The following is a 227012-nucleotide window of genomic DNA, read 5'->3' as shown; positions in this document are numbered from 1 at the left end:
TCCGACACTTCCGGGAGCTCCGGCTCTTCAGTGCGAAGATAATCGGCCGGCACGAGCTCGCTGACATCGACAGCCGGCACGTCAAGCGCTGGCAGGCTGTAGGCGATGCGCCCCGGCTTGCTTCGTTCGAAAATGAGCGGTTGATCGTTACGCATGGCCATCCCCCAATTCATTGACAAACCGATCGATTTCTTCTTTTGTCCGCAGTTCGGTGACAGCAACAAGCATATGATTGGAAAGTTCCGGATAATCACCGCCAAGGTCGTAGCCGCCGATGATCCCCTTTTCGAGCAGGCGGGCGTTCACCTCAGAAACCGGACGGTTGAGCCGGATGACAAACTCGTTGAAAAACGGACCGGCAAACGGCGACGACAGTCCGCGCTTTTCAAGTTCCACCTTCGCATAATGCGCTTTTTGCATATTCATCGCCGCCATTTCTTTCACGCCCCGCTTGCCAAGCGCCGACAGCGCAACGGAAGCGGCCAAGGCGTTTAACGCTTGATTGGAGCAAATGTTGGATGTCGCCTTATCGCGGCGGATGTGCTGTTCGCGCGCTTGAAGCGTCAAGACAAACCCGCGGCGCCCGTCCTCATCGGTCGTCTGCCCGACAAGACGGCCTGGAATTTTGCGCATGAGCGGCGCTTTGACAGCGAAATAGCCGCAATGCGGGCCGCCAAATTGCGTCGGGATGCCAAATGGCTGCATGTCGCCGACCACAATGTCGGCGCCAAACGCTCCGGGTGGAGTCAACACACCAAGCGCCAATGGGTTGCTGGCGACGACAAACAAACTTTTCTTTTCATGCGCAAGCGGCGCGATCGCTTTCAGCGGCTCGATTTGACCAAAAAAGTTCGGGTATTGGACGACAACGCACGCCACATCATCCCCCATTTCCGCTTCAAGCGCCTTAAGATCGGTGATGCCGCCGTCATACGGAATTTCTTTCACTTCGAGCTTCTGTCCTTTGGCGTACGTGCGCACGACTTCCCGATATTGCGGATGAACGGCGGTCGAGATGAGCACTTTCTTCCGCTTCGTATGCGCGGCGCTAAGAAGCACCGCTTCGGCAAGCGCCGTGCCGCCGTCGTACATCGACGAGTTGGCGACATCCATGCCGGTCAACTCGCACACCATCGTTTGAAACTCAAAAATCGCCTGCAGCTCGCCTTGGGAAATTTCCGGTTGATACGGCGTATAGGCCGTATAAAATTCAGAGCGCGACAGGACATGGTCGACGACAGCCGGAATATAATGGTCGTACACCCCGGCTCCTAAAAAGGAAACGTATTGTTTTACGCTGGCGTTTTTTTCCGCTAAGGCCGCAAGCTCTTTCCACAGCTCCGGCTCGGATTTGGCCGGTTTCACCTTCAGCTCGCCGCGGAAGCGGACTTGTTCTGGAATATCGGCAAACAAGTCGTCAATCGAGGCAACGCCGATCGTCTTCAGCATCTCCTGTTTGTCTTCTTCCGTCATCGGCAAATAACGATGGAGCACTGCGTTTTTCCCCTTTCCTTGTCGCTTTGGAATCGTCACTTGGCCCGCCTGTAAAACGGAATCGGCACGATGTTCGCTTTCAGCCGCTTGCCGCGGATGTCCACCTCCACCTCCCGGCCGATGGCAGCCACATCCGCTTTCACCAAGGCCAAGCCGATGTTTTTCTTCAGCGTCGGCGACTGCGTGCCGGTCGTGACGAACCCGACCTCTTCGCCGTCGGCAAATACAAGGTATCCGTGGCGCGGAATGCCTCTGTCGATCATTTCAATGCCGACGAGCCGGCGCGGCGGCCCTTCCTCTTTTTGCCGTTTCAATACAGCTTGGCCGATAAACGGCGGCTCTTTTTCCGTTTTGACGGCAAAACCAAGCCCGGCTTCAACTGGTGAAATCGAGTCGGACAGCTCTTGACCGTAAAGCGGCAGGCATGCTTCAAAGCGGAGCGTATCGCGCGCCCCCAGTCCGCATGGGAGAACGCCGTCACGAGCTCCGGCCGCTAGGATCGCCTCCCATAGCGCGGCGGCGTCTTCCGCTTTACAATATAGCTCAAACCCGTCTTCCCCCGTATAGCCGGTGCGCGAAACGAGCGCCTTCACGCCCGAGACTTCGACGCCGTCAGCGAATGAAAACGGGCGCAGCGCCGCCAAATCAAAATCCGTCAATCGCTGCAAGACGCGCTCCGCTGCCGGCCCTTGCAAGGCAAGCTGAGCCGTTTCGGACGATACATCTTGAAGCTCGACGTCGCCCTCAACATGCCCGCTTAGCCAAGCGAAGTCTTTTTCCGTATTCGCCGCGTTGACGACCAGCAAGTAGTCATTCTCTCCTTTTTGATAGATGAGCAAATCATCGACTGTGCCGCCGTCCTCATAGCACATGAGCGTATATTGCGCCCGGCCGGGCCGCAGTTTGGCGACGTCATTGGTCATGAGCTTTTGCAAAAACGCGAGGCTCCCACGGCCGCGGACGACAATTTCCCCCATATGGGAGACGTCAAACAGCCCGGCGCGCGTTCTTACAGCCTCATGTTCTTCCTTGATGCTGGAAAACTGCACCGGCATTTCCCAGCCGCCAAATTCAATCGTTTTGGCGCCGTAACGGGCGTACACCGAGAATAGGGGCGTGCGCTTTAGCATCTGATTCCCTCCTTTGATCCACGTCACACAAAAAAGGACAGACTTCCCCCTATCAACAAGTAAGGGGGCTCTGTCCTGGCACCTGAAAGTTTCCCGCCGGCCCGTTTGGCGCGTCCGTTCGCGGTCCATGGGGCCGATCGGTTTCCTCTTGGGTGGCCTGCGTGAACGCAGGCGCTCTCCAGAGCTGCGTCAAGCAAGAGTCTTTTTGCCTGAGAGATTCGCGTTTCCGCTTGCTCCTTCGGCGCTACATTCCGTAGTCTCTCCCCTTGCCGTCATCCGCCCATCAATAAATTGTTTCCATATCGGGCATACTAACAAACACCCTGATCAACGAGTCATGAGAATGTTCTAAATTTATACTACCATCAATCACAGTCAAAGGGCAATAGGAAATAATCGAACTTTCATGGCAATTAGTCATAATAATGTTCTTGTTTTACCCAACATACCACATGCAATCTATATAAACATTCGCAACAAGGGAAGGGGATCGCCATGAACATTGACCTTGAAATGGATGAAACATGGAAGGAGGAATTTTTGGCACGCGTCGAAAAAGACGGTCCGTGGGCGAGCTGGGAAATGTACGAACTGGCGCTTGAGGCCGCCCATCATTTAAGCGTCCCAGAATTTCATGGCTTGCAGGCGCCCAAACACCTGCCCCACTTGACGATCCTTCCGCACCAGCTTGAAGTGGCGCGCCGCGTCGTCGAGGAGATGAACGGCAAAGCCATTTTGGCGGATGAAGTCGGGCTTGGAAAAACGATCGAGGCCGGGCTCGTCTTAAAAGAATATATGATTCGCGGCCTTGTGAAAAAAGCGCTGATTCTCGTTCCCGCCTCCCTTGTTTCGCAATGGGTGAGAGAGTTGAACGAAAAATTTTTCATCCCGGCCGTCCAGCAGAAAAAGAGCTACGTCTGGGAGCAGTGCGATATCGTCGTTTCCTCGATCGACACGGCGAAAAAACCGCCGCACCGTGACATCATCTACGGGCAGTCGTACGACATGATCATCATCGACGAGGCGCACAAACTGAAAAATAACAAAACGAAAAACTACGAGTTTGTGCAAAATTTAAAAAAGAAGTTTTGTTTGCTCCTGACAGCGACGCCGATCCAAAACCGGATCGAAGAAATTTTCAACCTCGTCTCGCTGTTGAAACCCGGTCATTTAGGCAGCTCGGAACAGTTTGCCAAAACGTATGGAAAAACGCGGGCCGTACAGACGAACGACCATTTAAAAGCGCTCGTCAACAAAGTGATGATCCGCAACCGCCGCGCCGATACGCCGATCGAATGGGCGAAGCGCCACGTTGAACCGGTGCTGATCGAGTTTACGAATGAGGAACGGGAACTGTATGAAGCGGTCAAGGCGCTCCGCCGCGAATCGTTCGCCGGCTCGTTTTCGCTCATCACGCTTCTTCGCGAGGCGTGCAGCAGCCGCGAGGCGCTGTTTCTCACGATCAAAAACATGATCGATAAATGCGGTGGAGCGGTTCCAGAGCCGCTTGAACGCGTATTGGAAAAAATCAACGCCGTCACGACGAACTCAAAGGCGGAAAAAGCGCTCGAGCTTATCCGTTCCATTCATGACAAAGTCATTATTTTCACGGAATACCGGGCGACGCAGCTGTACTTGCAATGGTTTTTAAAGCAGCACGGCATCTCGTCCGTTCCGTTTCGCGGCGGCTTCCGGCGCGGCAAAAAAGACTGGATGCAGGAACTGTTTAAACACCACGCCCAAGTGTTCATCGCCACCGAGGCGGGCGGCGAGGGCATCAACTTGCAGTTTTGCCGCTATGTCATCAACTACGACTTGCCGTGGAACCCGATGCGCCTTGAGCAGCGAATCGGCCGCGTCCACCGGCTCGGGCAGACGGATGACGTCTACATTTATAACTTCGCTGTCAAACAGACGGTCGAAGAACATATTTTAACGCTTCTGTACGAAAAAATCCGCCTGTTCGAACGAGTCGTCGGCGAGCTGGACGACATTTTGGCGAAAATGAACCTCGCCAACCTGGAGCGCTACTTCGAAGACGCCTTCGTTCATTCACGGAGCGAAGGGGAGATGAAAATCAAAATGGAAAACATCGTCGCGATGATCGAGCTGGCGGAGCAGCTCGGAAAGGAAGGAGGAGAGCGGCATGCAGCAACATGAAATCCGCCGCTTTGTCGAACGCTATTTTGCGGCCAACGGCTGCACGTTTGTTGAGGCGAACGACGACTACCTTACCGTGCAACTGACGGCAGAAATGGACAAAGAGCTGATGAATCGGCCGTTTTACTGGCATTATATTGAACGGACAGGCGGCGTGCCGCAGCCGATGCGACTGACGCTCATCACCCGCGCGAGCGAGCGGACGGACAAACTCAAAGGCGAGCGCCTCCATTTCGGCGCTCCCCGGCTGCACCAGCTGTTCCGCTCAGCGCAAAAACGCGGCAGCTTCATCCGCCTGTATGAGGAGCCAAGCGCGCCTTTGGACGGCAACGCCGCCCTCCATCCATGGCTCGGCATGAACGTCACGATTTCGTACGAATGCGACCGAAAAAAAGATGAAATCGTCTCCCTTGGCCTTCATCTCATTAGCGGAACGATCGTCGAGTCGTTTCATGAGCGGATGCGCGAGCGACGGCTGACGCCGAAAATCCCTGATTACTGTTTCACCATCTCCCCGCTCATTAAACCGAGAAGCGGCATCGGCCGTCTCGAGCAATACATACGCAGCCGCATCGCCGCCGACAACCATGCGTGGGCGGATGAGGCGCGCCGACGCTGGGCCGACGATTTGGCGTTGCTTGATGAATTTTACAAAGACTGCGAAGAAAAGCCGGAGTGCTATTATATTGAGAAGGAAGCGTTGGAAAAGCAGTACAAGCCGCGCATCACCGTTTCCGTCATCAACGGCGGACTGTTTTATTTGCTGCCCCGCTCATCGTGAATCAACCCCGGGATGGGTCCATCCGGCTCACAGCGCTCAAACCGACGAACTCCCTTCCGTCGGCACGAAAACCGCCCGCCGGCCTAGGCCAGCGGGCGGCTGCTACGGGCGGCGCCGAAACAGCAAGCGAAGCGAAAGCGGCACCATGCCAAACAAGCGGTATGAAAGCGGAAGCTGCTCTTGTTTCCGCACCTGACGCCGCTGCCTCCGCTCCTCTTTCGGCAAGTCCATGTAGGCGACAAATTGTTGGGTGACAAACTTGACATAATCGTTGACCGCCATCAAATCCCCCCCTTTTTTCTTTTAGTTTTTCCGCTTCTTTCCTCTTTTAACCGTTTTGCTCTCTCCATTCGACAATATGAAGCGCCGGAAGCGTGACAGTAAACATGACAGCGCGCCTCAGTCCAGAGGCTGAACGGATGGACAAAGAAACCCGAACGTGCGCTGCATCTTCCCGCACCCACCGGTAGACGGCCCTTCCGCGCGGATAGGTCCATTCCCCAGCCTCTTCCGCGGTCGACGGATCGGCTGATGCGATGCGTTCTTTTACGTCAAACACGGCCATCTGCACAAGCTCGTCCGCCTCGGCTGCCTGCCGGGCCGCATAAGCCGCCTGTCGTTCCGCTTCATAGAGGAGCAAGACATGCGTGACAGAAAAGACAAGCAACAAAGAAACGACAGCCACAATCGGAAAAATGACACCATCTTGTCGACCCATTTCCCCTTCCCTCGTTTTTCCAGTCTAAAAGGGGGAAGCGGCGGTCAAGGGGGTCTCACCGTACAAGCCGCCCGCTAAAACGCCCGCGCCACAAACGCCTCGTAAACGGTGCCGTCATCAGCCGTCACTTGCAAAAATATCCCGCGGGTGCCGGCGCGGTACGAAACAGCGCGCACATGACGGAGCGCCGTTTCATTGCCAGCGCCGTCCACCTGGCGGATCAGTTGGGCTCTTGACGCAACAACAGAAAAACTGACCGTCTCACCGCTCCATTTTTGCAAATAGAGGACATGGCCCCCAGTCGACCACTGCCTCGTTTCATTCAGCTCGATTTGCAGCTGTTGCAAAAACAGCCGCCATTCCAATCGGGAAAACGCGTCCGTCGGCTCCGGAGCCAGCAAGCGGACGGACAACAACGCCGGAACGACCGCCGCCACCGCCATCGCAGCCGCCAGCGCCAACAGCGCTTCGATCATCGTAAACCCGTTTTCTTTTGCCGCTATCGCTTGCCATACCCGCACCGCTCCATCTCGCGGCCGACGTAATCGTTCCAACGCACGCATACTTTCCACATTCGTCCCCCTTCATCGCTCGCTTGCAGCCGAAATACTGTACGCCCGTCGGCGATCATGGTTTCTCCGGCAAGCGGCTCCTCATACAACGCGATGGCCAACAGCCGGCGCGCTTTCTCCTCGAGAATGAGGCTGTTGCGCTCATGCGCCATTTGCATCAACAGTGGAAGAAGAACGGCCGCTGTCGTCCATAGCAGCGCCAAAGCGAACAATGCTTCAACAAGCAAAAATCCGCCGCTACATTTTTTGCACATAAAATCGCCCTTTCCCCAGCAAAAAGGTGACTTTATAAGTTATTTGGCCACCCCCTATCCAAATAGTTCCAGCCCGTTCAATGTTGCCGTTGTCAGTAAAGATGAGCGGATTGCGCAGCGTGCCGAGCCGAAACCGCCACGGAGAAGGGAGCGAACGAGCGACAATCTGCCGGCCGCTCGTTGCATCAATCGCCTTGTACCCAGCGCCGCCGTCTGTAAAAAAAACCGCTACATTCACCCGCCGGGCGATGGCATGCTGCTGCGCGCCATACAAATCCGCGCGCAGCACAGCCAGCATATACATCTCCTCTTGATGGCGCACAGCGCCGCCAAGCGTCGGAACAGCCAGCGCGGCAAGCACCAGCACCACCGAGAAAACGATCAGCATCTCAAGCAGCGTAAACCCGCCGTTACGAGCCACTTTCACTCACATCGCCGTTCGCGCTGATTTGGATCGCATGACCGTTCGGACATTTGTCCGACTTGATATAGCGGCCAGCGAGCAATTCCTGCACCGTCGGAATTTTGTTATGCTCCATCTCATACGCTTTCACCTGCGCTTGCACGGTGTTCAAAAACGCCTCGCATCCTTTCGAATTGATCATGCTGTTGTGCTTTGTCATATTCGGAATGGCAATCAGCAGCAGGACAGAAATCACCATCATAACGATCAACATTTCGATCAATGTGAATCCCTTTTGATTCATTGTCACTCCTCCTCGCATACGAAATTTCAGAAAGAGCGCTTAGCGAATGGCCGGTTCAGTTCGATCCGTTCCTTGACCATCGAGTCTGTTCATTGATTGGGCCTTGGGAGGAGGGGCGCGTCCCTCTCTCAAGGAGCCAACATATCAAGATTGAGCATCTTGTTCCTACAGAGCCGTCCCATCCTTGTTAAACGGAAGTTATTTACAGTTCATTCAACATAGAAAACATCGGCAACAAAATCGCCAAATACATGCCGACGACAAACGAGCCAACCACCGCCAACAAAAGCGGCTGCATGCATTTTAAGACCGACTCGATTCGTTGTTCCATCACCTGCAGCAAAAACTCGCTGTAATGTTCAAGTTCTTTGCCAAGCTCGCCGTTCGACTGGCCGTGGCGGATGACAAGCGCCAGCTCTTGTTCGTAATAGCGGGCGGCGCCGATTAATCTGTCAAGCGCCATCCCTTTCATCAACCCGTGGCGAAGGCGCCGGCCTTCCATTTGCAAAAATGGCCAGGACGACGGCTCGCTGAACACGCCGAGCGCATCATAAACCGACAACCCGGCCTGCAGCAAGCGCCCGAGCTGTCGGGCAGTCAGGCAGGTGAGGAACAGTCTCAGAAACGAAGCAAGCCCTGGAATTCGCAAGGCGAATTGAAGTTTTCGGGAGACCGGCCAGCGGCGGAAATAAGCGGTGTAAAACAGCCCGGAGAACACCGCCAAGACGGCGATGGCCGCCATCGCCATAGGGGCATGGGCGACCACCGCAAGCAGCCAAGCGGTGTGCCCGCGTTGTGGAGAAAACGCCGCCGCCGCCCGTTCAAACTGCGGCAGCAGCCACCATTCCATCAAGACGAGCATGATGATGAGCAAAGAAAGAAGGAACAGCGGATAGCGGCTGAAGCGGTGAAGCTGCTCGTAGAAGCGCGCTTTTTGCGCCAGCGCTTCCCCTGTCTCTGCCATGCCGCGCGGTAAATCGCCATGCCGTTCGGCAAAAAAGAGAAGGTTAACCGCCATGCGGTCGACCGACAGCGCTTCGACAGCCGCAAACAGCGGCAGCCCGGCGCGCAGCTGCTGCAGACAGCGTTCCACTTCCATCCGGCGGTGTGTGGGAGCCTGAATGGCCAAAAACTCAAGCGCTTGCCCAAGGGGGTAACCGCGCTCGAGCAACCGGCCGAGCCGAGTGAAAAACAACGCCTGTTCAGCGAGCGGCCACATTTTGCGTTTCATCTTTCTCCCCCTCCGACGAGCTCAAGCATGCGAACGGGCAGGTAGCCGAGCGCAATCCCCTTGCGGATCAAGCGCGCCAGCGTCATATAAGAGCGCTTTGGCTTCCCTCTCCCATTGGAGAGGGAACGAATCACGTCCTCCAGCGCTGAACCGCAAAGCAACTCATAAACAGCCGTGCGCCGGCGTCGTCCAAGACGGCCGCACGATGGATGGCAATCGTCGCCGCACAGCGGGCAGCAAAGCTCGACAAGCCGCTGGGCAGAGACGGCAAGCAGCGTCTCGGCCAAATCGCCGAGCGGAATGCCGAATTCATGCAGCCGGTAGACGGCGCCGACTGCATCGGCGGCGTGCATCGTCGAGACGACCAAATGGCCGCTCAACGCTGAACGGATGGCAATGGCCGCCGTATCATGATCGCGGATCTCGCCGACCATCAACACATCCGGGTCATGGCGCAGCGCCGCTTTTAACCCGGCGGCGTATGTGATGCCTGCTTTTTCATTGATTTGCACTTGCAACAATCGTTCGTTCTGTTTTTCGATCGGATCTTCAAGCGTGATGATGTTGCGTTGCCTTTCAGCTTGGCAAAGATCAAGAAGGGTGTAGAGGGTCGTCGTTTTTCCCGACCCCGTCGGGCCGGTCAACAGCACAAGCCCTTGCGGATGCTGCATGAAGGAAAATAATCGTGCGGTGGAGCGGAAGAATAAAGATAGTTCGCGAAGCGGCAGCGAGAGGCGCTGCGGCAGAAGCCGAATGACGAGGCTTTCATCGTAGAGCGTCGGCAATGTCGATAAACGCAAATACACCGTTTCCCCAAACTCAGCCACTTCCATGGCGCCGCTTTGCGGACGGCGTCGTTCCCCGATGTCCATGCCGGCTAAAAATTTAAAGTGGGCGATGAGACGTTCCGCCGTTTCCTTCGAAAGCACGCCAACGTCGACAAGCATGCCATCAAGCCGAAGACGAACAGCGGCATCGCGGCGGCGCGGAACGAGGTGAAGATCCGAGGCGCGGCGCTGCACCGCTTCGGCGAGAAGGCGGTTTGCCGTTTGTTCGATCTCGTTCAGCACATATTCCCTCCTTTCGACAGACTGCTTTGTATTTCGACGAGCATGAGTCGTTATCCTGCTTTTGGCGCAGCTTTTTTGTGAAATTTTTTTGAATGTCAGTCCACTCACTGCCAATAGTGACAAAAATCATTCCTCGCTTTGGACGATTTCATTATAATAACCATATCAATGATTCATTTAGGAGGGAAACCAATGGAACAAACGCTGAAAATCACAAGCGTATTGTCTGACCCGACAAGATTTCATATTTATGAATATATGGCAAAAGTGCATCGCGAAGTTTCTGTTCAAGAAATCGCAGAAAAATTTCATATCCATCCAAACGTTGCCCGCTTGCATTTAACGAAGCTTGAAGACGTTCGCATGGTCGTATCGGATACGCAAAAAACGGGAAAAGGCGGGCGGCCGAGCCGGCTGTACCGCCTGTCCGACGAAGTGATCGGGCTGTATTTTCCGTTCCGCGATTATCAACTCCTCGCCCGCATCGCCATTCAAACGATGGCCAAACTCGGTCCCATTGGAAGCGAGGCGTTGCGTGAAACAGGAAAGCGGTTCGGCCGTGAGCTCATCGCCAGCCGTTTGCCGCATAACGGCACAGCGAGCGCGCTCACCATGGCGGACAAAATCGCCATAATGGAAGAGGCGGCCGAAGCGGCTGGATTTTTGCCGCAATTGCACTATGATGAAGAAAAAGGAGTGCTATACCTCGATATTTTCAACTGCCCGTTCAAAGAAATCGCCGCGCAAGCACCTGATACCGTCTGCGGCATGCACCACGCTTTTTTGGAGGGAATGGTCGAGACGCTGTTTGCCGGTGCTGAAGTAACGGAAACGGAAAATATGATGGAAGGCAGCCACCGCTGCGCCTACCGCACCATCATCCGTCCGTGACAGCGTCCCTCCTTCCTTCTTTTTTGTCTGAAGCAAGCAACGGCCGGCATTGGCATCATTTCTTACCACTTGTCCGAAAGCGTTATTTACATTCCCAATCATTGTACATTATAATAAGTAAGGACCAATGGTTTGCACAAACAAAGGAGGGATACATAATGGACCGCATGTTCCGCGTGCTCGCCTTTTGGACCGGCATTTTTGCTGTCATGTTTTACCTTGGCCATATGCATACGACGTCGCTCATCTTCTTTGGCCAAACCGTATTTTTCCTGTTCCTCGGCTTTTTAAAGCTGACCGAGAGAATGTACATTTACATTTTCGGGGCATATTTGACGATTTTCTTCGCAGCATTTACGTATTGGACGACTTTTATGATGGTGCCCGGCATGGGTGAATAAAAAACAGGCAGAACCTCCTGCCTGTTTTTTTGCCGCTTTGACCGGAACCCCTTTTCTCCATTGCAGATAGGCGAAGGAAGCCGTTAATCGGCCGGCAAAAACTCGGGCGCTGGCCAAAAGTCTCGCGCGGGGAGACTCATTCCTTTCTGCAAAATAAGCACGTCAAAAAAGCGGCTGACGCCATCGTCGGCGATCAGCGCGCGGATCATTCGATTTTGGCGGCTTGCCGGCGAAAAGAAATCGCCGCCTTCTGAAACGTTCCATTCATGCAAAAGGCCGGCCGCGAGCAAAAACCGATCTTGGCGAACGAACGCCACTTCCTCCCACCCAGCCTGACGGGCGTACAAGCGAAGCGCATCCCATTGTACATGGCTCGTCAAGTCCATCTCCCCCGGATGGCGAAGCGGGTCGGCAACAAGCTGATGGCGGAAATATCCGCGCAAGCTTCCATGCCGCCGCGCCGGGGCGCGCAACTGTTCGTCCGTATAGCCATAGTCGACCGTCACCATCACCGCCTGATGAAACAGCGGCCCAACCTCGAGCCAAAACGCCTTCATCGCGAGAGGCACCTCAAGCCTTTGCCCTTCAGCAAGATCCAATCCGCGCTCATGTAAATAGCGGACAATAGCGGGACGGCAAAGCGGCGCCTTTTCTTCAACGAGCTGGCCATCGCGGGCGGCGACAAAACATTCGTGCAAAACGCCGCCTTCCTTTACAATGACGTGAACGGGAAACGCATCAAAAAATTCGTTGCTAAACACAATGCCGGAAAACGGCCCACGCTCGGCCAGCCAGCGAGAGACATCGTCATATTGCTCCACCTTCTCGGCTGCGGGTTGAAGCGTTTCGCGCTGGCGCCGGCGGTGGAACGGGCTTTGGTCGATGATCGTATACGACAAGCGGTCGTATGTATGTGGACTTTTTTTCTTCCATTCTTCCAATACCGAAAGCGCCAATCTTCCGTCTCCGCCCCCCCACTCGCAAACAGCGGGCGGCAGGCCGCTCTGTTCCACCATCCGAACCCAAAGCGAAGCAAGCGCTTTGCCAAACACCGGCGCGAATGAGCTGTTCGTAAAAAAATCGCCTTCCTTGCCGATTTTCGCCCGCTCTCGCATATAGTAGCCGAATCGTTCGTCGTAAAGAACCATCTGCATGTAATCGGCGTACGACACCCGCCCACCCGGCGCTGCGGCAATCTGTTCATACAATCGACCCATCACCATTTCTCTACCCCGTCTTCATCATCATTCCGAAAGAAGCTCCCGCCTCAAGCAAAGTGAAGTGGGAGTCGTTCACTTTTTTACTGTTGACATAGTGAAAATAATCATATATTGTTATAGTAGCAGCTTAACTATATCCCCTCCCATTATTGTGGATAGAACATCCCCCAAAAACCCTTCTTGGCGCGGCTAAGAAGGGTTTTTTTGTGTGTTCCGGCGCCAGGAGGCCTTCCGTTGCGCTTTTCCTTGCCCAAAGGAGCCGCCTGCGTTTGCCCGAGGGAATTGCTTGTGTGAAGCCGACGTAGACGGCTTTTTTTCTTACGAAAACCCATGCAAAAACGGATTTGCATCCATCTCCGCGGCGATCGTCGTCTCTGGCCCATGGCCTGAAAGAACGATCGTTTCCTCCGGCAGCGTAAGCAGTTCGTCATGAATGCTTTTCAACAGCTGCTGATGGTTGCCGCCTGGCAAATCCGTGCGTCCGATGCTGCCGGCAAACAGCGCATCGCCGGAAAACACAATATTGGCTTGTTTGCAATAATACGAGACGCTGCCCGGGGAATGACCCGGCGTTTCGCGGACATCCAACGCAAACGGACCAATGTTCAGCACCGTCGGTCCTTTCAGGCATGTCGGTTCGCAGCGGACAGCGACCGGACCGCCGAAATAAAGCGAGCCATTCAATGCCGGATCTTGCAGCCATTGTTTTTCCTTTTCGTGCACATACACTGGAATGTCCCAGCGGGCAAGCACGTCCGGGATGCCGCCAATATGGTCAAAATGCGCATGCGTCAGCAAAATCGCCAACGGGGTCAGCCCTTTTTCCTCGATCCGGCGGACGAGCGCCGCGCCTTCCGCGCCGGGGTCAACGATCAGGCATTGTCGATCTGCAGACGACAACAAGTAAGCGTTGGCCTGAATCGGGCCGACAGGGATGCGCGTCCATTCCATGGCCATCTCCTCCTTTCCTTGACATGTCCAATATTTAACTTTATTTTACTGCTTTTTTTCAAGCGATGGAAGAGAAAAGAGAAAGGGACCTCGACAAATGGAGGAAAAAAGATTACAATGAAAAAGAATGGACACGTTTGTACATACTGTTTCATGAGGGGGTAAAACGATGGGTACGGTCATTATTTTTGCACTTGTGACGTTGCTTGCCCTTTATGGAATGCTCCGTACATTGCGCGAGAAAAACGTGCTCGGATTTTTGTTTGGACTTGCCACTACCGCCGTATTCGGCTGGTTTACCATCATGACCATTTTACATCATGGCATTCCAACCGGCACGCACTGAAAACGCAAGAGGCGAATCATGCCTCTTGCGTTTTTTTATGCCATTTTGAGCGCTGCTAAAAACAGGCCGAGGCTGTCGCGGTATATTCGCGCAAACTGCGAGAGCGGCAATGGATTGACACCCTCGCCGAGCTCCACCGTGTAACCGCGCCGTCTCCACGTTTGAATGAACCAATCGCGGTAGCCGGCATGGCTGTCAATGTAGCGAACAGCCTGGTAGCCGCTTGCTTCAGCCATCGCCTGAACCGTTGCCTTCGCCTCCGGCGGCTCGAACCCTTCATATCCCCAATAAATTTCCTTGCCTTGTGTATGAAACGCGACGACCATCGCAAAATCGCCCGACTCGGCGAGCTCCGCCATCGCTTTCGCCTCCGGCTCCGTAAGTGGGGCGAATCCTGGAAAATCACGCGGTGCCGGCGCTTTCGGCGGTTTGCGGGCCTGTTCTATTTCCCAGTTAGCTGGGAATTGATTGTTTAAATCAACGCCGCGGATGTTCGCTTTCCATTGCGAAAAGTCGAGCGATCCACCGTTGATGCAGACGACTTCGCTCCGATGCGGCTCTTCTTCCGGCGGGCCGTTCAGCACAAGGTTGACGCCGTCAGGATTGACCATCGGCACAACGGAAAGAGTCACTTTACGGTAATAATCAAGCACCCGATGGCCAGCAAGCTCGTCATCGTTAACCAACGCCCTCGCGTACTCGTCGATGAGCGCCATGATTACGGCCGTCGTGATCCACTCATTCGCGTGGAATGATCCGTTCATATGCACGCGCACCGGCCCGCGGCCGATTTGCAGTTCAACGAGCGGCAAGCCGAGAACGCTATGGCCGATCGTCCGCTGGCGCACAAACGGATAGCGACAGACGAGGGCGGTGATATCCTCCATCAAAGCGGCAAAATCGTACGGACGGACGCTGCGGACGACCGGGGACGAAATCCGCTTCGGCAGCGGCGCTGTTCCGTTGATGACCGCCATCGCCCCCGGCAGCCGCCGCAGCACCTCCGTCGGCAGCGATAGGCGGTCAGCGAGCGCTTCCCACGTATCGATCGGCGCGTATCCCGGGATGGCAACGGTCTGCCCAGGGCGCAATCCCTCTTCCACATGCGGATTCGAATCGATGATCAGTTCAGTCGGCACCGAAAACCATCGTCCATATGTTTCAAACGTATCGCCGGGCCATGCTTGAAGGTGCATGCGCCGTCTCCCCTTCCCATTTCTTTACCTTAACATATGTCGGCAGACGGCAAAAAATGAGCGCCTGGCAGGCGGCAGTGCACGAATGTTCGCAAACATCTCCTTCTTTAAAGTTCGTTCCAATCTCATATCATCCAACAATAAGAAAAGGCGCCCCAACCTTTTTGGGACACCTTCCGTTGTTTACGCGCCGACAAGCTCTTTCGCCAGCCAGGCGGCGCCGATGACGCCGGCATCGTTGCCAAGCGTCGCTAAAACAAGCTTCGCCCCAGCGGCGACGCGCGGGAACGCGAAGCGGCGGAAATGGGCGGCCACGCGCTCGACAAGCATGTCACCCGCCTTGGACACGCCGCCGCCGATCACGATTTTCTCCGGGTTCGTCACATTGGCGGCATTCGCCAACGCCCAACCAAGATAGTACGTTGCTTCATCGACCACTTCCAATGCCAGCGCATCGCCCGCTTTGGCGGCGTCAAACACCGCTTTGGCCGTCACATCCCCGTTGCGAAGCTCACTCGGACGCTCATCTGCGGTCAATTTCTCCTTGGCGATCCGCACGATGCCGGTGGCGGACGCAATCGTTTCCAAACATCCGGTTTTGCCGCAGTTGCAACGGGCGCCGCCATCAGGGATCATCGTCATATGTCCGATCTCTCCGCCGGCGCCGTTTATGCCGCGCACAATGGCTCCGTTGGCAATCACACCGCCGCCAACGCCGGTGCCAAGCGTCACAAACAACAAATGGCGCGCTCCTCCCCCTGCTCCTTTCCACATTTCGCCAAGCGCGGCGAGATTGGCGTCATTATCGACCGAAACGGGCAGCCCCGTCGCCTCTTCCAGCCGTTGCTTCAATGGATAATTCGTCCACCCTATATTGACCGTCTCATACAACATGCCGGTTTCCTCTTCGACCGGTCCGGGGGCGCCGATGCCGGCGGCAAGCAGCCTCTCTTTCGCTCCGCCGAGCTGGGCGAGCGTCTTTTCAAGCGATCGGGCAATGTCAGCGACGATATGCTCACCGCGATTGGCGGTGTTCGTCGGAATTTCCCATTTGTGCACGATGTCACCCTCGGTGGTGACAAACGCCATTTTGATTGTCGTGCCCCCGAGGTCAATGCCTACCAACCATGGTTCCATTGCATCCTCATCCTTTTTTCATCCGTTTTTCCCGCTCCATTTGCGCTTCCTGCCGCAAAATAAACAAAGCGGCTTGCAGCTGTTTCGCATCGATCAGCTGGGACTGGTACAGCTCTTTCACTTCCTCTTCCATCAGCTCCAGATCAGCGAGCCGGTCGCCCACGTAAATGATCGTGCCAAACCGTTTCAACAGCTGCTGAACATCGTATACCGTCTTCATCATCATTCATGCTCCTTTTTTCCTCTTTTAATGTAGCGGCAAACGGCCGCGGCCGTCAAGACAAAAAACGCAGGCGCTAAAAATCAGCACCTGCGTCAGCGGTCAGGGTCGCGCGGGTGAAGAATCGCCGGTCGCCGGTTTTTGAGCGGCATCGGCGACCGGATGAGCACGTCGCGCATCGCTCGGTAGGAGAACGGGATGAACGGCCATAAGTACGGAACGCCAAATGACGTCATCCGCGCCAAGGCAAGAATCCAAACGGTGATGCCGATGACATAACCGTACAGGCCGAACAGGCCCGACAAAATGAGCAAGGCAATGCGGACGAGCCGGTTCGCCAAACTCATTTCATAGCTGGGCGTCGCAAACGTACCGATGGCCGTAACGGAAAAATACAAAATCACTTCATTGGAAAAGAGTCCAACTTCCACCGCGATGCCGCCGATCATAAGCGCGGCGACGAGGCCGAGCGCGGTCGCCAGCGAAGACGGTGTATGAATGGCGGCCATTCGCAGCATATCCATCCCGATTTCAATCATCAAAATTTGTGCAAACAGCGGAATGTCTCCCAATTTGGCCTTTCCCAAAAACTGGAGTGGATCCGGCAGCAGTTCCGGCTCGATCATGAGCAAATACCAAAGCGGCAGCAAAAACACCGACGCCCAAACGGCCAGAAAGCGGACGAGCCGCAAATACGCCCCGACGATCGGCTTATTCCGGTACTCTTCAGCGTGCTGCAAATGATGCCAAAACGTTGCCGGGGTAATAATGACACTTGGCGATCCATCGACGATCACAAGCACATGGCCTTCATACAAATGGGCCGCTGCCGTATCAGGGCGTTCCGTATAGCGGACAACCGGGTACGGATTCCAATGCCGTCCGGAAATAAACTCTTCCACCGTTTTCTCAGCCATAACCAGCCCGTCTGTGTCAATGGCGGTAATCGATTCCCGAACGCGGCGAACGAGTTCTGGGTCGGCTATTTCCTCGATATAGCAAATGCAAATATCGGTCTTCGAGCGCCGCGCCACCTGCACGTACTCCATGCGCAAGGAAGGGTCGCGGACGCGGCGGCGGATGAGCGCGGTGTTAAAGACGATCGTCTCGACAAAACCGTCGCGCGCCCCGCGTACGACCCGTTCCGTATCCGGCTCTTGCGGCCCGCGCACCGGATACGTGCGGGCGTCAATCAAAATGATCCGCTCAACGCCGTCAACGACTAATGCCGTCGGCCCAGCAAGCACCATCGCGACCGCTTCTTCCAAGTCGTCTGTCTGTCCGATCTCGACGTACGGAAGATATTTTTTCAGGAGCTTCTCAAGCGGGTGAACGTCCAGTTCGTGTTCCTCAAGCCGGGACAAATATCTCATCAAATAATGCAAAATATCGTCTTTGACAAATCCGTCAATCATAAACAACGCCATCGCCCGGCCGCCATATTCGACGTCAAGGCGAATGACATCGAAGCTCTTCCCGACTCCAAGCCGTTCGGCTAAATAGGATGCATTGTCATGAAGGCGACGGGACGCCAGGCGTTTGGGCATCTGTTTCTCCATCGTCATCCCCCTGCATCGTTTGCACTGTATACTCCCCATCATAGACAAGCATGAGGAAATTCATACATAAATGTTCCTTGCAATGCATATATTGGTGAAAACCTTGTCCAATCCGGGAGGATGTCATGAAACGATGGATGATCCCCTTCATGGCGCTTGCTTTTTTCCTTGCCGCCGCGCTCGCCTCGCTGTGGGAGCACGATCAGACCGCTGAAACGATCAAGTTTTTCCCGCTTGATCGCGAAGCGGCGTTCATCGAAGCGAAAACATCGCTTGCGCTTGAGGGCGGCAATGAACCCGGACGCTACGCGCTCCGCTGGTCAGCCGCCTCCATTTTAAACCGCCGCGCCTATTTGCGTCAGGACGTCTCGTTGTTGTTTGCCGATGGCCGCTTGGCCGATGTGCTGTCGAAATGGAAAACGAACACGGATGCCATCGACATGGAAAAGAAGGTCCGGATGCGGGACAGCCGCTTTTTTCAAGCCGTCTCGTTCCATCACGGCGAGCTGCATACAGGAGAGAACATCACAAGCAGCCAAACGATGTCAAGCAGCTATTTGTACGTCATTGACTCACCGTACCATCCGCGCGCATCGTTCCGGCGGCCAAGAACAGATGACGAGCGCGAATGGCAGCGCGTCTTGAACAAAGCCACGAATGAATTTCTTCGTCATAAAGCGGACGAGCTGCTCACCCACTTTTCTTTGTCAAAGAAAGATTATTACGCCCTTTATTTGCCGGAGCTCGTCGCCTACACGGAACAACCGTTGCCGGGGTTGTCAACGGCAAAAACGCAAACCGTCATCGGCCGTCTTTGGGAAGGATTGTACAAGTCGTACATCCTTGGCATAAAAAAAGAGGATGGATCCATCCTCTCGCCAATCGGCAGCACGATGCCGCTCATTCTCATTCGCAAAGATTACAGTAGGCTCTTCGTTCTCATTGAAGCGAAAACCGGGGAAAAAGTGATGCTCGTGCAACTTCTTTAACACATTTCGAAAAGAGGCCTCCCACTTCAAACAAAGCGAAGTGGGGGCGTTTACCGAAATCCGATCCATAAGCCAGCGGCGACAAGCAACGCCGCCACCGCCAACGCTCCCGCCTGCCGCCCTAAAGCGGTGTGTTTTGGCAAATGAACGACGCCAGCCGCCAAAAAACCGCCAACCAGTCCGCCGATATGGCCGGCGTTGTCGATGCCGGGAACAAGCAGGCCAAACAACAGGTTGACGATGATTAAACTGATGACGTTCATCCCCATCGTTCGAAAAAATAAATGCCGGTAGACAGTGCCGAAGTAAAGAAGAGCCCCGAACAGCCCGAAAATGGCTCCCGACGCCCCGGCCGATAATGACGGTGTAAACAAAAAACTCGCCAGCGCTCCGAAAAATCCAGCCGTTACGTAAATGAACAAAAAGCGAAGCGAGCCGTACAGCCGCTCAACCGTGATCCCTAAATAATACAAGGCGAGCGTGTTGGTCAGCAGATGCAAAAAACCAATATGCAAAAACATTGGCGTCAACAGCCGCCACCATTCTCCCGCCTCAATGAGCGGATTGAATTTGGCGCCGTAGTGGATCAACACATCCGGATTCGTGCTCCCGCCGCTCCATTCGAGAACCAAAAACATCGCAACCTGCACGACGATGAACAGCCGGGTGAACATCGGCTTGCCATACTCAAAAATGCGCCGTTCCTCCTCACGGCGGCGCCGCCATTCGCGGACCACCTCGCGCTTTAAGCGCTCGGCGGCAGCAAACGGATCGGACGTTTCCACAGGCGGCTCAAAACGGAGCGCAACACCCGTCATCTCCGCAAGCCGCGGCAGCACGTCCCCCATATTGCCGCTGTGAAGGAGGAGCGTATGAAGCACGCCATCGGACACTCCAGAGAGCGGCAACGGCTCGGCGACAAGAAATTCCCAATCGTCAACCGGCGGATACACCATCACATAAACATTGATGACCCGGCCCGCTTTGCTGAAATTCCATCCCCTCATTTGCTGAACGAATTGCCATGTATATTCCATATCAAGGCGCAACGATCGGCTCCAATCAAAATCAGCGCGCACGAGGCGGATGAGTGTTGGGCGACGCCAATGGTTTGATTCCAGCCATACTTCATCGGCCTGCTCAGACATCCGTACGATGCGGTAGCCGCCGCGAGACAAACGCTGAACAAGCTGCCAAAACAGTACATCCATCGTTCCCATCACGTTCTCCTCTCCCTTTCCCTGGCGAGGCCAAGTCCGACAAACAGCAACAAAGCCAACTCATCGACCGTCCGGCAAACCGGAGCGAATGGGCCGGCGGGCGCCGGCCGCGGCGGCCGGTTTTTTCATAACCGACTTCTTCAAAAATGATTCACCGCTATTGCATCATGGACGCAACATTTGCGAAACAAGAGCGTTGCGCACAGGAGGAATGTGGAGCGCAAATCGGACAAGTTGCTTTCGCAACGACGGAACGCGCAATGCGAAGGCGGCCATTCGGTAGCGATAGCGGTAAGCAAGACATCCAGCGGCAACGACAAGCAGCGGGTACGACCATTTATTCATCGTTGTTCCTCCTTCATCATATGACATGCTCGTTATTCTTTTTCCCTTTTTCTCTCCAAATATGAAGCGGGGCGCGTCTAACGCGCCAGCACGAAGGCGGCCAGCACCGCAAAGATGACCGAAAGAACGTTCACCGCATCATTGTCAAGCCACCGCCAGCCTTTCATATGAATGGTCGCCTGCCCGCAATGCCATTTCCGCTCAGTCGTCGCCCCGCATGCCGGACAGCGGTAAGCCGCTTGCCAAGCCGCGCCAAGCCACGTATCGAACCAGCTGCCGAGCCAACCGAAAAAGGCAAGAGTAAAAACGGGTCGGACGTCGAGAAAAAACACGCCAACAGCCGCAATAAACAGTGCGCCGGCAAACGAAGCAGCCGTGCCAAGGAGCGTCACAGCCCCTGAGGTGCCGGCTTCCACCGGCCGAAAGCTCGGCCAAACCCGAGGCGGCCACGGGCTTAAAGAACCGATTTCAGATGCCCACGTATCAGCGTTCGCTGCAGCGACGGCGACAACAAACAGATCATCCCAAATCGGGTCGGGACGGACAGCGGCCAATAGCGCCAACACGGCCGGCACCCCGCCATTGGCCAGCACTTGGATGGCATCGCGCCGCCCGCCTTTCGCCAATTTTTCAGACAGTTTTGCCTTGCGTTGCCTTCCGATGTGGCTAAAGAAGCTGGAGCTGACAAAAAAGCAGCCTAACACCCATATTCCGCCCCATGAAAAGCCGCATCCAACCGCTGCGCCGATGACAACGGTTGCCGCCGCTCCTGATATGGACAACAAGCGCAACAACCACCCGCCGCCGGCGGCGAGGGCAGAGACCGCGATATACCACCATTCATCGCTCACAGTGAAGAACTCCTTGATCAGTAATAATGAATTTCACCGGCACATCATGCTCCTCGGCCGGAATGTCGTCCATCACTTGAAAGGAGTAAGCCAGCGCTGCCGTCACCGCCGAAGCTCCCGGCAAATATCGGTCGTAATACCCGCCGCCATAGCCGATCCGGTAGCCGGTTTTGGCAAAACAGACCCCCGGGACAATGATGAGATCAAACTCATCGCGGTCGATCGGCGTTGTTTGTTTTTCAATCGGCTCAAACAATCCGGCGTACGCTTTTTCGAGCTGGGCAAACGACTCAAGCCGCCGAAAGGACATCGTTTTCGCCCTTGGATCGCATTTCGGGACGCCGATCGTTTTTCCTTCCCGCCACGCCTGTTCAATGATCGGCAAGGTGTTGACTTCCGTCTCTCTCGACACCGTCATGGCGATCGTCCGCGCCGTTTGCCATAATGGCCACCGATATAAATGAGCGGCGATTTGCCGATCGTACATCTCTTTTTCTGCCGCTTTAAGCTGCCGAAGCTGATTCAACATGCGCTGGCGCCATTCCTGTTTGCCGTCCATCATCTTCCCCTTCCTCCCATAAAGATAAAAAGCAGCAGGAATCATCTTCCCACTGCTTACTTCGTTTCGCGGTGCAACGTGACTTTGCGATCGCGCGGGCAATATTTTTTCAATTCCAAACGCTCTGGGTTGTTGCGTTTATTTTTCGATGTAATATAGTTGCGTTCGCCGCATTCTGTGCATGCCAATGTAATGTTCACGCGCATCTTTTTTCCCTCCAAACGAGCTTTATACTTTATATATAATCAGACCTTTCTATGATACCATTTTTCTTCGGCGATTTCCACCTCTAAATTTCATCTGAGTCAGTCAAGACTTTGTGGAGAACATTTTTTCGGTTCACTACGGGCGTTGTCAATCACTAGTTAGCGAACCATTTTCAGGAATTAATATCGTAAGCGCTTTCGGACTCTCATCCCTCATCTTGAGGTGATGATATTGTATTCCATTTTTTTACACCCAACCACCATCCCGGAGCGCCGACAACGCTTGATGGATCGGCGTCCCGGATGACCGCTGCAGACACGGTAGATTCTGACGCACCACATCTGCCCATAACCGTCCGGCCTTCCGTTTGGCCTGTTCGATCCGCTTGGACTTTGTTGAGGCCGAGACGGCCGACTGGGGCTCTTGCTCCTCCCACCGTCCCTTTCTCCACCCGATCCCGTCGATTCGGGCTGCCATCGCCCTCAGAAACGCCCGAAGCCCTTGGTCTTTCCAGCTGCGGCGGGATTTCACCCGATGCGCAAACCGGCTCATCACGCTCTCGGCGTGGCCCATCGGACGCATGCCGGTCGTCTCCACCCCTTGCTCCGACAGCCACTCCCGATAGTCCCGGATGCATCCCGGCATCGACTCGATCCGGCGGATCATGGCAGCCATCTGCTTCTCTTTCGCTTCGTCCTCCAACGTGCCGACCGCGCTGTTCAGCTCGACCAAAAGTCCTTCTTCGTCTTGTTTCGCCAGCTTCTTCCGCACCTCCCGCCAACGCGGATGGCCGGACAGACACTGACGCAGCTCCCGCGCCACATGAAATCGATCCAGCTGAAAGCAGGCCCGCTTTCCAAAATACTCCCGGCAGGCTGTGATCCACGACGCCGCGTCGCCGTTGATGATCAAAAGGTCCCGGCACGGGTCATAGGCATATTCGTTCATCAGCCACTCTTCAAACCGTTCCCACACGTCTCCCTCCCCTTCATGGAGGTAGTGGCGCCGGTTCACGAGCTCGAGCTGCGAACCGTTTCGTTTCCATCCCTCGTGAACCGCCAGGATTTTCTCTTCTTTCGCCCGTTTCCCTTTCCCCTGGCGGGAAATAAACAGCCCATCCGCCTCCACAAATAGCACTCGGCCGTGCCGTTGGGAAACAGGGTGGTGCAGCGAGACAGGGGCCTCCAGCACCAGTTGGCGAATCGCCTCGTGGCTTAGGACCGCATACCCCACGATCGACTCCAACGTACGGGCTGCTTTGCGGTAGGAAGAGCACTCTACGGCCAACTCGACCGCCGTTTCCTCGAGGCAAGGGCTGATCGACTGCGCTCCATCAAAGCCCAGTTCGGCATCCAGCAAGAAGGTATACGCCCCCGCCTGCCGATCATAGTAGTAGTTCCGTCGAAACGTCACTTCTCCAAACAGCGTTTGGATCGTGGTCGGCCGTTTGTCTTTCAGCTGATACCGGCGCTTGTCCCGCGCTTCCGCCAGTTGTTGATCAATCTCCTCCAAAAGGGCCGCCAACAAGACAGCGAACACCTTTTGAAGAGTTCTGACTAATTGTTCCTCCAGCTCTTTTAATAAAGGCCATTCTGTGGTAAGATGTTTCATGGACTCTCTCCCTCCTGTTTTCGGTTGATGTTGACAATCACCATCATAGCAGGGAGAGAGTCCTTTTTTCACGACATTTGCTTTTTCTACCGCGCTTCGCTTGGTGGCCCCGACGAGCGTCGCGAACAAAAGTTCGCAACCCTCGTCGGGGATCATTTCGGAATGTCACCCACAAATATTTTACTCACACATTTCATCTTTGTTCAATAAGAGCGCCACAAGCAGAGAATGGTATGGTATAGTGAAAAGGGGAGGGATGCATGTGGTGGAATACGCAATCATCGCTTTGGCAGCTCTAGCCATTATTCTCCTTGTTCTTTCCTTTTTTGCGAAAGATGAACTGAAACCGCTCGAAGAACAAATCGATCATTTGACCGTTTCCCTGGCGCAAGAAACGTACCAGATCAAAAAGCGGCTGCAAGTCATCGAGGAGGAGCTCCTCATTCCGGAGCGGCAACGGTCCGCTTCGCCGCGGCTTGGCGGATCATTGTCGCCGGCCGATCGGCGCATCTTGTTTTTGCATAAACAAGGATTCCCGCTCGAAGACATCGCCCGTGAGACGGGGCTGACCGTTGCGGAAGTCGAGCGGGCGGTAAGGAGGTTGCGCCGATGAACAAGCGATCCATGCGTTCGTTTTCCCTCGGGTTGCTTGTATCGACAGCACTGATCGGCGCCTCGTATTACGCTTCACCCCCGGCTGCACCGACGGAAGCGGAAATCAAGACGTTCCTCAAACAGCATGGGCTTGTCGCCGTGGCGAAAGAGGAATACGACAGGCTCCGCAGCGCTCAGCCGAACGCCGCTCCGAAAGCGGCGTCCAAGCAGATGTCCGAACCATCAGGGCAAACCGTTTACGTCTATCGACTCGTTATTCAAAAAGGAGATACGCCAGAGACCTTTGCCCGCGAACTTGAAGAGGCTGGCATCATTCAAAGCGCCCGCGCCTTCAACGACTACTTGGAACAACATGGGCTGACGCGCTCCATCCGCCCCGGCGTCTACAACGTGCGGAGCGATATGGACTACGCAGCGATCGGCCGTTTGATTGCCGAACCATAACGAAAGAAGGTGTCCCTCCCAAAGGACCGGGACACCTTTTCTTAAGGCTGTGTCTGCGCATCAAACAGCGTTTTTTTGAAAGAAACACATCTTTTTTGAAACGAACTTTTTGTCCGTCATGCCTGACGCCCTCCGGCCGCTTTTATCATCCGAACCGCCCGGCGATATAATCCGCCGTCCGCTGATCAGCTGGACGAGAAAACAACGTTTTTGTCTCTCCGTACTCAATCACTTCTCCGTTTAAGAAAAACGCTGTCCGATCGGAAATGCGAGCCGCCTGCTGCATATTATGCGTGACAATGATGATGCTGTATTTTGTTTTCAGCTCGCCCATCAACTCCTCGACCTTCGCTGTCGAAATGGGATCGAGCGCTGATGTCGGTTCATCCATTAAAATGACATCCGGCTCGACGGCCAAACAGCGGGCGATGCACAGCCGCTGCTGTTGGCCGCCCGATAAACCGAGGGCATTTTCATGAAGCCGATCTTTGACTTCCTCCCAGAGCGCCGCTTGGCGCAAGCTTTTTTCGACGATCTCATCGAGCCGCCGCCGGTCGCGGATCCCATGAATGCGCGGCCCATAGGCGACGTTGTCATAAATCGACTTTGGAAACGGGTTGGGCTTTTGAAACACCATGCCCACTTGCGTCCGCAGCTGTTCAACAGGGTATGACGTGTCAAAAATGCGGCGGCCGCGATACAAAATCTCCCCTTCGAGCCGGACGTTTGGAATGAGCTCGATCATTCGATTGAGCGTTTTGATATAGGTTGACTTGCCGCATCCTGACGGGCCGATAATCGCTGTAATCTCGCGTTCATAAAAAGACAGGTGAATATGTTTTAACGCATGATGCTCGCCATACCATACGTTCAGTCCATTCGTTTCGTAAACAACCTCTTTTTTCACCAACTGGGCCGAAGGAATGTCCTCTTTTCGGCGCTCCACCACCGCCATCGTACTCATCGGCGTGACTCCTTTCATTTCCTTCCGCCCTCACTGGCAGCGGAAGATCGAGTTTTTCCTATCATAAGCATACAAAACGATCGTTAACGCTGTGTGGACGGTATGTAAAGTTTTTGTAAACGAACATCATTTTTTGGCTCTTCACCACAACATGTACTTGACAAGCAATACGGTTTCCTGCACAAAGATATGCAAAAAGTGCTGATTTTCCCTCACAAGCGTAAATAGGGTATGTTCAGAAAAAATCAAGTACAACTTTTAGTGAAGAGCCATTTTTTTACAAGCGCAAAAAAAGAGGCGCCTGGCTAGGCGCCTTTCATGTCAGCGCGCATCGGCGGCCTCCGCACCGCCTTGCGCATCGAAGCTGCTCCCGCCTCCGGCCGCCCGCTTCGCTTTCAATTCAAAATAGGCGTCCAAAATGCGGCGGCCGATCCGGTCATTAATCCCGTCGCTCTCCCCTTGCGTCGCCCACGGGACGACAACGGCGAACGACACTTCTGGATCGTTGTACGGCGCATAGCCAACAAGCGTCAAGTTGTACGTTGGATCATTCCGTCGGCTTTGGATCGGTCCATCGTAAAACGCCTCTGCCGTCCCCGTTTTGCCGGCCGGCTTGTACGAAGCACTCGCAAAGTACGAATACGCCGTTCCGCCCGGCTCTTGCATCACACGGCGGAATCCTTCTTGCACCCGCTTGATGTATTCCGTCTTCATATCAATCCGGTTTAGCACAACCGGTTCGAACCGTTTCATGATCCGGCCAAGTTTTTTTCCGTCAGCCGACGGCTCACGAATTTCTTTGACAAGCTGCGGCTTCATCCGATAGCCGCCGTTGGCGATCGTCGAGACGTATTGCGCCAGCTGCATCGGCGTATACATATCGTACTGGCCGATGGCTAAGTCGAGCAAAAATCCGCCGCGCGTGCTTTGTCCTTGGAAGCCGCTAAGTTCGTTCGGCAAATCGATGCCCGTTTTCACGCCAAGGCCAAATTGGCTGAAATAGTGGCGAATCGTCGCAAATGCCTCTGGATTGATGCGAAGCGGCGCATGCGGACGGTACACACCGCCCCCGATGGCGATCGCTGTTTTGAACATATAGACGTTCGACGACTGCTTGAGCGCTGTCAGTTCGTTGATCGTCCCCATCGTCTTCCATGATTTTTTCACCGGGGTTCCTTTAATATACAGCGGCTCGTCCTTTATATACGTATTCGGATGAAGCACCCCGGTTTGAAAGCCGGTGAGAACGGTCGCCCCTTTCACCGCCGATCCCATCGCATAGGCGGACGTGATGTTGCCGATGGCAAAGTCGACAAATTTGCCGTCTTGAAGAAGCTTGCCGGCCATCGCCAACACTTCGCCCGTCTTCGGGTTCATCATGACGACAAACGCCCGGTCCAAGAGCGGCGATCGGCCTTTGCGCTTCGTCGCCAGAATCTCTTGTTGAATGATTTGCTCAACCTTTTGCTGGAGCTCGGCATCAATGGTTAACACGAGGTCTTTGCCGCGCTCGCCTGGATACACTTGCTCAACCGAGATGACATTGCCCGATTTGTCAACAACGTTTTTCACTTTTGCCTTTTTGCCGTGCAGCACTTCTTCATACTGCATCTCCAAATAGCTTTTGCCGACGCGGTCATTGCGGCTGTAGTCGCGGGCTAAAAAGTAATCGAGCCGTTCGCGCGGGACGCCTTCGTCTTCTTCAGTCACACTGCCGAGCACAGAGCGGAATGTGTTGTCATAGACGTATTTCCGGTCCCAATCCACCGTCGTATTGACGCCGGGCAGCTCGCTCAAATGCTCGCTGACGACCGCATATTCGCGGTCGGTCACTCCTTTGCTTTTGACCGTCTGTGGCGTCAAGGCGTAGCCGCTCTCCATCTCATGTTTAATGGCGATCACTTCAAGCTCTGCTTTCGAAATTTGCGCCAAATCTTGCTTGGTGATGCGATCGAGCGTCCACTCGTACACTTTTTTGTCGATCTCTTTTTGCGTCAATCCTTGATCAGCGAGCTTTTTCCGTTCTTGTTCGCTCACCTTCCGTTTCGCTTCTTTCGGATGCGTTAAAATCCAATAATCTTTCATATCGCGCTCAGTTACTTTTTTCTCAGCATCGGGAATGTCGATGTATTGGGCAAGTTTCCTTGCTATGTCCAATATTTCTTCCGGCTGTGTCGTTTTGGAGCGCGTGTACGTAATCGCCTTTTGCGGTGTGTTGTCGACGATCACGCGGCCGAATCGATCGTAAATTTTGCCGCGCGGCACCGGCGTGCTGACGATTTCATCCTGCGTTCGCTCCACTTCGCGCCGATAATCTTCACCGTAGACGATTTGTACGACGCCAAGGCGTAAAATCAGTGCTGAAAACAACAAAAAAACAAAGAAAAACAAAATGTTTAACCGAATCGGCACTTGTGCTCGCTTTTTCCGTTTCATCCCCCGGTCCTCCTTCTCCTCCCCCTATTGTAAAAGAAAAAGTCGGTCATGGCTAGGGAAAAACTTGGCCCCTCACACCGGCGAACGGCCTCGTTCGCCGGCCAGCTTCGGCCGAAGCAAAAGCCTCTCGCGCTGATCGCGCTCCGGACGGCCATCGGTGAAGCGAATGCGGCGGACAAACCAATAAATCACCAAATGCCCGGCCCCGCACACAAACATAAGCACCCGAATGCCAGCCTCTTCACCAAAGAGCGCCATAGCCGTCAAAAAGGCTAAAATCGATGCCACCCGTCCGGCGTTTAAAAACAATTCCCGGACAACAATGTATTCGACGCGCGCCTCGGCCGATTTCCAGCTCTTTCCGATGACGTCAAACGTCAAGGAGGAATACGGAACAAGCAGCAATGGATACGCAATGGCGATCGTGATGGCATAAAGAATGAGGCGCGGATAGGTTGGATGGAAGACGATCAAAAAAATCGCTCCGTATAGCAACGCTCCTCCCAGCAAAATCGCTTTCATCCGATATTCACGCTTGATCAGCCGGGAGACAGCATAATAGGCGACAAACGATGTAAACGAGTTGACAAGCCCGAATTTGCCGAGCGCCCATTCACTTCCAGAAGTGACATACACAAGCACGGAAATGATAAACACAAACGTGCCTTCGCGCAATCCTTGAAAAAAGTGGGCATTCGTAATGAGCCGCCAGTTCCGGTTTTCATTCCGCTCCTTTAAAATGCGGACGAACAAATATTTCCCCGCGGCCGCGCGGCGCTTCAAGAAAAAGCTGAGCAGCACAGCGACAAGAAACAAGCCGAGCGACAGCGAGAAAACGAACGTATACCCTTTCGCTCCATGAAGCGATGAGATGATATAACCGGCGGCAATCGGCCCGATCATGCCGGCTGATGAGGTCAACACCCCGAAAAAACCGTTAAAAAAGTCGCGCGTCTCCGGTTCGGTAATTTCAAATGTCAACACGTTAAACGCCAACCAATAAAAACCATAGCCGACGCCGAGCAGCGCGCCGAGAAAAAGCAAATATTGATGAGCGCGAGAGCCGACCAATAAAACGGTGACAAAAAAAACGGCTAAACACGACACGCCAAGCCGCAAAACGAGGATGCGGTCAATTTGTTTCGCCAGCCGTCCGGCGAAAATAAACGTCAGCGGCTGCATCGTGACGACCGCCAAATTGTATAGCGCCAAGTCGCGGAAATCGCCGGTCTGTTTCCATAAATAAATGTTGACAAACGTGTTTGAGAGGGAAACACCGAGCGTGTAAAACCCGCCGATGCAAAGCAAAAGCAACAGGTCGCGGTTCACTTGTTCTTGGCCGGTTAGTTTTTGGAAAAATGCCATTGCAAACTCCCCTTTTCATCTATCCGGTAGTGTGGCCATTTCCGCAGCCTCTATGCACCCGGCGCGAAGAAAACCGCTTCCTTTGCCTGCACCCTCCGTCGCTAAAAAAAGCGGGGCGTTTTGTTTCGCCCCGCTTTGTTGATTACTTCGCTTTCGCTTCGCTGTACCGTTTCGCCACTTCGTCCCAGTTGACAATGTTCCAGAATGCGGCAATGTATTCCGGACGGCGGTTTTGGTATTTCAAGTAGTACGCATGCTCCCAAACGTCCAAGCCGAGAATCGGCGTTTTGCCTTCCATGATCGGCGAGTCTTGGTTCGGCGTGCTCGTAATTTCCAGCTCGCCGTTGTTCACGACAAGCCATGCCCAGCCAGAACCGAAACGGCCGGCCGCTGCTTTCGAAAACTCGTCTTTAAACGCGGTGAAGCTGCCGAATTTTTTGTTGATCGCCTCAGCCAGCTCACCCGTCGGCTCACCGCCGCCATTTGGCGACAAAATCGTCCAGAAAAGCGAGTGGTTTGCATGACCGCCGCCGTTGTTGCGCACCGCCGTGCGAATGCTTTCCGGAAGGGCTTCCAAATTGCTGAGCAATTCTTCGAGCGATTTGTTTTGCAAATCCGGATGCCCTTCAAGCGCCGCATTCAAATTTGTAACGTATGTGTTATGGTGCTTCGTGTGGTGAATGTTCATCGTTTCTTTGTCGATGTGCGGCTCAAGCGCATCATACGGATACGGCAATGCTGGCAATTCAAATGGCATACCGATCTCCTCCTTTTTGATTTATGTACACGAACGCCAAAGCGTTCGCTTGAGATTAGCTTACCAAAGTTGGCACAATGTTTCAATCGATTTGCTTGTCCTCGCTTTTTGTTTACATATTTTCAACACACCGTTGACCGTTTCTTCATAATGACAAGCTATAGTATAAGGTAGCTTCCAGTTAAGGGGGAACTCAGCGAAAATGGAAACAAAGCGATCACGTTCTTTATGGAACGCCTTTCGACTTGAGACAATTGTCATGATGGCCATGGTGCTCACAACGACGTTGTCGGCCCTTGTCATCACCTCAATCAGCTATATTCAAGGGCGCCATTCAGCGATTCAGTCGATCCAACAACAGTTGCAGCTATCAAGTTGCAATGGCGCGCCTTGCTTGAAACCTTTCATTTGCCTTCTGACTAAAGCGGGAAGATGCCCGCTTTTTCTTTGTCTCAAGTTGAATTCTTCCTCTTTCCCGGCTACAATGGAAAAGGAGACAAAGAAAGGTGTGTCTGCGATGAACGTATTCGTCCAGCTGTGGAAAAGCTTATATTCTCCGAAAGACATCGCCCGCTTTCGATTTCAGGGAATTGGGAAAACGATCGGTTATTTGTTTTTGCTGACTTTGCTGTCCATTCTTCCGACGTTTTACTATGTCTCCTCGTCGCTCACTGAAGGCATCCGCACAACGAGCGCCTTATTGAATAACGAGTTGCCGCCGTTTTCGATTGAAAACGGCGAACTTCACTCGGAGGCGGCCACGCCGATTCATATTGATCAAGGCGGATTTACGATCATTTTTGACAGCACCGGCAAAGTGACGAGTGAGAACGTCGAGCAGTTTCCGAACGCCATCGCGCTCTTGAAGCATGAAGCCGTGCTCGTCGCCGGCCATCAGGCGCAGCATTACAGCTATGCCACGTTTCCGGATGTGACCATTACCAACGAAGACGTTCGCGCGTTCATCGCCGGTCTTCAGTCGCTTCTCCCTGTCCTCATCCCGCTTTTTGGGCTCGTTTTATACGTGCTCGCCTGCGCCGGGAAATTCATCAGCGTGTGCATCTTTGCCTTTTTCGGCCTGATTCTTGCCGGCGTGCTCGACAAAACGCTGCGCTACCGCCATACATGGGTGATGTCGGCTTACGCCATTACGCTGTCGACCGTCTTTTTCACCGTGATGGAAACGGTGCAAGCGGTCGTGCCCTACGGCGCGTTGATCCATTGGTTCGTTTCGCTTGTCGTTCTCTTTTTGGCAGTCAAGGAAGTGCCATCAGCCAAACGGGAAATATAAAAAAGCTGCCTGTCGATGCAGGACAGCTTTTTTTGTGCTTACGCTGCTTTGCTTCTTTCTCCTCGTCCTCGACGCGCGCGCCGCCCCCCGGAGAAATGCCGCGCAAGCAAGGAAGAAGCGAGCCGTGCAGCCAAATTGAATAAAAGAACGGCCACCATCAACACAGCCGCCGATTTGGCCGCGATCAGCTTCGCGTCTGGGACAATGCCTTCCGAATTCAATTTCCAAATATGCACCGTCAGCGTTTCGGCCGGCCGGAACACGTTCAGCGGGTTGGCCTGGCTGCCCCAATCCGCATCCCAACGAAGCATCGGAGTCGTCAGCCCAGCGGTATAAATGAAAACAGCCGCTTCGCCGAAAATGCGCCCAGCCGATAAAATGACGCCGGTGACAATTTGCGGGATGGCGGCCGGAAGCACCGCTTTGACCAACGTCTGCCAGCGCGTCGCTCCAAGGGCAAGACTCCCCTCTTTAATGTTGGCTGGAACATCCAAAATCGCCGTTTCGCAAATGCGCGTCAATCCAGGCAAATTGATGATCGTGACGGCTAACGCTCCGCCGAGCAGCGTATAGCCCCAACCCGTCAAGGTGACAAACGCCAACAATCCAAACAACCCGACGACAATCGACGGCAATGATGCCATCGTTTCCAAGCAAAGGCGAATGAACCCGACGATCCGCCCTTGTTTGGCGTATTCGGCCAAATAAATTCCAGCTCCCAACGAAAGCGGAACCGACAAAAGCAATGTCACAACCAACATATAAAATGAATTGATGAGCTGCGGACCAATGCCGCCGCCCGCTTGCGTATTGCTCGGCCGTCCGAACAGAAACTCAGGTTGCCAAAACCCCGCTCCTTTCGACAACACAACGGCAAAAAAGAACATGAGCAACCCGATGACTGCAGCAGCCACCGCATAGAAAATGCCTGTCCAAACTTTATCGATCATTCGCGCTGTCATCTTATCGCTCCTTTCTCGGGCCGACCAAACGGATCACGGCAATGAAGAAAAACGAGATCAAGAGCAAAATGAGCGCCAATGTCCATAACGCGTTGTTCCATGGTGTTCCGTTGATCGTATTTGCCATATCCATCGTCAATACACTTGTTAACGTCGCCGTCGGGCTGTCAAGGCCTGAAGGCAGCTTAATCGTATTGCCGATCACCATCTGCACAGCAAGCGCCTCGCCAAACGCCCGCGCCAAGCCGAGAACGACGCCGGTGGCAATCCCGGCTTTCGCCGCCGGAACGATGACGCGGGAAATCGCCTGCCAACGCGTAGAGCCAAGCCCGTATGATGCTTCCATATACGTCATCGGGACATTGGCCAAGGCGTCGGCCGCAATGCTGGTGATGGTCGGCAAAATCATCATACTAAGGACGATGATCCCCGCCAACAGACTAAAGCCGGAGCCTCCGAACCATTCGCGCAAGAGCGGAACGAGAATCGTCACCCCAAGCCAGCCATACACCACCGACGGAATGCCGACAAGCAGCTCCAGCACCGGCTTGAGCAACGAAACGAACCATTTGGGAGCGATAAAGTTCATGAAAATCGCCAACGCCAACGCGATCGGCGCACTGATCAACAAAGCGCCAAGCGAGACGAGCATCGAGCCAACAATAAAAATGAGCGCCCCATACTTCGGCGGCGTGCCGTTTGGATCCCATTGCATCGAAAGCAACATGTCGGAAAGCGAAAGACCGCTGTCCGTAAAGGACTGAATTCCCTTTACCGCCAAAAAGATGATCATCGTCACCGTAATCAGAACGATCAGCCAGCCGCAGATGACCGCAAACGTGCGGCCGATGTACTCTTCAAGCCAGCGATTCCGCCGTTTCGTATGCATTTGTTGCATGGCTTCATCCCTCCATTGTCAAAGGCCGGCCTAACGAGCCGGCCTTCCGCCCTTCTCTACTCCAATTCCGTCATCGGGATATACCCCATCTTTTTAACGGTCGGCGCAAATTCTTCGCTCTTGACAAAGTCGATAAACGCTCGCACTTCTTCCTTCGCTTCCCCTTTGGTAATCATGTATTCATACGACCAAAACGGGTACTTTTCCGTGCGGATGTTTTCCACCGTCGGTTCCGCGCCGTCAATTTTGACCGTTTTCAAGTTTTTCTTTTCCCCAATTAAATACGACATGGCTACATAGCTGACAGCGCCCGGCGTCGAGCTGATCGCCTGTTCGACCGCTCCGTTCGAATCTTGCACCGTACCGATGGAATCATCGATTTTTACGCCTTTCATGATCGTTTTCTCAAATGTCGCCCGCGTACCCGATGACGCCGGACGGTTGATCACGTGAATGGCTTCATCTGGTCCGCCGACTTCTTTCCAGTTTTTAATCTTTCCGCTGAAAATATCTTGAATTTGCTTCGTCGTTAAATTATCGACCTTCACATCGTCGTTGACCACAATCGCAAAGGCGATGCCGGCCACTTTATGGTCAACAAGCTCTGACGCTTTCGATTTGTCGTCCAGCTTCTCCGCCGCCGGCACATCCGAGTTGCCGATTTGCACGGCGCCGGCTGCCACTTGGTTGACGCCCGTACCGCTGCCGCCGCCTTGAACGGTGATCGATACGTCCGGATACTTTTCCATAAACGCGTTTGCCGCTTCCTCTGCCAGCGGCTGAAGCGCTGTAGATCCCGCTAGTGCAATGGTGCCGGAGTAGGTTTCTTCTTTCTTTGCCGTTCCTTCATTGCCGCCCGCGTTGTTCTTTTCAGTCTGCCCGCAGCCGGCCAAAACGCCGGTCATCAACAAGGCGGCCAATCCCAATTTGACTCGTTTGCTCCACATTCAGAAATCCCCCCGTTTTGTTTTCGTACTTTCAACGTACAAGACCATTGTAGCGAGACATTGTTAGGCCCTTATAAAGCAGTTGTTAAGTTTCTGTAAAGACAAAAAACAGGAATATTTTCAAAAAGCCGTCAAGCGAGCCTTGAAGGCAAAGAAGAACGGTGATGCCGTTTTTCAAATTGGAGACATTCTTTTGTTGAAGTGTTTTCCTCATGAACTCAACGACCTTGCTAAGGAAGACATATTTTCGCTGGACAAGCATACATATGAAATAGATATACGCATGCGGAGGAAGCGTCATGAAAAAATTCATTTTTCTCCTGCTTCTCTTTCTTTCCAGTTATATCGTTTACCGCGACCTTGTCATCGGAACGCTTCACCCTTCATCTGAAACAGCGGCAGCCGTTGTCCAGTCGAAACAGGCGGCCATCCCGTACCGGACGGTGACCATTCGCCCTGGCGATACGTTGTTGTCCATCATCGAGAAAGAACTCAACGGTCCATTGCCCGTTCCGCTCGAGCAGCTGATCCGTGATTTTGAACGGTTAAATCCAGGCGAACATGCGCAAACATTAAAAATCGGGAAAACTTATAAAGTGCCGATCTATCGCTAACCGGCGAATCGCTTGTCAAACGGCGGATGGCACTGTTACAATAATGCAGAAAGCGACTTGAATGTTAAAGGAGCGAATTCCCGTGGGTGAAATCATCCATCGTTCAAAGACTCGGCCGGTCCGCGTCGGTCCGCTGACAATCGGCGGCAGCAACGAAGTCATCATTCAAAGCATGACGACGACAAAAACGCACGATGTCGAAGCGACGGTGGCGCAAATCCACCGCCTCGAGGAAGCGGGGTGCCAAATCGTCCGCGTCGCCTGCCCGGACGAGCGGGCGGCTGAGGCCATACCGGAAATCAAAAAGCGAATCAACATCCCGCTTGTCGCCGACATCCACTTTGACTATAAATTGGCGCTGAAAGCGATCGAAGGCGGCGTCGATAAAATCCGCATCAATCCAGGCAACATCGGGCGCCGCGAAAAAGTCGAAGCGGTCGTGAAAGCGGCGAAAGAGCGCGGCGTACCGATTCGCATCGGCGTCAACGCCGGATCGCTGGAAAAACGCATTTTGGAAAAATATGGATATCCAACAGCCGACGGCATGGTTGAGAGCGCCTTATATCATATCCGCATTTTAGAAGAACTTGATTTTCACGATATTATCGTTTCGTTAAAGGCGTCCGACGTACGCCTCGCCATTGAAGCGTACGAAAAAGCGGCGCGCACGTTCGACTACCCGCTCCATGTCGGCATCACCGAAGCGGGAACGCTTTTTTCCGGCACGATCAAAAGCGCGGTTGGACTCGGCGCCATTTTAAGCAAAGGCATCGGCAATACGATCCGCGTTTCGTTAAGCGCCGACCCGGTTGAAGAGGTAAAAGTGGCGCGCGAAATTTTAAAAACGTTCGGACTCGCTTCCAATGCGGCGACGCTCATTTCCTGCCCGACGTGCGGGCGGATTGAGATCGATTTGATTCGCATCGCCAACGAAATCGAAGACTATATCGCCAAAATTCAAGCGCCGATCAAAGTCGCTGTGCTCGGATGCGCCGTCAATGGACCAGGGGAAGCACGGGAAGCCGACATCGGCATTGCCGGCGCCCGTGGCGAAGGCTTGTTGTTCCGCCACGGCAAAATCGTCCGAAAAGTACCCGAAGAGCAAATGGTGGAAGAGCTGAAAAAAGAAATCGACAAGCTGGCGGAAGAATACTTTGCAAAGCAAAAGGAAAACAAAGCCGCTCTGAAAGGCAACGCCGCCCAATGAGCGGAAGGTTCCTGCACAACGAGAAAGGGCGTCCCCGCTTGGGGACACCCTCGCTTTTTACGTATAAAACGGCATAATAAACAGGCGGACGAGAATAGCGATGACGCCGATGCCGATGGCCCACGCACCGAGCGTCTCTGCGCCGCGCCGGCGCGCGATAAACCCGACAATAATGCCGGCCGCCCCTAACAAAATCGGCCAAATAAACAAGGCGATGATGGACAGGGCCAAAGCGAGCCAGCCGAGCCCGGCGCCGTCCGCGCGTTCTTCGTCCCGTTCGTCGCCGCGGCGAATCGGTTCAGCGACTTCCGCCGCTGTTTCTTCCATAAAATTGCGTTCTGGTTCCTCTTTTCCGATCGATTGCACGTAACTTCCGTTATACGTGCGCTCGCGGTCGTCTGCCATATGCTTCCCTCGCTTTCCTAAAGTAAGAAGCATTATTAGTATGAGAAACCGGCGTTATTTTATCAGTGTGAATATTTTCTAACAGGAGGATGAAGCGGTGAAAAAACGGCTTGGCATCGACATTGACGGCACGGTGACATGTCCGAGCACGTTCATTCCGTATTTAAACGAAGCATTCGGCAAAGAGCTCGCATTAAACGACATTACGCAATACAATTTGGCGCCGTTATACGGCGTGGCGGAGGAAGAAATGGACCGCTGGCTTGAGGAAAACGAAGCGGATATTTATGAGAGGGCTCCGCTTGCCCGCTATGCGCTTGAGGTGATTGACAGCTGGAAAGACAAATACGAGCTGTATTACATCAGCGCCCGTGGCCGCCATTTGTACGATCTCACCGAGCGCTGGTTCCGGCGGCACGGCGTCCATTACCACCATATTGATCTGATTGGGTCGCACGACAAAATCGCCGCCGTCCGCCAATATAAGCTGTCGGCCTTCTTTGAAGACAAGTACGATAATGCCTGCGAAATCGCCGAAACATGCGGCATTCCCGTCATTTTGTTTGACACTCCGTACAACCAAGGCCCGCTCCCCGAAAACGTCATCCGCGTCAATAACTGGCTTGAAGCAAAGCGAGAAATCGAACAGCGCCTCCGGCCATAAACAAGGGGCTGATCCAAAACGCGAATGCGTTTTGGGATCAGCCCCTCTGTTGACATTGCGGACATGTGCCGTAAATTTCAAACTTATGGTCCGTGATCTCATACCCATCGAGCTGCGCCGCAAGCCCATCCATCGGACAAGCGTCAATCTTCTTCGTTTTTCCGCACTGGATGCAAATGAAATGATGGTGGTGGCGGCGGGCGCCGCAGGCAAAACGGAAATGTTTCTCCCCGGAAAGCTCGGTCATTTCCAAAATGCCAAGCAGCGCAAAGAGCGACAAATTGCGGTACACGGTATCAACGCTCAAGCCCGGATAGACGGGACGGAGCGCTTCAAGCACGTCTTTGGCCGTCAAGTATTTGTCGCTTTCGGCAAACAACTCAAGCATTTGTCTCCGTTTTTCCGTATATTTAAATCCTTTCTCTTTCATCAACTGCAACGCTTCGTCGATATTCATCGCTGCCGCCCCCTTTTCCATCTGAGTGCGAAAAGCAAAATGACAACCGCTGCGATGACGATCGTTCCACCCGGCGCCCAGTCTAGCTCATACGCCGCCCAAAGCCCGGCGATGACGGCCAGCTCCCCGAACAAAATCGAAAGCCCGATCATCTGTTTAAAACTTTTGGCGATGCGGATGCTCGCCGCCACCGGCAGCGTCATGAGCGACGAGATGAGGAGCACGCCGACGATGCGCATCGATGCAGCAATGACGAGCGCAACAAGCACAATAAACAAAAAATGGATCAATGTGGTGCGAACGCCGGAGACACGGGCGTATTCCTCGTCAAAGGAAAGAAGAAACAGCTCTTTGTAAAACGTCAAAATCACTATCGCGGCAGCTGCGGCGACAGCAAACGCTGTCCAAACGTCAGCACGGCTGACGGCGCTGACGCTGCCGAATAAATACGAAAACAAATCGGTCGTAAACCCGTTGGCCATCGAAATGAAAATGACGCTCAAGCCAAGACCGGACGACAACACGATTGGAATCGCAAGCTCTTCATAATGCCGATACACAGCGCGCAGCTTTTCGATAAACAGCGACCCGACGACGGAAAACCCCATTCCGATGTAAAGCGGGTTCCAGCTCGCGGCCGCCGGCGCCGATGAACTGAGCAAGAGCCCGGCGGCAATGCCCGCAAGCGTCACATGACTCAATGCATCAGCGATGAGCGACAGCCGCCGAACGACAATAAAAACGCCGAGCAATGGCGCCGTAAAACCGGTCAAAACGCCGGCAACAAACGCATTGCGCAAAAATTCGTATTGCCAAATGGCTTCCCACACGTGTCATTCCTCCACCGTCACCGTTTCATTCCGCTCGTTCATGCTCGTGAGAGAGAACGTGGAGCGGATGGCCATAAAACTGCGAAATCGCCTCGTTGCCAAGATGTTCGAACTCTTCCGCCTTTCCATGGAAATAGAGGCGCTTGTTCAAACAGGCGATATCGGTCACCCGGTCCGTGATCGTCCCGATGTCATGCGTCACTAAGATAAGCGTTAAGCCGCGGCGGTTCAAGTCGCCGAGCAGTTCGTAAAATTCATGCACATGGCGCGCATCCACGCCGACCGTCGGCTCGTCTAAAATGAGCAAATCCGGCTTGCTCGCCAGTGCGCGGGCGATAAATACCCGTTGTTGCTGGCCGCCGGACAGCTCCGCGATATTGCGCTTTGCCAGGCCGCTCAACCCAACGGCCGCGAGCGCCGCTTCGACCGCACGGCGGTCTTCGTGTGTCAGCGGCCGAAATAAGCCGCGTTTGGCCGCCAACCCACTCGCCGCCACTTCCTCAACCGTCGCCGGAAAGCTGCGGTTGAAGCTGTTCGCTTTTTGCGACACGAAACCGATTCGATGCCATTCGCGAAACGATTCAATCGGCTCGCCGAACAAAAAAATGCGGCCGCTGTTCGGTTTTAACAAGCCGAGCACACATTTGAGCAGCGTCGATTTTCCCGAGCCGTTCGGGCCGACCAATCCTAAAAATGCCCCTTTCGGCACCGTTAAACTAACATGCTCAAGCACGTTCTCGTTTTCATAGCGGAACGACACATCCTCAATTTGCACAACAAGCCCATTTTCCATGGCGGTTCTCCCTTGCTAATTCAGAATCATTCCGATTTGCTTCACTATGCAAGTATACCCCACCATCCGCGTTTTGTAAACCTCAATGAATCGCTGATTTAAAGCGGGCGCCGCGCACTTCATGCGTCGGCATAATGGTGATGAACGCATCCGGGTCGATTTCATTGACGATCGATTTTAGTTTTGTCACTTCCAAGCGCGTGACGACTGCATAAATGATTTCCTTTTGCTCGTCCGTATATCCGCCTTTGCCGAGCAATTTCGTCGTCCCGCGGCCGAGCCGGTGCAAAATGGCGTCGGAAATTTCCTCATAATGATCGGTCACAATAAAGGCCGCCCGCGTCTCGTCAAGCCCTTCAATGACCGCATCGATCGTTTTTGAGGCGATGTAGTACGTCATCACCGAATACATGGCTGGCTCGAGGCCAAACACAAACGCCGCCCAGCCAAAAATAAAAACGTTGACAAACATGACAAACTCGCCGACCGAAAACGGGATTCTTTTCGTCATCAAAATCCCCAAAATTTCCGTCCCATCGAGCGATCCGCCATGACGGATGACCAATCCGACGCCAAGACCGAGCGACAACCCGCCAAAAACGGTGGCTAAAATCGGCTCGGTCGTCAGCGGGGAAAGATGGTGAAACAGCCGTTCGGTGACGCCGAGGATCACGACGCCTAAAATCGTTGACAGCATGAACGTTTTTCCGATTTGCTTGTAGCCGAAATACATGAACGGGGCGTTTAAGAGGATGACGAGCGTGGCGAAATTGAACAGCCGCCATTCGTCCGGAGTCAAGTAGTCCAGAATCAGCGATATGCCAATGATGCCGCCGTCGATCATTTTGTTCGGAACGAGCAGCCGCTCGATGGCAAACGCCGCCAAAGAGGCGCCAATGGCGATCATCAACACCCGATACAACACATGGCCTAGCGGTTCTTTTTTATGCTGTTTTGACGCCAAACTACCACCCTTTCCCTTTTTGTTTTTTCTATTATACCATACACGCCTTTTCCATTCACGTCATATGATGGAACAGAGTCAGTCAAGACTTTGTGGAGAACATTTTTTCGGTTCACTACGGGCGTTGTCAATCACTAGTTAGCGAACCATTTTCAGGAATTAATATCGTAAGCGCTTTCGGACTCTCATCCCTCATCTTGAGGCGATGATACGATATTCCATTTTTTTACACCCAACCACCATCCCGGAGCGCCGACAACGCTTGATGGATCGGTGTCCCGGATGACCGCTGCAGACACGGTAGATTCTGACGCACCACATCTGCCCATAACCGTCCGGCCTTCCGTTTGGCCTGTTCGATCCGCTTGGACTTTGTTGAGGCCGAGGCCGCCGTTCGGGTCTCTTCTTCCTCCACCAACTGCCCATTTCTCCGCCAAATCCCGTCGATTCGGGCCGCCATCGCCCTCAGAAACGCCCGAAGCCCTTGGTCTTTCCAGCTGCGGCGGGATTTCACCCGATGCGCAAACCGGCTCATCACGCTCTCGGCGTGGCCCATCGGACGCATGCCGGTCGTCTCCACCCCTTGCTCCGACAGCCACTCCCGATAGTCCCGGATGCATCCCGGCATCGACTCGATCCGGCGGATCATGGCAGCCATCTGCTTCTCTTTCGCTTCGTCCTCCAACGTGCCGACCGCGCTGTTCAGCTCCACGAGAAGCCCCTCTTCGTCTTGTTTCGCCAGCTTCTTCCGCACCTCCCGCCAACGCGGATGGCCGGACAGACACTGACGCAGCTCCCGCGCCACATGAAATCGATCCAGCTGAAAGCACGCCCGCTTCCCAAAATACTCCCGGCAGGCCGTGATCCACGACGCCGCGTCGCCGTTGATGATCAACAGGTCCCGGCACGGATCATAGGCATATTCGTTCATCAGCCACTCTTCGAACCGTTCCCACACGTCTCCCTCCCCTTCATGGAGGTAGTGGCGCCGGTTCACGAGCTCGAGCTGCGAACCGTTTCGTTTCCATCCCTCGTGAACCGCCAGGATTTTCTCTTCTTTCGCCCGTTTCCCTTTCCCCTGGCGGGAAATAAACAGTCCATCCGCCTCCACAAACAGCACCCGGCCGTGCCGTTGGGAAACAGGGCGGTGCAGCGAGACAGGGGCCTCCAGCACCAGTTGGCGAATCGCCTCGTGGCTCATGACCGCATACCCCACGATCGACTCCAACGTACGGGCCGCTTTGCGGTAGGAAGAGCACTCTACGGCCAACTCGACCGCCGTTTCCTCGAGGCAAGGACTGATCGATCGGGCCCCATCAAAGCCTAATTCGGCATCCAGCAAGAAGGTATAGTTCCCCGTTTGCCGGTCATAGTAGTAGTTCCGTCGAAACGTCACTTCTCCAAACAGCGTTTGGATCGTAGTCGGCCGTTTGTCTTTCAGCTGATACCGGCGCTTGTCCCGCGCTTCCGCCAGTTGTTGATCAATCTCCTCCAAAAGGGCCGCCAACAAGACAGCGAACACCTTTTGAAGAGTTCTGACTAATTGTTCCTCCAGCTCTTTTAATAAAGGCCATTCTGTGGTAAGATGTTTCATGGACTCTCTCCCTCCTGTTTTCGGTTGATGTTGACAATCACCATCATAGCAGGGAGAGAGTCCTTTTTGCATGACATTTGCTTTTTTCTACCGCGCTTCGCTTGGTGGCCCCGACGAGCGTCGCGAACAAAAGTTCGCAACCCTCGTCGGGGATCATTTCGGAATGTCACCCACAAATATTTTACTCACACGATGGAACAGAAGCAAGGAGGCGGCTGCGATGAACATTTACCAACAGCTTGTCAAGCAAAAATTAAAAACGATCACCCCGGAAGAACTCGTTGCGTACAGCCGAGAGTACGGCTTGCCCATCACGACAAGCCAAGCGAAACAAATTCTTCATCTCGCCCGGACGAACGACATTAACGTCTTTGACCCCGAGGAGCGGAAAAAATGGGTGCGAGAGTTAGCGAAAATCACCTCGCCGGACATCGCTCGAAAAGCGAACGAGCTATTTTTGAAATTCGTGCAAAAAAAATAAAAGGGCGCATAGCCCTTTTCTCATTCCGCCCCAGCGTTGATTTTTTCAAGCAACTGGTCATCGAACGACTGCGCCCGCAGCATGGCGATTTCGTGCTTGTACGGTGGTTTTTTGTTGTGTTTGTCCTCGCCCACGTATGGGGTTTCTAAAATTTTCGGAATATCCTCAAGCTGCGGGTGATGGACGATATAGTTGAGCGCAGCAAACCCGATATGGCCGAAACCGATGTTTTCATGGCGGTCTTTCCGGCTGCCGCGCGGGTTTTTGCTGTCGTTGATGTGCAGTACTTTCAGCCGCCCGAGACCGATGATCCGGTCAAACTCCTCAAGGACGCCGTCAAAATCGTTGACGATGTCATAGCCGGCGTCATGCGTATGGCATGTATCAAAGCAAACGGACAGCTTATCATTATAGGCGACGCCGTCGATAATGTACGCGAGCTCCTCAAACGTCCGCCCGCATTCCGACCCTTTGCCGGCCATCGTTTCTAGGGCGATTTGCACGTTCTGTTCGCGCGTCAACACTTCATTCAGTCCACGAATAATTTGGCGAAGTCCGGCTTCCACCCCTGCGCCGACGTGAGCGCCTGGATGGAGCACAAGCTGTTTGGCTCCAATGGCTTCCGTCCGCTCGATTTCCGCGCGCAAAAAGTCGACGCCTAGCGAAAACGTATCGAGATTGGTCGTATTGCCGATATTGATGATATACGGGGCGTGGACGACAATCTCTTCGATGCCGTGCGCTTGCATATGCTGGCGCCCGGCTTCGATGTTGAGCTCTTCAATCGACTTGCGCTTTGTGTTTTGCGGCGCCCCGGTGTAAATCATAAACGTGTTCGCTCCGTAGGAGGCCGCTTCCTCGCTGGCGGCCAGCAGCATTTTCTTTCCGCTCATGGAAACATGTGAACCGATTTTTAACATGTTCTTCTCTCCCTTTTCTTTGCGTTAAAGGCGGACGGCTATTATGATTTTTTGAAGCGGCCAAGCCGCTTTTTCTTCTTCTCCAGCTCCGCGCGCAACTTTTTTTTGTAGCCCGGCTTCACCTGCTTCGTTTTTTTCAGTTTGGCGAAAAGCAGCGCCAGTTCGTCATCCTTTTCGCCCGCCCGCTTGCTCCGCCGGTTCCACGGCGGCAGCTCCTTCCATTCGCCGCGCACGAGATCACGGTGGACAAACGAAATTCCCATTTTTTCCAACCGAGCAATCGCATCTTGGTCAGACGGCTCGTAAATCGTCGCCGCAATGCCGCTATAGCCAGCGCGCGCCGTCCGTCCGGCGCGGTGAATATAAAACTGCAGATCATCAGGCAACTCGTAGTTGATGACATGACTGACGCCTTCAATATCGATGCCGCGCGCCGCCAAATCGGTCGCGACGACATATTGAAACTCCAAATCGCGGATAAGATTCATCATCTTTCTCCGCTCGCGCGGCGTCAAATCGCCGTGCAGCACGCCGACTTTCAACCCTTGCTCAGCGAGACGGTCGGCGACCTCGTCAGCCATTTTCCTTGTGTTGACAAATACGATGGCCAAATACGGGTTGTAGCTGAGGAGCACATCACGGAGAAGTTTTGTTTTCTCGCGTCCACGCAGCGGGATGAGCACATGTTCGATGTTTTGGTTCGCCGTCTGTTTCGGGTCGACGTGGACAAAGGTCGGGTTTTCCATATATTTTTTCAAAAACGGCTTCAGCTTTTCCGGAATCGTCGCTGAAAAGACGAGCATTTGCAAGTCTTTCGGCATCCGGGCGGCGATTTGGTCGACATCCGTGATAAAGCCCATATCGAGCATCAAGTCGGCTTCATCGACGACAAGGATGTGGGCCGTATGCACATCAAGCGCCTGCTCGCGAATGAAATCGTTGATGCGCCCCGGCGTGCCGATGACAATATGCGGCTGCACGTTGAGCTTTTCGAGCGCTTTTTGCTTATCCGTCCCGCCGATCAAGCAACGGGCGACGATCATCCGATCTTTCGGGCAAAACTTCGTAATTTTCAGCGTTTCGTGATAAATTTGCGTCGCTAACTCGCGCGTCGGCGCCGTGATGACGGCTTGCACTTCGGCGCGTTCCGGTTTGATTTTTTCAATGATCGGCAATAAGTACGCATGTGTTTTTCCCGTTCCGGTTTGCGATTGGCCGACCATGCTTTCGCCGCGCAGCGCCCCCGGAATGATGCGCTCTTGAATTTCCGTCGGTTTATAAAAACGAAGCGTCTTGATCGCTTCGATGATAAACGGCTGAAATGAAAAACGAGTGAACTGCGTTTCTGTCATCAAGCACCACTCCCTTCTATGAAATAAATGCAACTGGAAGGTTTCCCATCTCGTTGGCCCAAAAGCGTGCCGTCTATTTTTTCGACTGTCGGCGGCAAGCTTTGACGCGACGGAAGACGGAACAACCAACCGTTTCACAAATCCATGCATCGGTCTGGAAGCGGTATGGTTCGATCACCCGACAGTCGATCAAATACTGGCTGGCTCCATAAAAAAGCGTAAACGTGAACATTTTAAATGGCATATGGGCACCGCTTCGTCCGCTTCATCATTATAGCGAATCGCTGCCCCCTGCCGCAACTAAAGACGATCCTGCAACAAACCTTTCCCGCCTTGCCCGCATATTGTAGAAAGGAGGACATTCGTTCATCCGCACGACCGAAAGGAGGAAGCTGCTATGAGATACAGTCGGCCCCCGATGATGCCTTCTCCGTTTGCCGGAAGGCCGCCATCCCCGTTCGCCCGCATGCCGGCGCCGCCTTTTGGCCCCAGCGGCCCCGGCGGCTTCTTGGCCCGCTTGTTTTCGCGCGGGCAGCCGCCGGCTGCTGCATCGTCTCCGTGGGGGCTGCCGTTGCTGTCCAACGCCGCTAACACCGCCGCATCCAACACGGGCGGCGGCTTGGTTGGCATGTTAAACAACGTGCAAAAAATGCTTGGCATCGCACAAAATGTCATGCCGATGGTGCAACAGTATGGACCGCTCATCCGCAATCTTCCGGCGATGATCCGCATTTTCCGCGAGTTGAAACCGGCCGATGAAGGGGAAGGCGAAACAACGTCGGAAAGCGCACCGGCCAACGAAACGAAACAAAAGCCGGCCGCCAAGGCGCCAAAAAAACGCTCCGTTCCGCAGGCAAAGCGCGAAGAGCCGCAAGAAAAAGAAGCACCGGCCGCCCCGAAGCCTTCCAAGCCGAAACTGTATATCTAGTTTCTTTCCCCGCCCTAGCGCACCCGCTGTTTAGGGCGGTTATTCTTTGTCTTCTCCCCGGTGCTCCGATATAATGGAAGGTGAACAACCGCCGCACAACCGGCGGCAGGGAGGGAATATGATGGAAGTGATTAAAATTACCCCGCGCGGGTATTGCTACGGGGTGGTCGATGCAATGGTCATCGCCCGCAACGCGGCGTTGGACCCATCTTTGCCGCGTCCGATTTACATTCTCGGCATGATCGTCCATAATAAGCACGTCACGGACGCGTTTGCCGAAGAAGGCATCATCACGCTCGATGGAGAAAATCGTTTGGAAATTTTGGAAAAAATCGACCAGGGCACCGTCATTTTCACCGCCCACGGCGTCTCACCGGAAGTAAAAAAACGAGCGCTCGAAAAGGGACTTGTCACGATTGATGCGACATGCCCCGATGTGACAAAAACGCATCGGCTCATCGAACAAAAGCTCGCCGATGGCTACGATATCATCTATATCGGCAAAAAAGGACATCCGGAACCGGAAGGAGCGGTCGGCATCAATCCGGAAAGAATCCATCTTGTGGAAACCATTGATGATGTCGAACGGCTGTCCATTCACAATGAGCGCATCATGGTGACGAACCAAACGACGATGAGCCAATGGGACGTCGCCGACATCATGGCGAAAGTGAAAGAAAAATACCCGCACGTGGAAATGCATAAAGAAATTTGCCTGGCCACCCAGCTTCGACAAGAGGCGGTCGCTGAGCAGGCGAAGGAAGCCGATGTGACGATCGTCGTCGGCGACCCGCGCAGCAACAACTCGAACCGCCTCGCCCAAGTATCGGAAGAGATCGCCGGCACGAAGGCGTATCGCGTCGCTGATGTGACGGAAATCGACATCAACTGGATTAAAGATGCGAAAAAAGTCGCTGTCACCGCCGGCGCTTCCACCCCGACGCCGATTACGAAAGAAGTGATCGACTTTTTGGAGCAGTTTGACCCGAACGACCCATCGACATGGAAGAGGGAACGGAAAGTGCCGCTGCAAAAAATCTTGCCGAAAGTGAAAACAAAGAAAGAAGAGTGACGGTTGTTTCATCCATAAAGAGAGGCTGTCTTGGACAAACGGTTGAACCGCTCATCCAGGACAGCCTTTTTCGTTGGCCGTTCATACGAACTGAAACGGATCAGTATGGACGCTGGAAGCAACCACTTCTGCCTCCCATTGACGTTTCGAGAGCTCAGTGATTAAGTATCGGGCTACGCCTTCTTTCATGATTTTTTCTACATTATGTCCCGGATCAATGATGTGAAGGCCGAGCGCTTGGGCGTCATGGGCGGTGTGGTAATACACATCCCCTGTCACGTATACGTCCGCCCCGGCCGATGCGGCGGCAGCGACAAACTTATTCCCATCCCCGCCAATCACCGCGACCGTTTGCACGAGATCATCCAGCCGGCCAACGACGCGCACCGCCGGAACGGAAAACGCCGTTTTCACCTGCTCGGCAAAAGCGCCAAGCGTCACCGGCTGCGGCAGCCGGCCAATGCGCCCGAGCCCGAAGCGGCGGCCTTCATTGTCAAGCGGATAGATATCATAGGCCACTTCCTCATACGGATGAACAGCCAGCATCGCCTGAATCGCTTCCCGTTCAAGAGAGGCCGGCACGATCGTTTCGATGCGCACTTCCTCAACTTCCTCGAGCCGCCCTTGCTCGCCGATGAACGGCCGCGCCCCTTCGTGCGGCAAAAACGTGCCGACGCCGCGGCTGTTGAACGTGCAATGGCTGTAGCGGCCGATATGCCCGGCGCCGGCATCGCCTAAGGCCTTCCGCACCACCTCAGCATGCGTCACCGGCACATAAACAACGAGCTTTTTCAACGGTTCGATATACGTCGGCACAAGCACAGCCGTATCGTTTAAGCCGAGCGCCTCGGCAAGCCAATCGTTCAGACCGCCATCGGCCACATCTAAATTCGTATGGGCGGCGTACACCGCAATGTCATGCTTGATGCACGCGGCGATCATCCGCCCGTGCCCATCATCAGTCAGCAATTGCTTCAGCGGGCGGTACAGCGGCGGGTGGTGGGCGATGATTAAATCCACTTGCTGATCGATCGCCTCGACAACGACATCTTCGAGCACATCAAGAGCGATCATCACTTTTTTGACCGGCTTGTTTAGCGTCCCGATTTGCAGACCGATCCGATCCCCTTCCATCGCCAACTGTTTCGGAGCAAGCTGCTCAAGAAGCTGAATGATTTCATAGCCGTACGGAACGCGGCTCATAACAACGCCTCCTCCACCAATTGAACTTTTCTCTCCAGTTCACGCTTTTTCCGCTCAGCCGCTTCACTTTGCCCTTTGGCCGTCAAATCAGCGATGATCCGTTTCCAATTTTCAATCTCGCGCTTCCACTTTTCGCGGAACACCTCGCTGTTTTCCCGGCGCAAAAACGGTCCAAGGAGCAGCTCCGCCTCAAGATGTCGGTAAGGCCGTCGGGGGGCGCCAGGCTCGGCGACGAGTACTTCATAAATTTGCCCATCTTCTTTCAAAATGCGCTCAGCCACGAGCTCCCACCCATGATCAAGAAGCCAACGGCGAACAAGTTCCGCACCGATGTTCGGTTGCAAAATGAGCCGTTTGACACCGGCAAGCTTTTCCTTTCCGTCGCCCAAAATGCGGGCGATAAGCGCCCCACCCATGCCGGCGATCGTGATGCAGTCCGCCTCCCCCGGGGCAAGGATCGAAAGCCCATCCCCTTTGCGCACGGAAATGAGATGAGAAAGCCCGGACTTCTCGACTTGCTGCTGCGCTAGGCGGAACGGTCCGTCCGCCACCTCGCCGGCAATGGCTTTTGATGCGCAGCCGTGCAAGCAGGCATAGCAAGGCAAATACGCATGATCCGACCCGATGTCAGCAAGCACCGCCCCTTTTGGAATGAATGAGGCGACCGTTTCCAGCCGTTTCGACAGGCGAAATTCGTTCATAGCACCGCAATGGCAACCAACCTTCCGCCACCTGCAGCGCGAAGGCGGTTCGCCTTCCCCTCCTTTCCTCTCCAACACCGCGCGCCTCTATTGTACTAAACAAAACATCCCCTTGCCAAAAAGCAAAGGGATGTTCACCATCCATTATTTTAAACCGGCGAGCCATTTCGCCATGGCATCGGCTTTATCCGCCGGCACAAGCCCTGGCGGCATGTTGCCGCGCCCGTGTTGGATGACGTCTTTAATTTGGTCCATCGACAGCCGTTGCCCGACCCCTTTCAACGATGGACCGACGCCGCCTTCATAGTTTTGGCCGTGACAGCCAGAACACGTTTGTTGGTAAAACTGTTCTGGGTTGAATTCGGCCGTTTGTTCCGTTTTTTCGCCGCCTTTTTTCTCTTTGGCCATTTCCTTCGCATCGCCTAGCCCTTTAAACGACAAGACGAACGTCAGCACAATCCCGAATGCCATGATGATGAAAAACGGGATGAGCGGATTGCGGTTCATCTCTTTTACCTCCCTTATGTATAATGAAGAACGCTGCAAACAATTTTATTTTACTGTAAATAATGGACAAGGAAAAGCCCTAAGTTGCCGAAAAGGCAACAACACGCCTCAGCGCCACCAGATGGCGGCGGTTACAAGCAACACCCCGCTGACAGCGGCGAGCGAAAAGTAGCGAAGGTGAAGCAGGCGGCCGACAACAAACCAGAGAACACAGTTTCCGAGCACGACAGCTACTAGCGCACCCGTTTGCCTGGGAAAATACCGATCAACCTCAAGAATGGATGCCATAAGCAAAATCCAGGCGCTTCCGATGAGCGGAAAGTGAAGGAGCTCTCGCTTGTTCCGCCACCGCCAACAAAAGAACAAGCAGGCAGCCAAAAATAGGGCGAAAAGGAGCGTTTGCAAAACGAATGACAATTCAGTAAAATAAATGACAAGAGCAGCGGCTGGAAGCAATAAACAGAGACCAGCGGCGAGCGAGCTGCGCCACCGTCGTCCGTGCGAACGGGCGTCTCCTTCCGTGTACAACGCGAGCAAATAGTCGCAATAATGTTCCGGCAGAAGGCGCGAACGTTTCCAATATTCGATTTCTTGGATGATCGTTTCCCGTCGTTGCCGATTCATAGATAGACCACCTTTCCCATAAAGAAAGAAAAAATAGTTTACTTCCGAAGAAGTAAACTATCGAACAAAACGGTCACTCTAAAAAGTCTTTCAGCCGTTTGCTGCGGCTTGGATGGCGCAGCTTGCGCAACGCTTTGGCTTCAATTTGACGGATGCGTTCGCGCGTCACGCCGAACACTTTGCCGACTTCTTCGAGCGTCCGCGTCCGTCCGTCGTCAAGCCCGAAGCGGAGACGCAACACATTTTCCTCGCGATCCGTCAGCGTATCAAGCACATCTTCGAGCTGCTCTTTCAACAGCTCGTAAGCAGCGTGCTCGGATGGCGATGTCGCGTCTTGGTCTTCGATGAAATCGCCAAGATGCGAGTCATCTTCCTCGCCGATCGGCGTCTCGAGCGACACCGGTTCTTGAGCGATTTTCAAAATTTCCCGCACTTTTTCCGGTGTCAAATCCATTTCCTCGGCGATTTCTTCCGGCGTTGGTTCGCGCCCGAGGTCTTGGAGCAATTGCCGTTGGACGCGGATCAGTTTATTGATCGTTTCGACCATATGAACCGGGATGCGGATCGTCCGCGCCTGATCGGCGATCGCCCTTGTGATGGCTTGGCGGATCCACCACGTCGCGTACGTGCTGAACTTGTAGCCTTTCCGATAGTCAAACTTTTCGACCGCCTTGATCAGCCCCATGTTCCCTTCTTGAATCAAATCAAGAAAGAGCATGCCGCGGCCGACATACCGTTTGGCGATGCTGACGACGAGGCGGAGGTTCGCTTCCGTCAGCCGGCGTTTCGCTTCTTCATCGCCTTGCTCGATCCGTTTCGCCAGCTCGATTTCTTCTTCCGCCGACAACAGCGGCACGCGGCCGATCTCCTTCAAGTACATGCGCACCGGGTCATTGATTTTGACGCCGGGAGGAACGGACAAGTCATTTAAGTCGAATTCTTCCTCTTTGGCCAAGTCGTCGATGTCCGGATCGGCCTCAAGGTCGGATTCGCTGATCACTTCAATGCCCTGCTCAGCGAGGTATTCATAATACTCATCCATCTGGTCGGAGTCCAAATCAAAGCCAGACAACCGCTCAGCGATTTCCTCATAGGTGAGGATCCCCCGCTTTTTGCCGAGCTCAGCGAGTTGCTCTTTCACTTGTTCAAGCGATTCGCCGGCAGCTTCAGCCTGCTTTGATTGGGCTGGTTTTTCAGCCATTTCATTACCTCCTTTAAAAACTCATACCACCATGTTATGAAGAAGATAACATTTTTTTCATCTCAATCATCTCTTTCGCGATGCGGGCGGCCGTCAAAAAGTCTTTTCTTCGCTCCGCTTCCGTCTTTTCTTGCTCTTTTTCCTTTAGCATTAACCATTTCGGGTGATTCAACACATGCCGGATGCAATCGGCAAGCTCCCGATCGGAAACGTCGTCTGCGACCAACAAAAGCGACAGCTCGCTCGCCAGCGTCCGCAACTCGCCGGGAAGCCGAGACATGAGCGCGCTGGGGTCGGCTTCATGCCCCTCTTCGTAAAAGGCGTAAATGTAAGCAGCCAACGCCCGATGCTCTTCGATATTAAATCGGCCGCCGACCTTCTCCTGAACGATGAACGCCACATCGCGGCTCCGCATCATATGGGCAAGCAGCAACCGCTCGGCATTTTGAAAGGCCGGAAGCAATTTTTTCGTCAATGCCGGCCGGACCGGTTTTCCGCCGTCATTCACCTGCGGCTTTGGCTGTTCCGGCTTGGAGCGGGACAACTGTTCGTAAAGCGCGGAGAGCGACAACGAAAACTCATCCGCAAGCTGGCGCATATAATAATCTTTTTCCACCGGGCTCGACAGCTTGCTGATTTCTCGGAGCGCTTCCTCGATATAACGGAGCCGGTCGCCTTCTTCCTGCAAATTTTTTCCCCGCCGCAAACGATCCATTTTAAACGCCATGAGCGGCCGGGCGGCGGCGATCTCTTCGGCAAAACGGTCGGCGCCGCAAGTGCGTATATATTCATCTGGATCCAGCCCGTCCGGGAGCAACGCTACCTTCACGCGGCACCCGAACGCGCTCAATTGTTCGGCGGCGCGCCAGGCGGCTTCCGTTCCGGCGCTGTCGCCGTCATAGCAAATCGTGACCGTTTCCGCATGGCGGCGCAAAATGCGTGCCTGCTCCTCGGTCAGCGACGTTCCCATCGTTGCCACCACATAGTCAACGCCGGCCTGCACGGCAGAGATGACATCGGCAAACCCTTCAACGAGCAGCGCCTCTTGACGCTTGCGGATTGACACGCGCGCCTCGTGAAAAAAATACAAAAGCGTGCCTTTGCGGAAAATCGGCGTTTCTGGGCTGTTCATGTACTTTGGTTGCCCGTCGCCGAGCAGACGGCCGGAAAAACCAACCGTCTCGCCGCGATGATCATGGATCGGAAACATAATCCGATTCCGGAAGCGGTCGACGTATCGCCCGTCTTCTTTTTTCACCAACAAGCCCGCCTTTTCCATCAACACCAACGGAAACGAACGGCTCTCCAGCAACCTGACGGCGGCATCAGGAACATCCGGCGCATAGCCGATTTCAAATCGGTCGATCGTTTCTTTTGTCCACCCGCGCACCTGCAAATAATCGAGCGCGGCTTGTCCTTCTTTTGTATGGACAAGCAAATGATGGTAAAATCGTTTCAACAACGTGTGTGCTTCGACCATCGCCTTCGCCTCGTCGGCTCGGCTGCCATCACTCCCGCGGCCGTCCAGCTCATAGGCGGACAAGTCGATCCCTGCTTTGGCCGCAAGACGTTTCGCCGCTTCCACAAACGGAATGCCTTCGATATCCATTAAAAACGTAAAGGCATTCCCCCCTGCCCCGCAGCCGAAGCAGTGGAAAATTTGCTTTTCTGGGGAAACGGAAAACGATGGCGTCTTTTCTCCGTGAAACGGGCATAAGCCAAAATAGTTGCGGCCTTGCTTTTTCAACTGGACGTATTCGCCAATGACGTCAACGATGTCAACGCCGCGGCGGATGGCTTCAATCGTTTCCTCGGGAATGCGATGTCCCATACGAACAACCCCGTATCGTATTTATTCTCGGCAGCAAGCCGATTTTCCTTTCCATTTCGACAAATTTTTTCAAAACGTTCGTTTCGCCCCCTTGCCCGTAAAGTCGGCTGGCTTGATCATCCGCTTCCCGCCCCTCAGCCCGCCGTCTGGACAAAGATTCATCAGAGCGGTGCATCTCGAAGATGCGCTTCGGTATATTATATTTCAGCAAGAAAAAGAAAATTTCACTTTTTTCTTGACGATCTTATGCAACAGATGACCGCGCTCTCAAAGCAAGGGTTGCTTTACACCCCCTATTATTCTACACCATCGCAAAAAAATCCTGCTTTTTTGCCGAATGATTGACAACTTTGTCGAAAATCTTTTTTTCGTTCTTCTTGACAAGCGGCTATAAATAGTTTACTCGTCTCATGGCCGCTCTAAACCTATATAGGTCATTTTTCTCGCAATTTTTTATTATAATATAAGTGGCGGCAATATGCCATAAGAAAACGCACGACTCCAAATCAAGAAATCGTGCGGATGAGGCGAAGCTAGCGCTTCAACTTTTTCATAATGATGCTCGCCGTCTCTTCGACCGCCTTGTTCGTCACATCGATGACGTCGCAGCCGATTTTTTTCACGACTTCATCAAAATAAGCGAGCTCCTCTTTGATTCGATCCATATTGGCGTAAATCGCCTGGTCGTTCAGGCCGAGCGATTTCAGCCGCTCGCGGCGGATCGAAAGCAGTTTATCCGGACTGATTTTCAAGCCGAAGCATTTCCCCGGACCGACTCGAAACAGCTGCTCCGGCGGCTCGACCTCTGGAACGATCGGCACATTCGCCACTTTCAGCCGCTTATGCGCCAAATATTGCGACAGCGGTGTTTTCGATGTGCGCGATACGCCGATGAGCACGATATCGGCGCGCAAAATGCCGCGCGGGTCGCGCCCGTCATCGTATTTGACGGCAAATTCGATCGCTTCAATCTTTTTGAAGTAATCTTCGTCAAGTACGCGCACTTGACCCGGCTCATATCTTGGCGTCAGCTGGAACAAATTGCTCATCTTTTCAATGAGCGGACCGATGATATCGTATGCGACGACCCCTTCGCGCGCCGCTTCGGCGAGCAAGAATTCCCGCATCTCCGGAACGACGAGCGTAAACGCGATAATGGCGCGGTTCATTTTCGCTAAAGCGACGACTTCAGCCAATGTCGTTTTATCTTCCACATACGGGACGCGTTTCACTTGAATCGGCGAGGCGTGAAACTGGCTGGCCGCCGCTTTGACGACAAGCTCGGCCGTTTCCCCGCCGGAATCGGATACGACGTAAACAAGGCGCTGGTTCATTCTTCTCCTCCTTTGTTTGGATTTAGTCCTCTTTGGCTAGCGACACGAATGCTTTCGTTATATTCGTTTTCGTAATACGGCCGATCACTTCATATCCTTTCTCCGTTTTGCGCACGACCGGCATGGCATCGATCTGTTTTTCAATCAGCTGTTCAGCCACGTCAATGAGCGGGTCGTCCTTGTAGCAAACGGCGATGTTCGGCATCCGCGTCATAATAATATTGACCGGGATCGCCGTCAGTTCCTGCTTGCCGAGGCTTGCGCGCAACAAATCTTTGCGCGACAAAACGCCCGCAAGCAACGACTCGTCATCGACGACAAACAGCGTGCCGACGTCCTCTAGAAACATTGTGACGATCGCATCATAGACGCTCACATTCTCATTGACGACAACCGGAATCGATTGGTAATCCTCGACTTTCATCTTTTTCATTTTATCGGCGAACAGCTGCTTGCCGGTTTTTCCCGTATAGAAATAGCCGACGCGCGGCCGCGCTTCCAAGTAGCCAGCCATCGTCAAGATGGCCAAATCCGGCCGTAGCGTCGCCCTCGTTAAGTTCAGTTTCTCAGCGATGCTTTCTCCGGTGATCGGCCCGTAGTCTTTCACAATTTGCAAAATCTGCTCTTGGCGTTTATTTAGTTCGATCGTCGTTCACCACCTTGCCAAAAAAGGTCCCACACGCTATCACTCTCATTTATATTATACTACACGCCCCATTCACAATGAAAATGATGCTCCTTGCCCTCCGTCGGGGCTGAGCTTGTCTTTCAGTTCACCGATTTGCTGCAAAAAACGCTTCGTCTTCAGCGACAGGCCGGCATATTCATCATAATAGGCGGACAATACGGCGCCCAGCTCCATCTTTGTGCTTTCTTTCACCGATATGGATCCAAGCCGAGCAAGATCGATATGAAAAAAGAGGCGCAACAGCCGGACGGAAGCCGAAGAGAGCGGGAACCGATGGGGATCGGACGCCTCGCAGCGATGGCAAAGGAAGCCCGCCTCCTTGACGGAAAACGAGAAGCGCCCCTCCGTCGCCCCGCAGCGGGCACAACGGTCCAGCACCGGCGGAATGCCAAGCACTGCAAGCATTTTCATTTCGTAAATGAACGTCAAAATCTCTAAATCGCGGCCTTCGCTCATATATTGTAGTGTCTGCAAAAGAAGCTCAAACAAGTACGGATTGCGCTTTTGCTCTTCCGTGCTTTTGTCGGTGAGCTCTACAATATACACCGCATAGGCGGCGGCAAACAAATCTTCGCGCAGCGCCCGCATCGAGTCGATGAGCTCTCCCTGGTGAAGAACGCCGACGCCGCGGCTGCGGCGGATGACATAATGGCCATATGAGAGCGGCTGCGTAACAGCAGAAAGGCGGCTGCTTGGCTTTTTCGCTCCCCTTGCCATCGCAGCCACCTTTCCCCATTCTCGGGTAAACAATGTGACAATTTTATTTGTTTCGCCATAATCGACCGTCCGCATGACGATCGCTTCACACGTTTCGAACATCCCATCACCACCGCTTCTACCAACAACGATGCTACGAGATCGGCTGGTCGATTTCTTTCTGTTCAGCGTTTTGCTCTTCACCGCCAAACTGTTGCTCTCGTTCCAACTCTTTAAATAGGAGGTACGTGTCGATATTGCCTGTTTGGCTAAACAACTTCCACGTAAACTCAAGCATGGAATGACACCTCTTTCCGCCTGCAGGCATTGCGTATTGGTGGTTTACCTATAGGTTGGCTCAGGCAAAAACGGTTTATGTCGCGTAAAATTTTCTAACCGTCAATACTCGTCTTCACGGAACCCGAAATCACGCAGCTGCGAAAGGCGGTTGCGCCAGTCTTTTTGCACTTTGACCCACAGTTCCAAAAACACTCTTGACCCAAGCAGCGCTTCGATGTCAGCGCGCGCCCGCTGTCCGATTTCCTTCAGCATCCGGCCTTGCTTGCCGATGATGATTCCTTTTTGCGAATCGCGCTCCACAACGATCACCGCGCTAATATACACCGTTGGCGACCCTTCTCGCCGCTCGATGCGTTCGACGACGACAGCAATCGAGTGCGGAACTTCCTCGCGCGTTAAGTGAAGCGCTTTCTCGCGAATGAGCTCGGCGATGATAAACTGCTCCGGATGGTCAGTAATCTGGTCCGGCGGATAATATTGCGGCCCTTCCGGCAGCCGCTCTTTAATTTGCTCAAGCAGGCGGTCGACATTGTTCCCTTCAAGCGCCGAAATCGGCACGATTTCAGCAAACGGGTACAAATCTTTGTATCGGTCAATGAGCGGCAGCAATTCATCCGGATGGACGCGGTCGATCTTATTGATGACTAAAAACACCGGGGTGTCCACTTCTTTCAGCCGTTCGATGATGAACGCCTCACCGCGCCCAAATCCTTCCTCGGCATTGACCATAAACAAAATCAAATCCACTTCGCGAAGCGCATTGAGCGCCACTTTCATCATAAAGTCGCCGAGCTTATGCTTCGGTTTGTGCACCCCAGGCGTGTCGATAAAGATGATTTGCGCGTCATCGTCCGTGTACACGCCTTGAATCTTATTGCGCGTCGTTTGCGGTTTATCGCTCATAATCGCGATTTTTTGCCCGATGACGCGGTTTAAAAACGTCGACTTTCCTACGTTTGGTCTTCCGATAATGGCAACAAATCCTGATTTGTATCCTTCTTTACGCATGCAAATCCTCCGCTGAAAAAGCTTCTGGCAGCAATTCGCTGACTGTCATGACTTTCACATCGCCTTTGAGGTTGGCTAAAATGACTTTCATATCGCCGTGGCAAAGTTCGGCGATCACTTGGCGGCATGCGCCGCACGGCGGCACCGGGCGGGGAGTGTCGGCGATGACCGCAAGAGCAGTGAACTCCTTCTCCCCTTCCGAATATGCCTTAAACAACGCGGTCCGCTCCGCACAATTGCACACGCTGTAGGCGGCGTTTTCAATGTTGCAGCCGCGGTACACACTGCCGCCTTTCGTCAACAGCGCGGCGCCGACTGGAAACTTCGAGTACGGCACGTAGGCGAGTTCGCGCGCTTTTTTCGCTTCGACAATGAGCTGCTCAATCTCCACGAGTTGACTCTTCCTTTCCTGCAAGCAAACGCTGCTTTCTTTTATTTTACAAAAAAACGCCATCCATTTCATCATTTGAAATCAAAATGTAACAGAAAAATTCGAATTTTCTCTCTCATTCGTTTAGCGAAGATGCGGCCAAAACAGCAAAATGCCGATCACAACCGCAAATCCGGCCGCCGCGAGCACCGCCGCGGCAGCGATGTCTTTCGCCGCTTTCGCCAACGGATGAAACTCACCCGTCGCCAAATCGACGGCGCGCTCAATAGCCGTGTTGACAAGCTCAAGCGCAATGACCGTGCCGACCGCCATGAGCAGCACGATCCACTCCCAGCGCGACAGCCCAACGACCCACCCGGCGGCAAAGACGACAACAGCGGCCGCCAAGTGGAAGCGCAAATGAGCTTCCTCTTTCACCGCCGCCTTCATTCCCGCCCACGCCCAAGCAAACCGGTCTCGCTCTCGTTTGCCGCGCATTATCTTGTCAACCCGAACCTCGCCAAGATGTCTTCCTGCTTGGCGAACATGACGCGCTCTTCCTCTTCTGTCCCATGATCGTAACCAAGCAGGTGCAAGAAACCGTGCACAGCCAAAAACCCGAGCTCGCGCATGAACGAATGTCCATAGGCTGCCGCCTGCTCTTTTGCCTTCGGAATCGAAATGACGATATCGCCGAGCACCGGCGGCATATCAGCGCCGACGATGTGAACCTCTTCTTCCCCTTCCTCCTCAAGAGCAAACGAAAGCACATCGGTCGGCGCATCTTTGCCGCGATAGTCGCGATTCATCGCGCGGATGCGTTCGTTGTCCACAAATGTGACGCTCACCTCCGCCCCGTCCGGCACGTTTTCAAGGGCCGCCGCCTCGGCGAGCAGCCGCTCGATCGTCTCGATTTGCTCAGCGGTCACCTCGTTCGTTTCATCTAGAAAATCAATGTGAATGGTCATGCATGCTTCACCTTTTCCTTTCGTACTTCTGGGTATTCGATGCGCGAATGGAAGACGCCGTTTAAAGTCTCGCAAAGCGAACGGGCGACGAGTTCCAACTCCTTCAGCGTAATGTCGCACTCGTTCAGCTGGTTGTCCTGCAAGCGATCAGCGATGATCGACCGGACGATCTTCTCGATTTTTTCCTGCGACGGGTTGGATAGCGAGCGAACAGCCGCTTCGACGCTGTCGGCGATGTTGATGACCGCCGCTTCTTTCGTCTGCGGCTTCGGCCCGGGATAACGAAACTCCGCTTCCGAGACAAACTCGGTTTGCTCGCGCGCCTTATGATAAAAATACTTCAGCAGCGTCGTGCCGTGGTGCTGTTCGGCGATGTCGATGATCTCCTTCGGCAGCCGGTGCTTGCGCAGCAAAGCGACGCCGTCGGCGACATGGGCAATAATAATATTTTTGCTCAACTGCGGCGACAAATGGTCATGCGGATTGCCGCCTATTTGATTTTCGATGAAATAGCGCGGCCGCTTCGTCTTGCCGATGTCATGGTAGTAGCAGGCGACGCGCGCCAGCAAGCCGTCGGCGCCGATCGCCTCGCACGCCGCTTCGGCCAAATTGGCGACCATAATGCTATGATGGTACGTCCCCGGCGCTTCAGTGAGCAACTTGCGCAAGAGCGGATGGTTCGGATTGGACAGTTCAATGAGCCGAAGCGGCGACAAAATGCCAAACGCCGCCTCCAACACCGGCAAGAGACCGATCGTCAAAATGGCAGAAAAAACCCCTGAGGCCGCCGCCATCAGCACCAACAAGCCGATTTCCGTCGGCGAATAGCGGCCGTTTTTTAACAGCAACAGCGAAAAAAGCGAAACGATATTGACCGCGGCGACAAACACGCCGGCCCGCCAAATGTTCGCTTTCGCCAGCTCCTTTGGCAGACAAAACGTCCCGGCCAAGCCGCCGGCAAGAAAGTAAACAATCAACGACACCGACACCGCGCCGGCCGTTCCAATTTCCTCATTGAACAGCAAACTGCCGCACACTGCTCCGATGATGGTCGTCATCATCGCGAGCCGCTCTCCGAGCAAAATGCGGACGAGCATCGGCCCGAACGCCGCCGGCACAAGGTAACCGATGGAAACAGCGCCGCTAGATGGCAGAAGGCGAATGAGCGCCATTGTCGTCATCATCAACGCAAAAATGGCTGTATAAAGCGACAGCTTTTCATTCGTCGTTTCCGTCCGAAAATAATAAATGAGCGGAGCAAGCAGCAACAAAACGAACACCAAAAGCCCAGCGGCGGTCCAAGACGGACGCCCGCTCTCAAGCAAGCCGACCAGCTCGAGCCGGCGGTAAACATCATTCGTGATAAACTGTCCTTCCTCGACGATCACTTGCCCTTGCAAAATTTTCACCGGCTTCACTTCATCCATCGCCTGCCGCCGTTTTTCTTCCGTCGCCGCCCGATCGTAGACGACGTTCGGAATGACCGCCTGTCGGCAAAGCTTCGCGACCGCCTCGCGAAGCGGCGGCGACAGCGCAGCGTATTCAAGCTCTTTGGCCGCTTCCGCCCGCGCCGTGTCAAGTTCCGCTTGGGAAATGCGCTCGCTCATGACGGCATGCACCGCAGTCAAGGCGGCTTCCTTCGCCGTCTTGAGCTCCTCCGGCGAGGCGGCAAGCAGCCGTTGCCATTCAGCGGCAGACAGATAGGCAAGCCATTCCGGCGGCAGCCGTTCCTCAAGTTTGGCGATCATATCGCCGAGCGGGCGGTCCGGCTCCGCCTCGCGCTGCACGCTTTCAATCGCGGCAAACAGCGAGGAAAGAAGGTCGACCCGGTTTTCGGCATATTCTTTTTTTAACGTATAGACATCCGCTACTTTCGCCGCCGCCTCTTCTTTCAGCTTGGCGGTCGCCTCTTTGTCCTCGACCGTCACCGGCGAACGGATCGTTTCCTTCGCGACGTCAAACAGGCGCAGCTCATACTGGCGCGGCTTCACTTGCCAATACAAAACGGCAAACAACAGAACAGCCAAAAGCAAAAACAGCCAAAAGCGGACAAAGCGGACTGTTTTTGTCCGCTCAAGAAAAAAACGAAACCTTCCCACCGGTTTTCCCCTCGCTTTGCAAGAAAAGACCGATCCCGTCGCTCTCGTTCTATAAGCCCGCCTCATCATAGGCGTCAATAATTTTCGCGACGAGCGGATGGCGAACGACATCCGACTGTTCCAAAAACACAAAGGCGATGCCGCCAATGGAGGCCAAAATGCGCTTGGCGACCGAAAGCCCCGATTCGACGCCCTTCGGCAAGTCGACTTGGGAAATATCGCCGGTAATGACCATCTTCGAGCCGAAGCCGAGCCGGGTCAAAAACATTTTCATTTGCGCTGGCGTCGTATTTTGCGCCTCGTCAAGAATGACGAACGCATCCTCCAGCGTCCGGCCGCGCATATAGGCGAGTGGGGCGATTTCAATCGTGCCGCGCTCAATCAACCGCTGCGTATACTCCGCTCCCAACACATCGTTTAAGGCATCATACAGCGGGCGCAAATACGGGTCAACCTTCTCTTTTAAGTCGCCTGGCAAAAAGCCGAGGCTTTCTCCAGCCTCAACGGCCGGACGAGTCAAAATGATGCGCTTGACGCTGCCGTTTTTTAACGCCTTGACCGCCATGACGACCGCCAAATACGTTTTTCCGGTGCCGGCTGGGCCGATGCCGAACGTCAAGTCATACTGTTCAATTGCTGCAACATAATAGCGCTGGCCCAACGTTTTGACGCGGATCGGCTTCCCTTTGGCGTTTTTTGTAATCTCCTCGTCGTACAGTTGAACAAGGCCGTCAAGCGCTCCTTTTTTTGCAAGCTGAATGGCGTAAAGAACGTCGCGCTCGCTGACCGCCGCCCCTTTGCGAATGACGATCAATAAATGGCGAAGCAATTCATCAACGAGCTGAACTTGCTGCGGCGTGCCGGAGACGTTGACCGTTTCCCCGCGCGTCACAATCGACACGCCGAGCTCTTCCTCGATCCGCTTTAAATGGATGTCATGGACGCCAAAGAGCGCCGCCGCTTCCTGCGGGTTTCGCACATGTTGGCTGATCGTAACGAACTGCTCTGACATTCTCAATCTCCTTGGACGATGGGTTGTGGTACAGCAATATTTTCGATGACTTCGTAATGCAATTCTACCCTTACTTTACCATTCTCTTTCGCCTGATGCAAAACTTTTTCGCTGCGAATGGCCGCCTCCTCCGGCAATTTCGCCCGCAGCTCGCGGCGGGCGATCTCTTTCGCTTCCGCGAACGCTTCTTCCCACGTGTAGCGCCGCTTCACTTCTTCCGCCTCGCGGATCGTGATGCGCTCGTAATAGAGCGGCAAGTCCCATTTCCAAAAACGAAACGGCCGTTTTTCTGTCTCAACGATGGTATGGGCAAACACCGGCTTCTTCCATCCCCAAACAGGAATCAAAAGGCGCCCGATTCCGACATAATGCCGTTCGGTGAACTTGCCGGTCAACACATGAAACGTCGTCTCAAGCGGCAGGACGACCGTAGACTTGTACCATGTTTCGCCAAACACTTTCCCTGACGCCGGCACAAACTTCGTCCTCCCTTCAGCGCCGATAATGCCAGAAACAAGCAGCTGGCCTTTTTGCACATAGTCGTTGACGGAAACGAGCGGTTGTCCCTCTTCAACGAACAAATCAGCGATGACCGCCTCTTTTTTTGCCACGAGATGACGCGGCGGAATCGGTTTTTTCGGCTCCGGAATCTCTTTTTCAACGACGCGGAAGTGAAGCGACGTCCCTTTCCACTCAACGCCGACCCACGTGATGTCCGGAACGCGTTCCGTCAGCTTTTTTTGCAGCGTCTCCGGGTCATCAAGCAGAAACTGAAATACGCCGCGCTCGACTCCCATTCGCTTTAACTCGCGGGCGATTTGATGCTCCGTCTCTGGAGCCGCCCCTTTGATTTCGATCTTCCAAACGATGTTCGAAAGCAAAAACACAATCGCTATAAAAAGGAGCAAGCCGAGCCAAAACCCGCTGTTCCGCCAGGCCTGCCGCCAAAAAAACGGCAGCCCGGTTCTCCCGACAAACGAAAGTTTGCATTCGCTTTGCCGGGCGACATGGCGTAGCCGTTTCACGTCGCTGAGCTTAATGAAAAACGTCGCGGTATCCGCGCTATGCTTTTTCACGTTCCAGACGGCAATCCCTTGGCGGACGCAGGCGTTGATCAACCGTTCGATCCCTTTCCCTCTCGCTTTGACCCGCACGCTGCCGGCGAGTGTGTCGACCCATTCGTTTTTCATCTCCGTTCCTCCTCGCTATTCATCTATATAAACGACTTGGCTGATTTTTCCTTCCAACAAAATTTCTTCCGGCAAAATCGTTTTAATCACAAACTGTTCGCCGCGGACAACGAGCTGTCCGTTCCGCAGCAAAAGGCGGAGCTCTTTATCGCTGAACGCGAGCAGCCCGCGGTGGTTTTCAATGTAAATATGTATGTGCCCAACCATCGTAATGCGGGGCAGATCCATCATAATGTCGGCGGGAAGTTCAAGCTTTTCCGCCATCCACCGCTTCATCTGCTGGCGCCATTTTTTCACCATCAAAAAGAACCCCCTTTCATCTCATATGTATGAGACAAAAGGGGGTTCTAGCACCGCTTTTCAAAAACAACGGGCCTGCCTGCCGGCAAGGCCCATTGCATTTATGACAGCTGTTGTTGGACAAGTTTGTTGACGAGCGAACCATCCGCTCTTCCTTTCACTTTCGGCATGATCGCGCCCATCACTTTTCCCATATCCGCTTTCGAAGAGGCGCCGACTTCCTTGATCGTCTGCTCGATCAATTCGCGCAGCTCGTCCTCTGTCAGCGGCGTTGGCATATACGATTGAACAATTTCAATTTCGGTTTTCACTTTTTCGACAAGATCTGAACGGCCAGCGTTTTCAAATTCTTGGAGGGAGTCTTTACGCTGTTTCAGTTCGCGAGAAAGAACCGTCAGCTCTTCGTCTTCCGAGAGCGGGCTTTTGCCGAGCTTGATCGCTTCGTTTTGCAGCGCCGCTTTCAGCATCCGGAGAACAGACAGTTTTTCTTTCTCCTTGTTTTTCATCGCCTGCTTCATATCGTCATTCAAACGATCGAGAAGACTCACCGATTATACACCCTCTTTAATGCATGCTCTTAGTGCTTGCGCTTTCTAGCCGCCTCAGATTTTTTCTTCCGTCTGACGCTTGGCTTTTCATAAAATTCGCGCTTTCTCACTTCTTGCAAAGTGCCCGTTTTCGAAACGGCACGCTTGAAGCGACGAAGAGCGTCGTCGATCGACTCATTTTTGCGAACGATCGTTTTGGACATCCTGCTTCCCTCCCTCCGAACAACAACCATTGCATATTGTACTTGTCAATTATAATACATGCTGACAGAAAAGGTCAATAAAAAAAAGCAGCGGCGGCCTGCTGGCCGCCTCTTCCCCGCGCTGAAAAAACGGTCATCACCCGCGGACAAGGCCCATACATATAGGGTGAAAGGGGAGTCGCCCATGGGGTCGTTTCTGATGCTGTTTGCCATTTACACCGCTTTGTTTCTTCTTGGCATGTTTATGATGAAAGCTGGGCTTTACACGTTGTCCGGCCATCGGTTAAAACGGTGGCTCATGCGCTTTACCGCCACGCCGCTGCAAGGATTTGCCGCCGGTTTGGCGACGACCGCTCTCCTGCAAAGCAGCTCAGCGGTGATGGTGATGACGGTCGGCCTTGTCGCCGCCGGCTACTTGTCGTTCCGCCAATCGATCGGCATCATTTTAGGCAGCAACATCGGCTCGACGGTCACGACCGAGCTGATGACGCTTGATATCGGCGATGGCGCCATCCCACTTCTTGTCAGCGGCGCGCTGCTTGTTTTTTTCGGCCGCCATCGCCTTGTTCTCGGCATCGGCATGACCACTGTCGGCCTCGCCGCTGTGCTGTTTGCCATGGACGGCTTTGGCAGCCTCGCTAAACCGCTTGCCGCCTATCCGTTCGTTGATGCATGGCTTAAAGAAACGAACCGATCCGTCGCTGTCGGCCTTCTTGTCGGCATCGTCCTCACCGCTCTCGTTCATTCGAGCGCGGCAACGATCGGCATCGCCATGGGATTTTTAAACGAACAGCTGTTGACGCTGTCCGCGGCGATTGCTCTGTTGCTTGGCGCCAACATCGGTACGTGCATCACCGGGCTTTTGGCTTCGATCGGCTCCAGCAAAGAGGCCCAGCTGACCGCCTACACCCATCTATGGCTGAACGTCGTCGGCGCCGCTTTGTTCGCCTTTTGGACCGAGCCGCTCGCCAGTTTTGCCGCCAGGCTCAGCCCAGCGCCTGATGTGCAGCTCGCTCATGTGAGCGTCTTGTTCAACGTCATTTGCTCAGTGGCTGCTCTTCCATTTGTCGGCGCCATCGAAAAGGTCATTCTGTTTTTGCATGACCGAAACCGGGCTTAGTAGTCAGCGCGGCCCGTCCCGCCGGTGACGATCGCCACCCCAGAGCTTGTGCCGATGCGCGTCGCGCCGGCGTTGATCATCGCCTCAGCGGTTTTCCAGTCACGGACGCCGCCTGATGCTTTGACGCCTGCTCTGTCGCCGACCGTTTTCCGCATCAGCGCCACATCCTCCACCGTCGCACCTCCGCCGGAAAACCCGGTCGACGTTTTCACATAATCAGCGCCGGCTTTCACTGCGAGCTGGCAGGCGCGCACTTTTTCCTCATCGGTCAAAAGCGCCGTTTCAACGATCACTTTGACAAGCGCCCTGCCAGCCGCCGCTTCGACAACCGCACGAATGTCGCGCTCGACAAGCTCGTCTTGCCCGCTTTTTAACGCACCGATGTTGATCACCATGTCGACTTCGCGAGCGCCGTTTTCGATGGCGTTCGTTGTTTCAAACGCCTTTGTTTCCGGCGTCGTTGCCCCAAGTGGAAAGCCGATGACCGTGCAGACGCGGACATCCGTGCCGGAAAGCTCGCGCGCCGCCGTTTTCACCCACGTTGGGTTGACGCACACGGCAGCAAAGCCGTATTGCTTTGCTTCCGTGCACAGTTGCACGATTTGTTGTTCTGTCGCTTCCGGTTTGAGCAGCGTATGATCGATCATTTTCGCGATATTCATCGTCATTCGGAGAAACCCCTTTCTGCCATTTCCGTCAAGATGGAAAGTCTGACGTCTACCATCATACCATGCTCCCTCGACAAAAACTAGCCATCCGTATTGTCTCCGGAAAAAGACAGAAAAAACCCAGCAACTAGGCTGGGTTATGAGCTCCATTTGACCGAACGGGCCATTTCATCCGGCACAACGCGGACGAACTCTCCTTCATTGTACGGATAGCCGGCTTTCGTAATCTTCACTTTGACAAGTTCACCGACCATTTCCTCGGTTGCCGGGAAGCGGACTTTCAAATAGTTGTCTGTATAGCCGACGTACAAATCCGGCCGCTCTTTGTCGCGCTCTTCCGGAATGACTTCGAGCACTTGCCCTTCAAACCGGGAGGCGTACTCTTTCGCCAATTGGTCGGACAGAGCGATCAAGCGGCGGACGCGGTCATGCTTCGTTTCTTCATCGATTTGGTTCGGCATGCGCGCCGCCGGCGTGCCGGTCCGCTTCGAATAAGGAAAGACATGCAGTTCGGAAAACCGTTGTTCACGAATAAAGTTGTACGTCTCCATAAATTCGTCTTCCGTCTCGCCTGGGAAGCCGACGATGACGTCAGAAGTCACCGCCAGCTCTGGAAACACTTCGCGCAGCCGGGCGAGCCGCTCCGCGTAAAATTCCACCGTATATTTGCGGCGCATCCGCTTGAGCACCGTATTCGACCCAGACTGGAGCGGAATGTGCAAATGGCGGACGATTTTCTCCGACCGCTTCAGCACATCAATCACTTCATCGGTGATTTGGCTCGCCTCAATCGACGAAATGCGGAGCCGCTTCAGCCCCGGCACTTGCTCGTCCAAATCGCGCAACAAGGACGCAAAGTTATAGTCTTTCAGATCGGTGCCATAGCCGCCTGTATGAATGCCGGTCAGAACGATTTCTTTATAGCCGGCGGCGACGAGCTGGCGCGCCTGGCGAATGATTTCCTGCGGATCGCGCGAGCGCATTAAGCCGCGCGCCCACGGGATGATGCAAAACGTGCAGAAGTTGTTGCACCCTTCTTGGATCTTAAGCGACGCCCGCGTCCGATCAGTGAATTCCGGCACATCCATCTCCTCAAAAACGCGCGTTTTCATAATGTTGTGAACAGCGTTGATCGGCTGGCGCTCGCGCTGGAATTGCTCGATGTAATCCAAAATTTTATGCCGGTCTTGCGTGCCGATGACAATATCAACGCCCGGAATGGCCATGACCTCAGCCGGCGATGTTTGCGCATAGCAGCCGGTCACGCAGACGACGGCGTCCGGATTGCGGCGCACCGCACGACGGATGACTTGACGGCTCTTTTTATCGCCGGTGTTCGTCACCGTGCACGTGTTGATCACATACACATCCGCACGGCTTTCAAACTCTTTTCGCTCGTAGCCGGCTTTTTTAAACAGCTGCCAAATCGCTTCGGTTTCGTAATGATTGACTTTGCAGCCTAGTGTATGAAAAGCCACTGTCGGCATCTTGTTCACCTCACTCTGCCCCCCGCTTAGGGATCAGCGGGACCGAACTTTTATAAGAAACAGCCAATGTTGCTCACTAAGCGCGCTCCGCTTCGCCGTTCGGCGCGCGCAACTCCCATTCATAAGAGGCGGCGGAAAGCAAATAGAGCGGAGCTGTTTCGGTCCGCAAAATGCGCGGCCCAAGGCTGCACGGCGAAAAGCCGTGCTGCCGAAGCTGTTCTGCTTCTTCCGGACTGAACCCGCCTTCTGGCCCGAAAACAGCCAGCAACGCGCCGCCCGGACGGAGGCGGGAAAGAAGCGCCGGAAGCGCGGCATGCCGGGCGTTTCGCGCCTCTTTTTCGTAGGCAAACAGCCGAACATCGACCGTTTGGCCAAAGGAGAGGAGCTCGACAAACGAAAGCGGCGCCCGCACGTCCGGCACCACCGTTCGTTCAGCCTGCTCAGCCGCTTCTTTCGCGATTTTTTTCCATCGCTCGACTTTTTTCTCCGCCTTTTTCGCGTCCCATTTCACGACCGACCGGGCGGCTTCGAACGGAAGAAAGCCGGCGGCGCCGAGCTCTGTTCCTTTTTGGATGACGAGCTCCCACTTTTCGCCTTTCGGCAGCCCTTGGGCGATGTAGATGCGCACCGGCAGCTCGCTTCGCTCCTCTTTCCATTGTACAATACGAGCTTGCACATGCTCATTGGCAATTTGTTCAATTTCACACACCGCCGTGCGCCCGTCTGGAAAGACGCAAATGATCCCGTCCCCCGGCTTCATGCGCATGACGCGGGCGATATGATAGGCATCATCGCCGCTGATCGCGACGATCCCGCCTTGTTGCGCCTGGCCGGAAACGAAATAGCGCTGCACAGCCATCCCTTCTTTGCTTACGGTTTCAGGGCGACAACCGCCACCCAGTCTTCCATCACGTTGATTTCCTCAATGGCAAAGCCGGCGGCAAGCAACCCGTCTTTGACGTCCTGCTTTTTCGCCTGAATGATGCCAGACGTGATGAAGCGGCCGCCTGGCTTTAACAACCGGTAGGCGTCACCAGTAAAGCGCAAAATGATTTCCGCTAAAATATTGGCGACGATCACATCAGCCGGTTCCTCGATATGGTCGAGCAAATTGTTTTGTGAGACCGTTACGACATGCTGCACCTTATTGAGCTTCACGTTCAGCCGCGCGCTGTCGACCGCCACCGGGTCCAAATCGAGCGCCCGCACCGACTGAGCGCCAAGCATCGCTGCGGCGATGCTTAAAATGCCGGAGCCGGTGCCGACGTCAATGACATGATCGCCGGGGCGCACATACTTTTCGAGCGCCTGCAGACACATGACCGTTGTCGGGTGCGTGCCAGTCCCAAACGCCATGCCCGGATCCATTTCGATGATCAGCTCATCACTAGACGCCGGCTCGTACGTTTCCCACGTCGGCACGATCGTAAACTTTTCGGACACTTTCACCGGGTGATAATGCTTTTTCCACGCCGTTGCCCATTCCTCTTCGTTTACTTCGCTCAATGTAATTTTATTTTTGCCAAGGTCGATATCATACAGCCATAAATTGTTAATCGCCTGCTTAATTTGTTCGACCGTTTCGCCAAGAAAACTGTTGACCGGCAAATATGCCTTAATGATCACCCCTTCTTCCGGATAGTCGTCCGGGTTGAGCTCGACGATCTCGCCGTACCAGTCGTCCCGTTCTTTGACCAAATCGTATGGGTCTTCGATGACGACGCCGCCGGCGCCCGCTTCATGCAAAATGTTCGAAATCGCCTCGACCGCCTCATGCGTCGTATGAATGCTGATTTCTGACCATTTCATCGCGCTTACGCTTCTCCTTTAAACGCCTTTTTGACTTTCTCAAAAAAACGGCCGTGCGGCCCGTCGTGCATCGTGTCTCCGCCGAGCCGTTCAAACTCGCGCAGCAGCTGCTTTTGCTTTTCGGTCAGCTTCGTCGGCGTCACAACGCGGACAATGACGTGCTGATCGCCTTGGCCGTAGCCCCGTACGTTCGGCACCCCTTTTCCCTTCAAGCGGAAGCGCGTGCCCGTTTGCGTGCCGGCCGGGATTTTCAGCTTCACATGGCCATGGAGCGTCGGCACTTCGATCTCATCGCCGAGCGCGGCCTGGGCGAACGACAACGGCACTTCGCAATAAATATCGTCGCCGTCGCGTTTGAAAAACTCATGTGGTTCGACTCGGAAGATGATGTACAAATCGCCCGGGGGCCCGCCATTGACCCCTGGCTCCCCTTGGCCGGCGACGCGCAGCTGCTGGCCGTCGTCGACGCCGGCTGGAATTTTGACGTGAATTTTTTTCCGCCGTTTGACGCGTCCCGTGCCGCCGCACGTTGGGCATTTCTCCGTAATGTACCGGCCCGTGCCACCGCAGACGGGGCATGTCCGGCGGTTGACGATGCGGCCAAATGGCGTCGCTTGTTCGCTTGTCACTTGCCCGCTGCCGTGGCAATGCGGACAAGACGTCGGGCTTGTGCCCGGTTTCGCTCCGCTGCCCTGGCACGTGTCGCACGTCTCTTCCCGCGGAATTTCAATTTCCGTTTCTTTTCCGAACGCCGCTTCTTCAAACGTAAGCGTCATCATATACTCGACATCCGCGCCTTTGCGCGGACCGCTCGCCCGCCTGCGCGGACCGGCGCCGAAAAACGTTTCAAAAATATCTTCAAAACCGCCAAAGCCGCTAAAGCCGCCGAAATCAAACCCTCCGCCTTGGAATCCGCCGCCGCCAAACGTTTCGTTCGGGTCGGCATGGCCAAAGCGGTCGTAGCGGGCCCGCTTTTCATCATCGCTTAACACTTCGTACGCCTCTTTAATTTCCTTAAACTTCTCCGCGGCGTCCGGGGCTTTGTTCACATCTGGATGATACTGCTTCGAAAGCTTTCGATACGCTTTTTTGATCTCGTCTTTCGTCGCGTTTTTGCTGACGCCGAGAATCTCGTAATAATCGCGCTTCGCCATCGTTGATCATCCACTCCCGATTCACTCACATAAATTTAATTTTATCATTTCCCTCTGCGGCAAGGCAATATGTCAATGCTAGAAAAAAAGTCAAAGCCAAGGCAGGCCTGACTTTGACTTTCGGTTGCATTATTTATCGTCGTTCACTTCTTCAAACTCGGCGTCCACCACGTTGTCTTTATGATTGGCAGCGCCGCCTTGCGATCCTGCACTTTGCGCCTGTTTCGCCGCTTGTTCATACAGCTTGATCGACAGCTGCTGCACCGCTTCTTGCAGCGCGTCTTTTTTCTTGCGGATGTCGTCGATGTCGTTTTTCTCGAGCGCCGCTTTCAACGCCTCTTTCGCATCCTGCGCCTTCTTGATCTCATCGGCGCTCACTTTTCCTTCGACTTCTTTGATCGTTTTGTCGGTCATGAAAATGAGCTGGTCGGCTTCGTTGCGCAACTCGGCGGCTTCTTTCCGCTTCCGGTCGGCTTCGGCGTTTTCTTCCGCTTCTTTAATCATGCGCTGAATTTCTTCTTCCGACAGGCCGGACGACGATTTGATCGTAATCGACTGCTCTTTGTTCGTTCCTAAATCTTTGGCGCGCACGTGAACGATGCCGTTGGCGTCAATATCAAACGTCACTTCAATTTGCGGCACGCCGCGCGGCGCCGGCGGAATGCCGGTCAGCTGAAAGCGGCCGAGCGATTTGTTGTCCGCCGCCATCGGGCGCTCTCCTTGCAAAACGTGAATGTCGACCGTCGTTTGATTGTCAGCCGCCGTTGTGAACACTTGCGATTTGCTTGTCGGGATCGTCGTGTTCCGTTCGATCAGTTTCGTAAATACGCCGCCCATCGTTTCAATACCAAGCGAAAGCGGGGTCACGTCAAGCAGGACGACATCTTTCACTTCGCCGGCGATCACCCCGCCCTGGATCGCCGCACCGATGGCAACGACTTCGTCCGGGTTGACGCCTTTGTGCGGCTCTTTGCCAAGCTCGCGCTTGATCGCTTCTTGGACAGCTGGAATGCGCGTCGAACCGCCGACCAAAATGACTTTATCAATATCGGCTGGCGTCAAGCCGGCGTCTTGAAGCGCCTGGCGGACCGGCCCCATCGTCCGCTCGACGAGGTGGGCGGACAACTCTTCAAATTTCGCTCTTGTCAACGTCATTTCCAAATGGAGCGGACCGTTTTCATTGGCGCTGATAAACGGAAGCGAAATTTGTGTCTGCGTGACGCCGGACAGCTCTTTTTTCGCTTTTTCCGCGGCATCTTTCAAGCGTTGGAGCGCCATTTTGTCTTTCGACAAATCGATGCCGTGCTCTTGCTTGAACTGATTGACCAAATAATCGATGATCACTTGGTCGAAGTCGTCGCCGCCCAAATGGTTGTCGCCGGCCGTCGCCTTCACTTCAAACACGCCGTCGCCAAGCTCCAAAATCGAGACGTCAAACGTCCCGCCGCCTAAGTCATAGACGAGAATCGTTTGGTCTTCTTCTTTATCAAGGCCGTAAGCAAGCGCCGCGGCCGTCGGCTCGTTGATGATGCGCTCGACTTCGAGGCCGGCGATGCGGCCGGCATCTTTCGTCGCTTGGCGCTGGGCGTCGTTGAAATACGCCGGCACCGTGATGACCGCACGCGTCACCGGCTCGCCCAAATAGTCTTCGGCGTACGACTTCAAGTATTGCAAAATGATCGCCGAAATTTCTTGCGGCGTATATTGCTTCCCTTCGATTTCGACTTTGTAATCCGTCCCCATATGGCGCTTGATCGAGATGATCGTGTTCGGGTTCGTGATCGCTTGCCGTTTGGCGACTTCGCCGACTAGGCGTTCGCCGTTTTTAAACGCGACGACCGACGGGGTCGTGCGGTTTCCTTCCGGATTCGGAATGACTTTCACTTCGCCGCCTTCTAACACGGCGACGCAAGAGTTCGTCGTTCCTAAGTCGATGCCGATAATTTTGCTCATCACTGATCACCCTCCGTTTCCGTTTATTGGCTTACTTTGACCATGGCGGGCCGCAGCACGCGGTCTTTCAGCTTATAACCTTTTTGCAGCTCCTCAACAACCGTGTTCGGCTCATAGCCTTCCGCTTCCGCCTGCATGACGGCTTGGTGCAAATAAGGGTCAAACGGCTTTCCGACCGCCTCGATCGCCTCGACGCCTTCTTTCTTCAAGGCGTCAACAAGCGACCGGTACACCATTTCCATCCCTTGCAAAATCGATTTCGCCTGTTCGTTGTCCGTCTCTATTTTCAACGCGCGTTCAAAGTTGTCAAGCACCGGAAGCAAATCGCTCGCCAAGCTTTGGGCGCGGTATTTTTCAGCCGCTTCCATCTCCTGGCGCGTCCGGCGGCGGAAGTTTTCAAAATCAGCGTACAGGCGGAGATACCGGTGTTCCATCTCTGAAAGCTTCGCTTCCAATTCGGCGATCTGCGCCTTGGCCGCCGCCAACTCCTCGGCCGTTGGCGCTTTTTCCGCCGGCTCCGCCGCTTCCTCCCCACCGGCCTCTTCAAGCGGAACGCCGCCTGATTCCTCCTCGGGCTGCGGGGCGGCTTCTTCCTCGATCGGTTGCTCCCGCTCCGGCTCATCGTATGTAGCTTGTTCCATCACTTGTTTTTCTCCTTGCTCCATCGCTTTCACCTCCCTGCCGGGGCTCTTCCCTTTTATGTATCAATGGCCACAAGGAAAGGATGGATGCGCGATCCATCCGTTATCCAATATGGCCATTCTTATTGACTTTGATACCATTTCGCGAGCGCGGCCGACAAATCGGAAGCGACACGGTTTAAGACAGTGATGACGCGCGAGTATTCCATGCGCGTTGGACCAAGAATCGCGATCGCCCCGAGCGGCTCATCGCCGACCGAATACGTCGCTGTAATCAAGCTACAGTTTTCCATGCCGCGCAGTTCGTTTTCATGCCCGATCGAAACCCGCACTCCTTTTTGGGTTTGCTTGCGGAGCAGGCGATAAATGTCTTTTTCCTGCTCAATGATGTCCAGAAGCGGGCGCACTTTTTGGATGTCGCTGAACTCCGGCTGGTTGAGCATATTCGCCTTGCCGGCGAAAAACACTTTTTCTTCTTCAGGGGCATCGAGCGTCTCAATGAGCGTATTGAGCACGCTGTCGTAGTTGCGGATGTGCCGGCGCAATACGTCGGCCACTTCCGTCTCCATTTTTTCTTTCAAATCAATGAGCGGAACGCCGTTCAACCGCTCGTTGAAAATGTTGACCATTTTTTCGAGGTCGCCTGCGTCCATCGATGACGGAATCGTCACGACCCGGTTTTCAACATGGCCGGTGTCCGTCACGACGATGGCGACGGCTGTCTGTTCGTTGAGCGGAACGATTTGCATCTGCTTCAGTTTGCTTTCTTTAAACGTCGGCCCGAGCGCGATGGATGTATAGTTCGTCAGCTCGGATAAAATTTGCGCCGACTTTTGCATCAGTTTTTCCAGCTCATAGATGCGCTCGGCAAACACGGAGCGGATTTTTTGAATGTCCGCCCTTGTCAGCCGCTGCGGCGGCAGCAAATGGTCGACGTAGTAGCGGTACCCTTTTTCCGACGGCACACGGCCGGAAGAAATGTGCGTTTTTTCAATATAGCCGAGCTCCTCCAAATCCGCCATCTCATTGCGGATCGTCGCCGAGCTGAACGCGATTTGATGCTTTTTCGATAACGTCCGCGAACCGACCGGCTGCCCAGAACGAATGAAATCGTCGATAATCACCTGCAAAATCAGCAGTTGGCGGTCCGTTAGCACGTGTCTCACCTCTGTTAGCACTCGAACAATTCGAGTGCTAAATCTACTACTAGGGTAGCAAATCGCCCGGCAAATGTCAATGTTTACATTTCGCCGAGGAACGCGGCAAACACTTCATTGCCGAGCAGCTTGCCCCGTTTGGTCAAGCGGATGTGAGTCTCCGTTTCCTCGAGGCGTCCGTTTTCGATTTCCCGGCGGATCGCCGCGCCAAATATGTCGTGGAGGTCGCGGCCGAACTTTTGCCGAAAGCAGGCTTTGGACACCCCTTCCGTTTTGCGCAGCCCTAAAAACATTTCCTCTTCCATCTGCTCGCGAGTGGTCAAGCGGCGCACGTCGCGGTGCGGCCATTGGCCGCGTTCGATCGCGCTGATGTAATGCCGGATGGGACCGATATTCGCCCGCCGCACCCCGTCGATATAGCTGTGCGCCCCAGCGCCGATGCCGTAGTACTCCTCATTGTTCCAGTACGTCAAGTTGTGCCGGCTTTCAAATCCCGGCAAAGCATAGTTGCTGATTTCGTATTGCCGATAGCCAGCGGCAGCCATCTGCTCCATCGCCGCTTCGTACATCTCGGCTTCCATCTCTTCGCCCGGTAGACGGAGCCGCCCTTTCCGCCATTCGTTATAAAAAATCGTCCTTGGCTCCAAAATGAGGGAATAAGCAGAAAGATGCGGCACATGAAGCGAAAACGCCGCTTCTAAATCGGCCGTAAACTGCTCAAGTGTCTGCCCCGGCAAACCGTACATTACATCAATGCTGATGTTCTGAAACCCGACTTCTCTGGCCAACGCTACAGCCCGTATGACGTCGCCTCGCCGGTGCGTGCGGCCGATCGTTTGCAGAAGCTGATCGTCAAATGTCTGCACCCCCAGGCTCAGCCGATTCACTCCGGCATCGCGCAAAATAGCGAGCTTTTCTTTCGTCAAGCCGTCCGGGTTGGCTTCGACGGTAAATTCGGCCGTTTGCGGGTCAAACTGAAAATGGCGGTGGATGCTCGCAAGCAAACAGCCGAGCTGCGCCGGCCCAAGCACCGTCGGCGTGCCGCCGCCGATAAACAGCGTCTTGAGTTGGCTGCCAAATTCCGCCGCCGTCCACGCCATTTCTTTGTCCATCGCCCGCAAATAGTCGTCAATCGGCTGGCCGGCGGCGAATACTTTGTTAAAATCGCAATAATGGCAAATATGGGCGCAAAATGGAATATGAAAATACGCTGAAACGGCCATCGGTCCTCCTCCTTTCAGCCGGCGGCGCCGCAGGAAACAAACAAGGCTATCCCCAACGGAGACAGCCTTGCTCGTTATTTTTTCTGGTCGTCGATTTTCAAGACGGCCATAAACGCTTCTTGCGGCACTTCGACCGACCCGATTTGTTTCATCCGCTTCTTTCCTTCTTTTTGCTTCTCAAGCAGCTTCCGCTTCCGCGACACGTCGCCGCCGTAACATTTTGCGAGCACGTTTTTGCGCAACGCTTTGATTGTCGAACGGGCGATGACCTTGTTGCCGATCGCCGCCTGCACCGGCACTTCAAATTGCTGGCGTGGAATCAAATCTTTCAGCTTTTCAACGATCGCTTTGCCGCGCTCGTACGCAGAGTCGCGATGGACGATAAACGATAAGGCATCGATTTTTTCGCCGTTTAGCAAAATATCCATCTTGACGAGATTGGACGGCCGGTAGCCGATCAATTCGTAGTCGAATGACGCGTACCCTTTTGTGTTCGACTTTAAAGCGTCGAAAAAGTCGTAGACGATCTCGGAGAGCGGAATATCGTAAATGAGCATGACGCGCTTTTCATCCAAATATTGCATATCGACAAACGTGCCGCGCTTTCCTTGACACAGCTCCATCACCGGACCGACATAGTCGTTTGGCACCATGATCGTCGCTTTCACATACGGTTCTTCAATGCGGTCGATTTTTTGCGGGTCGGGCATGTTCGTCGGGTTGTCGACGTCAACTTCCGTTCCGTCGGTCAAATGCACCTTGTAAACGACGCTCGGCGCGGTCGTGATCAAATCGATATGAAATTCGCGCTCGAGCCGCTCTTGGATGATTTCCATATGAAGCAAGCCGAGAAATCCACAGCGGAAGCCGAACCCAAGCGCCTGCGACGTTTCCGGCTCAAAGTGGAGCGCCGCATCGTTCAATTGCAGCTTCTCGAGCGCCTCGCGCAAATCGTTGTAGCGCGCCGTATCGATCGGATACATCCCGCAAAACACCATCGGATTGAGCTTCCGATAGCCCGGGAGCGGTTCAGCTGCCGGCCGTTCGGCATCGGTGATCGTATCGCCGACGCGCGTATCTTTCACGTTTTTAATCGAGGCGGTCAAATAGCCGACATCACCGACCGTCAATTCGTCGACGACTTTTTGCTTCGGCGTGAACACGCCGACTTCCGTCACTTCAAACTCCTTGCCGGTCGACATCATTTTAATGCGCTGCCCTGGCTTCACCGTTCCGTCGACGACGCGGACATAGGCGACGACGCCGCGGTACGGGTCATAAAGGGAATCAAAAATGAGCGCCTTCAGCGGCGCATCCGGATCACCCGAGGGAGCCGGAATTTTTTCGACGATTTTTTCCAAAATTTCTTCGATGCCGATGCCGACTTTGGCCGAAGCAAGCACCGCGTCAGAGGCGTCCAAACCGATGACATCCTCAATTTCTTGACGCACCCGCTCCGGTTCAGCGCTTGGCAAATCGATTTTGTTAATGACCGGCAAAATTTCTAAATTGTTGTCGATCGCCAAATACACGTTGGCGAGCGTCTGCGCTTCAATGCCTTGCGCCGCATCGACGACCAAAATCGCCCCTTCGCAAGCGGCCAAGCTGCGCGACACTTCGTACGTAAAGTCGACGTGGCCCGGCGTGTCGATCAAATGGAAAATATACTCTTCGCCATTTTTCGCTTTATATGTCAACTGAACCGCATTCAATTTAATCGTGATGCCGCGCTCGCGCTCAAGCTCCATCGTATCGAGCGTCTGCTCGCGCAATTCACGCTCCGACAGCGCCCCCGTCTTTTCCAAAATGCGGTCCGCCAGCGTCGATTTTCCGTGGTCAATGTGAGCAATAATCGAAAAATTGCGGATCCGTTCCTGCCGTTTCAACCGTTCTTCCCGGTTCATCGTCTCTCACTCCTGCTTCTTCGCAAAACTACACTAGCTTTGATTATAGCAACAGCGCGAAGAAGATTCAATGATGAACGAAAAGCCAAGCCGCCGTTCGGGCTTTCCGGAAAGACGCGAAACGGCCAGAGCCGCGCCAAGAAAACAATCGACAATATGGAAAGCGCAGCACTTTGTGCTCCAGCCGGCGGACGGCGTCCAAAAGAAAAAGCCGCCATTGTGACGGCACGTTCCTGTTTCGTCCGCACATGAACGGGCTAGTCCAACACCCGGCCGACGAGCGAAAACAGCATTTCCATGAGCGCGGTGACGGCATCGGCAAAAAGTTGGCCGAGCCTAGAGAACAAGTTGAACGTTTTCAGCTCGCGAATCGTTTCTTGCTTTTCTCCTAAATCTCCAGCAACGACCGGCCGGCCAAACACCGCCGCTTCCACCTCACCATTTTCCCTTTTTTCCATATCGATGACGGATGGAAACGACGGATCGGCATAACCGCGCATCCGTTCCATGCCGCGATGCGCCTCTTGCATGCCAAACAACACGCCGAAAAAAAGAAGAAAGATCGCTAGAGTAAAGCGGATGAACCATCGTGCCATAGTGACGCTCCTTTACTTTTTCTCCGCCGGAGCCGGCGCTTCGACTTTTTCCGCCTGCCAATAATAGTCGCTGAACACATCGGCCAACGCCGACACGGAACGAAACAACTCAGTAAACGTATTGTCAACACCGCCGACTTCAATTAAAATCGCGTTTTCCGATAAATCTTGATTAAACTTGCCGTTCGTCCCGGCTCCTTTTTTCTCGATCACCCCGCGGCTCAACCCTGGATATTTCTTTTGCAGCAACTGATGCAACGCGGTAGCCAGCTGCAAGTTTTTCTCGTATGTCGCGTTTTCTCCGCCAATAATGAATGCGACACGCGCATAATCAACGCCGTTGATCGTAGCCGTCGTATATTTCCGCCGCCGCGAATCGCGATGGATATCGATGAAGTAGTGCAAGTCACGATTTTGCTTCATTGCTGCGACCACTGTTTGGCGGGACATATCATACGATTGGGAGTATTTCATCCCTTTCTTTAACAATTCGCTGACAATGTCGATTTTGCTCACTTCAGCCCCGATGCCGCGCTTTTCCAGTTCTTCCGCTAACTTTTCCCCCACTTTTGTGATGTTGACCGTCGGGTGAAACGCCAAATCCGGGTCAGTGACCCCTTTGAGCGCCGGCAAAAACGACTCATGCGTATGGGTATTGTAAATGTAGACCACTTTTTTCCCTCCGGTCGTCTGCGATGGCGGGGGAACCGGTTTTTCATCTTCGTTCTTGTTTGCTTGTTCGAGTTCATCGACCGAGGCTTGCCGTTCCGCAAGCATCGCCTCAAGCGGCGGCGCTGATTCGTATGGCATGTTCGTATAATCCGTTCCTTCACCAGCGATGAGAATTTTGCTGTCATAAAGGGCAAAGCCCGGCAGCTCGCTGCCAAGCAGGCTGCGCGGGTCATCGGGATTGATGCTCGTCGCCAGGCGGAACAATAGCGATGAGTAATTCGTCTGCCGCCGATCTTTCGGCAGCAGCTGCGCAAAATATCGATTTTCCAAGGCGAACAGACGAATGAACGTCTCTTCCGGAAAATGGGCCGCCATATCGTTCAGCGATGATGACGACGGACGGTATTCCGGCCGCAGCGATGTGAGCGCTCCGACAAGCATAAACATCATCATGCAGCCAAGGATGATGAGCATCAACAGTTTCTTTATGCTGGCTCCTGGAATCGCGATCATGACGTTTGGGGAGCGCCATCGTTTCATATTCCCACCCTTTCCCGGCTTGTCTCCTCAGTTTAACGTATGGCCAAGCGGGAAAAGATAGAACTGTTTTTTGTTTAATGGGTGTAGGAGCCGACATTGCCTTGGTCGACTTGCCGATGCAGCGCCGCATTCAAGCCGCCGGCTAATAAGTTGGCCATATCGCCGATAAACGAATCGATCTCTTTTGGGGTCACCATCAAATTATGCCCGAGCGGGGCGAGCACTTCATAGATGAGACGCCGCTTTTCTTCATCGCCAAGCGTGCCGACCATGCCAAGAAACGTCGACCGTTCTTGCGGCGACGGCATGTCTTGTTCCGTCAATTTTCGTTTGCGCCCAAACGTCCAGCCCGCCGGAGCGAGCGCGCTTGACGGCCGTTTCCCTTCGCGCATTTCGCGGCCGAAGTGCTTCAAAATGAAATCGATCGTGTCGCTCGTGATGGAGACCGCATCGACAACCGTCGGAACGCCGATCGAAATGACCGGAATGCCAAGCGTTTCATAGCTTAACTCTTTCCGCTTGTTGCCGACCCCGGAGCCAGGATGGATGCCGGTGTCAGAAATTTGAATCGTCGCGTTGACTCGTTCGATCGAGCGGGCAGCCAAGGCGTCAATCACAATGACAAAATCCGGCTTTGTTTTCCGGACGACGCCGTCGATAATGTCGCTCGTTTCAATCCCGGTCGTCCCCATCACCCCCGGAGCAAGGGCGCTCACCGGCCGGAAGCCTTCCTCGACGCTTTCCGGCTGCAGCTGGAACAAATGACGGGTGACAAGCACGTTTTCCACCGTGAGCGGCCCGAGCGCGTCCGGGGTGACGTTTTGGTTGCCGAGCCCGACGATCAAGCAGCTCGCTTGATCGGGAATGCGGAGCCGCTTGAAAAAGGCGCTGAGCTGCTCGGAAAAAATGCGCTGCACGTTTTGCTGCAGCTCGGTGTTTTGTTCGCGGATGCCTTGCGCTTCAATCGTCACGTAGTGGCCTGGCTTTTTGCCGATCGAGGCCGCTCCTTGTTCCGTGACATGCACATGCGACAGCTTGACGCCGTTGATCTCCTCGTCATGAATGATGACCCCCTCAATCGGCGCGGCGCTTTCTTGTTTTTGCTGCAAGCGCTCCTCGAGTGCGATCTCATGCGCTTCGATCGCTAAATCCGTGCGCACCGAGTACTGGCGTAAATCGAGCGACTGTTCCATGTCGTTCCTCCCCATTTCTGCCGTTTTCTTTTATTGTCGCCGCAATCAGGCCCGGTCATTCATGTTTCGTAAAGGATTTTCGCTTGAACACTCTTGCATAATCCAAACACGTTTGATAGAATAACACTTGTTCTTCCTGTTGTTCACAACAGAAAGTAGGAATGGTAACGGAGGTGAACGAACGTGGCTAACATCAAATCAGCGATCAAACGCGCGAAAACGAGCGAAAAGCGCCGGGCTCACAACGCCTCGATGAAATCGGCCATGCGTACGGCGATCAAAAAATTTGAAGCGCTTGTTGAATTGAAAGACGTGGAAAAAGCGCGCGAGGCATTCATTATTGCGTCGAAAAAATTAGACAAAGCTGCAAGCAAAGGCCTTATCCATAAAAACGCCGCCAGCCGGCAAAAATCGCGCTTAGCGAAAAAATTGAACAGCATCCAAGCTTCCTAATCAAAAACGACCTGGCGCCAGGTCGTTTTTTTGTTTTTCTTTTGTTCACGGCAAACGGCCGGGCGATCGCTTCACCGCCGGCCGTGACGCCCCGCTTGCGCCGGGCGGGTGCCCCACCGCATCAGAAGCAGCTCAACGGCCAACCGGCGATCGACCGCTCCGCTTTTCACTTCGTAATCGGCGTCAGCGAGCTCGTTGATCGCCTCAGCAAGCTCTCCGTCAGCGAAGCGGGCCGCTTGAGCAAGAGCGAGCTTGACGCGGAACGGGTGCACCTTGAGCGCCGCAGCAATTTGCGCCTGCCCGTAGCCTAAGGAGGCAAGCCATTTCACTTGCGAAAGCAAGCGGAAATGGGCGGCGAGCAGCGCCAAAATTTTGATCGGCTCTTCATTGTTTTCAAGCAGATCATAAAACGTCTGCAACGCCGCTGGAATGTCGCGCTTCGCCACTTGCTCGACAAGCACAAATACGTTTTCTTCCGGCGTGCGGGCGACAAGCCGTTCAACCGCCGCCGCCTCGATGGTTCCGCCCGATCCGGCAAACAGGGCCAATTTATCGATTTCATTCGCCAAGGCGGAAAGCTGCGTCCCGGCCCGCCGCAACAGGACATCAATCGCCTCGTCGCTTGCTTGCGCCCCTTGGCTCTCGATGCGGCGCCGCACCCAGGCGCGCAGCTCCGCTTCGGCGAGCGGGGCGGCGATGACGACTTCGCTTTGCTCTTTGGCGAGCTTCGTAATTTTTTTTCGCTCATCAAGCTTCTCGTACGGCGCGAAAAAGACGACGATCGAAAACGGCGACGGCGCCTTCAAGTACGCCTCCAGCTTCGCCAAATCATGTTCGATCTCCTTCTCTTTTTCAGACGTGAAAAAATATGGATGCTTGATGAGGATGACACGCCGCTCGCCGAAAAACGGCGCCGTCTCGGCCTCCTCAAGCGCCGCCTCGACCGGCGTTTCCTCGCAGTCGTACACAGCCAAGTTCCACTCCCGCTCCTCCGGGCCAAGCGCTGCGTTCACCAATCGCTCATACGTTTCCGTTAATAAAAACGGCTCATTGCCGTATAATAAATAAAGGGGAGAAAAACGCCGTTTTTCAATGTTTCCCCATACGCGTTCCAGCATGTTCCCGTCTCCATTCCCTAGCAAACGTCTCTGCTAGAAAAGATACACCGTTTTTCGTCATTTTACAAGGGAACCGGCTGCCGAAAAAACCGGTTCCCCTTTATATAAACGCCAGCCTATAAGTCCTAGGACCTTATTGGCCAGCGGGTTATTTTTATGTTTTCCCGGCTGTTTGAAAGTATTTGTGTCAACTGTTGTCAAGGAAGGAAAAGAAGCAAGCGGCGGTAGATTTTTCACGCGTTTTCGTCTATACTAAAAATGATTGAACGAGGAGGGGGAAAACGATGAACGTATTTGAAAAGGAAGTGCAAAGCCAACGAAATGACGCCGTCGATTCCGCCGTCGGATTCATCGTGTCGTTCGGCTTTTTCGCTACCATGTTCATCATCGCAACGTTGATCGAATTTTTCGGTCGATAAGGATTGCTTACATAAGCAATCCTTATTTTTTGTTTTGGCTGAAACGTTCCGCTTTTTTGTGCACTACATCTTATGGTTTCATCACCTGAAAGGTTCCACCGTTTTCGTCATACACATAGCGAATGGCCCCGTTTTCATCCGTCCGCCAAATGATCGCCCGTTGTTGCCGAAGCCGCATAAGCACCTCGGGGGACGGATGCCCGTAGCGATTGTAGCGGCCGACGGAAATGATGGCCGCTCGCGGCTTGACCGTCCGCAAAAACAGCTCTGTTGTCGACGTTTTGCTGCCGTGGTGGGCGACTTTCAATACATCGGCGCGCAGCTCTGGATAAGCGCGGATGAGCGCCTGTTCCGCCTCTTCCTCGATATCCGCAGCAAACAGCCATGTCAAGCGGCCGAGGCGGGTGAGCAATACAAGCGAGCCGTTATTATCCTCATTGTTTCCCGCCTCCGGGTGCAATACGGAAAACGCGGCATCCCCCACCTTCCACCGATCCCCCCGCACGCTGGCGGCCACCGGCACAGAAAACGGGCGCGCCATCGCCTTGACGGCCGGCAGCGCTCCTGGGCTTGTGACAATCTTCTTGACGCGCACGGCTCCCATCACCTCGGGAGCAGCCCCGATATGGTCGGCATCATCGTGCGTCAAAATCAGTTGATCAAGCGTCCTCACCCCTTGGGCTTTTAAAAACGGCACGACAACGTCGCGGCCGACGGCAAACGGCCGCGACCGCTTGCGCCACGGTTCGCGCACCCATTCCGGCGTCCCGCTGGTATCAATGAGATAGACTGCTTTTCGATAAGGAAGCTCAATATAAATACAGTCCCCTTGCCCAACATCCAATACCGTCACTTCCCCTTTCGGATCCACATACGGGGCGGCCAGCTGAAGCGCCGTCGCCGCCGCCACCGCTGTCAATCCGCGGAGCAGGCGGCCGCGTTCCCAATCCAAAAACGCCGCCGCGATGGCCGTCAGATAGCCAGCTAAGCACCACGGCCCCGGACGCCCGAGCACAAGCATAAACGAGTAATCGACCGAGAAAAAACGGACAACCGCGTCCGTCAGCTCAATGAGGCGGCTAAACAGCCAAATGAGCGGAGAAAAGGAAAAAACTGCGGATAGAAAAGCAATGGGCAAAATGACAAATGAATACCAAGGGACGAAGAAGACATTCAGCCCTATGCTCCAAACAGAAATTTCATAAAAATGGTAAAGCAAAATCGGCAGCGCGGCAAGCTGAGCGGCGAGCGCGGTCTGAAACAAGTTTTGGAGCATCGAACGAGCAGAGGCGAGCACCGACACATGGGCGAGAAGGGCAAACGTGACAAGAAATGATAGTTGAAAACCGACATCCCAAACCATATATGGGTCAAAGACGAGCAGGGCAAGCGCTGTCCAACTCAACGCATCCAGCGGATGGATCATTCCTTTTTTCCACTGGACGGCCAATACAATCATCCCGGTCGCACAGGCGCGCAGCACCGACGGCGAAGCGCCGGCGAGCACCGCATACATAGGCAAGAAAACGAGCAAAGCAAGCACGGCCGCTTCGCGCGTCACAAACCGAATGGCAGCGGCCAACGCAGCGCCGACAAGCAGGGTGACATGGCCGCCGGAAATGGCCAACAAATGGATGATCCCGAGCTGCTGGTAACCGCTAATCACTTCCTCGTCCAACGAGCGGCGTTCGCCATAAATGAGCGCAGCGGCGATGCCGGCCGCTTCCGGCGGAAACTGGGCTTCAATGCGGCGGACGCCAGCCTCACGAATCGCCTCAAGCCGTTCGATGATGGTGGGACGGACGCGCACGCAAGCGGAAAGATCGATCGCCTCAGGGAGAAAGAGCCAATGGATACGATGGCGGCGCAAATAACGGCGGTAATCAAATGCATACGGATTGCTGGCTGGCATAGGGCGCTCGAGCATTCCGCTCAGCCGGCACACGACCCCGGGCATAAGACGCGCACGCAGCGCTTCTTTTTCCGCAGCCGTCCGAATGATGTAACGAAGCTGCACCCGCTCCTTGCCAGCTTGCACCGCCGCCTGCAATCGATCGCCGTCGATCGCCGGCGCGGCGGAAAAACGAACGGAAAGCGAATGACGGCCGCCGGAAAGGGAAGTTTTGTTATGATGGTCAACGATGAGAAAATAGACAAAAAAGAAGAGAGCTGCAACGAGAGCAGGAAGGAAACAGTGCGGCCGGCGGATGAAAAGAAGAAGGAGATAAATGATAAGGAGAAGACATGTGGTTTTGGACGGCGAGGCCGCCGCCACGGCAAAGAGCGCCGCCGCGGCGGGATAGACGGCTTGTCCTTTCATGCTCCCCCTCCGCCGCCGGAAAGCAAGGCGAACACATCCGTTTTCAGCGGCACTTGCACAAGCCGGACGCCAGCTTGAGCAAACAGCTCCAAGGCGTACGGGTGGTTTTTGTAGTCTTGGGCGTAATAGACAGCGCGAATGCCGCTTTGAATGATCGCCTTGCAACAATGCAAGCACGGAAAATGGGTGACATACATCTCGGCCCCCTCGGTCGGGACGCCGAACTTGGCGCATTGCAAAATGGCATTCATTTCCGCATGGATCGTCCGTACACAATGGCCGTCAATAACGTAGCACCCTTCATCGGTGCAATGGGCGCCCCCGGCGATCGAGCCGTTGTACCCGCCGGCGATGATGCGCTTATCGCGCACAATCGTCGCCCCGACCGCCAGCCTTGTGCACGTGCTGCGCAGCGCCAACAGATGGCTTTGCGCCATAAAGTATTGATCCCATGTGATGCGTTCCATTCTACGTCCCTCCGCTCGTTTCCATACTTTTAGTCTACCCGCCGCCGCCTGCCCCCGTCAACGCCGAAAAACGTCCGCAGCAGCCCTGATCCGCCCATAAACGAGAAGCATTGCGCTCCCCCGCCTCGTTTACGGCACAAGCAAATACGGTTTCAATTTCTCCAGCGTTTTTTCGCCAATTCCGGTTACATTCAACAAATCTTCCACCCGCTGGAACGGCCCGTGTTCTTCGCGATAGGCGATGATCGCTTTTGCCTTCGCCGGTCCGATGCCGGGAAGCTGCATCAACTCCTCTTCCGTCGCCGTATTGACCGCCACTTGCGGCCCGTCCCGAGCTCCATCGCTTGGAGACTTGCCGACGGCATCTGACGCTGGTGCGGCCTCGTCTTTTGCCGGCACGTAAATCATCATCTCATCGCGCACTTTTGCCGCCAGATTGATTTTCGTTTCATCCGCCTCGTCCGTCAATCCGCCGGCTAGGGCGATAACATCGCGAACGCGGGCGTCCGCCGCCACTTCGTACACTCCTGGCTTCGCGACCGCCCCTTTCACATCCACCACAGCGGTTTTGGGCGCCTCGTCCTTTTTTTCTTCCGGCCGGGCGGCATCCGTTTCAGCCGCCGCCGGCAAGACGACTTGCTCCTTTTCATCCGTCGGATGACGAAACACCCATAACCCCGCCGCCGCGGCAAACAACAAGAGCACCCCCGCTTTCCCATAACGTTTTCCAAGCTCCTGCACATGCTCCCACATACGATCCCATCCTTTCCATCTCCAGTCATAAACCGAGCCTTTTTCTCATACATATCGAAAAAGAGAGTTCCGGTGAACCAAAACCGGGAGGGGGGACAATGCATGAACATCGGCGTTATCGGCACGGGGAATATGGGCACCATCTTAATCGAAGCGTTCCTCGACTCCGGCGCCGTGAAAGCGGATCAGCTCGTCATAACGAACCGTACGCTTGCGAAAGCGTTCGCGATACAACGCGCGCATCCCGGCATTGCAGTGGTTGCCGATGCGGCTGAAGTCATCAAACAATCCAGCCTCGTCTTTTTATGCGTCAAACCGCTCGACATCCACCCATTATTGCAGCAACTGGCCCCGCACTGGACAAACGAACACTACCTCGTATCGATCACAAGCCCGATCAGCGTCGAACAGCTTGAAGCAGCCGTCCCTTGCCAAATCGTGCGCGCCATTCCGAGCATTGCAAACCGGGCGCTCTCCGGCAGCATCCTTGTCACCTTCGGCTCGCGCTGCTCAGCCGCCTGCCGGCAAACGATCGATGATCTTCTCCGGCGCATCGCCTCGCCGGTGTACATCGACGAGGCCATCACCCGCGTCGCTTCCGACATCTCAAGCTGCGGTCCAGCGTTTTTCAGCTATTTGCTTCAGCGCTTCATCGACGCCGCAGCGGCCAAAACCGCCATCACGAAGGAACAGGCGACGATGCTGGCGACCGATATGATCATCGGCCTTGGGGAACTGCTCAAGCGGAATCTGTACACATTGCCAACGTTGCAGGAAAAAGTATGCGTCAAAGGCGGCATTACCGGGGAAGGAATCGCTGTGCTGGAACAACGAATGAACGGCGTCTTTGAAGAAGTGCTGGCGAAAACACATGAGAAGTTTAAAGAAGATGTGGAGAAGGTGAAGCAACAGTTTCCTTGATTGATTTTCATTTGACAAGCAGCAGCGAAAATCCTGCTTCGTTCGACAAAAAAATGGACCCCAGCTTGTACGGCTGGGGTTTTCATATTTACGGATTTTTCGTTGGATTCCATCGTCGTTCAACCTTTTAGCTGTTGCTTGTTTTTATCTATATTGTTTCGATCCTCATTCGGCTATTGAGCCGGGCACAAGATTTCTTCCAATTACGTTTGGTTGACATTACACTCGTTTCAATCCTCAGCCAGCTATTAAGCCGGATGCAAAACGATAGAGCATTTTCCCTGCATGATTTTATGTTTCAACCAAAATCTCCCTAAATCTTCCTCATCCACGTTTCTTTTTATGATTTATGATTTCTCGCTCTTCGCCCCTCACCGCTTCCGCGCGACGAAAAACAACCGCTCCGCCGTCTCGGTCGGGGGCGCATCGGTGAAATCGGCGGTCACTTCAAGCACCTCGAAGCCAGCGGATTCGAGCCATCGCTCATAGACGGCGCGCTCGAACGTACGCTGTTCGTGCCATTCGTCGAAACGTTCGTATAGATCGCCGCGGCGGACGAAAAAGGTTAATTCATGCCCGACGCTGTGCGGCCAGTCAAGCGGATGGCACATCCATATGTAGCTGAGGTCGTCATCCTGGTCCGCAAACACGGCGTCGCGGAACAGGACGTCCATTTTGTAGACCGAATGGACATCAAACAAAAGCAGCCCGCCGCCGCCAAGGGCGCGGGAGACGGCGGCGAACGTCCGCTTCACATCCTCTTCATTCGTTAAATAGTTGAGAGCATCGCAAAACAGGAAGGCGCCATCCAGATCAGAAAACCCGTCGAGCTCCGCCATGTTTTGCTCGAAAAACGGCACCTCCACTCCCGCCGCTTCAGCTTTCGCCTGGGCGACGGCGAGCATATGTTCAGAGAGATCAACGCCGGATACTTGCCATCCGGCCTTGGCAAGGCGGATGGCAAGCTCTCCCGTCCCGCAGCCGATGTCAATGACCCGTCTCCCCGGCCGTTTGGTGTATTGGGCGAATGCCCGTTCAACAAACGATTGCCATGCGTCATACGGCGCCTCAGCCATGAGCGCATCATACCAGTCGGCGAAGCGGCCGTACGTCATGGCTGCAACACAGCCGCGACGTCTTCCGTCGGGGCGTCCCCCCAGAGCCGTTCGAGGTTGTAATACTCGCGCTCCTCTTTGGCAAAAACATGCACAACGATGTCGCCCAAGTCGACAAGCACCCATTTCGCCTCATGGAATCCTTCAACCCGCTTCACCACTAGGCCGTGTTCTTCCGCTTGGTCTTGAATTTCGCGGGCGATGGCCTGCACTTGTTTGTCCGAATTGCCATGGCAAATGACAAAATAATCGGCGACAAGCGAAATGCCTTTCATGTTCAAGACGACAATTTGTTCCGCCTTTTTATCATCCGCCGCGCGGACGACAAGCTGCAACGCCTCTTGTTCCGTCACCGTTTTGCTTCCCCCTTCACTTCACGCATGAGTGAATTGTACGCATGAATCGTATCTGGATAAATGAGCTGGCGCTTCTCAAGCAAAAACGCGATCGTATTTTTCACCGCCTGCAAAAGCGCCCGGTTGAGGTCTTCTTCCGCCAAGCGCCGTACGTCGTCGACGCCGGGGAAGCGGCGCCCTGGTTCAATATAGTCGGCCAAATAAATAATTTTTTCAAGCACCGTCATTCCCGCCCTCCCGGACGTATGGTAGCGAATGGCATCCAGCACCTCCGGATCGTCGATGCCGACTTCTGTCTGCACCAAATAGGCGCCAACGGGCGCATGCCATAGCTCACTGTTGTAAGCAAGCAAATCGTTGGGCATATTTTGCGCCAAAATGATTTGTTTCATTTCCTCGACCGGACGGAATTTGGCATAGTCGTGGAAAATCGCCGCCAGTTCCGCCTTTTTCGCGTCGGCGCCGTATTGCCTGGCGAGCTTAACAGCGGTCTCGACAACGCCAAGCGTATGCTCGTAGCGCTGCTCTGTCAGCTGTTGTTTCACGATCAGTAACGCCTGTTCTCGCTCCATATAGCCCCTTCTCCTCAATATAAAGTCTAACGCCTTCCGGCACAAGATAGCGAATCGTCTGCCCGTTCCGCACCCGCTCGCGGATGAGCGAGGAAGAAACGGCAAACTGCGGCGCCTCAACTTCGATGACCGGATACGGCGTTTCCATGGAAAACCCCGGCCGCTTGACGCCAACAAACGTCACCAACTCGATGAGCTCATCGATGCGGTGCCAATGGGGCAAATATTCGACCATATCGGCGCCGATGATGAAATAAAACTCGTCATTGGGATGCATCGCGACAAGCTGCCGGATCGTATCGTACGTATACGAAGGCCCTTCCCGCTCGAGTTCGATCGTCTCAATATGAAAGCGCGGATGGCCAGCCACTGCCAACTCGAGCATGCGCAGCCGGTCTTCGCTTTTGGTCACTTGTTCGTGCTGCTTATGGGGAGGAAGGCGGTTGGGCAGAAACCAAATTTCTGACAACTGAAGGGCGTCAAGCACTTCATTCGCCATGAGCAAATGACCGTAATGAGGCGGATCAAACGTGCCGCCGAAAATCCCGATTTTTCCCATCTTCTTTCCTCCCGCCGCCTGCCGTGGCTGCTCCCATTGTCAATCAGGCAGAACGATTTGTTTATGCTCCTTCGATTCTTTGTATAAGACGATCGTATTGCCGATCACTTGCACGACTTCCGCCCCCGTTCCAGCCGCGAGCTGCTCGGCGACGGTGCAGCGGTCTTCTTCACAGTTTTGCAAAACGCTCACTTTCAACAGCTCGCGCGCTTCGAGCGCCGCCGCAATTTGTTCGGTCATCGCTTCCGTCACGCCGCCTTTGCCGACTTGGAAAATCGGTTTCAAATGATGGGCTTGAGCGCGCAAAAACCGTTTTTGCTTTCCCGTTAGCATATGTTACCTCCTTAACGCTTCGATGACAAGCTGTTTCATCCGGTTGACATCCGGCCATTGGCCGGTCCACTTTTCGAACGCTAGCGCCCCTTGGTATACGAGCATGCCGACGCCGTTTTGCACACGGGCGCCGCGGGCTTTCGCTTCTTTCAGCCATTTTGTTTCCAGTGGATTGTAAATAATATCGGAAACGATCACCCCTGGGCGCAGCCGTTCAAGAGAAAGCGGCTGCACCTCGACACGCGGATGCATGCCGACAGAAGTGGTATTGATGATAATATCGTATTCGGCCAGCCGCGTTTCGGCCTCGGCGAGTGAAAAATACGCCGAGCGGCGCTCGTCCCCTTCGCGGACGAGCCGCTCCGCTTTTTCCACCGTCCGGTTGGCCATATCGATGCGCTCGGCTGCCGTCGACAGCAACGAAAAGTAAATGCCGCGCGCCCCGCCGCCAGCGCCGATCACCAAAATCCGCTTGCCGTCCAAGGTGATGTTCATTTCCTCTTCCAACGCTTGGACATAACCGAGCCCGTCTGTATTATAGCCGACGAGCCGGCCGTCGTTGTTGATGATCGTATTGACCGCCCCGATGCGGCGCGCATGTTCGTCCACTTCGTCCAAAAACGGAATGACCGCCAGTTTGTGCGGAATCGTCACGTTCACCCCGGCGATGCCGAGCGCCCGCACGCCAGCGATCGCCGCACCGACTTGCCCCGGTTCGACGGAAAACAAATGATAGCGCGCCGGAATGCCCAAACGGGCGAATGCATCATTATGCATGAGCGGCGACAGCGAGTGCTCGACGGGAAACCCAATCAACCCGTATACCTTTTCCACGTTTCTCCCCTCCCGCTTTCCATTAAATCAACGATTGACGGATAAATACGTCGACCCCTTTTGGAGCATGGACGACGAGCTGGGCACCCGGGTCGTTGCACGTCACCCAGCCGAGTCCGGAAAAAACGATGTCCGTCTTCCGCTCTTTGACAGACAGCGAGCGCGGCACAAGCGGCGGAAATTCAGCGGCATAGCGTTTGTTTGGCGGCGACAGCAAATCGCCAAGCTGATTGGCATAAAGGGAGTCGGCTTTTTCCAACTTCGTCCGATGAACCGTCAACTCATTGGCCATGTAGCAGACGAACGAGCGGCGCCCGCCTTTGATGTAATCGAGGCGGGCCAAGCCTCCGAAAAAGAGCGTCTGCCCTTCGTTGAGCTGATAAACGCGCGGATGGATTTCCCGCTTCGGCGTAATGATCTTCAAATCGCGCGCATCAACAAAGTGCGCCATTTGGTGATGGTTGATGATCCCCGGCGTATCATACAGCGTCGCTCCACCCTCAAGCGGAATTTCGATCATATCGAGTGTCGTCCCCGGGAAATATGACGTGGTAATCACATTCCCTTTGCCGGTCGCCTCTTCAATGATCCGATTGATGAACGTCGACTTGCCGACATTCGTGCAGCCGACGACGTAGACATCGCCGCCCTCACGGTAGCGATTGATCGCTTCCATCACCTTCGCCATGCCAATTCCTTTCGCTGCGCTGACAAGGCAGACGTCAACCGGACGCAGCCCGAGCTCTTCCGCCATGCGGCGCATCCAGCGCAGCAGCTTCGGGTATTTGACCGACCTCGGCAATAAATCCGCCTTGTTGCCGACAAGCAAAATCGGATTCTCGGCCGCAAACCGCGGCAAGCCAGGAATCCAGCTGCCGTTGAAATCGAAAATGTCGACGATGTTGACGACAAGCGCCTTCGATTCCCCGATGCGGTGCAGCATGTTTAAAAAATCGCTGTCATCAAGCGGCACGTCTTGCACTTCGTTGTAATGTTTCAAGCGGAAGCAGCGCTGGCAAATGATTTCTTCCTCGTCTTTTTCGAGCACGCTTTTCGGCGCATAGCCCGCCTTTTTCGGATCGTCAAACTGAATGGCCGCTCCGCAGCCGATGCAACGCAGTTGTGGCTCCACGATCATTCCTCCCAGTAAATCATCCCTTTTTTGCGCATCACCTTTAAAATTCTCCGCTCCATTTTTCGATTGAAACGCGTCCATAATCCGTCCGTCTGGGCGACCGGGACGACTAAAATCGTGTTCAGTCCGAGCCGGTTGCCCCCAAGCACATCAGTCAGCAACTGATCGCCGATGACGACGACTTCCTCTTTCTTAAGCTCCATCATCTTTAATGCCTGCAAAAACGCGCGTGTCAGCGGTTTGCGCGCTTCAAAGATGAACGGGATGCCAAGCGGCTCAGCAAACGACTGCACGCGTTGTTTATTATTATTCGATACGATGACGACCTTAATGCCCGCCTGCTTCATCGCATCAAACCATGCGGCCAGCTCCGGGGTGGCGCTCGGCCGATCCCATTCAACGAGCGTATTGTCCAGATCGGTGATGATCCCTTTGACCCCTTTTTGTTTCAGCTCATCCGGAGTAATGTCGATCACACGCTTGGCAAACTGGCTTGGCAAAAAGTAGTGAAGCATGCCGGACACCCGCCTTTCCATTTGCTTTTCCCATCATAGCGAATTTGATCGTTTGTTTCAAAACAAAGTTTGCCAATGATAAACAGAAAAAATTTTCGACAAATTTTGCATTTCTCCATCTTGTGGATAACTGTTGCCCACATTATACACAAGCTGGCCATCACACTTCCTACTCTTTATAAACATGTTTTCCACATGTTATCCACCGCTTCCTGTGGATAACAGAACGGTTGTTCTCTTTCACAAGTCATGGTACATTGTAAGTAACCTACCATTATATGTATGACATGTTTGGCATATTCCATCCAAAAAAGGAGGACGCCCCCGATGAAACATTTGTCCGACGAGCTGTTGATCGAGTCGTACTTCAAGGCGAAAGAACTCAACCTCAGCCCGGAATTCATCGAGTTGATTGAAAAAGAAATCCAGCGCCGTTCATTGACCCACAAAATTAAGCTGTCCTCATAAGCGAAGGCCTTCGGGCTTTTTTTGTTTCGGAAAGCCTTAGCGCTCATGCGCCTCGCACCAATAGCCGAGCCGCTCGCCGACTTTGATCGGCATGGGCGCAACAATGCGCGGGTCAGGGGCGAAACTTCCGCGTTCAAACAGCAAGACGACCGTTGAACCGAACGAAAAATACGCCATTTCCTCTCCTTTTACAAGCTGCTCACCCTCATGGGTCAATTCAATGCTGTTGACGAACATGGCGCCGATTTTCACGATCGCCAAGCGCTTGCCGCCGGCTGTGACCTCGGTGATGAGGCGGTAATTTTTCTCGAGCGGCCGACGCCCATATTTTAAGCCAAGACGGTTGACCGGATACGACTTGCGGCCGAGCGCCCACTGCTTTTCGATCACTCCAGATATTGGGCTGTGGATGCGGTGATAATGACTCGGGCTTAAATACAGAATAAAAAAGAACCCGTTCACATACGGTTGTGCCGCTTCAACGCTGCCGAGCATTTCTGCAATGGAATACGGCTTTCCCTTGACGATCATTTCGCAGTTTTCTCGAATCGTGCCCATGTCTTCAATGACGGCGTCGACCGGGCTGACGACCGTATGCTCATCAGCGTCGACCGGCCTCACCCCAGCCTTCAGCCGGCGGACGAACAGTTGCTGCAACGTCTTATAATTTTTTAAGCTTTTTTCCATTTCGTCTTGGTTAATATGATAAATTTTTGCATACGATGATATCAATAGCCCGCTGAGTCGCGATTTGGCAAACGAAGCGAGCAGCTTTGAAGAAAGCGAGTGATTGGTCAGCTCGATGAACAAACGATAAAGCCATTTTCGCAAGCACGTTCCCTCCAGTAGCGCAACATCGCCATTCGTTACTACCTTCCATATTACCGCCAAAATGAGTATAATGGTAGTAGAATTTTCTTTTGGCGTTTTCTGTTGGAAAAGGAGTGGGGAAACTTGTTCTTATCGGACTATTTAGATTATACGTTAAAAAAGCTGAAAGCAAACGTGGCAAACATTTTGACGATGACAAACCTGTCGCTTGGCGGCTTTTCCGTCCTGGCTACGCTGAAAGGGCAGCTTCATATGAGCGTGCTGCTCGTTTTTTTAGCAGCGTTTGTCGATCGCTTTGACGGCGCTGTGGCGCGCAAGATGAACATTGAATCCGAACTTGGCAAGCAGCTCGATTCGATGAGCGACATCGTCTCCTTCGGCGTCGCTCCCGCCTTGCTGATGTACCAAGGCTTGTTCCATGAGTTCGGCGCGCCCGGCGCGGTATTCACCGTTTTGTACATCGCTTGCGGCGCCTTCCGCCTCGCTCGCTTCAACATCACAGAAAACAACGGCTACTTTGCGGGGCTGCCGATCACCGCCGCCGGGGTGCTGATGACGCTCGGCTATTTAGCCATCCCGTACTTCCCGCCGCAATCGTTTATGTTTTTGGCGCTCATTTTATCGTTTTTAATGGTCGGCACGTTTAAACTGAAAAAAATATGATGATCACCGGAGCTGCCCTTTCCGTCATCCTAATGGAGCGGGCGGCTTTTTGCGTCTCATGTCACACCTTTTTCCCTTTTCAACCTCCTATATTCAGTATATGATAAATATGGTTTCTTCATAAAAACGCCCAATGGCGTAGATCGTTCGTATGGAAAAAGCGGGGGGATTCATTTGGACAAAACATCGGTCATCGGCATCATCCTTGGCGTCATTGCCGTCGGGCTGGGCATGTACTTTAAGGGCGTTTCGCCTGCTGTATTGATCAATCCGGCCGCCATCCTCATCATTCTCGTCGGGACGGCGGCAGCGGTCGTCATCGCCTTTCCGACGCACGAAATTAAAAAAGTGCCAAAGCTTTTCAAAGTCATTTTCACGGAATCAACGACGCCGACGGTCGAACAACTGATTCCGCTGTTCGTCGATTGGGCGAATATCGCCCGCCGCGAAGGGCTGCTGGCGCTCGAGGCGAAATTGGACGACATTGACGACCCGTTTTTGCGCAACGGACTCAGCATGGCAATCGATGGGCAAACGCAAGAGTTCATCCGGGATGTCATGACAGAGGAAATCGTCGCCATGGAAGAGCGCCACGAAGCGAATGCCGCGATTTTTTCCCAAGCAGGCACGTACGCGCCGACGCTCGGGGTGCTTGGGGCCGTCATCGGCCTGATTGCCGCCCTTGGCAATATGGAAAACATCGCCGAGCTCGGCAAGGCGATCAGCGCCGCTTTTGTCGCCACGATGCTCGGCATTTTCACCGGCTATGTGCTTTGGCATCCGTTTGCCAACAAACTGCGGCGGAAATCGAAGGAAGAGGCGCGCGTGCGCTACATCATGATTGAAGGGGTGCTGTCCATTTTGGAAGGACAAGCCCCGCGCATGATCGAACAAAAACTCGCCTCATACTTGCCGGAAAACGAGCGGCGCCAAGCGCTGGTGCAAGGGGAAACGGCCAATGGCTAAGAAAAAAAAGAACAAGCATGACGACCATATGAGCGAGGCATGGCTGATTCCGTACGCGGATTTATTGACGCTATTGCTCGCCCTATTCATCGTCTTGTTTGCGAGCAGCCAAATCGACCAAAAGAAGTTTCAAGAAATTGCGCGCGCCTTTAGCACCGCCTTTGCCGGCGGAACGGGTGTTCTTGACTTTCAAAGCCCGATCGAGCCGATCACTCCACCGGCCCAAGACGAAGAAGGACGGCATCAAGCAAAGCAGCCTTCCCCAGCCGTAAACGGAAAGGAAAAAGAAGAATTAGGGCAAATCAAAGCGAAAATCGACAGCTACATCCACGACAACAAGCTGACGGGAAAACTGCAGACTTCCTTGACGGACGAAGGGCTCGCGATTACCATTTTGGATGATATTTTATTCGACTCCGGCAGCGCCGAAGTGCGCATGAAAGACCGGCGTCTTGCGGCGGAAATCTCCGCTTTGCTCGTCATGAACCCGCCGCGCAATATCATCATCAGCGGCCATACGGACAACGTGCCGATCCATAATGAGAAATTTGCTTCCAACTGGGAGCTGAGCGTCATGCGCGCCGTCAATTTCATGAAAGTGCTGCTTGAAAACAAGCAACTCGATCCGCGCTATTTCAGCGCCAAAGGGTATGGCGAATACAAGCCGATCGCCTCCAACGCCACCGCTGCCGGGCGGATGAAAAACCGGCGTGTCGAAATTTTAATTTTGCCGCGCACCGACGTCAATGATTCGTCCACATCCACTCAGTGACCGCCGCGCCTTCAGCGGGCGGTTTTCTTTAGCCGTCGCTTTGCCAAAACTCTCTTTTCCATGTCCAAACAGAAAAACCGGCGGTTCGCCGGTTTTTCCTCCTTCGTCCGCAAAGACCTTTATTCGAAAAAATCAAAGCTTGATCGTCCATTTAATGACTCCGGCTTTGGCAAGCGCCTCAACCAAAATGACAACGACCGGCCCGACGAACAACCCGATAAAGCCAAGCAGCTGAAACCCCAGATAGACGCTGACGAGCGCGGCGAGCGGGGAAATGCCCAAATTGGTGGAAAACACTTTCGGCTCAATGATCCGGCGCACGACGGTGATGACGACAAACAGCACGATGAGCCCGATGCCAAGCGTATTGTTGCCGTTCGCCATGCTGATGAGCCCCCACGGAACAAGCACGGAACCCGTTCCTAAAATCGGCAAAATATCAACGACGACGATGACCAGCGCCATCAACGCCGCATAGTCGACCCCCAACACGAAAAGGCCAGCCAGCGCGAGGAAAAACGTAATTAAACTAAGCAAAAACTGCGCTTTTAAAAAGCCGATCCCCGCTTTGCTCAGCTGGGCGACGACCATCCCAAGCCGCTGTTCGGTCCGTTCGGACAAATAGCGGCGCATGCCTTGCTTCAGCTGCGGCAAATCGAGGCAAATGAGAAACAGTGCGATCAAATACACTAAAAAATGAATCAAAAACGCCGGAATGGCGGCAATATAATGGACGAGCGACTGCGTCAAGTTGGTCGCAAACGACAAAAGCATTTGCTCGACGGTATTGACGCCGCGTTCAAGCGAATCGATGATTTCCTGCGGAATGGAGCTGGAATACGACTGCCACGTTTGAATGAGGCGGTCGAGCACTTTCGTCGCTTCGTTTAGCACATAAGGCAGTTTTTGCGAGAGCGCCATCACTTGTTGCACAAAAATCACGACTAGAAAGTAAAGGGAAAGCCCAAGAATGATGATGAACAATGAAAAAATCACCGTGACGGCGTGCGCGCGCTTCAGCTTATAGTTTTCTTGCAATCGGCGGATGGACGGCTCGAGCAAAAGCGCGGTCGCAAGTGCGAAAAGAAGAGGCACGCTGTATGGCACAAGCCATAGCCCCACAGCGAATAGCAACGCAATGATAATCCAACGTTTCACGTTCGTCCCTCATTTTTCATAAAAATTTAGCCAAAAGATGGTTCATGTATAAATATAGCCGACAGCATGCGGACGGGCAACTATTTCATGCGCTCGTTTTCATCTGCAGCGCGGCGTCGTCGTTGCCAAACGATGTAAATCGCCGCCACCGCCACCGCCGCTGCAATAGCCGGTCGGACGTATGGCGCCGCCATCTCGTCAATTTGCCGCCATCGTTGGCCAAGCTGCTCTCCCAACCAAATAAACAAGATGGACCATGGGATGATGGCCAACACCGTGTAAATCGCAAACGGCAACCACTTCATCCGCGCAATGCCGGCGGGGATCGAAATCGCATGGCGGACAACGGGGATAAACCGGGCGCTGAAAATGACGCCGGGGCCAAATTTCGCAAACCAGCGTTCCGCCACATCCAAATGTTTTTTCTGGATCAATACATATTTCCCATACTGATCTAGAAACGGCCGTCCGCCATAGTAGCCCATCCAATACAAAAACAACTGCGCCACCGTGCCGCCTATTGTCCCAGCTGCCACGGCCCCAGCAAATGAGACATCCCCCCGCGCTACCAAATAACCGGCATAAGCCAACACGATCTCGCTGGGGATCACTTCCACCATCAAGGCGAGAGCGATGCCGACATAGCCTAAACTGGTCAAAAAGGAAAACATCGATTGAATGACTTCGTGCACCGTTTTTCCTCCTTGTCTTTCGCTTCCTTGTCCATTTTTTCATTATACTATACGTTCCTTGCCAACAAAACGGGAAAAGCGGCTGATCATTCAGCCGCTTTCACGAGTGTCGATGATCATCTATATAGATGCAATTTAAAGCTTTAACATTTTTCGTCTTTGCCGGTCATTGCATCCGACTGTCGAGTGACCGAACAGCGCCGCTTCCAGACCCATGAATGGGTCTGTGAAGCGGCGTTGTTCGGTCTTCCGTCACGCTAAGGCGTGACGGAGGCAAGCCACACGCTTGCCTTCGACAGTCGAAAATGGGCAAACCACTTTTCTGTCAAGGATATGTTAAACTTCTTTGTTGCATCTATATACATAGTTATTATTGGTTAATCAACACATCTGAGCCACTTTTCTCTTAGGCGCTTTGCTGCTGCAGCTCAGCGATGTATTGTTTTCCTTGTTCTTCGTTATATTGCCCTTCCCATTTCGACATCACAACCGCCGCCAGCGAGTTGCCGATGACGTTGACCACTGTGCGCGCCATGTCCAAAAGGCGGTCGATGCCGGCGATAAACGCCAATCCTTCAACTGGAATGCCAACCGTGCCAAGCGTCGCCAATAAGACGACAAACGATACGCCTGGGACACCGGCAATCCCTTTGGACGTCACCATTAAAACGAGCACAAGCGAGATTTGCTGCGAAATCGGCATGTCGATGCCGTACAGTTGAGCGATAAAGACAGCCGCCAGCGCCTGATAGAGCGTCGACCCATCCAAGTTGAACGAATAGCCGGTCGGAACGACAAAGGATGTTACAGCCTTTGAACAACCGAATTTCTCCATTTTTTCCATAACCTTAGGCAACACGGTTTCCGAGCTCGACGTGCTATAGGCAAGCACTAATTCATCCTTTAAGATTTTTATAATATGGAAAATATTTGTACCTACCAATTTGGCCACAGCGCCAAGCACCACCAACACGAAGAACGCCATGACCGCATAAACGAGCACAACAAGCTTGCTGAGCGGAAGGAGCGAAGCGACGCCGAATTTCGACACCGTCACGCCGATCAAGGCGAAAACGCCAAACGGCGCAAACTTCATCACTTGGTTCGTCACATAAAACATCGCTTCCGCTGTGCCTTGGAAAAAGCGAAGCACCGGTTTCCCTTTTTCACCGATCGCGGCTACGCCCAACCCGAACATCACCGAGAAGAAGATGATCGGCAGCATATTCCCGGTCGACAGCGCTTCAAACACGTTTTTCGGCACGATGTTGACAAATGTTTCAACCATCGAATGGTGCTGCACTTCGTTCGTCGTATCGACATACGACTGGATATCCGTTTTCTCAAGCGACTTCATATTGACGCCGACGCCTGGTTGGAAAATGTTCGCTGCCAAGAGGCCGACGATAATGGCAATCGTCGTAATGATCTCAAAATAAAGGATCGTTTTGCCGCCCAACTTTCCGAGCTTTTTCACATCACCGACGTTGGCGACGCCGACAATCAAGCTCGAGACGACGATCGGGATGACGATCATCTTAATTAAACGGAGAAAAACATCTCCGATCGGCTGCAAATACGTCGCTACTTTAGGGCTTCCGTAAAAAATGGCCCCAACCATAATCCCGAGAATAAGGCCGATGAAAATTTGCCATGCCAAGCCGATCTTGCGCATGATGCTTTTTCGCCTCCTTTAGACAAATTTAGACAAAAGACGACAAAATTATTTTACTTTTAAAAATAAAATCTGTCAATATTTTTGATTGAAATCGCTTCATCAAAGGATATAAATGAAAGAATTCAGTTTTTTAAAATAATTTCTATTCTTCCACTACTGAAAAAGCGGGTCGCTGCACCAGCAACCCGCTTTTGTTATGACCGCCGTTTTTCTTTTTCCTGCCGATAAAACTCGTGAAACATTTTCATTAATGCCCGTTTTTCAATGCGCGAGACATAGCTTCTCGAGATGCCGAGCTCTTTGGCGATTTCACGCTGCGTTTTTTCCCGCTGCCGACCGAGGCCAAAGCGATTGATGATCACCTCTTTTTCCCGCTCATCAAGCACGCTGATATATTGTTTGACTTGTTCGAGCTCCATGTTCAAGTGGATTTCATCGACGATGTCTTCGCCTTCGGCTTTTAAAATATCAAGCAGGCTGATTTCGTTTCCTTCTTTGTCCTGGCCGATTGGCTCATGCAACGAGACGTCTTTGCGCGTTTTTTTTAATGAACGCAGGTGCATCAGGATTTCGTTTTTAATGTCATTAGTGTGCGGAAATAAATGTAAATCAAAACAAAATAATTTCAATATCATCTTTGTCAAGTACACGAATTTCTTTGATCGCTTTGCGCACTATTGCTTGCTTTGTCTCAAAGCTTAATTCATCTTTATGCCGCATGAAAAAGTCTATCGCTTCACGTAATATATGCTCGCTAGGTTTTGTATCTTGCAGTGCCCTTAATTGTTGTTCCAACTGAGCGTATTGCTCTGTTAAATCCTTCTCCCGCTGTTGCAGACGACGGATTTCCTCTTTGATTTCCTCTAAGTCAATATCGTCGGATATTGTCACAAGGTTTAACAGGCGTTTACGCCCTTTCCTGGCCCGTTCAATTTCTTTCGCCAGCCTGTCGAGCTCTGCTTTTTCAAAGTTGCCATCTGTTCTCTCAGGCTGGAAATCGTGTAACCGATCGGGATTGTTGAATATGTCCATTAAATGAGACCATACAACTTTTTCAATTTCGTCCGCTCTAACAGTCATCCCGCAGCCCCTGTACTTAGCGCCTGCTGTGTTCTTTATGTCCGTATACTCGCGATAATACTTCCCCCAATTCTTCGTATATCGCCCTGTCATCGTATTGCCGCACTGGGCGCAACGCAATAAGCCGGACAGCAAGTATTTATGCTTGGTCGTTTTAGCATATCGGCGCCTGGACTGTTCTAACAGGATTTGCGCTCTCCTGAACTGTTCCTCCGTAACGATCGCAGGCACATCGACATAAATCCATTCCTCTTTTGGGCGCAACGTCATGGGCACTTTCTGATCCTTGCGATACCGGTTTGCAATCATTCCCTCCGTATTCCACTTGTTTTGCGGCCTTTTCCCCATATACGTTTCATTCATCAGGATTTGCCGCACCACTTGACGATGCCAGACTGTTTTACCTGTTTTCGTTGGCACTTTTTTCTCCGTCAGGTAATGAGCAATCCCATTGATCCCTTTAAAACGATCCTGGCCGATAAAACTGTCGAAAATAAATCGGACAATTTCTGCTTCTTCTTCGTTTATCACAAGTTGGCCCGTTTGTTTATCATAATCGTAGCCATAAATCTTATCATCTTTGACAATCTTGCCTTCTTTCGCTTTTCGTAACCTGCCTGCCATTGTTCGCTCTCTGATCTTAGCCTTTTCGAACTCGGCGATAGCTCCCCTGAGTGAAAAAAACAGCTTGCCTTCAGGCGTATTTTCGTACTCTCCGTTCACAAAAATGAGTTCAACGTTATTTTTGCGCAGCTCATCGTCAATGAGCAACTGATGCATAAGATTTCGCGCTAAGCGATCGGGATCATAAACGATAACGGCCTCAATAAGCCCTTTCCTTACATCATCCCGCAGCTTTTCAAGCCCTGGGCGCTCTAAAAATTCCCCGGAGTAGCCTTCATCCGTATATATCAGCACTTGGTCTGTTCCTGCTTTTTTCTTGGCCTCATCAATCTGGTGAGCGATCGAATACCCCTTTTGAGCTGATTCCTCCGTCGATACTCTTGCGTAGATCGCCTTCATCTTTTTGGGCTATCTCCCTTCTTAACATGTATATCTTTATTAAATAATGATAGCAGTCCTTAATTGCCTTGTCAGTATGCTCCCCATATATGATGCGGACGCGCATACGCATACCCCCTCTTGCTGAAGGATATGCGCTTATCGTTTGTACAAATGACCAAACAAAAAAAACAGATAACATGTCCACACATGCTACCTGTTGTCAGGTCTGATTTCATGTATATGCTCCTTTGTTGCTATTCTTTCGTTAATTATTGCTTTCATCAAATGTTTCGTCTCCCCTAAAAATTCGCCGATAAACAGACCAGTTAGTAAGCACGTTGCAAACATGCCTTCCATTACATCGGGGAATAAATACGGAACAATGATATAGCTCAGTGCAATGCCACATAAGGCCATAACTAGGCTTAGCCAAAAATCCAGTTGTTTAAATAGTTTCAGCATATGCATGCCGCCCTCCCTCTAATCGAGCAGCTATTTTTTCAAACGCCTGCAAAATATCACTGGCATCAATCTTCTCACGCCCGGCCTCCTGCTTAATGATCGTGGTGTACGAATATATGAATGACGCCAGCATTTCTTTCTGTTCATCTGAAAATTCTATATCACACAGCTTCTTAGTATCATCGACAACACGTCCAAGCAGGTCAATGATCGAATCGTAACAAGCAAGCTGTCTTTTTGCCTCAAAAAAACTATAATTTCGTTTCAATGCCTTTTTGATTTCTTTGCGCATTATCCCCATGTGAATCAATAACATGCCTACTTCCGTATTTGTCAATTGAATCTTCATGATTTCTCCCCTTTTTTTATTTCGTCGAGATATTCTTGTAACTTGCGACGTTCAGACTCTGTCAGCTCATTAGGACGCATCATAAAAAAGGAGTTTCGTCCGATCCTAATGCGCCTATCAGCAAACTGCTTTACTCGTTCCCAGTGCATACAGGCGGACGGAAGTAAAATATAGCCCATGCGATTTACGATGTCTTGCGCGATTTCAAGCTGTTTGAAAAAATAGAATTTCTGTGTGATTTTCGCGAACTTCACAACCGGTATCGACGGAAAATGATACAACAATGTACGCGGATCTTTATCTTTATAGTGCTCCGGCACCAGTGAGTAGTTCACGGGCAGCCCTCCTTACGGTTTGACGCGATTTCTCATGTATTTCCTCAAGAGTCCTGAAAAATTCGTTCCCTTCTCGTTCGGTAGACGGCAACGGAAACCCTAGCACCATTGTGTCTGTGTCATATAGTCCGAGTTTAAATATTTTCTTCGCCTTCCACATCGGCAAAAACTGTTTATGCATAAATTCACCTGTCTGATAATCCGTAAAATGGATTGCAAAACCGCGGTCGCCAATCTTTCGGACATTAATCAAAACCTCGACGATCTGCCGGATGCGACTGTCCACGTTGTTGATTGACGGCGAGCAATATATTTGTACGCTCTTCATTTTTCGCGTAAACATCATAACTTCTGTGGCGATCGTCGCGCCGTATTTCGACCATTTGCGGTTTGAAAACGCCATTTGCGCTTCGTCCCAGCAACAAATGCTGCCTTGCGCTTCTGCTACCTTATACCAGTCGGTATAGTGTTCAAGAGGAATCGAATCTTTCAAGCCGTAGTTTGAAAAAAGTTGAATATCACCGCCACGCGCACGCACCTTTTCACGCCAGTGATGAGCTAAAAGCGACATCATCAATGTTTTCCCAGCGCCGAGCGGACCTTGTATGAAGAAATGATGTGCCACTACCGTTTCCCTCCCTTCTCAACGCCATTCGGCGCGACAATGACCGGCTTCGGCGGTTTAGGAATAAGCGCTTCGATTGTATCAATGTAATATTGCGGATCAGCGACAAGAACCTTACCTTGCATGATAAAGTTGATAATTTCACGATACGGATCGGTTTTTCCATGCAAGTATTTATTCCTCGAAAGACTTTCGAGCAGCAAAATCGCTTTAATTTGCCACTCTTGCAGCTCTTGCGCCTTTGTCGTCATTTCTTCGAGGACTTGTTTGACGTCCGATATGTGCTGCACTTGCGGAAACAAGTCATCGGAAATGACGCTTTGTAACTTTTCGGCATTGCTTTGCATCACGATCCTCCTCCGCAGCTGGAAATGCCAATAATGATAAACGCAAAGAACACAAGCCCGAATAAAAGGATTTTTGTCATATCAAGTTGGCTTGGTGGCTCTGGCGGACGATAAGACGTGATTTGTCGCAGTACGATACTTTTTTCTAGCTCTGCCAGGCGTTGTGTTTCCTGTACCGACCGCGACGGAGCGCGATAGAAAAAGTGTCGTCCCTCAGGTCCAGTCGTAATCTCACAGTCATGTATTGGCACTTTATATTTGCCTGTCACATACACTGCACCGTCGCGAATTTCGTCAATACGCTGTATATCACTCGTTTTTTGTTCGTCGTCAAACACAATCAATATGTCGTTTGTCCCTGGAAAAAACTCGTCCTTTTCCTTTTTCTTTAGCAATCCCATCAGATTACCGCCCTTCTTTGCTGTTTTTTCGCTTTTCTATTTGAAAATTGAACAATTTTCCACCCAAGAAATGCAATAACACCCACGCCGGCCGCAGCGCCAGCGCCTAGCGTAAACATATAGAAAAACGCATCTACCACCATTTCACACCTTCTTTCAGACTGTAATATAGGCGCATAACTGACCTGAAAATCAGCAATGATCCTAAAATGACCACGGAGGCTAGCGCTGATGAAACGACAAGCTGCCAGGCTGTTGGCAAATCTCCGAATACCGATAGGTATTTTCCGACATTCAGCCCTTGTGCTGTTAATTGTCCAACAGCGCGAAGCTTCTCTATACCCATATCTAAAAATGTGATCGGGGGATTGAAAATTTTATCAATGAAACTGTGTATGGCCTCTTTAATGTTCACATCAATCTCCCCCTACTCTGATCGACGACAGCAACTTGATCGCTGCCACAGCCGTAAACATCCACAAAATAAAAAGTAATATATAGGCGATTGGCTCCAACTTCAAAGGCTGCATCGCCGCAAAAATCTTGCCTAACATTTCAGAATAGCCGTTTCCACTTCCGCCGCGCGGAACATATACAAGACTGGCAAGCGTTTTTGCAAAGCCAACAAACAGCGAAACAATCATTTTCGCCAGCTCGAAAAACAGCAAAAACAGCTTTACAGCTAGAACGCCGATTTTATACAAAAAGTACAGCATCCCGTCAATCAACGCGTAAATGACTTCAAAAAACCCGACGATTAAATCAATAAGCCCTTGAAACAGCTTTTTTAACAGTCGCCCTATCCACTTTATGACTGACCATATGACATCAAAGAGCTTACCAAACGCATCGCCGAGTATGCCTGATACTACTAACGGCACAAAAATCATCGTTATCACTTGCTTATCACCTGCGAATCAGACTATATAACAGCCCAATCAGCTTTTCACCGAACATTGCTACTGCGAAAATAAATAGGATGGGCGTAATATATGGCATGTACCGTTGAAACACGATTTCAATGACCTCCTGTACGATATTGACATTCATGACTTCATACGCCCTCCTTTTACGAAAATCGTTTTTCGCAAAAATGCAATAAATGGCCTCCAAAAAATGAATACAAACAACACTAAGATCAGCGGAGCCGCCCAGGAGAGAATGTTAACAACAGTTTTCATGAAATCATCGAATGTTATGGGGAATTCAATTTTCTTCCCTACTGCTGGCACTTGTACAGCCTGTCCTTCTGTCCCAAATTGTCCGACCGGCACTAATTTTGCGTCATATCCTCCAAAGAAGTCCGTCTTCATATCTTCTTTTTTAATCATTACTTGCTGGGATGCTGCATCAACTACTGTATAACTCTTTCCACCGATCAGTACTTTCACTGATCCTTTTGTGGGGCTTGTCCATGTAACGATATAGTCGCCGTTTTCGTTTTGCGTTGTCGCCACACCAGTTAAGACCGGAGCAGGCTCTGACGGTGTTTTCGTTTCGATCGTTACCCCTTGCGACTCATTTCCCTCTATATTGACCGATGTCACCTTATACGAATACGTCGTGTCCGGTGTGACCGTCAAGTCCGTCCAGTACGTTCCGTTTGTTTCAAACATCGGCGTATAGCCATCCGATGTCGTAGCGGCGGAAACAGCTGTCGCGCCAAAAAGTTGATCCCAGAACGATTGTTGTTCTATCTTTTTTCGATATATCTTCACATGCGAGAAAAACTCGCTATCTGGAAGTTTCCAGGATAACTTCACACGGTCGTATTTTGCGTCGGCTTGCAGGTCAGTGATATCTTCTATCGGTATTGTTGTCTTTGCGGTTGCTGTCTGTCCTGACGATGAATATCCTCCATTGTATTTCGAAACAATTTTTACTGTGTAGGATGTGTTTGGACTCAGATCAGTAAATGTATACGTCGTTGTGTTTTTATCCAAAGATGTGATGAGTTTTTCGTTTAAATAAAGATCATTGCCGATAAATCCTAAGCCGTCAGGATCATCTGGATTTATCCATTTTGCAAAAATCGAATAGGGAGAGGGAGATAAAATCAAGTTCGCAACATCGGGCGGCGGTGGAGTTTTTACCGATGTTGTTATCCCCTCTGATTCATTGTTACTCGTATCGAACGTCGTTATTCTAATATTATATGTGGTATTAGGTTTTAATTCGGTTAATCTATAAGATGTTGTGGTACTCCCCAAAGTTTTCACTAAAACCCCATTTACATACAATCTAGTTCCTGTGTAATCACTATCAGTAGGTTTATTAAAGGTAAGCAAAATCGTTGTAGTAGATGACGTTGTGACTAGATTTGTCACTTCATGTGGTGGTGTTTTGTCAATTGGCACCGTCATTTCAACCTCATAAACCAGCAGCGGAAAGTAATCTGCGTAAGATGTAGAATAGACTGTGACTTCTGTAGCCTTGTCCGGAATAGCAAAATCATACGCAATTAAACTAGTTGTATAAATTTTAATATTACCACTATCCCAAACTACTCCTTGAGAATTAGAAAACACAATTCTATATGATCCCAAATATTGGTTTACTGGATAGTTAGTAGTTCTGAGATGTATTTTCATTGAATTCGAACCAGAAGGAATTAGATATTTGATATATCCATTCCCCCCCAAATTAGTATATGAAGTCAGATTACTATCAACAGAATTTTCGGGGTTATATCCCGCTACAGGGCTGACAGAATTAATAACGACAGGAGAGACGTAACCGCTCGTTACAGCCGCAAAAGCAGAATTCAAAAAAGAAAATGAAATAAAAAATATACAAACTATAAAAGTTATTCTTACCCGCATTGTTTAATCACTACCTCCCCCCACTCCCATCCGGATCATCAGGGTGTTTTTTGTAGTATTTTGATCCTTGTATGCCGTCGTCTTGGCTTGGTATTGGCGCGTTGCCGCCGTTGTCACCGGGGCTTGGCGGTGTGTCGCTGTTTTGGCTTGGTATCGGCGCGTTGCCGGTGTCCGGTGTCCCGCTTTGGTCTTTTGGGATCGGCATTGGCTGGTCATCCGGCTGTTGTGGATGTCCGGCATCCCATCCCCCTGCATCCGTGTTTCCCGGCTCCGGCATCTTGTCCGGCAACGGCGGCAAAGTATCTATCGGATTCACAATATCGAAGCCTCCCGATTCGTCTTCACGAAATTCAATTTCCGGCGCTTCACTCTCGATACGATCTTTCGTAAATCCCGATGTATCCAATCCTGAATCAGGCATGCTTGGCACTTTATTCTCAATGCCGTGTGTGTCCACCCCCGGGAGATCTGGCGGCTCTGCAGGCGGTGACGGCGCTGTTCCCAACATCACTTCAAGGTCGGCTACAAGTTTCGGCACAATCGTATCGCGAAAAATGGCCGCGACTTGGTTCCAGTTCGGCGCAGGAGGGATGGCATCTCTAATTTCATTGAGCTTCCCCATATACTGACTCCATCCAGGACAATTGAATAGGTCGCAACCAATACAGCTGTTTCCAGCCGAATCAGCCCCCATAAAAACTACATGCCTTGATAAATCATTATCAGACCATGCCTCTAACGCATGAAATTCTCCTACTGATGCCCGAATCCTAAAACCTTTTGCTCCTGGAGGAAAGTTATAATCAGAAAATCCAGCCAAGGCTGATGATCCCAATAAATTCCCCGACGCATCAAACCATTGCAGTGCACCTTGTCCGGATCCTTGAATTTTTACCCTTGTCCAGTTGTCGTCATGATATATACTGTCTGCCCAAAGGATTGCATCGCCGCTTTGGGATCCAAAATATCCATAGATACATTCGCCGTTTGAACATACTGCATCAGCTGCATACGATCGATCGGGCAAGATCATCACATATGCAACCGCTATGGCTAAAATCATCAATGTCATTTTTTTAACCATATAATATATCCCACGCCCCCTATGTTAAAAAAGGGGGACAGTGACATCCCCCTTTTTTGGCTCATTACTTAGCCGTGGCGCGTCCAAAAATAGACTTGATAAAAGAAATGATTTTCGGTGCGAACCCAAGCGCCAAGGCAAGCAACACAAACGGACCCACCCAAGAAATGAGGCTGTTGACACTGCCGATTAAATCTGAAACCGAAAACGGCAACGTCAGCCCAGAAAGATCAATAGCGGCACCTAAAGCAGGCATGAATGATTCCTCCTTGATTTAATAAGATTTATTTCACTAGCAATGCTAGTTGAAACCTAATACCGTCGTATTTCATAATCATCAGTCTCATCCTGTCTGTTGATCTCGTTTTCATTGGCAAAACTTTTTTTAATGACCGGGATCAACAGCGATATAGCACCGGCCGCTGCCATGATCATAATGGCAGGTGCCGCATAAAACAAAATCCATTTGACGTAATACCAAAACTCATCCAACCTCGCTGGCGTAAAAAACGTCTGAAACTGTGGCATCTTATCACGACCTCGATCTGATCGCCACGATCACGCCATGCAACAGCATCCCGACGGCGACAATGGCGACGACAAGCATGACGAAGGGAGCAACAGTTTTCAATAAAAATCCGAAAACACCCCAAAAAAACGACCAATCGAACACATTCCCGATACTGGACATTTTCTCCCTCCTTATCTCATCGCCTGATAAATCGCCGTCGCCACGAAACAGAATGTCAAAAAAATCGCCCAGGATGCTAACGCAGTGATGACATCGCCGTTACCAAATACAACCTTAAATGCATAGGCAACCAGCGTTCCTGTGGTTACCATCGCTGTTTCGCCCCTTTCAGAGCTGAAACCAAAAACATCACAATGGGATGCAATATCAAGCACGATCCGATGATGACGAGGTAGGCACCTAAAATATCTTTAGGAGTCGCAAAAATCAGGCTGTACATCATCCTACCTCCTCATAAATCGCTCTAACACCATAAAAATCAACATAGCCGCTAATATAACAGAAATGACGACATCGCCAAGGGTGATCTCATGTATGACCACAATATTTCCTTCTTTCGTTTCGATGACGGTATGTCCGCGCATCTCAACATATGTAATATTGGATGATTGGCCATTCATAATATTCACCCCTCACAATTTAAATGTACAAGCCTGCTTGGCTCTTTCATATCACCAAAAAATTTTGGTCATATCAGTGCAGAAACCGGGCGAAGACAGCTTCGCCCGGCCAACATGCCTTTTATAAAATTCTGCTTTATTCTCCGTATAGATTAAAACATTAAAAACCGCGTCGTGCATTTTTATAGATATATATAATATCTTTAAAAACTTACACGTTTACTATAAAATTCCTTCCCGTTTTTGTTTTCCCCGTTTCAATCGTTGTAATCCAGTCGTTTAAATCTTGTTCTGAACATCCAAGTTCTTTTAGTTCTTGTGGAAACTCATAAAATTTCCTTTTCCACCGGCGCATCTTCTTCAACGCCTGCCTAGCCTCCCCGAAGGCATATACTCGCCGTTCGCGTCTCGTTGAATATTCCTGACTACCATCATACACACACAGATAAATATATCGCTTGCCATTTGATTTCACCTGGGACAAATACATTTTTCACACCTCCATCACCGGACTAGATAGCAGATGAATCCTCCCATGATAATCAGAAACAAGCCGGAGAAGACTACTGTCTCCAAGAAGTCTCTTACTTTACTATTCATTGATCCCACACTCCTTTTCTTCACACTGGGAATATATCCCGCATTGACATTTTAGTTTTGGAATTACCTCGATGCTCCAAATTTCAAATCCGCACTGTTCGCAAAAAAATCGAAACATTCCTCATTTCCCCTTTTGTTCTTTAAGGCAATGATATTCGTGATTCAGTTCTGACAGCGTTAATTCATCCAATAAACGCCCCTCAACAGTTTTTCTGTACCCCGCAGCCTGCAACTGCTCAATCCGTTTAACCCTAACTTGTTCGATCGCCTCGCGTAAGTATAATTTAAAAGCAGTCATGTTACTCCCCCTTCTTTATAGAGAATATATATTTGCTCGTCCTTCCTGCCTTTTTAGCCATTCTATGAAACCAACTGCTTCGGCCAATGCATGATGAAAAGGAACGCGATTAGCTAAAACTTTTATTCGATACGGACGGGGATCACCGTGAATGTAGCTTCCTCGCCAAACGATAGCTTTATTTCCTTCCCGCTCAATAAACAAGTACGATCCTTTCCCATATCGGAACTCATAAAGCTCTCCATACGCATATATCAAAAATCCATACCGCCGGGCTTGTTCATTTTCTTCCAACCGCCTTTTGATTTCCTCCTTGTGCTGCTGGATTTGTTTTTTTAAATCCATTGGCAAGCTCCCATCTTTATAAAGCAAGCTGATTTTGTTGTTTTTTACTTTTATTTGAATATTTAGATTTTCTAATCTGTAAAAAATGTTATATAACATATAACTCCCCCTTATCAGTTACTTAGTTACTTCAAGTTACTTAAAAAGGGGTATTTTCCGTATAATTCACCCATAGAGAATATTCCTAAAAACGGGTAACTCATGGTAACTAAGTAACTATATTTCTTCCTCAACTAAGTTACTAGTTACCTCAAGTGACTTATTTTTCGGTATTTCCTCAAAATTATCGCCTATAGGCGATTTACCGGAATTTGAGTAACTGGAGGTAACTTTATAACTTTCAGCGGAAAGACCGATGCCGAAAAAGAATGTTTTGTTTCCGGTGGATTTCCGTTTTTCGAATCCGCGCAGCACCAATCTCGCAGAAAACTTTTGCTTTTTCAACGGGATTTCACTGTTTTCCTCGCACCAGCTGATATATTCCTTATACAACTCGTTCAGCTGGACTTTTGCTCCTGGATGGATCACACAACAATCATTCAAAAAATTGCTGAGCAGATCCATTTCCTCTTTATATTCATCCGTCGCGTTTTTCACTTCGTCCGGCTCGCCTAAACCTTCTTTTTGCCATTTCAAGCATCCTTCAACAGCCCAACGCAAAATGCCTGGAAGCTCATTCAGCAATTTTTCAGGTAGATGCTTGTCTACCTGTTCTTTTGGGATCGTATACGTGAATGGCACAAGACGAATACGTCGCCATATCCCTTCATCATCGCCTTTGATGATTGGCTTATGATTTGTCGTGAAGAAAATCTTGAATTCAGGCACAAATTCGAAAAATTCCTTGCGTAGGAAACGGGCTGTGATCGGTTCGCCTCCCGTCAGCTGCTTGATGAGCGATTCACTGAGGCGCTGGCCGTCTTCGCTCTCAACGGCTGATACAAAACGTGCTCCATGCAGTCGGGCAATATCGTTATTGATCCCTGAATCGTTCATTTTTGCCGTGAATGTATTGGAGTTCGTCTGTTTTGCATAGTCTCCTAGCAACGCCTTGACAGTGTTGATAAACGTTGATTTACCGTTTCGCCCCGTTCCCCATAAAAAGAAGACGACTTGCTCGGATATATCACCCGTTAGTGCGTATCCGATCGCTTTTTGTAAAAACTCGATAATGTCTCGCTTAACTTCATCACCATCACGAAAGATGGACTCTAGGAATGCAATCCACGTAGGGCATTTTGCATTTGGATCATAATTCACATGCGTATTTTTAGTCATCATATATTTGCGGTCGTGCGGCAACAATTCTCCTGTCCGTAAATCCACCACGCCATTTGCGCAATTCAGCAAAAATTTATCCTTGTTCAGCTCATCCTGGCTGATCGGCAACATCGCTTCCGCCCTGGCGATTGAGTTGAGGAATACGGAGCTTTTTTCACTTGCTTTCGCCCATTTCAGCAGTTCGTTTCGTGCATCGTTATTTTCTTCTTGTGCTACTTCTGCATACATTTCGCGAAACGTCCGAATTGCAATGCGTTCAATCTGCTTTTTCTTGTCCTCTACCCATGTTTTTCCATCCCAGATGAGCCATTCCTCAAATTCGACGCAATAGCGCAAGTTTTGACCGTTCCGCGCGACAAGTCGTTCGGCGTTGCCCATTTCCGTTAGGTTGAACTTTTTCCCTTCTTTTCGCGATGGAGAAGGCATCGGTAGCGGTGCAAAATAGTCCGTTCCACTTGGTTCATGTTTCAATGCACTATTTAATGTGTTTGCAAATTCACGCTGGTCTAATGGAGGAAGAAAAAAATAGCGATTTAGGAAGCTGGCTATTTCACGGACTTGTTCTTGGGTGTAACCAAATTCAACCAGACGGCAACAATGGGAAAATAACGCATTATTACGTCCACCCTCGGGCATCGGGATTGGAAACGGGCGTTGCGCTTTGTCAATTTTTTTTAAGCGTTCAAAGAAAATTGGCATCGGCGACAGTTCTCCGTCGGCAATATGTACCCATTCGCGTCCGCCTGTATTTTCGCTTGGAAGAACCACTTGACCGCGCCCGGAAAGCCGATAGTCGCCGACAAAGCCGCCAGCCATGAGCACTGTCGCGTCTTGTCCTTTGATTTTCCCTGTCGAACGAAAGAAAAATTGAAAGCCTCGTATTGTGCGAATCGCATGAAATTTATATCCTTCACGCAAAAGCGCCTTAAGAAGCATCTCCCCTTCTTCCTGCTCGTCGATGTCAATAACGTCATACCCGTCTGGAATAACAAGACCTGTCCACCCTTTTTGCCGCAACCAGGCACGAATCTCTCCTTCTGTCATGCCTGGGCGATTTAGATCTTGCCATCCCTTCATGCAAGGCCGTTTCGCGACACTGTATGCTTTTTGCGGATCAGATTCATTGTTCATCCGTGAATAGCCAATCAGTCGAATAATCTTGAGGGGCTTTTTCGCTGATGGAAAAAGCCTCTCAAGACTCATTTGAAAGTCAAGTGCTGCCTGCATACTGTGATCCTCACTTTTTCGGGAATGTATATTTCACTTGATCAGTCCAAACATCGTAAAACACTACCATGGTGTGTCCGTTTTCATCGCGGATCAGCTTTCCTGCTGGAAACACGGAAAAATCTTCGACTTGGATAGCGGTCATATCAAACGCTTCCTCGATCCACCGCATTACAATCGGAACATATTTTTGCATCGGATCGGCCTTTTGTTTTGTCACCATTCGGAGTCCCCCTTTTTGGACTTTCTTCGTTATGTTATATTTTTAATAGGCATATTTTTTAGGACAGTGAGCGTTAGGGCGCTTGCTGCTTTTTTTATGACGCTTTTTCATCAGCGCTCCGTCTTTCTTGCACTTTTTTATATTCATCGGGCAAGACTTGAGCCAAGTATGCATACACATCTTTCTCCACTTGGCTGAACATTGGTCCCTTTATGATCGTTACTTTCATCCAAGTTTCCCCCTTACCACCCTTATAGCCCCATGTTTCGAGCTTTTTTCATCTCGATCTCTTGCAACTTGTCCAACACAGACTCAAACGATTTAATGACTTGCCGTGCAGCTTTGTAATCTTTTGTCATGACTGCATCGAGCATATGATCAATGCATCCGATTGCTCTGTTGACGTGTTCTTTTTCCTCAACGATGAGCGAAATTTTTACTCTCACTCTCTCACTCCTTTTCAATACAATGGATGTATAGGCATTAAATTATGCAGTCGCAATACACGAAATGTGACATTTATCCTCAAAAAAATATGTCCAATCGAAAGAAAGAACGTTGGCGATTCGCTTTGCCACTTCGACACTGGGATTTCTTTGGCCGTTTTCAATCATAGCGTAAGTACTTCTTGAAATCCCAGCTAATTCAGCGAGTTCTTTTTGAGTCATCTTTTTGTTTAGACGCATGTTTTTTAGCCATTTCCTCATTAGGTTATCACCTCCTTTAAAGTAAAGTCACAAAACGCGTATCGTTAATCAAAGTATATGTCACAATTCGTGTAATGTCAATATCAAAATACACTATTTGTGTAAATTATTTTTTTGTCACTTTTTGTGACTATAATTAAACCTAAGGAGGATGTTGACAATGGTCGATTTAGGGAATCGTTTACAGGAACTTAGAAGTAAATTGAATATGAGGCAAGAAGATGTAGCAAAAAAGATTGGCGTAGGCCGTACTACCTATGCAATGTATGAACAAGGAAAAAGAGAACCTGACTATGAAACGCTTCTCAAGCTTGCTGATCTATTTGAGGTTTCAACAGATTATTTGCTGACCGGCAAGACAACAGTGGAATCTAAAAAACAAACAAATCTATTCTTTTTCGACACCGAAGGATTAACTGAAGAAGAAATCGATGAAATAAAGAAACACATTGAATACGTAAAATGGAGAGCCCAGCAAGAAAGGAAAAAATCATGAATAAACGAGATAGACAAACGCTGGCAAGATTAGGCGGATTCACTTTTTTGGTTGTCATTTTTCTTATCCGTTCAAAGTTTAACAATCCATATGTTTTCTTAGGACTTTTGATTTTTGGAACAGCCTTTGTTGTCGCCCTGATTGAATCATTAATCCCTGTCAAATCTTCAACAAGGAAAAGACAATCCCCTCAGAAAAAAATATCGGAGTCCAAGAAAGGCATCAAAACGGCAACTGGAAAATACGGCGTTCGTTCGGATCACGTTATTTTGCAAACGCCACTTGAGCATTTATCAGGGTTGGAATTCGAGCAACTTGTGTATTTATACTTAAAATCAACCGGCTGGCAGCCGATCAAAACACCTGAGGCAAAAGACGGGGGCGTCGATATCGTTGTCACTAATAAGGCAGACGGTCTTAAGATAGCGGTACAAGTGAAGCACTACTATCGTTCCAAAAGCCAGGTGACGGTTAAAGATATACGTGAACTTGACAGCGCCAAGAAGAACCATGGCTGCATCGGAACATGGTTTATTACATCTGGGACATTTACAAATGCTGCACTCGTGGAAGCCGATATGCGAAAAATGCGAACATCGGACATCACATATGTTGAAACAAAAATTTTGCCCTGGAGAGAACGTCAAGCAAGAAAACACCAAAAAAGCCACTCCTAGAGAGAGTGGCTTTCGGAACTATTAAGATGCTTCGCATTCCCCATAATCTTCCACATCCTCTCATTTCCCATCATTATACCATGTTCTTCTTGCAAAAAAGAACGTATGTTTCTATAATTAAAGGCAAATGATACAACAAAGGTTGAGGGAGAAATGAACTATTTATATAAGCCTGGCGATCTGGAAATGCATATATCAAACGTTTATAAACAGCATGGCATCTTGTATCCGTATCAGCTCGACGAGCAATATTTAGCGGATATCTTTGACATTGCTATCGTTTATGCATCAAGATCATTCGGCTATTGGAGTGATTGCCGCATTATTGGGCTGCATAAAGACTTGCGATTTGATTCTGTTAAACGGCGTGAAGTGTTTTTTCATGAACTTGGACATTTATTGTTGCACGTGGGGGATCAGTTGAACATGTCCAAGTCATTTCGAGATTACCAAGAAATCCAGGCGAACCGGTTTATGCTATTCGCGGCAATTCCTTATCACATGCTTACATATATTGACTTATCAGCAAAACGAGATTTTATATTATGTGAGATGCAGGATGTGTTTAAAATGCCGGTTGATGTATGCGCCACTCGTTTAGATTACATTGAAAACAAAATGTTGCAGATTTGCGCGGAAAATTCGTTATATTATAGATTGTAATTTATTTCCGCACACTAACGACATTAGGATTTCGTTCTCGATACATCGAGCCGCATACGTTGCCAGCTTCGTTCCTTTGCCCGGCGAATAGCTTTCAATCGCCTTGATCAAGCCGATCGTGCCAATGGAGATTAAATCCTCGACCTCTTCTCCCGTATTTTCAAACTTTTTCACAATGTGGGCAACAAGGCGCAAGTTGTGTTCGATGAGCCGGTTGCGGGCTTGCTCGTCGCCTTTTGCCATCAGCGCCAAATACTTTTCCTCTTCTTGAGCGCTTAACGGCTGGGGAAACGCATTGTTTTTAATATACGAGACAAGAAACGTCAGCTCTTTCAACAGAAACGTAAACGCCGTGAAAATGCCGGACATGCTCTCACCCCCGCCTGCTGTCATCGGCGGAAACCGCCTATCGTTATGTATATGCAGGGGCGATGTTGTCCGTGTCTTTACGACAAAAATAGACCGGCCCGAAATGAGCCGGCAATGACCTGACCAATCAAAAACGATTGATGCCAACGTTCTGCTGATGCGGTCCGCCTGCTTATCCCCCTCCCGATGCAGAAGAACCGCCGTGCTTACGCTCTTGCCTCAACGCTGACTTCCGCGGCGACAACAAGCGCAATCGACGCGGTAATGATGATCGACATGACAATGGCGAACATCCCCGTTCCCTCCTTGACCTTCTCTTCTAGATTTTATTTTACCAAAGAAGACAAGGAGCGCTTCCGCCACATTTTGAACAATTCGTGAAATTCGACCGTCAACAACAGCACGCGGAGCACCGATATCCCCCCTTTAGCCTGAGTCAAGTCGAGTCTCCCGTCTGTTTCATCCACATCACAAGCCATACTGGTACAATTGACATGAATCTTCTCCCCTTTCATCTCCATTGTTTTAAAACAACCGTTGATGAGCGGAACATTTGCGGTCAAGCAACTCCTCCTCAGCTGCACGCGCGAACCGCTCCTCTTCGATGTTCCGTTGCCGCGGCTTTCTCCGCTCAATCGTGATCGTGATAAAAAACAAATGGATCGTCATACCCCCTCACCTCCTTTCCATGCAAAAAAACCGCAGAAGGAAGGCGTTTCTGCGGCTAAGCGTACAAAAAGGCCGCAGAAAGCGAGACTACTCCCCTTCTGCGGCCTGATCGCTGTTTTTCGTCATCGGTGCACGTTCATTCCCGGTCGGCGGAAGGTCGAATAGCCGTTTGATAGAATGGATGCGTTACTGTTGTCCACATCATCATTGTCATTGTCTTCGACCTCCCTTTGGAAATGATGCTACGTAGGCAATTATATCCAAAATTATTTCCATTGTAAACCGTTTTTTTGCAAAATAGGCAAAAAGCTTGCTTTCCCTTGAACGCCAGCATGGTGGCTAAACAAAAACCCGCCTTTCGGCCAAAAGGCAGGTTTACGGTTCGAACCGCTTTTCTTCTTCCTCAAGACGGCGGGCATAGCGGGCGGCTTGGCGCAAACAGGAAAGCGACGCGGTAAAACAGACGGCGACTGCCAATAGGGCGAACGGCTTTTTCGCTGTCTCAACCGCTCCTGGGATGATCGTTCCGAAATAGAGAAACGCTCCAAACGCGAACAAGACGAGGCTGTATGTTTTAAAGTCGCCCGCCTTGGCCCGCAGCTCGTTTCGTTGCTGCTCGTTCAAGCCCGATCCCTCCTCTCCCCTTTCACTGTATCATACATGGACAGAAGGGGGGAGCGGCAATTTCAGCCAAGCGCCTTCGCCAAATCGTCAAGCAGATCGTTGACATCTTCAAGCCCGACCGACAAACGGATCAGGCCATCGGTAATGCCGAGCTGTTCGCGCCGTTCCTTCGGGATCGAGGCGTGCGTCATTTTCCCTGGCAACGAAATTAAACTTTCGACCGCCCCTAAGCTTTCGGCAAGCGTAAAGTAGCGCACGCGCGACAGCACTTTCTCGGCGCGCTCCAAGCTGCCGACATCAAACGAAATCATGCCGCCAAATCCGCGCATTTGCTTTTTCGCCAACTCGTGGTTCGGATGATCCGGAAGACCTGGATAATGGACGCGCTTGACCGCCTTGTGTTCAGCCAAAAAAACAGCGATTTGGCGCGCATTTTCTTCATGTTCCTCCATCCGCACGGCGAGCGTTTTCATCCCGCGCATCAATAGCCATGAATCTTGCGGCCCGAGCACGCCGCCGGTTGAATTTTGCACGTAATGGAGCCGCTCGGCAAGCTCCGGCGTGCGGACAACCGCCAACCCAGCGACGACGTCGCTATGGCCGCCTAAATATTTCGTCGCGCTATGGATGACGATATCGGCGCCAAGCTCAAGCGGCGTCTGAAAGTACGGAGTGGAAAACGTGTTATCGACGATCAATAGCAGCCCATGCGCACGGGCAATGGCGGCGGCGGCTTGCAAGTCAGTGATTTTCAACAGCGGGTTCGTCGGCGTTTCAATATAGATGGCTTTCGTATTCGGCCGGATGTGCGCCTCGATGTTGGCGACATCGCTCGTATCGACGAACGTCGCCTCAAGCCCGAACCGATTCAGCACGTTCGTCATGACGCGATACGTGCCGCCGTACACATCGTCAGTGAGCACTAGATGGTCGCCGCTTTGAAACAACATCATGACGGCCGTAATTGCCGCCATACCGGAAGCGAACGCAAAGCCGGCTTCGCCGCCCTCGAGATCAGCGATCAGCTTCTCAAGCGCCGCGCGCGTCGGGTTGCCGGTGCGCGAGTATTCAAACCCTTTATGCTTTCCAACTTCTTCTTGCTTATACGTACTCACTTGATAAATCGGGACCGACACCGCTCCAGTATGCGGATCCCCCGGAATGCCGCCATGAATGAGCATTGTTTTCCGCCTCATCGTTACCTCCCACCTTCATAAATGTGTTTGCTTAAATAGCGTTCGCTCCCGTCCGGAAAAATGACGACGATATTCGTCCCTGGCTTTGCCTTCTCTGCTTCCATCAAGGCGGCATGAAACGCGGCGCCGGACGAACTGCCGACCAAAAGCCCCTCCTGTCTCGCGAGTTCGCTGACGCGCCGGAACGCGTCATCGTCCGCGATCGTGTAGATGGCATCAAAATAATCCGGATCCATAAACGGCGGCAAAAACTCCATGCCGATCCCTTCCGTCCGATGCGGACCCGGCTTGCCGCCGCCTAAAATCGAGCCTTCCGGTTCCACGATGACCGTTTTAATGGCCGGGTTTTTTTCTTTTAAAAACGTCGCTGTCCCCATAAACGTGCCGCCGGAGCCGGCGCCGGCGACAAAAATGTCGATCTGTCCGTCCAAATCGTCCCACAGCTCCGGACCGAGCGTCTTGTAATACGTCCTTGGATTGGCCGGGTTTTGGAACTGCTGGGGGCAATAGGCGCCTGGAATCGTGCGGGCGAGCTCCTCCGCTTTGCGGATTGCTCCTTCCATTCCCTCTTCAGTCGGTGTATGAACGATTTGCGCCCCGAGCGCCTTCATCAGCTGTTGTTTTTCGATGCTGAATTTTTCCGGCACACAAAAAATGATGTTCACGTTTTTGCCGATCGCCGCCAGCGCCAGACCGATGCCGGTGTTGCCGGCCGTCGGCTCGATGATCGTGCCCCCCTCTTTCAGTTTTCCTGATGCAAACGCCTCGCGCAACAGCTCTTGTCCGAGCCGGTCTTTAATGCTTCCGCCAGGATTGAAGTATTCAAGCTTGGCGAACAGCCGAACGCCTTCCGGGAGGGGGAAGCGCGTAATTTCGACAACCGGCGTATGGCCGATCAACTCATGGATGCTTTTTGCTACGCGCATACAAGTCACTCCGTTTCTTCACGCTCAGTTTAGCAGCAAAACGGCGGTGTTCTGTTGTCTATATATATAGATGCAATTTAAAGCTTTAACATTTTTCGTTTTTGCCGATCATTTCATCCGACTGTCGAGTGACCGAACAACACCGCTTAAAGACCCATTCATGGGTCTTTAAGCGAGTCGTTGTTCGGTCTTTCGTCACGCCTTAGCGTGACGGAGGCAAGCCATAGGCTTGCCTTCGACAGTCGAGAAAATAGACAAGCTGCTTTTTCGCTGCATCTTAATAGCGCTTCTGTTTCATAACGGAAAGCATCGACAAGACAAGTTCAGCCGAATGTTTCGCCGCCGTCTCCAAAAACTGTTCAAACGACACGTCCGACTCCTCACCAGCAATATCAGACAACGCCCGGATGATGACAAACGGCGTTCCAAATTGCACGCACACTTGGGCGATCGCCGCCGCTTCCATTTCGACGGCGCACAATTCCGGAAACTGACCGCGCACAAATTCGACTCGCTTTGGATCGTTCATAAACGAATCGCCGGTGGCGATCAAGCCGGTCACTGCCTGCAGGCCATCAAGCCGCGCCGCCGCCTGCTTGGCCGCCTCAACAAGCGCCTCATCCGCCCGGTAGCGCGCCGGCAGGCCAGGCACTTGCCCGTAAGCGTAGCCGAACGCGGTCACATCGACGTCATGATGGACGACTTCCTTGGAAATGACAAGATCTCCGACACGAAGCGAAGGCAAAAATCCGCCGGCCGAACCGGTATTGATCACGAAATCAGGACGAAAGCGGTCAAGCAGAAGCGTCGTTCCCATGGCGGCGTTCACTTTGCCGATCCCGGATTTCAACAACACCGCCTCCACGCCGTCAAGGCGCCCTTTGGAAAATTCGCACCCGGCGATGACCGTTTCCTCGCGCCCTTCCATGCGCGAACGTAAAATCGCCACTTCCTCTTCCATGGCTCCAATAATGGCTGCTTTCATCGTTCTCCCTCTTTCTATGTCGTTTGTTTCACCGCCTCCATCACCCAGACGAACGCGTTTTGCTGCGCAAAGGAGGCGGAAAAGCCATGCTTGGAAAACAGTGATGCCAATACGTCAAGCGTCGTATAATATTCGCGTTCCAAATCGTCGGCCAAATCGTGGAAGCCGCGCGCTCGGGCTTCCTCAATCGCCTGGCGGAACGCCTCTTTGTCGCGAAACGCCGTATCGGCAAACACTATTTTACCACCCGGATGGAGCAATTGACTATATTTGGCCAGCGCTTCGTCTTTTTCCGCATCCGTCAAATGATGAAACGCATACGTGCTGGCGATCGTGTCGATCGGCTCCGGCGGTGTCGGAAATTGCAAAAAATCGCCGTCCAGAATGACCGCTCGCCCGCTGAGCTTTTCCGCCGCTTTTTTCCTCATCGGCGCCGATGGCTCGATCCCGTACACCTGCTTGCCGCGCTCAAGCAGCTTTTTCGTCAAGTTGCCTGTGCCGACGCCAAACTCGAGCACGACTTGGCCGGCTTTGTCGGCGACCGTGCTTAAAATGCGGTCATAACCGGCAAACACGTCTCGATATTGCTCATCGTATCCTTCGACCGATCGGTCATACGATTCCGCCCATTGCTCAAACAAGTCAAGAAACTCTCTGCCCATATGGTCACACCCCAAAAAAGTTTATAATTCCTATAAATATAGTATGTTTTTTTCGTATTGCCTGCTCTTACTGTAGCATATGTTTTTCCCTTGTTCAACGATCATGTTCGTTCGTATTGTTCCCCCTTGTACTCCGGTGGATGAGGGCGGGAAAATTTGCTACACTGACAATGGAAAGGAGGAAGAACGATGCCGAACATTTCTCTTGATTTGATCGAGGACAAAATCGAATTTTTTGAAGCGGACGACTTGCGGACGCTCGAGAAAAAAATCAACGAACAAATTGAACATAACAAGGCGCTCTTGCTTTCCGTCCATCATGTATCCCATCAAATGCACGTCATGGAAAACGGAAAGCGGTGGTACAGCGCAGTCGTTCATTTCAAAGCGAAAAAATAACAGGCGCCCTTCGTTTTTGGGCGCCTGTGTATGTTTCCGCCGCTAATGAACCGCCATCGTTTCACTGATGCCGCCAAAGTTTCGAATATCTCCGCTTCCCCTCATCATGCCGCTTATGGCTTTTGCTTCAACTTTTGCACTTTCGTCGGCTTCCAGCCTTCGTTCGTCACCCATTCAATGTACACTTTGTAATGGGCGGTTTGATCTTTCGTCGAAATCGTCGCGACTGCTTTGTTCGGCCCGTTGTTGCCGATGAACCAAACGATCATCTCCTCCGGGGCGATGCCGGTCGCATAGCTGACGGCATCGAGCATTTCCTTCCAGTCGACCGAATCTTTCTTAAACACCGTTTCATGCGGCTCCGTTTGCGTCGTACCGATCGGCTGCCATGCCGGGTTGACGATTTCTTTTTCAACGTTGGACCCCGGCGGGCCCGGCGTTTCTGTCATGCCCGCTTCGCTCGTTTCATCGGTGGAAGCAGCATCTTCTTCCTCGGCGGGCGTTTCGGCTTCCGCCGGCGCCGCCGCTTCGCCTGTTTCCACTTCCACCCGCTTCGCATTGGCCGCTTCTGTTTTGGCTTCGCGATCAACCGCCTTCTCGCTCGGTTGATCGCCAAACAGCAAGTTCCCGCCGACAATCAAAATGAGCAGCACGACAACGGCAATGGCTCCATTGAGCCAACGGTTGATTCTCCGCCGCTTGGCGCGGGCGGCAAAGCGTGTCCCCATTTGCGCCACCGTCTCCTCTCCCTTCTTTGGATGATGTTCGTGCTGGAAACATGGATTCCCCTTACATTTGGTTCGTCACTTCACTTCATTTTTGGCGTGGTCATAAGCATAAAGCGCCTCGACTGCGGCGGCGAACACATCATTCGTCGAGGCCCGCCCGCTCGGGCAGTCGAGCTCAACGACAGCGAGGGCGTATTTCGGGCGGTCGGCTGGAAAATAGCCAGCAAACCATTTATTAATGAATTCAGCACCGCCGTCCATTTTTCCTGTCTCCGCCGTCCCGGATTTGCCGGCGACCGGATACGGCAGCGAACGGAAGCGGCGGCCGGTGCCATCCTCTTTGGTGACAACGCTGCGCAAAAGCCGCTGCAGCTCTTCGGCCGTCTGCGGCGCGATCGGCGCCATGTCTGAAGCCGGTTGAGGCGGAAACGAAAAGAGGGTCGCACCGTTTTTATACAGCACTTTGTCAACGGCCCGCACCTGAAGCGCTTCGCCGCCGCGGGCGATGGTCGCCATCATGTTGGCGACGCCAAGCGGCGAGACGCGTACATTTTTTTGCCCGATCGCCGTTTGCGCCACCGCAAGCGGCACCCTCTTGTCGCGCGGATCATGCCAAATCGTTCCTTTCTGCTCCTCCGGGAACTGACGGAAATGCTCTTCATGGTACACCGCCCCTTCCCAGCCGGCCGTCGGATACAGCCCAAGCTTTCTCGCATACGTTTCAAACGCATCGGGATCGTGCTCGATCAACTGCTTGCCGAGCGTGGCGAAAGCATTGTTGCAACTGACGGCAAAGCTGTCCGCTAAATCAAGCATGCCGTAATCATGCTCCTCATCGCGGGTTTTGCCGTCAATTTTTCGGCTGCAGTCAAACGTTGTCTCAAGCGAGGCGAGCCCCTCATCAAGCGCCGCGGCCGCAATGACTGTTTTAAAAATCGAGCCAGGGATTTGCGGCAACACTATTTGGTTTTCCGCCCCGCGGTTTTTGTACGGATCACGCGGGTCCATGTTTGGGCGGCTGACCATGGCGAGCACACTGTTTGTGTCAATATCCAGCAAAACGAGACCGCCTTTTTTCAACCCGTATCGGTCAACGATCTGCTCCATCTCTTGCTGCAAGTCACGGTCAAGCGTCGTTTGCACGGTGACGGGATAAAACGGGTTGCCCGTATCGCTGTATTTGACATCGAGCCCAAACAGCGGCCGCCCTTCGGCGTCAACGTGATAAAGCAGCTTCGTTTCGCCGTCGGCGAGCAAAAACTCATCAAACGCCTTCTCAAGTCCTTGAATGCCCACTTCGGTCTTTGGCGGCAGCGGCCGTTTTGGATAACGCTTCTTGATGAGCTCCTGATCTGGGCGGGTGAAGCCAAGCAAATGCGGAGCGTACACCACCTCAAGAGAGTATTGTTTATTGACAGCTAAGACGCCCGGAATGCGCAAATCGTTAATTTGCTTCATTTGCTGGGCGCTCAAGGCGAGCGGCTCTCCATCCTTCTCTAAGACGAACGGACCGTCCGCCTGCTCAAGCTGGCGGCGGATCTCTTCTTTAGAGACGCCGGTGATGCGGGCGACTTGTTCCATCGGCCATTTCATCGTCGTTAAAAACGGGAATAAGACAAGCGACGGCACGTATCGCTTCGTGAGCGGCGCGCCATTTCGGTCGACGAACGAGCCGCGCCCGTCGTCAATGATCAGTTCTTGTGTCCGCTGGGCGACGCTTTCGGCAATTAAATTATGATTGGCGAACGACTCGGCGTCAATCAGCTGGATCTGCGCCAATCGCCCGACAAGCAACAACAAGCCCAGTTGAATGAGGGCGAGCATGGCAAGCGTTCGTTTTTTCCACATAAAGAAAACACCTCATCATCAGTGTTGACGAGGTGTTTCCGTTTGAAACGTCAAGCGGCGGCAATTTTCTTCGCTTCGCTTCGCACACCGCCGCTTGTTCAGGTCGGCCGCCTCCTGCTTCTTATTTCACAGCCACGATTTTCACAAGCATTTCCCCGCCCGGCGTTTGCACCGTCACCTCATCGCCGACGCGGCGGCCGAGAAGCGATTTCGCAATCGGCGAGTCGTTGGAAATTTTCCCTTCAAACGGATCGGCTTCAGCGCTGCCGACGATCGTATACGTCTCTTCCTCGCCGTCTGGAAGTTCAATGAACGTGACCGACTTGCCGAGCGAGACGACGTCCGGGTTTTCTTTGTCTTCTTCAATGATGACGGCGTTGCGGATCATGTTTTCAAGCATTTGGATGCGCGATTCGACAAACGCCTGCTCATCTTTGGCAGCATCGTACTCCGAGTTTTCCGACAAATCCCCGAACCCGCGCGCAATCTTAATGCGCTCCACCACTTCTTTCCGCTTGACCGTTTTTAAGTACTCAAGCTCTTGTTCCAGTTTCTCTTTTCCCTCTTTCGTCATCGGATACTGCTTTTCGTTCGCCATTCATCTCACTCCTCTATATATTCTGCATTATGTAAAACGTACGAACAGCAAAAACGGCTGTTCGTACGCTTACTTGGTATATAATATATTGTTTTGTCTCTGTTATGTTATTACAAAACCGCTTTTTGTTCAAGAACTGTGCGAATTTTTGCCACCATTAAATCGATGGCGACGACGTTCTGTCCGCCTTCCGGAATGATCACATCCGCGTAGCGCTTCGTCGGTTCGACAAACTGGTTGTGCATCGGCCGGACGACGGACAAATATTGCTCGATGACCGAATCGAACGTGCGGCCGCGCTCTTTAATATCGCGGATGAGACGGCGGATGATGCGGATGTCCGGGTCGGTGTCGACATATACTTTAATGTCCATTAAATTGCGGAGTCGCTCATCCTCCAAGACAAGAATGCCCTCCACGATGATGACATCCTTTGGCTCCACGCGAATGACGTCGCTTGAGCGAGTGTGCAGCGTATAATCGTACACCGGCTTGTCAATCGGCTCATAGCGAAGCAGCTTATGAATATGCTCAATCAACAAATCGTTGTCAAACGCCAGCGGATGGTCATAGTTCGTCTTCAGCCGCTCTTCAAACGGAAGATGGCTTTGATCTTTATAGTAAAAGTCTTGCTCCAAAACAAGGATCGAGCGGTCGCCGAAATGGTCGTAAATCGCGCGGGCGACGCTCGTCTTCCCCGAGCCGGAGCCGCCGGCGACGCCGATGACAACGGGCTTCTTCCCCATCTTAATTCTCCTTTCTCATCATGTTGTACGGGAAGAGAGGGCGCTTGACCTTAAACTTCACGATTTGCAGCGGATGGCGCGCCGCATCAAGCTCGTTGCCGTCTTCGTCCCAAATTTTCTCAATCACTTGGGTGAAGTTTTCAATTTCCGGACCGAAAAATTCGACTTCATCGCCCGGGCGGAAATGGTTGCGCTGCTGGACGGTGGCGATGCCCGTCTCCGGGTCATAGCCAAGCACCAAACCGGCGAATTCATGCGTCGTTTTCCGGCTGTGCGTCCCGTACATATGGTTCGTATAATCCGGGAAGCCGTCAAAGAACGACGGCGCCGTCTCGCGGTTGGCGCATTTCTCCAGCTCCCGCACCCACTCTTCGCGGATCGTGAAATGGTCTGGGTCAGCGCAGTAGGCATCAATGACTTTCCGGTAGACACTGACAACCGTCGCCACGTAATGGATCGATTTCATCCGCCCTTCAATTTTCAAGCTATCCACACCCAATTCGATCATCACCGGAATGGCGCGGATTAAGTTCAAATCTTTCGCGCTCATCGCAAACGGAGCGTCCCCTTTTTCAAACAACGGAATTTCCCGGCCGTCCGAGAGCTGATACAAATCGTAATCCCAGCGGCACGACTGGCAGCATCCGCCGCGGTTTGAGTCGCGCGCCGTCATATGGTTGCTCAATACACAGCGGCCGGAGTAGGCGGAACACATCGCCCCATGGATGAACGCCTCGATTTCAATATCGACTTTCTCTTTGATCTGCCGGATTTCTTCTGCGCCCACTTCACGAGCGAGCACAACCCGCTCGAGCCCTTCCTCTTTCCAAAATTGGACCGCTTTCCAGTTGGTAAGCGATTGCTGGGTGCTTAAATGCACTTCAAGCTTCGGCGCCACCCGGCGCGCCGTTTCGATGATGAGCGGGTCGGCGACGATGATGCCGCAAACACCGGCATCTTCAAGCGCCCGCAAATAGTCATCAAGGCCAGGGATGTTTTCGTTATGGGCGTAAATATTGGCCGTTACGTATACTTTGGCTCCGTATCGATTGGCAAATTCGACCCCTTCGCGAATTTCCTCGATCGTAAAGTTGTCGGCGTTGGCGCGCAAGCTGTACTCTTGGCCTCCGATAAAGACGGCGTCTGCGCCGTAATGGACGGCGATTTTCAGTTTTTCCAAGTTGCCGGCCGGGGCGAGCAGCTCTGGCTTTTTCACAATGACGCGCTTGCCGTCAATGATTTCGGAGATGCGATCATTTTTTAAAAGCATGCTGCTTCCCTCCTTTTCTCAATAAATGGTCTCTTTGAAGAAAAATCCGGTGTCGATGCGGCGATGCGGCGGCTGAAGCGCTTCAACGGCCGCAAGCAGCTCCTCTTTTTCCCGTTCGTACCGCTCGCGGTCATCCGCGCATAAATCGATGGCGCGGCGGTACAGCTTCGTCACTTCGGTAATGTAGCGCGGCTCGTGCAAAATCCCGTCAATTTTAAAGCTGTCGATGCCGGCCTCGACCATGTCGCCGAGCTCATCGATCATGCAAACATCGTTCGGGCTCATAATATGCGTGCCGTTTTCGTCTTCAAAAATCGGATATTTGTTGTCGCGCTCTTTGTCGTAAAGAAACATCCCTTTTTCGTACTTCTTCCGTTCAACTTCCATCACTTTCCCTTGATATTCAAAATAGCTGCCGATCAGCGAGCGCTTCGATTGGTACATGCACATCGCGCCGTGCACTTGCACCTCGATTTCCACTTCGGCATGGGCTTTGATTTCCAAAATGGCGTCCATGTTCAACTCGCGGGCCAAGACGGCGCGCTTCGCCCCTTTCCGGCCCCAATAGTTGCACGCATACCAGTTCGTCGCTGTCGTCTCCGTGCTCCAGTGGAGCTTCATGTGCGGCGCCGTTTCTCGGACAGTCAAGAGCACCGCGGGATCGCCGAAGACGATGGCATCGGCGCCGACATCAGCCAAAAACGCGACGTAGTCGCCAAGCTCGTCCACTTTATCGTTATGGAAAATGGCGTTCATCGCCACATACACGTTCATGCCGCGCCGGTGGGCGGCTTTGACGGCGGCAGCGACATCATGGCGGGAAAATTCGCCGGCAAGCCGCAAACCGTAGCGCTGCTCGCCAATGATGACCGCGTCCGCTCCGGCTTCAGCCAGCTCGTCGATATGGGCAACGCTCGTCGGCGTCACGAGCAATTCGGGTTTTTTCACTGTTCTTCACCTCGTTTTTTCGATATGGCGAGCCCATCGCCGACCGGAATGATGACCGTATCATAACCGCTTCGACTCATGAGCCACTCATTGTAGCGGCGAATTTTTCGGGCGATGTTCCAAAGCCGTCGATTGTCCGCCGGCGCTTCGGCGGCGACGAGCCCCTTAAACAAGACGTTGTCGCTGATGATGAGGCCGTCTGCAGCCACAAACGGCTCATAGAGCGTAAAAAAGCGCTCATATTGCCCTTTGGCGGCATCAATAAACAGCACATCAAACGGCGCGGCGGCCGCCACACCGGCCTCGACCGCGAGCGCATCGCCCAACACCGCCTCGATTTGCCGCTTGGTGTTCGTCTTTTCGATGTAAAAACGGGCGCGCTCATACCGCTCCCGGTCTTTTTCGATCGTCACAATGCGCGCATCCGGCAGCGCCTTTGCCATCCGGATCGCCGAATAGCCGATCGCCGTGCCGATTTCCAAAATGCGGCGCGGCCTGATCAGCTTCAAGATGAATAACAGCACTTCGACGCTCACCGGATCCATGATCGGTATGCGGTGCCGATAGGCGTACTGCTCCATCTCCTCAATGTCCTCATCCGGCGCCGGACGCAGCTTTTGCAAGTACGAAACAATGTCATTGGAAAGCAAGAGGAATTCCTCCCTGCCGTCAGCAAACTGAAAAGCGCTCGCCAAAGTTGAACTATATAGATGCAACGAAGAAGTTTAATATATCCTTGACGGAAAAGCGGTTTGCCCATTTTCGACTGACGGAGGCAAGCCTGTGGCTTGCCTCCGTCACGCCTTGGCGTGACGGAAGACCGAACAACCGGCCTGCTTCACAGACCCATATATGGGTCTGGAAGCGGCGTTGTTCGGTCGCCCGACAGTCGATCAAATACTCGGGAAAAACTACAAATGGTAAAGCTTCAAATTGCATCTATATACAACCCGGCATTTGCGCTTTGTCGTCATGAAAAATAAGAGCCGCAAAGGACTCTTATCGTTGGTCTGTTCAACTATACTACCATAAAACAGCGGAAAAGCGAAGCCGTTTCACCCCACCGGCCATTACCTTCCGTTTTGACCTATTGTTTTCCAATATGCTTCGCCTTTTCCCGGTTATGCTCGGCCAACGTTTTCGTAAAAATGACCTCGCCGCCCGGTGTCGCCAAAAAGTATAAATAGTCGGTCGCCGCCGGTTCAAGCGCCGCTTCGATCGACATTACGCCGGCGTTGGCGATCGGCCCCGGCGGCAGCCCTTTATGAATGTACGTGTTGTACGGCGAATTGACCTGCAAATCTTTATACAACACACGCTCTTTATGTTCGCCAAGGGCGTACAAAACGGTCGGGTCGGTTTGAAGCGGCATGCCGCGGTGCAGCCGATTGTAAAACACGCTGGCGATTTTTTGGCGGTCAGCTTTTTCCGTCGCCTCTTCCTCAATGAGCGACGACATCGTCAACAGCTGATGCGGCGACATGTTCTTTTCTTTCATCGCTGCCTTATATGTGTCAAGCACAGCTGCCGTTTTCGCCACCATCGCCTCAATGATCTCTGAGAGCGGCGGCTTTTCGTCAGCAAACACATACGTCGCCGGGAACAAGTAGCCTTCCAGCGGATAGCGGATGCCTTTCCGAAAAATATCATCAGTCAACAAATCCGGGTGCATTTTCATCAGCCGTTCGATATACGCGCGATCGTTAAGCAATTTCATAATTTGTTCTTGTTTGTACCCTGTTTTCGCAGCAATGAGGTCAGCGATTTGCACCAATTGCGACCCTTCCGGAACGGTCAGCTTCAATCCGATTTTTAGCGATTTCCCCGTTTTTAACAGCTCAATGATGCGCGCCATTGGCATCGCCCGCGTCAACTCATACTCCCCAGCCTGGAAGCCGGATTCATTTTTCCAGCGGACATATAAGCGAAACACGGCCGCGCTTTTAATGAGCCGCTTTTGTTCGAGCTGCTCGGCAATCGCCGCCGCCGATGAACCGATCGGAATCGAGACATGGACCGGGGTGCGGTCATTCGGGTCGACGGGCTTAAGCGCTGAACGGATGTATAAGAAACTGCTGGCGCCGGCAATGACAAACGCCGCCAGCAGAACAGCACAGACAATCAAGACGATTTTCCGCACAAGCCGCGCCTCTGGCGCCCTAAAATCGTTCTGTTTCATCTTTGTCCTCCTTTCACCCGGCCATATTATACTACAAAGTTCCGCATTTTTCGCCCTTGACGGTCAAAAAATGCAAAGCCAGGGGAGGAAACGCGCCGGTCAATCGAAGCCCTTCGCAACATTTGTCGGACAAACAAGAAGATGTCTGAATCATTGCATGGAACACAACTTATCGTTTCTCAGCGCATAATACGGCAATAAGAAAAGGGGCCCCGATCCTTTTGGCCCCCCTCTGCTGTCCGTTATTCGTCGTCTTCCTCTTCCTGTTCAGCGCAAAACGTATTCCATACTTCTTCGATCATGTCCCACTCTTCTTCCGTCTCGATTGGGAGCAGTTCGCCTTCTTTGTTCTCATCCCCAGGGATGAAGGCGGAAACGTGCACTTCCGTCTCGCCGTTTTCATCTTCCGCCTCGACGCCGACCGGATAGTAAAACACATACGATTTGCCGAAATCATCTGATTCAAACGTAAACAAAATTTCGCACAGCTGCTCGTTGCCATGTTCGTCGACAACGGTAATATGACGGTCTCCGTGTTCCATGTTTTCTCCTCCAATTTATCGTTTACTGTCCAAATATGACTGCAAAATGACGGCCGCCGCCATTTTGTCGATCACTTTCCGCCGCTTTTTCCGGCTGACGTCGGCAGCGATCAACATCCGTTCGGCGGCCATCGTCGACAGCCGTTCATCCCAAAGCACAACGGGCAAAGAAAACTCCTCTCGCAATTTGGCGGCGAACCGCTCGCTTGCCTCAGCGCGCGGCCCGAGCGTGCCGTTCATGTTTTTCGGCCACCCGACGACAATCGTATCGACGCCGTACTCATCGATGATGGCGCGCAGCCGCTTTAAGCCGTAGTCGCCGCGCTCCGTATCAATGGCGATCGTCTCCAATCCTTGCGCTGTAAGGCCGAGTTCGTCGCTAACGGCAACGCCGAGCGTTTTCGTTCCCAAATCTAATCCTAGCGTCCGCATCAGGTTAATCCTTTCGTTGCCCCTGTAAATAGAATTTCACCAATTCCTCGATTAATTCGTCGCGTTCAATTTTGCGGATGAGCGCACGCGCATCTTTATGGCGCGGAATGTAAGCTGGGTCGCCGGACAACAAGTAGCCGACAATTTGATTGATCGGATTGTAGCCTTTTTCCTGCAAGGCGCCATACACCGTCAACAACACTTCGCGAACGTTCGTCTCGGCCGGCTCCTCGGAAAAATGAAACTGCATCGTTTGGTCAAACGAGCTCACCGTTTCCACCTCGCTCCTTATTCAGGCACCCCGTCCTTTTACATCCATTGTACACGATCCGCGCCAATTAGGAAACGGATTTCACCCATGTTTCGACATAACCGAGCGCTTCGCCGACCTTGCTTGGGTCCTTGCCGCCAGCTTGCGCCAAATCCGGGCGCCCGCCGCCGCCCCCACCGCAACGCGACGCTACTTCTTTCACCAGCTTGCCGGCATGGAATCCTTTTTTCACCAAATCGTCCGTTACTGCGGCAATCAGTTGCACTTTTCCGCCCTGGGCGGACGCCAACACGATGACCGCCGTGCCGAGCTTTTGTTTCAAATCATCAGCCATGGCCCGCAGTTGATTCATGTCATTGGCCTGCACTTTTGCCGCCAACACCGGCACGCCGTTTACATCTTTCACTTGACGGGTGAGGTGCTCAGCTTCCATATGGGCGAGGCGGGCAGCAAGCGATTCATTTTCGCGCTCGAGCTCTTTCAGCTCGGCAAACAGTCCGTCAAGACGCGCATTCAATTCTTTCGGACTTGTTTTCAGTTTTTGCGCCGCCTCTTGCAAAATAGCAAGCTGTTCGCTCATAAAGCGGTATGCCGCTTCTCCGGTCACCGCTTCAATCCGGCGCGTGCCGGCGCCGATGCCGGACTCGGAGACGATTTTAAACAACCCGATGGCTGATGTGTTGGGCACATGGCAGCCGCCGCACAGCTCGAGGCTGTAGTCGCCGACTTTGACGACGCGGACGATGTCGCCGTATTTTTCGCCAAACAGCGCCATCGCGCCCATCGCTTTCGCTTCCTCGAGCGGTTTATAAAAAATGTCAACCGGGAGGCTTTTCCAAATTTGTTCGTTGACGATGGCTTCGATGCGCTCGAGCTCCTCTGGCTTCACTTGCCCAAAATGGGTGAAGTCAAAACGAAGCCGGTCCGGGGCGACAAGCGACCCCGCTTGGTTGACATGGCGGCCGAGCACGTCTTTTAGCGCTTGATGGAGCAAATGGGTCGCCGTATGGTTTTTTACGATGCGCATCCGCTTTGCTTCATCGACGCGCGCCGTATAGCGGGATCCTTTTTTCACCGTTCCGCGTTCGACGATGATCGCATGAAGATGTTGGCCGTTCGGCGCTTTTTGCACATCTTTGACGACCGCTGTTCCTGTTTCGCTTTCAAACACGCCTTGGTCAGCGATTTGTCCGCCGCTTTCGGCGTAAAATGGCGTCACATCGACGATGATTTGCGCCTCTTCGCCGGCTTTCACTTCCTCGACAAGCCGCCCGTCTTTGACGATGGCGATGACCGTCGATGCGGCAACAAGCTCATCGTAGCCGACAAACCGGCTTTCATCTTTAATGTCACCGAGCACTCCGCCTTGGACTTGCATCGAATCGACATCTTGCCGGGCCGCGCGCGCCCGTTCGCGTTGCCGCTCCATCTCGCGCTCAAATCCGGCATGGTCGACCGTCATGCCCGCTTCAGCGGCGTACTCTTCCGTCAGCTCGATCGGAAAGCCGTACGTATCATACAGGCGGAACGCTTCCTCGCCCGGAATGACGTCGCTTCCTTGCTCTTTCGCCTTTTCGATCACCTCCGCCAATATGGCGAGCCCTTCATGGAGCGTTTCATGGAACCGTTCTTCTTCCGTCCGGATGACGCGGGCGATGAAATCGGCTTTTTCTTTCACCTCCGGATAGTAGTCGTGCATAATCTCGCCGACGACCGGGACGAGTTCGTACATAAACGGACGGTCAATGCCGATATGTTTCGCATAGCGCACCGCGCGGCGGAGCAGGCGGCGCAGCACATAACCGCGGCCCTCATTTGACGGCAGCGCCCCGTCGCCGATCGCGAACGTCACGGCTCGAATATGGTCGGCGATCACCTTAAAGGCGACGTCTTTGTCCGGATCTTCGCCATACCGCTCGCCGGCGATCTGCTCGGTCGCGCGGATGATCGGCAGGAACAAGTCGGTTTCAAAGTTCGTCGGCACGTCTTGCAAAATCGAGCACATCCGCTCCAAGCCCATGCCGGTGTCGATGTTTTTCTTCGGCAGCGGCGTGTACGTGCCGTCCGGGTTATGGTTAAACTGCGAAAAGACAAGGTTCCATACTTCTAAATAGCGGTCATTTTCCCCGCCTGGGTACAGCTCCGGATCGTTCGGGTCGTTGCCGAACGCTTCGCCGCGGTCGTAAAAGATTTCCGTGTTCGGACCGCTCGGGCCTTCGCCGATGTCCCAGAAGTTGCCTTCAAGGCGAATGATCCGCTCTTCCGGCAAGCCGATTTCGTTGCGCCAAATGTTGTACGCTTCCTCGTCTTCCGGATGGACGGTGACGGACAACCGTTCCGGATCAAAACCGATCCATTTGTCGCTCGTCAAAAACTCCCATGCCCAATGGATCGCTTCACGCTTGAAATAATCGCCGATCGAAAAGTTGCCGAGCATTTCAAAAAACGTATGGTGGCGCGCCGTTTTCCCGACGTTTTCGATGTCGTTGGTGCGGATCGATTTTTGCGCGTTGCAAATGCGCGGGTTTTCCGGAACGATGCGCCCGTCAAAGTATTTTTTCAACGTCGCGACGCCGCTGTTGATCCACAACAGCGACGGGTCGTCGACCGGAATGAGCGATGCGCTCGGCTCAACCGCATGGCCTTTTTCTTGGAAAAACTCTAAAAACATGCGCCGCACTTGGGCGGATGTCAGCTTTTTCATGATGATCCTCCCCTTTCGCCTTTTATATAAAAAAACTCCCATCCCCTGCAGGGACGAGAGTTATGCTCGCGGTACCACCCTGTTTATGGGCAAAAAACGCCCATCACCTCTTTGGCCGTAACGCAGCCTTGCGTCAGGTTTTGCCTGCGCTCCGGATTAGCCTTCTGTTGCCCTTCATCTGGAATTTCTTTCAGCCGCGGAAATTCCTCTCTGTGCGCGAGCTCGCGCGTTAAGATGGACTGCAACATACTCGATCCGTCATCGCGTTATGTATTCGCTTTTTTCATTGAAAGATTATAGACAAGCAGAGAGCATTTGTCAATGCGAAGCATAATGCTCTTTCCAATGGGCGATGGCCACTTTCAGCACCGCCGCCGTCGGAACGGCGAGAATGAGGCCGAGCACGCCGGCGAGCTCGCCGCCGGCAAAGAGGGCGAGCATAATGACAAGCGGATGCATATGCACGCTTTTGCCGACGATCAACGGCGACAAGATGTTCCCTTCTAAAAACTGCAAGGTAAAAATGATGACAAGCACGATCACGACCATTTTCAGCGAGACGGTGGCAGCCAAAATGACCGCTGGAACGGCGCCGATCAGCGGGCCAAAATACGGGATGATGTTCGTCACGCCAATGACAAAGCCGAGCAACAGCGGATAATCCATGCCGGCAAGCCACAAGCCGAGCGCCGCTGCCAGACCGATCGCCGCACAGACGAACAGCTGGCCGCGAATGTAGCCGCCGAGCGATTCATCGACATCCTTCAAAAACGTCATCCCCGGCCCACGCCACCGCTTCGGTGTCATGTACCAAATCGCTTTTTTCAACACATCGATGTCTTTTAACATATAGAAGACGATAAACGGAATGATCAACAGCGTCGCCGCCGAACCGATGAACGATTTGGCGGCGTTGATCGCCATCGCGACGGCGGCCGCCGCTGCCTGCTCGATCTCGGCAAACATCGCTTCGATGCGCGTGTGCACCTCAAGCGGCCAATTCGACGTCTCGTCGTGGATGTGGCGCACCCATTGGCGGTATGTATTCATCAAAGACGGCAGCTGTTCATCCAGTTCACGCAACTGGGCGATGAATAGCGGCACGCCGCGGTACAAGCCGTAGCCGACCAAACCGAAAAACAACAAATAAATCAACAAAATGGCAAGGGCGCGCGGCATTCCTTTGCGATGGATGGATTCCACAAGCGGGTAGAGCAAATACGTAATAAACGACGCCAGCAAAAACGGCGTCAACACCGTTGCGATAAAATCAATGACCGGCCGCCAAACGTCTTTCATCCGAACGATCAAATAGATGATTGCCGTCATGAGCAGCCATTTTCCGATGCGAAAGAACGACAGCCATTGTTGCTCGCCCATCGCCACACCTCCTACCGTTTAGTGTAGGAGATGCGGCGGGAAATATGCCTTCACCGCTTTTAGCACTATTTGACAGCCACAAGGCGACGCCCCCGCGCAAAGGCGAGGGCGAGCGCCGTCAGCGGATCGCTTGCATCAAGCGGCGGCGCATCCTCCGCATCGTGCGACCGTTCATCCAATCGTTTCGTTGGGCGAGCTGATAAGCGGCGACGCCTAATCCGACTGCTAACAGCGACGTCATCATCCGGTTCATGCGTGTCCCCCCTAAAATTGGATCGTGCGTTCGTGGTCGTCAAACAAGTCGTCAAGAGAACTCAACGTTCCGTCTTCTTCCACTTGATGGGCGTGGATCATCCCTTTCGAGACGGACAGCTCAATAAAGCAATCCCAGCAGTAGTACTGGTTGACGCCGATTTTCCCTAAATTTTTTCGTTTGCAATTCGGGCAAATGAGCATGGACAGCCACTCTCCTTACATCGTTGTTTCCACGGTGACCACGCCTTCTCTGGCGGTGAACGGAGCGAGCTCCATTCGTTTCTTTCCTTCGGTCAAATCGGAAAAAAATCCCTCGCTGATCTCGTATCCGTCAATTTTGCCCAATTGCCCGTCAAAATATACGTCATCCAACAGTCCGATCGTTGTTCCGTCCGCGGCGACAACCATGCTGCCGGCGAGGCCGCGTTCGCCGTAAAGAGAGTGGCCGCTGTCAGGAGAAGGAAACGGCTGGAAGCTATCGGCATCACAGATGATGACTCGGTCGTTTTCGAACGACTGCACGGCTGAAAGCGGCAAATAGCGGCGGCGGCCGAACAAACCGCCCTGTTCCGCGACAAGCCCTTTGACCGCGCCGTGGCTGGTAAACCAAATGTCAGCGATCGTTCCGACCATTTTTCCCGTCGTTTGTTCATAAATGGGAAGGCCCTTGATGTCGGAAAACGTCCGCATCGTTCTCCCACCTTTCCAGCCACCTTTAGCTTGGCTCATCGCCCATAAAGTCATACGGCGTAACGTTTTCCATCCCCATGTTCGCCTCTTCAAACGGCAGTTCGACCTCGACAAACGGCGCCGCCGCCCCCGCCAGCTTCTCAGCGAGCGCCGTCTGGCGCGCTCCGTCGCTTTGTTTTGCGACGCCGAATCGAAACGCTTCCTCTTCCCCGCATAAAACGAGAAACTGCTTGCTTCTTGTCACCGCAGTATACAACAAATTCCGTTTCAACATCCGGTAATAGCTTTTGACGACGGGCAAAATGACGATTGGAAACTCGCTTCCTTGCGCCTTATGAACCGAACAGCAGTACGCATGGGTGATTTGTCCTAAATCTTGCCGTGTGTACGTCACTTCAATGCCATCAAACGAGACGACGAGCAAGTCTTGCTTTTCGATATTTTCTTTGGCGTAAAAAATGGCAACGATTTCGCCGATGTCGCCGTTAAACACATTGTCTTCCGGTTGATTGACGAGCTGCAGCACCTTATCGCCGACGCGGTAGACGACCTCACCGACCGACAGCTCCCGCTTCCCCTCAGCCGGCGGGTTGAACAGCTCTTGAAGCGCTTTGTTCAATTGGTCAATGCCCGCTGGACCACGGTACATCGGGGCGAGCACTTGAATATCTTTGACGGAAAACCCTTTTTTGCGCGCGTTGTCCGCGATTTGCCGCACGACATCGACGACCTGGCCCGCACGGCAGCGGATGAATGAACGGTCTGCCTTCGGAGCGGTCAAATCGTCCGGCACGACGCCGCGCTTCATCTCATGAGCAAGCTCGATGATCGATGATCCTTCCGCCTGGCGATACACCTCGGTCAACCGAGCGAACGGAATGACGCCTGAAGAGAGCAAGTCTTTCAGCACTTGCCCTGGCCCGACGGATGGCAATTGATCCTCATCGCCGACAAAAATGACTTGCATGCCGTTTGGCACGGCTTTTAACAGCTGGTTGGCGAGCCACGTGTCGACCATCGACATCTCATCGATGACAAGCAGCTTGCCGGAAATCGGTTCGTTCTCGTCGCGGCTGAACCCTTCCGCCCCATTCCAGCCAAGCAAGCGGTGGATCGTCGCCGCCGGCAGCCCGGTCGCCTCGCTCATCCGCTTCGCCGCTCGGCCGGTCGGTGCGGCCAGCAGCACCGGAAACGGCTCGCCTTGTTTGTAGTCAGCCGGGTCAAGAGACAGGCCGTTTAGGGCGGCAAACAGCTCGACGATGCCTTTGATGACCGTCGTTTTCCCCGTTCCCGGACCGCCGGTCAAAATAAACAGCGGCGAAGAAAGCGCTTGTTGGATCGCTTCCCTTTGCTGGGGGGCATATTGCATGCCAAGCCGTTCCTCAAGCGCCCCAAGCGCCAGCAAAAACTCCGACTCGGCAAACGCCGACGGCGGCGTCTGCCCGAGCAGCCGCTTAATGTTGGAGACGATCCCTTTCTCGGCGAAGTAAAGGGAAGGGAGATAATAACGCCCTTGCTCGGCGATCAGCTTCCCTTCTTCGCTTAACATCAGAAGCGTTTGGCTGATCGCTCGTCCATCCACCGCACCGCTCAGCCTTCCGTCAAGCAGCTCCCCGATGCGCTCCATCAGCTCTTCCTCGCGCAAATAAACGTGCCCTTCCTGCAAGCACGCCTGTTCAAGAACAAACAACGAGGCGGCGCGCAGCCGGGCCGGATGGCTGCCGGAAATGCCGAGCTGGCGCCCGATTTCATCAGCGCGGCCAAAGCCGATCCCTTCGATATCCTCAACGAGCTGGTACGGGTTCTCGTGGATGATGTCAACCGCTTCTTCGCCATACGCTTGGTAAATTTTCATGGCCAGCTGCGGGCCAAAACCGAGCTGGGCGAGGGCGATCATCGTTTGCTCAAGCCCTTCGTGGGCGCGAAGCGCATCGTACAGCTGCTTCGCCTTTTTTTTCGTCAGCTTCGGCACACGCTCTAGCGCCCTGGGGTCGCGCAAAATCGCGGCGATCGCGTTTTCGCCGAGCGTCTCGACAATCGCCGCAGCCGTTTTTTTGCCGATTCCTTTAAACAAACCGCTCGATAAATAATGAATGACTCCTTCTTTCGTGTTCGGAAGCTGTTTGCGGAACTGACTAGCCGCATATTGGCGGCCAAAACGCGGATGTTGGCGGAATTGTCCGTAAAAGATGTAGACGTCCCCTTCGTTTAAACGCGGAAAATAGCCGGTGACGACGACTTCCTCCTCAACGGGCGCTTCGTTCGTTTCCTCAACGCGCACGCGGACGACCGTGTACAATGTTTCCTCATTATGAAAAATGACCGCCAAGCACACTCCTTTAATGAACGTGCGTCCGTCAAGGGCGAGGATTTGTTGCTCTTGCAACAGCCATCCCCCTGCCTTTTTACGGCGCAAGCCGCTTTTCCATCAGTTTCTTTCCGTATCCGGCAAGCACGTGATCGGGCTTGGCTTCCAAGGCAGCGGCAAACATATTGCGGGCGGCATCGAGCTCATCTTTGTACGCATAAATGACGCCTAAATTGTAGTACGCATCAGCGTGGCGCGGATCGAGTTCCAACGTTTTTTCGAAATAACGCTTCGCCTCATCGACATAATCGAGCGTGGCGAGGCAAAGGCCAAGCTGAAACAGCGCTTCGGCATCCGTCTCGTTCAGCTCAGCCGCGCGCTGCAAATACGGCAGCGCCAGCCGCGGCATCTCGAGCCGCCATAAGGACATGCCGAGCATAAAATGCGTATCGGCATCGTCAAGACCAAGCCCTAGCGCGCGCTCAAACATATCTTTCGCTTTCGCGAACTGCTCACGCTTATAATGCACTGTACCCATGCCGTAATACGCGGCCGCCGCCTTCTTGTCAATTTTCAACGCCTGTCGGAAACAGTCAAGCGCCTTCTCTTCTTCACCGGCAGCAACGAGAACCGTGCCAATGTTAATGTACCCGGCTGGATCGTCCGGATGCTGTTCGACCGCAGCGGAAAAACAGCGGATGGCTTCCTCATACTTCCCCTCGCGCATATACGCCAAGCCTTGTTCGTTGAAATTGGCCACCGCCCATCCCCTCCCTGATTCAACGTGATTTTCAAGCAACGGCCTCCAGCCTAATAGCCTGATTGAAGATCGTGCGCACCGGCACATCCGTCAACCAACATACCAAAGCTTTTCGCCGTTGCGGAACACCTCATCGATCGTACCGCCGCCGAGGCATTCCTCGCCGTTGTAAAAAACAACCGCCTGCCCCGGCGTCACCGCCCGCGCCGGCGCATCAAACACGACTTCCGCCCCGCCGTCCGCAAGCGGGTGGACCGTCACGCCGACATCAGGCTGACGATAGCGAAATTTCGCCGTGCAACGGAACGGCGCTTCCGGCTTGCGGTCAGACACCCAGTTGACATCGACCGCCTTTAGCGAGGTGGAATACAAATATTCGTTTTCAAACCCTTGGGCGACATACAGCACATTTTCGCGCACATCTTTGCCGACGACAAACCACGGTTCGCCGCTGCCGCCGATGCCAAGGCCGTGGCGCTGGCCGATCGTGTAATACATGACGCCGTCATGCCGCCCTTTCACTTCGCCATCGAGCGTTTTCATCACTCCCGGCTGAGCCGGCAAATAATGGCTCAAAAATTCTTTGAAATCGCGTTCGCCGATAAAGCAAATGCCCGTGCTGTCTTTTTTTCCAGCGGTGGCGAGCCCAGCCTCTTTGGCGATCCGGCGCACGTCCGCTTTCTGCAAATGGCCGATCGGAAACATCACTTTCGACAGCTGAGCTTGGCCGAGCTGGTTTAAAAAGTACGTTTGGTCTTTGTTCGGGTCGGCTCCACGCAGCATTTTATATTCGCCATCGCGAAACTCGACGCGGGCGTAATGGCCGGTTGCGATGTAATCGGCGCCGATCGACATGGCGTGCTCTAAAAACGCCTTGAACTTAATTTCCTTATTGCACATCACGTCCGGGTTCGGCGTGCGCCCGGCTTTGTATTCATTCAAAAAGTACGTAAACACTTTGTCCCAATACTGTTTTTCAAAATTGACCGCATAATACGGGATGCCGATTTGATTGCAAACGCGCACGACGTCTTCGTAGTCCTCAGTCGCCGTGCAAACGCCGTTTTCATCGGTGTCATCCCAGTTTTTCATAAAAATGCCGATCACATCATATCCTTGTTCTTTCAATAGCAGCGCAGCGACCGACGAGTCGACCCCGCCGGACATGCCGACGACGACGCGCGTTCCGTGCGGCGCTTTGTTCATGCTGTTTCCCCCCTTTAGCGGTTTGTGAGCCGCTTTATGATCTTCACTGTTTCCTCGGCCGCCCGCTCAATTTGTTCCATCGTATTGCCGAGCCCGAAGCTGAAGCGCACAGACGAACGGATGCGCTCCGACTCTTTTCCGCACATCGCGACAAGCACGTGCGACGGGTCGATTGACCCGGCGGTGCATGCTGACCCGCTCGAGGCGGCAATGCCGGCTAAATCCAAGTTCACGAGCAGCGATTCGACATTCGTTCCCGGGAAGGCGACATTCAAAATATGCGGCAGGCCATCCGGGCGGCCGTTGACCGCATAGTCGATCCCTGAGGAGCGGAAAATCGCAAGCATCGCCTCGCGCCACGCCGCATATTGCCGACGTTTCTCTTCCCTTGTTCGCTCAGCGATTTCCGCCGCCTGCGCCAAGCCGATGATGCCGGGGACGTTTTCCGTGCCGGCGCGCCGCTTCCGCTCCTGTTCGCCGCCGAAAAGGAGCGGAGTGATGCGGACCGTTTCCCGGACATACAAAGCCCCGCTTCCTTTCGGGCCGTTGATTTTATGAGCGGAAATCGACAGCAAATCGATCCCGTATTCATTCACATCGATCGGAAGAAGCCCGTACGCCTGGACGGCGTCCGTATGGAAATAAGCCGGATGATCGCGAAGCAGCGCCCCGATTTCGCGAATCGGCTGGATCGTGCCGACTTCGTTGTTGGCAAACATGACCGACACCAAAACGGTCTCATCGCGCAGCGCGGCCTTGACATCCTCGACCGATACCGTCCCTTGTTCGTCAACGGGCAAATACGTGACCTCAAACCCTTGCGTCTCTAAATATTCACAAGCGCGCAGCACCGCATGATGCTCGATGGCGGTTGTAATGATATGATTGCCGCGGCCGCGGTTCGCTATGGCCGTTCCGATGACCGCAAAGTTATCCGCTTCCGTGCCGCCGCTTGTAAACACAATCTCCGTCTCTTTCGCCCCAATCGAGCGGGCGACAACAGCCCTCGCTTCATCGACCGCGCGGCGGCTCTGCCGTCCAAAATGATGGATGCTTGACGGGTTGCCGAACTGTTCCGTCATCCACTGGACCATACCGGCAGCTACGTCTGGATGGACCGGGGAAGTTGCCGCATGGTCCAAATAAATCCGTTCCAACGGTCATTCTCCTTTCCTTTCTGTTGCTTAAATATAAAACATATATGCCCCTTCATCCCCGTCGCTATACTTCGCCAAATCTTCGAGCGTTGTGCTGTCGAGCACTTCCTCGACCGCATCGCGGATGCGAATCCATAGCTCGCGCTTCGCCGGCTCTTCCTCCTCGAGCTCCTCGACCGGGGTCAGCGGCCCCTCCAACACGCGCAAAATGTCGCCGGCGGTGATTTTCGCCGGATGCTCAGCGAGCACATAGCCGCCATACGCTCCACGAATGCTTTTGACGAGCCCGGCGTTGCGCAACGGCGTGACGAGCTGCTCTAAATAATGTTCAGATAAATTGTTCGCCTTGGCGATCGAACGAAGCGAGATCGGACGATCGCCATATTTTTTGGCCAATTCAATCATAATCGTCAAGCCATATCGGCCTTTCGTCGAAATCTTCATTCATATCCCTCCTAACCGCTTAACCCTTGCGTCCGAGTGCCGGCGGCCGGTCCAAGCAGGCGGCTTGCGACCTTTTGGCATTGCGGCAGCGCCAAGCCGGCATCGAACCGATCGTCACACAAAAAAGGAACGTGCCAAACGACACCGGGCCGCCGAGCAACCAGCCGGCCAACAGCACGAACGCTTCGATCCCGATGCGAATGTACGCCACGTTCCATCCGGTCAGCTCGGTCAAAGCGAGCATGAAACGCCTGTGTTATTATATCATAAAAATCCCTTTCCCTTCACGGCTGAACCTTGACCTCTTGTTTCAACTGCTCAAGCCGCCGGTACACCTTGGCGTAATGTTTTTCCTCGCCATGCTCTTTCGGTTCATAATAGCGGACGCCTTCCAGAGCGGAGGGCAAATACGCTTGCGCCACCCAGCCGTTCGGATAATCGTGCGGATACAAGTAGCCTTGTCCACGCCCGAGTGCAGCCGCCCCTTTGTAATGAGCGTCTTTTAAATGATCCGGAATATCGCCAAGCTTGCCGGAACGGACATCGGCAATGGCAGCGTCCAGCGCCTTGTAAGCACTGTTGGATTTCGGGCTTAAACAGAGTTCAATCGTCACAACCGCGAGCGGAATGCGCGCTTCCGGCAGTCCGAGGCGTTCCGCCGCTTCGACCGCTGCCTGTACTTTCACTCCCATCATCGGATTGGCAAGTCCGATGTCCTCATAAGCCATCACAAGCAATCTCCGGCAAACGGACGCCAAGTCTCCGCCTTCAAGCAGACGGGCCAAATAATGAAGCGCGGCATCGGCATCGCTGCCGCGCACGCTTTTTTGAAACGCGGACAACAACGAATAATAATGATCGCCATATTTGTCATGGGTAAAACCGCGGTTTGCGGTGCATGAAGCCACGATATCCTCATCAATATACAAGCGGCCGTGGCGCTCATCGGCAGCCGCAACCGCCGCCTCCAGAAGCGAAAGCGCGACGCGCGCATCCCCACCGGCTGCCTCGGCGATGCGCCATAACAACGACTCGTCAATGACAACCGGCGGCTCGCCGACCCCTCGTTCCGGATCAGCGAGCGCCCGCTTCAGAATGATCATGAGGTCATCCGGCTTGAGCGGTTTCAGTTGTTGGATTTGCCCGCAGCGGCTGCGAATGGCGGGATTGACCTCGTGAAACGGGTTTTCCGTTGTGGCGCCAATCAAGGTCACGAGCCCGGATTCGAGATGCGGCAACAAAACGTCTTGCTGCGCTTTATTCAGCCGATGGATTTCGTCGATAAACAACACGACGTTCCCTGACCAGCGCGCCGCTTCGACTGCCTCTTCGATTTCCTTTTTGCCGGCGGCCGTCGCATTGATAGCGACCCATTCGCGCCCGGCGGTGCGGGCAATGGCGTAAGCGAGCGACGTCTTCCCTGTCCCCGGCTCTCCGTAAAGCAAAAGCGATGGAACATGACCTTTTTTGACCATTTTATAAAGCGGCGTACTAGGGCCAATGATGTGCTGTTGCCCAACGATCTCATCGATCGTCCGCGGCCGCATCCGCCAAGCAAGCGGCTCCGTCGTTTTGGGCATGCCGACCCCCTCCTTGAGATTGATGACGCTATGTTCACAGACATCCTCCGATGCCGCCTATTCATTTTCGGCGAATGGGGCGTCTCCCCGTGGGAAGATCGGTGGTTTTAATAAAAATAGCGTTCAATGGCCTCCTTCAACTCATTGTACAGCGGAAGCGAGTATTTCGCCAAATAGAGCAGAAGCGCCTCCACCATAAACCGCCTAGCTGTCTCCCCTTTCTCGAGTTCTTCCTTCAATAAGCGCAGCGAGCGAAGAATATCGTCTTCAACCGGACGCAGCGCCGCCATGCGCTCTAAACAGCTGATGGCCCGTTCTTTCCATTGACTCCGCTCTTGGGTCGCCGCAGCAATGTAATCCGCCATCACCGTTTCATCGAGCAATCCCGTCTTGCCGTCAAGCAGGCTGGCAACGATGGCATCAAGCCGATCGAGCAAGAAGGGGGCAAGCTTCTCAGGAAGCAGCGGCTTTCGGTCTACCGCCAAGTAAATCAGATATTCTTTCAGCATTCCGTTGAGCATCGTCGCGCAATCAAACGAAACTGGACGCACTTGTTCGCCGTATATGTCTTCAATCGCCCGGCGATACCAGTGGAGCGTATGGGCGCGGATGCGAAACACCAGATGCTGCACCTCATGGCTCACCTTCACAGCTTGTTCGCCCAACTGCATTTGCACCAGCTCTTTATGTTCGTCAAACAGCTGGATTTGTACAGTCAACTGACGGCAAAACCGCTCGCGCGCGGTTAAGGCGGGATCAGCCTCGATTTGTTTAAGCTGGCGAAACAAGACTTCATAATGGTAGCGGAAAATCGATACAGCCAACTCTTCTTTTGATTTGAAATAATTGTAAATCGAACCTTTGGCTACTCCGCTCCGCTCGGCTATTTCCTGCATGGAGGTAGCGTGATAGCCTTTTTCGGCGAATAATTTCATCGCCGTTTCAATGATGTCCTCTTTCCGTCCCAATGTTTTCTCCTTCCTTACTCCTTCTTCATGTCCATTATAGTCGATCTTGCCATGAAAAAAAATGCCGGACGGCCCGTTATCCGGCCATCCAGCCCTGTCATTTTGCCATCGGTTCGCGTTTTGCCGTCCGGAAGAAAAACGCCTCATACATCGCAGGAATGAACACAAGCGTCAATAACGTCGACGACGTCAGGCCGCCGATGACCGTGATGGCCAGCCCTTTCGAAATCAACGTGCCGGCCTCATTCGTCAGCGCAAGCGGAATGAGCGCTGTCACAGTCGCAAAGGCTGTCATTAAAATCGGCCGCAGCCGTGTTTTGCCGGCTTCAATGATGGCGCTTCGCACCGTCATCCGTTTTTGTTCGCGGTTTTGTCCGATTCGATCCACCAGCACGATCGCATTGGTCGTCACGATGCCAATGAGCATCAACAAGCCGATCATGACGCTGATGGAAAGCGGCTCATCGGCCACATACAAAGCAAACAGCGAACCGATGGGAACAAACAAAAGGGAAGATAAAATGATCAGCGGCACCCGCACTTTGCCAAATGTAATCAGCATCGTCAAATACACAAGCCCGATGGCCGCCGCCATGGCCACACCGAGCTCGCGGAACGTCTGCACCGTCTCATCGCTTCCGCCGCCCGTTTTCACTGTGACATCGGATGGGATCTTCAAATCATTTACATGTTTCGAAATATCATTCGTTACTTTCTGAATGTTGTCGCCGACAATCTGGGCGGATACGCGGGCAAACACTTTTCCGTCCAGCTTTTGAATGGACGTATACACGTCCGCCTCTTTCACTTCGGCGACAGCTGAAAGTGGAATCACTCCGTTTCTCGTCACGATCGGAAGCTCTTTCAACTCATCGATCGATCCCAACGTTTCATCATACGAAAGTTCGACTTGCTCATCCTTGCCGCCGAGTTTCAGCGTCCCCACATCGACCGGTTTGGTCGCATCGGCCACCGCCCCCAGCAATTGCATGCCCGAAACGCCATAAGCGGCCGCCTTTTCCGGATCAATGGCGACAATCACTTGTTTTTGCTTTTCCGTCAAGTTATTCGTCACATCTTTGACATCATCGCGTTGTTTTAAATACGTCTCGACCTGTTTGGCTGCTGTTTGGAGCGCCTCCAAATCATTGGAGTATAAGTCAATATTCACGTTATTATTCGTTGGCGGCCCTCCGCTCGACATCTCTTGCACGCCCACTTTTGCCCCGGGCGCGAGCTGATTCGCGATGCGGCGCATTTCTTTTTCGAAAACGGCCACGGTTTTCGCGGTGTCAGCGCTGTCCTTTAATAGAATATAATAGCTGGCTTGATTGGGCCGCTTCAATCCTGTGCGGAAATCGCGGCTTCCCACCGCGGCGGTGACGCTCTCGACATCGCTTCGTTTTAAAAACATCTTTTCCATCTCCAACGACACATCATTCGTTTTGGCCACCGATGTGGAAGCCGGCAGTTCAATGCTCGCCACCAGCGTTTTCTGCTCTTCGTTCGGCAAAAACGTAAATCCAAGTTTCGGCACGAGCGTCAATGAACCAACCAATAGCACAACCGACAACACAAAGACAATCGCTTTATGGTTGAGCGCCCATTCAATGATTCGGCCATACAGACGCTGAAGCGCTCCTTCTTTTTCCTCTGGCGGCACACGGCGGAACGAAAATTTCGCTAAAATCGGCACAACTGTCACGGCCACCAACAAAGAGGCCAACAGGGCAAACGTAATCGTCAAGGCAAAAGGCAGGAAAAATTCCCCTGTAATGCCCCCAACAAGCCCGAGAGGCAAAAAGACGACAACCGTTGTGATGGTCGAGGACACAATCGCTTTGACAATTTCTTTCGTTGATTGCTCGACTAAATCATCGCTCATGCCTGTTTTCTCCCGGCGGACGCGGCGGAAAATATTTTCGATCACGACAATGCTGTCATCCACGACTCGGCCGACGGCGACGGCCATGCCGCCAAGCGTCATGACATTGAGGGTAATATCCATACGATTGAGAAAAATGGCCGATACAAGCAGCGAGAGCGGAATCGAGACGATGGCAATCACAGTCGCCCGAACGTTGCGCAAAAAGAGCAAGACGGCCAGCGAAGCGAACAGCGCCCCGAGCAGCCCTTCACGGACAAGCGATTCAACGGATTGTTTGATGCCAGCTGACGAATCAAACCCGATGGAATAATCAAACTGATGTTTGTAGGAATTCAGCACTTTGATCACTTGGTCTGCCACTTCAATCGTATTGGCATCTTGTTTTTTCGTCACCGCCATCGACAGCGATGGCTTCAAATTATAGCGGGTGAATTCGCTTTGCTCGTTGACTTCCTCAATCGTCGCAATATCCCCAAGCTTCACGGACGCAACGCGCTGCAATCCATTCGCCGCCATAGGAACAGCTGTCGGCACGAGTTTCAGATTTTTCAACTCATGGATGGTGTTCAATTTTTCCTCGACGCGAACAGGAATTTGCCATGTATCGGTTTGCAACGTTCCAGCCGGGAACGCCAACACCTTTTCATTGATTTGGTTTTTAATCTCTGACAAGTTCAATCCCGCCTGAGCAGCCTTTTTCCGATCGACTGTGATCCGGATGAGGCGCTCGCTGTCTCCACCGATCGAAACGGAATTCACCCCGTCGATTTTATTCAATTCTGGAATCACTTCGGTTTCCAGCAACGTTTGCAGATCGGTTCCGTTTTTGGCAAACAAGGAAATGTTGAAAACCGGGATGGAACCGAATGAAAACCGATTGACTTCCGTTTGCACATTATCGGGCAATCCTGCCTTATCAATGAGCGATTCGACCTGCCGCTCCATTTTCTCCATATCCGTCCGAAACGGAAATTCAAGATTCATAACGGCCATTCCTTCATAGGAAGAACTCTGCATTTGCTTAAGCCCGTCAAGGGACTTCAGTTTTTCCTCGAGCTTGGCCGTGACCTCCTCATTCACGTCTTGCGGAGAAGCCCCAGGATAGACCACTTCAATCGACAACTGGGGAAATTCAATGTTCGGCAGCAAATCGACCTTCAAGGAGGAGAAGGAATACAGTCCTAGAAACATGAGCAAAAACGAACATACAAACACAGCTGCCGCATTTTTCAAACTGAACCTGGTCAAAAACGTCATCATGCCACCTCTCATCCCACGATTTTGACCAATCAGTCTAATTGTTTTGAACTGACCGGTCATACAAAACTATTTCTATGATACATGAAAATGGGAAAAATGAAAAGGGCGAAGTTTAAAGTGGAAATCAAACGGAAAAACTATGACCATATCAACATTACCATTTGATGGGGTGGACAACATGAAAACAAGACAGGATGCTTGGTCACATGAAGAAGATGTACTGTTGGCTGAAACGGTGCTGCAATATATACGCGAAGGAAAAACGCAACTTGCCGCTTTTGAAGTCGTTGGGAGACAACTGCACCGCACAGCGGCAGCATGCGGATTCCGTTGGAACGCCGAGGTGCGCAAACGGTACCTTGAGGCGATCGAACAGGCAAAAAAGCAGCGGAAAGAACGGAAACGGGCGCTCGAAATGATGAAAAAGTGGCAAAAAGACAGTACGGTTGCTGCTTGGAGTCCTTCTGGAGAACGGGATGGCGCCGAAGGGTCATCGCCTTTTCTCCCGGCGGCCCCATTGACACTGGAGCAGTGCATTTCATTTTTGCAAACATTGCGGCGCGGCATCGAGGAGATGGAAGCGATCCGCCAGGACAACGAGCGCCTGAAACGCGAGCGGGCGGAATGGCAGACGCGGAACGAACAGCTTGCTCAAAAACTCGAACGCCTTGAAACGAGGCAGACCACCGTGCAAGAAGATTATGAAGCGCTCGTGAAAATCATGGCCCGCGCCCGCCAGCTCGCTTCCGAAGAAGGCGACCGCTTCTCTCTTGCCCAGCTGTTTGCCGCCGAGGCGAACGGATCGAACGAATCGCTCGCCCATTCATAAAAAAAAGAAGGTGCCCCAACAAGCATCGGGACACGTTTTCACCGCTGGAACGACGGACAGCGCCCGCTAACAAACCGGTGAATGCACCGATGTTCACAGGAATCTCCACCTTCCCATTTTGTTCGAAATGAAGGTGGAGTCGTTCAATCGTCGCCAACGCGCCTTATGGGAATTCCCTCTAATAGACGATGAATCACGTAGGAAGCCATAATGAGCCCGGCAACTGATGGAACGAAAGCATTCGAAGACGGCGGCATTTTCGCCTTGCGGATCGGCGAAGCGTCATTGCCGACGACCTGGCGGACATCTTCGCGGATTTTCACCGGCTTCTCGTCGGAAAAGACGACCGGAATGCCGCGGCGGATCCCTTCTTTGCGCAGCTTGGCGCGGATGACTTTCGCGATCGGATCGGTGTGTGTTTTCGAAATATCGGCAATGCGGAACCGGGTCGGATCCATTTTGTTCGCCGCACCCATGCTGGAGATGATCGGAATGCCGCGCTTGAGGCATTGTTTCATCAAATGCACTTTGTACACAATCGTGTCGGACGCATCGATGACAAAATCCAGATCATAGGCGAAAAATTGCTCATACGTCTCTTCCGTATAAAACATTTGCAAAGCGATCACCTCGCACGCCGGGTTGATGTCGGCGATGCGCTCTTTCATGAGCTCCACTTTTGGACGCCCGATGGTCGAGAGCAACGCATGGATTTGCCGGTTGATGTTGGTGATATCGACGTTATCGCGATCAACAAGCACCAATCGGCCAATGCCGGAACGGGCGAGCGCCTCGACGGCGAACGACCCCACGCCGCCGACGCCAAGGACGGCGACGGTGGCGTTTTTTAAGCGTTCCAACCCTTCAGGGCCAATCGCGAGTTCATTGCGGGAAAATTGGTGCAGCATCGTTCTCCTCTCCGTTTGCTTCAAAATTGATGTTTATGCCGCTTTTTATCCTACCATCAAGACAGCAAAAGAGGCAACGGCATTTTGCTGGCAAAACAAAACCCCTATGCGGCCATCCGCATAGGGGAAATGTTGTTGATTCCTTAATGTTGCCAGTCCCAATCGTGCCGTCGATGCCTTCGTTTTGAACCCGCTCTCCCATAGGTGGGTGCCCTGTTCCAAGGTTTGCGCTTCCCCTGTGACGAAGAGGCGTGCACGCCGCTTGGAAACCCCGAGCTCCCGGATCATAAACTGTTCGGTCAAAACGATCAGTGATCCGACGAACACATTAGGACGGTTGTTAGTTTTATTGTAACACATTTTTCAGCCTTTGTGAACACCGATTGCCAACGTTTCTTTTTCAGATGCCGCTGTTACTCGTTTTCCGGAAGCACAACCGCCAAGTGCAGCTCCTCGAGCTGCTTGTCGCTGACCGGCCCCGGCGCTTCGGTAAGCAAGCAGCTCGCGCTCGCCGTTTTCGGAAACGCGATCGTATCGCGCAAGTTCGTGCGCCCAGCGAGCAACATCACCAGCCGGTCAAGGCCAAGCGCAATGCCGCCGTGCGGCGGAGTGCCGTATTCAAACGCCTCAAGCAAGAATCCGAACTGGCGGCGCGCTTCTTCTTCGCTGAACCCTAAGGCGCGGAACATTTTTTCTTGCACGTCCCGCTCGAAAATGCGAAGCGAGCCGCCGCCAAGCTCATAGCCATTTAAGACGAGATCGTACGCCTGCGCGCGGACGGCGCTTGGGTTTGTCTCCAACAGCGGAATGTCGTCGCGCACCGGCATCGTAAACGGATGGTGGGCGGCGTAATAGCGCCCTTCTTCTTCGTCATACTCCAAAAGCGGCCAATCCGTCACCCACAAAAACGCGAGCTTCGCTTCGTCGATCAAGCCGAGCTCCTTGCCAAGCTTCAGCCGCAACGCGCCGAGCGCCGCTGCGACGATCGCTTTTTCGTCGGCGACAAACAAAAGCAAATCTCCGTCTTCGACAGCAAGCGCTCGACGCAGCGCCGCCTGTTCCTCATCGGTGAAAAACTTGGCGATCGGTCCTTTCAGCTCTTCGCCTTCCGCTTTCAGCCAGGCGAGCCCTTTCGCCCCGTAGCGGCCGGCAAATTCTCCTAAGGCGTCAATATCTTTACGCGAATAGCGAGGGGCAGCGCCTTTCGCGTTGATCGCCTTCACTTGGCCTCCTTCTTTGACGGCGCGGGCGAACACTTGAAATGCTGAATTACGGACGATTTCCGATACGTCGACGAGCTCGAGGCCAAAGCGTATATCCGGCTTGTCCGAGCCGTAGCGGCTCATCGCCTCGTCATACGTGATGCGCGGAAACGGGCGCGGGATGTCGATCCCTTTTGCCGCTTTCACGACGGCAGCCATCATCCGTTCGGTTAAATCCATAATATCCTTTTGTTCGATAAACGACATTTCGATGTCGATTTGCGTAAATTCCGGCTGGCGGTCAGCGCGCAAATCCTCGTCACGGAAGCAACGGGCGATTTGGTAGTACCGTTCCACGCCGCCGACCATGAGCAGCTGCTTAAAAATTTGCGGCGACTGCGGCAAGGCGTAAAATTCGCCCGGATGGACGCGGCTTGGCACCAAATAGTCACGCGCCCCTTCCGGCGTGCTTTTCGTCAACATCGGCGTTTCAATTTCCAAAAAGCGTTCGCTATCCAAAAAGTCGCGCACCGTCTTTGTGATTTTGTGGCGAAGCGCCAGTGTTTGAAACATGACTGGGCGGCGCAAATCCAAATACCGATATTTTAAGCGCACGTCTTCCGCCGCATCCGTGTCATCGGAAATCGAAAACGGCGGCGTTTTTGCCTCGTTGATGATCTCGATTCGTTCCGCCTGAATTTCAATGCGGCCGGTCGCGATGTTCGGATTGACCGTCTCGGGCGCGCGGGCGACGACCGTTCCTTCGACGCTTAAAACGTATTCGCTCCGCACGCGCTCCGCTGCCGCCAGCGCTTCAGCCGACACGTCCGGGCTGGCGACAACTTGGACGATGCCCGTTCGGTCGCGCAAGTCAATGAAAATGAGGCCGCCTAAGTCGCGGCGCTTTTGCACCCAGCCTTTGAGCACGACGCGCTCGCCGACGGCCGTTTCCGGCACTTCTCCGCAATAATATGTGCGTTCCATTCGCTCACTCCTCCTTCCCGATCCGTTCATGCAAAAAGTGCGCCAACTCGCCGAGCGGTACATTCGTTTGCTCGCCGCTCGCCATATGCTTTACCGCCGCTTCCTGTCTCTCGAGTTCTTCATCGCCGATAATGGCGACAAACGATGCCCCAAGCCGGTCGGCGGCCTTCAGCTGCGCCTTCAATTTTCGGCCCAAATAATCTTGATCGACCCTCAATCCGGAGCGGCGCAATGCATAAACGAGGCGGACCGCCTCGTCTTTCGCCCGCTCACCGACAGCGACGACATAGCAGTCAAGCCCACTCTCCACCGGCAATTCCACTCCTTCGGCGTCAAGGGCGGCCAACAGCCGCTCGATGCTCAAGGCAAAGCCGATGCCCGGCGTCTCCGGACCGCCGATTTCTTGGACAAGCCCGTTGTAACGCCCGCCGCCGCACAGCGTCGCCGCCGCGCCAAATCCTTCCGCTTCGCTCATAATTTCAAACGTCGTGTGGTTGTAATAGTCAAGCCCGCGCACGAGCCGCGCATCGATGACAAACGGGATGCCGAGCGCTGTCAAGTATTGTTTCACTTTCTCAAAATAGGCGCGCGATTCGTCATTTAAATAGTCTAAAATCGACGGCGCCGTCGCCATCAGCTCATGATCGCGGTCTTTTTTGCAGTCGAGAATGCGGAGCGGATTCGTATGAAGCCTCGTCTGGCAGTCCGGGCACAGCTCGTGGATGCGGTTTGAAAAATGGCGAACAAGCGCCTCTCGGTGCGCCCGGCGGCTGTCAAGGTCGCCCAAGCTGTTAATGACAAGCCGGATCCGTTTTAAGCCAAGCGCTTCGTAAATATGCATCGCTAGCGCCATCACCTCGGCGTCAATCGCCGGATCGCTGCTGCCGAGCGCCTCGACGCCGAACTGGACGAACTGGCGGAACCGTCCCGCTTCCGGACGCTCGTAGCGAAACATCGGCCCGCTGTAATACAATTTCAGCGGCTGGTTCGGACTGCCGTACAGCTTATGCTCGACAAACGCTCTGACAACCGGCGCCGTTCCTTCCGGGCGGAGCGTCAGCGCGCGCCCCCCTTTGTCTTCGAACGTGTACATTTCTTTTTGCACAATGTCCGTTGTATCCCCCACGCCGCGCAAAAAAAGCTCCGTATGTTCAAAAATCGGCGTCCGGATTTCCTGATACCCATACCGGCTGCAGAGGCTGCGGGCAATGTGCTCGACATATTGCCATTTTTCCGAGTCACCCGGCAGCACATCTTGTGTCCCTCTTGGAATTTGAAAAGCCATGCTCATCCTCCTTTGCCCAAAATAAAACGCCCTTGTCCCTGTGATCGATAGGGACGAGAGCGTCATTCCCGCGGTGCCACCCTAATTGAAGCCGATCCGGCTTCCGCTTGTCGCCATTAACGCATGGCACACGTTCCCCTTTACTGGCGCAAAGCGCGTTCAAAGGGAAACCTACGGAGTGTCTTTCGTTAAGCCATCATGGAGAAGCGCTCGCAGCCTTGGGCGCTTCCTCTCTGGCCATGTGGACCTTAACTACTTTTCTCCATCATCGGTTGTTCCGTATGAGAAAGATGTAATTTTATATTACGGACAATCTCGCCCGTTTGTCAAGTTGTCCTAGCAGCTGTGATTCATGGTTGTTCGCAAAGAGAAAAACCTTGATGTCTCATCGCATTTTTCTCCTTGTTGTAAAAAAAGAGAGCCGATTCATTGAACCGCCCCTCCATGGGATCGAAGAGGCGGTCCACCTTCGGCTCTCTTTAATGGCGAATCAAATAATCAAACGCGCTTAACGCTGCGGTTGCACCCGAGCCCATCGAAATAATGATTTGCTTATAGGCGCTGTCCGTGCAGTCGCCCGCGGCAAAGACGCCTTCAATGTTCGTCGCGCCGCGTTTATCGACGATAATTTCACCGAAGCGATTCCGTTCCACCGTTCCTTCCAACCATTCGGTGTTCGGAACAAGGCCGATTTGCACGAACACGCCTTGCAATTCGATATGATGTTCTTCCCCTGTTTCCCGGTCAATGTACGTCAAGCCGTTGACTTTGTCCGTGCCGGTGATTTCCGTCGTTTGCGCGTTTTTAATCACCGTTACGTTCGGCAAGCTGTACAAACGATCTTGCAAAACAGCATCGGCCTTGAGTTCAGGGGCGAACTCAAGCAGCGTCACATGGCTGGCGATGCCAGCGAGGTCAATCGCCGCTTCGACTCCAGAGTTCCCGCCGCCGATGACCGCCACGTGCTTCCCTTCGAACAGCGGGCCATCGCAATGCGGGCAATAGGCGACCCCTTTGTTTTTGAACTCTTCCTCGCCCGGCACGCCAAGGTTGCGCCAACGGGCGCCCGTTGCGATCACAACCGTTTTGCTTTTCAACACGGCGCCGTTTTCCAACTCGACTTCAATCAAGTCTTTTTTCTCGAGTCGTTTTGCCCGCTGCGAGTTCATGATGTCGACGTTGTATTGCTTCACATGTTCCTCAATGCTGGCCGCAAGCTTCGGTCCTTCCGTATATTTGACGCTGATAAAGTTTTCAATGCCGAGCGTATCTAAAATTTGTCCACCGAAGCGCTCCGCAACAATCCCAGTGCGAATGCCTTTGCGCGCTGCGTAAATGGCTGCTGTCGCACCCGCAGGGCCGCCGCCGATCACCAACACGTCGAACGGCTCTTTGTCGGCGAAGGAAGAAGCATCCGGAGCACTCCCTAATTTGGCGAGGATATCTTCAAGCGACATGCGGCCGCTCGCGAACAGTTTGCCGTTTAAAAACACCGTCGGTACGGCCATAATCCCTTTTTGCTCCGCTTCTTCTTTAAACGCCGCCCCGTCGATCATCGTATGCGAAATATCTGGGTTCAACACGCTCATAATGTTGAGCGCTTGCACGACGTCCGGGCAGTTGTGGCAGGTCAGGCTGACGTACGTTTCAAAATGATGTTTGCCTCTGATTTGTTGAATGCGGTCCACGACGTCTTGGCTGACTTTCGGCGGCCGCCCGCTCACTTGAAGCAGCGCCAAAACGAGGGACGTAAATTCATGGCCGAGCGGCACGCCGGCGAAGGTGATGCCGGTGTTTTCGCCGACCCGGTTGACGCTGAAGCTTGGCGTTCGTTCCAGCTTCGCTTTTTCCACTTTGATTTTCGACGACATCGCCGTTAATTCATCGATTAAAGCAAGCATATCGCGGGAAACGTTGTCGTCTCCCGCGCTTACCGTCAAGACAATATCATTTTCAAGCAATTGCAAATACTGGGCTAGTTGCGCCTTGATGTCAGCATCCAGCAGCATCGCCTAAGCCCCCCTTAAATTTTGCCGACGAGGTCTAGGCTTGGCTTCAGCGTTTCCGCTCCTTCTTTCCATTTCGCCGGGCAGACTTCACCCGGATGGTTGCGCACATATTGGGCCGCTTTAATTTTATCAATCAGCGTGCTGGCGTTGCGGCCGATGCCGTCCGCATTGATTTCCACCGCTTGAATGACGCCGTCTGGATCGATGATGAACGTGCCGCGCTGCGCCAATCCTTGTTCTTCATCGAGCACATCAAACATGCGCGACAGTTGATGCGAAGGATCGCCAATCATCACGTATTCGATTTTGCTGATGGCTGGCGATGTATCGTGCCATGCTTTATGAGTAAAGTGAGTGTCGGTCGAAACCGAGTACACTTCCACGCCAAGTTCTTTAAACGTCGCGTAGTGATCTTGCAAATCTTCGAGCTCCGTCGGGCAGACGAACGTAAAGTCCGCTGGATAGAAGCAAACGATGCTCCATTTCCCCATGAAGTCTTGCTCTGTCACTTCGATGAATTCGCCGTTGTGATACGCTTGGGCACGGAATGGTTGTACTTTTTTCCCAACCAAAGACATTGCTTCATCTACCTCCTGCGACTGTTAATTTATAATAATTTTAAACCAATACTTATTATCATATAGGGGCATATGTTTGTCAATACATATGCAATGGATTTTTTCCTCTACCGAGCCGGATCAGTGTTGAGCGGATGCGCAGCGCTCATTCGCAGCTGTTTCGTCTGAACGGCCACACCGCCTAGGCCCACGAAACATCCACACGCCCCGTGCGCTCCTTCCAACTCGCCATGTTTACGGGCGGGGCTGCTGTTTTTTCAACATTTGTACGTCTTTCGGCGCCACACCGAATTCGGATGCCAACTCAAACGCTCTATATTGGGCCTCGAGCCGCACCCATTCGTGAAAGTCGACGGACAGCACATCGTTTGTCCGGTGCGCCTGCTCGCCTCTTTTGGTTTGCCGCATCGCGCTCCTCCTTTCTCTATCGCCGCACTTGTTTTCATCTTTCCCATTTTTCGCCGAAAATAAAAAAGAAACCGGGAAACTTCATCTGTTTCCCAGTTTCTCGCTGCTGTCGATGATCAAGGTGACTGGCCCGTCGTTTGTGAGCGATACGTCCATCATCGCACCGAATACGCCGGTTTCTACATGAACGCCTCTTTCGCGCAAAGCGGCGTTGAACGCCTCATACAGCGGCAAGGCATGGTCGGGCTTGGCCGCCGCCATAAAGTTCGGGCGCCGGCCTTTTCGGCAGTCGCCGTAAAGGGTGAACTGCGACACCGACAGCACCGCCCCGCCGACGTCAAGCAAGGAGCGGTTCATTTTTCCGTCTTCATCTTCAAAAACGCGCAAATGAGCGATTTTCTCAGCCAAATAGGCAGCATCGTCTTCTGTATCTTCATGCGTGATGCCAAGAAGGACGACAAAACCCGCATCAATGGCACCAACGACTTCGCCGCCGACGGTGACTTTGGCCTCTTTCGCCCGCTGGATGACCGCTCTCACTCGCCTTCCTCCTTTCGCCGCCCTTAGTTGTTCATCAAGCGCTGGACGGAATAAATGTCGGGAATTTGTTTGATTCGTTCGACGACTTTTTGCAAGTGGCTCAAATTATGAATGGCGATTGTCATATGGATCGTCGCAATTTTATGTCGGTGGTCTGAGCGTCCCGAGACGGCGGAAATATCGGTGCGCGTTTCATTCACCGCCTGCAGCACCTCATTCAGCAAACCGCGGCGGTCAAATCCGGTGATCTCAATGTCCACGTTATATTCACGCTCGCCGTTTGCTCCGCTCTCCCATTCTACGGCAATCAACCGATCGGCCGCTTCTTCGGTCTTGACGTTCGGGCAATCGGCGCGGTGGACGGAAATGCCGCGGCCGCGGGTAATGAAGCCGATAATTTCATCGCCCGGCACCGGGTTGCAGCAGCGCGACAAACGGATGAGCAAGTTGTCCATTCCTTGGACGCGAATGCCGCAGTCGCGCTTTTTGCCAGCTGGCAGCTTGGCTTCGAAGACCGCTTCGGCCAGTTTGCGCTGCTGTTCCTCGAGATCGCGCTGCTTTCGCCATTTTTCCGTCAACCGATGGGCGATTTGCGCCGCTGTGATGCCATGATAGCCGACTGCCGCATACATATCGTCTTCGTTCGAGAAGTTGAACTTTTCGGCGACGCGCTTTACGTTGTCGGCCGTCATCACTTCTTTCGGCTCAAAGCCGAGGCTGCGCACCTCTTTTTCGACCATCTCTTTGCCTTTTTCGATGTTTTCTTCGCGCCGTTGCTTTTTGAAAAACTGGCGGATTTTGTTGCGCGCCTGCGACGTTTTCGCCAGTTTCAGCCAGTCTTGGCTCGGACCGTACGAATGATTGGAAGTTAAAATTTCGACGATGTCGCCCGTTTGCAGCTTGTAGTCAAGCGGCACCATTTTGCCGTTGACTTTCGCCCCGATCGTCTTGTTGCCGATTTCCGAATGGATGCGGTAAGCGAAATCGATTGGCACCGATCCGGCCGGCAGCTCGATGACATCGCCTTTTGGCGTGAAGACGAACACCATGTCGGAAAACAAATCCATCTTGAGCGATTCCATGAACTCTTCGGCATTGCTGGCGTCGTTTTGCCATTCCAAAATTTCCCGAAACCAAGACAGCTTTTCTTCAAACGAGTTGGGTTTGATCGTCTTTCCTTCTTTGTACGCCCAGTGGGCGGCGATCCCGAACTCGGCGATTTGATGCATTTCAAACGTGCGGATTTGCACCTCAAGCGGTTCGCCTTTTGGGCCGATCACCGTCGTATGGAGCGATTGGTACATGTTCGGCTTCGGCATGGCGATGTAGTCTTTGAAGCGGCCTGGCATTGGCTTCCAGCATGTATGAATAATGCCGAGCACAGCATAGCAGTCTTTGATGCTGTTGACGATGATGCGGACAGCGAGCAAATCGTAAATTTCGTTGAACTGTTTATTTTGCATCACCATTTTTCGATAAATGCTGTAAATATGTTTCGGACGCCCGGAAATTTCGCAAGGAATATGCACTTCGTTGAGCCGTTCGCGCACTTCTTGAATGACTTCCTCCAAATATTGCTCGCGCTCAGCCCGCTTTTTCTTCATTAAATTGACGATGCGGTAATATTGCTGCGGGTTTAAATAGCGAAGCGCCGTATCCTCAAGCTCCCATTTGATTTTCGAAATGCCGAGCCGATGCGCGAGCGGAGCGAAAATTTCGAGCGTCTCATTGGCAATGCGCCGCTGTTTTTCGGCCGGCAAATGTTTCAATGTCCGCATATTGTGCAGCCGGTCGGCGAGCTTGATCAAAATGACCCGGATATCTTGCGCCATGGCCAAAAACATTTTCCGGTGGTTTTCCGCCTGCTGTTCTTCCTGCGATTTATATTTAATTTTCCCAAGCTTCGTCACCCCGTCGACAAGCATCGCCACTTCCGCGCCGAACTCGCGCTCGAGGTCTTCTTTTGTCGCCTCGGTGTCTTCGATGACATCATGCAAAAACCCGGCGGCGATCGTTGTCGCGTCCATCTTTAAGTCCACCAAAATGCCCGCGACTTGAATCGGATGGATGATGTATGGTTCGCCCGATTTCCGAAATTGGTCGCGATGGGCGTGCTTGGCAAACTCATACGCCTTTTTCAAAAAGGCGACGTCTTGTTCCGACAAATAACAGCTCGCTCGTTCAAACACTTGCTCCGCTGTCAGCACTTGTTCATTGGCCATAGGGTTGAATCACCTTTTTAATCGATTAAAATTGAAGCTGCAAAGCACAGAGGTCCGTTGCGTTCATACGGTTAATAAGAAAGAGCACTCATGTGTGAGTGCCCCTTTTTTCTTTATTGTATCCGAAGATGCGAACAATGTCGACTGTTTAAAACTGCATCAGCGTCAAAATATCGTAGCCTTCCAATTTTTTGCGGCCGCCAAGCTCGGTAAGCTCAATCAAAAACGCCAATCCGGCCACCACTCCGCCGAGCTGTTCCACCAAATCGATCGTCGCCCGCATCGTCCCGCCCGTCGCCAGCAAATCGTCGGTGATCAACACGCGCTGCCCTGGCTTAATGGCATCTTTATGCATCGTCAAGACATCTGTTCCATATTCCAGGCCATACTCCACACGGACGACTTCGCGCGGCAGCTTCCCTTCCTTGCGCACCGGCGCAAATCCGACGCCAAGCGCATAGGCGACTGGGCATCCGATGATAAAGCCGCGCGCTTCCGGACCAACGACGATATCGATTTGTTTTTCGCGCGCATATTGAACAATTTGGTCGGTCGCATATTTGTACGCCGGACCGTTGTCCATCAGCGTTGTAATATCTTTAAACATGATGCCCGGCTTCGGGAAATCGGGCACAATCGTAATGTATTGTTTTAAGTCCATGATACGTTTGCCTCCTCGTGCGTTTGCGAACGTGTCATTTCCGCCAAACAGCGTTTCAATTGCTCGTAAGTGGAATAGACTAACTGATGCTCCGCCTCGAGCTCGTCCCGCCGCCGGCGGTACGTCGGCGATTCGTGCAAATCGCGCTTCGCCGGCTGATGAACGAGCGAAATGACGCCGTTTTGTTCGTTGATAAAGTCAAGCTCTAAAAATACTTTCGCCATAAAATGAACCGTCTCTTCCGTCCAACCGCGGGCGCGGGCCAGCTCACCACCGCGCTTGGCGAGCGGAAACGAACGGTGTTGATGCAAAAAGGCGTAAAACCATTTAAAATGGTCGCGCGTTGGAAACGTGCGGAAAAATTGCGCCTCGGGCTGGGCAAACACCGCGTAAATGCGCGCCGGCCGCCCGCTGCCAAGAAGCGCCGACAGCAAGGCCAGCCGCGGCGGCACGTCAAGCAGCACGACATAGCGGTCGTCAATCGATAAGGCGCCCGCCTCTTCTTCGGTCGGCACGCAATGAAGCTCCCCGCGAAATGGCGCCACGTCCGGGCGCTGCCCAGTTTCACAGCGAAAGGAGACGACTAGCCGCTTCTCTTTTGGCAGCCGCTCAAGAAGTGGACGGACGTCGCGGCAGCCGCGGACGTCAAACAGCTGGCAGTCGCTGACCGCCAGATCACACAACGACAGCTGCGGCTTGGCGAACCCGTTCCATTCGTTCACCGACAGCTCCCCGACCGCCGAAATGCGCGCATCCGGAGCGATTTCTTCGCATAACGGCCCAAGGCCGAAGCCGATGGCATCGATCGCGGCCCCGTCTTGGGAAAAGACGGCTTTCATATGGGCTCCGTTCGCCCCGACGCGCCGCATGGTTTCAACGGACGCCCCTTCAATGAGAACAAGCGGCCGCGGATTGCCGACGCCAAACGGAGCGAACCGCTCAAGGCTGCGGGCGGCCGACAGCGTCAACTCAGCAATCGAACAGGAAGCATCAATGAACGTCGGCGGCGTAAAATCGTCCTCAGACAACGTTTCGGCGGCGATGTCGTTCAGCCGTTGCCGTAATTCTTCGACATCATCAAGCGACAATGTCATCCCCGCCGCCATCGGGTGGCCGCCAAAGTGCGGCAACAGGTCGCGGCATTGCGACAGGCTGGCGAATAAGTCAAACCCATGAATGCTGCGGGCTGACCCTTTGGCGATCCCTTTTTCCCGGTCGATTGAAAGCACGACCGCCGGGCGGTAAAACTGCTCGACAAGCTTAGAAGCGACAATGCCCACCACTCCGGCATTCCATCCTTCGCCTGCCACAACCAAGACGCGATGTTCCTCAGGAGGAAATTGGCGGCGCACCATGTCCGCCGCTTCTTCAGCGATTTGTGCCACAAGCTGCTGACGTTCGCGGTTTAACTCGTCCATCTCCGCCGCCAGCTGCACCGCTTCGTTCTCATCGTCCGTCATTAAGAGCGCCACTGCCGGATCGGCGCCGCCGAGGCGCCCCGCCGCGTTCAAGCGCGGAGCGATGACAAATCCGACCGTCTGTTCGTTGATGGCCGCCGCATCAATGCGGCATTGCCGAAAAAGAGCGCGCAGCCCGATGCGCTCCGTCGCTCGCAACGCTTCAAGCCCGTGTGCAACAAAGAGGCGGTTTTCCCCAACAAGCGGAACCAAATCAGCGATCGTGCCGATCGCGACCAAATCAAGCAAATGGCGCGGCACCCGCCCAAGCAAGGCATGGGCTACCTTAAACGCAACGCCGACGCCGGCTAAATCGCGAAACGGATATGTACTTCCCGGCTGCTTCGGATGAATGATCGCATGCGCCTCCGGCAACACCGGACCTGGCTCGTGGTGATCCGTTACGATGACATCCATCCCCCACTCGTTGGCGGCCGCAATTTCCTTGACCGCCGCAATCCCATTGTCGACGGTCACAATGACGGAAACGCCGCGCTCTTTTGCGGAGCGAAACGCCGCCATGTTCGGCCCGTATCCTTCCGTAAATCGGTTCGGAATGTAGAACTCGACCGACGCCCCCGCCTCCTTGAGAGCACTCACCATCACCGACGTGCTGCAAACGCCATCGGCATCGTAATCGCCGTATACCAACACGCGTTCACCCGCGTCGATCGCCCGCTTTAGACGCTGAATCGCTCGCTCCATCCCATCAAGCAAAAACGGATCATGAAACGGTTGCTCAAGCGGATTGAGAAACGCCGCCGCCTCCGAGGCCGTCCGCACCCCGCGGCGGACGAGAAGCCTCGCCAATAAGGGCGTGACGCCGGCTTCCTCAGCCAGCCGCCTCACCGCCTGCTCATCGAGGCGCTCCACCTCCCAACGCGTTTTCGCTTTCAACATGTCTCCCACCTCAACTCTCCTTATTATACAAAAAGGAGAAAAGGGCAGGCAACGACATTACGGTTTTTTTTCCGGGTTGTACGGGTTGATGTGAACCATGACATTGCGGACGCGCGGCAGCGTCAGCAGTTTTTCTTTCACTTTCTTTCCGATCCGGTGCCCCTCTTCGACCGTCAATTGCGGATCGACGGCGATTTTCAAATCGACGATGACGTAATGGCCGTGCTCGCGCGCATGCAGCTCATTGATTTGCCGCACATCGGGAATGGACAAGACCGCCTCGCGCAAATAGCCGGCCTCTTCCTCGTGAAGCACATGGTCGATCGCCGTATGGACCGACTGTCGGCCAAGGTTCCATGCCATTTTCAGAACAAGCAGCGAGACGAACAATCCGGCGAGCGGGTCGGCGTATACAAGCCAGTCAATCTCCCATTTTCCACCGACAATGGCGGCGCCGACGCCGATGAGCGCAGCAAACGACGAAAACACATCCGATCGGTGCTCATAGGCGTTGATGATCAGCGCATCGCTGTTTAGCTTTTTCCCGAGCCGGTATTTATAGCGAAACATCGCTTCTTTGACAGCAATCGACAACAACAAGACGTAAATGGCGGCCGCCCCGGGCGGCGACAGTGGGGCGAAAAATGACAGAAACGCCGAGCGCCCGATCTCGATCCCAACGAGAAATAGAAGAACCGCCACAATAATGGCGGCGATTGATTCCGCTTTCCCATGCCCGTACGGATGATCCTCATCCGGCGGGCGCGCAGCGGCCCGCAGTCCGACCCAAACGGCGAACGAGCCGGCAACATCGGACGCTGAATGGGCGGCATCAGCGATCAACGCTTGGCTTTGGCTCCACACGCCGACCGCCGCCTTGACAGCAGCAAGCGCCATATTTCCAGCGATCCCGACGATCGCTGCCGTTTTCGCCTGCCTGAACCGCTGTTCGTGTTCCATGGCCATCTCCCCCACCTTTGCATTCAGCAGCCTCACGCGCTGCCTATGTTGCATCTGACGGTTAGTGTATCCATTTTCCGCCCTAAGCATTGCACCGAACAAAAAGGCGCCGGAAAAGCACATTCGCTTTTCCGGCGCGCTGTTACACTTGCGGTTCGGCCTCGGCCGCCGCTTTTTTGGCTCCTTTCCCTTTTTTGAGCTCCTGTCCTTTCCAAACGACCCAAAGCTGAGAAGCGATGCAAAGCGACGAATAGACGCCGCACACAAGTCCAACGAGCAAGGCGAGGTTGAAATTGCGGATCGCTTCGCTGCCAAAGATGAGCAACGCGATGACCGTAAACAAGACGGTCAAGACGGTATTGACCGAGCGCGTAAATGTTTGCTGCAACGCCCGGTTGACGATATGCTTCAAGTCGTCGACCGTTTTCACTTTCCGCTTTTTCATCAAATCCCGGATGCGGTCAAACGTGACGATCGTATCGTTGATCGAGTACCCGATGATCGTCAGCACCGCGGCGATGAATGTCAAATCGACTTCAAGACGCGTCAAGCTGAACACGGTAATAATAAAAAACGCATCGTGCAATAAGGCGACAATGGCTGCGAGCGCCATTCGCCACTCAAAGCGAATCGTCACGTAAAGAATGATGCCGATGGATGAAATAAGCACAGCAATGAGCGCGTTGCGAGCCAGCTGCTTGCCGACGACCGGAGAGACGGTGCTGATGTTTGGTTCGTTGCCATACGCTTGCTTCAATTCATTTTTCAGCTTGGCAATTTCTTGCTTATCGAGCACGCCAATCAAGCGGACGACGCCTGTTTTCCCATCCGTGCCGGACAGGACGACATCTTCCGGCTTGTAGCCGAGCCGCTCGAAATAGCCGCTCAACTCTTTTGCATCGATCGGCTGGCTGCTCGTCACCTCAACGCGCGTTCCGCTCGTGAAGTCAATGCCAAGATTCAGCCCCAGGGCAAACAACGAGATGACGCCGGCGATCGTCAATGCGCCAGAGAAAATGAAAAACTTTTTGCTATGTTTGACAAAATCCCAGCGGTCAAACTTCGTCGGCACTTCCGTTTCCTCGGTCGTTTCGGCAATGTTTAAGATTTCCGACTTTTTGACGCCAAACCACTCCGGCTTTTTATCGAGCCAGCGGCTTGACACAAGCAGTCCGAGCAACAGCCGCGTGCCGTAAACGGCGGTGAGAAAGCTGACGACGATGCTGATGATGAGCGTCGTCGCAAACCCTTTCACCGAGCTTGTCCCGTAAATAAAAAGAACAGCGCCGGCGATGATCGTCGTAAGGTTGGCGTCAAAAATCGTCGCAAACGACCCGCGGTTGCCAGCACGGAACGCCGACAGCATCGACTTGCCGAGCTTCAGCTCCTCTTTGATCCGTTCGTACGTAATAATGTTGGCATCGACCGCCATCCCAACCCCCAAAATCAGGGCGGCAATGCCTGGCAGCGTCATAACGACGTTCATCCAATCAAACAAAAGCAAAATCAAATAAATGTATACCGACAGCGTAATGACGGCGATGATCCCGGGAAGCCGGTAAAACCAAATCATGAACAAGAAGATCGCCGCCACACCGATGATGCCGGCCAACACCGTTTTTTGCAGGGCGTTTTTCCCAAACTGAGCGCCGACGGACGTGGAGTAAATTTCATGCAGCTCGACCGGCAGCGCGCCGGCATTGAGCAAATCGGCCAGCTGTTGCGCTTCTTTGACCGTAAAATTGCCGACGATCGACACATCCGTCTGATTGAACACTTGGTTGACTGAAGCGGCGGAAATAAATTTCGGATCCGCTTTGCCCGCTTCTTTCCGGTAGGAGTCCACCCCTTCTTTAAAATCGAGCCAAATGACTAAAATGTTGTTTGGCGGCCCCATTTTATATACTTTTTCCGTCACCTGGCGGAACTTGTCGGCGTCTTTCAATTTCAGAGCGACGCTCGGCCGGCCGTTTTCATCAAACGACAGCTTCGCTCCGCCTTGGACGAGGTCGCTTCCGTCCATAAGCACGTTGTCATTGACATCGCGGAACGTCAATTTCGCCTGCGTGGACAAAATTTCGCGCGCCTCATTTTGGTCTTTCACCCCGGCGAGCTGGACGCGGATGCGGTTTCCTCCCTCGATGTCAACGCGCGGCTCGCTGACGCCAAGGACGTTGATCCGTTTATTCAGCGCGCTGACGGTGCTTTGCAGCGTCTCTTGGTCAATCTTATCGCCTTTTTTGGCCGGCTTCACTTCATACAGCACTTCAAAACCGCCTTGCAAGTCAAGGCCCAGTTTGATGTTATGTACAATTTCTTGAATCGTCGGCCCCATCACTCCGGCGAACAAAAGCAGGAGCAGAAAAAAGGCGACGATGCGGCTTCGTTTTACCATTCTCCTTAAGATCCTCCTTCAACTTGCCTCGGCGCCGTCCGCCGCAGCGCCAAGCAAAACATTGGCCTCGCCTTCCATTATGAAACAGCAGCCGGCAAGTGTCAATTTTCCACTATAACAATTCCTTTAAAACCCGCTCCAACTCATCATCGCCGGCCGCCTGCTGCTTATACGAACGCATCGTCAAAAACATCATATACTCGCTCGGCGAAAGAGAGAAAATGTCGCTGACCAACTCATGCAGTTTTTTTTCCGCCGGCCGATGCTTCCACTTGCGGGAACATAAACATTCCCACAGCCCGTCCATCGTCACTTGCGTATAGCCGAGAAGACGAAACTCATCGCACTTCGACTCGAGCGCCGGCATGAGCTGTTCGCGCAGCTTCCGGTTTTCATCCATCCCCCATACCCCCTTGTATCCATTGCCGCCTGCCAATCTTGTCATGCTTGGCCATGGGCCTTGCATATATTGTATAAAAGACGGAGGCATTTGAGAAGGCAGGGGGAGAAAATGTCTAAATTTTTACAAGGTACGGTCATTTTAATCGCCGCTGGCTTTATTACGAAAATTCTCGGCTTCATCAACCGAATTGTCGTCGCCCGCATGATCGGCGATGAAGGAGTCGGGCTGTACATGATGGCCGTGCCGACGCTCGTTTTAGCGATTACCGCGACGCAGATCGGGCTGCCGGTCGCCATTTCCAAACTCGTCGCCGAAGCAGAGGCGGCCGGCGACCGGCAGCGGGTGAAACAAATTCTCGTCGTGTCGCTGGCCACCACCGGCGCGCTAAGCATCGTGCTTCTGCCGGCGTTGATCGCTGCTGCGCCATGGCTCTCCCGGACGATGTTCACCGACCCGCGCACGTACTATCCGCTTCTTGCCATCGCTCCAATTGTGCCGATCGTCGCCATCTCTTCGGTGCTGCGCGGCTACTTTCAAGGACGCCAGCAAATGAAACCGTACGCCTACTCGCTCTTGATGGAACAAATCGTCCGCATCAGCTTGATCGCTTTATGCACACAGCCGCTTTTGCCGTACGGCGTCGAGTATGCCGCCGCCGGCGCCATGGCGTCTTCCGTTCTCGGCGAGCTGGCAGCATTATTGTATTTGCTGTTTTTATTTAAGGTTAAAAAATCGATTCGCCTGCGGACAAAGTTTTTTCACTACGTCCAAGCCGGCAAAGAGACGTTCGTCCGCCTCATGCGCATTGCCTTGCCGACGACCGGCGGCCGTTTGATCGGCTCGCTTTCTTGGTTTTTTGAGCCAATCGTCGTCGCCAACAGCTTGGCATTGGCCGGCATCGCCGCCTCCACTGCCACAAGGCAATACGGACAGCTTGTCGGCTACGCGCTGCCGTTGTTGACGTTGCCGTCGTTTATTACGTACGCGCTTTCGACCGCCCTGGTGCCGGCCATCAGCGAAGCCATGGCGCAACGCAAGCTGCTTTTGGTCGAATACCGGATCGCCCAGGCGATGCGCTTGTCGCTTGTCACCGGCGGCCTTTCCACCGTCGTTCTTTACTTGTTCGCCGAGCCGCTCATGCGCTGGATGTACGGCACAAGTGAAGCCGCGATCTTTATTCAAGTGATGGCGCCGTTTTTCTTATTGTATTATTTCCAAGGCCCGCTGCAGGCGGTCTTGCAAGGACTGGACTTGGCGAACGCCGCCATGACGAACAGCTTGATCGGAGCAGTGGTGAAGCTCGTGTGCATCTTCGTCCTTGCTTCCCGTCCAAGTTTGGGCATTATGGGCGCGGCGCTGGCGACTGCAGTCAGCACCGTTCTTGTGACGTTGCTTCACTTTGCCACGGTCGTCAAGGTGGTGTCTTTTTCCATCGATGCGCGCGAGTACATCAAAGCGCTTGGCGCCATCATCGCTGCGGGCGCAATCGGCTATGCGCTCTCCCGCCATCCGCTTTTGGCGGTGCCCGCACCGCTTTGGACGCTGCTTGCCATGGCCGCGACAGCCGCCCTATATGCCGCCTGCCTCGTTCTGTTCCGGCTCATCCGGCGCGAAGAGCTCGTCTACCTTCCGGGGCTGCACTGGCTGGCCGGCAAAAACAAGCGAAAATAAACGTCTAAACCTGTCCGGCGGTGAATATATTGTGGTAAAAAGCGTTTGGGCCAAGGAGGGATCGCGGTGTCACGGCTTGGCAGCGCACTGGTGTATGGAATCGCCACAGTTTTTGTGTTGGCGGCGCTCGTCAGCTTCATTTTTTCGTTGTTGCTCAAATGGACGGACATTCACGAATCGTCGCTCACCTGGATCGTGTTTGCCGCCTCGGTTGTCTCGCTGTTTATCGGCGGCGTTGTCGCCGGCGGAAAAAGCCAAGAAAAAGGATGGCTCGCCGGCGGGCTGACCGGCCTCTTATTTACGGCGATCATCTTTTTGTTTCAATTTCTTGGCATGGAAAAATCGTTTACCGTCGAACAATGGCTGTACCACCTTGCCTTTTTCGCCGCTGCTTCCTTAGGCGGCATCGTCGGGGTCAATTTGTCATCGTCGCGCTATGAACGGACGTAAAAACGACAAACCAGCGCAAAAGCAAAAGGTGTCCTCAAAGCAAACGGGACACCTTTTGTGATGGAGAGCGCGATGGTAAGAAACGAGATTGCGTCTCGCTCGCGCTTTTCACACCGCCGTTCAAATCGGCGCTCAAGCTTAGACGCCGATGGCCGCGCTTTCGCTACGCCTTGCTTTCCGCCACCACTTCTCTCACCGCGGAGCGGTCGAACGTCAGTCGCGTGCCGTCGCCGGCGCGAACGATGATTTTGTCCTCATCGACCGAATCGATGATGCCGTGCAATCCACCGATCGTGATGATTTTATCGCCTTTTTTCAAATTCGCCTGCATTTGCTGGATGGCGCGTTGCCGTTTTTGTTGCGGGCGAATGAACAAAAAGTAGAAAATCACAAAAAACAGCACAATCGACAACAAATTGGCGATCGCTGCGTTCATGCAATCCCCCTCCTTTCCGGTCGTCAAAAGTTTTTTGCATTCGGCTTGTTGAAGCCGTAGCGTTCGAAAAATTCCTCACGGAAATCGGCGAGTCGATCTTCGCGGATCGCTTGTCTCACCTGCTCCATCAATTTTATCAAAAAATAGACGTTATGGTAAGACGTAAGGCGGATGCCAAATGTTTCATCACATTTGATGAGATGGCGGATGTACGCGCGCGTATAGTTTCGGCACGTGTAGCAGTCGCAGTTCGGATCGAGCGGCGAGAAGTCGCGAGCGTACTGGGCATTTTTGATCACCACCCGTCCTTCGCTCGTCATCACCGTCCCGTTGCGGCCGATGCGCGTCGGCAATACGCAGTCGAACATGTCGATGCCGCGGATCGCCCCGTCGATGAGCGAATCCGGCGAACCGACGCCCATTAAATAGCGGGGCTTGTCCGCCGGCAGAAGCGGCGTCGTAAACTCAAGCACCCGATTCATGACCTCCTTCGGCTCGCCGACCGACAACCCGCCGACCGCATAGCCCGGGAAATCGAGCGACACTAAATCGCGGGCGCTTTGCCGGCGCAAATCTTCATATTCACCGCCTTGGACGATGCCAAACAGCCCTTGCTCATTCGGGCGGCGGTGCGCCTTCAAGCAGCGCTCCGCCCAACGGCTCGTCCGCTCGATGGACTGTTTCATGTATTCATACGTCGCTGGATACGGCGGGCACTCATCAAACGCCATGATGATGTCGGCGCCAAGCGCATTTTGAATCTCGACTGCTTTTTCCGGCGATAAAAACAGCTTATCGCCGTTTAAATGGTTGCGGAAATAGACGCCTTCTTCCTCGATGCGGCGGAATTCACTGAGGCTGAACACTTGGAAGCCGCCGGAATCCGTCAAAATGCCGCGATCCCAATTCATAAACGCATGCAACCCGCCCGCCTCCTCGACGATGTCATGGCCCGGCCGAAGCCATAAATGGTACGTGTTGCTCAAAATGACGCCTGCACCCATTTCCTTCAACTCTTCCGGCGACAGCGTCTTGACCGTGGCGAGCGTCCCAACCGGCATAAACATCGGCGTTTCAAACGAGCCGTGCGGCGTATGGAGGATGCCAAGGCGCGCGCCCGTCTGCCGGCACGTTTTGATCAGTTCAAAGCGAATCGGTGTCGTCAACGTGCTCGTCTCCTTTCTCAAATGATGAGCATCGCATCACCGAAGCTGAAAAAGCGGTATCGCTCTTTGACCGCTACTTGATACGCGTGCAAAATATTTTCGCGCCCGGCAAGCGCACTCACGAGCATGATGAGCGTCGATTTCGGCAGGTGGAAGTTCGTCACCAGCCCATCAATCCCTTTGAACTCATAGCCCGGATAGATGAAAATGTCGGTCCAGCCGCTTTCTGCAACAAATCGGCCGTTATGTTTGCCGGCGATCGTCTCGAGCGTCCGTGTCGACGTCGTGCCGACGGCGATGATGCGGCCGCCCTGCTCCCGGACGCGGTTTAACGTTTCAGCCGTTTCCTCGCTCATTTGATAAAATTCGGCGTGCATATCGTGCTTCTCGACTTCGTCCACTTGCACTGGCCGAAACGTGCCAAGCCCGACATGAAGGGTGATGAAGACGATATGCACCCCTTTTTCGCGAATGGCGTCAAGCAGCTCTTCGGTGAAATGCAAACCGGCGGTTGGCGCCGCTGCCGAACCAATTTCACGGGCGTACACCGTCTGATACCGTTCCGGGTCGTCAAGCTTTTCTTTAATGTACGGGGGCAGCGGCATCTCCCCAAGTTCGGCCAATACTTCATAAAACAGGCCGTCATACGAAAACTCAAGCACTCGCCCGCCGTGTTCCAGCGTATCGAGGCAGACGGCTTCAAGCTTCCCCTCGCCAAAGGTGAGTTTCGTTCCTGGCTTGACTCGTTTTCCCGGCTTGACGAGCGTCTCCCAACGGTCGCCGTCCAATTGCTTTAACAGCAGCACTTCGACCGTTCCGCCCGTTTCCTCTTTTTCGCCGTAAAGCCGCGCCGGCATGACGCGCGTATCGTTTAAAACGAGGCAGTCGCCCGGATTCAAGTACGAAATAATGTTGCGAAACGTTTCATGGCGAATGGCGCCCGTTCGTTTATCGAGCACCATGAGCCTTGATGCCGCCCGGTCTGGAAGCGGCGTTTGCGCAATCAACTCTTCCGGCAAATGAAAATCAAACAAATCGACTTTCATCCTATTTCGCGCAGGAGACTCCCACTTCAACGACCAAAGGGAGTAAGTGGGAGAGGAATGCGCGTTCCCCCCTTTCTTTTGTGTATGATATAATAAAGGCGTGGAGAAAACCGTTCAATAAAGGCACTCCAATCACGGCTACTCGATGTATGGAGTTGGTTACAGGAAACGTTGTAACCGTAAAACATCGAGCGTAGGTCCGTCTGTTGTGTGTGGAAGCCAAGTACTGCCAACAGACACACCGAGAGAATCGGTAACGATGCAGGCATGACCTGCGTCGTTGGGTAGTCGTCAACCTGCCCCCTGATGCAACCCCAAGTCAAGGAAGGAGGACGAAGTCCGTTTGCACTTCTGGGGAGTTGCAAGCCCCCACTTCAAGCGTTAGCTAAGTGGGGGTAGTTGACGCAGTTCTCCTTCCTTCAGCGAAATCGTCCGAGCACGTAAAAAATCAACGATAACACAACGCTCAGCAAGATGGATGTCACAACGGGAAAATAAAACGTCATATTCCCTTTGCGGATGACGATATCCCCCGGCAAGCGGCCGAGTTTGACAAACTGCATGACAAACCCGACAATGATGAGCACAACGCCGATCGTCATGATCAACTTTGGCAAGCTGTTCACCGCTTCGGAACCTCCATTCCTAAATGGGTGTACGCAGCCGGCGTGACGACGCGCCCGCGCGGCGTACGCTGCAAGAGACCGATCTGCATCAAGTACGGCTCATACACTTCTTCAATCGTTTGTGCTTCTTCGCCGATGACGGCCGCCAGCGTTTCGAGCCCGACCGGGCCGCCGGCGAATTTTTCAATCATCGCTGAAAGCAGCTTATGGTCGATTTGGTCGAGCCCGAGCCGGTCGACTTGCAGCCGCTCGAGCGCCTCGACAGCAAGCGGCAGCGTAATTCCCCCCTCTCCGCGCACTTGCGCAAAATCGCGGACGCGCCGCAGCAAACGGTTGGCGATGCGCGGCGTGCCGCGCGCCCGACGGGCAAGCTCAAGCGCCGCTTCGCGCTCGATGCCGATTTGCAAGATGGCCGCCGCCCGCTCAATGATTTGGGCGAGTTGGTCGACGTGATAGTATTCGAGCCGGCTGATGACACCAAACCGGTCGCGAAGCGGCGCCGACAGCGCCCCGGCTCTCGTCGTCGCCCCGACGAGCGTAAATGGCGGCAAGTCGAGGCGAAGCGTGCGCGCATCCGGCCCTTTGCCAATCGTGATATCTAAGCAATAATCTTCCATCGCCGGATAGAGCACCTCTTCCACCGCCCGCGGCAGCCGGTGGATCTCATCAATAAAGAGCACATCCCCCGGCTCAAGCGAAGTGAGAAGCGCCGCCAAATCTCCCGGCCGCTCGAGCGCCGGTCCAGATGTCGCTCGCAGCTTGACGCCCATTTCATTGGCGATGATCACGGCGAGCGTCGTTTTCCCAAGCCCCGGCGGTCCGTACAGCAGCACATGGTCGAGCGTCTCTTCGCGGAGCTTGGCCGCTTCAATGAACACTTTTAAGTTTTCTTTGATCTTATCTTGCCCGATATATTCATGCAAATATTGCGGGCGCAAACTCGGTTCAAGCGCAGTTTCTTCCCCTAAGACCTCCCCGGATACAAGCCGTTCCTCCACCGTCATTCCTCCCTTTGGCCGCTGTTTATCCCAAAAGCAGCGCCAGCGCCCGCTTCACATACTGTTCCGTCGACATCGCTTCTTCGCGGAGCGCCGGAATGATTTTCTCGATCTCCCGTTCAGCGTAGCCGAGCGCCTTGAGCGCCGCCACCGCCTCGGCGAGCGCACCGGAAAGCGGTGCGGCCGAACGTGCAGCCGCCGGCGCCGCAAGCGCCCCGAGCTTCCCTTTTAAATCCAAAATCATTTGCCGGGCCGTCTTTTTGCCCACGCCTGGAAACTTGCATAAAAACGCCTCGTTTTCTTCCTCGATGGCCCGCGCCAGTTCATCCGGACGCCCGGCCGCCAAAATGGCGAGGCCGCCTTTCGGCCCGATGCCCGACACTTGCAGCAGCTTGGCGAACAAGTTGCGCTCCTCGCGCGTTGGGAACCCGTACAAGGCGTGCACACCTTCGCGTACATATTCGTATGTATAGACGGTCACCGCCGCCTCGCGGCTTTCCTGAAACGCAAACGGGTTCGGCGTAAAGATCTCGTAGCCGATGCCGTTATGGTCGATGACGATATATTCCGGGCAGACGTAATCGACATACCCACGGATAAACTCGATCAATGGATGCTCCTCTCCTTTTTTCGTCCTTTCATTGTATCATATGATTTCATTATAGCAAAAAGAAATCCCGCGATGCGCTTTGCACCACGGGCTTTCGCTTGGTTTATTGGACGACCGCAAAATGGCGGTACATTTCGATCACTTGTTCATACCGCTCTTTCGAGAGGACGCGAATTCCTTTCTTCAGCTTTTCTTGCTGACGGCTTTCGAGCTTTTGCACGTCGATTTGGAAAAACGACTGGATGATTTCGCTCGACCGGCCCGGTTTGCCGTTGAAGATAGACAACGTGCCATCGTCCGTAATTCCGAAGTAGCCGTTTGTTTTTAACAACGGCGAAATGTCGTTGATTGTTTTGCGAAACACGATCGTCTGATCATCGAGCGTCACGAGTTGCCAACCGCGATATTTTTTCCATATTTCTGTCATCGAATCGACGGTTTCGGTGACTTTCTCTTCGCTCATCTCTCCGTCCAAGTATTGCCGCTCGAGCACAATCGTCATCTTAACCGGTGCGGCGGAGGCCGAATGAACCGGCAACACGATGGCGGCGATCCACAGTATGAGGGAAAGAATTCGCATCGTTTGTTCCTCTCTTCTCGGATGATGGTTCCTTTACGCCACTAGTTTCACCAGCGGACGCCATTTTATTCCTTGATCCATCAGCTTTTTTGCCAAGCAAGCTGCCGCCGATCCAAAAAGTGGGGCGGGGATTCGAGCCAACGGCGCTCGATCATCATATTCCATTATGTTCCACGACCTTCGAACGTATGTACAAAAAAAATCCGCCGGCTTCGCCGACGGACGTCGCTACTCCTCAAGCACCGATTCGTCCAAATTATGGTACACTTCTTGGACGTCATCATCATCTTCAAGCGTATCGATCAACTTCAGCATTTTTTTCAAATCGTCGCCCTCAAGCGTCGTATACGTTTGCGGAATCATCGTAATTTCCGCGCTGGCAAACGTGAATCCTTGCTGTTCCAGCTCGTCTTTCACCGTTTCAAACGATTCGGGCGCTGTATAAATTTCGAACGATTCGTCCGTTGTTTCCATCTCCTCGGCGCCCGCTTCAATGGCCAACAGCAGCAATTCATCCTCATCAACGTTGTGCTGTTCGCGGTCAATCACGAGCAGCCCTTTGCGCTCGAACAAATAGGAGACGCAGCCCGTTTCCCCTAAATTGCCGCCGTTTTTCGAAAACGCCGCACGCACGTTGGCGGCGGTGCGGTTTTTATTATCCGTCAGGCAAACGACCATGACGGCAACGCCGCCTGGTCCATATCCTTCGTAGCGAATTTCCTCATAGTTGGTATGTTCTTGGGTTCCAGTTGCTTTTTTAATCGCCCGTTCAATGTTTTCGCTCGGCATGTTGGCCGCTTTCGCCTTCTCAATGACAAGGCGCAGGCTCGGATTGGACGCTGGATCGCCTCCGCCGCTTTTGGCGGCCACATAAATTTCCTTCGCCAGTTTCATGAACAGTTTGCCGCGTTTGGCATCTTGAGCATTTTTCCGCCGTTGGATATTTTTCCACTTCGAATGTCCAGCCATCGACAGTTCTCCTCTCATCGCAACGGAATGTTCCGACTATTACTATAGCAAAAAACGCGGAAATTGTCAGCCAAGCTCCAGCGAAGGAGCAGCCATGAAAAAAGGCGCCCCGCTTTTTGGGGACGCCTTTTTCGTTTGTCACCGAGTGTTTTCCGGCCGTTCTTGAATCGTGCCATCGATAAAAATGGTGCGCAAATCACGGCGGATTTCTTCCATATTGATTGGAGTCCCGCGTCGAAGCGCGTTGTCAATCGTGCGAATGCGGTGGTACATGCTCGGATTCGAGGTGACGCGCACCCGCTTGCCGTCCGCGTACGGAGCGACCGCTTGCTCGACACGCTTCTCAAGCCGCTTGGGATGGCGGGCGTCTGTGGCAATCGCGATGAGCGCCTGATCGCCATACACAACCGCGCGGGCATCGTCGACTCCGTTCACCGCTGCGGCGCGGCGGGAGAGCTTCTCAGCCAAACCGCCGGCATAGCTTCGGTAGTACGACGGGTGCGGATCGACGTTTAGCGAGTGCAAATGCCCATGGTAGTTGTAATCACTGTCACCGAAATCGACGTCGGGCGGAAGAGCCGGAACGTCCGTGTCAAACCGGGTCGCTGCTGGTCCTCCGAGGCGGCCGCCGTCCGTCAAATAATCGGTGACCGGACCGCGGCGCGCCCATATATAACGGTTGTCATAATTGAGCGCATTCGTCCCGTATCGGCCATAGCGGAAATCGTCGCCTCGCTCCGTCGAGTAAAAACCGATCGGTCTCGCCGCATCATGATAACGCTGCGCCCCTTCCTCATTCGCCCGGTAGTTGGTGCATGAGGCGAGCAATCCGGCGACCGACAACGCGCCGATCCATCTGACCGCGTATCTCAATGGAAAACCCCCCTTGGTTTCCTTCGCCCAAGGCTGGCATGAAGCCAGCCTTACGTTTAGCTTGCGGCAAACGCGGGGGGTTTATCGCTGTCAGTTCAACCCAACGAGATGACAGCTAAAACTTCGGCGGCGCAATCGCCAACTGCCGTTTATGATGCGAACGTTCATGAAGCCGTTCAATAATTTTCCGATCGCGTTCTGGAATATCTTCCCCTTTTAAATATTTATCGATCATTTCATACGTCGTGCCCATTTCGCTTTCATCCGTCTGCCCTTCCCACAGTCCGGCGCTTGGAGCTTTCTTGATAATTTCTTCCGGGACGCCGAGCAGACGGCCCATTTCGCGCACTTCGCCTTTTGTAAAGTGAATGAGCGGCACTAAATCGACTCCACCGTCACCGTATTTCGTAAAGTAGCCCGTATGCCATTCGGCGGCGTTGTCCGTACCGACGACGAGATAGCCGTAATTGTTGGCGACCGCATACAACGTCGTCATGCGCAAACGCGCCCTTGTATTCGCATCGCCGAGGCGCGCGCGCTCTTCGCTCCATTCCCCGATGGCTTTCAGCTCGGCCTCGACCGCGCCAAACAACGTCCGGTGCGCCTCGGTCAAATCGATGACCAAATGCCGGATGCCGCAGCTTTTCACCACTTTCAGCGCATCTTCCATATCTTTCGGATTGCTTTTGCAAGGCATAATCAGCCCCAGCGAATCGTCCGGAAAGGCACGCTTAATCAAATGGGCGACAACCGCCGAGTCGATGCCGCCGCTGATGCCGACGACCGCCCCGTTTAAACCGGCTGATGAGACTTGGTCACGCAACCATTGCACGAGTTTGTCAATTTTTTCTTGCATCCGCCCTCGACTCCTTTTCCAAAGATTCCATTTCTCATTGTAGCATAGCATAAAGGCGGCGGACAAACCGTTCTCTCCGCTTGCGGTCAAACACAAGAGGGCGGCGGCGCGCGGCGGCTGACCGCCATTCGCGAAACACATCAGCCGGAAATAAGAGCGCATGCAAAAACCAGCGTTTTTCCAACCAACGGCGAAGCGGAGCGAAACGGGCGAGTGTTGAATATGACCAACCGATATACGGCAAGAGGCGATTGGCGTATTGGCAATAGTCAAGCCCGGGCGAGGCAAGAGCGGCCGCGTCATAGTCGATGAGGTACATCTGGCCGGTTGTGGTGCGCAAAAAATTATGGGAGGCGACATCACCATGAATGATGGCAGCAGAATCCGCCGTCAACTCTGGAGCATGCTCGCGACACGTTGATAGACAGTAATCCGCCCAGCGCAGCGTAAATAAAATGTCTTCTTTGTCCATGATCGTTTCAACAACAGGCAAATGTCGGCAAAACTCCTCATAGCGGCGCCGCCATTTGTCATACAGCTGCGCACGCGGCAGCCCCATCGCCTCCTGCTTGCTGCTGGCGATGTTTGCCGTTATGGTATGGTAACGTTCGAGCAAATGAAGTCCGTCAGCGGCGTCAGCCCAAGCGGCAAACGAGATTGGACGCGCTCCGGCTACATATTCCGTCAGCAGCCAATAGCATCCGCCGGCTTCAACCACTCCTCCGCGCCCGATCGGCATAGGGGCCGGCGCGGCGGAAAAACCGGTCTTCCTTAATGCGGCAAGAAGCCAGGCGTGCCGCGCGGCCGCAACAGGAAAGCGATACGCTTTGGCGACAAACATTCCTTGCCGGGCGGCAATGGCTAAGACATGCGGTTTCAATGCCACAACTTGTTGAATAACAAGCCGATATTGGCGGTCAAGAAGAAAAAAGAGACGGCCGGCGGCGTCTCTTTTCACTTGGTTATTGTTCCTCGCCATGCCCGCTCTCCTCATCCGGCGGTTCGCTAAACAAACGGGGGCCGGCGACCGGCGGGGCGGATGATGGCGGGTAGGATGGCGGCGAGTATCCCGCTGGACTTGTCGGATAAACGACGCCTGGCCACGGAAGCGGCGGCGCTGACTGCGGCGCATATCCGTATGGAGCCGGCAGGGCGTACCCTCCATAATAGTACGGGGGCGGCGCATAGGCCGGTGCATACCCAAAAGGCGAGGGGTGCGCCGCAGGCGGCGCATAAACTGGCGTTGCAGCGCCGGGCGGCGGGAGAACGCCCCCTGCGGACGGGACAAACGGGGCGGCAACCCCAGGCCCAGAAAACGGCGGCTCTAATGATTCACTGCTGCTTTCGTGAATGCCGGGAAACGGCGCCGAACCGTTTTCCGGACTTTCACCGCTTTTCCCAACGGCCGACGGCGCAGACGATGGCGGATAGGACGTCGGCATGATCGGCAGCGGCGGCGCGTAAAAACCGCTCCCCGGCCAAACTGGCGGCACTGGCGTACATCCTTGGTCAGTGCCAAATATTGGGATCGTCGGCGGGGCGACAGGAACGTATGGAATGTTCGGCAGCGGCGGCGCGTCTTCGCTCTCAGCCGCCGGTTCCCCTTTCCATTCAGCTGGGCTTTCATTGTCCTCCTCTTTCATCATGTTGGGCAAAATATTGCTCGGCTTCGGCGGAATCGGCGGCACGTTGGCCAGCGATTGAGCGAACGAAAGTTGAGGAGGCGGGGCCACCGGCGGAATCGTATGCACAAGCGGCGGCACAGAGGCGCCTTTCGCTTTTGCCCCTTCTTTTGCCTCCGCTTTCGGCGTTTTTGGTGCTTCTTGTGCCGTTGCTTTTGGCGCTTTTTTCTCGACAGCCTTTGGCGTTTCGTTCATCGCCGCTTTCGGCGCCTCACCCGCCGGTGCCTTTGGCGCTTCATTGATGGGCGCATTCGGCGTTTCGTTCACCGGTACGTTCGGCGCTTCATTCACCACTGCTTTTGGTGCCGCTTTTGGCGCTTCCTTCTCGACGGCCTTTGGCGCTTCATTGATGGGCACATTTGGCGTTTCATTCACTGATACATTTGGCATTTCGTTCACCGGCACGTTTGGCGCTTCATTCACTGGCACATTCTCCGCCTTCTTCTCCGGCGCTTTCGGTGTTTCCTTTACGACTGCTTTGGGCGTTTTCTTTACCACTGCTTTCGGCGCCTCACCCGCCGGTTCGTTTACCGCTGCCTCGCCTTCCGGAGCAGGGGCGACAGCAGTGTCAAGCTCGGTATCAATGTGGAATGAGACGAACGGTTTCGCCTCCGCGTACGGGTGCTCTTTTACGTGCATTTTTTTGGGTGACACAAGCGCCTTCGTCTCTTTTTTGACCGGCACCCCTGCTGTCGGCACTTTGATTTTCATTCCAGGCATAATCATATTCGGGTCGCTCAAATGCCCATTTATTTTTTTCAATTGTTCAAAATCCACTCCATATTTTTGGGCGATTTTCCAAAGGGTGTCGCCCTTTTGGACAATATGGATTTTCACTCCATTCCCCTCCTAAACCGAGACTGTTTACGCTCGATCGAACCGATGCTTGTTTCCCGTTATCGTCTTTCAACACAATGTATGACGATGATCGTTGATTTATGATAAAAAAATCCCTGACCGAACGAGGATCCCTCCTCGTCAAGCCAGGGAAAAAGCTAGGCAAGCGAAAGCATGCGGTCGAGCGCCTCTTTTGCCTCTGCGGCGATGTCTTTCGGAACGGTGATGCGATTGACGATCGCTCCTTGCTCAAGCGATTCGAGCGCCCAGACGAAATGCGGCAAATCAATTCGATTCATCGTTAAACACGGGCACATATATGGATTGAGAGAAACAATTTCTTTGTCTGGATGTTCATGCTTCAGCCGGTTCACCAAATTCATTTCCGTTCCAATCGCCCACTGGGTGCCGGGTGGAGCATTGCGGATCGTTTCAATAATGTATTTTGTCGAACCGGCGTAGTCTGCTTGCTGGACGACCTCCCAGCTGCATTCCGGATGGACGATGACATGGATTCCCGGCTTCATCCGTCGAATATGCTCGATTTGTCGCACGGTGAAGTTTTCATGCACGGAGCAATGTCCTTTCCAAAGAATGACTTTCACCTTGTCGAGATCGTCCTCCCCTTGGAGCGTCTCCTCATGCGGATCCCACACCGCCATCTCGTCAAGACGGATGCCGAGCGCATAGGCCGTATTTCTCCCTAAATGCTGATCCGGCAAAAAGAAAATCCGTTCATTCCGTGAAAACGCCCAAGCCATCATCTTTTTCGCGTTCGACGAGGTGACGGTCGCTCCGCCATGGCGGCCGACAAACGCTTTAATCGCCGCGGTCGAATTGACGTACACAAGCGGCACGATCGTCTCGCCAAACCGCTCAATAAGCGCCGCCCATGCCCGCTCGACTTGAAAAATATCGGCCATATCGGCCATTGAACAGCCGGCGCGCAAGTCCGGCAAAATGACCGTTTGGTCGTCGCTCGTTAAAATATCGGCGGTTTCCGCCATAAAATGGACGCCGCAAAACACAATATATTCGGCTTCGCTGTTCTTTGCCGCGAGCTGGGCAAGCTGAAGCGAATCGCCGGTCGCATCGGCGAACTGAATGACCTCATCCTTTTGGTAGTGATGACCCGGGATGAAAAGGCGCCGGCCGAACCGTTCTTTCACCGCGCGGGCGCGTGCTTCGAGCTCGCTTCGTTCCATCGTTTTATACCGTTTGGGCATCTCATCCAGCCGTTTCAACTGTTCAAGGACGTTCACGGTTCTCCCCTCCATTATCGCAAATTGAAACTCATATCGAGCGCCGGGGCGGAATGGGTTAAACATCCGAGCGAAATGTAGTCGACTCCGGTCGCGCCGTACGCCGCCACATTGGCGAGCGTAATTCCCCCCGACGCTTCCGTGATGATCGGCTTTGGCACAAGCCGGACGAACGCCCGCACCTCATCCGGCGTCCGGTTGTCAAACATAATGACATCCACCCCGGCCTCGACCGCCTCGAGCACTTCGTCTTCCGTTTCGGTCTCTACTTCGATTTTCACCATATGCCCAAGCCGCTCCCGCACCGTTTTGACGGCGCGGGCGATCGATCCGCAAAAGGCGATATGGTTGTCTTTAATCATGACACCGTCGTACAAGCCAAAGCGGTGATTGTAGCCGCCGCCGCATGTGACGGCATATTTTTCAAGCATGCGCAGCCCCGGCGTCGTTTTCCGCGTGTCGCAAATGCGTGTGGAGCTATTGCCAAGCAAGTCAACGGCCTGTCGCGTCACGGTGGCAATGCCGCTTAACCGCTGCAGCAAGTTTAAAATGACGCGCTCACCGGACAACAGCGGCCCGACCGGTCCGGATGCGACGGCGATCGTTTCGCCGGCTTGGACCCGTTCGCCGTCCTGTTTCATGATGGTTACTTCGACGCGCGGATCCAGCAGCTGATAGCCCGCCGCAATAATGCCGACGCCGGCCACCACCCCGTCCGCTTTGGCCATAAACATGCCTGATGCCCGTTCATGAGCCGGAAAAATCGTCTCGCTCGTCACATCGCCGTCGCCAATATCTTCAAGAAAAAACTGTCGCAACAGTTGTTCGAGCTTCAACCGGTTCATCTTTCATCCCTCCGTTTTCTTTGCCGCTTTACCTCCCAGCCCCAAGGCGGGCCCACTCTTCTTTCGTCCGCACGAGGCGCCGCCCCCGCCACTCCGGGCGTTCACGCGGAAAATCGCTCCGGTAATGGCCGCCGCGGCTTTCCGTGCGCCCAAGCGCTGATGAAGCGACAAGCCAGCCCACTAGCAACATATATCCTGTTTCAATCTCCTCTGCCGACAATCGTTCAAGGTCGCCATCCAGCCAATCCGGCAACGAAAACTGTTCCAACCAGTCGACCGCTTCGCGAAGCCGATCGCCGTTGCGGACGATGCCGACAAACGTTGACAGCTGTTCGCGGAGCAACGCCCGCTCTGGCAGCCGTGGTACAATCAAACGACGCGGGCTGGATGAATCCGCTCGGTGCACCGTTTCCGGCCACGCCGCTTGACGGCGGATGGCGCAGGCCGCACGGAATCCAAAGACGATCGCTTCAAGCAACGAGTTGCTCGCGAGCCGGTTGGCGCCGTGCACACCGGTGCACGCCGCTTCCCCGACGGCGTACAAGCCCGGAACCGTCGTCTGCCCCCACTCGTTGACGACAACGCCGCCCATTAAAAAATGGGCGCCCGGCGCGACAGGAAGGCGGCCGGCTTCAAGGTCGACGCCATAGGCCTCACATAGCGCGGCGATCGTCGGAAAGCGGCGGCGGAAGTGGGACACGCGGGAAATATTCAAATAGACGCGGCCGCCGCGATCGAGTTCCGCCGCGATCGCTCGGGCGACGATGTCGCGCGGAGCGAGATCGCGAAGCGGATGGACGCCGTCCATCAGCGGTCTTCCATCTTCCGCCTCAAGCACCGCCCCTTCGCCGCGCACCGCTTCCGAGACGAGCCCGACCGCTTTTCCGCCGGCAACGAGCATCGTCGGATGAAATTGGATAAACTCCATATCCGCCACCGCCGCACCGGCGCGGTACGCCATGGCAATGCCGTCGCCAGTCGCCGTCGGCGCATTGGAAGTGAACGTATACAATCCGGCGCATCCACCGGTCGCCAACACGACGGCCGACGCCGGCCAAATGGACACCGAACCGTCTTCCCGCTTCGTTTTCACCCCGACGCAACGCCCCTCTTCCACAAGCAAATCAATCACCTGCTCGCCTTCTTCCATCCATACGCGTCCCTCGAGCCGCTCAAGCAAAAACGAAACGAGTGCTTTGCCCGTTTGATCGCCGCCGGCGTGCAAAATCCGGCGGTGGCTATGCCCGCCTTCAAGGCCGAAACAAAACCGGCCGCGTTCGTCCCGATCAAACGCCATGCCGGCGTTGATCCATTCTTGCAGCCGCCTCGGCCCTTCGCGGACGAGCCGTTCGACCATTCGTTCATCGTTATGAAAGCAGCCGGCGACCATCGTATCGCGGAAATGAGCGCGCCAATCGTCGCTCTCTGCCAGCGCCGCGGCCACCCCTCCTTGCGCCCGCCATGAATTGCTGTCGGTGCAACGTTTTTTCGTGAATATCATCACATGGTCGAGCTCAGATAAATGATACGCGACCGTTAACGCCGCCAGCCCGCTTCCGACGATAATCACGCCACCTTCCTTCACTCTCGGACGCCCCTTTCTTTTCACCTGTCTTGACATCTATATTTACACATATTTAAACTAATGGCAAGAGGTTTGGCGAAAAAAATGATGCAAAGGCGGGGGAATATGATTTATTTGGATTACGCGGCAACGACGCCAATGTGCCAAGAGGCGATCGCCGCTTACGCTGAAGCGGCGTCCGTTTACTTTGGCAACGAAAGCAGCTTGCATGACATCGGAACGAAAGCGAAACAACTGCTTGCCTTATGCCGGCGCGAACTCGCCGCCATGATTAACGGAGAAGCGGAAGGGATCTATTTCACAAGCGGCGGAACGGAAGCGAACGTGCTCGCGATCCGTTCGCTAGCTGCCGCCTACCGGCATAAGGGAAACCACCTGATCACGACCGAAATCGAGCATGCCTCGCTCCATCACCTGTTCAAACAGCTGGAAACAGAAGGATATACGGTCACGTATTTGCCCGTCGACCGATTCGGGCGCATTCGACTTGCCGATTTGGAGCGGGCGATCACGCCGAAGACGATCCTTGCTTCCATCCAGCACGCCAACTCGGAAATCGGCACGATTCAGCCGCTTGCCGACATCGGCCGCCTCCTGCGGGCGCACGGCGTCCTTTTTCATAGCGACTGCGTGCAAACTTTTGCTAAAATACAGCTAGATGTTCAAGAGATAGGACTAGACAGCCTATCCGTTTCCGCCCATAAAGTGTACGGTCCCAAAGGGGTCGGCGCTGTGTACATCAACCCGCGCCGGCATTGGAAGCCGGTATTCCCGGGAGCGACGCACGAATCAGGCTTTCGGCCGGGAACGGTCAACGTACCGGGTATTGCCGCCTTCATTACGGCCGCGCAGCAGCTCCATCGACGAATGGCGGACGAACAGTCGCGTTTGGAACGACTGCGGAATCGGTTGCTTCACGCCATCGCCGCCAAACAGCTGCCGGTGACGGTGGAAGGCCATCCCGATTTCCGTCTTGCCCATATTATCGGTTTGTCCATCGCTGGGTACGAAGGGCAGCTTGTGATGCTTGAATGCAACCGCGCCGGCATCGCCATTTCCACCGGCAGCGCCTGCCAAGTCGGGCTGCAAGCGCCGTCGCGGACGATGCTCGCCGTCGGGAAAACGCCTGAAGAAGCGAAGCAATTCATCCGCATCTCATTGGGCGCGGCCACGACCGAAGCGGAGATCGACCAGTTCGTTTCCACATTGGAGCGACTTACATCGGCATGAAAGGAGGAATGGCAGGTGAAAGAGGAAAAGAAAATTTTAGGGGAAAGGCGGCGCCAGCTCATTTTGCAATGGTTGAAAGAAAGCGAAGCGCCGCTCACGGGGGCTGAGCTGGCAGCGAAAACGAACGTCAGCCGCCAAGTGATCGTCCAAGACATTTCACTGTTAAAGGCGCGCAACGAACCAATCATCGCCACAAGCCAAGGCTATTTGTATTTAAAGCCGGCTGAACCGGCCAAAACGTACACGAGGACGATCGCCTGCTTCCATACGCCAGAACAGACGAAAGAAGAGTTGTATTTGCTCGTGGATTGCGGCGTGACGGTCAAGGACGTCAAAATCGAGCATCCGGTCTACGGCGATTTAACCGCCTCGATCATGGTGAGCAACCGCCTGGAAGTCGACCAATTCATCGCCAAAATCGAGGCGACAAAATCGTCGTATTTGTTGCAGCTGACGGACGGAACCCATTTGCATACGCTGGAAGCCGATTCACCAGTGAAGCTTGACGCCGCCTGCCGCGCCTTGAAACAGGCTGGATTTCTGATCGAAGCGTGAACGGATCGCCTTGCGCTCGTCCGTCATTCCCTCTTCGCAAATGCCGTACGTCAGGACGCTGGATAAAGAGAAAATGCGGACGGCTATGACCCATCCGCATTTTTTCGTCTTCGTCAAGCAAAATAATATGGATAGCTGCCCAACAGCTGCACTGTGCAGCCGAGCGCCTCAATTTCCGCGATCGCCCCCGGGATGAGGACGTCATCCATCGGCGCGTCGATGTCAATAATAAAGAAATAATTTCCAAGGCCCGTTTTCGCTGGGCGCGATTCGATTTTCGTCAAGTTGAGCCGCCGCCAGGCAAACGCTGATAACACTTGATGGAGTGCGCCCGGACGGTCTTGCGGCAGCATGACGACCACGGTCGTCTTGTCGCCAGCATAAAGAGGCGAAGCAGGCGAAAGCGGCTCTTTGCGCCGGCTGACGACAATAAAGCGCGTATGGTTGTAATCGTAATCGTGGACGTTTTCCTGCACGATCACTAGCCCGTATTTTTCCGCCGCCAGCCGGTTGGCGATCGCCGCCGCCGGCAAGTGCGGATGCTCGCTCACAAATTTCGCGGCGGCGCTCGTTGACGTCATCGGCACTTGCTTCGCCCCTTTCAGCACCGTATGCAAAAACTTCCGGCATTGGGCAATGGCGTGCGAGTGGGAATACACTTCTTTCACTTCGCGCCAATGAGGGGTGAAATATGGGTGCACCATCAAATGTTGCTCGATCGGCACAACGATTTCGCCGATGATCGGCAACGGCTGTTCGTGAATTAAATAGTCGAGTGTCAAATTGACCGATCCTTCCAAGGCGTTCTCGAGCGGCACCACGGCCGCTTCAATCTCTCCGGCCGCCGCGGCGTCAATGCAATCGGGAATCGTGTCATACGGCTCCCGCGGCTGCGACGGAAAAAGAAGAGCAGCCGCCGCTTCGGTGAACGTCGCCTTCGGTCCTAAATAACCGATTTTCATCTCGTTTGCCTCTCCCTTGCTTTAATACACTCCCGAACCGACAATTTCCACTTTTTCGACAAATTCGAGCTGTTTGAGCTTAGCGAGGAGCTCATCAATCTCCTCGTTCATATCGTTTGTGCTGACCGACAGCGTCACGTTCGCCCTCCCTTGAAGCGGAATCGTTTGATGGATGGTCAGCACGTTGCAGCCGGCCGCCGCCACAACGCCAAGCAGCTGTGACAACGTTCCGGAGCGGTCTTCTAAATGGAAAAAGAGCGTGACGATGTTTTCTTTCGTCACCGCTTGGAACGGAAAAATGGCATCGCGGTATTTGTAAAACACACCGCGGCTGATGTTGGCGAGCTGCGCCGCCTCGGCGACCGAGGCGGCTTTTTTCCGCTCAAGCAGCTGTTTCGCGAGCACGACTTTCTTCATCGCTTCCGGCAGGACGTCTTCGCGCACCAAATAAAATTTTTTCTCCACCGCACCTTCCCCCGCTCTATTCATCCCAGTCGTCGACAAACTCGAACTCGTAATCAAGCAACCGGATCGTGTCTCCGTCTTTCGCGCCGCGCTCGCGCAGCGCATCATCCACCCCCATCGCCTTAAGCTGGCGGGCGAAGCGGCGCACCGATTCTTCGCGCGAGAAATCCGTCATCTTAAACAACTTTTCAATTTTGCCGCCCGCCAAAATGAATGCTCCGTCGCTGGCGCGGGTGATCGTAAACGGCGGCTCCTCTTTTTCATATTTGTACACGACGCGCTGCACGGCCGGATCTTCCCGTTCATGAAGCGGGAATTCCGGCGTCGTTTCCAACAGGTCGGCGATGGCAAACAACAGCTCGCGCACTCCTTGTCTTGTCGCTGCAGAAATCGGAAAGACCGGCACCGCATCGCCGACTTTCTCTTTGAAGCGGCGCAAATTTTCTTCGGCGTTCGGCATGTCCATTTTATTGGCGGCAACAATTTGCGGCCGCTCGGTCAAGCGCAAATTGTACTGTTTCAGCTCTTCGTTGATGACGAGATAATCGTTGTACGGATCGCGCCCTTCGACCGCCGCCATGTCGATGACATGGACGATGACACGCGTCCGTTCAATATGGCGCAAAAACTGATGCCCGAGCCCGACCCCTTGATGGGCCCCTTCAATCAATCCCGGCAAGTCGGCCATCACAAAACTGCGCCCGTCTTCCGTTTCGACAACGCCCAAGTTCGGAACGAGCGTCGTAAAATGGTACTCGGCGATTTTCGGACGGGCTGCGGAGACAACCGACAGCAGCGTCGATTTGCCGACGCTTGGAAACCCGACCAGCCCGACGTCAGCGAGAAGCTTCAGCTCTAAAATGATGTTGCGCTCTTCGCCCGGTTCGCCGTTTTCCGCAATTTCCGGCGCTGGGTTGGACGCCGTCGCAAATCGGGTGTTGCCGCGCCCGCCGCGCCCGCCTTTGGCGACGACAAACCGCTGCCCCGCCTCGGTCAAATCGGCGAGCACTTCGTTCGTATCCGCATCGATGACAACGGTGCCTGGCGGCACTTTGACAATCAAGTCTTCCGCATTTTTGCCATGCTGGTTTTTCGACATGCCGTTTTCGCCGCGCGGCGCTTTAAAATGGCGCTGGTAGCGGAAATCCATCAACGTCCGCAGCCCTTCATCAACGACAAAGACGACATCGCCGCCTTTGCCGCCGTCTCCGCCGGCCGGCCCGCCTTTTGGGACGTATTTTTCCCGGCGGAACGCGACCATGCCGTTGCCGCCGTCCCCGCCTTTCACATAAATTTTCACCTGATCAACAAACATGGCTGTTCCTCCGATTCGCTTCCATCATGGTATCATGGCGAAATGAGTATGACTAATACTTATTATTGTATACAGAGTCGATTCCATGATGTCAATATGTACGCAAGCATCGGCCGTCTGCGGGCTGGCGGGCGGTTCAAGCCCATCCGCCGCTTTCCGGTCCGATTGGATCGATCCGTCCGCACTCCATGAACTCTTCCGTGCTCCTTCATCCAATCAACGATCAAGATTCCGCCGACAAAAGCTCAAGCTCCACCGTCAATTCGCCCTCGCCAACGGCAAACGACGCGAGCCGAAGCGGCGGTGATGGTTCGCAGCGCTCAAGCCAAGCGCGAATGGTTTCGCCGTCCCTAAACGTGCCGCGGTAATCCAAAAACAGCGCCGCCCGTCGGTCGGACAGCTCAATGGACAAACATAAATGGTTTTCTGTCCGCTCATCGGATTGCGCTTCGAGCAGGCGAAAAAATTTGCGGCACCATTCAGCCAGCTGTTCATCGTACTGCGACCAATCCGCTTTGCCGTCCATGATTTCATACTCAAGAACGAGCGGACGCGGCTCCCAGTTATAGGTCATGATAAGCTCGGCGAACCGCTCGGCCTTCAAATTCGTCAACCGTGTTTCCTGATGCATCTCGCCGATCATGTCTTCAATGATTTCCTGCACCCGTTCGATTTTATTAAGCGCCAAATGCCCTTTGATGAGCTGAATTTTGTTCAGCCAGTCATGGCGGGCATGGCGCATCACCTCAACGACAGTCCATCGCTTCTCCATCCGACGCTCCCCTATCCACTAAGCGTAGGCTCCCTGCCTCGCTTGGACTTCCGCCTCCATGGGGGAGGCATGTACTTTTACTATAACATTTTTTGACATTGAACAGGAACGATTTTTCTACGCCAAAAAGAAAAAACTCTAACCGAACGGTTAGAGTTTTTTCCACATCGATTACGCTTCTTGGCTGACCGGGTAGACGCTGACGCGTTTGCGGTCGCGGCCGAGCCGCTCGAAGCGTACGATGCCGTCGATTTTCGCATACAGCGTATCGTCGCCGCCGCGGCCGACGTTCAAGCCCGGATGGACTTTCGTTCCGCGTTGACGGTACAAAATCGAACCGCTGGTGACGAATTGACCGTCAGCCCGTTTTGCGCCAAGACGTTTCGCGATCGAGTCGCGGCCGTTTTTCGTCGAACCGACCCCTTTTTTCGAAGCAAAAAATTGCAGGTCAAGTCTCAGCATGGCAGTCACCTCCCGCTAGATGGATGTCACGCGGATAAATGTTCCGTAATCGCGTTCGATCGTCTTTAGCGAAACGACCATCGCTTCCAACAACAACTGTACTTTCTCTGCCGCCGCTTCTTCCAGCTCCGGAAGCTCGCAGCGGAGGTAGCCGCCGTCTTTGCCGAGCGAAACATGCGGGCTTACGCCAATAAGTGTCTCGATGGCGTTGATCGTGCCGAACGAGACCGCCGAAGCGCCGGCGCATACAATGTCCTGCCCGCGTTTCGCAAAATGGGCGTGCCCTTCCATCGTAAACGCGCGGATGCGGCCGTCCGCTTCCCGTTCAATCGTGACGCGGATCATCTTTACGCGTTGATTTTTTCGATGACGACTTTCGTGTACGGCTGACGGTGGCCTTGTTTGCGGCGATAGTTCTTTTTCGCTTTATATTTGAAGACGATGATTTTCTTTTGTCGGCCGTGTTTTTGCACTCTCGCCGTCACGGTTGCGCCTTCGACTGTCGGGTTGCCGATTTTCACCGTTTCCCCGCCGACGAACAGCACTTTGTCAAACGTGACCGTATCGCCTTCATTCGCATCCAATTTTTCGATGTAAATTTCTTGGCCTTCTTCGACTTTCAATTGTTTGCCGCCAGTTTCGATAATTGCGTACATGCATCGCACCTCCTTCATGGACTCAGACTCGCCAGCGCCAAGGCGGCCCAAGACGGAGCGCTTCATCGCCCGCGCTGAGCGGTTGTAGTGCGGGTGCGTCTTTTTGCGACAGCCGCCCTCTTTTGCCCTTGTTGGCAGGACAAAAAGTCTACAACGTCATCTATCGTAACATAGAAACGGCCGGCCGTCAACCGTCATCTTCGTCCCCCGGCGGGCGATGATGAAACGGTGCAAACGACTATATAGAGAGGCCATTTGAAGCTTTGCCATTTGCAACTTTACCGAGTATTTGATCGACTGTTGATCGACCGAACAACGCCGCTTTCAGACCCATGTATGAGTCTGTGAAGCGAGCGGCTGTTCGGCCTCCCGTCACGCCAAGGTGTGACGAGGGCAAGCCTGTGGCTTGCCTTCGTCAGTCGAAAAATAGATAAGCGACTTTTCCATCAAGGATATGTGAAACTTTTATATATAGCCACGATCAATAGATGAGAGCGCCAAGCGGCGCATCGGCTTGTTTTTCGGCAAAAAACGCATGCAGCAGCTCGTTTTCATCGAGCGTCGCCCGTTCGCGCCCGTCGCGAACGACGATGATCGCATGCTTTTGTCCGCGGTAAAATCGCTGCAGCACGGCCGAGATGCGTTCGTCCGCCGGCGCCGTAATCGTCCGCAGCTTTGTATAGCCGCCTTTGTTTCCATAATACCGCTCAAGCAAAAAGCGCATGACGACATACGGATGCTGCTTTTGCTCCTGCCAAAGAGCATGCGCCAAAAAGGCGGCGATCGCCCATAAATCAAGCTGGCGCAGCGCCAACACAAACAAAAGAACGACGCCGACAGCAAGCACGGCGGCCGATATGGCGACCGTGTTTCGATGCGCATCGCTGAACGGCCGGCGGTAGGACAGCAGCAAAAACAATAACTTGCCTCCATCCAGCGGCCAGATTGGCAGCAAGTTCAAAGCGAAAATGGCCGCATTGTAGCGAAAAAAGAGCTCCCAGCTCCCGCCATCCATCATGCCGGCCTTCCACAAAAAAAACGCCGCCGCTACGAGCCACAGATGCTGGGCCGGCCCGGCGAGCGTCACGATCCACTCCTCGCGGAACGGCCGGTTGCCGTGCTCTTCGACTTCCGCCACTCCGCCGAACGGCAGCAGCAAAATCCGCTTCACCCGCCAAGAGAAAAACGCGGCTGCCGCCGCATGGCCAAGCTCATGAACGAGGACGATGAAAAACAACAGGCAAAGCTGCTTGAAATGGGCGGTAAGCACCGCGATGCCGCCGATCAACCATAACAGTGGGTGGACGTGCAGCTTCCCGAGCAGCGCCATATACTTATTCAAAGGAAATCACCTGAATCGGATCGATAAATTCATCTCCTTGTTTAATAGCAAAATAAAACAGCCCTTTCTGTTTATTTGCCTCGCTCGCCCCGGCCGTGCCAACTTCCTGCCCCATTTCTACAAAATCATACAATTTCACCGAAATGGCCCCCAAACGTCCATACCACGTCTCCGTGCCGTCCGCATGTTGGATGATGACCGTTTTGCCGAGACGGTCTTTCGTACCGGCAAAGGTGACAATCCCTTCTTTCATCGCTTCCACTTTGGCTCCATTCTCGGTTTCGATCGTCACACCCTCCCCGTTTTTTTCAAAACTTTCGAGAATCCGTCCAGAAGCCGGCACTGCATAGGATGAAGCCGTTTTCACCTTTTCTTCCTTTTTCGGGGCAAAAAAAGCGAGCGGCTCACCGAACGTTTTTTCATACCAGGCTGAGACGGCCGCAAACTGAAACTCGGTTTCCATCGTCCGGGCAATAAACTGCCGCGCCGGCTCGAGGGAAGCGGACGGATGCCGGAACAAAATGGCCGTCACTAGCACGAGACAGGCAGCGATGAGTGTTTTGAATAAAAACCATTCTTTGCGGAACAACGGATGGGGAGCGGATTCAAACGAATAGCGGTCATACGTGACGACCGGCAGCCCGTACCGCTCCTCATCAGCGACGCTCCATCTAGATTCTTTTGGATCCTGCCCCTTATATTGACGTTCCCTTCTTCGTTTTTCAATGCGTTTTTTCATCTCACGGACGCGTCGATCCATACGTCCCCCCTCCACCTTTCCAACAACGTTTGTACTAATTTATGAGACAACCTCATGGAATATGAACGAGCGTTTTTCGCCGCGCCTCGCCGAACACGTCCGCGAACAAATCCCTCAAACGGTTTCACACCAACGTTTCGGCTGAGCGCCGCAACCGATCGATACCATCTGCTTCCGTTGTTACAGATCAGGAATTCCAAACAGCACAACAATTATGAATAAAAAAAGAAGGCCCATTCAACGGCCTTCTTGCGCCAACTCTATTATTTCAAACTAAATATTTTCCGAATCTTTGAAAACAGCCCCTTCTCCTCTTCCTCAAGCGGCGGCAGCGGCACCGACTCGCCGAGGATGCGGCGGGCAATGTTGCGGAAGGCGATCGACGCTTTGCTGTTTGGGTCCAGCACAATCGGCTCGCCGCGGTTCGACGCTTTGATCACGTTTTCATCGTCGGCGATAATGCCGAGCAACTCGATCGATAAATGCGAGATGATTTCGTCGACATCCAACATATCGCCGTTTTTCACCATATGGCTGCGAATGCGGTTGATGATGAGGCGCGGCGGTTTGACGTGCTCCTCCGCTTCAAGCAAGCCGATGATGCGGTCGGCGTCGCGGACCGCCGACACTTCCGGCGTCGTGACGACGATCGCTTCGTCCGCGCCGGCGACAGCGTTGCGATAGCCTTGTTCGATTCCAGCCGGACAGTCGATGAGCACATAATCGTATTCCTGTTTCAGCTCCTCAATGAGCTGTTTCATTTGCGCGGGGTTGACCGCCGACTTATCGCTCGTTTGCGCGGCCGGCAACAAATACAAATGGTTATCGAACCGCTTGTCTTTCACAAGCGCCTTCTGCACCGTGCAACGCCCCTCCACGACATCGACCAAATCATAAATAATTCGGTTCTCAAGCCCAAGCACGACATCGAGGTTGCGCAGCCCGATGTCGGTGTCGACAAGGCACACCCGCTTCCCTAGAATGGCGAGGGCCGTCCCAAGGTTCGCGGTCGTCGTCGTTTTGCCGACGCCGCCTTTTCCGGAAGTGATGACGATCGCTTCTCCCACGGTCACATTCTCCTTTCTAAGCGCGTCAAATTCGGCCGCAAATGCATAAGCAGCTGAAGGCGGTCGACAACAATTTGGTTATGCTCATCAATATAGGCGCATTCCATTTCATTTCCTTCATCCGTTTTCGAATCGGGCGCTCGGCTCATGATGTCGCCGATGCGCAGCTGCATCGGTTTCATGACCGATGCAGCGATGATCGCCTGTTTATTGCCGGCATACCCGGCATGGGCGATGCCGCGCAGGGCGCCGAGAATGAAAATGTTGCCTCCGGCAATGACCGTTCCGCCAGGGTTCACGTCGCCGATCAGCAGCAAATCCCCTTCGACATGAAGCACTTGTCCCGAACGGACAATGCGCGAAACGGGCACAATTTCCGTTTTTCTCATCCATTCTATCGCTTCTGCTTTCGACATAACATTGCTTTCGATCGAATCGACGACCAAATTTTTTGAACGGCGGATGAGCGCACGCACCTCTTCCTCTTGGGCAGGCGTCAAATAGCGGTTCCCAATTTTCAGATGAACAGAGACAAGGGGGCTGTCTGGCGCGACGCCAGCTTGTTTGACAAGCCGCTCCTCGATTTCTTTCAATAAATCGTCATACGAGCAGCGGTCATCGAGATGCAGCGTCAGCCCATCTTTCGTCCCTTTAATCGTCACGTACTGCTGCTTTTGTTTCGCCACAACGTTCACCCCAACGAATAATTCTACAAAACGGGCCGTTTTTCCTCTTTTATTCTTCCTGCTCAAACCGGCGAATTTTTGCCAATCGCCGTTCGAGCGGGTACGAAAAGACGAGCAAAAACGCGACGTTCAGAAGCAGCGTCGGCCATAGACGGCGGTCCCAAAAAACAGAAAACGACCAATCGGTCCGCCCGATCAACAGCTGGATGCCGTAGACATAACTGTCAAGCAGCATAATGGAAAGCAGCGACAAGAGCGATGCAACGAACCAGTTTTGGTGGAACCATTTCATCGCTTTGCCCGCCAAGTAGGCTATAAGCGTATAGGCAAACGCATAAACACCGAGCAGCTCTGTGTAGACGCAGTCATACAGAAACCCGAAGATAAACCCGTACCCCATCGCCCGCGTCCCGCCGAAATGCATCGCTGTGAACACGAGAAAAACAAGAAAAAACCGGGGAACAAAAAAATAGTGGACATACAAGTCGCCTTTTGGCCATATATCAACAAAAAGGCTCTCACTCACAAAACATAACACCGCAAGGAAAGGGAGACGCCACTTGTTCACTTTGCCTCCTCCTTTTCCTGCAGTGCTGCATCGATGGTTCGTTTCACAATCATGACGTCGTCAATATCATACAAGTTGGCAAACGGCTTGACATAGACGACTTTCGTCAATCCGTATTGGTCCGGCTTGACTTCAGTCACCTCACCGATCGGCAGCCCTTTCGGAAACACGCCGCCAAGGCCGGAAGTCAACACTTTTTGCCTTTTTTCCACTTTGGCGTCAATCGGAATTTCTCCGAGCAGCAACTCGCGCCGCTTCTCATCGTAGCCTTCGATCAACCCAAACACGTTTTCCTTTCCTTGGATATAAGCGGAAATGCGGTTGTTTTGGTCAAGCGCGCTTAACAGCTGCACAGTGGACGTAAATTGGGAAGCGTGCTGCACCTTGCCGACAAGCCCCGCTGGGGTGATGACGGCCATATCTTTTTTCACGCCGTGTTGCTCGCCTTTGTTGATGATGATCGTTTCCCGCCAACGATCCGGGTTCCGCCCGATCACCGTCGCCTGAATCGAAACAAAATCACGCAAGCTCTCTTTTTTATCGAGCAACGCGCGCAGCCGTTCGTTTTCTTGCCGCAGCGCCTCGACCTCGGTCTCAAGCGCCGCATATTCCTCAAGTCTTGCCTTCAGCAGTTCGTTTTCCTTATATGTACGGCGAAGATCGCTCACATTTTCAAAGAAGCCCGCGATCTCCTCGGCGGGCTTCCCAAACAGAAGCTGAACAAAACCGACCGTATCTTTTACAAACTGCTCCGGCCACGTCAACTCTTCGCGGCTGCGCAAGGAAAAGCCGATCAACATGACAAGGATGACGATGCTGACGAGCAAAAAAATGAGACGCTTATTCCCAAAAAGCTGTGGCATGCGTCACACCTTCTTACCGTCAGCGATGGTCTCTCGCCTTGTTTTTAAACAAGTCGATGTGGTCGAGCGCTTTCCCGGTGCCAATGGCCACGCAATCAAGCGGATTTTCCGCGACGATGACCGGCATGTCCGTCTCTTTGCTGATGACCTTGTCCAAGTTGCGCAACAAAGCGCCGCCGCCTGTCAGCACGATGCCGCGGTCCATAATGTCAGCCGCCAGCTCCGGCGGTGTTTTTTCGAGCGTGTTTTTCACCGACTCGACGATCGCATAGACCGTATCGTGCAGCGCCTCAGCCACTTCTTCGGCGCTGATTTCGATCGTTTTTGGCAGCCCAGTGAGCAAGTCGCGGCCGCGAATTTCCATGTTTCCGATTCCTTCCGGATTTCCGGCTGAGCCGATCTCGACTTTAATCGCCTCCGCCGTCCGTTCTCCGATCATCAAATTGTACGTTTTTCGGATGTATTGAATGATCGCCTCATCCATTTCATCGCCGGCGATGCGGATCGACTGGCTCGTCACGATGCCGCCGAGCGAAATCACGGCCACTTCAGTCGTACCGCCGCCGATGTCGACGACCATGCTCCCGGTCGGCTCCCACACCGGCAAATTGGCGCCGATCGCGGCCGCAAATGGTTCTTCAATCGTATAGGCATCGCGTGCTCCAGCCTGGCGCGTCGCATCGATGACCGCGCGCTCCTCTACGGCCGTGATGCCGTACGGCACGCATACCATCACATACGGCTTGCTGGCAAACAACCCTTTCGTTTTGACGGCCTTGCGAATGAAATATTTCATCATCGTCGCCGTCGTTTCATAATCAGCGATGACGCCGTCTTTCATCGGACGAAGCGCCACGATGTTGCCCGGCGTGCGCCCGATCATGTTTTTCGCTTCATTGCCGACGGCGACGATTTGCTTCGTGTCGCGCTGAATGGCGACAACCGACGGCTCGCGCAAAACGATCCCTTTTCCCTTCACATAAACGAGCGTATTCGCTGTTCCTAAATCAATCCCGAGATCTTTCGTCCCAATTCCAAACATATGATCGATCTTCCTTTCCGAAACGAAATGCATATGATTTTCTATTGACAACATGGATCGGATGTCAAGTCATTTATAAATTGTACAACACCGCCCGAACGGATTCGGAAAAACCCATAGTTGATATTATAACTGATTCGACAAAAAATGAGAACCGCTAGACGTAGCCTTTTTCTTTCAAACTGACGAATTTTTGATCGCCGATGATGAGGTGATCCAAGAGCTCGATGCCGATGATGCGGCCGCATTCCGCGAGCCGTTTCGTCACATCGATGTCTTCGCGGCTTGGAGTCGGATCGCCAGAAGGGTGGTTATGCACACAAATGACGGAGGCGGCGGAACGTTTGATCGCCTCTTTAAACACTTCGCGCGGATGGACAATCGAGGCGTTTAAACTGCCGATGAACACCGTTTTGCGGTAGATGACTTGATTTTTCGTATTTAAATAAATGGCGACAAAATGTTCTTGCGATAAAAAGCGCATATCTTCCATGACGTATTTCGCTCCGTCTTCCGGGCAGCGAATCACATAGCGGTCGGCGCAGCCGGACTGGTGGATGCGTCGGCCGAGCTCCAACGCCGCCAAAATTTGCACGGCTTTCGTCGGCCCGATCCCTTTGATGTTTGTCATTTCTTCGACCGTTGCGTCTTTGAGCGGTCTCAGCCCCTCAAAATGGCGAAGGAGACGCTGGGCGAGCTGCACGACCGACTCCTCCTTCGTGCCCGTGCGCAACAAAATGGCGATCAGTTCATGGTCGGATAAACTTTCCGGCCCTGATGACAGCAGCCGTTCACGCGGCCGGCTGTCTTTCGGAACATCGCGGATCATCCACGCCATCATACTCCCCCTTTTTTGTTTTGCTTCATCGAAAGATGGAGAGGCTTGAACCGCCCCTCGGTACGACAGCAGAATCCGTTTGCGGGGGCGTTCTTTTGCCAAAAAGTGCCAGACGGCGGCCGCTTTTGCTTTGATCTATGCCGGCGGCCACCCGAGCCGGCGCAATTCCCTCACCGTCCGCGACAGCGGCAGGCCGACGACCGTCAAATAGTCGCCTTCGATCCGTTTGACAAACAGGGCAGCGCGGCCTTGGATGCCATACGCCCCCGCCTTGTCCATCGGCTCCCCGGTCGCAATATAGGCGGCGATTTCCTCGTCATCGAGCTCCCAAAACGTCACCGCTGTTTTTTCCGCAAACGAGGTGATGGACCCTTGAGGGAGTGCGATGGCGACACCGGTCCATACGTCATGCGTCCGCCCGGACAACTGACGCAGCATGGCGAATGCTTCTTCTTCCGTGCGCGGCTTCCCTAACAAGCGGCCATCGCACACAACGATCGTATCAGCGCCAAGAACATACGCGTCGGGAAAAGAGGACATCACCGCCTCCACTTTCCGGCGGGCAAGAAGTTGAACCGCTTCATCAGGGGGCGTTCCGGGGGGAATCGTCTCATCGGCATGGCTTTCCTGCACATCAAACGGCCAGCCGGCCAGCTCGAGGATCTGCCTTCGTCGAGGGGAGCGGGATGCAAGCACGAACCGTGGAGGCATCGCTCATTCTCCTTTCGCTCGTTTCGGTTCGGAAGATTCACTTGTATCGTAGCAAATTTTGCGGTGAAAGGCAATTTTCTGTATAGATGCAATTTGAAGCATGAACATTTGCAGATTTTACTAGAAGGCCGGTGAATTAATGGGGCATAGACTTCCCACATGTCGAATTTTGGAGGCCATTCTCCCCGCCGTTTGGCGCCAAAGGATGGGAAGACGAGCAGGACTTCCTGCTCCCAATTCCGGTTTTGCGCACGCCAAAGAGCCGGTCCCCCCTCGTTTTTTTCGAAACCGGCACAATCGCTTCAGATTTTGCACGACGGCGGTCAACAGCGCCTGTTCTTCCATGGCGTAAAGGCCCCGGCTTCGGGCCCGGTCCAGCCCGTGACATTCCTTCCCTTCGGCGAACACATGCTCACAACGCGTGCGAAGGGCTTGAATGGATCGATAGCCGCCCTGTTGCTGAATGAGCCTCGCTTGATTGCGAATCTGAACGTCTCGGACTTTCGCCTGGCGCTTTGCTTCCTGAGCGGGATCCTTCGCCCGGCGCTTCCAGGTTGGAATCTCCTCCATCTCCTTGCGGCGCAACGGCACGAGCGGTGTGATGCCTTGAACGAAGAGCGCTTCCAGATACTCGGTGGTGCCATACGCTTTGTCCGCAGACAAGGTCCGAATCGTAATCGACGGGTGGCGAAACTGAATCGAAGCCAGCTGCTCCAAACTCGTCTCCCGTTCCGCCGTTCCAGTGGCGAGGCTGGCCCGTCTGGATAAAATCACGCGCGACTGGACATCGATGACGTCGTGCACCAGATACCGAGGATACGCTTCCTGCCCTTTGCCTTTCTTGTACAACCGGGCATCCGGATCCGTCACGCTTCGATGGGTCCGGTTGGAAAACGTGGCTCCACGGAAGTTTCCCCGTTCTTCGGCATGGACGCGTTCCCCTGATTTTGGAGACGGAGAGGGTGGGTCGTCATCCGGATCCCGGGCCTCGGTCTGTTCATCTTCCCGGGCAGTGCGGGCCAGATAGTCTTCCAACGTCTCCACCGGAGCGAGCTTGACCTCCCGCAAGCTGTGGATCGAGGCATTCGCCCGCACTTGGGTGCCGTCAGCCGCCGCATGGACATCCGGCGAGACCAACCCCGCCGCGATGCATTGATCCACCACATAGGTCATCAGCCGGTCAAAGATTTCATGTTGGCGCCAGCGTTTCCGTGTTTTGACGAGCGTCGTTCGATCCGGCAGTGTGGGGTGATGAGGATCCGGATGGAGCACGGATTCAAAGTCGAGACCGCAAAACCACAAGTATCCGGCATGCATGGGGAGGATCTCATACAACTCCCGCTCAGAGTGGTCGAACAAATACGAGAGCAGCATTAGGCGAAGCAGCCGTTCCGGATCCGCCGCCGGGCGACCCGTTTTTTCCGTGTACAGGGGAGCCACCCAATCGTGAATGACGGAAAAGTCAACCGCTTCGTTGATTTGGCGCAAGATATGATGTGGAGGAACCAGTTCTTCCATGTCGATGACTTGAAACAGACGAGGCTGAGTCGAAGGGTTTTTGGGGGCTTTCATGATCCGCTCACGCTCCATTCCAACGATTTTTCTTCCTTTTTCGACACAAGCCACCTAAATCCCTGCCTCAGGGTGTACTTTTTCACCGGCCTTCTAGGCATTTGATCGACTGTCGGGCGACCGAACAACGCCGCTTTCAGACCCATGTATGGGTCTGTGAAGCGGGTGGTTGTTCGGTCTTCCAAGCCACAGGCTTGCCTTCGACAGTCGAAAAATGGACAAACGGCTTTTCCGTCAAGGATATGTTAAACTTTTTCATTGCAATCTATATGCAAATGGGCAAAAAAAAAAAAACGGGGCTTCTAGCTCCCTAGCGGCACCAATTCGATATAAGCGGCGAGCGCCTCGAGCAGCTGTTGCTGGGCTTTGGCCAACAGCGCTTCATCCCGTTGCTCTTTGTATGCGGCAAGGGCGGCATACGCCTGCTTCAGCGCTTCAACATACCGACCGACTGTTTTGTCGCTTGAAGCGTTGCTTTTTTCTAACGCGTCATACGCCTTTTGAAGCGCCTGCCAGTCATCTTCTCCTGCTTTCCTGCCGCCAAGCAAAGCCGCGGAGACCGCTGCCATGTTTTCATACAAAACCTCCCCTTTTTGGATGGCCTCCGACCGGCGCGCCGCCGCTTCGGCGGCAAACGACAGCTCTTTGACATACGTGCTTGGCACCCTTTGGCGATATTGGTCGTTGACCGTCCGCAACGTTTCCTTATCCGCGCCGACGGCGATATAGAGCGCTGCCGGTTTTTGCCCCGCGACGACGACCGGCACGCCTGCTGTTTTGATCGATTCGGACGCCTGCTTGGCCGCCGCCGCATTCGAATAGACGCCAGCTTGAATGACCGCAATGGAAAACGGCGCTCGTATGACGCTTTCTCTCCCTTCTCCTCCCGCCGCCGTTTCAGGCTTTGTCAATTCCGTCATCGCTTCAGATGCCGGCGACGAAGCAGATTTTTCCTTCGGAATGATGTGCAGCACCGTCATGCCAAACGCCATGCCGACCAACGCAGCGACCAACGCGGCGGCAAGCAGCGACTTGGCTTGAGCCGGGAGCCGCCATGGCCGACGTCTGCCGCTTTTCTTTTGTTGCATCGCCTCGGAAATGACCCGTTCATCCGCCTCAAGGGCGGCCGCCTCTTCCCAACCCGTCGTTTCAACATCTTCCCGAACTTGCCCATCCTCCGTAAACCACAGGCCTGTTGATGGCTTGCCTGCGGATGGCCCGCCTTTTTGAAACGCGCTCGCTTGGCGGCTGTCATCCGCCTCGTTTTCTGCTCGCTGTCCTTTCCCTAGATGGCTGTCCAACGAATATCCACCCGACTCCTCGGACGGCCGTCCTTCCGACGAACGCTCCACGGTAAATGGGCGGGGCTTGCCGTTGATATTCACCGTAATGCGCATGCGCTGCTTGTCCATTTGGCCACCGTCCTTCTTCACACTTCGATTTCTTTCGCCTATCTTACCACAAACGGAAAAAAAAAGAACAAGACATTTGTCGTCTTGTCCCCGCTTCTGTTCTTCATTTTCCGACATCAACGGTTGCGAATCGCCTCGGTCCCCAGCGCTTCGACAGGAATCGGCTGCTCGCGCCCCTCATAGGTGCAAAGCTGCTTTGTCTCGCCTTTCAAGCAAACGGCGTAATCGATCCCGCCGTCTTCCCGCTTCGTGGCAAGCACGTACGATGGATTCGTTTCCGGCGGCAATACATTTCCGGTGAACGGATCTTCGATTGGATCCAGCAAACCGTTGCCCACCAATTCTCCATACGACAATATGGCAGAAGAACGGGCTGGCAAAAATTCCACTTTCTCGGCGCCGACATACAGCCGCGCCGCTTCATACAAGCCATAAGCATCAGAAACAAACGCCCGCTCGCGCGCCCGGTCGATCACCGTCCACATGGCAAGACCGACGATCATCGCCACAATGCCGATGATCACCAACACAGCCAAAAGCTCAATGAGGGTCATCCCTCGTTTCATGCGAATGATCATCGCGTGTCCTCCTTTGCCGGCTAGGAAGCTGGCGCCGTTTCGGCAAACGGATTGTCTTTGCCGCTTGGCGGGGGAACATCGCGAACGGGAGACAACTGTTTCCATTTCTCAAGCTTCGGAGCATAAAACGCACGAACGGTCACCGAATACGTCAACGGTTGGACTTCATCAGCGATGGACATCAGCTCCGGAGGCCCAGTGACGGTCAACCCTTCAATCGCCACGATGCGCTCCGACTGCTCCAACACCTCTAAAAACCGTTCAAGCTGATAATAGGAAGGCGACTGCACGGTCAGTTGGGCGGTGATGGATTGAATGCTGCTTGGCGGAGAAACCGCTCGATTTCCTTCGCTTCCGTTGTTCGTTCCACTGTCGTTCTGCTGTGAAGATGCTGCTCCTTCATCAGAAAAATTGACGCTCACCAGCTGGCTGTCAGCGATATATTCCGCTTTCTGAAACAAGAGCAACAACTGGTCCGTAAGCGGATGGACAGGGACTTTTTTTTGCAATGAAGCAACGGTTTGTGCTGTTTCCTCTGAAGAAGGAGGCAGCTTTTGCTTCAAAGCGGCGAGCACCTTTTTCTCGCTTTGCACCGTTTGCTCCATCTGCTCGAGCTGGCTGTAGCGAGGCATGACCAGCCATGAATAGGCGGCCGCAAACAAAAGCGCGGTGACCGCAGCCATTGCCGCAACAAGAAGCGGCCATTTGCCAAAGCGGCTCATGATTTTTTTCCCTCCCCATCAGCCTGTTGCAGCTCCAGCTCATATTGCGCCATATATCTTGGCACGACTTGATGATCTTCCGGTTCGCCACTCGTCTCGCTGTTGGCCGCCACATTGACCAGTTTGACGTTTTTCACCATTCTCACTTTTTCTAATCGATCCAAATAATAGGCCGCCTCTTCCGGCGCATCAAACTGCACCACCATGGTCATCTTTGTCTGATCCGAGTACGTCACATTCATCATGAATCCGCGTTCGGGAAGCTGCTTTGTCAATGCCCGCAGCAACGGCACTGATTTCAGCGGATAGCGTTCCGCCCATTTCACCGCCTTCGCCAGCTCTTCTTGCTCCTTCTGTTCGTCTATATTTTTCATTTTCGCCGCCAGTACATCTTGCTCCGCTCGCACTTTTTTTAATTCCGCCTCCAACATGGCCTGGCGATGATCCGCACGATCGATCAACCAATACAGCACCGAACCGGCTAGGAGAAGCAGCGCCGCCCCGAACAACAAAACGAGACGGATCGGCTGCCTCGTTTCTTTTTTCGGCAATAAATTGATTTCAGCGATCATCGTCAGCCCTTCCTTCTTTCAACGCCAATCCCCAGGCGAGATGAAAGCGGTCCGGCAGCGGATCAAGAGACGCGCTGAGCCGTTCTACAGGCACTTCAAGCCGCTCTGTCAAAGCCGTGAACACATGGCCCAACTCTGGATGATCGCCGGCGAGAAACAGGCGTGTGATGGACTGTTTGCCTTGTTGGAGGGAAAACGAATAAAAGCTCATGATCCGTTCCATTTCCTTATACACATCGACGAACGGATCCACAATCGCCGCCGTCCGGTCACGATAGGCTTCAAGCGGCAAATGGCGCATAAACAACGGCAAATGACGATGAAACACGCTCAAATTCACGGCGGATTCGTCAAACTGCACAAGCAAAATATGATCGTCCGGCGCAGCTTGTCCCGCCGCATAAAACGGACGATAAGCGCAAAGCGGCGATACATCCGCGGCCACCGGGCGCAAATCGGCTTCTTCCAAAAGCGCCGCGTATTCCGACACCGCCTCTTCCGGCGCCGCAAACAGCAAAATCGACACCGCCTCGCTCGTTCTCTCCATCACCACATAATCAAACACCGGATCGGCAAAAGGAAGCGGAATCGACTCGCCAAGCTCCAGAAATAAATAGCCGCGAATCTCTTCATCCGACAAATGAGAAGGAAGGGGCAAACTGCGGATCATGACGAATGGATCAGGGACGACAAAGCGCGCGCGATGGCCGTCTATTTTCCATTCCTCCACGCATTCGTCCAAAATCATGGCCAATGTTTCCCCATCGACGATGCGGCCGTCGCGAACAACCCCTACTGGCAATGCCCGTTCGCCCCATCGTTTCACTTCAGGCGGATGCCCTAGCTTGACTTCCACATAGCGAATGGCATGGTCTTTTACGACGATGTTCACATATTTGGACTTTCCCCACCATAACGCCATTCTCGTTCGCCCCCTTTCTTCCCATCCTTACACAAAAAGATCCATATACGCATCGACAAGCTGATCACCGAAAAACAGCGCCGTCAATGACCCGAGCGCAATCGCCGGCGCAAACGGCATCGGCTTGCCGCGCCGCACGCGCCCCAGCGCCATGCCAATCAGCCCGATGATCGTTCCATACAACGTCGCCAAAAAAAAGGCGAGCAACACCATTTTCCAGCCAAGCACCATTCCCAAAACCGCAAACAGCTTCACATCGCCGCCCCCCATCCCGCCATTGGACAAAACGGCAATCAGCCATAAAAGCGAAAATCCGACCGCCGCGCCAATCAGCATATCGACCCACGGCAAAAACGGGATCACAAGCCGCTCCATCAAAAACAAACCGGCAAACACCAAAAGCACCCGGTCAGGAATGAGCATATAACGAAGATCAGACACAACGATGATGGCCAACAAGCTGATGAGCGTCCACGCCACAATCAGCCGTCCGCCCCAGCCGATCCACATCGGCGCGGCCGTCAACAAAGCGGCGGTTGTCAATTCCATCAAAGGGTAAAGGGGGGAGATGCGCCCCCCGCACCCTTTGCATCTTCCTTTTTGCGCGACATACGAAACAACCGGGATGAGTTCCATCGCCGATAGCGTCCGTCCGCACGCCGGGCAATGCGACCGCGGCCTGATGATTGACTCCCCGACCGGCACCCTCAGCCCGACGACGTTAAAGAACGAGGCGAGGAGGAGGGAGTAAAGGAAAAGCAATAAATCCATCATCACTTACTCAAGCTTTACTTTGTCTCTAGTTAGTTGCTCAACATCCACATTATCTATATATTTAAAATCGTCTTTATCGATTAAGGATACCTTATAGTGAATAGCCTTTACCTTATTGTTATTGTTTGCATCCAATTCTTTTTCAACAGTTACTTTACTTTTGTCTGGATCATATTCACCTTTTTTTCCAGGCGATTTCGGAATATTTTCTAAATACCCCCCATCAAACAACTCCTGCATCGTATATGATGTTTTTGTGTTCTGATCATTTGCAATCGCCAAACGCACAGCACTGACCATTTGTTTCGCATTGGCGATATGGGCGTCTTTTTTCGAGTTGTCCATAATGGCGCCGATGGCCGGAATGGCGATCGCCGCGATAATCCCTAAAATGACAATGACGGCGAGCAGTTCGATGAGCGTCAAGCCGCGCTCGTTTTTGATGATGCGTTTCAACATCACTTTCCTCTCCCTTTCTTTTTTAATGTTTTAGCACGATTTCCCTATTATTCTACAATATAGTCCAAAAAATAGGAAGATATTCTTAATATAAATTATTATTGTTGAATGTGATTAAAGATGTCGTACATCGGGACGATGATGGAGGTGACGATCGTCCCCACGACGCCGGCAAGCAGCACAATCATCAGCGGCTCGATGAGCGACTTGAGGCGATCGGTGCCGGCGTCGACTTCCGCTTCGTAAAAGTCGGCGACTTTGCCAAGCATGGCGTCAAGCGAACCGGTTTGCTCGCCGATCGTGATCATTTGCGCCACGAGCGGCGGAAACGCCCAATGGCGGCGGAGCGGCTCGGCGAGCGACTGGCCGCGCTCAAGAGCGGTTCGCGCTTCATCAAGGACGGACGCGATCACTTCATTTTCTACGACGCGCTCGGAAATGGACAGCGCCTCTAAAATCGGCACGGAGCTTGACACGAGTGAGCTCAATGTCCTCGTGACGCGCGCCAATGCCGCTTTTTGGACAAGGGTTCCGAAAATGGGCAGCCGCATGGCCGCATAGTCCAAATAATATTTCGTGCGCTTTTGCCGGCGCAGCGCGGTGAACAAAAGGAACACCCCGATCGCCAGCAACGTTATCATCCACCAATAATGCTGCATAAATGCGCTCGCTTTCAGCACAAACTTTGTGATCGCCGGCAATTCGGCGTGAAAATCGGCAAACATGTCGACAAACGTCGGCACGACCGAGACAAGCAAAAAGATGACAACCGCAACGGCGATGATGGCGACAGCCACTGGATAGGCAAGCGCCGAGACGATTTTTTGCCTTGTTCGATGCACTTTTTCAAAATGGTCGGCAAGCCGGTCGAGCGTTTCATCGAGCGTGCCGCTCGCTTCACCGGCGCGCACCATATTGACAAACAATGGCGGGAAAATGCGGGGATGCTTTGCGGCTGCGGCAGAAAGCGGATTCCCTTCTCGGAGATGCTGTTCCATATCGTCGAGTGCACGAGCAAGCGCTTTGCTTTCCGTTTGCTCCGCCAAAATGCGGATCGAATCAACGATCGTCACCTCGGCGCGCACAAGCGTTGCAAACTGGCGCAAAAAGACGACGAAGTGCTGCAGCTTGACGGCTCGTCCTATGGAAATTTCTTTGTTCCAAACAGATGACGGCACCTCGGCGATCACAATGGGGCGAATGCCTTTCTCCCTCAATTTCAGGACAGCCTCACGGCGGGAGTTTGCGGCAATCGTCCCGGATTTTTTCCGTCCGCTTCGGTCGCGCCCCTCATACTTAAATTGCGCCATCCGCTCCACGCTCCCTTGTCAAATACGCTTCCGCGGCCAATGGATCAATACGGCCAGCGGCCACAAGCTCCCTGACGCTCATTTCCATCGTCTGCATGCCCACACTGCGGCCGGTCTGCATAATATTGATGATTTGATGCTCTTTTTCATTGCGGATCAAATTGGCCACTGCGGCATTGTTGATTAAAATTTCCATAGCCGCCGTCCGTCCTCTCTTCCGACCGTCGGGAAATAAACGTTGGGCCATGACGGCAACAAGGACGGAAGCGAGCTGCAGCCGAATTTGCGCCTGCTGGGCTGACGGAAAGACGTCAATCATCCGTTCGATCGCCGCTGGGGCGCTCGCCGTATGAAGGGTGCCAAGCACTAAATGACCCGTTTCCGCGGCAGTGATCGCGGTTTGGATCGTTTCCAAATCGCGCATTTCCCCGACTAAAATCACATCCGGATCTTGACGAAGCGCAGCGCGCAATCCGGCGGCAAAACTGTTCGTGTCAAAGCCAACTTCCCGCTGGTCGATGATCGATTTTCCGTGCTGATGCAAATATTCAATCGGATCTTCCAGCGTAATGATATGTCTGGACATCGTTTTGTTCATGTAGTCGATCATCGCCGCCAATGTGGTCGATTTGCCGCTGCCGGTCGGCCCGGTGACAAGCACAAGCCCGTGCGGCTTTTCCGCGATGCGCTTTAACACGCTTGGCAAGCCGAGCTCTTCTAATGTCGGAATGCGCGGCGGGATGAGGCGCACGGCAAGCGACACGCACGACCGCTGCTTAAACACATTGATCCGGAAGCGGGAGACACCCGCAATACCGTACGAAAAATCAAGCTCCCCCGTTTCTTGAAACTGCTGCCAAAGCGGCGGCGGAATGATGGCTTTCGCCATTTGTTCCGTGTCCTCCGGGTTCAGCCGTTCTTGCCCATACGCCTTCAGTTCCCCATTCACCCGAAAAATCGGCGGCGCCCCGACCGTCAAATGTACGTCAGACGCACGGTATTCAAAAGCCGCACGCAACAACGCCTCAAGCTTTTCCTTCATCCGTCTCACCCATCAATGCAAAATGGCCACTTTCAGCACTTCTTCAAGCGTCGTCAACCCTTGCTTCACTTTCAACAGCCCGTCATCGAGCAAAAAGATCATTTTGTTTTGAATGGCGAGTTCCCGCAACTTCGAAAACGGCTCATTGTTTAAAATGACGCGGCGCATCTCGTCCGTCATGACAAGCAATTCGTGGATCGCGAGTCTCCCGCGGTAACCGGTCATATTGCACGTCGGGCAGCCGCGGCCACGGACGAGTTGGCGGATGTCGATGCCCCGACGGGCGAAAATGTCCCGCTCCCGCTTCGTCGGCTCATACACCTCCTGGCAGTCGCGGCAGATGCGGCGCACAAGCCGCTGCGAGACAACGCCAGCGAGCGATGTGGCCACTAAAAACGGCTCAATCCCCATATCGATCAGGCGGGTGATCGTGCTTAACGCATCGTTCGTATGGAGCGTGCTTAACACTAAATGCCCGGTGAGTGAGGCGCGGATCGCCACTTCCGCCGTCTCGCGGTCGCGAATCTCCCCGACCATGATGATGTTCGGGTCTTGGCGCAAAATCGAGCGAAGCCCTTGGGCAAACGTTAAGCCGACATTCGGGTTGACTTGAATTTGGTTGACGCCTTCGATCTGATATTCAACCGGATCTTCGATCGTAATGATGTTGACATGTTCGCTGTTTAAATGATTGAGCGCCGCGTAAAGCGTCGACGATTTCCCCGAACCGGTCGGCCCGGTGATCAAAATGATGCCGTTCGGACGCTCGATCAAACGGATGAACCGATCTAAATTGACCGGGTTGAAGCCAAGTTTATGAATATCGTTTAACGCCGCACCCAAATCGAGGACGCGCATCACGATTTTCTCCCCATACACCGTCGGCAATGTCGACACGCGCAAATCAACGGGATGAAAATCGATGTTCATTTTGATCCGCCCGTCTTGCGGCACACGATGCTCGGTGATGTCCATGTTGGCCAAAATTTTGATCCTCGCCGTCAACATGCTTTGCATATGTTTCGGCAGCGCCCTCTCCGTTCGAAGCAAGCCGTCAATTCGATAACGGATGAGCACTTTTGTCTCCTGCGGATCGATATGAATATCGCTTGCCCGCTGTTCGACAGCAAGCTGCAAAATTTGGTTCACTAGGCGAACAATCGGGGAATCGTCCTCGGCCATCCGACCGTCTTCGCGCATCTCCGTCGGCGGCGCTGGCAGCAAATCATCAAACGATTCGTCCATGTCATAATATTTATTGATCGCCCGCAAAATATCATCCTTTGAAGCGATCGCTGTTTCGATCTGAAACCCCGTTGACAAGCGCAAATCATCAATAGCAAAAAAATCCATTGGATCAGCCATTGCAACGAGCAATCGATCGTCTTCCACCTTAAGGGGCATGATCAGATGGCGGCGAGCAAACTCTTTTGGCACTAAGCTCGTCGCTTTCGGATCAATCGGGTAGCGATACAAGCTGACATGAGGAATGCCGAGCTGAAACTCAAGCGCCTCAATGAGCTGCTGCTCTGTGATGTAACCTCGCTGCAGCAACGCATCGCCAAGCTTTTGCCCAGGCGTTTTCTCACGCAACGCTTCAGCCAGCTGTTCTTCCGTAATCAGCCCCGCTTCCACCAACAAATCACCGAGGCGTTTCCGCTCACGTTTTTTGTTCATCGGCTTCCCCCGCTTTCCCCGCTTTGCTTCGATTCGGTTGAAGGGGCTGCGTTGGTCTGGTCGCTGCCGCTTTGCCCTTCGCCGTTTTGGACTTCTGATTTCTCTTGACCGCTTTCCGCTTCAGTCTGACCGCTATTCGTTGCATCAGACGGTGAAGATGGCGTTTCGCTTCCTTCCCCCGTTGTATTGGATGAAGATTCTGGGACTTCAAGCCCTCTTACCTCAACCGCATACGTCGGAGGGTAAAAATCCTCGCTCACCGTCTCTTTGCGGATCAGCCGGGAGCCATCGCGCACTTCGCGTTCGACTTTTACAAGCAATCCAGAACGGCCGACTTGTTTCGTCACGGTTTCATCCGGCGCCAACCGGGCATCGTATTGAATGATTTTGCGCGGTTCGATCCGCTCTAGCCCGCTCGTGCGCACGATATATTGATACGCAAACGGCCAACCGTACACTAACGCTTTCACTTGGCGACCATCGTAGCGAAGAATGAGCGTATAGTCCGTCGAGTTCGGATTCAACCATTGTAAATCGCGTTTGTCATCCACCTTGGCCTCAAATCCCGGAGGAATGCCATCTGGAAGCGAACTTCCCGCATACCGTTCCATCAACAAAAAATTCGTCGACAGCACAGCACGATACACCGCTGATGCCAATGCGTCGACAGCCTGATTCGACAGCCCGCCACCAGCCTGCTGAATCACGGCGCGCAACGAGACCAATTGATTGGAGCGGAGGACGACACGGCGTTCCGAAGCAAGAAAACGGGAGAGACTTTGATCGCGAATGGCAACAGCCGCTTCACTCACGACCGTCTGCCCCTTCCCGGAAGAGGGAAGATAATGGGCCAAGTCGAGCGGCTTGTTCGGAACGGCAAGCTGGGACGCCGCCGCCTCCAAATCCGCTTCCAACGCTTTGAGATCCAAGGCGGGGACTGCCGCCGGCGGGAGAAGGCGTTCAACGGTTTCCATGCAAGCGCTCATGTCAGCCAACACAAGAAGCGGCGAGGAACGGCCGTTGACCACGTTTTTTGTGCTTTCCGACAAGCGAAATGTAAAGATGTCAGCCGGCAGCTCGGCTTTCTTTTCTTGATAGCTGACCGAAATCGAAGCTGTCGATCGCCAGTCGCTCACCTTGTCTGCCACCGCCTGTTGGGCTTCCGCTCTCGTCATCCCAGCAAGCGAAATCGGCCCGACGTACGTCCCGGAGCGATAGCGGTCTTGATCAGGGCCAAACGACTCATAAGCCAAAACGCCCAAGCGGGCAAAGGTGAGGAAATAAACGGTGCAAACCGCCATCACGATAAACAGTTTTCCTATGGAAGCCGCTCTCACCTCGAGCTCCCCCTTTTTCACTCAGCTTCGATGTTCATCGACACATCAACAATGACGCTTGGACCCGCCTCTTGCGCTTTTCTCACATCTTCTTCGCGAAGCGTCGTTCCCGCTGGAAACAGAAGTTCGCCGTTCAAATCATAAATATCCTTGGTCACCCGTTTCCCCGCAAGAAGCGCCACTTGCTTTTCACGGAGCGATTCAAGCGCTTCGACATTTTCCGCTGTCTCCGACATAGCTTGGATCTGTTCAGGAATGTTGCTGGCCTCTGTTTCTTTTTCATTCTTTTGAATGAGCATCGACGCATCGGAAAGGAGAGCTCCCGAAGCGTCGTCGCTGACGATCAATATATCCTTTCCATAAGTCAACACTTGGGCGGATGGCAACACCGCTTCTCCACTTTCAAGGCGAAGGGAGATGCCGATAATATCCCCTGTCTCTTCGTTTAGGAAAAACTCATGGACTTCCCCCAAAAGCTGTCCTTTGCGCGTGATGGCTTTTGTATTTTTGATGCGGATTTGCTTGTTGACAAGCTGGTTGGCAATCGGAATTTCCGCCAAATCAATGACATCATGGCTGCTTGCCACCGTAACGGCGAATTCGCCGATTCCGACGATTTTTTTAAACGGAATCGCTTTTAAACTGAGTTGCACATCTTCTTGCTCGACAGTCAAAAAATCGATGGAACCTTTATCAGGATTAATGACAAAGCTTTTCACGGCGCCGATTTGCATCCCATCCGCAATGCTGATGATCGGCAATCCGATGATTTGCGCGCTCGCTTTCATCCTCTTCACCTCAACCATTTGCTAATGTAGCGGCGATTTCCCGCCAGAGTGCCAGTTCAGCCGCGATAGCTGGATAGTTTGAAAAACGTCGCTCGAGCTGGTCAACCCACGCACGAAGCTGTTGGCCATTTTGTTCCAGTGCATAATGCTCCAACAGCAGGCGGGCGAATACGTAGTAATCGCGATCGGAAAGCGGGGCTTGCAAACATTGATGCAGGCATTGTTCATACGCATCGGCCGTCAAACGGCGGCGGCTCAGCATCAATTCCGCTGCCGCCATTTGCGCTTTTTCCGAAGCAACCAAATGCATTGGTTCTTCAGCAAACGGCTCATCTGCCGCCTCGACGCATTCTTCATATTGAGGATTCTCTTCGGAATCCGCCTTTTGTTCCTCTTGCTGCTCGGAAGCGTCCGCTGTTTTTTCGCTGACCATCGCTTCAGCAGCTGATCTCAACGAAACGGCATCATCCACGAGCCGATCCATCCAATCGACCGCACCGCTGTCTTGATCATGTCCAATCTCAAGGCCATCAGCAAACATCACGCCATCGTCCTCGAAGCTTTCCGCCTCCACGCGTTGTCCTTCTTTATGATGCCAGATGTCATGGATTCCGGCAAATCCATCCTCATCCGGAGCCACGGCCGCCTCGAAAAAGACGCCTCCGTGCTCCCGTTTGACGCTGTCCGTTGAAGAGAACTCGTATTCTCCGCCTTCCACGCGCTCTGAGAAACGATCATCCATGCTCATCCATGCATCCCATTCATTCTCGCCGCGGCTCTCACCCTTAACGATTTCTGCTGCATTCAGAACCGGCTCATCGGCTTGCGATCCTTCATTTCCGCTCTCTTTTGACACTTCATCAAGCACCGCTGTCTCAAGGTCCGGCGTCACAGCGCCCGGCCACTGATCCAACCAATCGGAAACACGCCGCAGCGGTTCGGACGCTCCAACGATTTCTTCCGCTTGCTCCCACGGTGGAACAGTTTCTGCCGCTGCCTCCATCAACAAGTCAGCGGGAGAATGGTTCACTTCTTCCGACCGTTCTGCTGTCTGCTCTATCGATGATGATTCATTAGGTTCAGAAAGGGGCGGCGCTTGATCAAACTGGATCGACGGCAACGGCGCCTTTGGCAAAACAGGGACAGAAGCCAAAGATTCCGGCGCCGACCGCTCCTCTTTTTCTTCTTTTACAAAACTTGATTCACGAGAAGCCCCGGCGCGGTAAAGAGCAGCGCCAAATCGGCGGTCAAGCAAATACGATGCAGCCGCCAACAACAAAAGAACAAGAAGCCCGGCCTGCCAAAGCGGAATGATCGAACTAGCAAATTCGGCCAAAAGCGCAGCCAACAGCGCCATAACAACCGCTGTAAGCCCCCCAAGCCGGCTGAAGCCAAGCGGAAGAAGCCAAATCAGCAGCAGCGCCACGACAAAAGCACCGGCATACATGAGCGCCTCTTTCATCATGCCCCCCCGTTTCTTCTATGACAAAAGACCTCTTTTATACTAAAAATCTGCAACATTCGACTCTTACTTATTGTATAATAAAGTTACATATTTTGAAAGAAGGTTGTGATCAATGACGGACAAGAATTTTTTTTCCTGCCGACGCACTTTAGGGTTCACCCTTATCGAGACATTGTTGTCCATCACGCTGTTGTCTGCGGTGGCGATCGGCTTGTTTTCCTTTTTCACCCACGCTATGACGTATACAGCCGATAACGAACGACGAACGGTGGCCATCAACGTGGCGCGTGGAACGATGGCGTACTTTGAAAAAAATGTTCTCTTTTCTTCCTTATCGAATTACATGACAGAGAACAATCTTTCATTTCTTAAAGTAGAGAAAAACAGCTGCAGCCATGAAGCCTTGTCCTCTTTATTGTTTCCAAGCGGAAATCAGGGCGAAACGATAAGCTCTCAACAATCATGCACCGCCCAGCTCGCCCCAACAATCAATGATGTTCAATACGAAACAACGGTGTACATCATCCGCTGCGATCAAGAAGGATGGGACGGATTCCTCACCTCCTCTGAATTTGCGTCATTGCCGGAGCGGCTCAAAGAAGAGATCCGTCGTGAACGAAACAACATGATCTCCTCCGAAGCCGGCACCTACATGGCGAAACTGTACGCCGTTGTCCGTTGGGGAGAACGAAACGGCGACATCACATGGGTGGAAGGAGTGGTGACCGATGAGACGATCCGTTAACACCCAAGATGGGATGACGCTTGTCGAGCTGTTGGCCGCCATTTCCATTTCCATGTTGATCATTGGCGCCATCTATACTGTTTTTCTAGCGGGCATTCGCGTTTATCAGCACATCGGCATTGAAAGTGAATTGCGGAGCGAGGCGGATTACGCGGTGGCACGCATCATGAATGCCTTGTACATGTTCTCGCCGGACGGCCTTGAAGCCGATCGGAGCCAAGAAAACAAAACGCTTAGTCAACTGTCGTTTGTCAAAAACGAGCAATTCAAAACGAACAACCAAGTCGGTCTTGTTTCCCGCGAAACCGCGGCGCAATCGGTCCATCGAATCATTTCGATTAAAGACGGAAAACTGATGATGGACGGGGAAGCGATTACATCCACACGCCTTTTGCTGGACGATTCTTCCTCCTTTTCGTTCCGTTGCGCGCGCAGAGACGGAGAAATTTGCCGAAGTGGGGTTATCACCATCATCTTAACGATCAAAGATGGGAATAACAACGGGATGCTTTCAATAAAACCTTTCACTTTACAGACGGAATTCGGTTTTTAGGGGGGAGGCCCTATGCGCCGAGATCAGCGAGGATATAGTTTGATTACAACATTGTTGGTCATCACCGTCTTTTTATTGCTAGGTCTAACCATTGTCACCACCGCCGTCGAGCACGCCCAATTCACCACCGTGCGCGTGGATGACGTACAATCGCTGCATGAGGCGAAGACGGATGTCAACGAGGCGGTCGCCGATCTGAAAGCAGAGTTATCGGATCCAAATTTTTTGGTCCGCCATCGTATTTTTGCGCCTGACCAATGGGATCAGTTTCTCGGGCTTGGCAGCTCGTCTCCTGGAGAAGACACGATCGCCGGCCGCCTGCGCGACCGCTACGGGGTGATCATGGAAGATGAAAGCGAGCAATATGATATTCCCAAAAACCAAGTGTTTCTTCGCGCCCTTCGTTTAACGAAAACGTTCAATGACGGCCATCGGACGCGAACCGTCAAGCGGCTCGTCTTTGTGACCAATACGCCAAGCTTTTTGAAATATGCGCTTGGCTCAAAGGAAACAGTGGTCCTCAACGGCGGGGTTTATGTCGAAAACGGGAATGTATACACAGGGCAAAACGCCTATGCCAGCAACGCGACCAACTATGTGAAGGCAAACGGACAGCTGACCGTCAATTCGTCTAACGCCGGCATGCCGCTTTTATCCTCTTCCTCGATTTGGTATACAAACGACGGACAATTGAATGCATGCGGGCAAACGACCGGTTGCTGGGAAGCATCACAAGGCCGTTTTCGCATGAAGACCAATTGGGCGCCTCGTTGGCCGACGGATGTGCCAGAACCGGCGCCAACCATCAGGCAAGAAAACGAAGATTTTATCGATGTCGATTTTGACCTTACTGTGGCCGACAAACTGTTGCAAGCATCGGGAATTTTGCCCCCGTCATCCGATTACATTGAGCGAATGGAATCCATTCAAGAAGCCGGGGACAAAAATAGCCAACTTCACACGTTAGTGGCAGAGTTGTCCAATCAATGGACCTCGATCCAATCGAATCAACCGGATCCAAACGATCCACGTAAAACGCTTGAAGAAGTGATCAAAGAGCAGTCCAAAACCAAACCGCTCTACCTCGATGGAAACAGCGTTTTGAGAGGAGATGTCGATATTCAGAACAGCGGAGTCAACCAATGGCTCATTGTCAACGGCGATCTTCGCCTTGATGGGCCGACAAATCCCAGTACATTTGTCAGCGTACGCGGAAATTTTATCGTCCTCGGTGATTTAACTTTGACAGGCAACTTGCGGCTTGACGCAAGCATCTACGTCACCGGGAGCACGAAAATTTACCAAAGCCGGATCGAACGGGCGCTAAACAACAAAGGTGTTGTGTTGCTGTCGAAAGGTCCGCTCGATATTTCCCGTATTAATGAATTCAATAACCCAACCATTCCGACACCGAATTTGAAAGGATACTTTTACACAGACAGCAGCGCCACGATTTATGCCGTTGGATCCTACTTGTATATCGAAGGCGGGCTGTTCGCCCGCGGAAACAGAGCAACAGCTCCAGACACAGACATCAATGGGCTTGTCGTCAACGCATTCCGCGGTCAAGTCAATGGGGAAAACGGAGAACCGGACCGGTTTACGCCAGGAAGTGATCCGTTATCCTCACGCCTCGTCGTCCGCTATCGTCCTGAAATGCTTGTTGAACAAGGGACAGGACTTCCTTTTGTCAATCGCATTTCGCTCGTGGTCGACCGATTGGAAGTAGAATGAAGGAGGCATTTTTGATTCAAAATCGAGTAGGAGAGGGTGACTAACCCTCGTCCTCTCACACCACCGTACGTACCGTTCGGTATACGGCGGTTCCATTAAGTCTGACGCAGAGATTCATATCGTTGATAAAGACTCTTCAGCCCTTGGCTCTCCCAATAGGAGTTGCCAAGGGCTTTATGCAGGATGGGACTGGCGGCCACTCTCCAATATTTCTTCCGAGTGTTTCCCCATTCATATGCTTTCTGCTTGGGCACTCCTAAACTTTGCAGTTTTCGGACTCTGGTTCTCGGAAGTTTCCACTCTTTCCATTGGCACATGCGCAGCCTTCGTCGAATCCATCCATCTAGTTCTTTGAACACACTTGGGGTCTCTGCTAGCGAAAAGTATCCACACCATCCCAGAATGTATTGATTGAGCTGTTCGATTCGTTCGGGCATGGGAATCGGTTTCGATCGGCTCGTCATGGTGCGTATCCTTTGCTTCATGCGCCGAATGCTTTCCTTTGCAATTCGGATTTTTGGCTCCTTACTTGGGGTGAAGCTAAAACCGAGGAATTTTCTCCTCCACGGACGATCCACTGCCGATTTGGTTTCGTTGACTTTCAGCCGGAGTTTCTTTTCGATGAATGCCGTGATCGATTTCATCACCCGTTCCCCGGCCTTCTTCGTCCTTACGTAGATATTGCAGTCATCCGCATACCGTACAAACTTGTGCCCTCGTTTTTCCAATTCTTTGTCCAGCTCATCCAGGAGAATGTTGGACAGGAGTGGACTGAGCGGCCCTCCTTGTGGAGTCCCCTCTTGTGTTTCCATGACCACCCCGTTGATCATGACCCCTGCCTGTAGATACTTCCGTATCAACTTTAGGAGGATTTTGTCTGGAATTCGTTTCGCTAATATCCCCATCAGTTTGTCATGGTTGACTCGATCAAAGAACTTTTCCAAGTCGATATCTACCACCCATGTATATCCTTCCTGAATATACTGCTTCGCCTTTTTCACCGCGTCGTGTCCTCTTCGACCGGGACGAAACCCGTAGCTGTGTTCCGAAAAGGATGGGTCAAAGATCGGCGTGAGCACTTGGGCGATGGCCTGTTGGATGAACCGGTCTGTCACGGTCGGGATTCCTAGTAACCTGACTCCTCCGTTCGGTTTCGGGATTTCGACCCGTCGGACCGGGCAAGGTTCGTAGGTCCCTTCTTCTAAAGCGTGCCGTATCGCGTCCCAATGTTCCACGAGGTGTCTTCGCAGGTCTTTGACGGACATTCCATCGGTTCCATGGGACCCTTTATTCTTTTCCACTTGTTTGAGTGCTCGCAGGAGATTCTCTCGTGACATTACCTGTTTCATCCACATTCCGATTCTTCCTCTCTACGTGAACGGTCCGTTCTATTTGTGCCATCTTCTTCTCCACCCTCTTGAGGTTCCCCATGGACTTCACCATTTCCCCCCTCAAGCAGGCCCTTTCGGGTTATCTGCTTCATCAAAGAAGATGAACGCCTAGTGGCCGTTCTCCTTCATGGTTCGGTCCTTCCCCTTCTATCTAAGCTAGACGGGTACTATGACCTCTGCTGACTTCTGTCCGTTCAGCGTTGGATCGCTCCAACGGTTGCCAAGCGCACTTGGCTTCCCGGACAGACCTCCCCGGGTAAGAGTGCAGTCTTTCCTTCCATCCATCTGCTTCATTTACTCGGTATCACCTTCGGCAGAAAGGGCTTCGTTTTGTCGTGCAAACTCACCCAATGATACCCAGCCTCCTATGAAGTTCGTGTTCCTCAGACCGGAAGTTTGCCGCCCGCTTCCTTCAGATTCTGCGTCGCCGCAGACACCCTTGCGTTAAGCTAACTGCTACTTCTGCCTTCGCAGTTCGGGACTTTCACCCTATAGACTGCACCCATGCCGGGCGCACACGGAAAGCGGCGCTCCCGAAAGGGAGGCCGCGCTTTATTCATGGCTACCATTTGCCGCCGTTCCCGCCATTTTGGTTGGTGGAAGGCGATCGGACAATGACGGTCGCCTCAGCTTGAATATCCCGGCCATCCAGCGCTTTCACCTCGGCTGTCGCCGTGATGATGGCATATCCGACATCAACCGCTTGCAAATACCATTTCCCATTTTCTTGAACCACTTTGACAAACCGATCGTCAGACGTTACAACAGAGCGAAGCGCCTTGTTGTCCGTTGCATTTTCCGGAATGAAACGGAGTTCTGGCGCCACTTCGACGAGTGGATCGCCGACATTCATGTATAGAATTGGATTGCGGAACGCCATGCCTGTAAGCGGTACGTACGGATCAATCACACGAATCGTTGCCGTCTCTGACGCATTTCCTCCGTCTGTCGCGCGGACGGTGATCGTCACCGGTCCAGGCTTTCGCGCTGTCACCATGCCGTTTTGATCTACGGATGCGACACTCGGGTCGCTTGATGTCCACGCAAGCGTTTTGTTCGTCGCATCGCTCGGAACGATCGTCACTGAAATCTCCTGCGTATCTCCGACATTCATCGTCGGGTCGTAATCGCCAAGCACTAAGTGGCGGATTAATTTCTTATAACGGAACGCTACCTTCGTCGTTCCGTCACCGCGCGTCAGCCCCCCAGCCGAACGCACCGCGACAGTATACTCACCGTCATCGGAAATGGAAATCATATACGGCGAAGCGAGCGGCTGCCAGTCTGAAACCACGCCATTTCGTACGACTTGGTACTCGTACTTCACCCCTTCGCCAGCGACAAGCCCCACCATTTTGACAGTCGGTGCTTCCGTGATCACAGCGCCGCTTTCCGCCACACCGCTTTCCGTTATGATCGACAGCTGCGGTTTCAAGGCGACGCGCACCGTCCGGCCGTTGCTGTACGTGACAAGCAGCACGCCGTCATCATTTGGGTCATACTGCATCGCTTTGACAGGCAACGGCAACAATCCATATGAATTCGGGTGTTTGGTTGTCCCAACAATGGTAGATGAAGCAGAAGTGAATTGCCACTTGTTTACAAGACCATTCTGATCACCCTCATAGTAAAAGTTTGGGAAATCATCCAGGCGAACTTTCATACCGATTCGTTCCGCCGGCGGAGAGAGCGTCGATGTTTTGGTACCATAACGGCTGTCGGTGAATGTCACCAAAGCTGGCGGCAATTGAACACTGTTCATGGCAAAATCAGCCTGCATCACCCATTGCGCCGAGAGCGTCAGTTTGTTGAGCTGGCTGTAGTCGAACGTTTGATTGGTGAAAGACCATTTGGCATAACGCTTGCCATTCTCCACATAGGTTGTGACTTTGTCATCGGGAACAACGGAGATGCCATCGGGCAGTTCTTGGACAATGCTCACATTGCTGATCGTCCCGGTCGCATTGCCGACATACCCGACAAGCGACAACGAATACGTGGCCCGGAAGCGGTTGTCGTCGCCATCGGTTGCCCCCCGTTTGATTAAGCTTGTGACATCATTGGTCAGCCCTTGCAGCTTCACCGTTCCAGTAAACGACGGCGGCGCTTCGTCTTTGACCGTGACGGTCACCGTTTTCGTCACAGCCGGCTGTGGTTGGCCATACACATCGCGATACGTCAGTTCAGCAGTGAACGTATATGTCCCTTTTGCTTTAAATGACACGGGAATCGGAATCGTCACCGGCGCCGGAGTGCCTTGACCAACTTGGTATGGGATGGAAAACGAAATATACGCGTTTTGCTTGTTTTCATCCAGCCATACTTGGCCGTTTTCCGCAACGGCGACATTACCGCCAAACGACGAAAGCGGGATGCGGATCGTTCCTGTGATCGCTGGCGTGGTGGCAAGCTGGGAAAACTGTTGGAACAAAGCGGTCAAATTTTGCGTCGTTCCTTGCCGCGCCTCGCCGCCGGCAGTCGCTGAAAGCGACCGTAAATAGTCCATATCGACTTCATCATTGTCGCCGAAGCCGATTGAGTAAAGGGTGATATTGTTCATCCCGAGCGTTTTTGCCACCGCTGTGGCATCGGCTCGGATTTTTCCTTCAATGCTGCTGTAAGTGAACGAATAGCCGTTATCCCAAGACACCCGCCATCCATTAACATAATCTTGGCCGTCGCTGTAAAATCGGCGAGAATATCCTTTGTTGTCGGTAAAACGGATACCGGCAGTCCGTCCATCGCTGTACAATTCGTATGTGACCGAAAGAGAATCGGTTACTCTATTCCCTGTATAGGAATATCCACCCCAAAAATTCTGCTTGACCTCCCGATACGTAATCGTATCGACTGCATTCAACACCGTCGGCATGCCATCCGTTAAGAAAATGATATACTTTTTCCTCGTTGGATCCGTGAAATACGATTTAGCAAGAGACAAAGCAGCCGAATAGTTCGTTCCGCCGCCGGCGGTCAAGCTGTTGCCGGTATTGAGAATGGCATCAAGCTGACTTGCAACATTCGAGTACTTCCCAAACGGAACCACACTTGCTTCCCGCACTCCATCGGAAAACGGAATAAGAGCAAAGCGGTCATTTTGGTTGTAATTGGACTTAAAGTAGTTGACCGCCGCTTGCAGAGCAGATTTGGCGCTTTGCAGCTTCATTGCCGTCATCGACCCCGACACGTCCATGACAAACACAACATCGATCGGCGGACGGACGGGCGACGAAACGGCCCCTTGTGGAATGAGCGTCACATCGAGCCGGCCTTGGGCATCGCCGTTCGGCGGCTTAGCGTATTCCGGCTGTGAAAACGCAAGGGAAAAATCCAATTTCGCCGTGCTCGCCTCCATTTGCCTCGTATATAGATAAGGCATCTGTGGAAATGAAAAATACACATCCTCTTTTCCATTTCCCAACACGCGATACGCATCGACAGTGATTTGGTAAGTCGCCCTTGTTCCCGAAGCCGACGGCCACTTCCCGCGCATATCAAGAGAAAACGTATATTTTTTCTCACCGTTTCGGTCCGCCGGCGCTTCCACCGCTTCGGCTCGGTAGCTGACTGCCGCGCCGCTTTGTTCCTTCGGCTGAATGCGAATCATAAAGTAGCGAATGCTGTTCCCTTGCCCGTTGCCGCTCCCTGGTGCGGTCGCCCATCCCTCAATCTTCTCATCCGAAACGAACGTAATGGCCCCCTCTGTTTGATCGGCATACACAACACCTGCTTTCATCGGCCATAGGCTTGCCATCAGCCAAAACAACATTCCCCATAAAAGCCAGCCGCGCCACCGCTTCATGCGCCTCCCCTCCCGCGCCAAAAGAACTATCTTTCTTCCATTATATCAATTCTTTTCATCGCTTGGCATTATTTTTTTAAACGTTTTCGCACTTCAGATATAAAGTAAAGCGATCCCGTAATGAGCATCAACTCATCGCTCCCCATTTGGTTTTTCTTTTCACTGATCCAGCCGACCCAATCACCTGTCACCGCTTTCTGCGGATGGGACGAAAGGTCCGCCAACTGTTCCGCCGCTGCCGCGCGCGGAAAATCAAACGTGGTAAACGTGATCGTATCTGCAAGCTCATCAAGCTGCCGAATCATCCGCTCAAGCGGCTTGTCTGTCAGCGCGGCGAACAAGACATGGACGTGTTTGTCAGGATAATGGGCGCGCACCGTCTCCACGAGTGAGCGAATCCCGGCTTCGTTATGGGCGCCGTCGAGGATGATGAGCGGATTGCCGCTCACCCGCTCAAACCGGCCGGGCCAAGCGGCTGTGGCCAGCCCATCGGCGATATGCTCCGGATCGATCAAAAACGAATAGCCAAGGCGCAATAGTTCGGCCGCCATCACTGCCACCGCCGCGTTTTCGACTTGATGGGCGCCGGGCATTTGAATGCGCAAATCGCGATATTCGGCAAACGGCGTGACAAGCGAAAACTGCTCCCCTTCCACCGTCGCCTGCCGGTCGGAAACGGTGAAATCGACGCCGAGACGATATGTTTTCGCTTTCCGCTCCGCCGCCGTCTTGGCGATCACATCCCACGCCTCGGGCTCGTTGACCGCTGTCACAAGCGGAATCCCTGATTTAATGATCCCCGCTTTTTCCGCGGCGATCTGATCGAGCGTATCGCCTAAGATGTTCATATGATCGTAGCTGACGTTCGTAATGACAGAAACGAGCGGATAAATGATGTTAGTTGAGTCCAAGCGGCCGCCGAGCCCGACTTCAATGAGCACGATGTCTTGGATGTTTTGTTTGCCGAAATAATACAACATCATCGCCGTGATCACTTCAAACTCGGTCGGTCCGCCAAGTTCCGTCTGTTCCAATTCGTCCGCAAGCGGTTTGATCGTTTGCACGAGCTCTACGATCTCTTCATCGCGAATCGGTTGGCCGTTTATGCTGATTCGTTCGTTAAACTGCTCGACATACGGCGACGTGAACATTCCAACCGAATAGCCCGCCGCCTGCAAAATGGAGCGCAAATAGGCGACCGTTGACCCTTTGCCGTTCGTTCCCCCGATATGGACGGCGCGGACGCGGCGTTCCGGGTGGCCAAGTTTTTCCATCATCCATTCCATCCGTTTCAATCCCGGTTTTATGCCAAGCCGCAGCCGCCCGTGAATCCAAGCGACCGCTTCTTCATACGTTCGAACCATGTCCATCATCCTCCTTTTTCCATTGGTGTCTTGCCGCCCCCTGCCGGCTTCATGCGGCAGATGCGCCACACATCGAGAAGCCTGGTGAAAGCGAGTATATGTTGACAACAAACCTCTTCTCAGAATATGCCAACCTTCCATCATGATCCATCGAAAAAGACGAATCCACAGGAAAGCGGATTCGTCTTCATCATAATCAACAGCAAGATCGTTTGTCTACCGTTTGAGCTCGGCGAGGCGCGCCTTGACGGCTTCGCGTTTTTCCATGTAATCTTGCCGCTTGCGCCGCTCTTCTTCGACGACATGAGCCGGCGCTTTCGCCAAAAATCCTTCGTTCGCCAGTTTCTTTTCGACGCGCTCGACTTCTTTGTTCCATTTGTCAAGCTCTTTTTCAAGCCGCTTAATTTCCTCCTCAATATTGATCAATCCTTCAAGCGGCATGATGAGCTCGGCGCCGGTGACGACCGCCGTCATCGCTTTGTCCGGCGCGGGAACGTTTGTATCGATCAAGAGCTCGCTCGGGTTGCAGAACCGCTCAAGATAGGCGCGGTTTTTCATGAGCGCCGCCCGCACTTGTTCATCTTTCACCTTAATATAGAGCGCAATCGGCTTGCTCGGCGGCGTGTTCACTTCGGCGCGGACGTTGCGGACGGCGCGGATGATGTCGACGAGCATCCGCATTTCTTCCGCGGCTTCTTCGTTCGACAGCTCAGGGCGCACTTGCGGCCACGGAGCGACGGTGATCGATTCGCCTTCATGCGGCAAGTTTTGCCAAATTTCCTCGGTAATGAACGGCATGAACGGGTGAAGCAGGCGCATCGTGTTGTCGAGCACATACGCCAACACCGAACGTGTCGTCTTTTTCGCCGCCTCGTCATCACCGTACAGCGGCAGCTTTGCCATTTCGATATACCAGTCGCACAAGTCGTCCCAAATAAAGTTGTACAGCGTACGCCCCGCTTCGCCGAATTCGTATTTCTCAGCGAGCTTCGTCACCGTATCGATCGTTTCGTTGAGACGCGTTAAAATCCAATGGTCGGCGACCGTTTTTTCGCCGCTCAAATCAAGCTCCTCGTACGTCATGCCGCCCATGTTCATCAAGGCAAAGCGCGAGGCGTTCCAAATTTTGTTGGCAAAATTCCACGTCGCTTCGACTTTTTCGGTGCTGAAGCGCAAGTCTTGCCCCGGCGAGCTGCCGGTCGCCAAGAAATAGCGGAGCGCATCGGCGCCGTACTGGTCGATCACATCCATCGGATCGACGCCGTTGCCGAGCGATTTGCTCATTTTCCGCCCTTGGGCGTCGCGGACGAGGCCGTGGATGAGCACGTCTTTGAACGGACGCTTTCCGGTGAATTCAAGCCCTTGGAAAATCATGCGCGACACCCAGAAGAAAATGATGTCATAGCCGGTGACAAGCACATCAGTCGGGTAGTAGCGCTTGTAATCCGGCGAGTCGGTATCCGGCCAGCCCATTGTCGAGAACGGCCAGAGCGCCGAGCTGAACCATGTGTCGAGCACATCTGGGTCTTGCTCCCAGTTTTCGATGTCTTTCGGCGGCTCATGGTCAACGTAAATTTCGCCCGTTTCTTTATGGTACCATGCCGGGATGCGATGCCCCCACCAAAGCTGGCGCGAAATGCACCAGTCGCGGATGTTTTCAAGCCAATGCAAATACGTTTTTTCAAACCGTTCCGGCACGAACTGCACTTTTTCGTCCGTTTGCTGCAGCTTGATGGCGGCTTCGGCGAGCGGCTTCATTTTCACAAACCATTGCGTCGACAAATACGGCTCAACGACCGCGCCGCTCCGTTCGCTATGACCGACTGAGTGCACGTGCTCCTCGATTTTAAAGAGGACGCCTTGTTCTTGCAAATCGCGGACGATTTGCTTCCGGCATTCAAACCGGTCAAGCCCCTGGTATTGCATGGCGTTTTCATTCATCGTGCCGTCTTCGTTCATGACAAGAATGCGCGGCAAATTGTGGCGGTTGCCGATTTCAAAATCGTTCGGGTCGTGCGCCGGCGTAATTTTGACCGCTCCGGAGCCGAACTCCATATCGACATATTCGTCGGCAATGATCGGTATTTCGCGGCCAACGATCGGCAGTTTCACCATTTTGCCGATCAAGTGCTTGTACCGCTCGTCATCGGGGTGCACAGCGACGGCCGTATCGCCGAGCATCGTTTCCGGACGGGTCGTCGCCACTTCAATGCAGCCGGAGCCGTCGGCGAGCGGATAGCGCAAATGGTAGAGCGCGCCTTTTACTTCTTTATAAACAACCTCAATGTCCGACAAAGCGGTTTTCGTCACCGGGTCCCAGTTGATGATGTACTCGCCGCGGTAAATAAGCCCTTTCCGGTAGAGCGAGACGAACACTTCGCGCACCGCTTTTGAGAGCCCTTCATCGAGTGTGAACCGCTCGCGCGTGTAATCGAGGCCAAGCCCCAACTTCGCCCATTGGCTGCGAATATGGCCGGCGTATTCTTCCTTCCACTTCCACGTTTCTTCTAAAAATTTTTCCCGGCCTAAATCGTAGCGCGACAGCCCTTGCTGGCGCAGCTTCTCTTCCACTTTCGCCTGGGTGGCGATGCCGGCGTGATCCATTCCCGGAAGCCACAAAACGTCATACCCTTGCATCCGCTTCATGCGCGTAATGATGTCTTGCAGCGTCGTATCCCACGCGTGCCCCAGATGCAGTTTGCCGGTGACGTTGGGCGGTGGAATGACGATCGTAAACGGTCGTTTGTTCGGATCACCGGTCGCTTCAAAAAATTTTCCTTTCAGCCACCATTCGTAGCGCCCCGCTTCGACCGCGCGGTGGTCGTATTTGGGCGGCATCGACACTTCGTGCTGTGCCATGTTTCATTTCCCTCCTTCAACATGATGGACAATGCGGCCGACGGCGGCTTCCCATTGAGCAATGCCGCGCAGCCGGCAAGCAAAAAAGCCCCTTTCATCCCAAAAGGACGAAAGGAGCTGCTTTCGCGGTACCACCTTTTTTCTTAAGCCCAAAGGCTTAAGCGCTTCATTGGCATAACGGCATGATGCCGGCTTCCTCTACTCGGCAGCAGCGCCTTTCAAAGAAGCAGCTCAAGGGCGACCTTCCAGCAGCCGTCATCCTAGGAAATCTCGCAGCTTCTGATTTCCCTCTCTGCAGGCGCGGACCGCTGTACTCCTCCCCGTCTTCGCTTTTGTCATCATTGTTCGATTATTATACTACCATTGTCCATCATCTTTGCCAAGTTTTTATTTATTTATTCCATCCGTGTGCATTTGGTGACAAACCACCGCACGTTTCATATTGTATAGTAAACCGGAGAAGGAGGGAATGTCGATGCGGCGATTCAACCCGTATTCGTGGCCGCCGTGGCTTCGGCAAGTGCGCGCCGTCTGCGCCCAAGTGATCATCCCGCTCACCATTTTTCAAGCGATCCGCACTATTTTTCTGCCAACGACGTTTGATGTCATTTTATTGGCCATCTTCGTTTTCATTGCCGTGGCGCTCCATCTGGAATGGATTTAGTGGGACGCCATTTTGTTTGGGCTGGATTCAAAATCGATTTAACCATTGCTGCTTTCATCCGCCGGCGGTTCGTTGTCCACCGCTTCTTCCTGCTGCCGCGCGGCGTCGCGTTGGACAAGGTGCATAACGAGCGCCTCCATATTTTTGAACGCCAAATAACGACGCTGCAACGCGGCCACATATTCCCGTTCGTTCCGCTCGTTCCGCGAAGCGGCCTCATACCGCTCCAAACAGCGGACAAACCCACGCGGCTCCGCCAAATGGCTGTATAAAAACGCCCGCTCCCCGTCGGACAGCGGCAGCTCCTTCTCGTACTCCCCCATCCCTTCAAGCCACTCGCGCCCAAGCGGCGGCATTGTCTGTACGTGAAAACGGAGCGCGGCGATCACATCAAAGAGCGGCGAATTCCAATGCGCCCGCTCCCAACTGATCCAATACGGCGGGATATAGTGGGAGAGGCGCGCTTTGCCGTGCACCCAGGCGATGCGCCATTGCTTCGTCTCTTTGAGCGTCTCTTCCCACACATCGAGCCGTTCTTCAGCGAACGAGTACGCGCGCATCACCTCATGAAAATAGGTGCAGCATTGGAGCTGAAACGGAGACATGTACCACGCCGCTTCGTACCGCTCAATCCGTTCTTCCCAAACCATCCGCGCCCGTTGCCATTCGTCCTTTTTTTGCTTTCGGTACGCCGCCGCCTCTTCCTCACTCACCTCGATCGTACGGACGGTGGCGCGATGGAGGCGGGCGAGCTCGCGAAAAAAGGCGTCCACCGCATCCTTCTCCACCTTTGATTCGCCGTCATGCCATGCTTGCAAATAATAAAGACGGCCGCCTTCTGTGGCAAACAGCGACCGCCGCCGCGTCAGGTAAAGCGGGAGACAACGGGGGCCGCCATGCTGAAGAGACTGCCAAACGGCGGCGGCTTCTTGCTCGCTTTCAAGCGGCTTTAAAGCGAAAACGCCGCGGTTCGTGTATACCTTGACGGCTTTGCCTCGCTGCTCAATGCGCACTGGACGAAGACCGTACTGGGCGAGCACAGCATCATATCGGTCAGACTGTGAGGTCATCGTTACGCCCCCTTATCCGCAAAAGAAACGGAAAGCGTCCCTTTCATGAGAAAGGACGGCTTCCCGCCATGGCCGGAATATACAGCAGCTGCCCCTCGTGCACGTCATCTGGGCTTTCCAAATCATTGGCGCGCAAAAGCTGTGAGACGGTCACATCATACCGTTCGGCAATCTTGTCCAATGAATCTCCTTGCTGGACGATGCAAATTTTCAGTTTCGTAAACTCTTCCTCCTCGCTTTTCGCAAACAGTTTCGTCAAGTAAAGCGCATTTTCGCTTTTTGTTTTCGTTTCTTCTTCTTCCTCAACCGCCTTTTTCGCCGCCCCGATCGATACCTTCGCCTCAGTTGGCGGCAGCAGCGAAGCGATGTCTTCCTCCGTCTGTGCGCTGACCGCCTTCGTTTCCGTCTCAAGCGGCAAAAACGGCTCTTTGGCCTCCTCTTCTTCCTCAGCCTCCGTTTCTTCATGACGCATGGCGGCCGGCTCCATGGCGGAAACCGTCGTTTCGTCGGCGGCAAAAGCCGGCTGTTCATCCGCCTCATCGGTGAGATCATCCACGGAAGCAAACGCTTCCTCACCGGCCGCTTCCTTGCGGGCGATTGATTCAAACGGGGCAAACAGCGGCTCATCGTCCTCCTCATCGTCCGGCAAATCATCGTCAAGCGGCGCTTCACTGATGCCGCTGATCGAAATGTCGGCAGTGATCAGCAATCTTCCGTTTTCATCCAAATCATAATCAAACGATTCAACCGTCACGTACACATCCTCAAGGGAACGAATGCGGTTTTTTGGAATCGTAATATCGATTGGAAAGCGGTGCGACAGTTCGCTGATCCCGTCTTCGCGCACCGAAATGTGCTGAATGAACCGATAACCAGCCAGCTCAAACACGTCGTCATCCGCTTCAGCCTGCTCTTCGCCCGCTTGGCGGAATTCGCCGCTCAACTCAAGCGCGCCGCGGATCGTAATATATTGGTCGTACTCATCGACGGAAATGACCGGATCAAGAGAAATGGATAAAAACTCGGCGACTTCCTGTCCTCTTTTAAACCAGACCGATTCTTCCAATGAAAAACGCAAATACGATTGCTCCAACCGGGCCTCCTCCTTCCGTCCCTTTGGCAAATGGTTTCTATGACATTATCCATTGTATGAACGGAAACGAGGCGGTATGATAAAAAATTGGGCTGCCGACGGTCGGCAGCCCCTTTCCTTATCCGCGCAGACGGGCAAACACCCGCTCAGCAGCGGCAATCGTATATTCAATATCATCATCACTGTGCGCCGTCGACAAAAACAGCCCTTCAAATTGCGACGGCGGCAGGAAAATGCCTTCATTCGCCATTTCCCGATAATAGGCGGCAAACAGCTCCAAGTCGGACGTTTTCGCTGTCTCGTAGTTGACCACCGGCTCGTTCGTGAAGAAAAAGCCGATCATCGACCCAGCGCGGTTGATCGTATGCGGGATGTCGTATTTCTCTGCTGCCTGATGAAGCCCATCCGCAAGGCGCGCCGCTTTGCGGCCAAGCTCTTCGTACGTTTCCGGCGTCAGCTGGCGTAGCGTCTCGTACCCGGCCGTCATGGCGAGCGGATTGCCGGAGAGCGTGCCGGCTTGGTACACCGGCCCGCTCGGCGCGACAAGCTCCATGATCTCGGCTTTGCCCCCGTACGCCCCGACCGGCAAGCCGCCGCCGATCACTTTGCCAAGGCACGTCAAATCCGGCTCAATGCCATAATACCCTTGGGCGCAGTGGTAATCGACGCGGAACCCGGTCATGACCTCGTCGAAAATCAATAAGGCTCCGTATTGTTTCGTCACCTCGCGCAGCCCTTCCAAAAAGCCAGGCACTGGCGGAACGACGCCCATGTTGCCGGCGACCGGTTCGACGATCACCGCGGCGATGTCTTCGCCAAACCGCTCAAACGCATAGCGGACGCTGTCCAAATCGTTGTACGGCACCGTGATGGTATGCTGGGCGACCGATTCCGGCACGCCCGGGCTGTCCGGCAGGCCGAGCGTCGCCACGCCAGAGCCGGCTTTAATGAGCAGCGAATCGCCATGGCCATGGTAGCTGCCTTCAAATTTGATAATTTTGTTGCGCTTCGTGTAGCCGCGCGCTAAGCGGAGGGCGCTCATCGTCGCCTCGGTGCCGGAGTTGACCATCCGCACGATTTCCACCGACGGCACCCGCTCAATCACGAGCTTAGCGAGCTCATTTTCAAGCAATGTCGGAGCGCCAAAGCTCGTCCCTTGTTCCGCCACGCGCTTCAACGCTTCCACGACCTGCGGGTTGGCATGCCCTAAAATGAGCGGCCCCCATGACAGTACGTAATCAATGTACTCATTGCCGTCAATATCGTAAATTTTCGCTCCTTGGCCGCGCGCCATAAAAATCGGCGTCATCCCGACCGACTTGAAGGCGCGCACCGGGCTGTTCACCCCGCCCGGCATCAATTTCACCGCTTCTTCGTATGCTGCCTTTGACCGTTCATAGCTCCGCATCATTCCGCCCTCCTCTCTATTCAGCCAGCCAGCGGGCGACATCTTTGGCAAAATACGTAATGATCAAATCCGCGCCCGCCCGTTTCATCCCTGTCAACATTTCCATGACGACCGGCTTCTCATCGATCCAGCCGTTTTGCGCCGCCGCTTTGACCATCGCATACTCGCCGCTCACGTTATAGGCGACAAGCGGCAACGGAAAGCGGTTTTTGACGTCGCGGAT

Annotated in this window: 245 protein-coding genes, 1 other RNA gene, 2 pseudogenes, 1 riboswitch and 4 other annotated features (2 of these 253 cut by a window edge); of the genes and pseudogenes, 37 read left to right on the top strand and 211 right to left on the bottom strand. The window is 53.3% G+C overall.

Annotated elements, in window-relative coordinates; translation table 11 throughout:
- The 3 genes in view from gcvPB to gcvT are tightly spaced (at most 35 nt apart) and all read right to left on the bottom strand, a layout consistent with a single transcriptional unit that may run on beyond the window.
- Positions 1-155, bottom strand: partial view of an aminomethyl-transferring glycine dehydrogenase subunit GcvPB gene (gcvPB, locus tag CWI35_RS16310; RefSeq protein WP_012820559.1) — the beginning only. The gene continues 1318 nt to the left of window position 1, outside the view; only the first 155 of its 1473 coding nucleotides appear in the window; its start codon is at positions 153-155; its stop codon lies off the left edge, out of view.
- A complete protein-coding gene (gene gcvPA, locus CWI35_RS16305; protein ID WP_119877925.1) occupies positions 148-1494 on the bottom strand; it encodes an aminomethyl-transferring glycine dehydrogenase subunit GcvPA in 1347 nt (448 codons plus the stop codon). Before gcvPA ends, gcvPB begins: the two co-directional genes overlap by 8 nt.
- Positions 1495-1529: 35 nt before the next feature.
- Positions 1530-2624, bottom strand: a complete 1095-nt coding sequence (gcvT, locus tag CWI35_RS16300) for a glycine cleavage system aminomethyltransferase GcvT (protein WP_013144750.1) — start codon at positions 2622-2624, stop codon at positions 1530-1532.
- Between the two features lie 187 nt (positions 2625-2811).
- Positions 2812-2900: riboswitch (glycine riboswitch) on the bottom strand.
- A gap of 219 nt (positions 2901-3119) precedes the next feature.
- Between gcvT and CWI35_RS16295 the strand changes: the two genes are divergently transcribed.
- Positions 3120-4784, top strand: a complete 1665-nt coding sequence (locus CWI35_RS16295; RefSeq protein WP_119877924.1) for a DEAD/DEAH box helicase — start codon at positions 3120-3122, stop codon at positions 4782-4784.
- The gene (locus CWI35_RS16290; RefSeq protein WP_119877923.1) at positions 4771-5565 is read left to right on the top strand and encodes a YqhG family protein; all 795 of its coding nucleotides are present in this window, start codon (positions 4771-4773) and stop codon (positions 5563-5565) included. Before CWI35_RS16295 ends, CWI35_RS16290 begins: the two co-directional genes overlap by 14 nt.
- Before the next feature lie 102 nt (positions 5566-5667).
- Here CWI35_RS16290 and CWI35_RS16285 read toward each other — a convergent pair whose 3' ends face one another.
- The 8 genes from CWI35_RS16285 to comGA all read right to left on the bottom strand — a co-directional run bounded on the left by CWI35_RS16285 (position 5668) and on the right by comGA (position 10117).
- Positions 5668-5847, bottom strand: coding sequence for a YqzE family protein (locus CWI35_RS16285; RefSeq protein ID WP_011231910.1), 180 nt, complete (start codon positions 5845-5847; stop codon positions 5668-5670).
- Between the two features lie 46 nt (positions 5848-5893).
- Complete coding sequence (gene comGG / locus CWI35_RS16280) at positions 5894-6283, bottom strand: competence type IV pilus minor pilin ComGG (RefSeq protein ID WP_047758063.1); 390 nt, start codon at positions 6281-6283, stop codon at positions 5894-5896.
- A gap of 74 nt (positions 6284-6357) precedes the next feature.
- Positions 6358-6804: a competence type IV pilus minor pilin ComGF gene (gene comGF, locus CWI35_RS16275; RefSeq protein WP_047758064.1), complete on the bottom strand. Its 447-nt coding sequence runs from the start codon at positions 6802-6804 to the stop codon at positions 6358-6360.
- Entirely contained in the window at positions 6783-7109 is a 327-nt protein-coding gene (locus tag CWI35_RS16270) for a type II secretion system protein (protein ID WP_047758065.1), read from the bottom strand. Before CWI35_RS16270 ends, comGF begins: the two co-directional genes overlap by 22 nt.
- Positions 7093-7530 (bottom strand): competence type IV pilus minor pilin ComGD, encoded by a 438-nt coding sequence (gene comGD, locus CWI35_RS16265; protein ID WP_011231914.1) that lies wholly within the window; start codon positions 7528-7530, stop codon positions 7093-7095. The genes CWI35_RS16270 and comGD overlap by 17 nt, the downstream gene beginning before the upstream one ends.
- Positions 7520-7816, bottom strand: a complete 297-nt coding sequence (gene comGC, locus CWI35_RS16260; RefSeq protein ID WP_011231915.1) for a competence type IV pilus major pilin ComGC — start codon at positions 7814-7816, stop codon at positions 7520-7522. The genes comGD and comGC overlap by 11 nt, the downstream gene beginning before the upstream one ends.
- 202 nt (positions 7817-8018) lie before the next feature.
- Complete coding sequence (gene comGB, locus CWI35_RS16255) at positions 8019-9047, bottom strand: competence type IV pilus assembly protein ComGB (protein ID WP_047758066.1); 1029 nt, start codon at positions 9045-9047, stop codon at positions 8019-8021.
- Positions 9044-10117 (bottom strand): competence type IV pilus ATPase ComGA, encoded by a 1074-nt coding sequence (gene comGA / locus CWI35_RS16250; RefSeq protein ID WP_021322348.1) that lies wholly within the window; start codon positions 10115-10117, stop codon positions 9044-9046. The genes comGB and comGA overlap by 4 nt, the downstream gene beginning before the upstream one ends.
- A gap of 192 nt (positions 10118-10309) precedes the next feature.
- Between comGA and CWI35_RS16245 the strand changes: the two genes are divergently transcribed.
- Together CWI35_RS16245 and CWI35_RS16240 are read left to right on the top strand one after the other, a co-directional pair.
- Entirely contained in the window at positions 10310-11008 is a 699-nt protein-coding gene (locus tag CWI35_RS16245) for a helix-turn-helix transcriptional regulator (RefSeq protein ID WP_011231918.1), read from the top strand.
- Positions 11009-11166: 158 nt separating this feature from the next.
- Positions 11167-11409 (top strand): DUF2626 family protein, encoded by a 243-nt coding sequence (locus CWI35_RS16240; RefSeq protein ID WP_008879854.1) that lies wholly within the window; start codon positions 11167-11169, stop codon positions 11407-11409.
- Between the two features lie 83 nt (positions 11410-11492).
- On the opposite strand, the gene CWI35_RS16235 is transcribed toward CWI35_RS16240, so the two are convergent.
- Both CWI35_RS16235 and CWI35_RS16230 read right to left on the bottom strand, forming a co-directional pair.
- Entirely contained in the window at positions 11493-12626 is a 1134-nt protein-coding gene (locus CWI35_RS16235) for a class I SAM-dependent methyltransferase (RefSeq protein ID WP_119878023.1), read from the bottom strand.
- 321 nt (positions 12627-12947) lie between these two features.
- Positions 12948-13580 (bottom strand): MBL fold metallo-hydrolase, encoded by a 633-nt coding sequence (locus CWI35_RS16230; RefSeq protein WP_011231920.1) that lies wholly within the window; start codon positions 13578-13580, stop codon positions 12948-12950.
- 169 nt (positions 13581-13749) lie between these two features.
- Between CWI35_RS16230 and CWI35_RS16225 the strand changes: the two genes are divergently transcribed.
- Positions 13750-13926 carry a DUF2759 domain-containing protein gene (locus CWI35_RS16225; protein ID WP_011231921.1) on the top strand — a complete coding sequence of 59 codons (177 nt, stop codon included), beginning with the start codon at positions 13750-13752 and terminating at the stop codon, positions 13924-13926.
- A 35-nt stretch (positions 13927-13961) separates the two neighbouring features.
- Here the strand turns inward: CWI35_RS16225 and CWI35_RS16220 are convergent, their stop codons facing one another.
- The 4 genes from CWI35_RS16220 to CWI35_RS16205 form a co-directional block, all read right to left on the bottom strand.
- The gene (locus CWI35_RS16220) at positions 13962-15122 is read right to left on the bottom strand and encodes a M14 family metallopeptidase (RefSeq protein WP_011231922.1); all 1161 of its coding nucleotides are present in this window, start codon (positions 15120-15122) and stop codon (positions 13962-13964) included.
- Between the two features lie 183 nt (positions 15123-15305).
- Complete coding sequence (locus CWI35_RS16215) at positions 15306-16259, bottom strand: ROK family glucokinase (protein ID WP_011231923.1); 954 nt, start codon at positions 16257-16259, stop codon at positions 15306-15308.
- Between the two features lie 7 nt (positions 16260-16266).
- Positions 16267-16479, bottom strand: a complete 213-nt coding sequence (locus tag CWI35_RS16210; protein WP_011231924.1) for a YqgQ family protein — start codon at positions 16477-16479, stop codon at positions 16267-16269.
- 95 nt (positions 16480-16574) lie between these two features.
- The gene (locus tag CWI35_RS16205; RefSeq protein WP_021322345.1) at positions 16575-18038 is read right to left on the bottom strand and encodes a spore germination protein; all 1464 of its coding nucleotides are present in this window, start codon (positions 18036-18038) and stop codon (positions 16575-16577) included.
- Between the two features lie 125 nt (positions 18039-18163).
- On the opposite strand from CWI35_RS16205, the gene CWI35_RS16200 reads away from it, so the two are divergent.
- Positions 18164-19027: a hypothetical protein gene (locus tag CWI35_RS16200; protein ID WP_011231926.1), complete on the top strand. Its 864-nt coding sequence runs from the start codon at positions 18164-18166 to the stop codon at positions 19025-19027.
- Between the two features lie 50 nt (positions 19028-19077).
- Here CWI35_RS16200 and CWI35_RS16195 read toward each other — a convergent pair whose 3' ends face one another.
- The 6 genes from CWI35_RS16195 to CWI35_RS16170 form a co-directional block, all read right to left on the bottom strand.
- Entirely contained in the window at positions 19078-20247 is a 1170-nt protein-coding gene (locus CWI35_RS16195) for a rhomboid family intramembrane serine protease (RefSeq protein ID WP_014196348.1), read from the bottom strand.
- A 165-nt stretch (positions 20248-20412) separates the two neighbouring features.
- Positions 20413-20592: a hypothetical protein gene (locus tag CWI35_RS16190; RefSeq protein ID WP_011231928.1), complete on the bottom strand. Its 180-nt coding sequence runs from the start codon at positions 20590-20592 to the stop codon at positions 20413-20415.
- A 77-nt stretch (positions 20593-20669) separates the two neighbouring features.
- Positions 20670-21443, bottom strand: coding sequence for a DUF92 domain-containing protein (locus CWI35_RS16185; protein ID WP_011231929.1), 774 nt, complete (start codon positions 21441-21443; stop codon positions 20670-20672).
- Positions 21433-22005: a 5-formyltetrahydrofolate cyclo-ligase gene (locus CWI35_RS16180; RefSeq protein WP_033007314.1), complete on the bottom strand. Its 573-nt coding sequence runs from the start codon at positions 22003-22005 to the stop codon at positions 21433-21435. Before CWI35_RS16180 ends, CWI35_RS16185 begins: the two co-directional genes overlap by 11 nt.
- Positions 22006-22058: 53 nt before the next feature.
- Positions 22059-22208, bottom strand: a complete 150-nt coding sequence (gene rpmG, locus CWI35_RS16175; protein ID WP_011231931.1) for a 50S ribosomal protein L33 — start codon at positions 22206-22208, stop codon at positions 22059-22061.
- 247 nt (positions 22209-22455) lie between these two features.
- Positions 22456-23820: an ISLre2 family transposase gene (locus tag CWI35_RS16170; RefSeq protein ID WP_119877350.1), complete on the bottom strand. Its 1365-nt coding sequence runs from the start codon at positions 23818-23820 to the stop codon at positions 22456-22458.
- Positions 23821-24082: 262 nt separating this feature from the next.
- Here CWI35_RS16170 and CWI35_RS16165 point away from each other — a divergent pair, with 262 nt between their 5' ends.
- Entirely contained in the window at positions 24083-24433 is a 351-nt protein-coding gene (locus tag CWI35_RS16165; protein WP_012820534.1) for a sigma factor-like helix-turn-helix DNA-binding protein, read from the top strand.
- Positions 24430-24879 carry an endolytic transglycosylase MltG gene (locus CWI35_RS16160; RefSeq protein WP_011231933.1) on the top strand — a complete coding sequence of 150 codons (450 nt, stop codon included), beginning with the start codon at positions 24430-24432 and terminating at the stop codon, positions 24877-24879. Before CWI35_RS16165 ends, CWI35_RS16160 begins: the two co-directional genes overlap by 4 nt.
- Before the next feature lie 145 nt (positions 24880-25024).
- Here the strand turns inward: CWI35_RS16160 and pstB are convergent, their stop codons facing one another.
- The 4 genes from pstB to sodA all read right to left on the bottom strand — a co-directional run bounded on the left by pstB (position 25025) and on the right by sodA (position 30401).
- Positions 25025-25834, bottom strand: coding sequence for a phosphate ABC transporter ATP-binding protein PstB (gene pstB / locus CWI35_RS16155; RefSeq protein ID WP_119878022.1), 810 nt, complete (start codon positions 25832-25834; stop codon positions 25025-25027).
- A gap of 330 nt (positions 25835-26164) precedes the next feature.
- Positions 26165-28279, bottom strand: a complete 2115-nt coding sequence (locus tag CWI35_RS16150) for a peptidoglycan D,D-transpeptidase FtsI family protein (protein WP_042381064.1) — start codon at positions 28277-28279, stop codon at positions 26165-26167.
- A 72-nt stretch (positions 28280-28351) separates the two neighbouring features.
- Positions 28352-29644, bottom strand: coding sequence for an MFS transporter (locus CWI35_RS16145; protein ID WP_023634664.1), 1293 nt, complete (start codon positions 29642-29644; stop codon positions 28352-28354).
- 142 nt (positions 29645-29786) lie between these two features.
- Positions 29787-30401 (bottom strand): superoxide dismutase SodA, encoded by a 615-nt coding sequence (gene sodA / locus CWI35_RS16140; RefSeq protein ID WP_011231937.1) that lies wholly within the window; start codon positions 30399-30401, stop codon positions 29787-29789.
- Between the two features lie 517 nt (positions 30402-30918).
- Here sodA and CWI35_RS16130 point away from each other — a divergent pair.
- The gene (locus tag CWI35_RS16130; RefSeq protein WP_011231940.1) at positions 30919-31692 is read left to right on the top strand and encodes a DUF1189 domain-containing protein; all 774 of its coding nucleotides are present in this window, start codon (positions 30919-30921) and stop codon (positions 31690-31692) included.
- A 38-nt stretch (positions 31693-31730) separates the two neighbouring features.
- Here the strand turns inward: CWI35_RS16130 and pstA are convergent, their stop codons facing one another.
- The 3 genes from pstA to CWI35_RS16115 all read right to left on the bottom strand — a co-directional run bounded on the left by pstA (position 31731) and on the right by CWI35_RS16115 (position 34499).
- Positions 31731-32654 (bottom strand): phosphate ABC transporter permease PstA, encoded by a 924-nt coding sequence (gene pstA, locus CWI35_RS16125; RefSeq protein ID WP_011231941.1) that lies wholly within the window; start codon positions 32652-32654, stop codon positions 31731-31733.
- Position 32655: 1 nt separating this feature from the next.
- Positions 32656-33543, bottom strand: a complete 888-nt coding sequence (gene pstC / locus CWI35_RS16120; RefSeq protein WP_020278347.1) for a phosphate ABC transporter permease subunit PstC — start codon at positions 33541-33543, stop codon at positions 32656-32658.
- 65 nt (positions 33544-33608) lie between these two features.
- Positions 33609-34499, bottom strand: a complete 891-nt coding sequence (locus CWI35_RS16115; RefSeq protein ID WP_011231943.1) for a phosphate ABC transporter substrate-binding protein PstS family protein — start codon at positions 34497-34499, stop codon at positions 33609-33611.
- 299 nt (positions 34500-34798) lie between these two features.
- Here CWI35_RS16115 and CWI35_RS16105 point away from each other — a divergent pair, with 299 nt between their 5' ends.
- Positions 34799-35113 carry a LysM peptidoglycan-binding domain-containing protein gene (locus CWI35_RS16105; protein ID WP_011231945.1) on the top strand — a complete coding sequence of 105 codons (315 nt, stop codon included), beginning with the start codon at positions 34799-34801 and terminating at the stop codon, positions 35111-35113.
- 82 nt (positions 35114-35195) lie between these two features.
- Positions 35196-36320, top strand: coding sequence for a flavodoxin-dependent (E)-4-hydroxy-3-methylbut-2-enyl-diphosphate synthase (ispG, locus tag CWI35_RS16100; RefSeq protein ID WP_023634660.1), 1125 nt, complete (start codon positions 35196-35198; stop codon positions 36318-36320).
- A gap of 57 nt (positions 36321-36377) precedes the next feature.
- Here the strand turns inward: ispG and CWI35_RS16095 are convergent, their stop codons facing one another.
- Positions 36378-36725 (bottom strand): hypothetical protein, encoded by a 348-nt coding sequence (locus CWI35_RS16095; RefSeq protein WP_011231947.1) that lies wholly within the window; start codon positions 36723-36725, stop codon positions 36378-36380.
- Between the two features lie 97 nt (positions 36726-36822).
- Here CWI35_RS16095 and CWI35_RS16090 point away from each other — a divergent pair, with 97 nt between their 5' ends.
- On the top strand, positions 36823-37389 hold the full coding sequence (locus CWI35_RS16090; RefSeq protein ID WP_011231948.1) for a nucleotidase: 567 nt from the start codon (positions 36823-36825) through the stop codon (positions 37387-37389).
- A 37-nt stretch (positions 37390-37426) separates the two neighbouring features.
- On the opposite strand, the gene CWI35_RS16085 is transcribed toward CWI35_RS16090, so the two are convergent.
- From CWI35_RS16085 to CWI35_RS16065, 5 genes are all read right to left on the bottom strand, one after another.
- Entirely contained in the window at positions 37427-37846 is a 420-nt protein-coding gene (locus CWI35_RS16085; protein ID WP_011231949.1) for a Fur family transcriptional regulator, read from the bottom strand.
- Positions 37843-38676 (bottom strand): metal ABC transporter permease, encoded by an 834-nt coding sequence (locus tag CWI35_RS16080; RefSeq protein WP_023634659.1) that lies wholly within the window; start codon positions 38674-38676, stop codon positions 37843-37845. Before CWI35_RS16080 ends, CWI35_RS16085 begins: the two co-directional genes overlap by 4 nt.
- Before the next feature lie 25 nt (positions 38677-38701).
- Positions 38702-39469, bottom strand: coding sequence for a metal ABC transporter ATP-binding protein (locus CWI35_RS16075; RefSeq protein WP_011231951.1), 768 nt, complete (start codon positions 39467-39469; stop codon positions 38702-38704).
- A gap of 82 nt (positions 39470-39551) precedes the next feature.
- Positions 39552-40433 carry a YitT family protein gene (locus tag CWI35_RS16070; RefSeq protein WP_011231952.1) on the bottom strand — a complete coding sequence of 294 codons (882 nt, stop codon included), beginning with the start codon at positions 40431-40433 and terminating at the stop codon, positions 39552-39554.
- A 226-nt stretch (positions 40434-40659) separates the two neighbouring features.
- The gene (locus CWI35_RS16065) at positions 40660-42027 is read right to left on the bottom strand and encodes an ISLre2-like element ISGsp3 family transposase (protein ID WP_015374689.1); all 1368 of its coding nucleotides are present in this window, start codon (positions 42025-42027) and stop codon (positions 40660-40662) included.
- Between the two features lie 220 nt (positions 42028-42247).
- Here CWI35_RS16065 and CWI35_RS16060 point away from each other — a divergent pair, with 220 nt between their 5' ends.
- Entirely contained in the window at positions 42248-42508 is a 261-nt protein-coding gene (locus CWI35_RS16060; protein WP_011231953.1) for a DUF2624 domain-containing protein, read from the top strand.
- A gap of 20 nt (positions 42509-42528) precedes the next feature.
- Here CWI35_RS16060 and CWI35_RS16055 read toward each other — a convergent pair whose 3' ends face one another.
- Both CWI35_RS16055 and CWI35_RS16050 read right to left on the bottom strand, forming a co-directional pair.
- Positions 42529-43428, bottom strand: coding sequence for a deoxyribonuclease IV (locus tag CWI35_RS16055; protein ID WP_014196359.1), 900 nt, complete (start codon positions 43426-43428; stop codon positions 42529-42531).
- Positions 43429-43469: 41 nt separating this feature from the next.
- Positions 43470-44780 carry a DEAD/DEAH box helicase gene (locus CWI35_RS16050; RefSeq protein ID WP_119877921.1) on the bottom strand — a complete coding sequence of 437 codons (1311 nt, stop codon included), beginning with the start codon at positions 44778-44780 and terminating at the stop codon, positions 43470-43472.
- Between the two features lie 397 nt (positions 44781-45177).
- On the opposite strand from CWI35_RS16050, the gene vrrA reads away from it, so the two are divergent.
- The gene (gene vrrA, locus CWI35_RS16045; RefSeq protein WP_011231956.1) at positions 45178-45708 is read left to right on the top strand and encodes a VrrA/YqfQ family protein; all 531 of its coding nucleotides are present in this window, start codon (positions 45178-45180) and stop codon (positions 45706-45708) included.
- A gap of 121 nt (positions 45709-45829) precedes the next feature.
- Positions 45830-46780 carry a 4-hydroxy-3-methylbut-2-enyl diphosphate reductase gene (locus CWI35_RS16040; protein WP_011231957.1) on the top strand — a complete coding sequence of 317 codons (951 nt, stop codon included), beginning with the start codon at positions 45830-45832 and terminating at the stop codon, positions 46778-46780.
- An 81-nt stretch (positions 46781-46861) separates the two neighbouring features.
- Here the strand turns inward: CWI35_RS16040 and CWI35_RS16035 are convergent, their stop codons facing one another.
- From CWI35_RS16035 to rpsU, 20 genes are all read right to left on the bottom strand, one after another.
- The gene (locus CWI35_RS16035; RefSeq protein WP_119877920.1) at positions 46862-47983 is read right to left on the bottom strand and encodes a Nif3-like dinuclear metal center hexameric protein; all 1122 of its coding nucleotides are present in this window, start codon (positions 47981-47983) and stop codon (positions 46862-46864) included.
- Entirely contained in the window at positions 47980-48684 is a 705-nt protein-coding gene (locus CWI35_RS16030) for a tRNA (adenine(22)-N(1))-methyltransferase (protein ID WP_011231959.1), read from the bottom strand. The genes CWI35_RS16035 and CWI35_RS16030 overlap by 4 nt, the downstream gene beginning before the upstream one ends.
- A 144-nt stretch (positions 48685-48828) precedes the next feature.
- Positions 48829-49191 (bottom strand): cytochrome c550, encoded by a 363-nt coding sequence (gene cccA / locus CWI35_RS16025; protein ID WP_011231960.1) that lies wholly within the window; start codon positions 49189-49191, stop codon positions 48829-48831.
- A 108-nt stretch (positions 49192-49299) separates the two neighbouring features.
- Positions 49300-49815: a hypothetical protein gene (locus tag CWI35_RS16020; RefSeq protein ID WP_042381086.1), complete on the bottom strand. Its 516-nt coding sequence runs from the start codon at positions 49813-49815 to the stop codon at positions 49300-49302.
- Positions 49816-49888: 73 nt separating this feature from the next.
- Positions 49889-51016, bottom strand: coding sequence for an RNA polymerase sigma factor RpoD (rpoD, locus tag CWI35_RS16015; RefSeq protein ID WP_011231962.1), 1128 nt, complete (start codon positions 51014-51016; stop codon positions 49889-49891).
- A 34-nt stretch (positions 51017-51050) separates the two neighbouring features.
- Complete coding sequence (gene dnaG, locus CWI35_RS16010; RefSeq protein WP_119877919.1) at positions 51051-52847, bottom strand: DNA primase; 1797 nt, start codon at positions 52845-52847, stop codon at positions 51051-51053.
- A gap of 533 nt (positions 52848-53380) precedes the next feature.
- Positions 53381-54181: a pyruvate, water dikinase regulatory protein gene (locus CWI35_RS16005; protein WP_014196367.1), complete on the bottom strand. Its 801-nt coding sequence runs from the start codon at positions 54179-54181 to the stop codon at positions 53381-53383.
- Between the two features lie 22 nt (positions 54182-54203).
- Positions 54204-54797 carry a transcriptional regulator CcpN gene (locus tag CWI35_RS16000; protein ID WP_011231965.1) on the bottom strand — a complete coding sequence of 198 codons (594 nt, stop codon included), beginning with the start codon at positions 54795-54797 and terminating at the stop codon, positions 54204-54206.
- Between the two features lie 102 nt (positions 54798-54899).
- A complete protein-coding gene (recO, locus tag CWI35_RS15995) occupies positions 54900-55688 on the bottom strand; it encodes a DNA repair protein RecO (RefSeq protein WP_011231966.1) in 789 nt (262 codons plus the stop codon).
- A 31-nt stretch (positions 55689-55719) separates the two neighbouring features.
- Positions 55720-55863 (bottom strand): YqzL family protein, encoded by a 144-nt coding sequence (locus tag CWI35_RS15990; protein WP_011231967.1) that lies wholly within the window; start codon positions 55861-55863, stop codon positions 55720-55722.
- 101 nt (positions 55864-55964) lie between these two features.
- On the bottom strand, positions 55965-56873 hold the full coding sequence (gene era, locus CWI35_RS15985; RefSeq protein WP_011231968.1) for a GTPase Era: 909 nt from the start codon (positions 56871-56873) through the stop codon (positions 55965-55967).
- A complete protein-coding gene (locus CWI35_RS15980; protein ID WP_021322326.1) occupies positions 56866-57264 on the bottom strand; it encodes a cytidine deaminase in 399 nt (132 codons plus the stop codon). Before CWI35_RS15980 ends, era begins: the two co-directional genes overlap by 8 nt.
- A gap of 123 nt (positions 57265-57387) precedes the next feature.
- Entirely contained in the window at positions 57388-57741 is a 354-nt protein-coding gene (locus CWI35_RS15975) for a diacylglycerol kinase family protein (protein WP_011231970.1), read from the bottom strand.
- Positions 57741-58211, bottom strand: coding sequence for an rRNA maturation RNase YbeY (ybeY, locus tag CWI35_RS15970; RefSeq protein ID WP_011231971.1), 471 nt, complete (start codon positions 58209-58211; stop codon positions 57741-57743). Before ybeY ends, CWI35_RS15975 begins: the two co-directional genes overlap by 1 nt.
- The gene (locus CWI35_RS15965) at positions 58208-60310 is read right to left on the bottom strand and encodes an HD family phosphohydrolase (RefSeq protein ID WP_011231972.1); all 2103 of its coding nucleotides are present in this window, start codon (positions 60308-60310) and stop codon (positions 58208-58210) included. Before CWI35_RS15965 ends, ybeY begins: the two co-directional genes overlap by 4 nt.
- A gap of 49 nt (positions 60311-60359) precedes the next feature.
- Positions 60360-61322, bottom strand: coding sequence for a PhoH family protein (locus CWI35_RS15960; RefSeq protein WP_011231973.1), 963 nt, complete (start codon positions 61320-61322; stop codon positions 60360-60362).
- 2 nt (positions 61323-61324) lie between these two features.
- On the bottom strand, positions 61325-62512 hold the full coding sequence (gene yqfD, locus CWI35_RS15955) for a sporulation protein YqfD (protein WP_011231974.1): 1188 nt from the start codon (positions 62510-62512) through the stop codon (positions 61325-61327).
- A gap of 15 nt (positions 62513-62527) precedes the next feature.
- Positions 62528-62812 (bottom strand): sporulation protein YqfC, encoded by a 285-nt coding sequence (yqfC, locus tag CWI35_RS15950; RefSeq protein ID WP_013144709.1) that lies wholly within the window; start codon positions 62810-62812, stop codon positions 62528-62530.
- Positions 62813-62913: 101 nt separating this feature from the next.
- Positions 62914-63360, bottom strand: coding sequence for a GatB/YqeY domain-containing protein (locus CWI35_RS15945; RefSeq protein ID WP_011231976.1), 447 nt, complete (start codon positions 63358-63360; stop codon positions 62914-62916).
- A gap of 29 nt (positions 63361-63389) precedes the next feature.
- Complete coding sequence (gene rpsU / locus CWI35_RS15940; RefSeq protein WP_008879912.1) at positions 63390-63563, bottom strand: 30S ribosomal protein S21; 174 nt, start codon at positions 63561-63563, stop codon at positions 63390-63392.
- A gap of 184 nt (positions 63564-63747) precedes the next feature.
- On the opposite strand from rpsU, the gene CWI35_RS15935 reads away from it, so the two are divergent.
- Positions 63748-64683 (top strand): Na/Pi symporter, encoded by a 936-nt coding sequence (locus tag CWI35_RS15935; protein ID WP_023634651.1) that lies wholly within the window; start codon positions 63748-63750, stop codon positions 64681-64683.
- Here CWI35_RS15935 and deoC read toward each other — a convergent pair.
- From deoC to lepA, 10 genes are all read right to left on the bottom strand, one after another.
- Positions 64680-65351, bottom strand: coding sequence for a deoxyribose-phosphate aldolase (gene deoC / locus CWI35_RS15930; protein ID WP_047758083.1), 672 nt, complete (start codon positions 65349-65351; stop codon positions 64680-64682). The two genes, CWI35_RS15935 and deoC, sit on opposite strands and share 4 nt — an antisense overlap.
- A 137-nt stretch (positions 65352-65488) precedes the next feature.
- The gene (mtaB, locus tag CWI35_RS15925) at positions 65489-66838 is read right to left on the bottom strand and encodes a tRNA (N(6)-L-threonylcarbamoyladenosine(37)-C(2))-methylthiotransferase MtaB (protein ID WP_011231979.1); all 1350 of its coding nucleotides are present in this window, start codon (positions 66836-66838) and stop codon (positions 65489-65491) included.
- 76 nt (positions 66839-66914) lie between these two features.
- Positions 66915-67691, bottom strand: a complete 777-nt coding sequence (locus CWI35_RS15920) for a 16S rRNA (uracil(1498)-N(3))-methyltransferase (protein ID WP_011231980.1) — start codon at positions 67689-67691, stop codon at positions 66915-66917.
- A gap of 17 nt (positions 67692-67708) precedes the next feature.
- Complete coding sequence (gene prmA, locus CWI35_RS15915; RefSeq protein WP_014196376.1) at positions 67709-68647, bottom strand: 50S ribosomal protein L11 methyltransferase; 939 nt, start codon at positions 68645-68647, stop codon at positions 67709-67711.
- A 5-nt stretch (positions 68648-68652) separates the two neighbouring features.
- Positions 68653-69801, bottom strand: coding sequence for a molecular chaperone DnaJ (gene dnaJ, locus CWI35_RS15910; protein ID WP_119877918.1), 1149 nt, complete (start codon positions 69799-69801; stop codon positions 68653-68655).
- Between the two features lie 129 nt (positions 69802-69930).
- Positions 69931-71754, bottom strand: coding sequence for a molecular chaperone DnaK (gene dnaK, locus CWI35_RS15905; protein ID WP_013144701.1), 1824 nt, complete (start codon positions 71752-71754; stop codon positions 69931-69933).
- A 23-nt stretch (positions 71755-71777) separates the two neighbouring features.
- Complete coding sequence (gene grpE, locus CWI35_RS15900; protein ID WP_011231984.1) at positions 71778-72419, bottom strand: nucleotide exchange factor GrpE; 642 nt, start codon at positions 72417-72419, stop codon at positions 71778-71780.
- A gap of 98 nt (positions 72420-72517) precedes the next feature.
- The gene (hrcA, locus tag CWI35_RS15895) at positions 72518-73552 is read right to left on the bottom strand and encodes a heat-inducible transcriptional repressor HrcA (RefSeq protein ID WP_011231985.1); all 1035 of its coding nucleotides are present in this window, start codon (positions 73550-73552) and stop codon (positions 72518-72520) included.
- Between the two features lie 83 nt (positions 73553-73635).
- Positions 73636-74775: a radical SAM family heme chaperone HemW gene (hemW, locus tag CWI35_RS15890; RefSeq protein WP_081130541.1), complete on the bottom strand. Its 1140-nt coding sequence runs from the start codon at positions 74773-74775 to the stop codon at positions 73636-73638.
- Positions 74776-74849: 74 nt separating this feature from the next.
- On the bottom strand, positions 74850-76679 hold the full coding sequence (lepA, locus tag CWI35_RS15885) for a translation elongation factor 4 (protein WP_011231987.1): 1830 nt from the start codon (positions 76677-76679) through the stop codon (positions 74850-74852).
- A gap of 73 nt (positions 76680-76752) precedes the next feature.
- Here lepA and CWI35_RS15880 point away from each other — a divergent pair, with 73 nt between their 5' ends.
- Complete coding sequence (locus tag CWI35_RS15880) at positions 76753-76902, top strand: hypothetical protein (protein ID WP_162924031.1); 150 nt, start codon at positions 76753-76755, stop codon at positions 76900-76902.
- A 34-nt stretch (positions 76903-76936) separates the two neighbouring features.
- Here the strand turns inward: CWI35_RS15880 and CWI35_RS15875 are convergent, their stop codons facing one another.
- The 3 genes from CWI35_RS15875 to gpr form a co-directional block, all read right to left on the bottom strand.
- Complete coding sequence (locus tag CWI35_RS15875) at positions 76937-77275, bottom strand: YqxA family protein (RefSeq protein ID WP_119877917.1); 339 nt, start codon at positions 77273-77275, stop codon at positions 76937-76939.
- Positions 77276-77287: 12 nt separating this feature from the next.
- Complete coding sequence (gene spoIIP, locus CWI35_RS15870; RefSeq protein ID WP_011231989.1) at positions 77288-78487, bottom strand: stage II sporulation protein P; 1200 nt, start codon at positions 78485-78487, stop codon at positions 77288-77290.
- Positions 78488-78561: 74 nt separating this feature from the next.
- The gene (gene gpr / locus CWI35_RS15865; RefSeq protein ID WP_119877916.1) at positions 78562-79680 is read right to left on the bottom strand and encodes a GPR endopeptidase; all 1119 of its coding nucleotides are present in this window, start codon (positions 79678-79680) and stop codon (positions 78562-78564) included.
- A gap of 183 nt (positions 79681-79863) precedes the next feature.
- Between gpr and rpsT the strand changes: the two genes are divergently transcribed.
- Entirely contained in the window at positions 79864-80133 is a 270-nt protein-coding gene (gene rpsT, locus CWI35_RS15860) for a 30S ribosomal protein S20 (protein ID WP_011231991.1), read from the top strand.
- Between the two features lie 71 nt (positions 80134-80204).
- On the opposite strand, the gene holA is transcribed toward rpsT, so the two are convergent.
- The gene (gene holA / locus CWI35_RS15855; protein ID WP_119877915.1) at positions 80205-81251 is read right to left on the bottom strand and encodes a DNA polymerase III subunit delta; all 1047 of its coding nucleotides are present in this window, start codon (positions 81249-81251) and stop codon (positions 80205-80207) included.
- 284 nt (positions 81252-81535) lie between these two features.
- Here holA and CWI35_RS15850 point away from each other — a divergent pair, with 284 nt between their 5' ends.
- The gene (locus tag CWI35_RS15850; protein ID WP_011231993.1) at positions 81536-81670 is read left to right on the top strand and encodes a YqzM family protein; all 135 of its coding nucleotides are present in this window, start codon (positions 81536-81538) and stop codon (positions 81668-81670) included.
- Positions 81671-81740: 70 nt separating this feature from the next.
- On the opposite strand, the gene CWI35_RS15845 is transcribed toward CWI35_RS15850, so the two are convergent.
- The 3 genes from CWI35_RS15845 to CWI35_RS15835 form a co-directional block, all read right to left on the bottom strand.
- Entirely contained in the window at positions 81741-83990 is a 2250-nt protein-coding gene (locus CWI35_RS15845; protein WP_119877914.1) for a DNA internalization-related competence protein ComEC/Rec2, read from the bottom strand.
- Positions 83987-84457, bottom strand: a complete 471-nt coding sequence (locus tag CWI35_RS15840) for a ComE operon protein 2 (RefSeq protein WP_011231995.1) — start codon at positions 84455-84457, stop codon at positions 83987-83989. Before CWI35_RS15840 ends, CWI35_RS15845 begins: the two co-directional genes overlap by 4 nt.
- Positions 84458-84586: 129 nt before the next feature.
- Positions 84587-85210 (bottom strand): helix-hairpin-helix domain-containing protein, encoded by a 624-nt coding sequence (locus CWI35_RS15835; RefSeq protein ID WP_014196384.1) that lies wholly within the window; start codon positions 85208-85210, stop codon positions 84587-84589.
- A gap of 102 nt (positions 85211-85312) precedes the next feature.
- Between CWI35_RS15835 and comER the strand changes: the two genes are divergently transcribed.
- Positions 85313-86131 carry a late competence protein ComER gene (gene comER / locus CWI35_RS15830; RefSeq protein WP_011231997.1) on the top strand — a complete coding sequence of 273 codons (819 nt, stop codon included), beginning with the start codon at positions 85313-85315 and terminating at the stop codon, positions 86129-86131.
- Between the two features lie 371 nt (positions 86132-86502).
- On the opposite strand, the gene CWI35_RS15825 is transcribed toward comER, so the two are convergent.
- Genes CWI35_RS15825 through CWI35_RS15790 form a run of 8 tightly spaced genes read right to left on the bottom strand, consistent with a single transcriptional unit; the run spans position 86503 to position 91550 of the window.
- Positions 86503-87246, bottom strand: coding sequence for a class I SAM-dependent DNA methyltransferase (locus CWI35_RS15825; RefSeq protein WP_119877913.1), 744 nt, complete (start codon positions 87244-87246; stop codon positions 86503-86505).
- Entirely contained in the window at positions 87243-87599 is a 357-nt protein-coding gene (rsfS, locus tag CWI35_RS15820) for a ribosome silencing factor (protein ID WP_011231999.1), read from the bottom strand. The genes CWI35_RS15825 and rsfS overlap by 4 nt, the downstream gene beginning before the upstream one ends.
- Complete coding sequence (gene yqeK / locus CWI35_RS15815; RefSeq protein WP_011232000.1) at positions 87596-88174, bottom strand: bis(5'-nucleosyl)-tetraphosphatase (symmetrical) YqeK; 579 nt, start codon at positions 88172-88174, stop codon at positions 87596-87598. The genes rsfS and yqeK overlap by 4 nt, the downstream gene beginning before the upstream one ends.
- Positions 88083-88733, bottom strand: a complete 651-nt coding sequence (locus tag CWI35_RS15810; protein ID WP_011232001.1) for a nicotinate-nucleotide adenylyltransferase — start codon at positions 88731-88733, stop codon at positions 88083-88085. The genes yqeK and CWI35_RS15810 overlap by 92 nt, the downstream gene beginning before the upstream one ends.
- A 39-nt stretch (positions 88734-88772) precedes the next feature.
- Positions 88773-89066 carry a ribosome assembly RNA-binding protein YhbY gene (gene yhbY, locus CWI35_RS15805; protein ID WP_014196388.1) on the bottom strand — a complete coding sequence of 98 codons (294 nt, stop codon included), beginning with the start codon at positions 89064-89066 and terminating at the stop codon, positions 88773-88775.
- A 3-nt stretch (positions 89067-89069) separates the two neighbouring features.
- Positions 89070-89900, bottom strand: coding sequence for a shikimate dehydrogenase (gene aroE / locus CWI35_RS15800; protein WP_011232003.1), 831 nt, complete (start codon positions 89898-89900; stop codon positions 89070-89072).
- Positions 89901-89922: 22 nt separating this feature from the next.
- Positions 89923-91032 (bottom strand): ribosome biogenesis GTPase YqeH, encoded by a 1110-nt coding sequence (gene yqeH, locus CWI35_RS15795; RefSeq protein WP_011232004.1) that lies wholly within the window; start codon positions 91030-91032, stop codon positions 89923-89925.
- A 2-nt stretch (positions 91033-91034) separates the two neighbouring features.
- The gene (locus tag CWI35_RS15790; RefSeq protein ID WP_011232005.1) at positions 91035-91550 is read right to left on the bottom strand and encodes a YqeG family HAD IIIA-type phosphatase; all 516 of its coding nucleotides are present in this window, start codon (positions 91548-91550) and stop codon (positions 91035-91037) included.
- 327 nt (positions 91551-91877) lie between these two features.
- Here CWI35_RS15790 and CWI35_RS15785 point away from each other — a divergent pair, with 327 nt between their 5' ends.
- A complete protein-coding gene (locus CWI35_RS15785) occupies positions 91878-92018 on the top strand; it encodes a sporulation histidine kinase inhibitor Sda (protein WP_008879941.1) in 141 nt (46 codons plus the stop codon).
- A 36-nt stretch (positions 92019-92054) separates the two neighbouring features.
- On the opposite strand, the gene CWI35_RS15780 is transcribed toward CWI35_RS15785, so the two are convergent.
- Positions 92055-92849: a phosphatidylserine decarboxylase gene (locus tag CWI35_RS15780; protein WP_011232006.1), complete on the bottom strand. Its 795-nt coding sequence runs from the start codon at positions 92847-92849 to the stop codon at positions 92055-92057.
- A gap of 123 nt (positions 92850-92972) precedes the next feature.
- Here CWI35_RS15780 and pssA point away from each other — a divergent pair, with 123 nt between their 5' ends.
- From pssA to motB, 3 genes are all read left to right on the top strand, one after another.
- On the top strand, positions 92973-93512 hold the full coding sequence (gene pssA, locus CWI35_RS15775; RefSeq protein WP_014196390.1) for a CDP-diacylglycerol--serine O-phosphatidyltransferase: 540 nt from the start codon (positions 92973-92975) through the stop codon (positions 93510-93512).
- A 174-nt stretch (positions 93513-93686) separates the two neighbouring features.
- On the top strand, positions 93687-94478 hold the full coding sequence (gene motA, locus CWI35_RS15770; protein ID WP_011232008.1) for a flagellar motor stator protein MotA: 792 nt from the start codon (positions 93687-93689) through the stop codon (positions 94476-94478).
- Positions 94471-95250: a flagellar motor protein MotB gene (motB, locus tag CWI35_RS15765; RefSeq protein ID WP_013524187.1), complete on the top strand. Its 780-nt coding sequence runs from the start codon at positions 94471-94473 to the stop codon at positions 95248-95250. The genes motA and motB overlap by 8 nt, the downstream gene beginning before the upstream one ends.
- A 132-nt stretch (positions 95251-95382) precedes the next feature.
- On the opposite strand, the gene ytvI is transcribed toward motB, so the two are convergent.
- The 28 genes and pseudogenes from ytvI to CWI35_RS15640 all read right to left on the bottom strand — a co-directional run bounded on the left by ytvI (position 95383) and on the right by CWI35_RS15640 (position 113121).
- Entirely contained in the window at positions 95383-96408 is a 1026-nt protein-coding gene (gene ytvI, locus CWI35_RS15760) for a sporulation integral membrane protein YtvI (protein ID WP_011232010.1), read from the bottom strand.
- An 80-nt stretch (positions 96409-96488) separates the two neighbouring features.
- Positions 96489-97100 carry an undecaprenyl phosphate transporter UptA gene (locus tag CWI35_RS15755; protein WP_119877912.1) on the bottom strand — a complete coding sequence of 204 codons (612 nt, stop codon included), beginning with the start codon at positions 97098-97100 and terminating at the stop codon, positions 96489-96491.
- Positions 97101-97506: 406 nt separating this feature from the next.
- On the bottom strand, positions 97507-98775 hold the full coding sequence (locus CWI35_RS15750; RefSeq protein ID WP_011232012.1) for a cation:dicarboxylate symporter family transporter: 1269 nt from the start codon (positions 98773-98775) through the stop codon (positions 97507-97509).
- 197 nt (positions 98776-98972) lie between these two features.
- Positions 98973-99359, bottom strand: a pseudogene (locus tag CWI35_RS15745) (sigma-70 family RNA polymerase sigma factor); the annotation flags it as partial.
- Positions 99360-99387: 28 nt separating this feature from the next.
- Complete coding sequence (locus tag CWI35_RS15740) at positions 99388-100881, bottom strand: recombinase family protein (RefSeq protein WP_047752759.1); 1494 nt, start codon at positions 100879-100881, stop codon at positions 99388-99390.
- A 192-nt stretch (positions 100882-101073) separates the two neighbouring features.
- The gene (locus CWI35_RS15735) at positions 101074-101325 is read right to left on the bottom strand and encodes a hypothetical protein (protein ID WP_025949280.1); all 252 of its coding nucleotides are present in this window, start codon (positions 101323-101325) and stop codon (positions 101074-101076) included.
- Positions 101309-101674, bottom strand: a complete 366-nt coding sequence (locus tag CWI35_RS15730; protein ID WP_050437068.1) for a hypothetical protein — start codon at positions 101672-101674, stop codon at positions 101309-101311. The genes CWI35_RS15735 and CWI35_RS15730 overlap by 17 nt, the downstream gene beginning before the upstream one ends.
- Positions 101671-102009 carry a hypothetical protein gene (locus tag CWI35_RS15725; protein WP_025949282.1) on the bottom strand — a complete coding sequence of 113 codons (339 nt, stop codon included), beginning with the start codon at positions 102007-102009 and terminating at the stop codon, positions 101671-101673. The genes CWI35_RS15730 and CWI35_RS15725 overlap by 4 nt, the downstream gene beginning before the upstream one ends.
- On the bottom strand, positions 101978-102634 hold the full coding sequence (locus CWI35_RS15720; protein WP_047752758.1) for an ATPase: 657 nt from the start codon (positions 102632-102634) through the stop codon (positions 101978-101980). Before CWI35_RS15720 ends, CWI35_RS15725 begins: the two co-directional genes overlap by 32 nt.
- The gene (locus tag CWI35_RS15715; protein WP_047752757.1) at positions 102634-102981 is read right to left on the bottom strand and encodes a hypothetical protein; all 348 of its coding nucleotides are present in this window, start codon (positions 102979-102981) and stop codon (positions 102634-102636) included. The genes CWI35_RS15720 and CWI35_RS15715 overlap by 1 nt, the downstream gene beginning before the upstream one ends.
- Positions 102981-103382, bottom strand: coding sequence for a hypothetical protein (locus CWI35_RS15710; RefSeq protein WP_047752756.1), 402 nt, complete (start codon positions 103380-103382; stop codon positions 102981-102983). Before CWI35_RS15710 ends, CWI35_RS15715 begins: the two co-directional genes overlap by 1 nt.
- The gene (locus tag CWI35_RS18350) at positions 103382-103525 is read right to left on the bottom strand and encodes a hypothetical protein (protein WP_156484085.1); all 144 of its coding nucleotides are present in this window, start codon (positions 103523-103525) and stop codon (positions 103382-103384) included. The genes CWI35_RS15710 and CWI35_RS18350 overlap by 1 nt, the downstream gene beginning before the upstream one ends.
- Positions 103516-103797, bottom strand: a complete 282-nt coding sequence (locus CWI35_RS15705) for a hypothetical protein (protein ID WP_062898830.1) — start codon at positions 103795-103797, stop codon at positions 103516-103518. Before CWI35_RS15705 ends, CWI35_RS18350 begins: the two co-directional genes overlap by 10 nt.
- 1 nt (position 103798) lies before the next feature.
- The gene (locus CWI35_RS15700) at positions 103799-104272 is read right to left on the bottom strand and encodes a hypothetical protein (RefSeq protein ID WP_047752754.1); all 474 of its coding nucleotides are present in this window, start codon (positions 104270-104272) and stop codon (positions 103799-103801) included.
- Between the two features lie 156 nt (positions 104273-104428).
- Complete coding sequence (locus CWI35_RS15695) at positions 104429-106204, bottom strand: fibronectin type III domain-containing protein (protein WP_156484086.1); 1776 nt, start codon at positions 106202-106204, stop codon at positions 104429-104431.
- A 10-nt stretch (positions 106205-106214) separates the two neighbouring features.
- Positions 106215-107288 carry a hypothetical protein gene (locus CWI35_RS18630; RefSeq protein WP_240432117.1) on the bottom strand — a complete coding sequence of 358 codons (1074 nt, stop codon included), beginning with the start codon at positions 107286-107288 and terminating at the stop codon, positions 106215-106217.
- A gap of 64 nt (positions 107289-107352) precedes the next feature.
- Positions 107353-107544: a hypothetical protein gene (locus CWI35_RS15685; protein WP_023634630.1), complete on the bottom strand. Its 192-nt coding sequence runs from the start codon at positions 107542-107544 to the stop codon at positions 107353-107355.
- Between the two features lie 56 nt (positions 107545-107600).
- Positions 107601-107816 (bottom strand): hypothetical protein, encoded by a 216-nt coding sequence (locus CWI35_RS15680; protein WP_023634629.1) that lies wholly within the window; start codon positions 107814-107816, stop codon positions 107601-107603.
- Between the two features lie 4 nt (positions 107817-107820).
- Positions 107821-107979, bottom strand: coding sequence for a hypothetical protein (locus CWI35_RS15675; RefSeq protein ID WP_023634628.1), 159 nt, complete (start codon positions 107977-107979; stop codon positions 107821-107823).
- An 11-nt stretch (positions 107980-107990) separates the two neighbouring features.
- Positions 107991-108131 (bottom strand): hypothetical protein, encoded by a 141-nt coding sequence (locus CWI35_RS18345; protein WP_162924030.1) that lies wholly within the window; start codon positions 108129-108131, stop codon positions 107991-107993.
- The gene (locus CWI35_RS18720; RefSeq protein WP_256363766.1) at positions 108125-108259 is read right to left on the bottom strand and encodes a hypothetical protein; all 135 of its coding nucleotides are present in this window, start codon (positions 108257-108259) and stop codon (positions 108125-108127) included. Before CWI35_RS18720 ends, CWI35_RS18345 begins: the two co-directional genes overlap by 7 nt.
- A gap of 902 nt (positions 108260-109161) precedes the next feature.
- Positions 109162-109338, bottom strand: a complete 177-nt coding sequence (gene fbpA / locus CWI35_RS15665; protein WP_075261363.1) for a Fur-regulated basic protein FbpA — start codon at positions 109336-109338, stop codon at positions 109162-109164.
- A gap of 15 nt (positions 109339-109353) precedes the next feature.
- A complete protein-coding gene (locus CWI35_RS15660; protein ID WP_025949292.1) occupies positions 109354-109782 on the bottom strand; it encodes a hypothetical protein in 429 nt (142 codons plus the stop codon).
- Between the two features lie 117 nt (positions 109783-109899).
- Positions 109900-112191: a phage/plasmid primase, P4 family gene (locus CWI35_RS15655; protein WP_062898833.1), complete on the bottom strand. Its 2292-nt coding sequence runs from the start codon at positions 112189-112191 to the stop codon at positions 109900-109902.
- A 10-nt stretch (positions 112192-112201) separates the two neighbouring features.
- On the bottom strand, positions 112202-112414 hold the full coding sequence (locus tag CWI35_RS15650) for a hypothetical protein (RefSeq protein WP_050437069.1): 213 nt from the start codon (positions 112412-112414) through the stop codon (positions 112202-112204).
- Between the two features lie 94 nt (positions 112415-112508).
- Positions 112509-112643 carry a hypothetical protein gene (locus CWI35_RS18715; protein WP_023634618.1) on the bottom strand — a complete coding sequence of 45 codons (135 nt, stop codon included), beginning with the start codon at positions 112641-112643 and terminating at the stop codon, positions 112509-112511.
- A gap of 22 nt (positions 112644-112665) precedes the next feature.
- On the bottom strand, positions 112666-112860 hold the full coding sequence (locus tag CWI35_RS15645) for a hypothetical protein (protein WP_025949295.1): 195 nt from the start codon (positions 112858-112860) through the stop codon (positions 112666-112668).
- 42 nt (positions 112861-112902) lie between these two features.
- The gene (locus CWI35_RS15640; protein WP_025949296.1) at positions 112903-113121 is read right to left on the bottom strand and encodes a helix-turn-helix transcriptional regulator; all 219 of its coding nucleotides are present in this window, start codon (positions 113119-113121) and stop codon (positions 112903-112905) included.
- Between the two features lie 160 nt (positions 113122-113281).
- Between CWI35_RS15640 and CWI35_RS15635 the strand changes: the two genes are divergently transcribed.
- The 3 genes from CWI35_RS15635 to CWI35_RS15625 all read left to right on the top strand — a co-directional run bounded on the left by CWI35_RS15635 (position 113282) and on the right by CWI35_RS15625 (position 114957).
- Entirely contained in the window at positions 113282-113617 is a 336-nt protein-coding gene (locus tag CWI35_RS15635; RefSeq protein WP_025949297.1) for a helix-turn-helix domain-containing protein, read from the top strand.
- Positions 113614-114294 (top strand): restriction endonuclease, encoded by a 681-nt coding sequence (locus tag CWI35_RS15630; RefSeq protein WP_240432115.1) that lies wholly within the window; start codon positions 113614-113616, stop codon positions 114292-114294. The genes CWI35_RS15635 and CWI35_RS15630 overlap by 4 nt, the downstream gene beginning before the upstream one ends.
- A 153-nt stretch (positions 114295-114447) precedes the next feature.
- Positions 114448-114957: an ImmA/IrrE family metallo-endopeptidase gene (locus CWI35_RS15625; protein ID WP_025949299.1), complete on the top strand. Its 510-nt coding sequence runs from the start codon at positions 114448-114450 to the stop codon at positions 114955-114957.
- 15 nt (positions 114958-114972) lie between these two features.
- Here CWI35_RS15625 and CWI35_RS15620 read toward each other — a convergent pair.
- From CWI35_RS15620 to CWI35_RS15580, 7 genes and pseudogenes are all read right to left on the bottom strand, one after another.
- Positions 114973-115326 (bottom strand): annotated as a pseudogene (locus CWI35_RS15620) (sigma-70 family RNA polymerase sigma factor); the annotation flags it as partial.
- A gap of 525 nt (positions 115327-115851) precedes the next feature.
- A complete protein-coding gene (locus tag CWI35_RS15610) occupies positions 115852-115995 on the bottom strand; it encodes a YrzI family small protein (RefSeq protein ID WP_011232016.1) in 144 nt (47 codons plus the stop codon).
- A gap of 375 nt (positions 115996-116370) precedes the next feature.
- The gene (locus CWI35_RS15605) at positions 116371-116619 is read right to left on the bottom strand and encodes a YrhC family protein (RefSeq protein ID WP_011232017.1); all 249 of its coding nucleotides are present in this window, start codon (positions 116617-116619) and stop codon (positions 116371-116373) included.
- Positions 116620-116681: 62 nt separating this feature from the next.
- Positions 116682-117815, bottom strand: a complete 1134-nt coding sequence (locus CWI35_RS15600) for a bifunctional cystathionine gamma-lyase/homocysteine desulfhydrase (protein WP_011232018.1) — start codon at positions 117813-117815, stop codon at positions 116682-116684.
- Positions 117816-117817: 2 nt separating this feature from the next.
- A complete protein-coding gene (locus tag CWI35_RS15595; RefSeq protein ID WP_011232019.1) occupies positions 117818-118741 on the bottom strand; it encodes a PLP-dependent cysteine synthase family protein in 924 nt (307 codons plus the stop codon).
- 277 nt (positions 118742-119018) lie between these two features.
- Positions 119019-119726 carry a 5'-methylthioadenosine/S-adenosylhomocysteine nucleosidase gene (gene mtnN, locus CWI35_RS15585; protein ID WP_013524195.1) on the bottom strand — a complete coding sequence of 236 codons (708 nt, stop codon included), beginning with the start codon at positions 119724-119726 and terminating at the stop codon, positions 119019-119021.
- Between the two features lie 14 nt (positions 119727-119740).
- The gene (locus tag CWI35_RS15580; RefSeq protein WP_011232021.1) at positions 119741-120388 is read right to left on the bottom strand and encodes a class I SAM-dependent methyltransferase; all 648 of its coding nucleotides are present in this window, start codon (positions 120386-120388) and stop codon (positions 119741-119743) included.
- Between the two features lie 189 nt (positions 120389-120577).
- Here CWI35_RS15580 and CWI35_RS15575 point away from each other — a divergent pair, with 189 nt between their 5' ends.
- Complete coding sequence (locus CWI35_RS15575; protein ID WP_011232022.1) at positions 120578-120787, top strand: YrzA family protein; 210 nt, start codon at positions 120578-120580, stop codon at positions 120785-120787.
- A gap of 113 nt (positions 120788-120900) precedes the next feature.
- Here the strand turns inward: CWI35_RS15575 and CWI35_RS15570 are convergent, their stop codons facing one another.
- The 25 genes from CWI35_RS15570 to CWI35_RS15450 all read right to left on the bottom strand — a co-directional run bounded on the left by CWI35_RS15570 (position 120901) and on the right by CWI35_RS15450 (position 146946).
- A complete protein-coding gene (locus tag CWI35_RS15570; RefSeq protein ID WP_014196395.1) occupies positions 120901-121524 on the bottom strand; it encodes a YrrS family protein in 624 nt (207 codons plus the stop codon).
- 66 nt (positions 121525-121590) lie between these two features.
- A complete protein-coding gene (locus tag CWI35_RS15565) occupies positions 121591-123363 on the bottom strand; it encodes a peptidoglycan D,D-transpeptidase FtsI family protein (RefSeq protein ID WP_014196396.1) in 1773 nt (590 codons plus the stop codon).
- Positions 123364-123484: 121 nt separating this feature from the next.
- Complete coding sequence (gene greA, locus CWI35_RS15560) at positions 123485-123961, bottom strand: transcription elongation factor GreA (protein WP_011232025.1); 477 nt, start codon at positions 123959-123961, stop codon at positions 123485-123487.
- A 110-nt stretch (positions 123962-124071) separates the two neighbouring features.
- Positions 124072-124707 (bottom strand): uridine kinase, encoded by a 636-nt coding sequence (gene udk / locus CWI35_RS15555; RefSeq protein ID WP_011232026.1) that lies wholly within the window; start codon positions 124705-124707, stop codon positions 124072-124074.
- 1 nt (position 124708) lies between these two features.
- The gene (locus CWI35_RS15550) at positions 124709-125977 is read right to left on the bottom strand and encodes a peptidase U32 family protein (protein ID WP_011232027.1); all 1269 of its coding nucleotides are present in this window, start codon (positions 125975-125977) and stop codon (positions 124709-124711) included.
- 18 nt (positions 125978-125995) lie between these two features.
- Complete coding sequence (locus CWI35_RS15545; RefSeq protein WP_011232028.1) at positions 125996-126925, bottom strand: peptidase U32 family protein; 930 nt, start codon at positions 126923-126925, stop codon at positions 125996-125998.
- Positions 126922-127575, bottom strand: a complete 654-nt coding sequence (locus tag CWI35_RS15540; protein WP_011232029.1) for an O-methyltransferase — start codon at positions 127573-127575, stop codon at positions 126922-126924. The genes CWI35_RS15545 and CWI35_RS15540 overlap by 4 nt, the downstream gene beginning before the upstream one ends.
- Before the next feature lie 437 nt (positions 127576-128012).
- A complete protein-coding gene (mltG, locus tag CWI35_RS15535) occupies positions 128013-129104 on the bottom strand; it encodes an endolytic transglycosylase MltG (RefSeq protein ID WP_011232030.1) in 1092 nt (363 codons plus the stop codon).
- A gap of 242 nt (positions 129105-129346) precedes the next feature.
- Positions 129347-129646, bottom strand: a complete 300-nt coding sequence (locus CWI35_RS15530; protein ID WP_011232031.1) for a DUF1292 domain-containing protein — start codon at positions 129644-129646, stop codon at positions 129347-129349.
- 15 nt (positions 129647-129661) lie between these two features.
- Complete coding sequence (ruvX, locus tag CWI35_RS15525) at positions 129662-130078, bottom strand: Holliday junction resolvase RuvX (RefSeq protein WP_011232032.1); 417 nt, start codon at positions 130076-130078, stop codon at positions 129662-129664.
- Positions 130079-130082: 4 nt separating this feature from the next.
- Positions 130083-130349 carry an IreB family regulatory phosphoprotein gene (locus CWI35_RS15520; protein ID WP_011232033.1) on the bottom strand — a complete coding sequence of 89 codons (267 nt, stop codon included), beginning with the start codon at positions 130347-130349 and terminating at the stop codon, positions 130083-130085.
- Positions 130350-130416: 67 nt separating this feature from the next.
- Positions 130417-133053, bottom strand: a complete 2637-nt coding sequence (alaS, locus tag CWI35_RS15515; RefSeq protein WP_014196399.1) for an alanine--tRNA ligase — start codon at positions 133051-133053, stop codon at positions 130417-130419.
- A 46-nt stretch (positions 133054-133099) separates the two neighbouring features.
- Positions 133100-133324, bottom strand: a binding site (T-box leader).
- A 47-nt stretch (positions 133325-133371) separates the two neighbouring features.
- Positions 133372-134433: an AI-2E family transporter gene (locus tag CWI35_RS15510; RefSeq protein WP_021321998.1), complete on the bottom strand. Its 1062-nt coding sequence runs from the start codon at positions 134431-134433 to the stop codon at positions 133372-133374.
- Positions 134434-134551: 118 nt separating this feature from the next.
- Positions 134552-134686 (bottom strand): YrzQ family protein, encoded by a 135-nt coding sequence (locus CWI35_RS15505; RefSeq protein WP_013144658.1) that lies wholly within the window; start codon positions 134684-134686, stop codon positions 134552-134554.
- Between the two features lie 11 nt (positions 134687-134697).
- Positions 134698-134889: a hypothetical protein gene (locus tag CWI35_RS15500; RefSeq protein WP_008881018.1), complete on the bottom strand. Its 192-nt coding sequence runs from the start codon at positions 134887-134889 to the stop codon at positions 134698-134700.
- Between the two features lie 15 nt (positions 134890-134904).
- Positions 134905-135378 (bottom strand): PRC-barrel domain-containing protein, encoded by a 474-nt coding sequence (locus CWI35_RS15495; RefSeq protein WP_011232037.1) that lies wholly within the window; start codon positions 135376-135378, stop codon positions 134905-134907.
- A 25-nt stretch (positions 135379-135403) separates the two neighbouring features.
- Positions 135404-137764: an SF1B family DNA helicase RecD2 gene (gene recD2, locus CWI35_RS15490; protein ID WP_011232038.1), complete on the bottom strand. Its 2361-nt coding sequence runs from the start codon at positions 137762-137764 to the stop codon at positions 135404-135406.
- A gap of 19 nt (positions 137765-137783) precedes the next feature.
- Positions 137784-138446: a tetratricopeptide repeat protein gene (locus CWI35_RS15485; protein WP_011232039.1), complete on the bottom strand. Its 663-nt coding sequence runs from the start codon at positions 138444-138446 to the stop codon at positions 137784-137786.
- Positions 138447-138536: 90 nt separating this feature from the next.
- Positions 138537-139652 carry a tRNA 2-thiouridine(34) synthase MnmA gene (gene mnmA, locus CWI35_RS15480; protein WP_119877911.1) on the bottom strand — a complete coding sequence of 372 codons (1116 nt, stop codon included), beginning with the start codon at positions 139650-139652 and terminating at the stop codon, positions 138537-138539.
- Positions 139653-139666: 14 nt separating this feature from the next.
- A complete protein-coding gene (locus CWI35_RS15475; RefSeq protein WP_011232041.1) occupies positions 139667-140809 on the bottom strand; it encodes a cysteine desulfurase family protein in 1143 nt (380 codons plus the stop codon).
- Between the two features lie 27 nt (positions 140810-140836).
- Positions 140837-141253: a cysteine metabolism transcriptional regulator CymR gene (cymR, locus tag CWI35_RS15470; protein ID WP_011232042.1), complete on the bottom strand. Its 417-nt coding sequence runs from the start codon at positions 141251-141253 to the stop codon at positions 140837-140839.
- 19 nt (positions 141254-141272) lie between these two features.
- Positions 141273-141497, bottom strand: a complete 225-nt coding sequence (locus CWI35_RS15465) for a hypothetical protein (RefSeq protein WP_011232043.1) — start codon at positions 141495-141497, stop codon at positions 141273-141275.
- A gap of 40 nt (positions 141498-141537) precedes the next feature.
- Entirely contained in the window at positions 141538-142833 is a 1296-nt protein-coding gene (locus tag CWI35_RS15460; protein ID WP_011232044.1) for a replication-associated recombination protein A, read from the bottom strand.
- 107 nt (positions 142834-142940) lie between these two features.
- Positions 142941-143801, bottom strand: a complete 861-nt coding sequence (locus CWI35_RS15455; protein WP_011232045.1) for a TetR/AcrR family transcriptional regulator — start codon at positions 143799-143801, stop codon at positions 142941-142943.
- Between the two features lie 97 nt (positions 143802-143898).
- On the bottom strand, positions 143899-146946 hold the full coding sequence (locus CWI35_RS15450; RefSeq protein ID WP_011232046.1) for an efflux RND transporter permease subunit: 3048 nt from the start codon (positions 146944-146946) through the stop codon (positions 143899-143901).
- 181 nt (positions 146947-147127) lie between these two features.
- Here CWI35_RS15450 and CWI35_RS15445 point away from each other — a divergent pair, with 181 nt between their 5' ends.
- Positions 147128-147778, top strand: coding sequence for an RsfA family transcriptional regulator (locus CWI35_RS15445; protein WP_014196405.1), 651 nt, complete (start codon positions 147128-147130; stop codon positions 147776-147778).
- A 143-nt stretch (positions 147779-147921) separates the two neighbouring features.
- On the opposite strand, the gene CWI35_RS15440 is transcribed toward CWI35_RS15445, so the two are convergent.
- The 14 genes from CWI35_RS15440 to CWI35_RS15380 form a co-directional block, all read right to left on the bottom strand.
- Positions 147922-148686: a tRNA threonylcarbamoyladenosine dehydratase gene (locus CWI35_RS15440; protein ID WP_014196406.1), complete on the bottom strand. Its 765-nt coding sequence runs from the start codon at positions 148684-148686 to the stop codon at positions 147922-147924.
- A 151-nt stretch (positions 148687-148837) separates the two neighbouring features.
- Positions 148838-149024: non-coding RNA, 6S RNA (gene ssrS, locus CWI35_RS15435), on the bottom strand.
- A 75-nt stretch (positions 149025-149099) separates the two neighbouring features.
- On the bottom strand, positions 149100-150872 hold the full coding sequence (gene aspS / locus CWI35_RS15430; protein WP_014196407.1) for an aspartate--tRNA ligase: 1773 nt from the start codon (positions 150870-150872) through the stop codon (positions 149100-149102).
- Positions 150873-150876: 4 nt separating this feature from the next.
- Entirely contained in the window at positions 150877-152157 is a 1281-nt protein-coding gene (gene hisS / locus CWI35_RS15425) for a histidine--tRNA ligase (RefSeq protein WP_011232050.1), read from the bottom strand.
- A 46-nt stretch (positions 152158-152203) separates the two neighbouring features.
- Positions 152204-152435: a binding site (T-box leader), on the bottom strand.
- Between the two features lie 201 nt (positions 152436-152636).
- On the bottom strand, positions 152637-154166 hold the full coding sequence (gene ahpF, locus CWI35_RS15420; RefSeq protein ID WP_011232051.1) for an alkyl hydroperoxide reductase subunit F: 1530 nt from the start codon (positions 154164-154166) through the stop codon (positions 152637-152639).
- Positions 154167-154180: 14 nt separating this feature from the next.
- The gene (gene ahpC / locus CWI35_RS15415) at positions 154181-154744 is read right to left on the bottom strand and encodes an alkyl hydroperoxide reductase subunit C (RefSeq protein WP_011232052.1); all 564 of its coding nucleotides are present in this window, start codon (positions 154742-154744) and stop codon (positions 154181-154183) included.
- Between the two features lie 234 nt (positions 154745-154978).
- The gene (locus CWI35_RS18340; protein WP_020756192.1) at positions 154979-155152 is read right to left on the bottom strand and encodes a hypothetical protein; all 174 of its coding nucleotides are present in this window, start codon (positions 155150-155152) and stop codon (positions 154979-154981) included.
- A gap of 81 nt (positions 155153-155233) precedes the next feature.
- Positions 155234-155692 (bottom strand): D-aminoacyl-tRNA deacylase, encoded by a 459-nt coding sequence (gene dtd, locus CWI35_RS15410; RefSeq protein ID WP_011232054.1) that lies wholly within the window; start codon positions 155690-155692, stop codon positions 155234-155236.
- 23 nt (positions 155693-155715) lie between these two features.
- Positions 155716-157914, bottom strand: a complete 2199-nt coding sequence (locus CWI35_RS15405) for a RelA/SpoT family protein (RefSeq protein ID WP_011232055.1) — start codon at positions 157912-157914, stop codon at positions 155716-155718.
- A gap of 148 nt (positions 157915-158062) precedes the next feature.
- On the bottom strand, positions 158063-158575 hold the full coding sequence (locus CWI35_RS15400; protein ID WP_013144641.1) for an adenine phosphoribosyltransferase: 513 nt from the start codon (positions 158573-158575) through the stop codon (positions 158063-158065).
- Complete coding sequence (gene recJ, locus CWI35_RS15395) at positions 158566-160932, bottom strand: single-stranded-DNA-specific exonuclease RecJ (protein WP_047758190.1); 2367 nt, start codon at positions 160930-160932, stop codon at positions 158566-158568. The genes CWI35_RS15400 and recJ overlap by 10 nt, the downstream gene beginning before the upstream one ends.
- Positions 160933-160989: 57 nt before the next feature.
- Positions 160990-161898: a cation diffusion facilitator family transporter gene (locus tag CWI35_RS15390; protein ID WP_082218536.1), complete on the bottom strand. Its 909-nt coding sequence runs from the start codon at positions 161896-161898 to the stop codon at positions 160990-160992.
- A 136-nt stretch (positions 161899-162034) separates the two neighbouring features.
- Positions 162035-164287: a protein translocase subunit SecDF gene (gene secDF, locus CWI35_RS15385; protein ID WP_119877910.1), complete on the bottom strand. Its 2253-nt coding sequence runs from the start codon at positions 164285-164287 to the stop codon at positions 162035-162037.
- Positions 164288-164399: 112 nt separating this feature from the next.
- Complete coding sequence (locus CWI35_RS15380; RefSeq protein ID WP_013524218.1) at positions 164400-164687, bottom strand: post-transcriptional regulator; 288 nt, start codon at positions 164685-164687, stop codon at positions 164400-164402.
- Positions 164688-164798: 111 nt separating this feature from the next.
- Here CWI35_RS15380 and spoVB point away from each other — a divergent pair, with 111 nt between their 5' ends.
- Together spoVB and CWI35_RS15370 are read left to right on the top strand one after the other, a co-directional pair.
- Complete coding sequence (gene spoVB, locus CWI35_RS15375) at positions 164799-166361, top strand: stage V sporulation protein B (RefSeq protein ID WP_033025909.1); 1563 nt, start codon at positions 164799-164801, stop codon at positions 166359-166361.
- A gap of 66 nt (positions 166362-166427) precedes the next feature.
- Entirely contained in the window at positions 166428-166811 is a 384-nt protein-coding gene (locus CWI35_RS15370) for a TIGR04086 family membrane protein (protein WP_033006360.1), read from the top strand.
- A 163-nt stretch (positions 166812-166974) separates the two neighbouring features.
- Here the strand turns inward: CWI35_RS15370 and yajC are convergent, their stop codons facing one another.
- From yajC to nadB, 15 genes are all read right to left on the bottom strand, one after another.
- A complete protein-coding gene (gene yajC / locus CWI35_RS15365) occupies positions 166975-167247 on the bottom strand; it encodes a preprotein translocase subunit YajC (protein ID WP_119877909.1) in 273 nt (90 codons plus the stop codon).
- A gap of 23 nt (positions 167248-167270) precedes the next feature.
- On the bottom strand, positions 167271-168413 hold the full coding sequence (gene tgt, locus CWI35_RS15360) for a tRNA guanosine(34) transglycosylase Tgt (RefSeq protein WP_063329406.1): 1143 nt from the start codon (positions 168411-168413) through the stop codon (positions 167271-167273).
- A 17-nt stretch (positions 168414-168430) separates the two neighbouring features.
- Entirely contained in the window at positions 168431-169459 is a 1029-nt protein-coding gene (gene queA / locus CWI35_RS15355) for a tRNA preQ1(34) S-adenosylmethionine ribosyltransferase-isomerase QueA (RefSeq protein WP_023633730.1), read from the bottom strand.
- Between the two features lie 419 nt (positions 169460-169878).
- On the bottom strand, positions 169879-170085 hold the full coding sequence (locus CWI35_RS15345) for a DUF2905 domain-containing protein (RefSeq protein ID WP_013524224.1): 207 nt from the start codon (positions 170083-170085) through the stop codon (positions 169879-169881).
- A complete protein-coding gene (gene ruvB / locus CWI35_RS15340) occupies positions 170082-171083 on the bottom strand; it encodes a Holliday junction branch migration DNA helicase RuvB (RefSeq protein ID WP_011232067.1) in 1002 nt (333 codons plus the stop codon). Before ruvB ends, CWI35_RS15345 begins: the two co-directional genes overlap by 4 nt.
- A 25-nt stretch (positions 171084-171108) precedes the next feature.
- Positions 171109-171693, bottom strand: coding sequence for a Holliday junction branch migration protein RuvA (gene ruvA / locus CWI35_RS15335; RefSeq protein ID WP_011232068.1), 585 nt, complete (start codon positions 171691-171693; stop codon positions 171109-171111).
- Between the two features lie 103 nt (positions 171694-171796).
- Positions 171797-172273: an intercompartmental signaling factor BofC gene (locus CWI35_RS15330; protein ID WP_011232069.1), complete on the bottom strand. Its 477-nt coding sequence runs from the start codon at positions 172271-172273 to the stop codon at positions 171797-171799.
- Positions 172274-172501: 228 nt separating this feature from the next.
- The gene (locus CWI35_RS15325) at positions 172502-173242 is read right to left on the bottom strand and encodes a YebC/PmpR family DNA-binding transcriptional regulator (protein WP_014196414.1); all 741 of its coding nucleotides are present in this window, start codon (positions 173240-173242) and stop codon (positions 172502-172504) included.
- 138 nt (positions 173243-173380) lie between these two features.
- The gene (locus CWI35_RS15320) at positions 173381-174115 is read right to left on the bottom strand and encodes a YhcN/YlaJ family sporulation lipoprotein (protein ID WP_011232071.1); all 735 of its coding nucleotides are present in this window, start codon (positions 174113-174115) and stop codon (positions 173381-173383) included.
- A gap of 115 nt (positions 174116-174230) precedes the next feature.
- On the bottom strand, positions 174231-174971 hold the full coding sequence (nadE, locus tag CWI35_RS15315; protein ID WP_011232072.1) for an NAD(+) synthase: 741 nt from the start codon (positions 174969-174971) through the stop codon (positions 174231-174233).
- 34 nt (positions 174972-175005) lie between these two features.
- Complete coding sequence (locus CWI35_RS15310) at positions 175006-175950, bottom strand: phosphotransferase (protein WP_011232073.1); 945 nt, start codon at positions 175948-175950, stop codon at positions 175006-175008.
- Positions 175934-177490, bottom strand: a complete 1557-nt coding sequence (gene safA, locus CWI35_RS15305) for a SafA/ExsA family spore coat assembly protein (RefSeq protein WP_042380597.1) — start codon at positions 177488-177490, stop codon at positions 175934-175936. The genes CWI35_RS15310 and safA overlap by 17 nt, the downstream gene beginning before the upstream one ends.
- 158 nt (positions 177491-177648) lie before the next feature.
- On the bottom strand, positions 177649-178752 hold the full coding sequence (gene nadA, locus CWI35_RS15300; RefSeq protein WP_119877908.1) for a quinolinate synthase NadA: 1104 nt from the start codon (positions 178750-178752) through the stop codon (positions 177649-177651).
- A gap of 14 nt (positions 178753-178766) precedes the next feature.
- Positions 178767-179597, bottom strand: coding sequence for a carboxylating nicotinate-nucleotide diphosphorylase (nadC, locus tag CWI35_RS15295; RefSeq protein WP_011232076.1), 831 nt, complete (start codon positions 179595-179597; stop codon positions 178767-178769).
- A 28-nt stretch (positions 179598-179625) separates the two neighbouring features.
- Positions 179626-181218: an L-aspartate oxidase gene (gene nadB / locus CWI35_RS15290; protein ID WP_173400011.1), complete on the bottom strand. Its 1593-nt coding sequence runs from the start codon at positions 181216-181218 to the stop codon at positions 179626-179628.
- A 69-nt stretch (positions 181219-181287) separates the two neighbouring features.
- Here nadB and CWI35_RS15285 point away from each other — a divergent pair, with 69 nt between their 5' ends.
- Positions 181288-182412, top strand: coding sequence for an IscS subfamily cysteine desulfurase (locus tag CWI35_RS15285; protein ID WP_119877907.1), 1125 nt, complete (start codon positions 181288-181290; stop codon positions 182410-182412).
- 15 nt (positions 182413-182427) lie between these two features.
- Complete coding sequence (locus tag CWI35_RS15280) at positions 182428-182967, top strand: transcription repressor NadR (RefSeq protein WP_014196418.1); 540 nt, start codon at positions 182428-182430, stop codon at positions 182965-182967.
- A gap of 113 nt (positions 182968-183080) precedes the next feature.
- Here CWI35_RS15280 and pheA read toward each other — a convergent pair whose 3' ends face one another.
- The 30 genes from pheA to CWI35_RS15120 form a co-directional block, all read right to left on the bottom strand.
- Positions 183081-183929 carry a prephenate dehydratase gene (gene pheA, locus CWI35_RS15275; RefSeq protein WP_011232080.1) on the bottom strand — a complete coding sequence of 283 codons (849 nt, stop codon included), beginning with the start codon at positions 183927-183929 and terminating at the stop codon, positions 183081-183083.
- Positions 183930-183950: 21 nt separating this feature from the next.
- Positions 183951-184394, bottom strand: a complete 444-nt coding sequence (locus CWI35_RS15270; RefSeq protein ID WP_011232081.1) for an ACT domain-containing protein — start codon at positions 184392-184394, stop codon at positions 183951-183953.
- 16 nt (positions 184395-184410) lie between these two features.
- On the bottom strand, positions 184411-185709 hold the full coding sequence (gene obgE, locus CWI35_RS15265; RefSeq protein ID WP_033025916.1) for a GTPase ObgE: 1299 nt from the start codon (positions 185707-185709) through the stop codon (positions 184411-184413).
- Positions 185710-185932: 223 nt separating this feature from the next.
- The gene (locus CWI35_RS15260) at positions 185933-186481 is read right to left on the bottom strand and encodes a sporulation initiation phosphotransferase B (RefSeq protein ID WP_011232083.1); all 549 of its coding nucleotides are present in this window, start codon (positions 186479-186481) and stop codon (positions 185933-185935) included.
- A gap of 171 nt (positions 186482-186652) precedes the next feature.
- Positions 186653-186943 (bottom strand): 50S ribosomal protein L27, encoded by a 291-nt coding sequence (gene rpmA / locus CWI35_RS15255; RefSeq protein ID WP_011232084.1) that lies wholly within the window; start codon positions 186941-186943, stop codon positions 186653-186655.
- Positions 186944-186958: 15 nt separating this feature from the next.
- Positions 186959-187288 (bottom strand): ribosomal-processing cysteine protease Prp, encoded by a 330-nt coding sequence (locus tag CWI35_RS15250; RefSeq protein WP_011232085.1) that lies wholly within the window; start codon positions 187286-187288, stop codon positions 186959-186961.
- Positions 187289-187290: 2 nt separating this feature from the next.
- Complete coding sequence (gene rplU / locus CWI35_RS15245) at positions 187291-187599, bottom strand: 50S ribosomal protein L21 (RefSeq protein WP_011232086.1); 309 nt, start codon at positions 187597-187599, stop codon at positions 187291-187293.
- A 14-nt stretch (positions 187600-187613) separates the two neighbouring features.
- Positions 187614-187693: a sequence feature (ribosomal protein L21 leader region), on the bottom strand.
- 387 nt (positions 187694-188080) lie between these two features.
- Positions 188081-188941 (bottom strand): site-2 protease family protein, encoded by an 861-nt coding sequence (locus tag CWI35_RS15240; protein ID WP_119877906.1) that lies wholly within the window; start codon positions 188939-188941, stop codon positions 188081-188083.
- Positions 188934-189701, bottom strand: a complete 768-nt coding sequence (locus CWI35_RS15235) for a M23 family metallopeptidase (RefSeq protein ID WP_069304424.1) — start codon at positions 189699-189701, stop codon at positions 188934-188936. The genes CWI35_RS15240 and CWI35_RS15235 overlap by 8 nt, the downstream gene beginning before the upstream one ends.
- A 263-nt stretch (positions 189702-189964) precedes the next feature.
- Positions 189965-190768, bottom strand: a complete 804-nt coding sequence (gene minD / locus CWI35_RS15225; protein ID WP_011232089.1) for a septum site-determining protein MinD — start codon at positions 190766-190768, stop codon at positions 189965-189967.
- 2 nt (positions 190769-190770) lie between these two features.
- Positions 190771-191463 (bottom strand): septum site-determining protein MinC, encoded by a 693-nt coding sequence (minC, locus tag CWI35_RS15220; protein WP_013144614.1) that lies wholly within the window; start codon positions 191461-191463, stop codon positions 190771-190773.
- Between the two features lie 40 nt (positions 191464-191503).
- Entirely contained in the window at positions 191504-192022 is a 519-nt protein-coding gene (gene mreD, locus CWI35_RS15215) for a rod shape-determining protein MreD (protein ID WP_011232091.1), read from the bottom strand.
- The gene (gene mreC / locus CWI35_RS15210) at positions 192019-192885 is read right to left on the bottom strand and encodes a rod shape-determining protein MreC (RefSeq protein WP_011232092.1); all 867 of its coding nucleotides are present in this window, start codon (positions 192883-192885) and stop codon (positions 192019-192021) included. Before mreC ends, mreD begins: the two co-directional genes overlap by 4 nt.
- Before the next feature lie 19 nt (positions 192886-192904).
- Entirely contained in the window at positions 192905-193927 is a 1023-nt protein-coding gene (locus CWI35_RS15205; RefSeq protein ID WP_011232093.1) for a rod shape-determining protein, read from the bottom strand.
- Positions 193928-194084: 157 nt separating this feature from the next.
- Positions 194085-194765, bottom strand: coding sequence for a RadC family protein (gene radC, locus CWI35_RS15200; RefSeq protein ID WP_015375501.1), 681 nt, complete (start codon positions 194763-194765; stop codon positions 194085-194087).
- 135 nt (positions 194766-194900) lie between these two features.
- Positions 194901-195476 carry a Maf family protein gene (locus CWI35_RS15195; protein WP_015375502.1) on the bottom strand — a complete coding sequence of 192 codons (576 nt, stop codon included), beginning with the start codon at positions 195474-195476 and terminating at the stop codon, positions 194901-194903.
- Positions 195477-195596: 120 nt separating this feature from the next.
- Positions 195597-197066 carry an IS5-like element ISGka1 family transposase gene (locus CWI35_RS15190; protein WP_081130568.1) on the bottom strand — a complete coding sequence of 490 codons (1470 nt, stop codon included), beginning with the start codon at positions 197064-197066 and terminating at the stop codon, positions 195597-195599.
- 284 nt (positions 197067-197350) lie between these two features.
- Positions 197351-198460, bottom strand: a complete 1110-nt coding sequence (locus tag CWI35_RS15180; RefSeq protein WP_081130567.1) for a stage II sporulation protein D — start codon at positions 198458-198460, stop codon at positions 197351-197353.
- A 116-nt stretch (positions 198461-198576) separates the two neighbouring features.
- Positions 198577-199038, bottom strand: a complete 462-nt coding sequence (locus tag CWI35_RS15175) for a type II secretion system protein (protein ID WP_025949367.1) — start codon at positions 199036-199038, stop codon at positions 198577-198579.
- 20 nt (positions 199039-199058) lie between these two features.
- A complete protein-coding gene (locus CWI35_RS15170; RefSeq protein WP_049626510.1) occupies positions 199059-199760 on the bottom strand; it encodes a hypothetical protein in 702 nt (233 codons plus the stop codon).
- The gene (locus CWI35_RS15165; protein WP_011232099.1) at positions 199757-200332 is read right to left on the bottom strand and encodes a DUF2681 domain-containing protein; all 576 of its coding nucleotides are present in this window, start codon (positions 200330-200332) and stop codon (positions 199757-199759) included. Before CWI35_RS15165 ends, CWI35_RS15170 begins: the two co-directional genes overlap by 4 nt.
- Positions 200322-201254, bottom strand: coding sequence for a type IV pilus biogenesis protein PilM (gene pilM / locus CWI35_RS15160; RefSeq protein ID WP_011232100.1), 933 nt, complete (start codon positions 201252-201254; stop codon positions 200322-200324). The genes CWI35_RS15165 and pilM overlap by 11 nt, the downstream gene beginning before the upstream one ends.
- A 27-nt stretch (positions 201255-201281) precedes the next feature.
- Positions 201282-202028: a prepilin peptidase gene (locus tag CWI35_RS15155; RefSeq protein WP_033020363.1), complete on the bottom strand. Its 747-nt coding sequence runs from the start codon at positions 202026-202028 to the stop codon at positions 201282-201284.
- A 3-nt stretch (positions 202029-202031) separates the two neighbouring features.
- Positions 202032-202487 carry a prepilin-type N-terminal cleavage/methylation domain-containing protein gene (locus tag CWI35_RS15150; RefSeq protein ID WP_021321857.1) on the bottom strand — a complete coding sequence of 152 codons (456 nt, stop codon included), beginning with the start codon at positions 202485-202487 and terminating at the stop codon, positions 202032-202034.
- A gap of 98 nt (positions 202488-202585) precedes the next feature.
- Positions 202586-203797, bottom strand: a complete 1212-nt coding sequence (locus CWI35_RS15145) for a type II secretion system F family protein (protein WP_119877904.1) — start codon at positions 203795-203797, stop codon at positions 202586-202588.
- On the bottom strand, positions 203784-204839 hold the full coding sequence (locus CWI35_RS15140) for a type IV pilus twitching motility protein PilT (RefSeq protein WP_011232104.1): 1056 nt from the start codon (positions 204837-204839) through the stop codon (positions 203784-203786). Before CWI35_RS15140 ends, CWI35_RS15145 begins: the two co-directional genes overlap by 14 nt.
- Positions 204840-204851: 12 nt before the next feature.
- On the bottom strand, positions 204852-206516 hold the full coding sequence (locus CWI35_RS15135) for a GspE/PulE family protein (RefSeq protein WP_021321855.1): 1665 nt from the start codon (positions 206514-206516) through the stop codon (positions 204852-204854).
- Positions 206513-207853 (bottom strand): VanW family protein, encoded by a 1341-nt coding sequence (locus CWI35_RS15130; RefSeq protein ID WP_021321854.1) that lies wholly within the window; start codon positions 207851-207853, stop codon positions 206513-206515. The genes CWI35_RS15135 and CWI35_RS15130 overlap by 4 nt, the downstream gene beginning before the upstream one ends.
- 17 nt (positions 207854-207870) lie before the next feature.
- On the bottom strand, positions 207871-208641 hold the full coding sequence (locus tag CWI35_RS15125; RefSeq protein WP_011232107.1) for a PRC-barrel domain-containing protein: 771 nt from the start codon (positions 208639-208641) through the stop codon (positions 207871-207873).
- Between the two features lie 10 nt (positions 208642-208651).
- On the bottom strand, positions 208652-210103 hold the full coding sequence (locus CWI35_RS15120; RefSeq protein ID WP_011232108.1) for a hypothetical protein: 1452 nt from the start codon (positions 210101-210103) through the stop codon (positions 208652-208654).
- Positions 210104-210218: 115 nt separating this feature from the next.
- On the opposite strand from CWI35_RS15120, the gene CWI35_RS15115 reads away from it, so the two are divergent.
- From CWI35_RS15115 to CWI35_RS15105, 3 genes are read left to right on the top strand one after another with little or no spacing between them, the layout of a single operon-like run.
- On the top strand, positions 210219-210851 hold the full coding sequence (locus tag CWI35_RS15115; RefSeq protein ID WP_021321853.1) for a type IV pilus modification PilV family protein: 633 nt from the start codon (positions 210219-210221) through the stop codon (positions 210849-210851).
- Positions 210835-211404 (top strand): PilW family protein, encoded by a 570-nt coding sequence (locus tag CWI35_RS15110; RefSeq protein WP_021321852.1) that lies wholly within the window; start codon positions 210835-210837, stop codon positions 211402-211404. The genes CWI35_RS15115 and CWI35_RS15110 overlap by 17 nt, the downstream gene beginning before the upstream one ends.
- A gap of 12 nt (positions 211405-211416) precedes the next feature.
- On the top strand, positions 211417-213138 hold the full coding sequence (locus tag CWI35_RS15105) for a hypothetical protein (protein WP_021321851.1): 1722 nt from the start codon (positions 211417-211419) through the stop codon (positions 213136-213138).
- Between the two features lie 95 nt (positions 213139-213233).
- Here CWI35_RS15105 and ltrA read toward each other — a convergent pair whose 3' ends face one another.
- The 4 genes from ltrA to CWI35_RS15085 all read right to left on the bottom strand — a co-directional run bounded on the left by ltrA (position 213234) and on the right by CWI35_RS15085 (position 222554).
- Positions 213234-214493: a group II intron reverse transcriptase/maturase gene (gene ltrA, locus CWI35_RS15100; protein ID WP_011230853.1), complete on the bottom strand. Its 1260-nt coding sequence runs from the start codon at positions 214491-214493 to the stop codon at positions 213234-213236.
- Positions 214494-215091: 598 nt separating this feature from the next.
- Positions 215092-218331, bottom strand: coding sequence for a VWA domain-containing protein (locus tag CWI35_RS15095; protein WP_021322182.1), 3240 nt, complete (start codon positions 218329-218331; stop codon positions 215092-215094).
- A gap of 68 nt (positions 218332-218399) precedes the next feature.
- Positions 218400-219695, bottom strand: coding sequence for a bifunctional folylpolyglutamate synthase/dihydrofolate synthase (locus CWI35_RS15090; RefSeq protein ID WP_081130837.1), 1296 nt, complete (start codon positions 219693-219695; stop codon positions 218400-218402).
- 216 nt (positions 219696-219911) lie between these two features.
- Positions 219912-222554 (bottom strand): valine--tRNA ligase, encoded by a 2643-nt coding sequence (locus CWI35_RS15085; RefSeq protein ID WP_021322180.1) that lies wholly within the window; start codon positions 222552-222554, stop codon positions 219912-219914.
- Between the two features lie 100 nt (positions 222555-222654).
- Positions 222655-222890: a binding site (T-box leader), on the bottom strand.
- Positions 222891-223029: 139 nt separating this feature from the next.
- Here CWI35_RS15085 and CWI35_RS15080 point away from each other — a divergent pair.
- Positions 223030-223218, top strand: coding sequence for a hypothetical protein (locus CWI35_RS15080; protein WP_011232115.1), 189 nt, complete (start codon positions 223030-223032; stop codon positions 223216-223218).
- Between the two features lie 38 nt (positions 223219-223256).
- Here CWI35_RS15080 and ysxE read toward each other — a convergent pair whose 3' ends face one another.
- From ysxE to hemB, 4 genes are all read right to left on the bottom strand, one after another.
- On the bottom strand, positions 223257-224288 hold the full coding sequence (gene ysxE / locus CWI35_RS15075; protein WP_081130838.1) for a spore coat protein YsxE: 1032 nt from the start codon (positions 224286-224288) through the stop codon (positions 223257-223259).
- Positions 224289-224331: 43 nt separating this feature from the next.
- Positions 224332-225381, bottom strand: coding sequence for a stage VI sporulation protein D (gene spoVID, locus CWI35_RS15070; protein ID WP_011232117.1), 1050 nt, complete (start codon positions 225379-225381; stop codon positions 224332-224334).
- 118 nt (positions 225382-225499) lie between these two features.
- The gene (gene hemL / locus CWI35_RS15065; RefSeq protein WP_013144589.1) at positions 225500-226789 is read right to left on the bottom strand and encodes a glutamate-1-semialdehyde 2,1-aminomutase; all 1290 of its coding nucleotides are present in this window, start codon (positions 226787-226789) and stop codon (positions 225500-225502) included.
- Between the two features lie 16 nt (positions 226790-226805).
- Positions 226806-227012 carry the 3' portion of a porphobilinogen synthase gene (hemB, locus tag CWI35_RS15060; protein WP_081130499.1) on the bottom strand. The gene runs 768 nt beyond the window's last position, so the window shows 207 of its 975 coding nt (coding positions 769-975); its start codon lies beyond the right edge, outside the window; it ends in the stop codon at positions 226806-226808.

The organism is [Bacillus] caldolyticus (genome assembly GCF_003595605.1).
Classification (GTDB): Bacteria; Bacillota; Bacilli; order Bacillales; family Anoxybacillaceae; genus Geobacillus; species Geobacillus thermoleovorans.
This window is presented reverse-complemented; position numbering and strand designations above follow the sequence as displayed.

Bases quoted from the DNA above. Each gene is read 5' to 3' on its own strand.
- comGC (WP_011231915.1), bottom strand. From the start codon at position 7,816: ATGAATCAAAAGGGATTCACATTGATCGAAATGTTGATCGTTATGATG.
- CWI35_RS15495 (WP_011232037.1), bottom strand. From the start codon at position 135,378: ATGCGGACGTTTTCCGACATCAAGGGCCTTCCCATTTATGAACAAACG.
- CWI35_RS15175 (WP_025949367.1), bottom strand. From the start codon at position 199,038: ATGATCATTCGCATGAAACGAGGGATGACCCTCATTGAGCTTTTGGCT.
- vrrA (WP_011231956.1), top strand. From the start codon at position 45,178: ATGAGATACAGTCGGCCCCCGATGATGCCTTCTCCGTTTGCCGGAAGG.
- CWI35_RS16145 (WP_023634664.1), bottom strand. From the start codon at position 29,644: ATGGCATTTTTCCAAAAACTAACCGGCCAAGAACAAGTGAACCGCGAC.
- motB (WP_013524187.1), top strand. From the start codon at position 94,471: ATGGCTAAGAAAAAAAAGAACAAGCATGACGACCATATGAGCGAGGCA.
- CWI35_RS18630 (WP_240432117.1), bottom strand. From the start codon at position 107,288: ATGGTTAAAAAAATGACATTGATGATTTTAGCCATAGCGGTTGCATAT.
- spoVB (WP_033025909.1), top strand. From the start codon at position 164,799: ATGTCTAAATTTTTACAAGGTACGGTCATTTTAATCGCCGCTGGCTTT.
- CWI35_RS16085 (WP_011231949.1), bottom strand. From the start codon at position 37,846: ATGAATATCGACGAAGCGTTGCAGTTGATGAAAGAGAAAGGATTTAAA.
- CWI35_RS15505 (WP_013144658.1), bottom strand. From the start codon at position 134,686: ATGAACCGGATGATGACGTCGCTGTTAGCAGTCGGATTAGGCGTCGCC.
- CWI35_RS15285 (WP_119877907.1), top strand. From the start codon at position 181,288: ATGATTTATTTGGATTACGCGGCAACGACGCCAATGTGCCAAGAGGCG.
- CWI35_RS15735 (WP_025949280.1), bottom strand. From the start codon at position 101,325: ATGCTGAAACTATTTAAACAACTGGATTTTTGGCTAAGCCTAGTTATG.
- era (WP_011231968.1), bottom strand. From the start codon at position 56,873: ATGCGTAAAGAAGGATACAAATCAGGATTTGTTGCCATTATCGGAAGA.
- yqfC (WP_013144709.1), bottom strand. From the start codon at position 62,812: ATGGTGAAAAAATGGCGCCAGCAGATGAAGCGGTGGATGGCGGAAAAG.
- CWI35_RS15235 (WP_069304424.1), bottom strand. From the start codon at position 189,701: ATGGATCGACGCGTCCGTGAGATGAAAAAACGCATTGAAAAACGAAGA.
- CWI35_RS18720 (WP_256363766.1), bottom strand. From the start codon at position 108,259: ATGTACAGCCTGATTTTTGCGACTCCTAAAGATATTTTAGGTGCCTAC.
- gpr (WP_119877916.1), bottom strand. From the start codon at position 79,680: ATGGAACAGTCGCTCGATTTACGCCAGTACTCGGTGCGCACGGATTTA.
- CWI35_RS15835 (WP_014196384.1), bottom strand. From the start codon at position 85,210: ATGTGGGAGCATGTGCAGGAGCTTGGAAAACGTTATGGGAAAGCGGGG.
- mtnN (WP_013524195.1), bottom strand. From the start codon at position 119,726: ATGAAAGCAGCCATTATTGGAGCCATGGAAGAGGAAGTGGCGATTTTA.
- grpE (WP_011231984.1), bottom strand. From the start codon at position 72,419: ATGGAGCAAGGAGAAAAACAAGTGATGGAACAAGCTACATACGATGAG.
- greA (WP_011232025.1), bottom strand. From the start codon at position 123,961: ATGGCGAACGAAAAGCAGTATCCGATGACGAAAGAGGGAAAAGAGAAA.
- CWI35_RS15450 (WP_011232046.1), bottom strand. From the start codon at position 146,946: ATGACGTTTTTGACCAGGTTCAGTTTGAAAAATGCGGCAGCTGTGTTT.
- prmA (WP_014196376.1), bottom strand. From the start codon at position 68,647: ATGAAATGGTCAGAAATCAGCATTCATACGACGCATGAGGCGGTCGAG.
- CWI35_RS16245 (WP_011231918.1), top strand. From the start codon at position 10,310: ATGGAACAAACGCTGAAAATCACAAGCGTATTGTCTGACCCGACAAGA.
- nadB (WP_173400011.1), bottom strand. From the start codon at position 181,218: ATGTCAAGACAGGTGAAAAGAAAGGGGCGTCCGAGAGTGAAGGAAGGT.
- CWI35_RS15260 (WP_011232083.1), bottom strand. From the start codon at position 186,481: ATGGAGAAGCGATGGACTGTCGTTGAGGTGATGCGCCATGCCCGCCAT.
- CWI35_RS15190 (WP_081130568.1), bottom strand. From the start codon at position 197,066: ATGGAGCGTGAGCGGATCATGAAAGCCCCCAAAAACCCTTCGACTCAG.
- CWI35_RS15250 (WP_011232085.1), bottom strand. From the start codon at position 187,288: ATGATCCGCGTCACGATTGAACGGGAAGCGGACGGCCGCATCCGCGCG.
- CWI35_RS16115 (WP_011231943.1), bottom strand. From the start codon at position 34,499: ATGTGGAGCAAACGAGTCAAATTGGGATTGGCCGCCTTGTTGATGACC.
- CWI35_RS15090 (WP_081130837.1), bottom strand. From the start codon at position 219,695: ATGGTTCGAACGTATGAAGAAGCGGTCGCTTGGATTCACGGGCGGCTG.
- CWI35_RS15150 (WP_021321857.1), bottom strand. From the start codon at position 202,487: ATGTTGAAACGCATCATCAAAAACGAGCGCGGCTTGACGCTCATCGAA.
- CWI35_RS15845 (WP_119877914.1), bottom strand. From the start codon at position 83,990: ATGAAAGGACAAGCCGTCTATCCCGCCGCGGCGGCGCTCTTTGCCGTG.
- CWI35_RS15990 (WP_011231967.1), bottom strand. From the start codon at position 55,863: ATGCTTGAGTTTACGTGGAAGTTGTTTAGCCAAACAGGCAATATCGAC.
- CWI35_RS15850 (WP_011231993.1), top strand. From the start codon at position 81,536: ATGAACGTATTTGAAAAGGAAGTGCAAAGCCAACGAAATGACGCCGTC.
- CWI35_RS15660 (WP_025949292.1), bottom strand. From the start codon at position 109,782: ATGTTATATAACATTTTTTACAGATTAGAAAATCTAAATATTCAAATA.
- CWI35_RS15530 (WP_011232031.1), bottom strand. From the start codon at position 129,646: ATGGAACACGGAGACCGTCATATTACCGTTGTCGACGAACATGGCAAC.
- CWI35_RS15445 (WP_014196405.1), top strand. From the start codon at position 147,128: ATGAAAACAAGACAGGATGCTTGGTCACATGAAGAAGATGTACTGTTG.
- CWI35_RS16240 (WP_008879854.1), top strand. From the start codon at position 11,167: ATGGACCGCATGTTCCGCGTGCTCGCCTTTTGGACCGGCATTTTTGCT.
- CWI35_RS16055 (WP_014196359.1), bottom strand. From the start codon at position 43,428: ATGTTAAAAATCGGTTCACATGTTTCCATGAGCGGAAAGAAAATGCTG.
- CWI35_RS16285 (WP_011231910.1), bottom strand. From the start codon at position 5,847: ATGGCGGTCAACGATTATGTCAAGTTTGTCACCCAACAATTTGTCGCC.
- CWI35_RS16225 (WP_011231921.1), top strand. From the start codon at position 13,750: ATGGGTACGGTCATTATTTTTGCACTTGTGACGTTGCTTGCCCTTTAT.
- CWI35_RS15750 (WP_011232012.1), bottom strand. From the start codon at position 98,775: ATGCGCAAGATCGGCTTGGCATGGCAAATTTTCATCGGCCTTATTCTC.
- CWI35_RS15565 (WP_014196396.1), bottom strand. From the start codon at position 123,363: ATGTGGAAAAAACGAACGCTTGCCATGCTCGCCCTCATTCAACTGGGC.
- CWI35_RS15840 (WP_011231995.1), bottom strand. From the start codon at position 84,457: ATGGAACGCATCACATGGGATCAATACTTTATGGCGCAAAGCCATCTG.
- CWI35_RS15740 (WP_047752759.1), bottom strand. From the start codon at position 100,881: ATGAAGGCGATCTACGCAAGAGTATCGACGGAGGAATCAGCTCAAAAG.
- CWI35_RS18345 (WP_162924030.1), bottom strand. From the start codon at position 108,131: ATGGTAACCACAGGAACGCTGGTTGCCTATGCATTTAAGGTTGTATTT.
- CWI35_RS15400 (WP_013144641.1), bottom strand. From the start codon at position 158,575: ATGGACTTAAAACAATACATTACGATTGTGCCCGATTTCCCGAAGCCG.
- CWI35_RS16295 (WP_119877924.1), top strand. From the start codon at position 3,120: ATGAACATTGACCTTGAAATGGATGAAACATGGAAGGAGGAATTTTTG.
- CWI35_RS15640 (WP_025949296.1), bottom strand. From the start codon at position 113,121: ATGAGGAAATGGCTAAAAAACATGCGTCTAAACAAAAAGATGACTCAA.
- CWI35_RS15440 (WP_014196406.1), bottom strand. From the start codon at position 148,686: ATGCTGCACCAATTTTCCCGCAATGAACTCGCGATTGGCCCTGAAGGG.
- secDF (WP_119877910.1), bottom strand. From the start codon at position 164,287: ATGGTAAAACGAAGCCGCATCGTCGCCTTTTTTCTGCTCCTGCTTTTG.
- CWI35_RS15155 (WP_033020363.1), bottom strand. From the start codon at position 202,028: ATGATGGATTTATTGCTTTTCCTTTACTCCCTCCTCCTCGCCTCGTTC.
- rpmA (WP_011232084.1), bottom strand. From the start codon at position 186,943: ATGCTGAGACTTGACCTGCAATTTTTTGCTTCGAAAAAAGGGGTCGGT.
- CWI35_RS18715 (WP_023634618.1), bottom strand. From the start codon at position 112,643: ATGAAAGTAACGATCATAAAGGGACCAATGTTCAGCCAAGTGGAGAAA.
- ahpF (WP_011232051.1), bottom strand. From the start codon at position 154,166: ATGCTGCTGGATGCTGACATCAAGGCGCAACTAGCCCAGTATTTGCAA.
- CWI35_RS15115 (WP_021321853.1), top strand. From the start codon at position 210,219: ATGACGGACAAGAATTTTTTTTCCTGCCGACGCACTTTAGGGTTCACC.
- CWI35_RS15145 (WP_119877904.1), bottom strand. From the start codon at position 203,797: ATGGCGCAATTTAAGTATGAGGGGCGCGACCGAAGCGGACGGAAAAAA.
- pstA (WP_011231941.1), bottom strand. From the start codon at position 32,654: ATGACAGCGCGAATGATCGATAAAGTTTGGACAGGCATTTTCTATGCG.
- recJ (WP_047758190.1), bottom strand. From the start codon at position 160,932: ATGTTGAAAGCGAAAACGCGTTGGGAGGTGGAGCGCCTCGATGAGCAG.
- CWI35_RS15875 (WP_119877917.1), bottom strand. From the start codon at position 77,275: ATGGCACGATGGTTCATCCGCTTTACTCTAGCGATCTTTCTTCTTTTT.
- dnaG (WP_119877919.1), bottom strand. From the start codon at position 52,847: ATGGGACATCGCATTCCCGAGGAAACGATTGAAGCCATCCGCCGCGGC.
- CWI35_RS15170 (WP_049626510.1), bottom strand. From the start codon at position 199,760: ATGAGCCGCTTTGGCAAATGGCCGCTTCTTGTTGCGGCAATGGCTGCG.
- alaS (WP_014196399.1), bottom strand. From the start codon at position 133,053: ATGAAAAAGCTGACATCCGCCCAAGTGCGGCGCATGTTTTTAGAGTTT.
- CWI35_RS16105 (WP_011231945.1), top strand. From the start codon at position 34,799: ATGAAAAAATTCATTTTTCTCCTGCTTCTCTTTCTTTCCAGTTATATC.
- sodA (WP_011231937.1), bottom strand. From the start codon at position 30,401: ATGCCATTTGAATTGCCAGCATTGCCGTATCCGTATGATGCGCTTGAG.
- CWI35_RS15935 (WP_023634651.1), top strand. From the start codon at position 63,748: ATGGGGTCGTTTCTGATGCTGTTTGCCATTTACACCGCTTTGTTTCTT.
- CWI35_RS15405 (WP_011232055.1), bottom strand. From the start codon at position 157,914: ATGGCCAATGAACAAGTGCTGACAGCGGAGCAAGTGTTTGAACGAGCG.
- CWI35_RS16290 (WP_119877923.1), top strand. From the start codon at position 4,771: ATGCAGCAACATGAAATCCGCCGCTTTGTCGAACGCTATTTTGCGGCC.
- comGG (WP_047758063.1), bottom strand. From the start codon at position 6,283: ATGGGTCGACAAGATGGTGTCATTTTTCCGATTGTGGCTGTCGTTTCT.
- spoIIP (WP_011231989.1), bottom strand. From the start codon at position 78,487: ATGAAACGATGGCGCTCCCCAAACGTCATGATCGCGATTCCAGGAGCC.
- hemW (WP_081130541.1), bottom strand. From the start codon at position 74,775: ATGGCCGTTTCAGCGTATTTTCATATTCCATTTTGCGCCCATATTTGC.
- CWI35_RS15205 (WP_011232093.1), bottom strand. From the start codon at position 193,927: ATGTTTGGAATTGGGACGAAAGATCTCGGGATTGATTTAGGAACAGCG.
- CWI35_RS15710 (WP_047752756.1), bottom strand. From the start codon at position 103,382: ATGGGATTGCTAAAGAAAAAGGAAAAGGACGAGTTTTTTCCAGGGACA.
- CWI35_RS16180 (WP_033007314.1), bottom strand. From the start codon at position 22,005: ATGATGGACGGCAAACAGGAATGGCGCCAGCGCATGTTGAATCAGCTT.
- rpmG (WP_011231931.1), bottom strand. From the start codon at position 22,208: ATGCGCGTGAACATTACATTGGCATGCACAGAATGCGGCGAACGCAAC.
- aspS (WP_014196407.1), bottom strand. From the start codon at position 150,872: ATGGAACGCACATATTATTGCGGAGAAGTGCCGGAAACGGCCGTCGGC.
- CWI35_RS15635 (WP_025949297.1), top strand. From the start codon at position 113,282: ATGGTCGATTTAGGGAATCGTTTACAGGAACTTAGAAGTAAATTGAAT.
- mnmA (WP_119877911.1), bottom strand. From the start codon at position 139,652: ATGAACAAAGCGCCGCACGGAACGCGCGTCGTCGTCGGCATGTCCGGC.
- pheA (WP_011232080.1), bottom strand. From the start codon at position 183,929: ATGAAAATCGGTTATTTAGGACCGAAGGCGACGTTCACCGAAGCGGCG.
- comER (WP_011231997.1), top strand. From the start codon at position 85,313: ATGAACATCGGCGTTATCGGCACGGGGAATATGGGCACCATCTTAATC.
- obgE (WP_033025916.1), bottom strand. From the start codon at position 185,709: ATGTTTGTTGATCAGGTGAAAATTTATGTGAAAGGCGGGGACGGCGGC.
- CWI35_RS15125 (WP_011232107.1), bottom strand. From the start codon at position 208,641: ATGAAAGCGAGCGCGCAAATCATCGGATTGCCGATCATCAGCATTGCG.
- CWI35_RS15460 (WP_011232044.1), bottom strand. From the start codon at position 142,833: ATGCCCAAAACGACGGAGCCGCTTGCTTGGCGGATGCGGCCGCGGACG.
- CWI35_RS15700 (WP_047752754.1), bottom strand. From the start codon at position 104,272: ATGATTTTTGTGCCGTTAGTAGTATCAGGCATACTCGGCGATGCGTTT.
- CWI35_RS15610 (WP_011232016.1), bottom strand. From the start codon at position 115,995: ATGACGATCCATTTGTTTTTTATCACGATCACGATTGAGCGGAGAAAG.
- CWI35_RS15180 (WP_081130567.1), bottom strand. From the start codon at position 198,460: ATGGACAAGCAGCGCATGCGCATTACGGTGAATATCAACGGCAAGCCC.
- mreC (WP_011232092.1), bottom strand. From the start codon at position 192,885: ATGCCACAGCTTTTTGGGAATAAGCGTCTCATTTTTTTGCTCGTCAGC.
- cccA (WP_011231960.1), bottom strand. From the start codon at position 49,191: ATGAACCGCAATCCGCTCATCCCGTTTTTCATCATCATGGCATTCGGG.
- CWI35_RS16230 (WP_011231920.1), bottom strand. From the start codon at position 13,580: ATGGAATGGACGCGCATCCCTGTCGGCCCGATTCAGGCCAACGCTTAC.
- CWI35_RS15580 (WP_011232021.1), bottom strand. From the start codon at position 120,388: ATGGGCAGAGAGTTTCTTGACTTGTTTGAGCAATGGGCGGAATCGTAT.
- pstB (WP_119878022.1), bottom strand. From the start codon at position 25,834: ATGGCGGTGGTGGAGCGCCGAAAAGAGGACATTCCTTCGGCCCAGTTG.
- comGB (WP_047758066.1), bottom strand. From the start codon at position 9,047: ATGAAACGCAAAATGTGGCCGCTCGCTGAACAGGCGTTGTTTTTCACT.
- CWI35_RS15120 (WP_011232108.1), bottom strand. From the start codon at position 210,103: ATGAAAGAGGCGCTCATGTATGCCGGTGCTTTTGTCGTGGCGCTGCTG.
- dnaK (WP_013144701.1), bottom strand. From the start codon at position 71,754: ATGAGCAAAATTATCGGCATCGACTTAGGAACGACGAACTCTTGCGTC.
- CWI35_RS16170 (WP_119877350.1), bottom strand. From the start codon at position 23,820: ATGAAACATCTTACCACAGAATGGCCTTTATTAAAAGAGCTGGAGGAA.
- CWI35_RS15730 (WP_050437068.1), bottom strand. From the start codon at position 101,674: ATGAAGATTCAATTGACAAATACGGAAGTAGGCATGTTATTGATTCAC.
- CWI35_RS15785 (WP_008879941.1), top strand. From the start codon at position 91,878: ATGAAACATTTGTCCGACGAGCTGTTGATCGAGTCGTACTTCAAGGCG.
- queA (WP_023633730.1), bottom strand. From the start codon at position 169,459: ATGAAAGTCGATTTGTTTGATTTTCATTTGCCGGAAGAGTTGATTGCG.
- CWI35_RS15630 (WP_240432115.1), top strand. From the start codon at position 113,614: ATGAATAAACGAGATAGACAAACGCTGGCAAGATTAGGCGGATTCACT.
- CWI35_RS15575 (WP_011232022.1), top strand. From the start codon at position 120,578: ATGCCGAACATTTCTCTTGATTTGATCGAGGACAAAATCGAATTTTTT.
- ahpC (WP_011232052.1), bottom strand. From the start codon at position 154,744: ATGTCTTTGGTTGGGAAAAAAGTACAACCATTCCGTGCCCAAGCGTAT.
- hemL (WP_013144589.1), bottom strand. From the start codon at position 226,789: ATGCGGAGCTATGAACGGTCAAAGGCAGCATACGAAGAAGCGGTGAAA.
- CWI35_RS15810 (WP_011232001.1), bottom strand. From the start codon at position 88,733: ATGGGAAAAATCGGGATTTTCGGCGGCACGTTTGATCCGCCTCATTAC.
- CWI35_RS16195 (WP_014196348.1), bottom strand. From the start codon at position 20,247: ATGGGAACGATGGATGTACTGTTTTGGCAGCTTGTTCAGCGTTTGTCT.
- CWI35_RS15500 (WP_008881018.1), bottom strand. From the start codon at position 134,889: ATGCTCATTTGCCCGAATTGCAAACGAAAAAATTTAGGGAAAATCGGC.
- hisS (WP_011232050.1), bottom strand. From the start codon at position 152,157: ATGGCTTTTCAAATTCCAAGAGGGACACAAGATGTGCTGCCGGGTGAC.
- CWI35_RS15685 (WP_023634630.1), bottom strand. From the start codon at position 107,544: ATGCCTGCTTTAGGTGCCGCTATTGATCTTTCTGGGCTGACGTTGCCG.
- rpsU (WP_008879912.1), bottom strand. From the start codon at position 63,563: ATGTCCAAAACGATCGTTCGCAAAAATGAGTCGATCGACGACGCTCTT.
- CWI35_RS15600 (WP_011232018.1), bottom strand. From the start codon at position 117,815: ATGAGGCGGAAAACAATGCTCATTCATGGCGGCATTCCGGGGGATCCG.
- CWI35_RS15655 (WP_062898833.1), bottom strand. From the start codon at position 112,191: ATGCAGGCAGCACTTGACTTTCAAATGAGTCTTGAGAGGCTTTTTCCA.
- gcvT (WP_013144750.1), bottom strand. From the start codon at position 2,624: ATGCTAAAGCGCACGCCCCTATTCTCGGTGTACGCCCGTTACGGCGCC.
- CWI35_RS18340 (WP_020756192.1), bottom strand. From the start codon at position 155,152: ATGCGGCAAACCAAAAGAGGCGAGCAGGCGCACCGGACAAACGATGTG.
- CWI35_RS16030 (WP_011231959.1), bottom strand. From the start codon at position 48,684: ATGAACGAATTTCGCCTGTCGAAACGGCTGGAAACGGTCGCCTCATTC.
- CWI35_RS15140 (WP_011232104.1), bottom strand. From the start codon at position 204,839: ATGAAGGAAAAGCTTGAGGCGTTGTTGCGTGCGGCTTTTGAATACCGT.
- CWI35_RS15105 (WP_021321851.1), top strand. From the start codon at position 211,417: ATGCGCCGAGATCAGCGAGGATATAGTTTGATTACAACATTGTTGGTC.
- yqeK (WP_011232000.1), bottom strand. From the start codon at position 88,174: ATGGAGCGAGAACAGGCGTTACTGATCGTGAAACAACAGCTGACAGAG.
- CWI35_RS15110 (WP_021321852.1), top strand. From the start codon at position 210,835: ATGAGACGATCCGTTAACACCCAAGATGGGATGACGCTTGTCGAGCTG.
- CWI35_RS15975 (WP_011231970.1), bottom strand. From the start codon at position 57,741: ATGCGCGGCAAACGAGAGCGAGACCGGTTTGCTTGGGCGTGGGCGGGA.
- CWI35_RS15675 (WP_023634628.1), bottom strand. From the start codon at position 107,979: ATGTCCAGTATCGGGAATGTGTTCGATTGGTCGTTTTTTTGGGGTGTT.
- CWI35_RS15695 (WP_156484086.1), bottom strand. From the start codon at position 106,204: ATGCGGGTAAGAATAACTTTTATAGTTTGTATATTTTTTATTTCATTT.
- CWI35_RS15650 (WP_050437069.1), bottom strand. From the start codon at position 112,414: ATGGTGACAAAACAAAAGGCCGATCCGATGCAAAAATATGTTCCGATT.
- CWI35_RS15195 (WP_015375502.1), bottom strand. From the start codon at position 195,476: ATGCCTCCACGGTTCGTGCTTGCATCCCGCTCCCCTCGACGAAGGCAG.
- CWI35_RS15380 (WP_013524218.1), bottom strand. From the start codon at position 164,687: ATGGATGAAAACCGGAAGCTGCGCGAACAGCTCATGCCGGCGCTCGAG.
- CWI35_RS15325 (WP_014196414.1), bottom strand. From the start codon at position 173,242: ATGGCTGGACATTCGAAGTGGAAAAATATCCAACGGCGGAAAAATGCT.
- CWI35_RS16020 (WP_042381086.1), bottom strand. From the start codon at position 49,815: ATGAATCGGCAACGACGGGAAACGATCATCCAAGAAATCGAATATTGG.
- CWI35_RS16235 (WP_119878023.1), bottom strand. From the start codon at position 12,626: ATGGGTCGATTGTATGAACAGATTGCCGCAGCGCCGGGTGGGCGGGTG.
- CWI35_RS15165 (WP_011232099.1), bottom strand. From the start codon at position 200,332: ATGATCGCTGAAATCAATTTATTGCCGAAAAAAGAAACGAGGCAGCCG.
- CWI35_RS15790 (WP_011232005.1), bottom strand. From the start codon at position 91,550: ATGCTTCACTACTTTTTGCCAAGCCAGTTTGCCAAGCGTGTGATCGAC.
- recO (WP_011231966.1), bottom strand. From the start codon at position 55,688: ATGTTCGAAACGTGTGAAGCGATCGTCATGCGGACGGTCGATTATGGC.
- CWI35_RS15135 (WP_021321855.1), bottom strand. From the start codon at position 206,516: ATGAACAAAAAACGTGAGCGGAAACGCCTCGGTGATTTGTTGGTGGAA.
- CWI35_RS16050 (WP_119877921.1), bottom strand. From the start codon at position 44,780: ATGACAGAAACGCAGTTCACTCGTTTTTCATTTCAGCCGTTTATCATC.
- ruvX (WP_011232032.1), bottom strand. From the start codon at position 130,078: ATGCGGACGCTAGGATTAGATTTGGGAACGAAAACGCTCGGCGTTGCC.
- CWI35_RS16160 (WP_011231933.1), top strand. From the start codon at position 24,430: ATGAACAAGCGATCCATGCGTTCGTTTTCCCTCGGGTTGCTTGTATCG.
- CWI35_RS16075 (WP_011231951.1), bottom strand. From the start codon at position 39,469: ATGGAAAATGGGCTTGTTGTGCAAATTGAGGATGTGTCGTTCCGCTAT.
- CWI35_RS16005 (WP_014196367.1), bottom strand. From the start codon at position 54,181: ATGAACCAGCGCCTTGTTTACGTCGTATCCGATTCCGGCGGGGAAACG.
- CWI35_RS16095 (WP_011231947.1), bottom strand. From the start codon at position 36,725: ATGGCAGACGACCGCGAGCGCACGTATAACGGAAGTTACGTGCAATCG.
- CWI35_RS16150 (WP_042381064.1), bottom strand. From the start codon at position 28,279: ATGAAACGGAAAAAGCGAGCACAAGTGCCGATTCGGTTAAACATTTTG.
- ysxE (WP_081130838.1), bottom strand. From the start codon at position 224,288: ATGACCTCACAGTCTGACCGATATGATGCTGTGCTCGCCCAGTACGGT.
- CWI35_RS16065 (WP_015374689.1), bottom strand. From the start codon at position 42,027: ATGAAACATCTTACCACAGAATGGCCTTTATTAAAAGAGCTGGAGGAA.
- CWI35_RS15550 (WP_011232027.1), bottom strand. From the start codon at position 125,977: ATGCTTTTAAAAAATGATCGCATCTCCGAAATCATTGACGGCAAGCGC.
- rpoD (WP_011231962.1), bottom strand. From the start codon at position 51,016: ATGGCTGAAAAACCAGCCCAATCAAAGCAGGCTGAAGCTGCCGGCGAA.
- CWI35_RS15390 (WP_082218536.1), bottom strand. From the start codon at position 161,898: ATGGCCATGGAACACGAACAGCGGTTCAGGCAGGCGAAAACGGCAGCG.
- CWI35_RS15960 (WP_011231973.1), bottom strand. From the start codon at position 61,322: ATGTCAGAGCAGTTCGTTACGATCAGCCAACATGTGCGAAACCCGCAG.
- CWI35_RS15715 (WP_047752757.1), bottom strand. From the start codon at position 102,981: ATGCAAAGCAATGCCGAAAAGTTACAAAGCGTCATTTCCGATGACTTG.
- CWI35_RS15465 (WP_011232043.1), bottom strand. From the start codon at position 141,497: ATGCTCGCTTTGACCGAGCTGACCGGATGGAACGTGGCGTACATTCGC.
- CWI35_RS15625 (WP_025949299.1), top strand. From the start codon at position 114,448: ATGAACTATTTATATAAGCCTGGCGATCTGGAAATGCATATATCAAAC.
- CWI35_RS16200 (WP_011231926.1), top strand. From the start codon at position 18,164: ATGAAACGATGGATGATCCCCTTCATGGCGCTTGCTTTTTTCCTTGCC.
- fbpA (WP_075261363.1), bottom strand. From the start codon at position 109,338: ATGACTGCTTTTAAATTATACTTACGCGAGGCGATCGAACAAGTTAGG.
- ybeY (WP_011231971.1), bottom strand. From the start codon at position 58,211: ATGACCATTCACATTGATTTTCTAGATGAAACGAACGAGGTGACCGCT.
- CWI35_RS16060 (WP_011231953.1), top strand. From the start codon at position 42,248: ATGAACATTTACCAACAGCTTGTCAAGCAAAAATTAAAAACGATCACC.
- CWI35_RS16205 (WP_021322345.1), bottom strand. From the start codon at position 18,038: ATGGAGAAACAGATGCCCAAACGCCTGGCGTCCCGTCGCCTTCATGAC.
- mltG (WP_011232030.1), bottom strand. From the start codon at position 129,104: ATGAAACAGAACGATTTTAGGGCGCCAGAGGCGCGGCTTGTGCGGAAA.
- yajC (WP_119877909.1), bottom strand. From the start codon at position 167,247: ATGAACGCAGCGATCGCCAATTTGTTGTCGATTGTGCTGTTTTTTGTG.
- CWI35_RS15825 (WP_119877913.1), bottom strand. From the start codon at position 87,246: ATGACGTACGGCCGCTTCGCCGACTGGTATGATGCGCTCATGGCTGAG.
- CWI35_RS15510 (WP_021321998.1), bottom strand. From the start codon at position 134,433: ATGGGCGAGCAACAATGGCTGTCGTTCTTTCGCATCGGAAAATGGCTG.
- ltrA (WP_011230853.1), bottom strand. From the start codon at position 214,493: ATGTGGATGAAACAGGTAATGTCACGAGAGAATCTCCTGCGAGCACTC.
- cymR (WP_011232042.1), bottom strand. From the start codon at position 141,253: ATGAAGATTTCGACGAAAGGCCGATATGGCTTGACGATTATGATTGAA.
- CWI35_RS16130 (WP_011231940.1), top strand. From the start codon at position 30,919: ATGAACGTATTCGTCCAGCTGTGGAAAAGCTTATATTCTCCGAAAGAC.
- CWI35_RS15880 (WP_162924031.1), top strand. From the start codon at position 76,753: ATGAACGAAAAGCCAAGCCGCCGTTCGGGCTTTCCGGAAAGACGCGAA.
- CWI35_RS15080 (WP_011232115.1), top strand. From the start codon at position 223,030: ATGCGGCGATTCAACCCGTATTCGTGGCCGCCGTGGCTTCGGCAAGTG.
- CWI35_RS16035 (WP_119877920.1), bottom strand. From the start codon at position 47,983: ATGAGCCGCGTTCCGTACGGCTATGAAATCATTCAGCTTCTTGAGCAG.
- deoC (WP_047758083.1), bottom strand. From the start codon at position 65,351: ATGACGATGAATATCGCGAAAATGATCGATCATACGCTGCTCAAACCG.
- CWI35_RS15085 (WP_021322180.1), bottom strand. From the start codon at position 222,554: ATGGCACAGCACGAAGTGTCGATGCCGCCCAAATACGACCACCGCGCG.
- CWI35_RS16190 (WP_011231928.1), bottom strand. From the start codon at position 20,592: ATGAATAAATGGTCGTACCCGCTGCTTGTCGTTGCCGCTGGATGTCTT.
- CWI35_RS16040 (WP_011231957.1), top strand. From the start codon at position 45,830: ATGGAAGTGATTAAAATTACCCCGCGCGGGTATTGCTACGGGGTGGTC.
- CWI35_RS18350 (WP_156484085.1), bottom strand. From the start codon at position 103,525: ATGGTGGTAGATGCGTTTTTCTATATGTTTACGCTAGGCGCTGGCGCT.
- CWI35_RS16215 (WP_011231923.1), bottom strand. From the start codon at position 16,259: ATGGAACCATGGTTGGTAGGCATTGACCTCGGGGGCACGACAATCAAA.
- CWI35_RS15330 (WP_011232069.1), bottom strand. From the start codon at position 172,273: ATGCGAATTCTTTCCCTCATACTGTGGATCGCCGCCATCGTGTTGCCG.
- yqfD (WP_011231974.1), bottom strand. From the start codon at position 62,512: ATGAAAAACGAATGGGTCGACACACTCGCCGGCAGCGTGCGGGTCAAA.
- nadE (WP_011232072.1), bottom strand. From the start codon at position 174,971: ATGCAAGAAAAAATTGACAAACTCGTGCAATGGTTGCGTGACCAAGTC.
- CWI35_RS16210 (WP_011231924.1), bottom strand. From the start codon at position 16,479: ATGAAGACGGTATACGATGTTCAGCAGCTGTTGAAACGGTTTGGCACG.
- CWI35_RS15595 (WP_011232019.1), bottom strand. From the start codon at position 118,741: ATGCGCGTAGCAAAAAGCATCCATGAGTTGATCGGCCATACGCCGGTT.
- nadC (WP_011232076.1), bottom strand. From the start codon at position 179,597: ATGAACCGGTTGAAGCTCGAACAACTGTTGCGACAGTTTTTTCTTGAA.
- radC (WP_015375501.1), bottom strand. From the start codon at position 194,765: ATGGCGTGGATGATCCGCGATGTTCCGAAAGACAGCCGGCCGCGTGAA.
- udk (WP_011232026.1), bottom strand. From the start codon at position 124,707: ATGGGGAAGAAGCCCGTTGTCATCGGCGTCGCCGGCGGCTCCGGCTCG.
- dnaJ (WP_119877918.1), bottom strand. From the start codon at position 69,801: ATGGCGAAGCGCGATTATTACGAGATTCTCGGCGTCAGCAAAAACGCG.
- lepA (WP_011231987.1), bottom strand. From the start codon at position 76,679: ATGAACCGGGAAGAACGGTTGAAACGGCAGGAACGGATCCGCAATTTT.
- CWI35_RS16220 (WP_011231922.1), bottom strand. From the start codon at position 15,122: ATGCACCTTCAAGCATGGCCCGGCGATACGTTTGAAACATATGGACGA.
- mtaB (WP_011231979.1), bottom strand. From the start codon at position 66,838: ATGCCGACAGTGGCTTTTCATACACTAGGCTGCAAAGTCAATCATTAC.
- rplU (WP_011232086.1), bottom strand. From the start codon at position 187,599: ATGTACGCAATTATCGAAACTGGCGGCAAACAATTGAAAGTCGAAGAA.
- CWI35_RS15095 (WP_021322182.1), bottom strand. From the start codon at position 218,331: ATGAAGCGGTGGCGCGGCTGGCTTTTATGGGGAATGTTGTTTTGGCTG.
- holA (WP_119877915.1), bottom strand. From the start codon at position 81,251: ATGCTGGAACGCGTATGGGGAAACATTGAAAAACGGCGTTTTTCTCCC.
- pstC (WP_020278347.1), bottom strand. From the start codon at position 33,543: ATGCATACGAAACGGCGGAATCGCTGGCTTGAAGAGTACATCGGCCGC.
- yhbY (WP_014196388.1), bottom strand. From the start codon at position 89,066: ATGCTAACGGGAAAGCAAAAACGGTTTTTGCGCGCTCAAGCCCATCAT.
- pilM (WP_011232100.1), bottom strand. From the start codon at position 201,254: ATGGCGTTATGGTGGGGAAAGTCCAAATATGTGAACATCGTCGTAAAA.
- CWI35_RS15310 (WP_011232073.1), bottom strand. From the start codon at position 175,950: ATGGCGAGGAACAATAACCAAGTGAAAAGAGACGCCGCCGGCCGTCTC.
- CWI35_RS15680 (WP_023634629.1), bottom strand. From the start codon at position 107,816: ATGCCACAGTTTCAGACGTTTTTTACGCCAGCGAGGTTGGATGAGTTT.
- CWI35_RS16270 (WP_047758065.1), bottom strand. From the start codon at position 7,109: ATGTGCAAAAAATGTAGCGGCGGATTTTTGCTTGTTGAAGCATTGTTC.